Origin of the sequence: Paenibacillus sp. FSL H3-0310, assembly GCF_038002785.1 — a bacterium.
Lineage (GTDB): Bacteria > Bacillota > Bacilli > Paenibacillales > Paenibacillaceae > Paenibacillus_AQ > Paenibacillus_AQ odorifer.
In genome coordinates this window covers 979,707-1,210,392 of record NZ_JBBODC010000001.1, presented here as the reverse complement: position 1 = coordinate 1,210,392, position 230,686 = coordinate 979,707, and the positions used below count along the sequence as shown (strand labels likewise).

Genomic DNA, 230,686 nt, shown 5'->3' with positions numbered 1-230,686 from the left:
ATGTTCCCTAAATTTTCTTACAATGATCCCGATACCTTCTGGCATATAGAGCTAGGACAATATATGATCGGGCACGGACAAGTTCTACATCATGCCATACATACTTTTTACGGAGATAAGCTGCCCTACGTCCCTCATGAATTCGGATTCCAACTGCTCGTTGCCCCGCTTTATGCAGCTTTTGGATGGCCGGGTGTGTATATTTTGACCGCTGTATGCTTGTTCTTTTTAGTGCTCGGATTGCTTCGGCTGGGCAAGGTTTCACGCAAAGAACTGGGACTCCAAGAAGACCATGTTCTCCTGCTCCCTTTTGTGCTGCTAATTTCTTGCTGGATTTATTATAATTATTTCAAAGGCCGTCCACAGATGATCTCTTCGTTTATGATTGTCTGGTTTTTCGTATATTTACGTGAATATCAAATGAGTTCTCAAAAGAAATATGCCGCTGCGATGATTGCCCTTTCTATTGCCATTGCCAATTTCCATGCAGGAGTATGGCTTGTAATTGCTGTATTTACAGGGATGGCTCTGCTTGAATCCTTGATCCAAAAAACGCTGAATGGGCGTAAAATCATAGTCTTCAGTCTCGTCTGGTTCGTTGGCATTCTAAATCCAGGCGGCGTAAAAAGTCTCTTGTTTATTTTGACAGTTACGAAGAAAAACTTTAACCTGCTGATCAATGAATGGCAGCCGATTCGGTTCAATAGCTTGGAGAACTTGCCCATCTTACTATTGCTTTTGTTCTTTGCCTGCACACTTCCTTTTGCACTCCAGCGTAAACCGTTCCGTTTTTTTCTTATGCTTGGGATTCTATACCTCGGTGTATCAAACTTCAAGCAAAACCTGTTTATGTGGCTGTTCATCCCCTATTTTGCGGCTGTATTTTTTGATGCGCTTCCTGAGTTCACCAAAACAGGTATTCTAGTCCGACAAAGTACATTACGCGGGTTACTGGCAGTTGGTCTGCTGCTAAACATTGCTTATCTATTCCTTGTACCACCAGTTATTGACGCCAAAAAATATCCTATAGATGAAATGGACTATATTCTGCAGCATACATCTGAAGGTACACGTCCCAAAGTTCTCGCCCACTACGGTTCATCCGGCTATGTCATGTTTCGAGGGGGAGATGTATTATGTGATGGCAGACAAGATCCCTTCGTGACAAAAGATTCTCTTGGCGTATTGGGTTGGACTGCTTTTGAACGCTCGATGCACGGATTCTCTGAATACCTTCCCGAGATCGTTAATTACGATCAGCCCGATTATGTAATTACGAGCAAAAAGGTCTCATATAAACTACTCAAGGAATGGACACAAAAATTCGGTCAGCCCGTATTTACGGGGACCTATGGCAGTGTCTTCTCGTTTATCCCAGAGTGATGATCCGGCTCATTAATTCCTCACTCTGTAGAACGCAAAAAAAAACGCTGACCTGAGGCAATCTAGCCTATAGTCACCGATCCGCAAATAAGTATTCTGATTAATAACATCCGCATGGTAAGGATATACATAATTACGACAAATAAGAAAAATAAGTTAGTAAAATATCAAATCTAGCGTTGATTGTTCCTTAATTGTATAGTATTTTATGGAAGAAAGGTAATTTAAAAGAAGGGAGGAATTAAAAATGGACAAGATGTGTATGGAAATGATGATGAACATGTGTATGGATGATATGATGTCTAAGATGAACTGTATGAAGATGGGCATGGAAAAAATGTCTGAAATGGGCATGATGGATATGAACATGGATATGATGATGAAAAAAATGCAGGACTGCGATGAAATGATGACTATGTGTATGACAATGATGCGCGAAGGAATGCAAATGTCTAAGTAGCCTATAGACCATCGTAAGTTTGGCAGAGCAGACTAACTGCATGCCTTTTTTTATTTTCTATTTATTATTACAATGTGAGCTTAAATTATATCCTGATATATCTACTCTGAATCTTCTTCGATAGATTAATCCGTTCCTGCTTTAACTCCCAGACTTTCTCTTTCCACCGGTACTGCTCTACTGGATCCGCACTTTCCCTCAGCTTATTAAATAAATCCATTAATATTGCATTTATATCGTCGAATTGAATCCACAGCTCTTTCACACTTTGTTCTGTTGTCTCAGCATGAGAATTCTTACTCAGCTTATTCAAACGATCTATGATGTCAGCTTGCCACTGTCCATCGTTAATTGCTTTGGCGTAGTTTAGAAGATCCAGATAATCATCGACAGACATTTTCACCGACTCCTTATTCTGTGTATACCCAGTATTATACTCGGCATTATAGAAATTGCAATAGTCTATCTGTAGAAAAGGCATCTTCTCAGATGCCCCCGCAATGTTATTCCCAATCCGTTACTGGATTTTCCCGCCTTCAACGACAAGCTCATCAGTATATCCTTCACCGTAAATTTCATTTAAGGTTTCTTTGTAGGCTTGATGGATAAATTGTTCTTTACCAAGGGTATCAAGTTCTGTATTAATCCAGTCCAGCAATTCCTTATTCCCCTTTGCCACTGCTGGAGCTATTGTATCCTGACCCCCGAAAGCAGGAATGCTGACCGTAAATCCAGGATTTGATTTAGCCCAAGCAATGAGTTCTGTATTATCGTTAGCGATTGCCGCCCCCCGACCATCTTTAAGCGCTGCAAAAATCTCTGTGTACTGATCGAATTTGAGCAATTCAATATCCGGATATTCTTTGGTAAAATAGGTTTCCGCTGTCGTACCTTTAGCTACAATGAGCTTTTGCTTGTTCCCTTTTAATTGATCAATGGAAGTGATTGGAGCACTTTCTGGGGATACGATCCCAAAGGACAATTTCATGTACGGATTAGCAAAATCCACTTTTTCTTTTCTTTCCTCGGTGACCGTAAAGTTAGCCATAATGATATCAACCTTACCCGATTCAAGATAAGCCACGCGGCTGGCAGCATCAACTAACACAAATTCAACCTTCGATTCATCCCCTAGCAGATCCTTGGCAAAGCGTTTGGCAATATACACATCAAATCCTTGGTTTTTACCCTCAGCGTCCACATAACCAAAAGGTGGTTTGTCTGCAAATACGCCGATCTTAATCTTCCCTTTCTTCTTTAGCTGTTCAATAGAAGTGAATTTAGAAGATGCTGAGTTTCCGTTGTTATCCGAACTATTTCCGCAAGCAGCCAATCCCATCAATAATATACTTACACCTACCAGCATCGTTAGCCATTTCAAACTTTTCTTCATTTCTCTTCCTCTCCTATTTCTATAATTTTTCGTACTGAAATATATCCAGAAAATGCTGGGCACGTTCTGTCGCAGGGTGGGTAAAAAATTGTTGCGGGGCAGCGATCTCACATATCTTGCCTTGATCCATAAACACGATCCGATCCCCAACCGATTTGGCAAACCCCATTTCATGAGTCACGATGATCATCGTCATTCCTTGCTGAGCAAGCCCTAAGATGACGTCAAGCACTTCCCGAACCATTTCCGGATCCAAGGATGCCGTTACTTCATCAAATAACATAATCTCCGGGTTCATACATAAAGCTCTTACTATAGCTATTCTCTGCTTTTGTCCACCGGAAAGCTGGCGTGGATAGTCCAGTTTACGCTCAAGCAGCCCAACCCGCTCTAAGAGCTGTTCCGCTTGCTGCGTTGCTTCTTTAAGCTCTCTCTTTTGTACTTTCAGAGGGCCTAGAAGAATGTTATCCATAACCGTCATATGAGGGAATAACTCATAATTTTGAAAGACCATTCCGATATGCTGCCTAACTTCACGCCAATCTACAGCAGTCCCCGCGAGGTTCTGCCCACGATATTGTATCGCCCCTTCCTGAACCGGTTCCAAACCGTTAAGACAACGCAAAAACGTACTTTTTCCACAGCCAGAGGGACCGAGAATAACGATTACTTCTCCTTTTTCCACCTGCAATTCAATGCCGTCCAGAACCTTTCGCTCTCCAAAATATTTGTGTAATTGTGTAACCTCCAGCAGGAGTTCTCCGGAATCTGCCATTACAACCGTTCCTTCCTAAGCCTTAATTTTGCCATCTGCTTTCTACTTTTTTCGAAAGTCTGGATAACGGAAAACATACAGAAAAATATAATATAAAGATAAAGCCGTATACCCAGAATGAAGCGGTGGGCGCTTTTATTACGCCGAGTTCAATGATCTGCTGCCCGATCTTTACCACCTCAATCACTCCAATCAGCACCACCAGTGATGTTGTCTTGATCATTCGTGTGGCAAGATTAATCATTCCCGGCAGCAATCTGCGTACAGCCTGCGGGATCAAAATATGCCGATAAAGTTGACTGCTGCTCAGACCTAGCGCCCTGGCAGATTCCACCTGATGTTTTGGCATAGATTGCAAAGCTCCACGAACAAGATCGCCAATTTCCGCAGCTCCCCATAAGCTGAACACCAATATAGAGGTAGCCTCCCCGCTGATATCGATATGAAGTAATGGAGAGAAACTGAAATGTACTACATACAGCCACACTAGAATCGGAATAATTCTAAAGGTCTCCAAATAAAGACGTAATATAAACCTTAATGGCCTCGATCCCAGCGTCCGGAGCAATCCCATAACGATCCCTAATAACGTACCGATTCCAATAGAGAGAAATGAAATTTCAATCGTTACAAGTAAGCCCCCTAATAATCGTTCGAAATTAGAACCTTCAAAAAGCACCTCAATCCCCGAATTCTGCATATCTCACCTTCCTTTCCACCCAAGTCAATAAAAGCGATAAGGGCAGGACTAACACCAAATAGGCGAGTACCAGAAGGAGCAGAGACTCCGCTGTTTTGTAATGCATGCCGATCAAGTCTTTTGCCACATTCATCAAATCCATTAAAGCAATGGCACCTACAATAGAGGTCTCCTTCAGCAGAAAGATCGCATTTGCCCCTAAAGAAGGAATACTTATCGCAAAAGCTTGGGGAAAAATAACATATCTGACCAGCTGCAGCTTAGACAGTCCAATGCTCTGACCTGATTCAATCTGCGATTGGCTAACTGCCTCGAACCCACTTCGAAAAGCCTCCGTCATATAGCTCCCGCCCAAAAATGTCATGCCTACAATCGCACAGGTCATTTCACTAAAGTGAATTCCGATCTTAGGTAAGCCATAGTAAAGAAAAAAGAGCTGCACAAGTAAAGGGGTGTTCCGTGAAAGCTCAATGTAGATCTTAATAACATCACTGACGATTTTGACCTTATAGTACAAGACGATACTGAACAGTAATCCAATAAGGAGTGAGAATACAATAGCTAACAACGCTAGCTTCACTGTCAGCCACATCGCCTCACCATAAAGCGGCAAACTCTCGTAGATAAACTCCCAGTCTAAATTCATATCTGAGTAACCCGATCCCCTTTTCTTAATTTCTAATAATTATCAAAATCTTACATTAAACCTTACGCGTGGTGATATGATTTTATTCATACTATTCCAAGTAAATAACTACGTTTTAAAACTCTTGTATAGTAGTCCACAAAAAAAACCGCTAAGAGATTAGTCTTAGCAGTTTCCTTGTTCTATAGGATAAACCTTGCCCCACCCTAACATCCCACTACCAATAGCCTCGGATGCCGGTCTGCAAGCGGATCAGCGCTTCCATATAATAATAATCTCCCCAAATCATATGACCATCAGGCACACGTCCACCTCTCACATGATAAGAACCATGCTTTAGAAGTCCCTCTGCTTCCGGATTTCCAGATGTCGCATAATGTTCCACTAGAGATTTCATGCTACGGTGTAAAGCAACTTCATAAATGGCTCGGTCCGGATCGTCTACGCCTAGGTGATCGAGCAGTTCCAAAAGACCGGCTGCCGCAATCGCCGAAGCCGAGCTGTCGCGAGGGGTCTCCGCTCCCACTGGCACATCGAAATCCCAATAAGCCACACTATCCTCCGGTAGATGGCTGATAAAATAATCCGCTAGGCTCTTAGAAGTCTTAAGAAAATCCTCATTCTGCGTATAGCGATACGCCAGAGCAAAACCGTATATTCCCCAAGCTTGACCACGTGTCCAGGTCGATCCGTCCTCATAACCTTGATGTGTTCCTCCACGAATTGCATTTCCGGTAGCCGGATCAAAATAAAAAGTATGGTAAGAGGAGGCATCCCCACGCACAAGAAATTTCCGGCTCTTAAACGCATGTTCGAGCGCTATTTCATAATAGCGCTTATCTCCTGTTTCCTCAGCTGCCCAGAATAATAGAGGTAAATTCATCAAGCAGTCAATAATGATACGTCCCGCATTCTCCGGGTCACTCTCCAGTCCCCAGGCCTGAAGAATCCCTGCTAGTTCACGCCAGCGCTTGCACAGCGTGTCCGCAGCTTGCAGACCGACAGCTCGCGCCGCTTCGCTGCCCGTTATTTTCCACTCCGCTACTGCGGTCAGTGTATACAAGAAACCAATGTCATGATGGTCCAGGGCGATGTGCTGATCCAGACGATGCTTGAAGTCCCCTAACCAAGAGGCTGCCGCCTCCTTATAGCATGAATCCTTACTATATTCATAAGCAAGCCACATCATCCCAACATAGAAACCCTCTATCCAGTCGTCGTTGTCTCCCCATTCGTACTGTTGCCCCTCAGCGATATGAGGCAGTTTGCCCGGATGGTTAGCCATATTGCTCCCAACTTTGTGAATCGCATCCTCAATAGCCTTATTCCACATCTTTGTTTCTCCCTCCCCTTAAATCAACAGTATGCAAAAGTGTATCGTTACTAGGTTCGTATACAGCAACCCTTCCGTCCGAGTGCCATTGAATAAGCGGCGGTGAAGCAAGACTTGCCTGGTTCTCCGGAGTATTCGTCGCTCCGAAGACAGCAGATATCAATACTTGATCTCCCGGTTCCAGTCTGGAGCACAAGCTCGGAAGAAGTGTCCGCGGCTTCAGCAGATTGGTATTTGGCTCGGGATATACGCACTCTCCCCGATCAAAGCCGCTTAGCCTATGTATGGCACTGATTCCCCAGGGCAGCTGCACCGAAACAGCAGTGTTCGATACCTTAATGATTTCCCGTTCACTGTGCGAGAAGCCAGCTGACTGGCCAATGGCAAATCCACCCTCCGATACATCCAGCCGCCGGGCAGTATGAATGCTGTGAACACGAACATGCCATAGACCAGCCGGAATAATCCATGTCTCCACATGTACATCACTCCAGGGATGCCAGCGGGAATATACATAGCTGTCCCCGATTTCCCAGGTCTCGCAGAATCTGCGTACCCGATAGTGTTCATCACATTCGCATAGTGCGAGTGTAGAATCGTAAGCGCCTTGAACCAACCCGTAACCCGCTTTCGGGACACTAAAGCCAAACAGAGTGGAATATGCAAATTTAGAATATTTGGCTGCACTATGGGCCATATCAAAGTTAGCCATCTGGCCAGAGGTATAGGCAATAACATGCCTGTTTCCTTCCGGACGACTCACAAGCATTCGCGCCTCTTGGAGAGCCCGTACCTCTTTCAAAATAGGCAACGGCTCTTCCTCCGCCTGCCAAAAAGGATGATCATCTGGCAAGGCAAGAATAAGCATAGCTTTAAAGGCCCAATACGGAGATCCGGGGGCGTTGTAGTTCTCTGTCATGACTAGATTCGGATAAGCATATCCGATGCTAAGCAGTCCGTCTAATCCCATAATAGGTTGTTCAAACCACCAACGAAAATGGCGCATAATGATTCCTTTAAGAACGCCATATGAAAAAGGAACCATATCTGCATACACCAGCGCACTCCAGAATGAAACCTGTGCAAAACGATAGGTCAGGCTACGACCAAAAGGAAGTGCGCTTCCGTCCTCAGCGAACCAATAAATGAAATCCTCGGCAAATCGTGCGGATCTTTCCCGATAAACAGCAGCTCTCTGAGGATCATCATCCGCCATCAGCTTAGCGTATATCAGCGTATAATAATGCATAGCAAAAGCAATATAATAGTCCCTCTGATCGGTCAATCCATCGGAATACCAACCGTCACCAAGATAGTAATTATCGATCTGCGCTAGATAATCATCCATTATGCTCTGATCATAAGGTAATCCGACTTTCTTGAAGCCCACATTCACAAGAACCGTGAACATCAGCCAGTTATTCGGATTGGAACGATCCACATGATTAATCTGATTTAGCCAGTTATATACATTCATTTTCTGCGTGTCGCTCAGCGGCTCCCACATTTTATGTGGTGCAAGAGCAAGCCCCAGTCCCAACACGGCCTGCTCTACCATACGCTGATCTTTGGTAGTAAATTGCCCCCAATATTCTTCATGCTCCGGGTCTGTTCCGTTGATGATCCCTTCCAGAAACATCGGCCAGAGAGCACTTTCCCCTCCACCGCTGGCATGGGGAACAAGGCCCCATAGAGGACGGGCGAAAGCTTCCATAAGCGCTGTAGCTTCATTGTAAATCGATCCTGTAGCGCCCATATTAATTCCTGCACAACCAGAGGTAAATCTGCGCTCCAGTGGAGTATATAGTTCATTTAGGAACATCTGTAATTCATTTTTAGTGCCCTTTATTCCCACAGCAATGTTTCCTCCTGTCCACACTCAATGCCAAGTGGCATATTCACTAGGCCTCATGCCCATTTCCCGTTTAAACAGCTTGATGAAATAACTTTTGTTGGCATATCCCAGATACTCGGAGATCTCTTCCACTGTCTTTTCAGATTGGTTAAGCAGCTCCTTTGCCTTCTGAAGCTTTAGCATATTTACATATTCAATGAAGTTCTGGTTTGTTTCCCGTTTGAATAAGCGGCTGAAATAACTGGCATTTAAGTTAAGCCGGCCTGCCATGTCCTCCAGCGTTATTTTCTCCGTCACATGACTAATCACGAACTGCTGGGCTTTGATGACCTCACTCCGTTTAGACTTGATGGAGAACATACTTATTTTCCGCGCTAATTCCTCCAAGTACTGCACCAGCCATTGTTCCAAATGCTCCAGAGTTTCAATGTCACCAACCACGCTAAAAAGCTTTTCTTCGGTTATAGGCAATGGAGATTGCAGAAGCTGTTTCGTCTTCATCTGCAAGTCCATCAGCAAGCGAAGCACACATTCCTTGACTTCATTCGGATGGAATTTTTGCGAGGCCACCCATTCCCTCCATTCCTTTACATGAACGCGAAGCTCCGTGTTCCTGTTCAAGGCAATATCATCATTGATAACAGCGTACAAGGTTCCATATTCAGCATAAATATCTTCTCCGGAAAAGCAGACTTCTTCAAAACGGTGGATTCCCGCCGCAGGGAGATAAAAGCGCTGTATTTTCTCCCTCAGCATCCGCTGCAATGTTCCACGAATTTCCTCAGGACTGCGCGCCTCAGCGCCAAATAAGCAAGAGACAGACAGTTTAAGATATTTTTGAACCGCAGAGGCTGCATTTTGAATAGAGTGATAGATAGCCTGGTGATCTTTGGAAGGCTGGTCGCTGCAAAAGAGAATGACAATCTCCTTATGGCTGTATCTCGAAATAAACAGACTGTGATCAGCCTCAAGCACTTCCTGCATAATATTCTCAACCGCAAAAGAAATTGTATATTCACTCATCCGGCGCACCCTTGAAGCTTCCTCTGGACGATCAATTACAATAACCAGCGGGATATAGTTTTTGGCATGGATCATAATTCCGTTTGATCGGGCCTGCTCGATCCAAGCCCCCTTATCCCAGGATTGATACAAGGTATCTTTTAGAAACTTTTCCTTCAGCGCGGCGCGATTTTGAGACTGCTTTTGCTTATAAACCAGCATCTCTGTATGCTGCTGCCTATTCAGTCCCACTTCCGCCACAAGGGTTCTAATCGCTTGCTGTAACTGCTCAATATCCAGTGATTCTTTTAAAATATATTCTCCTACGTTTAATTTCAGCGCTTGCTGGGCGTATTTGAATTCGTTGTGGCAGGAGAGAATAATCGCACGGATTCCGGGCTGCACAGCTCTGAATAGCTCCAGCATCTCCAGCCCGTTCATCTTGGGCATGCCAATATCGGTAATAATAAGATCTGGTGGACTCTGCTGTGCTTTTTCCCAAGCCTCGAGACCGCTATAATAACATCCGATGAGTTCAATACCGAGCTCACTCCAAGGTACGGCCTGCGACAAATAACGGATAACCGGATAGTCATCATCCACCAATATTGCCGTCAGCATTCTCCACACCCACCTTTCCGTAATCCAGAGGAAACTCCAGACAAATCTCTGTGCCCACATCAGGTTCACTTTGAATATTCAGCTTAAAAGAAGCGCCATAAATCATACTGAGGCGTTGGGCCACATTGCGTAAACCTATGCCGGAGAACCCTTTTCTGTCCTCCTCTGTAATTTGTTCGCTGCTGTATGCGGTTTCACGAAGTCTTGTTAAAGTTTCCGGCGACATCCCGATCCCATTATCCTTAATGGTGATAACCAAGCTTTCCGTAGTTGCAACAATACGAGCTTCAATAAAAATCTCGCCACCAAACTGCTCGAAGCCATGGATGATGGCATTCTCGATCATGGGTTGAATCATAAATCGAGGCACCAGTGCTTCAGCGCTCCCGTCCGCTAAATTCATTTCCAGCCTGACCTGATTGGCATGGCGGAAATTCATTAAAGTGACATAATGCGATATCGTATCTGTCTCCTCACGAAGCGGGATAAACTCATTGTCCCTGTTAAAGGTCATCCGGAGCAAAGACGACAGGGAACCAATCAACTCAGCATTCTCCCGATCGCCTTGCATCAGGATATTTAAGCGAATCGAATTCAGCAGATTAAACATAAAATGTGGATTGATCTGCGCTTGCAGCATCTCTAGTTCGGCTTTTCTTTTTCCCGTCTGTTCATAAGTGATTTGTTCAATCATAGACTCGATCCGATCCAGCATCTGGTCAATAGTGCGGGCGAGCTGTGCTGCCTCATTATTCCCTCGAATGAACGAACGTTCATCCAACTGACCACGACCTATTCGCTTTACAAAAGCGCTTAATTTTACGATTGGCTGAGTCAGCTTTGAGATTAGAACGGTTAAGAGAACGGAAAACAAGGTAAAGAAAAGAATCTGCACCGCCAGGCTGATAAATAAAATCTGCTTATTTTTCGACAAGGCTGCCTTCAGCGGAATAATGCTGACCATCCGCCATTTGTTACTGCTCAGCTCCTGATCAACATATAAAAACTTCTCTCCGTCGATTTCCACAGTGTCAAGCTCGCCATCCATTTTCAACCACGTCATCGTCTCTCCGATTCGGGCCTTGTCAGCATGGGAAACTACAGTTCCCTTGTCATCCAATAGCATCATCTCTTTATCATTATCGTTATTTAGATAAGGACGGAGCTTACGCTCATTGATATTAATAATTAAATATCCGATGGTACTGCTGGAGGTCGATTGAATCGGCCTCGCAATGGTTACCCAATCAGCTGAGCCTTTATCAGAATAATTGTAGTACGTATCGTGCTCCGCTCTCCAATAAGTCGAAATGGGTTGAATTTGTTTCAGCAACGATGTCCAATTTTTGTTGTAGAAATTTTTCGGGTTAAAGTCACTGTAAGGATAGCTGGTATAAATCAAACCATTTTTTCCGATTAACGTCACCTTCAAATATTCTGTTAAAACAAACATATCATCCAGCATCCGCGACATACGGTTATACTGAATGATTTGCTTTGGTGCACGGAGCGACTCTGAATCGGCAGACATCATCTGCCTGATCTCGCTGTTCTGGAGCACAAAGTTGGACTGTTCCAGTGTCTGTTCAAATATGGCATTCATATTGGCGCTGGCTGCATTTAAAGATTCTCTTGCGCTACCAACCGCTTTCTCCAGAATGAGATCCCGGGTCAAATAATCTGTAACCATGTAAATGCAGACAAGCGGGATCAGCACGCAGATCAGCGATGACCAGACAAGTTTCTTACGGAGGGATTGATGCTTTCTAAACACGGATTACAGGCCCCACATCTGTTTGAATTTGGAGCAGGAGGCAGAAATGCTTTCCTGCCCCCACATTATAAGCCCCCTTTGAAAAGCGTACAATCAGCCTCCGCTTACTTTCCGCTATTGTTCTGAACAACTTCCGTTATTTTTTTATCGATATTGGCAACTGTGACATCCAGATCCTGTTGGCCAAGGAGATACATCTCCGCTTCTGGAATAACGTTGTTCTTAGCTTCATCCGCATATTTAGCCGGAACCTGCGTTGCACCAGGTGTCGAGTTCTCCATCGTATATTTCAGAGAATCTACATCAATCTTAGAGGAATCCTTAGAACCACTCACAATTGTATCCACTAATTTATTCGTATCCGATTTGGCCCAGCCAGAGAAAACGCGTCCACCGATTTCCAGTCCTTCTGAGGTATACCAGCGCACAAAGGTATAGGCAGCCTCCTTATGCTTGGATTTAGCGGCTATTCCCATGTAGGTCGGCTGTACGGGTGAGTAATGTTTGCTCTCACTGTCAAGACGGGGGATCGGCGCAAACGCGGTAACAAAGGTTGCCGGAATGGCATCCGTTCCACCCGATTCCGCAACCATCCAGTCGCCCATCGGAAGCATCGCTGCTAAACCGTTAAAATACTGATTCCGGTAGGCTAGTTTTTGCGAAATAATATCCTCATAAGGAGTGGCACTCTTATCTTCGTACATCATTTTCTTCATCATCTGCAGGTTAGCCTTAAATTGCGGGTCAAGTGCATTGGAGGTTCCATCAGCTTTTAGAAAAGTATTATCCGTAGACTTGCTCATCAGCTGGAGCTGGAAATAATCCGGCCAATTATGCAGATATGCGCCAAAACGTTTCGTTGCGCCCTCACCCCTGGTCAATTTCTTGGCATACTCTTCGAAATCCGCCCATGTCCAGTCGGTCGGAACCGGAAGGCCCGCCTCATCTAACATTTCTTTGTTAAGGAGCACGAACCAGCGCTGCATGGAAGACGGTAATGCATAGATTTTGCCATTGACCGTAGTGTCCACCAGATATTCATCTGCGAGCTTATAACCTTCCTTCTGAATATAGTCATCCATCGGTTCCAACAAACCGATATCTGCACGCTGTGAATAGTTGGTATAAGGCAGTTCGACAATATCCAGCGGATCGCTCGCAGCCGCCATCAAATCCAGCTTCTGCATAGAGGCAACCGAATCACCTTTTTCATTCAGCAAATCTACTTCCACATGAATATCGGGATGCGTCTTCTCAAACTCCGCGATAATCGTGCTCCATTTCGCTTTGGCTTCTGTCTGCCAGGTGCTCAGCTTCAGGGTAACCTTCTCTGCTGCAGGCTTTGAATTTCCACCAGCATCGGGTGCATTAGTCGCTCCTGCATTATTGGTTTTCGCATTTCCGCCGCAAGCGGCCAATGATAACGCCATCGATGTGATGATGAATGCAGATAATAATTTCTTTTTCATTTAGACCCTCCTATAAATGTGTTGGGCATCACTCGCTTAACAACCAGTGACTATGTAACTGCTTACAAGAATATCCTAACATGCAGGATTGACGAGGAAAGTTCTCATATTCTACCGAAGAGAAACTATTTTGACTTTTATTATCCTTTCACACCTCCGAGGGCAATTCCCTCAATAACCTGCTTCTGTCCGAGTGCAAAAATGATCAGCAACGGCAGGATTGCAGATACCGCACCAGCCATCATGAGTGAATAGACATCCCCGTATTGGTCCCCGAACAACCGGATCCCCAGCTGAATCGTGAACAGCTCCTTGGATTTCAAAAAAATGAGTGGATATTGATAGTCGTTCCAGGTCCAAATAAAGCGCAAAATAGCATAAGTAGCTACAGCGGGACGGATCAGCGGAAAGGCAATCTGTAGAAAAGAGCGAAAATGCCCTGCTCCATCCATCCGCGCCGATTCAAGATACTCGTTGTTTACCCCCATAAAAAATTGCTTGAGCATAAACGCTCCAATAATACTAAAGCTGTTAATCAGGATTAATCCCAAATGTGTGTCAATCAAATTCAGCCAGTTAAACAGTAGAAACTGTGGAACCAACGATGCCTGCGGAGGAACCATATAAAGTGCCAATACAACTATAAACATCGCATCCCTGCCCGGAAAACGCAGCTTGGAGAACCCATAAGCAGCAAGTGCGCATATCAGCACATTAATTATAGTCGTAGCCAGCGTAATATAAATGGAATTTCCATAATAGCGAGCAAAGTCACCCGACCACACCTGTTTATAATTTTCAATGAGGTTCCACTGCTGTGGCAACCATTGAATCGGAAAGTTAAACACATCTTTCTCCAGCTTAAAGGAAGTGGATAACATCCATAGGAATGGTAAAAGAAATGCGATACCTAGCAGTCCCATGGCGATGGTCCAGAAGGTTCTGGATAAAAGCTCTTTTTTCACTGTAATTTCTCCTTTCCGCCTTTAATAGTTGACCCATTTTTTTTGCGCCAACATCTGCAAGGCTGTAATGATCAGGCAAATAAGGAACAGAACGAGTGCCATGCTAGAGGCGTAACCCGTCTTCAGCTGATTGAAGGCTGTATCATATAACTCGTAGACGATAACGGTCGTGGAGTTAGCCGGTCCACCCTGGGTCAATACTTGTATCAGATCAAAGATTTTAAATGAGCCGATAACCCCTGTTACCAGCAGGAAAAAGGTAGTTGGCGAAATGCAGGGAACCGTGATGTTGCGGAATTTGCGCCAGACGTTGGCACCATCAATATCAGCCGCTTCATAAAGATCCTTAGGAATACTCTGTAAACCTGCAATAAAAATAATAATGTTGTAACCGAGCTGAATCCAGACTTGAATCAACATCAGCGACGGCAGAGCATAATGGATATCCGCTAACCATTTGGGTGGGTTGTTCCACCCCAGTGACATCAGGAATTGATTGACGGGTCCCAGTGAAGGGTGAAACATAACCTGCCAAACCATAGCGATGGCAACTACACTGGAAATGTACGGAAGGAAATAAATCACTTTAAACAAATCCTTCAGAAAAACCTGTTTATCAATCAGGATAGCCAGCAGCAGGGCAACGATGATCGTAACCGGTACTGTGATAATAAAGAGCAAATTGTTCAGCAAGCTTTTCATAAAAGCATCATCATGAAACAGCCTGATGAAATTATCCACGCCCGCGAACTTAATCCCCCCTAACCCAGCCACAAAGTTCCAGTCCGTGAAGCTTAACAGCAGTGAGCCCAGCACCGGGATCAACGTCAAGATGATCAGCCCAAGCATAAGCGGAGCAACGAATAGATATCCCGCCATCGCTTCGCGTGTGTCCATGTTAAGATGAAACCTTTTTTTGCGTATCATAGTTCTCCTCCTTTACTTATCCATAATTGTAGAAAAAGTAAGCAGTCTTCATAAGAACTAGAATTGTTCATTTTGGAACGAATTTTACCGATCCAGCAGTTTTATATTCTTTTGCACAACGCAAAAAAAGCGCGAGCCAAGCTCCCGCAGTAAACAAAATCCATATTGAGTTTTACATAAAGCAATCGCGTTATACCGGCGTAACCTCTACAGCACCTTTTCCATCAACGCCCGCACTATTCAGCTTTTTCCGAAAAATCATAAACAAAACCACACCCATCACACTCGTTATTACCTCAGTCACAGTCATCGACCAAATCACACCATGCAGGCCAAAAATAGAATGCAATACGATAATCATCGGTATAAATAATACACCTTGGCTTATCGCCATAATAGTAGTGGGTGTGCCTTGCCCTGTTGCTTGAAAAATGCTCATAAATAATCCGGTAAATCCATTAAATAAAGCGGAGATCAGCATCGCTGCCAAAATATAAGTTCCCATGCTTAACACAGAAGGATCGCCTGAGAACCAATGAAGAATCGTTCCTCTAAACACATATACTAGACTCACAAAAACAACTGCAATGCTGCCTATATATGCAAAAGCGTATTTGATGCTGGATTTAAGTCTCTCCGTATTTTTACTAGCAAAGTTAAAAGCAAATAGCGGAATCAATCCCAAAAATAAACCCATCGATAGAAATTCTGGAATCTGCACAATTCTTAAAGCCACACCAAATCCGGCGACCACACTCTCCCCATATTGAATGGAATAGTTATTTAACAAAAGCGTGCTGACAATTAAAAAACTGGCTTGCAATAGCTCGGCTGTACCTATTTTATAAACCTCAAGCTGATCTCGTACAGATATCTTGAAATGCTTCAAAAATCCTCTTAAATGCTCACTTTTCGTTTCCAAAAAGTAAATATAATAAATGGCAGAGCCCAAATTTGCTAAAACCATAGCCAAAGCAGCTCCGGCAACATGCCAATTCAGCACGAGAATAAATAAAGGATCAAAAATCAAACTTAAAGCCGTACTGATAAAAATACCATACATCGATTCCTTCGAGGCACCTTCCGAACGGACCAGTTGTTCCAAAGCAAAATTAAGCACAACAGCAAATCCGCCTGCAAAAAGAGTGAGCACATAAGACTTCGTAAAGTCTAAGGTAGCAGCATCTGCACCAAGCATTCGCGTGATCGGATTAATAGCTAACCAAGCGATGAGCGCGATAAGAAGCCCCACTACAATACTCCCGTAAAAAGTATATCCGGCAACCTTTTTCCCTTTTTCCGTCTCTTTTTGCCCCGCCAAGCGAGTTATAAATGTTCCTCCGCCTACCCCCAGCACATTTCCAAAAGCCATTAAAACGGTAAAAATAGGCAGGCCCAGCGTGATTGCGGTCAGCATACTGGTATTGTGTAATAAGCCGATGAAGTAAGCATTGATTACATTATAAATAGTACCCACAGACATCCCAATCATCATGGGAATCGATAAATGAGCGATCGCTTTTTTCATGGGCGCCGACTCTAAATAATATTGATTTGACAACTCATTTGTCATAAGTGAACCTCCGAACGTTTATAAACTTGAACTAACTTTTTGAAGTAAAGACTTTAGGGTTGCAGTTTCTTCCGGACTAAGCGCCTTAGTAATGCTTGCTTCTACCTCAGAGAAAATCTCATTGAACTCTTCCACTAAAAGAGCACCTTTTTCCAATACAAAAATACTCTTTTGACGTTCATCATTTTCAGGAGTGACACGCTGGATATACCCTTTCTTCTCCAACCCCTGAAGCATACTGGTAATGCTCGCCCCCTTCCTGTTAAAGACCTCCGCTAAATCCTTCTGAATAACACCTTCTGCTTGATTCTCAAAAATATAGCCGATCATGCGGCCTTGTTGTGAGTTCAGACCTAACTCATTTAACCTGGTGTCAGCTGTACCTTTTATTTTTATCCCAATCTCTCGTATTAAATTAGAAAATGGTGTGTCTACCACGGGTTTGTTCATTGTTATTTCCTCCTCTTGCGGATTAGTTAGAACTCTAAGTAACATCATTATCATAATAGATAGAACTCTAACTGTCAAGGTTCTAACTAAATACAAAAACTCCTCTCCAGCACTTGTCGAGTAGACAGGTACTGAAGAGGAGTTTATAGAGAGAATTACATCACAAGTTCTTCTAGGTTTCCAAATAAGACTTTTGTTGATTTCAGCTTGGATTCATTGCCGACAACTGTGAAATAATTTTGTTCCGTCACAGCCTTAAGCAAATCGGCATACTGTCTGATGTCTTCCGGTGTGGTCGACAAGATTTCATCCCGTTCCTGCTGCAGCTCGGCCCCGGTTACCTGTTCAAAATAATGCCGGTCCGCCCGCCGTCCCTGAGCGCTTGGGCTCAGCGGCTGGTCCAACATGGACAGGGTGCCGATAATTGCTTTGGTCATCTCGTCGGCATCCGCTTCATATCCTTCGGTGAATCGGTACGCCTGATCATAAACCTCCAGCGTCTCCTGCAAATTGGGATCACGGTAGGAAGTGAACATCAATATCCCATCTCTGCGCAGCATCAGGCTGCCGCCATAAGCTCCGCCCTTCACGCGCACGGCATTCCACAGATAGGTGAGGCTCATGATTTTTTTGAGCACCTGCATTTTGCCGGAATACGTAAATCCTAGCTTGTTGAAGTCGTAGCCTTTAACCACATATTGCACCTGGCTGGAAGACATAAAACCTTCATTATCCGCATGCCCCTGCGCCGTAATCTTAGGTTTATTCACCACTGGCCGATCCTGAATATCCAGCTTCGCTACATTAGCGGCGAATTCTTCATACAAATCAGGGGTACCCGTCACGCTGATGATTAAATTCTGTTTATTGAATAAAACCGTACAGATATCCTTCAGCGTGTCTGCCACCTCAGCTCCCTGCTGATCGATCTTCTCGGCAAGCTCACGGATAAAGCGGTAATAGGCCACGCCACCCTGTTGTTCCTGATACGCTCCCATGTCCGAAAAATAAGACATCAGGCGGCTGGCCGCGATTTCATTACCTTTTTGATTCAGGACGGATTCCATCTGTGAGGCTTCCCGCCGGACGATTTCCTGTAGCTTCGTCAAGTTATCGAGCGCGCTGGTATAGAGCATCTCACGCAGCAGATCCAGCGATTCGCCAATATGCCCCGCCATCACCTTAACCTGCGCAGTGAATTTAGGCTGATAACTGGCCCCAGTATCTTTTGCAGCGCCAAAGATCTCATTTTTGAAATGAATGCCTCCGGTTTTGATCCCAATTTCACTAGTGAGCTCTTCAATGCTGTAAGAAGCTGTCTCCATTTGGCCCAATACCTCTGCCAGCAGCACAAGATAAGGAATTTGCTCAGGAGCCACAACACTCGTATCCCAATAAAACTTGCAGTACGCAATCTTTTGAGTAGATACGTCATGGTGGATCAGCTTTAGACCCTCAAGGTTATATTCATGGGATGGCACCTGAGGTTCAGCACTGCGGTTAATGTCCTGTAGAGATAAACTTGGCAGCTTCTGCAAATCCTCGGTTGCATCTGCACGACCTTGCCGCGCCAGAAGATGCTGTGTACTCTGCACAAGCTGCTCCAGCTGGTCTGGTTGCTGTGATGATTTGTATTCACTTAATTGACGCTGGGTGCTCGCTTCCTTGTCGGCTGCAATCGTCTTGGACGGGTTCAGCACCACCAGACTGCAATGATCACTGTTCAGTAAGTAGACCTCAATCAGCTTCTCAAAATAACGATCCGTTATCTTTTCCCGAATGGTAGTGAATACCTCTTCATAAAGCATATGAGTAGACGGCTGACCGTCATAGAGCCAGGACTTCATCACTTCGATATTGTAAGTAAGTCCCTTTGGATATCGGCTAAAGTCCGCTTCCCGCAGCTCAAATTCCTTGCTGTTGACCGCCGCCAGCACCAGCTTCTCATCCAGCCCGTTCTTAACCAAGCTGCTTAATGTGGTCTTCACCAGCTCCACGAAGGCATCTTTGGCGGAGGCGTTCGAATGTGTCAGGGTAATGCCAAGCAGCGGCTGAACCATACTGTCGGAATAAAAAGCAAAGGCATCTTTACCCAGACCGCTTTCCAGCAGGGCTTGCTTAAGCGGAGCTGCATTGCTGTCCATCAGCATGCTTTTCAAAATATCAAAAGCCAGATTCAGTTCCCGATCCGTAGAGGTTCCAATTACATAGTTCAGACTCAAATAAGTTTTGTCGTCGGCCGTTTCTGCTTCCAGAATCGGATAATCCGCTACCAGCTCCGTCATTCCGGTAGGCTGTTGTAGGGGAATGGAGGTATCAAAGCTGTTTTTTTCATAACGGCTAAGGTATTCCTGGTCTATAAATTGCAGCTTCTCTTCAATAGAGACGTCTCCGTACAGATAAAAATAACTGTTGGACGGATGATAATAATTGCTGTGCGCCTCAAGAAATTGCTCATACGTAAGCGCAGGAATCTCCTGCGGATCTCCACCTGAAGAATGACGGTAAATCGTGTCTGGATACAACGACTTTTTGATCCTGTCCATCAGTACCGTAAACGGCGAGGAATAGGAACCCTTCATCTCGTTGTAAACCACGCCTTTATAGATCAGCTCAGCTTCTGTTTGCTGAAGCTCGTAATGCCAGCCCTCTTGCTCAAAAATCTCCTTTTGCTTATAAATATTCGGCTGAAAAACACTATCCAGGTAGACCTCCATCAGATTGGAGAAATCCTGCTCATTCCGGCTCGCCACCGGATACATCGTCTTATCCCCAAACGTAAATGCGTTCAGGAATGTCTGCATCGAACCCTTTAGCAATTCTACAAAAGGTTCCTTCACCGGATATTTCTCCGAACCACATAATACAGAATGCTCCAAAATATGAAAGACCCCTGTACTATCTTCAGGCGGGGTCCTGAAGCTCACGCTGAATACCTTGTTGTCATCCTGATTCTGCACGAAAAGCAGCCTGGCGCCGCTCTTCAGATGTTCCATCGTGAATACGGCGGAATCGATCTCCCGGATAAATTCCTCATTAACGACCTGAAATCCATAATATATATTGCCTGTGATCAAGCGGCTCATAGATTTGCCTCCTCTGCACTGGATGTGATAACTCTATCTGAAGCTTATCATATCCCTGGACGTTTATTCCATTAATAGAAGGCTTCCGGGATTAATTTCTGCAGTCTGACTAAAATTGCCGCTGCCTGCTCACGCACCAGAATCTGCTTTGGATCGAAGCGGCCCCCGCTGCCGGTCATTACTTCATGTTCATTCACGGCCTGAATCGCCTGGCGGCTCGCCTCTGACAAACTGGAAGTATCGGCAAACTTCACACGGTCCGGGCTGCCGTACGTAGACAACCGGGCGGCTTTGGTTACCATAACCGCCGCTTCTTCCCGCGTAATACCGCGGTCCGGCTCGAACTTACCGGTTGGAGAGCTGATAATGCCCAGCTCCTCAGCCTTGGCGATGGTACGGCTGTACCATTTGTCCGCCGGAACATCCTTAAAGCTAGAAGTGGCCTTGGCATCGGGGAACTCATGCAATAGCCGCAGCAGCAGGGTCAGAAATTCAGCCCGGGTCAGCTTCTGCTTAGGAGCCAGCACATTTCCGCTGGCACTCACGCCCTGAATATATCCGCTGCTGAGCGCTGTTGCGATATCCAAACGTGCCCAAGCTGCGACTTTATTGGCATCCGTAAAGCTGGCCAATTCCGGGGAAGAGACATGCAGCGCAAACGTCCGTTTGGAAAGTGCTGGAGCGGCATCTTTACGGTATTTGGTGACTTGCACAGGATAGACACCGGGCTTCATGCCGGCAAATGACACCTTTCCCGTGCTGTCAGCCACTACGCTTTTTCCTTGAAGTGTCACAGTAGCGCCGAAAGCCGGAAGACCGCCCAGCTGACCGTTTGACTTGGTGATATGGAGGGAAAACGGCATATTGGCGCTTGCGTATCCACCCATTTCCTGGCCGTTTTTATCTTTCCATTTCACTTCCATCCGGTCAAGCAGTTCTGTATCGTCCGCGTAGTAAACAAGCAGCTGATCCCCATTGCCTATCGTCAGTCTGTACGGGCTATTCTCAGGATACATCCATGCACTGCCCCCGCTGAATACAGCAATCTTCCATTCTCCGCGTCCATTGTATCGCCCGTTCTGAATCCCCTCGATAGCTGTGAAGGCCGGTTTAGCTGCATCCGCATTCAGCTTATACGCCAGACCCTTCGCCTGTAAAAAAGCTGCCGCTGCCTTCACAGCATCTCCGCCAACAATATGCCCCCCGGCAACGGTGCCACCGGGTCCTTCGACCTGAATTGTTGCCCGGTCAAGTCCAGCATGATGCAGTCCGCTATACAGCATGCCAGCCTGCTTGGACAGCAGCTTATAGGAAGTCAGGGCAAGATAGGCTTGCACAGTTGCGGGACTATCGTTTCCTCCGCCTGCTGTCTGCGCAAAGCCGCCACCCGGGAGCTTCCGCGCTAGCAAATGGTCCAGCAGCGAGGCTCCGCCTTCCTTGGTGAAATCTGCTGCATCGACTCCCTGCGAGGATAAAGCAACAATCACCTGCGCTGTCGTCGCAGTTTTACCATCGAACCCTCCGTCTAGCTGCTGCTTGCTCTTAAGCCACAACAAAGCCTTCTCGATCGGCTGCGCTGTTTGTTCTGAACTCACTTCCGAAGCAAGTGCGGTTAGTACCCAGGCAGTAGCTACCAGATCTCCTTGCTTCTGCCCGGCCAGCGGCCAGCTGCCGTCCGCTAGCTGCATATCAAGCAGCTGATAAAACAACAAATCGGGGTAACGGTTTGTCCGCTCCAATGAATTTGAAATGGAATTCTTCGAGGTAATATAGGCGGCTGCTACCGCTGCTGCCCCTTCCGAATCAATTCCGTCATGATTCATCAGGAATGGATAAAGATCAATACCAGCGATGTTGTTGATGTTGCCCCCCGCAGCACTGTAAGCCAGCGCTGTTCGAGTTAGCTCTGCCACCTTGGTGAACTTGCCCCGCTGTTCCAGAATCTTATCGGCAGTCTGCTCCAGATATCCCTTGGGCAGACTGCGCCCATTCTTGAAGAAACCTACGGCTGCTTCGTCCGGGAATGGCTGTATCGTCAGCAGCACATTCTGTGCCCCTTCCAAGGCACTCTGCATCTCCGCTGTGAATACCGCGGTTGTCTTTTGTGCCGGAGACGGCTCCGCCATTACCCTGCCACTCAGCAATACAAGCAAAATACATAATGCGGTAAGTGTAACCTTCCTTATAGTCCGGTTTATGGGTGTAGCTCTCATATTCATTCTCCTCCAATGTAGTTTGCTAGAACTTTATAAGTTAGACGCTGCAAACTGGGATTTAGTTCCTGAATATGTTGTAATATGTAGCTTCATCCAGCTATGAATTAAAAAAAGACCGCACTGCTACCCGCTTACACGATAGCCCTACGATCTTTTCAAAACTCTTATTCTACCTGAGCAAACCCCAGCTCACGGTATAATGTCCGCTCCAGATAATCGTGAAGATAGAAGCGGGATTTCACAAAATGCTCCGCCATATCGGATGGCTGGTAACGCTCCAAAGCCGCTTTCATGCGAGGCAAAACGTTCTCACGTCCGCGGCGATTTCGCATGTAATTGTTCAGCAGCGAGTGCCTTTCCGCTTCGTCTCCCGGATAGAGCTCCCAGCGGTAGACATATTTGTGGATCGCCCGCGAACGGTCCGTCGCCGCTTCAAAATCATGCATAATGGCAATCAGCTCTGCTTCATCCTTATGATCCTTCACCTTGTCCAACAGCTTCCAGATAACATCATAATAATCTTCCAGCTGATAATTCCCGAGCTGAGCGTGACCTGTTCTAGGACCGATGCCATGAAACTGCTCCATGAATCGATCGATAAATGTTGCTGAGTCCGCTTTACGGTTCCAGGCCAAATCGGCGTGCAGCAGCATCGGATACCACGTCGTTTCAAAGATCCCATAAGGAACACCAAGGCTGAACGGCCCTGTCCAGTTCGTGGCGACGATGCAACCGAGGTCCAGCTTATCCGCTGTCTCCGCCCATTGGAGCAGATTATCCGTCCGGTTCAATAGTACCGGATAATTCTGATGTTCAGCCCAGTCAAAGCTGCGAACCGCCGGTGCTCCCATAACCTCGATGCCTAGTGACCTGAATTTATCCGCAAGAGAAGAAACCTCAGCTTCAATATTACGTCCGTTGTATATCCAGATCATCGCTGCACTCCGCTTATCCAGCTTTGCCAGTTCCTCCGGCGGGCATTTGTCCAGCATGTCATGCCAGAAAATCACTTTTTTACCACGGCTGGCTGTAAATTCAATCAAAGTGTTCAAAAAAGCGATAAAAGCCCGCTCCCGTACCCCTCCGAACAACGTTTTACAGCGTTCGCATTCACATAAGCTGTACACCTCGTCGCAGCCGAGGTGAATATAACGGGAATCCGGATGAGCATCCATCATCTCCTGTAACAGATCGGTAATCAGCTCGAAGGATTCCGGATGCGATGGACAGATCTCCCCGAGGGATAACTCCGTTTCGCGCAAGTGCCGCCAAGCGTCGTGGCGGAGTACATACTCCAGATGCCCGAAACTCTGCTGCAGCGGAATGATCTCAATAAAATATTCATGGGCTGTACGTTTCAGTTCCTCTAGCTGTGTGAGGCTTAACGAATGCTGAGGATGCACGAATTCCGGGTACTTCTGGAACGGGAATTTATCTTCGTATTCAATCAGAACTGCATTCGTTTTATACCGGGCAAAATCCGCCAAATACGATAGCAGCAGCTCTGGCTTGGAAAATGTCTGGCGAAGATCAAAGTTCATCACCCGCAAGGTAGTGTCAGGCCAGTCCGTGATAGACACAGCAGGAACTTCCCCTACTGACTTAAGCAGTTGTAGTAACGTTTGTAGCCCGTAAAACAGACCCGGCGCATCCAGTGCACGGATTACCACCCGGCGCTCCGACACCTCCAGCCTGTACCCTTCCGCCCGGCCGTTAAGCAATTTCAGATCCACTTCATCTGGCTGTGCTCCTTTCGTTTCTGGCTGCGAGAGACTCTGAAGAATAAGTGAATATCCTTTTCCCGAGATAACATGTGTACATTCCAGCTCCGGAAACGAGCGGCGGCAATGAACCACTAGTCTCGGATCATGCTGCTCCATATAGAGGCTCAGGCTTACATCCTCGCTGAACTCAAAAGCTTCGCCCTCTTTCACTTGGATCTGCTTCGGTTGCGGTATCAAGCTCTGCATCGTTCTCCTCCTAATCTTTGCTGTAATTAATTACTGCAAGCCTTGCTATGACCCTTTTTCCAGCATTCCAGCACGGTAAGTGTCCTGTCGTCATAGCAGAAGCTCACGAGATCGGCAGGTGCTCCAGCCCTAAGCCCTGCCGCCTGCTCCAGCCCCAGCAAAGTAGCCGGATGAGCAGAAGCACAATCCCAGGCTTCATCCAGCCGGGCTAATCCAGCCTCCGCAAGATAGGCCACCTGATCTGGAAGCATCATGGCGGAACCTGCAAGCAGCTGCTGATTGCCAGCCAGATGCAGCCGCCCTTCTGCTGTTAATACAACCTCCCCACCAATGTGCAGGTGATAAGTTCCCGGCGGCATTCCGCTCAGTGATACAGCATCGCTGACCAAGATGGTGCGGCTGCGCTTCATCCGTAGGATTACTTTCAACAGAGCGGGTGGTAAATGTTGGCCATCTGCAATCATACAGCCGTATAGTTCATCCGCCGCCAGCTGCTCCCACAAATAGTTGGGATGACGGGGCAGCGTCAGATGTGTGCCATTGCCGAGATGCGTAGACATCACCGCTCCTGCGGCAACCGCCTCCCTAATCTGCTCGGGGGAAGCTGCTGTATGCCCTATGGAAACAAGGATGCCTGATTCACTGCACCGGGCGATAAATGCAGCGGCGTTTGCCCATTCCGGGGAGACGGTGAGGATACGGATAAGCCCTTCAGCCGCTTCTTGCCAGCGGCATAACATATCCCAATCCGGCGGGCCAATATGTTCCCTTGGATGGGCGCCGCGTGGACCCTCTTCTGGTGACAGAAAGGGACCTTCCAAATGAATTCCTACAATCCCCCCAGCAGCTTCCGGATACAGCGAAGCGGCTTCCGCAATGGCGGAGACCGCTTGAGCCAGCGCTTCTTTGCCATTAGTAATCAGAGTTGGACAATAGCTGGTTACCCCGTTTCCTAGCAAAAGTCCGGATAGTTCCAATACCGTGGAAGGCTGTAAAGGCAGCGTGTTGAGATCCAGCCCCCAGCCCCCGTTCACTTGCAGATCCACCAACCCGGGTGCCAGCCAGGGCCAATCGGCCCTGGCTGGACTCTCCGCAAGTTCGGTGACCGAAGTGATTCGCCCCTGCTCGACACTTACCTCAACCGGCCGCCCAGTTTTATAGTGCTTTCCCTTAATTGGCGCGTTCATAGGCCGAAGGCAGCCCGATCCGTGAACATCGTGATCTCCGGATGGGTGCGCAGAATAGTAGCTGGACATGCCGTGCTGATCGAATCATGAAGTGCCGCGTGTAAAGCCTTGCGTTTGGACACTCCCGGTACAATTCCGTACAGGTGACGGCCAGCCAGCAAGGCTGGTACCGTAAGCGTCAGCGCATGGGTTGGCACCTCGTCCAGCGAGGTAAAACAACCGTCATTCACCTGCTGGCGGCGGCAGGCTTCCTCCAGTTCGACCGCTTTGACCAACTGCGGGTCGGTAAAATTAGCGACTGGCGGATCATTAAACGCGATATGCCCGTTTTCCCCGATCCCGAGGCAAACGATATCAATAGGCGCCTCGCTCAACAAAGCCGAATATCTCTGGCATTCCTGCACCATATCAGCGGCGAGACCATCCAGCAGTTCTACCCGGCCAGGGTTAACCCGACTGTATAGCCGATCTGTCAAAAAACGGCCGAAACGCTGGGGAGCCGAAGCCGCAAGGCCAATGTATTCATCCATATGAAAAGCATTGACCCGGGACCAATCCATCCCCTGCTCCCGCACCAGCCCCTCGTACAGTTCATTTTGCGAAGGTGCGGCAGCAAACACAATTCGGACCTGACGCGCAGAATCTTGAAGCAAAGCTCTAATTTTCTGCGCAACCTGCGATGCCGCCGCAGCGCCCATCAGGTTACGATCTTCATAAACCTGAACGGACATCTGCTCCACTCTGTGTGTCTCTAAAGGCTTAATGATGTCATTCATCCCGCTCATCCTTTCCGGGCAACTATTGTCCTTGGCACCAGACAGATTAATTCCCGTTTAACTGAATGTTCTGAACACGGTCGTAAGCTTCCTTATAAGTAGCCAGCAGCTTATCCACGCCGAGATTGTTCATCTCCTCCACATATTTGTCCCAGTCGGCCAGCTTTCGGGAGCCGGTAACAAACTTGGCAAAGCTTTCATCGCGGTGTTTTTGGATCGCCTGGCCGGTTATCGCAATAATTTCATTCTCTTTCTCCGTAAATGCAGGCCGTGGCTGCATCATGGACGGATCATATTTCGTCGCTTCTTCAAAGGCATACTTCAAATTGTCTGAGAACAACGACAGATGTGCACCAAAGTCGATCCAGGTGTACGTTCCGCTAGTCTGAAGTCCTGTCTGCTTCCGCATTTCGATCACATCGTTGTACTCTGGTTTGAACTTGATCGTGTCGCCTTCCTTCACATATGTCTCACCCTCCACGCCCCAGCTGCTGAGCGTACGTCCCTCTTCGGAATAGAAAAAGTCCATATAACTCATCACATCATCGATGTTCTTCGAGGTTGAAGCCACGGTTAGGCCACCTTCCATATAATGAAAATACGGGTTCAGTTGCTTGCCACCGGCAATGCCCGCTGGAGGAGCCATAAACTGCATGTTGAACTCCGGATTTTCCTGCTGCATCGCATTGTTAAAAAAATCGATCCGGCTGATGTAATCAATGGTCACAAACGATTTGCCCGTGGATACCATGTCCTGCCATTGCTTAGTTTGCAGAGATAGAAAGTCGGGCGGAATCAGCCCTTCGTCATAAAATATTTTCCACATACCAACCATTTCCTTGTAACTATCTTCCGTGGGTCCAAAAAGCCACTCTTTTTTATCAAAATCATAATAAGCCCCTTCACCCGTCCCGTAATTCACTGTCATATTGGCATTCATTTCATCGGGAATTTGTCCGTAGCGGATCGAAAGCGGATAGCTGTCCGGATATTTTGCCTTCAAGGTTTTTAGAGCTGTATGCAGCTCCTCATATGTGGCTGGTGCCTGGATTCCTTCTTTATCAAAAATGTCTTTACGGTATAACCAGATCATGCGGTTCGTCTCGCCAAAGCCCTGATTCGGGAACATATACATTTTGCCATCAGCAGACAGTGCAGCCTTCGCTTCCTGTGGATACTGCTTTACCCAGGCGGTCAGATTCGGCATTTTGTCCATATACTCCATCAAATCCACCAACGCACCCTGTTGCCCGAATTTATTCGATTCTTTGCGGTTAGGCATATACATCAGATCCGGCATTGCCTTCGAGGCAATCGCCAGGTTCAAGCTCTCTTCAAGCTTCCCTGAAGGGGTCTGCACCTCGAGTGTGACACCGGTTTTCTCCTTCAGCCAGCTCCAAATGGGCCAGCTTTTCGAATAAGGGAACGTAGCATTGTTGTCTAAGAGCGCAGTGAAGGTTTTTTCCGTTTTGGACGAATCAGTAGGTGAAGCGGTACTGCTGCCCTGAGTATTACTCTGCGGCGAGGTGTCATTGCCCCCTCCGCTGCAGCCAGTTACTACGGTTGCTGCAATCACCAGTGGCAGCAGTACAGATTTCCATTTGTTCATTACGATCTCTCCCTTATGCTGAATTTTTGACGGTTCCACCCGCCTATCCCTTAACCGCGCCAATCATGGCCCCCTTAACGAAATACTTCTGTACAAATGGATACACAATCAGAATCGGAAGCGTCGAGACCATAATCGTCGCGTACTTCAGCGATTCTTCTATCACCATGTTGTCACCTCCAATGCTAGTAACATCTCCCGAGCTAGCACTGCCAGCCAGCACCAGATTGCGCAGCAGAACTTGCAGCGGGAACAAATCCGGTGAGCGCAGGTAGAGCAGCGGGTAAATAAAGTTATTCCACATGCCAACCGCGTAAAAGAGCGCTATGGTGGCGAAGGAAGCCTTGGAAAGCGGAACAATAATACGGATAAATATGCCGATATCATTCAGTCCGTCGATGCGGCCAGACTCCTCCAGCTCTTTAGGAATGCCGGAGAAAAAGGTCCGCATCAGAATCAGATTCCAAGTGCTAACTGCCCCCGGCAGCACCATGCCCCATACGGTGTCGACCAGATCCAGGGAGCGAACCACGAGGAACGTGGGAATCATCCCTCCGCTGAAAAACATCGTCACCACAATCAACAGGGTGAAGCTCTTGCGCAGTGCCATATCACTGCGTGAGAGTGCATAGGCACCCGTGGAGGTGACCACCAGCGAGATAAGGGTGCCAAGCACGGTGTAAATGAGTGTATTTTTGTAAGCCACCCAGATTTGCGAATCTCCGAGTACAAGCTTATACATATTCAGGTTAAAACCCTTAGGCCAGAAAGAAACTGTATTCTTCATGACATGCACATCACTACTGAGAGAGACAGCGAGCATATGCAGGAACGGATAAAGCGTGACCACCACAACCACGAGAAGGATAAAAGTGCTCACGACATTAAACCAGGATAAACGGGGTGATCTCATCACCACACCTCTTTTCTACCATAAACTTGTCTCGCTTACACGGCGGCTGATGTAATTTGCTGTATAGATGAAGATCAAGCTAATCACGCCCATAAAAAGATCAATAGAAGCGCCATAGCTGAAGTTCCCCTGCACCATACCCACCCTATAGACATAAGTACTGATAATATCCGCTGTGTCGTAGATCGCCGGGTTCTGCATCAGGAACACCTTCTCGAAGCCAATCTCGAGCACTTTACCGATATTAAGAATCAAGGTGATCACGATGGCGGGTGAAATGCCGGGCAAGGTGACATGCCATATTTTACGCATGCGGCTGGCTCCGTCCATATCAGCGGCTTCATACAGCTGCGGGTCGATAGCGGTCAACGCGGCCAAGTAGATAATGGTCTCCCAGCCGATATGCTGCCAGATCTCCGACAGGACATAAATACCGCGGAACAATCCAGGATCGTTCATGAAATTGATCGGTCCAATCCCTATGGCACCAAGCAGATTATTAATCAGCCCTCCGGTTGGGGATAAAAACATGATCACCATACTGGCAACAATGACATTTGAGATAAAATGTGGAAGATAACTTACGGTCTGCACAACTCGTTTGAAAGCAGCCTTGCGCACCTCATTAAGCAGAATCGCCAGCAGAATGGGTGCCGGGAAGCCAAAAAACAGCTTATATAAACCAAGCAGAAAAGTGTTTTTCATCAGCGGCCAAAAATCGGGATTCTCTATAAACATCCTGTAATATTTGAGTCCCACCCAATCACTGGCCCAAATCCCTTTAAAAAGATTGTAATCCTTGAAAGTGATAACTAATCCAAACATCGGTGCATAGCGGAAGATCAAATAATACAACAGGCACGGCAGGAACAGCAGCCAGAGCGCCTTGTTTTTATTCCAAGTTCGAAGGATTCCCGCTTTGTGGCGTTGAGGTCGTTGGGGTCGCCGGTGCACTTTCTTTCGCATTTTGTCCTGCACTACGCTAGCTTGGGCCATATGCATGTCTCCTCTTGTTAAAATGATCATAACTCATATAGATGTCAGATTACTTCCCCCTTTTTCCTGGGATTTGTCTCCGAATTATAGCTGCATTTCTTTGGAAAGCGCTATCTACATGTTATATAACATTTCGCCTTAACTGCGGATTTCCATAGAATAGCGTACAAATCAGCAAAATTGCATATTGTTGGTGTTAGCTTTTTGCCGCTATGATAGAATTAATCCAATTCATTTACGGGTGCATCCAAAGGGGGATACATATGAAGGGATCCGTTACAGGCAAATTTGCGCTGAATGCCCTGTTCGTTAAGCTGATGCTAAGCTTCCTCAGTGTCATCTTGATTTTGGCATCATTTAATCTGTTCTCCCATCTGTATTTAAGCGGCAAAATCTATAAGGAGATGATCCGGCAAAATGAGCTTGGCCTCGCACAAACGGTCGAAGGCTACGAAAATCATTTCCGGTTGACCCAGAACATGATTCTTGCCCTCACCCAATCCGATTCATGGACTGCCAATCTAGGCATTCTAAGCCACCTCAAAGAGAACCGACGATATGATATCCCGGCAGAAGTGATATCGGATCTCTCAACGCTGTATGCTAATCCTTTTCTGCATATCGAAAATTTCATTCTTTATTTTAAAAAGGAAAATTATGTACTGGAGAGGGAGGGCCTAAGCAGCGCCGCAGATATGTTCGGTAAATACTACTTCAGTGCAGAATACCCTCCGGAGTACTGGATCCGGCAAACGATGGACAATCAATTTTTAAAAGTCATGCCCGCCGTAACCTTTACCGAGAAAACCATACATTCCACCCGTACGCTCGGAAGGTTAATGCCAGTGCTGGTCAAAGCGATTCCTTATGAGGAAGTGTACGGCATTGTCATGCTGAATCCGCAGCTGATGCAGGCCGCCTACGGAGATGCCGGCAATACCCCGTTCTATATCCTGGATGCGCAGAAGAATCTATTGTTCTCTACATCAGAGGGTAAACTGCAAACAAGCCAGCTTCCGGTAAGTGGCAATGCCCATGAGCGGGTCGGAGACCAATATTACTTCTATGAAAAAGGTAAACAGACTGGATTCACCTATATCCGAGTGACCCAGGTGGCGGCTATTGCTGCGGAAATGCGGGGGATGCAGCTATTGCTGGCTGTATTACTCTCTGCCGCAGTACTGATCAGTGTTCTCTCATCCCTAATCTTCAGCCACCGGCTTAACCAACCGCTCCAGCGCCTGATTGCCGCCTTGGACCGTAAGGCAGGCAGCCGGCCTGAAAAATTGAGCAGTGTGAAGGAATTCGCCATTATCGGCGACCGCCTGAGCTCCATTTTGGAGAGTAACCGCTTCATCCAGACCGATCTTGATCATAAGAACTCACTGGTGCGCCAATATGCCTATACTCATAAAGTGAAAAATATCCCGCTGAGTAAAAGCCTCGCGGAGCTTGAAGATGTAAGGCAATCCGAACAGCCCTATGCCTCCATTCTGTTCAAGGTCAGCTTCAAAACCTTACCGGACGAATTGGAGAAACACACACTGATGTTATGGAAGCTGGTTCAAAACTTGATCACTGGTGGTGAAAGCGAAAGCGTCGCACTCCAGCCGGAACATGATCAGCTCATGTTGCTCCTGTTCAATCCCGGACCGCAGAGCAGTTTTCTGCAGGCTCTTGATACCCTTAAGGAGCTGCTGGATTCGGAGACATCCTTATATCTGACTATTGCTGTAAGTCCGGTATATTCAGGCGAAACCTCATTTACCGATGCCTACAATAATCTATCAATGTTGTTAAATGAGCGTAGATTGAACGGGGAAACACAAATTATCGTAGAACCTAGAGCCTCATCCGCCAAATCCTTTCATTTAAAGGTGACACACGGAGAGGAGCTGCACAATCTGCTGCAGTCTGCCAATGAGGAGGCTGTATTCGCTTGGTTGGATCGTCAGCTGGAGCAGCTGCAGCACAAAGACGCAGCGGCGGCGGATTTTCGGGCATTTGCCTTGGGAGCAGCGGAACAGACGAGCAAAACGGTGACGAGGCTGAATCTGCCCCAAGCGGAGCGTCTCTTACCACCCCCACTAGAGCCATTTAACGCTTTCCACTCAATGGATCAATACAAGGAATGGCTGCGTGATCTGGTTCGTCCTGTGCTCGTGGTCATCAGTAGCCGCTCGGAGTCGCGCGACCCCATTATCAGCTTTGTGCTGGATTACTTAGACAAACATTACGGCGAGGACATCAACCTCAACCTAGTAGCAGACAAGTTAAATTTAACTCCAGGTTACCTGTCCAGCATTTTTAAAGAGAAAACAAACATCAACTTCAGTGAATATCTGAACAATCTGCGGATTGAGCGGGCCAAAGAGCTGCTAATGAATCTGGAACTGCGGATTCAGGATATCGCGCTTCAGGTCGGTTATCAGAACGTAAATTCCTTCATCCGTATGTTCAAACGTTGTGCCGGAATAACTCCGGGCGAATACCGCAAGCGCTATTCCCGTGATGATTCACTCCCCTCCTCCGGCCTTGGCTTGTAAAGAGGCTACATTGCAGAGGAGAGGACAAAAAAGGCCCCACCATTGGCTGGGGGCCTTTTTGTTGTAAAGATTTGCAATCAGAATCCCGTTTTCGGAATCTCCATTGGCACAATATTATAGGGCGCTGTCATACCCGTCCGCACCTGATACATCTGGTCATGGGCCTTTCTCGCTGCTTGCACGAAAGGTTCATATGGACGGTTGCAGACATCCACTACACCGATTTGATAGTTTTCTCCGTCATAACGTCCGAGCACAGGCTGATCATTCCATTGAAAATAATGAACTCCGATGAGCTGCGGGATAGCTGCCCCCTGCTCCACATAATAACGGTAAGCCTCACCGCGCTCCTTCTGGGTTGCCACCGCACGGATCCCATAAGCCAACATGCCGCCTTCAGCCGCACCAAAATGATATTCCCCAATCATGACTGGTTTGTTCAGTCGTCCACTGATCTGGGCGATCTGTTCCTTGTCAGGACTGAACTGATAGCAGTTCATAGAGAATACATCAAACCATTCGCAGCCCTCCAGCACTTCATCACTGCCAACCCAGGCATAACGCATTCCCAAATTCAGATGATTCGGATCCGTCTGCTTGCAAAGACGGGCTGGCACTTCTACATACCGTCGAATCATGATCCGGTTAAACTGGTTATAATCCACTTCTCGGGCAGAAGTGAGATTATCCCCGGTTACATTCACATTCGATACATCGTATAAATCCTCGAATTCTTCAAAAACGCTATCCCACGCCATGTTTAATCGTTCCACTGTTTTGTACTTTTCTGCAAGCCAGCGAATGAATTCCTTCTTACTGGCATAACGGACCGGAGATTTCAGCATCTGCGCGGTCAAATTCAACCCATCCACGAATGCCCAATGCGGCTCATTACGCATGAAATAACCGACCATTCTCTGGTCTTCCCTTAATGGAAGAAGCTGCTCCGCAAAGCTCCCGGCATTCCGCTCATACTCCGGGCTAAACACATCGGGGAAATCCCGGAAAATAGTCTGCTCCGTCATAGGAAAGTCCACTAGAGGATAAACATACGGAAGCTGGGATTCGTTGATAAATCTATCATTAGACCAGTTACCGATGGTGTTGAATCCCCATTGTTGTAAGCGAAAATCCGTCATAGCCACCCAGTTAGAGCGCCACTCCGCCCCAAAAGCAGTGATCAGATTAGCAATCTCGAAGCTGAATTCCTCGCCATCCTGTGACCAAGCTTCTTGATAGATTCCTTCCCGCTCCGGCAATGAGGGTATCAAGTGTTCCATGCCAGTTACATGCATAGAACAAGCTGGACCCACACAGTCCATCCCCGTACTGAACAGGGCATAACCCTCTGGATCAACGAACCACCAGCGGCTGCCGTCAAACTCCGTGCGGAAATATCCAGTTGCCGCGAATCTCAGCGCCTTCCAACCTCCGTACCTGCTGAGGTCACCTCCATTGTGATCAGCTTGTGCCGCAAGTTGCCGCTCTGTGCGCAGCCGATCCGTCAACGCTTCTGCATCAACCGTTTTCCCTGGCCAACCCCTTCCCTTTAATTGGCCCAGATCATCTATATATGGTTGCTGTTCATACTCAAAGACGGGCTCAGTTAGACTTAGAGCCAAGTCACTAATTTGCACAGCTCTACTTGTTGTTGAAGGGAGAGTAGCGATAGAGAATCGAGTGATATGCTTGCGATCGATGCCTGCATCTCCCCTCAGTACTGTCTGCATCACACCCGGATAACGGGGAAGGAACAGCTTCTCACCATTTAAATGAATCAAGGGTAAACAAATTTCCGTGCGCACACCGGGTAAAATTCCTACATGATAAGTAATGACGCGATGATCCCGATCATAAAAACTGAATAACAGCACCAGAACGTCATGGCTTTCATGGTAAACCTCCGCATTAACGAAACCATAATCGCACCAAGCGGCGGATTCCAGCTGCCCTGGCTGAAGCTCAAATCCACCACCTTCTGGTGTAGTGATGAACTGAAACGTCTCAGAGGAAGTCGCAGTAAGTTGTGTATGGGGGTCACTTTTAAACCATTCCATAGGGAAGGAGACAGATAAACTCATCGGTATACCTCTTTTCTCTAAACTGTTTACCTTACTGAAATCAGTTGAAAAAGCTGCGGGTCTGCACCTAGACGGGGACCATGGCAGCGTGTGGATTCAAGAAACACACAACCCCAGCCCCCCACGCTGTTCTCCTGCTACGGTAAGAACTCTTCCGTCATTGCTCCCAATAGTCAGTGAACCTGCTTCTGTCTCTGTAAGCAACCATATAAACTGATCTTCGTTGTCACGAATAGGCTCCAGCAGCAAGGAATTCAACGGGCCAATAGATAAGGCCTTTTCACTGTTTCGAATTCTCGCCCTACCCTTCTCCCCGTATTCAACCGTCCATCTCTGCTGCTGATCTTCATACGAAAGCGTCCGGACTTCGACGTTCAGGGTCTCCTCATGTTCAATGGATTGATTTCCCACCGCCAGATAAAGCCCCATTCCTAAGCTTTTCAATCTGAACAGACCACTACCAGAGCCGCATTCCACAGCTACGATTCCCTTCCTAAGGTCAATCACCGTTCGCTCTGCCCAGTCAAGCTTCATTTCCCGGTCAGAAGGAAAGCTGAGCGGCAGAAATACATAGGAAGAGGCATAATAATCCGCAGGGTCCCAGCGATCCCCAACATACAAGTAAGAGCACTGGTCATTGTCTGTTCCTACAATAGGAACTATAAAAGCAGGCTGGCTGTCGTATGTAGTGATGTCGCCCAAAGGCAGCAAGGGTGACCAACGACCAAATAATTCCTCAGACCAGGCATAGGTTCCTTGGTTAGGCAACCAGCCCGTACAGGCGGACGAGATGAGGAAGTATACACCCTGACGTTTCATTAATGCAGGTGCTTCACGCGCTTGTCCGGGCCACAAGGTCTTGACCTGTTCTTCTATGCTGAGGTAATCAGGTGACAGACGATACATAATAAGATCAGCATTTTCCCTTGCCGCGGAGATAAAATATGCCGTCCCATCGTCATCCTGGAACAAGGTGCAGTCCCGAGACATGTTACCTATCGGATTAAAGCTGCCCCGGTAAACATAATCCCCATCTACCGTCCCGCAATCAGCGATCGCGCAGCGCGCATCAGAGTAGTCGCGTCCATTTTCCCAATGCATCCACATAACAAATCTCCCTGTAAGTTTGTTGTAGAGTACTTTTGGGCGCTCAATTACCGCACCCGTTGGGCGCCCCTCCCTGTCCAAGGGTTCAAGCTCTAATGTGGTGCGATGATAAATCGGCTGTACCGGTGAATCGAGTGTGAGCACATCATTGCGCCATTCCCAATTCACTAGATCCACAGATCGGTAGCAGCTCACTCTCCGCCGATCCATCCGGTTCTCACCAAACCAGTAATAATATCCATCCGTATAGAGCATATGTCCACCATGTGCATGTACAGGATTTCCGCTCATATCCAGAAGTGGAGCGCTATTTAGTAGGGTGACTGTACTCGCATTTTCGTCCATGATTAACCTCCAGAGGATCAGATTTTTAGACAAAAAAGCAGGTCCGGCCAAGGATGACCTTAACTGAACCTGCTGTTCTTGCGAACTTATTTCAATCCCATCTGAGACATCACATCCACCTTGCTAGCATTGTTATACCATTCGTTGATTTCTTCGGAAATTTTCGTACCGCCTTTGTCATGCCATTGCTTCACGAAGTCATCGTACGCAGTTAGCGGCTCTTTGCTGTAAATAATTTTGGTGAAGGTTTCCTTTTCCATCGTATTCAGTTGCTCCCAAGTTGTCTGCATGGTCTTGGTAGGTGGACCGTTAAATGCATTTGGAAGCAGTGACTCTCTATTCTCATAAGAAATCACATATCCCTCTTTGGCTGTTTCATCATTTGATGCCGATCTGATCAAGACCCCATTCTCTGCTTTTGCACCTTTGGAAAGATCATAAAAAGATTTACCTGGACCATCAACACTAGGTGTATTTTTGGTAAAAGCCATTTTACCTACACCTTGAGCGGCATCCAAAGGCGTATTGAATTTCTTGGAATCGAATACCACTTCATCGCCAACGATGTCATAATCATATCCCTGAGCATAACCATATTTGAAATCTCCGGTACCAAATGCTGCATCGTAAAGCTTGTCATAATACAAGAAGAAAGCTTCCATATTGTTAAAGTCTTTATTAAACATAAAGACACCATCGTTCTGTTGACCGGATTGGTAGGTTCGATCCCCACTTACACCGTTGATAGTTGGGTAAGCTTTGATTTTAGCCCCTTTTACGTTAGTTTCCACATCTTTAACACTGCCGTACAGCCAAGGACGGCCAATAATAATCCCTGCTTTACCTTCAGTGAAATCCGCCAGTGCATCCCATGCACCCTGTGTAGCCAACTCCTTATTTAAATACCCTTTGGAGTACCAATCGCGAAGTTTAGCTAACGCATCCTTTGTCCCATCAGCGACGGAACCGTAAGTGAGTTTTCCATTGTCGTTATACCATTGGCCGGGGAGACTCTTCCCTGTATAAGCACTAAAAATCATTACAGAGTCGCTTACCCAGCCCGTGTTGTAAGAATCTTTTCCCGAGAAATCAAATCCATAAGTATCATTTTTTCCGTTACCGTCCGGATCATCATTCGTAAAAGCAGCGATTACCTGTTCAAATTCATCTATATTTGTTGGCGCTTTTAAATTTAATTTATCTAACCAATCTTGACGGATAAGCATGACCTCACCTTCAGTGAGATTGGGCGAGATCGCCATCCCATAAACCTTGCCGTCCTGGATAACCGGGTTGAACGTTGTTGGATATTGTTTATATATTTCTTTCAGACGCTCAGGCATGTATTTGTTAATGTCCTCCGCAATATCTTTTACAAGTCCAGATTGAATCAGATCATTTTCTAATGAGGTATCATACACTGGCAAAACATCCGGAAGCTTCTCGGAACCAGTGAGCGCTAAACGAAGTTTCGTATTATATTGGGAGGCATCACCGCCCAAAAGAGTAGTTTGGATGTTAATCCCTAGATTCTCGACACCCCAGCGGGTCAACACATTATCATTTAAGCTCTCCCCGTTGATATATTTACCGGCATTCTCATCTTGTTGCTTGGCGATGTTGATAGTAATAGGAGGATCGTATTTGCCGTCTTTGAGAACCGCTTCTGCCGCAGTAGATTCTTTACCGTTTGAGCCGCAGCCCGCTAGCAATCCTGCCATCAATACAGTAGTCGTTAGTAAGGCCCCTGTTTTTTTCATCAATAAGCTCCTTTGAATTAAAGTTTTATATGTTGGTCACGTTATTCTTTTACAGCACCCAGAACGATGCCTTTGACAAAATACTTCTGTAGAAAAGGGTACACAAGGATAATGGGCAGTGTGCTAATAAAAATTTGCGCAGCTTTGATACTCTGTTCTGACAACGCGGCTGCTTCTGATTGACTAAGTGCCATACTCTGCGCTGATCCTTGCACCACTACAGTCTGTAAGAATGAAGCTAACGGATAGTCCGTTGTATTCGACATATACAAAATCCCATCAAACCATGCGTTCCAGCTCCCCACCATGATAAACAAACCAACGGTTGCCAGACCGGGAAGGGAAAGCGGAAGATAGATTTTCCGGAAAATGACGAAGAACGAAGCCCCATCGATAAATGCCGCCTCTTCAAGCGCCTTAGGGATTGTTTTAAAGAAATTCATAATCAGAATCAAATTATAAGCTCCGAAGGCACCGGGAAGCACGAGCGACCAGATCGTGTCCTTGAGCCCAAGTTTCGTAACCAATATATAAGAAGGAATCAATCCACCGGAAAACAACATCGTGAATATAAAAATCCACATTAAAGCATTACGCCCACGGAAATCTTTGGACAAGGCATACCCCGCCGTTGTAATAATGAACATGCTGATTAACGTCCCCAGTACCGTCCGGACCACTGAGATTCTCATGGAGCCTGTAAAATTCGTGTTTTTAAAAGTTTTCACATAGGCTTCGATATTAAAGTCCACCGGCCAAAAGGATACCAAATTCCCATTTACCGCTGTCTTACTACTAAATGATTGTGCTAGCAAATGAAGCATAGGCAATAAACACGATAAGGCTACTAGAATCAGGAGGATATGATTGAAAATCGAAAATATCCTATAACCCTTGGATTTATAATACACTCCCATTCCTCCTAACAGTTTTGTAAGCTTTGTAAGCTTAACAACTTCGGCTTAAAATATTTTGTAGTTAGCTACCTTGTAAGCAATTCGATAGGAAATTACGATTAATATGAAGCTGATGCCGGATTTAAACAATCCAACAGCGGTACCAAAACCGTATTGGCCATTCAATAAGGATGACCGGTAAACATAAGTATCGATGATATCCCCCGTACTATATACGAGTGGATTGTATAAGTTAAAGATTTGGTCAAATCCTGCATCCAGGATATTCCCAAGGCTTAACGTTGCAATTACGATGATCATCGGCATCATACTCGGTAAGGTAACATGTCTTATTTGTTGGCGGCGTGACGCGCCGTCGATCTCAGCTGCCTCATAATAAGATGGATCGATCCCTGTAATCACCGCTAAGTAGACAATCATGCCAAATCCGAAGTTTTTCCATAAATCACTGATGATGATCGTCGGTCTGAACAGCGTAGGATCGCCCAAAAAGAAAATCGGTTTCAGTCCGAGGAAATTCGTAAGAAAATGATTTATGCCCCCATCCAGACCTAAGATATCAATCATGATTCCGGCAACGGTTACCCAAGAGAGAAAATGCGGTAAATAGACCAAGGTTTGAATACTCTTTTTAATCCCCATGTTTCTAATCTCGCTTAGCAGAATCGCCATAAAGATAGGAACAATAATTCCGACTATAATTTTGATTACAGCAATAATAAGGGTGTTGATAATGGATTGTGTTGCCTCATTATATTGGAAGATTCTTGCGAAGTTATCCCAACCAATCCAAGTTGAACCTGTAATTCCAAGCCAGGGCTTGTAATCCTGAAAGGCCATCACTAATCCGACCATAGGACCGTAGGCAAAAATTAGAACGAATACCAAAGCTGGAATACATAAAACATACAACGGCCAATTTTTTTTGATTTCCTTTTTCCAAGGATTCTTTCTGCTTTTTTTAACGTTGGCTTTCTCACTCCATTTGAGCTGGGTATTCATTATCTGTGCTATTGTGCTTACCCCCTTTTACATTCTTGGCTGCTAATTTCTTTCTGGTTTAATGTTAACAAAAGCGCTTTCATTCGAAAATGTCTCAAATTAAATATCATAACCACTCGCTAAACATCTTTATAAACGCTTTCATTTTGCGAGAGCTCTTCTCTTTTTCTTTTGGAATATATGGCTTATGATGAATTCACACGAGTCTTAGCGACAGGAGTAATGCTTATGATTAAAAAAGTAAATATGAAACGTTTCATATATTTTTTCGTTTTTTTCCTTTTACTTACCTTAAGTTTGTTTTTCGTAATGAACTCCCTAGGTTCCAAAACCATTCAAGAGAGCTTGGTTAACTCCTCCAAAAATCAGCTAGCCTATACGGAAAGCATTCTGGATGGCATCATCTCTGAGGCAAGTTTGTATGGCATCCAATATACAGCCGACACCTCCGTACGTTTCTATCAAAGCAAAATACAAGAGATGAACAATTACGATGCCCAGATGAAAAAAAACGATATCTATGACCGCATATCAGCACCACTTCTCTCCAGTCAGGCGATTGAATCTATCGGTATCTACTGGAAATCGGACGGCACTTTTATTTTTACGGGTCATGATTCGCTTGCCAAACAGCCCTTTCAGAAGGTCACGCAGCGAGGCTGGCAGATTGTTAATAACAATTTGTATTATTTTTCAATCTACCCTTATATTCATGAACCTAAGAATCCTGCCAATATTCAGTACATCGTGGGCGTTAAGCTGAAAAAGGAGTATTTAACAAGTCTTTTAGAAAAAGCAGTGAGTGACGGCGAGAGCTCCAATGCCTTTTTACTTGTGAACAAGAGTTTAATGATTAGCAATAAAGCGGTGGATATTCGAATCGAGGAAAAAGCCAAGGAGACGATAACACCCAATGCACATGAAATCCTAAAGTTTGACTATCATATCAACGATGACGATTATTATGTTTTATCGAAGTATATTGAGCCGATTGATACGTATCTTGTTACCTATACGCGAATGAGTGATTTTTTGAATCCGCTTAACCGGAATAAACAGGTGTTTTTTGTCAGCATCTTAATGATCTTGATCATTGGTCTTATCGTGATTTTTATGTTCTATCGAAACTACTATCGTAATGTATATTTGCTCGACAAGAAATTCTACCAAGTGGAACAAGGGAATTACAGCACCAGAATTAGTGAGAACCCGGACAATCAATTTTATAGTCTATTTAAAAGCTTTAACCACATGGTCGCCAAAATACAGGCTTTATTCGCTTCATTAAAAATAGAAACCGAGCTGCGCAGAAACGCCGAAGTGAAACAGCTACAGGCTCAGATCAATCCACATTTTCTTTACAATAATCTGTTTTTTATTATGGCAGTGGCAAAAACTTCACCGGAAGCCGTAATGCAGATGAGCAAGCATTTAGCAGAGTACTATCGTTATTTAACAAAAATGAATTCAGATAATGTTACGTTGGCTTCTGAATTGCAGCTTGCCGATCATTTTTTATCCATCATGTCACTTTCCAAAAAAATAAATTATGAAATCAACCTGCCTCCTGAACTGGGAGAGCATCTGATTATGCCACTGATTATCCAGCCTATGGTCGAGAACGCAATCCAGCATGGGATTGAAGAACAGCAAGGGGCTTATCGCGTTACTATAGATGTAAAAGAACTTGATACTGGAGCATTAATTATTGTTGCCGATGACGGTAAGGGGCTTACTGCTGAGGAAATACACCAGCTAATGGCCAGACTTGAGAATGAATCCCCACCTGAAGGATCAAGAGGAATTGGTCTTTGGAACATTCATCATCGCCTCAAAAATGCGTATGGTGAATTAAGCGGACTGCGGTTCTTCATCAATGACTGGGGTGGTTTATCCGTGCTGGCATTCATAGATTTCTCGCTGGATGAAGGAGGACAATATGCGATTATTGATAGTTGATGACGGACATTACATCGTTGAATATTTAAAACACCTGCTGGATTGGAGCAAATTTGGAATTGAGCATATTGAGACGACAACAAATTCGATTGAAGCCAAGGAGCTATTGAATCAGAATCATATAGATATCCTTATTACAGATATTCGTATGCCCGAGGTATCCGGCATTGATTTACTGCATCATGTTCATGAGAAAAAGCTCAATACCAAGGTAATTTTCCTTTCCGGTTATTCTCAATTTGATTATGCACAACAAGCCATCCGTCTGGGCGCACTCGATTATTTACTCAAGCCGGTAGATAAAGAGGATATGGAAAAAGCCATGCGTCAAGTTATTAAGAATATCGCTGAGAAACCCCCAAAAACCCCAGTGGCAGAGAAAAAGATAGATGGGCTAGGTTACTTGCTTTCTGTTATTAGCGGACCTTCCCCACTACGTTATGATCACAGCACACTCGACACTGCTTTACGGAATGAGCACTTTTGCTTTTTTCACGTCTCAGGGGCTAGAGGGAAAGATGAAATGATGTTAAAAGATCATAATGGTGGACGGGACTTTATTTGGATCACTCCATCAGCCATTACTGGAATTATTCCAGAATCCAATACCGAAACTGTGGCAAGCAGCGTCGATTCCATTTCTTTTTCCGAGCCGTTTGAATTTTCTCAAAAGCATGCTGTTCGGGATATTTTTTATCATTTCTTTTTTAATGAAAATATTGGGACCAGTGACTTTACTATGCTGAGTGCCTCTAGTGCTCTCCCTAAATTAGAGCTTGGAGAATGGGAACAAACCAGAAAAAACATTTTAAAAAACTTTGCCAAGCTCACTGTCAAAAAACAAAAGCTCCTCTACCTGCTCGAATTCATTAATTTGCTGTATTCCACAACCGATAAAATCCAATCAGCTGAGGTTGCAGACTGGATTTTCAATCAATTATCAGAGCCAGATACGGCTCTTCAATCCATCTTGCAGAGTCTCACCCAATTAGATAGAAGCGCTAAATTTTCCAATCAAAACATTGTTCATACCATTCAAGCCTATATCTCCAATCATATTAGTGATTGCTTGAGCCTGGAGGACTTAGGGAAAATTGTTCACCTACATCCTGTTTACCTGTCCAAATTTTATAAGCAGGAGACGGGTGAAAATTTATCGAGCTACATTTCTTCTAAACGCTTGGAAAAGGCCTCCAAGTTATTGATCGATTCCAACTTACATGTGCTCGATATTTCACATCTAGTCGGCTACAAAAAGCCACAATATTTCATTAAGCTGTTCAAAGATCAGTATGGCATTACGCCTTATCAATATCGAAGACAGCAGATTAAATGAAACAAAAATTGAACAGATCAACAAAAAAGTTTACACTTTGAATGAAGTAACGAACCATGGAAAGGAAACCTGCTAATGTTGCGCTCCTCCTACACCATTCGCTCGGAAGAACAAGCTTCTATGCTTCTGTTTGATTCTATTGGCTGGGAACAAGCCGAAACTCCGGCATATTCATTCAACGGCCAGAACCGGACGGAGAGAAGTTGTGTTATTTTTCAGTACACCTTATCTGGAGAGGGTAGAATTGAAATAGACGGGGTTGTTCACCCATTAACGAAGGGCAAAGCTTTCCTAGTGACTGTCCCCAGTATACACAGATATTATTATCCGGAGAAAGGTACAGAGCCCTGGGAATTCATTTGGCTGAATGTACGAGGACCTCTAGCTATTTCACTCTGGAACCAGCTGATCGCACATGGTGGTCCTATTATAGAACTCCCTCAGGAATCGGTTCCGATGGATTTATTGTGGAGTATGTTCAAGGACATCCAGGTTGATGAAGAAAGAGATTTGCATTTTCTAACGGGGAAAGCCTTTCAGTGGATATTGTCCATGGAGAAATACCTCAAGAAACCGAGTTTGTTAACCACGTATATAAAAAATGACAAACTCCATGCCGCTATACAATTCATGAAAAATGATCTGCACAATAATAACCTTAGCTTAGACGATGTCGCCGCACATGTTGGAATTTCTAAACATCATCTTTGCAGGCTATTTCAAAAAAACATCAATCTCTCGCCCTTTGAGTATTTAAGAAGGAGACGGATCGAGCTGGCAGCATCTATGCTGAAAACAACAGATCAGACGATCTACCAGATCGCTGTGGACACCGGGTTTGACAATGCCAGCTATTTCGGCAAAGTCTTTCGTTCCTACTTTGGAGTTAGCCCCTCCACTTACCGCGAGCAGGACCTAGAGTTCCTGTCCAAACATGTGTTTTTTGAAAATTGATGTTGCTAGGCATATCTATTAGGCTTCGATAGAGCTGAGTGGCAGGTGTGGCAGACGTGGCAGGCGTGGGGTGCTAATTCGGGGCCGATGGATGCAAGTAGTAACCATTCAGATCTGGTGGTGCCAACTCACAAGCACCCTCCCCCGCTTTCGGACCCAGATGAAGCTATTTGCCAATTTTTCGTCTTTTGAGTACTGTTTCGGACTCCAGTGCAGCTATTCCTTCGAAAGAGATGCATATTAGGTACTTTTAGAGTCAATAGCGACTATGCGGTCCGATAAAACTCCAAATGTGTGAAAAGACTGCGATTAGCGGCATTTGAGTCCGATAGCACCGTGTTGGTTGGGTAAGCAACTTGCATGTCGTACTAATTCGCGTCCAGCAGCCCCCGCCTAGGTAAACATCCTTCTAAACACCTTAATTCGCATACGAAAGCACCGTGTCACCCCTCTACCGCCGCTTTCGGACTCAGATGACGCTATTTGCCAATTTTTCGTCTTTTGAGTACTGTTTCGGACTCCAGTGCAGCTATTCCTTCGAAAGAGGTGCATATTAGGTACTTTTCGAGCCAATAGCGACTATGCGGTCCGATAAAACTCCAAATGTGTGAAAAGACTGCGGTTAGCGGCATTTGAGTCCGATAGCACCGAGTTGGCTGGGGAAGCAACTTACATGGTGCACCAATTTGAGCCCGCCGACTTCGAGTTATAAACACTCAATTCCAGTGGCGTCAAGCTACTTACAAGGTGCACTAATTCGCGTACGGCAGCACCTGGCTAGCAAAGCATCTTGCTAAACACCCTTATTCGAGCCCGCTATCCCCGGCTAAGGCTAGGTAAACATTCTGCTAAACACCCCATCCAATAACAGCTTCGGGCGCGCAGCTAGTCACAAAAGAACTCAAAAAAGGAGAAAAAAAAGGAAGGTGCTCAGCAGCCAATGGCTTTTGGGGCACCCTCCTTTTTTGATTAAACTTCTCTAAGCACGAAAAGTAGGCTTCTGAAATCGCCCTCAAGCTGTGGAAGCGTGAGTCCGAAGTGCATCAGCTCATCCCCTCTGTATACTCCGCCGTTAAGCTCAAGCTTATACGATTTCGCAGGGTCGAGTCCTTTCAGACGCAATCTGCGCAACGGTGGATTAGGCCCGGCCAGAACTTGGAAGTAGGTGGCGAAGGCTTCTTTTTTATCAGCGGAAACAAACATCCATGCCGTCTCGTTTCCTTCAAAAGGACTAAGCAGTCGATAGAAATCACCGTACTGAATCAGCATTCTCAGTTCCTTGTACTCCGAAACCTGCTTGCGGATATCCTCGCGCTCAGCTTCAGTAAGCTTGGTCAAATCCAGCTCGTAGCCGAAATTACCCGACATCGCGACATGACCACGTGTCTCCAAAGGTGTAATACGATGTACCTGATGGTTAGGAACAGCCGACACATGGGCACCCATTGAACTCGCAGGATACACCATACTTGTTCCGTATTGGATCTTCAATCTTTCCACTGCATCCGTATCATCGCTAGTCCAGGTCTGTGGCATATAATACAGCATTCCCGGGTCAAATCGTCCGCCCCCGCCGGAGCAGCTTTCGAACAAAATATGAGGGAAACGGGAAACGATACGTTCCAGCACATCATAAAGTCCAAGGATATAACGGTGTGCCGTTTCACGTTGACGTTCGGCTGGAAGAAGCGCTGATCCAATCTCCGTCATATTCCGGTTCATATCCCATTTCACATAAGTAATCGGAGCGGATGATAATACCGAGCTAACTGACTCGACGATATAATCACATACATCCTTACGGGATAAATCCAGCACTAGCTGCTGGCGGGCTAATGAACTTTTATGCCCAGGTACATGGAGACACCAGTCTGGATGTTCACGGTAAAGATCACTTTCAGGCGATACCATTTCTGGCTCGAACCATAATCCGAATTCCATGCCCATTGCCGTGATATCTTCGCCTAGCTTTCCAAGACCTTCAGGCAGCTTGCGACGATCCTCTACCCAATCTCCCAGGGAGCTGTCGTCGTTATCACGTTTGCCGAACCAGCCGTCATCCAGCACGAACAGCTCCAGGCCTAGCTCTTTGCCTGCTTTAGCAATTTCTTTGATTTTATCCGCGTTAAAATTAAAATAAGTCGCTTCCCAGTTGTTGATCAGAATAGGACGCTTGCTATCGCGGAATTCACCTCTGCATAACCGGGTCCGATACAGACGGTGATAGGTTCTCGATAAACCGCCAAGCCCTTCACTGGATCTTACTAATACTGCTTCAGGTGCCTGAAAGGATTCGCCCGGTTCAAGCAACCACTGAAAGTTGAAAGGTTGAATACCGATCCCTACTCTGGAAATTCCGTATTGATCCACTTCTGCTTGGGCGAGGAAACTCCCGCTATACACAAGGCTGAATCCATAAACTTCGCCATGGTCCTCTGTCGCATCTTTTGCAAGCAAGGCCATAAAAGGATTCTGCTGATGGCTGCTGGAGCCGCGTTTGCTGTCAATCCGCTGGATGCCAGGAACGAGGGGTCTTTTGTGAATATGGCGTTCTCTAGTCCAAGTACCGGATAATTGCAGCATGTCATAGTCAGAATCATGGAAGTCAACATTCGCACTTAATACTCTTTTCAAAACCAGATTGTCCTTACCCAGATTCTCAATCCGCACGGAACGTGTTATAACATCCTGATCGTTAAATACGGTATAGCTCAAGGCAGCGATCAATCCTGTTTTATCATCTTGCAGTATAATTTCCAAGGTCTCTGCTTCTTCATCACTTTCAACATAAGTAGCAGGCAGACCTTTGAGTGCAGGTTTTCCTTTATTAATGGTGTAGCTCTTATAACGGAAATCCGTTACGGTCGTGCCATCTACTAGGTGAACCTCCAGTGCCGGTTCGCGGAAATCCCCGTTTCCATAGGAAGGGAATTCGCTTGGCAAGGTGTCGAGGGAGATATTTTTATCCTCCTGCAAATAAGTTGGACTAAAAGAGCAACGTTCCACCAAATTCAACGGGTGTTGAAATTCTCTCCCTGCCAATTTTGGGCCCCAGTAGACATGCGCTGGAATAACACCTTTGATCATTTCAATAATATAGCTGGATTTCTCTGACTGTAAATGAAACACCTTGCGGTTGTCGTCATAATAAATACCCATAATATGTTTGCACTCTCCTTAAGGTAGCTCAATAGAACGTTTATTGTTTGTAGTTAATGCTTCTTCGAAGTCTATTTTAGAGTGAAATGGAAGGGGATACAATCTTAATATCTATACCTATTATAGTAAAATATTGATCTATCTATACACAGGATCTAAACCACTAGAATATATATCATCAAACTGTCATTTGGAGATTGGTAGCCTAAGATATAGTAGGAAAATAACCTTTTGCTTAAATATCAAAGACGGAACGTACAGTAAGCTGGGCACGCAGTTCCTCAGCTGTAGCTGGTTTATCGAGATCTTTTTTGGCAACCGTAACGATTCTTGAAATGCCAGCTGACAGGTCGAAATAGCTATCACTGAAGATCGCATCTCTTTCCTTGAAATCAAGTCCAACGAAACGGGCATATGCTTTTGACTTCACAGTAATAACGAATTGTTCTGCTTCCTCTGTGACTACGGCTTCAAGCTCAGGATCAACAAAGCTGAAGTGTTTCGGCTTAACGAACAAGACGGTTCCCCCGCTTATCGTCTCCCCCTCTACCTCAAATACATATTCCAGATAGGCTTCACGTTTCTTCTCTTTTGTATCCAAGACATGACCAAAATCAAGCCGATCGAACTCGGCACTGCTTAAAGCCTCAATCTTCACCGACTTCGCACCTTCCATTAGAACCTCTGATGTCGGAGTAAGCAGTCTCCATCTTAATTCACCGCTCACTTTCTCTCGGCTCTCATTAGAGACATGCAGACAAACTACGGTTCCTTCGTCATGTGCAGAAGCAAGAACTGGAGCAAAAAAACGTCTAGCCGTATAATGCATTGCTTTCCACCGGCCATAATAATCGATGCTAGACCAAGAGGCAACCGGCCAACAATCGTTCAACTGCCAATACAATGCGCCCATGCAGCGCCCTCTATGTCTACGCCAATGCTCTACGCCACAGCGCATGCCTTCGGCTTGGATAAGCTGGGACGCATAGAGAATAGATTCAAAATCCTTCGGATATTTGTAGGTCTCGCCGATATAATAGAGAATTTTCTCATTTCCGGTATTGTTCTTTTGGTGGGACTCCATGACATAGGAGAAAATATTGCGATCCTCCGGCAGCGTAAAGGATTCAATCGTCTTCAAGCTTGGGAAGGATTGCAGGCCAAACTCAGACATATAACGCGGATAGAGCTTCCGGTAATCGGTAAAAGGCTCCTTGCCATGCCAAACTCCCCAGTAATGCATGTCTCCATAGTTCTCGTCATTCGGCTTATCAAAGCTTCCTTTAGAGGAAGGAGAGGCACGCCAGTAAAAGGTATTGGGATCAACTTCCTTAGCGATAGCCGGCAGAAGCACTTCATATTGCTTGATATAGTCGGCCTTTAGCTGGAGCGAATAATGATTCTCCCAATCCCAATCGACCCAAGCCATCTCCTGTTCGTTGTTGCCACACCACAAGCCTAACGATGCGTGATGGCGCAGGCGCTTCATGTTGTCGATCGTCTCATGTGTGATATTGTCCTCAAAAGATTCTGTCAGAGCATAGATTCCACAGGCATACAGATGATCCTGCCAGACAATAAGCCCATATTCATCGCATAGATCATAAAAATAATCGTCAGGATAATAACCGCCACCCCATACGCGAATAGTATTAAAGTTAGCAGCCACGCAGCTTTGGAGCAGGCGATCCGTGCGTTCCATAGTCACGCGAGGCAGAAGATTATCTTCCAGAATATAATCAGCACCTGTAGAAAAGATAAGCACGCCGTTGACTTCAAAAGCGAATGATTGTCCCCACTGGTCTTCTTCCTGCTTCACAGAAATCGTTCTTAATCCAATCCGCAGTTCTCGACGATCCAGCTCCTGTCCCTTCTGTAACAGCACAACCTCGACGTTATACAGGGGTTGTGCACCCAGATTATTCGGCCACCACAGCTCTGGCTCGATAATTTCCAGTGTAATATGATGATCTTCTCCGGCAGTTTCGAACACACGACGTTCAACGGCCACACCTGCTGGAGTGTGAACGCTGACTACGATTTCCCGTTCAACCTCCTGCCAGCTCTCTGTTCTTACCCGAACATCCAGAGTAACCTTATCCGGCTCGTGAAATTGTGTAATATAAACATCGTCAACACGGGCACTGTCATACCCCTGAATGGAGAGACTTCTCCAGATTCCAAGATCGGGTAGCTTCGGACCCCAGTCCCAGCCGAACATGGAATGTGCTTTGCGCAGATGGGATATTCCCTCCACTGCATCAGCACAACTGCTAAGCGGCAGCTCCGCTTGCTTCCGCAGAGCAAATTCCACTGGGGAACGAAAAATCGCGTGAATGGTGTTATCGCCTTGCTTCAACACTGACTTAATGTCCACTTCATACGTCCGGTGCATATTATCACTGTTCAGAATGTTAGTTCCATTCACAAAAAGCTCGCATAACGTATCCAGCCCCTCACACAGCAGAAATACGCAGTCATGCTGTAACACTTCAGCTTCCACTTGAAAGCAACGCTGATATTCGTAATCGTCATTGGATAATTCCAGAACCTCATATTCCTGCTCACGATAGAACGGATCCGGCATTTCTCCGGCATTCAATAAATCGTGATAGACAGAACCTGGCACACTAGCCTCCAGCCAACTCGGCTCATGCAGACGTCTCATTTTCCATTTTCCATTTATATCTACAAGATGCATTTTCTCCGCCTCCAAAATGTGCTATTTTGCCTTCTTATAGATCAAGTCTATCAATAATATCTTTATATTTCTTGTGTTGTGTTCTCGATAATCATGTGCTATTTTAACATCACTAATACCCTGGAGGACGAACATGCTCAAATACACCGAGGCAAGCCATATGAATCCTGAACTACTAGCAGACCCTTTCTGGGTGGAGTCCTTAAGTCAGGTATCTCCAGAGCATACGCATGATTTCTATGAATTTTTCATTCTCACAGAAGGCAGATGTCAGCATATTGTTAACGGGACAGCGCAGCTGCTTCAGACGGGCTGCCTTGTCTTTATTCGGCCCAGTGATACCCACAGATATGAAGCAGATGGTGATAGCGATTGCCGTTTCCTGAACATTCCCTGCCGCAAAAGCCTCATTGAAGATGCTTTAACTTATCTGAATGAAGAGGAGTTTTTGCACGGATTGCTGAACACGCCTCTCCCCCGAATCGCCATGTTATCTCAGCTGGAAATGGCTAGTTTCATCCGTTCTATGGAACGCATTCGAATCCTATCAACCCTAGACAAGGTTAAGTCCCGGATTTTTCTAAAAGGCCTGCTCGTCGATACACTCACCCAGCATTTTTTCTCCGCAGAGACAGTCGCTCAACCAGAATTCCCGCTCTGGCTAGAGCATGCCATAACCAAAATGCATTTAAAGGATAATTTGCACCGTGGACCTCATGCCTTGTACGAGCTGTCAGGGAGAAGCGCCGGCCATGTGAACCGTGCCTTCCGGCAATACTTGAACCAGACACCTACGGAATATATCAACCAGCTAAAGCTCAATGTAGCCCGCAACCTACTGCTCACTACCGAGCTGCGTGTGGTCGATATCGCTTTGGAATCCGGCTTCGAGAATGTCAGTCATTTCTATCATCAATTCAAAAAATTCTATCATCAAGCCCCGCTTGATTTCCGCAGGAATGCACATGTTAATCGGCTGGTTTAGTTTTTTTATACAACAAAAAAAGCTTCCCTCTGCTGAAATGCAGAGAGGAAGCTTTTACATAGATAAATATATTATTTTGAGTTCCACAATTCCATACGTTCGCTATACTTCTGATTGAAGATTTCTTCTACTTTTTCATCCCCAGCTTTTTTCATATCCGCAAGCATCTTGTCGAATGTAGAATTGGCTTCGGCTTCAGAAGGAGCGATGATTACTCTCGTAATGCTTTGGTCCATAATATCTTTTACTTTTTGCGCGGTCAGCGCTTCAGGCGTTCCGCCGTCAGGACCTAAGTTATCAAATTCTGCTGTATCCCATACAGAATCTCCAAGGCTCTTAATGGCCATTTCGTCAATTTCACTACGTTGGTATTTAACGGCCATATCGTATGGCTGTTCATTGGCATCCAGACCATTTTTAACAAACCACAACCATTTACGAACACCACTCTTCTTCACAGCATCGTCCCAGTTATCCTTGAAGCTTTGCAGGAATGCAGGGTCTGGTTGTCTCTTTCCATCCACCATGGTGTACTGCTCGCCTTCCTTACCCCATAGCAGCAAATGTTGTCCTTCGTCACTCGCTAGGTAGTTGAACAGCTTGATAGTTTCTTCAGGGTGTTTGTTATTTTTCGTAATGGCAATAGCATCCCATCCAAGTGAGCTTCTTGGTCCGAATGTTGTTTGGGAGGTCTCTGTGCCTGGTGCTACAACCTTGTACGGGAAGAACTGATTATCATCTCCGCCATCCTTCTTCAGAGTACCATTTGCGTTACCTGGGTCCCAGTATGCGCCTGGTGTGGAGAACACTGCGCCGGTAGCCAGCTTTTGAATCCAGGTTTGTGTTTTGCTGATGGCAAATTCTTTTTCGATTAGACCTTCTCTATACAGACTGTTCACATAAAGCAGCATCTCGCGATACTTTGGATCCTTAACATCATATTGTAATGTTCCATTATTATCGTAGTAGGTTCTCAGACCCCACATCCCTTTAAATGTACCCAGGTTGGCGCCCATATTTTCACCGTTCATCGTCATTGGAACAGTTTCTTTTCCATCAATTGTCTTGTTTTTCTCTTTAAAATTCTTTAAAAGTGCTTCAAACTCATCCGTTGTGAGTGGGGTGGAGCCATCTGCCTTATCTGGAGCCAGGTCAGCAACCAGATTTTTTCTCATCAGCATACCGAAAACAGGATCACTATCCAGGCCATACCAGTTAGCTAGGTAATAGTTTTTTCCATCTTTATAACGTGTTTTGATCAATGTGTCGCCGTACATTTCTTTAATGTCTGGTCCACTTTTCTCAATTAACTCATCGAGCGCTATAAATGCGCCACTTGTAATGTATTTATCGAGAGAAGCATCACCCCGGCTCATTACAACTACATCTGGATAGTCACCGCTGGCTAGCATCAAGCTCAGCTTTTCCGTAGGATTACCCGTTGGCTGCTGTATTGAGATCGAAATGCCCGTTTTTTTGGTGATTTCTTGCGCAATAGCATCAGTGAAAGGCTCACCCTTGGTATTTGAATCAAACCAGGTCAATGTAATCGGCTCTTGTTTTTTATCGTCTCCGGCCGTTTGGTTTGTATTGTTTTTTCCATCATTTGAAGCACAACCCGCTAATACACCAACGGCTAATGCTGCAGTAATACTCACGTTCAACCATTTGTTTTTCTTTATCATAGACACCCTAATTCCTCCCATTAAGTAAGTTACTTCATAAGTCTATCAAGCAACCAAGCAAGTCTGTCCGCTCACCCCCCTTCAGGGCCGCCATTTATTTAATCATATTAACTCTTAACCGCTCCCAAAGTCATACCCTTAACAAAGTACTTTTGCAGGAATGGGTATACCAGTACGATAGGCAATGTTGCCACCATCGTCGCTGCCATCCGGATAGTATCACTTGAAACCGCATTCCGCTTAGCCGAGTTAGCTAGCATTTGCGATTGCGATACCATGCCTCCGGTTTGGAATTGGCTTAATATTTTTACGAGTACGGCTTGTAAGGTCTTTAAGTCAGAACTATAGGTAAACGCATAGGAGTCAAACCACGAATTCCAATGTGAGATTGCCTGAAAAAGTCCTACAGTCGCAAGCACGGGTGTGGTCAAAGGTAGAACAATCCGGAAGAAAATCGTCAGGTCATTCGCCCCGTCTACCTTCGCCGACTCCTCGATCTCACCAGGCAGCCCCTCCATAAAGGTACGGACAATAATCATATAGAAGACATTCATCAGCCCTGGCAAAATAAATACGGAAAACGTGTCAATCATATTCAGCGCTTTAAGCACCATGTAATAAGGAATCAGTCCGCCTCCAAAATACATCGTGAAGACAAAATATAGATTCCATCCTTTACGTCCCATCAAATTCCGGCGGCTTAGCGGATAAGCAAGCATCGTAATGACAAGGACAGATAGCGGCGCTCCAATTACGGTACGTTTGACAGTAACCCATAAGCCATTCAAAATCTCGCTATCTTTTAAGATTTGACTGTAGCTATCAAAGGTGAGGACTCTGGGCCATAAATAGACGCCACCACGTACGGTATCCTCAGCAGCATTTAATGAAAGAACGAGAATATTCCAAAAAGGCAGAAAGGTAACTAACAACACAAGTATAAGAATGAAATAAACTATAAATTTAAAAATATGATCCCCGTATCTATTCGAAATCATCACAAGCGCTCCTCTCTTTTTCGTGTTTAGAACAACGCTTGGTCGTTCACTTTTCTAGAAATACGATTCACAATTACAACAAGTATGAAGGCAATCACGGATTTAAATACCCCAACGGCCGCCCCGTAGGAGAACATGCTGTTTTGTAGCCCGTATTTATATGCATAAATATCGATAACCTCTGAATACTCAAGCACGGTATTATTTTGCAGCAGGTATTGTTGTTCAAAGCCCGCATTCAAAATGCCTCCGACGGCTAGAATCCCTAAAATAACAATGGTTGGACGCAAGGCTGGCAACGTAATATGCCACATTTGCCGGAAGCGACTGGCTCCATCCACTCTTGCTGCTTCGTATAGCTCTGGATTAATAGCGGAAATTGCAGCAAGATACATAATGGCGCTGAAGCCCATTTCCTTCCACATGTTGGACAAAGCGATAATCCACCAGAATAGCGGTCCATTTTGTAGAAAAGCAACCGGTTCCTGAACAATGCCCAACGTCACCAGTAAATTGTTAAACATCCCATCAGAAGCCAGCAGCGTAATCACGATGTTTGCAGCGATAACCCATGAGATAAAATGCGGCAGATAAGAAACCGTCTGTACAAATCTTTTGAAAAATCCCTGCCTAGCTTCATTCAGTACAAGTGCGAGGATGATCGGCGCTGGAAATCCGAATAACAAGGTCAGCAAGCTTGTAGCGAGCGTATTACGCATTACACGGTAGAAATCTCCGGTAGTAAAGAAATACTCAAACCACTTGAAGCCTACAAACTCTGCATGGAAAAATTGTTGAAAAAACGTTCCTCCGCCCGGCTGATAATTCGTAAACGCCATATACATCCCAAACATAGGACCATAAGAAAATAGCAATGTCGCAATTAAGGCAGGCAGCATCAGCAAAAATAACCATTTCTGCTCTTTTAATCTGTACCACAGATTATTGCCTCTGACTGTTTTGATAGCGCTTGCTTTATGCATCAAATACCCTCCCTTTTTATTTAGCGCAGCATGTCGAGCCACATCTCGATTCAACTTCTCTCCTATTCATCTTAAGTCCGCAACAGGTGGCTTTCTATACTTCAATCCTCCGAATGATAGCGCTTTTTAAAGGAGTTTCGGCAGATTCGAGCATTGGATTTCGATATTCAGTCTGCTATGATGAACATGGCAAACAGCGAATTTACAGTAAAGAAGGGACTTCTTCTATGCGCCATATATATAGGAAATATATTTATATGCCTTTTATTGATTTGAGCTTTCGTTCCAAGCTGTTCAGCGTATTTGTGCTAGTGACCATTATTCCGATGATGCTTTTCGCCTACCTTTCCTACGAATTAACAAAATCAAAATTAACGGATCAGATTTACAGCAATATGATGAATTCAACAGCTCAGATTAATAAAAATTTGGAAAACAAGCTGGACAGCTATGAACATATTTCAGCTTCCATCTACCTGGATAACAGACTTGCCAGCTACCTCACGAGTGAATACCAGGATGATCCTTCTTATCTGGATGTCTATCAATATATAGGCAACCGCATGGACACGATAATGACTGCCTATCCTGATTTTGATAGCGTTTTCATTTATTCGGACAATGAATCACTTCCCAAAGATGATTACTATATCAAGCCGGTAACAGCTGAGGTTAAAGAGACCGAGCTGTTCAAGCAGCTTCAGCAGTCACACGGGAATATCATTCATCTGTCCTCACCGCAAACCGAAGATAGTCCGGCCATGTTTACCTTAGCAAGATTTTTGAACAATAACCGCAATCAATATCCCTACGGTATTCTGGTCTTCAGAATCTCCGAATCGGTAATCTATTCTTTAATGGAGGAAGAAGCGGGCGGGAAAGATATTTTTATTATTAATGACAAAGGGCTTATTCTCTCAGCAGCAGACAAGCACTTATTAAATACGAGCCTGCCGGAATTGCTTGATCAGAAATTCGATGAATCGCCATCGGGCAGATTTGACACAACTTACAAAGGGGTAAAGGCTTTCGCCGTCTATAACACGCTCAAAAATGGATGGAAAACCGTGTCCATCTTCCCTTATGACAGCATTATTCAGGATGCTAAATCACTCTCAGATCTGATTATCAAAATCTCCCTGGGCTTTATTGGCGTGGCCCTCCTGCTGATTTACATTACGGCGTCGCTATTCAGCAAGCGTATCCGTACTTTAATCCGGATGATCCGCCGCCTGGAACGGGGGGATTTCAATCATAGTACAGAAGAACATTTGGGAAATGATGAGATTGGCCAGCTGCATTTTGCCTTCAAGCAAATGACCACCCGGCTCAAAAGTCTCATTACCGAGGTGTATCAGAAGGAGCTGCAGAGCAAGGAAGCCGAGCTTGACCTGCTGCAAGCGCAGATCAACCCTCATTTTCTGTACAACACACTGGGTTCCATCTCGTCGCTTGCCCTAAAACATCAAGATACGCGTATACAAGATTTGGTGCTTCATCTAGCCAAGTTTTATCGAATCTCCCTGAATAAAGGGAAAAGTATATTGACCATCCACGAGGAATTAAAGCTGACCCAGAGCTACAACGCCATTCAGCTAATCCGCTTTAAAGGACAACTGAACATTACCTACACAGTAGATGAAGCGATTCTGCCTTACTCTACAGTCAAACTTGCCTTACAGCCTTTTGTGGAGAATGCAGTGCTGCATGCCGTGTGGAGTCAAGAAAGTCCGCTGAATATTCATATCAAAGGTGTCATGGAAGCGAACGATATTATTTTGTCAGTAATCGATGATGGCATGGGGATGAGCCGCGAGACGCTCAGTTCTTTGCTTGAGGATAAGCCTGGACGAGGGTACGGAATCACTAACGTTGATCGCCGCATCAAACTGAAATTTGGTGAGCACTACGGCGTTAAAGTGTTTAGCAGACTAGGAATAGGCACCACTGTGCAGATTCGTTTACCCCAAAAAGAGGTGTAGGAGCGGTGACGAGGGGATTCTCCATTGCGGGGATCGTTTGGCTTGCTTCTCCTTGGATATGATAGGATCGATGGGATCGTTTAGATCGCTCGGTACTATTTGCTCCCTGCTCATTCGTATCGGACCGAGGGGACCTTATTTCGATGAATCAGGGCATTTTGCTCGACTATCGGACTCAGATGCAGCTATTGACTCATTTGCACAGTAATTCTGGACAATTTTATAGCAATAAGAGCTATACAGTCCGAAATCTTTGTAAAATGACTCAAATATCCAAAATAGCTGCAATACGGTCCGATGTGTTCGACTTTGCGCGGGATTCTACTTTGCTGAGGTGTGTTCGACTTATGCTCCCTCCTCATTCGCATCGGACCGAGGGGACCCTATTTCGATGAATCAGGGCATTTTGCTCGGCTATCGGACTCAGATGCAGCTATTGACGCTTTTGCAGTGCAATTTCGGACAATTTTATAGCAATAAGAGCTATACAGTCCGATACCTTTGTAGAATAGCTCAAATATCCGAAATAGCTGCGATACGGTCCGATGTGTTCTAACTATGATCTACTTTGTCGGGGTGTGTTCGACTTTTGCGCGGGATTCTACTTTGCTGGGTATGCTCTACTTTTGCGCGGGATTCTACTTTGCTGGGTATGTTCTACTTTTGTGCGGGATTCTACTTTGCTGAGGTGTGTTCAACTTATACTCCTTCCTCATACGCATCGGACCGAGGGACCCTATTTCGATGAATCAGGGTACTTTGCTCGACTATCGGACTCAGATGCAGCTATTGTCTCTTTTGCACAGTAATTCTGGACATTTTTATAGCAATAAGAGCTATACAGTCCGAAATCTTAGTAAAATGACTCAAATTTCCGAAATAGCTGCGATACGGTCCGATGTGTTCTAACTATGATCTACTTTGTCGGGATGTGCTCTACTTTGCTGAGGTGTGATCGACTTTTGCGCGGGATTCTACATTGCCGGGGTGTGTTCGACTTTTGCACGGGATTCTAATTTGCTGGAGTGTGTTCTACTTTTACACGGGATTCTACTTTGCTGGGGTGTGCTCGACTTTTGCACGGGATTCTACTTTGCTGGAGTAAGTTCCGATAGATAGTAAAGTGCGGTATTAGTAACTGCCGAACAGCAATGTACCAAACAGTAATGTAATATCTATTAGCAAAGTTCGATAAAGTAGCTAATTTCATCAACTGATCTATCAAAAGAGCGACTCTTCGGTTAATGGAGAGTCGCTCTTTTGTAGTCATTTCAGCTTACTTCAAAATCAAATTATAGATCACTTGAGCCGCTTCTGCGCGCGAAGCGATTCCTTTTGGTGCAAACCGTTCATGACTTTGACCTTGAATCAGTCCTAGACTGGCCGCTTCATTTACAGAAGAAGTGGCCCAAGCAGACACCTGATTCATGTCGGTGAACGCTGCGGCAGTTGCACCGTTGGTTGTTTCACCATTGGTTGTTGCGCCGTTAGTTGTTGCACCGTTGGTTGTTACGCCGTCGGTTGTTGCACCATTGGCTGTTACGCCGTTGTTCAGCTCGTAAGCCTTCATTAGCATCACCGTGATTTCTTCACGGGTAATCTGTGCGCCCGGCTCAAACTTGGACGCACTTCTGCCACTCACGATTCCCGCCTTGTAAGCGATTGAGATAGGCTCCGCATACCAGGCGGATGGAGCAACATCAGCAAAGCTTTCTTTTCCTGTCGCGGTCAGTCCAAGGGCATGAACAAGCATCGAGGTGAACTCGGCACGTGTAACTGCCCGGCTTGGTTCAAACTTTTCTTTGCTTGTGCCCTGCACATATAGCTTGGACGCCAGCTCTTGGATTACTGGGTTAGCCCAGTGATTGGCCGGAACATCGACAAAGATGCGGTTCAACTCCAGCACAGCATATTTGCTGAAGTGGCTGACCTCAGCTTTTAATACACCGTTAGCATAATCAGCTTGAATATATTCCAGCCTGCCATTGTCCGCGATATAATAAACACCGCCTCGTTTAGCATTGAAGCCTTCTGCCACTGGCATGATGAGTGTTATTGGCTTATCAAATGTAGCGAGTGTGTCTGTAATGCCTGACTTGGTGGTAATAGAAAGACTAAATTCATAGATGTCTCCCTTGAGTACAACAGCCGCATTAGTAGAACTAGCCACTGTAGCAACCAACTCATCGGCCTTGCTGCTGAGGTTCACCATCTTCAGTGCAATCGTGCTATCTTCCCACTGTCCCTCTGGCAGCTTGTTTTGTAGCTGGTGAATTAGCTCCGCTGGTACCTGCAAGGAGAGCTTACCCGCATTCAAAACTAGGGTGTGGTTCGCCAACTGTCGGACTACAGCAGAGGATAACTGAACTTGCTGAATATCCCCTTTAATCTCAACCACTACCTGACCAGAAGCACTGTCCACTTTCAGCATATCTGGCATGAGAATCAAAGTGCCCGCAGCATTCTCTTGACCCGAAGTACTGTCAGAGGTACCCCCATTGTTTCCTGGATTCCCATGATTACTAGGCTCTCCTGGATTTCCCGGTTCTCCTGGATTTCCCGGCTCTCCTGTAGAGGCCTCTTTGACTGTGATTTCTGCCGATGTTTTGAAGCCACCGTCTACCGTTTCCACAGTAATGGTGGCCTTTCCAGCTTCTACAGCGGTTACTGTTCCGTACACTACGGTAGCTACAGAGGTATCACTCGAAGTCCAGAGTACTGCTTTATCCGTCGCATCATCCGGCGATACTGTAGCCGTCAACTTGCCGGTTTCACCAGCGGTCAACGAAAGCTCTGTCTCATCCAGTGTTATACCGGTTACTTGCTTAGGTGCAGCCGTCAATTTTACCAATTTCGACTCTGTCGGCTGCAAGGACAATTTCATAGTTCCTGTGGCAGAGGAAACTTCTCCTGTCCAGAGATCTTGCGTAGTATAAATCTCTGCAGTATCCAATCCAGCGCGGCCAAGATCAACTTGCTTATCTGCCGAAGCAGATGCACTGTAATTGAATACGGCCAGATAATAATCATTGCCATCCTTCATAACAAAAGTATCGGCGGCATTGGCGTTTGTATTTCCTTCAAGTGGCTTGAACACTTTTCCTTTTAAAGCTAAATCGAGAACATCCTTGTTGTTGAACAAAGCGGTCATGTACTCCTGTGCTTTTGGATCGTTAACATCGTCAGAGCCAAGCAGTACTGTTCCAGCGATAACGCCAGAGTTCATACGGGTACGCGCTTCAGTCAAGCTGGTAGCACGGGCCAATGCCAAATGATCAGGATCGGTGTAGGTGTAGATCGTGCCATTTTGCCAAAAGCCATAGGTTAATGAATTCAGCATATATTCGGTTTCATTGATCTTGCCGTAGGTGTCGCAGGAAATTCGTCGGCTATGCGCATATTGGCTCGGGAAAATTGGCGCAATTGATGCGCTAATGAACATTTTTCCATCCAGACGTTCTTTCACATAACGCATTCCTTCATTATAAGCTTGGATTCCTGTCGTTATAGTTGGATCGAAATGTTGCCCCTCAAGCGAACCATGCGTTAAGAAATCCAATTTGATGAAGGTGAAGCCCAGAGCTTTAAATTTGTCCAAAAAATAGTTCATGCGCAATTGGGCACCAGGATGTGTTACATCCAAAGGAAAAGCCCCGTCCAGAGTCGGCAGCGGTTGACCCGCGGCATCCTTAAGGACAATATCGCCGTAAGTATATTTATTGTCAGTTCCCTCTACAATCTGGTCCATATTGTTGCCCCAGTATACAAACGGTGCCCAATAAATACCCGCATGCTGGCCATTCCCTTTAATAACCGATACGGCGTCAGTCAGCTGCTTATCATTCAGATTATCCCAATAAGAATCCATGTTAATAAATACATTGCCGTTATTATTGAAATTTTGCAGATTCTCTTTATAGTAATTGGAGACATCCACTACATCCTGATATGAAAGCGTACCCTCGTAAGCTCCCCAGCTATTAAAACCAACCGGTACGCCTTGTGGCAGCTCGGGGTTTAGCGCAAGTGCAGGTGTAATGATCGCATTAGCTTTGCCATACTCCTCAAGCCCTGTACGGTAATCACTGAAGGCCCCTACCATGATCATAGGTGAGGACAAGTTTGTTCCACTTAAGCTGCCATGAGGCTGGGTATCCCGGGTAACATCACTAGCTGCACCCCCATATACGACCAGCTCATTCAGCCGATTGGAGGAACCTTTCCAGTCGATGCCTGTCTTCCAGTTATCATGAGTTACAGAGCCAAGCACAAGGCCGCTGCGTGTCGAGTTGTTAAACACAGTCGTCATCTCATAGCTGGTATCTGCACGATTCATAGATTGAGATTTATAACGAATCCAAGCATCGTTGTCAAAAGGAACCGTAAGCACACGATTATCCGCACTAGCTCCGATATCCACACCACCTGTACGTTTTACGGTAATAGGTGACATATAGTTGGTCTTGACCGCTGTATCGCTGGCCGCATCCAGACGGGTCAGAAAATACTTTTGATCGTCATAAAACTTGTAGACCTGCTTTAACGTCGGTTTTCCTGTGGAAGTGTGGACAAAAGTTAGCTCCACGCCTTTGCCGAAACCATCCTGAATGTCTACCGGAGCACCAACACTTGTATGACTCTCATAGCTTGTAGTCTCAACGAGCGTATCGCCGATTTTGATACTGCTATAGATCCCATGCAGCTTCTGTCCGTCAGCCCAGTTATAGCTTGCATATCCAGACTTGGTATTATAGGACACTTCATATTGGCCATTTGATACAAGCAATCCGTAAGTATATTCGGTAACTGTGATAGCTCCGTAGTTCTTCGAAGCGCCCGGTGTTCCTAAATCACCGTCCTCCTCTACTGGGGGATTAGGATCCACACCCATGGCTGGTTCAACTATAATTCGGTCCAGATCTGGCGCATACCCGTTGCCATCTGTAAATTTGATTGTATTCTCGCCTTCGTTCAGTGACAGTGTAAGTTCATACATTCCAACCGTATCCCAGTCCGGTGTCTTGGGCAGCTCATAATACTGCTCTGCTCCACCATTCGCACTAACGTAGAAGCTGCGTGGGTCACCTGAAATATAGGCGACTGTGATTCGGTAATCATCAGTCATAGGGGCTGTAATCTTGTTGAAGGTTATGGAACTGCCGCTATTCAAGTACCCTACCTTCTGACCACCCGAAGCATTCGGACTTTCGGAAACTTGGGCCTCACCTGTCAAATCATTGAGTGGAGATTCTGCTTCATAGCTGAGGGTATAAGGAATAATTTCTATCCGGTCGAAATCTGGAGAATACCAATCATGATCTGAGAAGGTGATAGTATTCAAACCCTCTACCAAAGAGGCCTCCACATCATAGTTTCCCACGGTGCTCCAGCTTGCCGTCTTTGGCAGGTCGATCATTTCATCCAGTCCATCGTTAACCTGCATATAGACAGGACGTTGATCGCCGGAAATATAGGAGATGCGGATTAAATACGTTCCCGCTGCTGGTACTGCAACATTTGTGAACTGTAAGGAACTGTTTTTGTTCAGATCCGTTACGATTTTACCGCCAGAGCCCACACTGCTGTCCGCCACTTTGGCGTTGCCTGTAAGCATATTCTCAGTAGCCTCGGCTTCCATGATCACCCCATGCAGCTTCTCCTTCCAGTCACCCCCGGGTCCTTCACCTGGATCGCTGTCGTCCAGTCCACGGATTACGATCTTATCGATGTCCGGAGAATACCAGTTGTTGTCATCGATCAAGATGGTATTAGCACCCGCGTTCAGCGGAAGCGTCACATCATAAGTGCCTACCGTATCCCAGTCCACAGTCTTGGACGGTTCTTCAAATTGCTTGTCACCGCCATTGGCACTGATATTAAACGGGCGCGAATCGCCAGAAATATAATACACTGTAATTTTATAATTCCCTGGCTCGTTTACGGTCACATTATTGAACAACAAGGAGCTGCCTTGATACATGCCGCCAACTTTTTTCCCTCCGGAAGCCGCTGGGTGGTCAGAAATTGACGCATTACCCGTCAGAATATTCCCATCCGCTTCAGCTTCATAGCTATTTATATCCTCGGCGTAGACCTTGCCGGCAAACTGACCACCGCTGCCTAACACTAAACTGATCATAAGAAAGAACAAGAACCCTCTTTTCATTACACGTCCAAACATTTAATCCCTCCATTTAACTTTCTGATATAAGAAAAGCCTTCCGGTTGCAATTCATCAGTTGTTCCTCTTTCCAAATAACGTCTTCAGAACTCCTCTCCTTGTTGTAAGTAACGTCATGTAAGGAATGTACGGCCCGTACCGATTACTCTCTCAAGAATGCTGTATCCAACTATTGCCGTCTGGATTTCTTGAAAGCGCTATCGCAATTAGATGTGTAAAAAAGCTTCCTTTAATCGCAATAATGAATCAAGCCCCTCACATGTGCTGAGTTGTAATACATGCTTATTGTAAAAAGCAAAGGGGCATCTTTCCATATCGCAAGTTTACAATTCATAAAGGAAAGCGACTTTTCTTTCTATTCAGTAAGCAGAAGTGCGGAAGGTTAAATATTTTTCCTGTACTCGTTAGGTGTGACCCCAAGGTTCTTCAGAAATAGAGAAATAAAATAAGACGTGCTTTCGTACCCCACTCTCTGGGCAATATCTTGAATCTTCAGTGACCCGTCTGCGAGCAGCTCCTTAGCCTTATCAAGCCGAATACGGGTTAAATAATCGTGGATCGTGATGCCTGTTTTATCCTTAAAAATAGATCTTAAGTAGTTCGGTGACAGATAAACCTGATCAGACAGACTATTAATCGTAATCGGCTGATCGTAATTTTGTTCAATCACGGTGCGAACCTTGTGGACGAGCTTTGTATTTTTATCCATAAGTCGCTCACCTAGCATGCTCACGGCATCACCCGCAGTGCCCAGGATTAAATCCTCGATCTCATGTAAAGTCAGCGCATTATAGATGGAATGATAGAGCTCCGCCCGCTTAAAGCCCTCGGGAACAGACTGATGCAGCTGCTCTAGCAGTTCATCAACAAGATCAATCGCCCAATCACAGATGATTTTTTTCTTGATTCTCAGTGTGGCCAGTCCCACGAAATATTGATGCAGCTTTTGTGCGGCCTGCTCGAAATCCAGCTGATGGATAGCTTCAAACCACTCTTTTCTCTCAAAAGGTGGCATATGTTCACTGTCGAACTGATTCGAAATAGCCTCGGCATGAATAATTAAGCCCGTGCCTTTATAAAAACGTTCATTTAAAATCACACGCGTCTGCTTATACAGATTATGGACCAGCGCTAATTCTGCTGCCTGCGCTCCGACTGCTGCCGTCACCGTAAAATCCAGCGCACTACGAATAGCCACAGCTAAATCCTCCCAAGCATAATAGCCAGGCTGTTGAGTCGCTTCCATGAACACACCTGTCTCGCCATCCTTGTAAGGAACAAAAACAACCTCTATATTTTTCGCCTTAAAAAAGTGATCCAGATAAGAAATCAACCGGCTCATACACTCTTCCAGACTCTGCTGCTCACCCTCCGCCTCTTTGGGATCAATGCTGAACAGTGCCATGGTATAACGATTACTCTCTGGGAGACGTGTCAGCCTATTGAAGTTATTTGCCAGCTCTGCGGCTTGCTCCGCATTTTTTTCAAAAGAAAGCTCCTTAAGAATCTTAGTTTTAGCAGCCTCCATAGAACGTTGTTTCATCTGAACCTCTTCGCAGCGCGCTTTAACCTTTTCGATAACGCTTTCAATTTCAGTCAAATCTAGCGGCTTCAGTAAATATCCAACAGCTCCTACATTAAGGGCCGATTTAACATAGTGGAATTCATCATGTCCGGTGAGGAACATAATTTGCATCTGGTCATAACATTCATGTATTTTTTTAGCCAACTCAATTCCATTCATTATCGGCATCTGAACATCTGTAAGAATAATATCCGGTTGAAAAGCCTCTATTTTCTCCAAAGCTTCTCTACCATTGCTCGCTGTTCCGACTACATAGATGCCCATCTCTTCCCAGCGGATATAATCTCTCATCATCTCAAGACCCATTTCTTCATCATCTACCAAAAAAATACTATACACCTGAGGTTCCCTCCTTCTTGTTGTCTGTATTTGCTCCTATTATATTCTTTTCCCCTTAGGCGATCATCGACCAAATAAATGTAAGTCATTTTCAGGCATGAATCGTTACTTTGTAAGATCTAATCCCAACGTGTTCGTAAAAAGGCTATCGGGTCCTAAGCAGACCAGATAGCCCTTCGATACCTACTCATCATTATTCGGACGCATAATGAAAACGGAGGCTCATCGCCCCCGCCGAATCATTATAACAGCTCCAATTGGCTGTTGAAATAGTAGCTTCCTCCTGTTTCTGCTTGGAAGGTAGTTCTCTGATCTCCCCATCGAAGGGTCACCGTTCCCGGTGCGTAGGTGCGAAGCGTAGCTTCCGTCAACTGCCCCTTCTCCCAAACTACGTCTACCTCTACCTTTCCTTTGGCTCGTAATCCAGACACCGATCCTGTATTCCAGGCTTGCGGAAGCGCTGGCAACAGATGAATTTCATCCGCGTGGCTTTGCAGCAGCATCTCTGCAATGGTAGCCGTCCCGCCAAAGTTGCCATCCACGACAAAGATATTGCACTCTGCCCCACCAATCCCTGATTTGGAGAAACTGAACAGATTATCGAAGCACAGTCCGCTAATTAAATGAGAGATATGCTTATACGCCTTCTCCCCGTCATATAGTCTGGCAAAACTAAGACCGAATAAGGCGGCGGTGAACTCTACATCCTCCAGTTCTTCCTGAGCCATCCGGTTCTCCAGCGTTACCCTTGCTGCCGCGCTTAACTCCGGTGTTCTGTCCGGTGTAATCTGGTTGCTTGGATACAAAGCGAACAAATGAGCCAAGTGTCGATGCTCAGGTTGCGCTTCTTCATAATCTTCAAGCCACTCCTGCAGCTGACCTCTTTTACCAATCTGTAGCGGGGGTAACTTAGCCATAGCTTCCTTAAGCTTCAGCTGAAGCTCCACATCTGTATCGAGCAACACCGCAGACTTCAGGCAGAACTCGAAAAGATCTTGCACGAGCACTTGATCCATGGCCGAGCCCATAGACAGCTGCTGTGCACCCTCGCTGCTATCTGCGGGATAGAAGCTGTTCTCTGGCGAGTTAGAAGGACCCGTCACCAGCCAGCCATATTTCGGATGAATCGTCATATAGTCGAGGAAGAATTCTGCGGCTTCTTTTAGCACAGGATATGCCTGGCGCTCTAGAAATACACGATCCTGACTATATTCATAATGCTCCATCAGATGGATTGCAATCCATAATCCGCCTGTGACATTGAGCCCCCATGAGGTTTCCCAGCCCGGAGCTGTAAACCCCCAGACGTTAGAGAATACATGCGCTACCCATCCTTTGCTGCCATATAAATCGCGTGCAGTTGATTTTCCCGCCTGAGATAAATCTTCAATATATCGCATCAATGGAAGGTGGCTGTCTGCAAGGTTCACGACTTCTGTCGGATAATAATTCATCTGTGTATTAATATCGAGATGATAGTCGCAGCTCCAGCCCATACGGCAAGCCTCACCGTCATTCCAGATTCCCTGCAAGTGCAGTGGAAGAGGTGAATCTTCTCGTGATCCGGCAATGGTTAGGTAGCGGCCATACTGGAGGAACAATGCGAACAACTGAGGGTCCTCAGCCTGATCCTGTGCCAGTAACCTAATCCGCTGATCGGTAGGCAGACCTTCTTTCCCGGAGCTACCCAATTGAATATCCACCTTTGCATAATCCTGACGGTAATCTTGAATATGATCTTCTTTTAACTGTGCATAACCTTTGGTTAATGCCTGCCTTAGGTTGCTGTAGCTCTCCGTCTCCCAATCCTGATTGCTCCGGCGATAATCGGTACTGACCCCAAAATAAATCCGGGCCTCATTAGCTCCGGAAACTCTTAATCGGCCATCCCCCCTGTAGATCGTACCGCCGGATAGACTTATTTTGAGCTGCCCTTTTGCCCATACCCCGCATTTACCATTACTGTGCACCTTTTCTGTAGCTTGCCCCTTGAATTCAATAGTGTCGCCATCCACAACCTCAGTCGTAAACGATTCTGTCCCACCTTCGATGGCAATCGTAAAGGATACACCTCCAGGCCTATCGCTCCAAATTCTTGAAACTACCAGATCATCGGCATGTGAAGCGAAGACCTCTCGACGGATTGTTGTTTCGCCGCTCTCATAGACCGCCCCAGACACTGCACTTGTCAATTCCAGCTCCCGCCGAAACACACCGCCTGATTTAACATCCGCATCCTGGGCAAAATCAATAACCACCTCGCATAATCCCAGGTTCGTACCGAAATTTTGTTTTTTAGGCTGTAAATACTGTTTGGCTAAACGATCACCGCTGTCATAATCGCCGGCAAAAAAGTGACTTCGCATCTCTTCCAGCGCAGTTCTACCTCCGGCAGGAGCAGGGTCGGGATCCGTTTGCCCAGACCAATAGGTCACCTCGCTCATGCTCCACACCTCACGATGCGGCGCCGCCATTACAACAGCACCTATTCTTCCGTTACCCAACGGCAACCCTTGCGACCAGCTTGTTGCAGGGGTTGAATACCACAATTTAAAATCGCTCATTTGATCGTCTCCTGTCTGTAATAGACCTTCAAAAGTTGTTGTTAATTAATCCGCTTTCTCTGTTATTAACATTGTATATTTATCGCATTTATCGTAACATCATCAGTACTACTAGTCTTTGTTGACTCGTTCATTCATTTGACAATTTATCCGTAATCCCAAACATTTAACTACAGGCCAAAATTAAGAAATGCTGCTAGCAAAGGGGTATAGTATGAACAAACTATCTGAAATCACACCGTATGTTGGAGCAATCATGCCTTATCTGTACGACGGAAGCAGCAATGAGCATCTGCGCGTCGGCAATGCCTACGCCTTTCATCTGTTTACCGATGGCCCCGGTGAGATGGAAATCGACGGAGTTCGTTATCCGATTGAGCGTAGAACACTGGTGTTTCTGCGCCCCGGCCAGCCACATGCCTTTCATATTTCCCCTTCTCATCCACTCTCGTCCTACAATGTCTATTTTGATTTGTGGGACAAGCAGTCGCCTATGTCTACTAATCTTTCTTTTATCCATGCGCCTGAACCCTTTAGGCTTGAGAAAAAGGCCACCGAAGTCCCCTGTGCCGAGCTGAACGAATTGCCTTGCGTCTTCCCGCTAGCTAAATATCCACAGCTATACGATAGTCTTGTGATGATTGCCAAAATATACAATGAAGCGATATTCTACCGGAATGAAGCGGTTCATAGCTTGTTATACGGTTGGATATTAAGCTGGTATAATGCCCTCCATCAGCATCAGCCAAGCGATTACCGGATTGTCCGCCTGTTGGAGTATTTGAACACTCATCCCGAACGTGGTAAATCTATCGAAGACTGGGCACAGCTCTGCGGACTCAAGCGAACCTATTTTCATGAGCTGTTTCTGCGAGAAACCGGAATGACGCCGCGCGCTTATCATCATAATCTCGTTATGCGGCGGGCGGCAGGTCTGCTTCTGGAGAGCGAGCTAAGTGTTACTGCCATTGCTGAGAAATTAGGCTATCCTTCGATCCATCCCTTTTCCAGACATTTCAGTGCCTGCTACGGCATAAATCCCACACAATACCGCCTTAATCCGCAAAGCCGAATACAAATATAGGTTGTAAAAAAGAATACGCGCTATCCGCAAGAAGCAGAGGGCGCGTATTCTTTTGTTATTTTGCCGTCAATTTGAAAATTTTAGATTCTGCGGGTTCAAGCGTAACTTCCAGCTTTCCTGAGGTTTCCCCTTCTACACCTTCCCATAGGTCCAGCAGCTGGTAAGCAGCTTGAGCATTCAGCCCTGCCCGTTCTAATGAGAGAGATTTAGGAGCAGATTTCGTAGCATCGTAATTGAAGACAGCTATATAAAAGGCATTTTCTTCTGCAGATTCGAGCACAAAAGTATCACAGGATTGCTTGCCGAGGTCCCCTTCTATCGGTCTGAAGGTTTTGCCAAGACGAGCAACATCCATAATATCCTTATTCCTCAGCCAAGCTTTAGCCCGGGCGGCGGCTTCCTCTTTTCGGAAGTCATCCCCTAGCAGCAGCACCGTTCCCGCGATCACCGAAGCAGTTAGTCGGCTGCGACCTTCATGCCAGCCCGTGGCTTCCTGGTTATGGCTTTTGTACAGTACGGAATGGTCGGGATCATTGTAACGGTACAATGAATCGCTCATCCACCAGCCATGGGTCAAAGAGTTGAGCATATATTCTGTATCCTGCAGCGTGCCAAAAACATCACAAGAGACACGCCGGCTATGTGCAAATGCATAAGGGAACAACGGTGCGATGGACAGATTAATAAAGAACGGTCGACCAATAACCTCTGGAGACAGCTTATTCTGCAAGTAGGACATACCGTAGTGATACGCCGCAATGCCCGTCGTAATCTCCGGATTGTGATGCTGGCCTTCCAGTGCGCCATGTGCCAGGAAATCCAGCTTGATATACTCGAATCCTTCCGAGATGAATTTTTTTGTATACCAATCTATTCTTTGCAGGTTCCCCGGATGTGTGGGGTCAATGGCTAGCCCTCCATCAACATCCGGCAGAATCTCTCCTTCGCTGTCCCGAAGCAGGATATCGCCATAGGTGTATTTACCGTTCGTACCCTCCACGACATCTCCGAACTGAGTAGGACTTCCCCAGAAAGCGAAAGGGGTCCAGTAAGTTCCCGGTCTATGACCATTCTTCCGCACTAGCTCAAGTGCATTTTTCATTTCTTCTGCTGTGAAATTATCCCAAAAAGCGTCAAAGTTGATGTACAGCGTATCCTCATTCTGGAATCCTAACGGCTGCACTTCTTTTTTCAAAAACTCACTGGTCGACGTATACAAATCATAATCCAGATCAGCCATTGCAGCAGACCAGCTATTCCAGCCAACAGGAACGCCACCCTCCCAAGCCAGTGGAGCTTCAATCCATGTATTGGCCCGGCCGTAAGCTTCAAGACCTTCTCTGTAATCATCATAAAAACCTACGAATACGAGCGGAGACTCCACTCTTTTGCCTTTTACATAACCGTGCGGCTGAAAGTCGCGGGTTAATTCACTCACAGCCCCACCGTAAAGATCCAGCTCCTCGATCTGGCCGCTTCGCTCGCTTTTGATACGAATACCCGTTTTCCACACCTTGTGAGTTATGGAACCCATGATAATTCCTCGCCGGCTATCCGGTGCGAACACTGCCGTTACCTCGTAGCTCTCTGTATCCATAGGTGGCTTCACCACTGTATATCTGACCCATTTATCGTTGTCGTAAGGCACACGCAGGATGCTTGGTTCATCCGGTTGACCTGACTCGCCGCCGAGGGATACCGATTTGCTCTGAATGACCGCCATGCGGTTCGCTTTGATATCCTCATCGCTTGCGATCACACTTTGCATCAACACATATGAGGAGGACTCATAAATATAAAAATGCTGCTCCAGCTGAGGCAGCAGGGATGTTTCATGCACAATCACTAGATGAACACCTTTACCAAAACCTTCACGAACAACCTCTTCCTGCAACTTCAGCACGTGGCTCTGATAGTGTTCAGTATTATATTCCCGGCCCTGCCAGCGAAAGGCGCTGCGAATCCCCTTTACATGTGCAGAAGTCCCGCCGACAACGGATGACTCACCCGTTCCGAGATCAATCTCCAGATTCACCAGGCCATTGGTTACACGGATAAGAGACGTTGTGTCTGTATTCACGTTTACGGTTGTATTACTGTCAGTTAGCATAATTTGCCTCCTTGTTGCTGCATTTTGGACCTTGAAGGCCGCAGTCTCAGTAGCTGTATCCCCCAAGTATGACCTCATTATAAAGAGCGGATAAAGCGTTTTCTATACAACAATCTTCCGATCCATACCGCGATCTAACACATCCTACCTAAACTCTGCTGGTCCTGAAGCTTCATGCTGAAAATGCAAAAAACAGCAGCAGGACCAAACGTTCAGGTCCTACTGCTGTTCATACGCTTATAAAACGGATTATTGCTGATCACCAATGATAAGCTTGTAGGATTGTCCCGCGGTTGTAGCGAAACTTACCCTTCCTTCGGCGGAACGTTCACACTGTATATCCTGACTGCCACAGGTTACCTTAAGTGGGGTATTCATGCGGATCACACATTCTGTGCCCAGCAGGGAAGTGATCTGCGCTTCCACTAGCTTGCCGTTGTCCCACTGAATGCTGACTTCAAAGCCACCGCGGGCACGTACACCTGCAACGCTTCCCTCCTGCCATTCATTCGGCAATGCAGGCAGTAGTTCGAGATAGCCGCGGTGAGATTGTAGCAGCATTTCGGCAATCCCGGCGGAGGCTGCAAAGTTGCCATCAATCTGGAACGGCGGATGTGCACCGAGCAGATTGGCATAAACTCCGCCGTGATTATATTGCTCCGACTCCCCGTCCTTCACCAGCCGCAACATGTTGGAGAGCAGACGCAAGGAACGGTTTCCATCCCGGAAGCGGCTCCATAAAGCGACTCTCCAGCCCAGACTCCAGCCTGTGCTTTCATCCCCGCGCCGCTCCAGCGAGGTTCTTGCCGCAGCAAATAGCTCAGGGGTCTCTTCTTCTGACAACTGGCGGCCCGGATAAATTCCAACCAGATGCGAGGTATGTCTGTGGTACATGTCCTCATCCTCAAAATCAGAGGACCATTCCTGCAGTTGCCCGTACTTGCCAACCTGCAGTGGCAATAGACGCTCACGGGTACTTTTCAGCTCTTCACGCAAAGCTTCATCCGTTCCAAGAATCACTGATGCCTCGATACAGTTCGTGAACAACTCCCAGATCAGTGATATATCCATTGTGGCACCCGGGCTGACCGCAGCCACACCCTCCGCTGTCCGGAATTTATGCTCTGGTGAAGTGGACGGGGAGGTCACAAGATTACCCTTGCCGTCGTCAATCAGCCAATCCAATGCGAACAGAGCCGCCTCCTTCATGACAGGATAAGCCGAAGTCCGCAAGTATTCAGTATCTCCGCCAAAAGCAAAATGTTCCCAAAGATGCTGGGTCAGCCAGATGCCGCCCATTGGCCAATAGGCCCAGCTTGGATCTCCATCACCATAATCACCTACCGGTGCAGTGTGTGCCCAAAGATCCGAGTTATGATGAGCTACCCAGCCCCGGGTGCCATAGTTGGTCCGAGCGGTATCCGCCCCTCTCTTCGCCAGATTGCCGACGAAATCCAAAAGTGGCTCATGACATTCTGCCAGATTGCAAATCTCAGCGGGCCAATAGTTCATTTCTGTATTGATATTCAGTGTATAGTTACTGCTCCAAGGCGGACGAGTAGAGGCATTCCATATTCCCTGAAGATTGGCGGCCTGCGTTCCGGGACGCGAGCTTGCGATCAGCAAATAACGTCCGAAATGAAACAGCAGCTCAACTAGACCCGGATCTTGCGCGGAGTAAGTCGTAATCCGCTGCTCGGTTGACATTCCTTCCGGTGCCAGCGGCTTGCCCAGCCGAAGCTTCACCCGATCGAAAAGTGCCCGGTAATCAGTGATATGCGCTTGAAGCAGGCTGGTGTAAGACTTGCCTTGAGCACTTGCCAAGAAGGAAGCTGCAATGGTGGAGGCATCTTTTCCTTCAATTCCCGGGATTAGGTCATACCCGTTAAAACCTGTAGCCGCACTGAAATAAAAGGTTGCCGCTGTCGCACCCAGCAAATGAATCCCACTGCCATCAACCGTTACTTGGCCGTCATCCGCCGTCACGGAGAGTTGTCCTTCGAAAGCCATTCCCTTGCTGCTGCCTAATTCACCGTATTGGATGGGATTGTCGCTCCCGAAATAGCTTGGATCTACATGCTCCGGTGCCGTTCCCGATAGAACAAAGCTGTCACCTTGCGGATAAAGGTTGTGCCGGAGTGGACTTTCCAGCGTGGCATGCACATTCAATGCGCCTGGCACACTTGCGGTCAAACGAAGTACAAGCAACTGATCAGGATGAGAAGCGAACATCTCACGGGTATAAGTAACATTGCCAATCTGATATTCAATGCGATGCAGCGCATTTTCCACATCCAGTGTACGCTGATAAGAATGATAGACGTTGCCATGCTCAAAACGAAGCAATAGATCACCAAAAGGTAAATAAGATTGAGTATACGGCCCCATCATTTCTCTGGTCAGCGTGTCCGCCTCAACATAACGGCCTTCTTGAATCAGCTGTCGCACCTTTGGCAGAACGTTCTTAGCACCGGGATTGTTCCCCTCTTTTGGGTATCCTGACCAAAGCGTATCCTCGTTTAGACTAATTTTCTCCTGTTCCACACCACCGAAGATCATACCGCCCAGACGTCCATTCCCAATTGGAAGTCCTTCCGTCCATACATTTGCTGGCTTGTCATATTGAAGTTTCATACGCGCTCTCCTCACCATCTGTCATTTAATAAATTATCAGCAATTTCAACCTCACTGCAGGCATTTAATTCAATCGCATCATCAAGATTCGAAAGACTCGCCTCACCACTGCCTGCCAGAATTCCATTGCACTTAAAGACCAGTCCGCAGGTGCTCTTGGCACTAAGGGCCAACACATCAATACTTTCAAACTTGTTATTCGTGATGACAATTCTCTGGTGAACGGGAGCACGCTTATCTATCTCCACATTCTCCGGCGAAATAAAGATAACCGGATGCTTTTGACTTCCACATTCCAGAAAATGATTGCCGCTGATGATCACATCCTCCACCTTGCCGGATTCATACCAGGACTCAGCATCCACTGCAATCAGAATGGCATTCATATGCATCCGTTCAAAAATGTTACCCTTAATTTCCACTTTGCGCCGGGTTGTCACAAGAATACCGCGGGTGGGTACTCTCGCGAAGTGATTATTAGTGACTTCAACCTCTGGAGTCCAGGTAACATTCTCTATAACATCATGGCTGCCTATATCATCAGGAGCCGGATGAGCCAACGTCAACAAAAGCTCGCGTGGATTTAGCCGCTTCACTTCGACCACTTCATTAGCCGCATAAGTGGTCAATGAACCGGAGCGAACAAATTCAATTTCGTCCCCCGGATAGAAAGCCATGAATCCGTAGGTCTGATGATGCATGAACCGGACCTTTACTACATTCGCCGATGGCTGCTCTACGATCCGCAGATAAGTACCATGGACATTAACGGGATCGTCATGTGAACCAGAAAAATTACTATCGGCAATGATCACCTTTCCCCGGCAGCTAGACATGTGAATAAAGTCCGCAAAGCCTGTGACCGTTCGTCCCGTTTCCGGACGCGGTGAGAGATCCATACGGCGGAAGCTGAGATTGTCGCTGAACTGGCCAACGATGCCAAGTCCATGCAGAAAATGTAGCCCAACATCGCTCAAGGTGATGTTCGAGCTTTCCGTAATGAATACGCCCACCTGATCACGGATGCCGTCACGGCTTTGTAGAACATGCCCCGGAATAACCTCAGGCTGAAAATTAAAATGCAGACGGAGCTTCATCGGCTCCAGTTCCTCGACAGTGTCTGCCTGCTCCAGCCAGTTATCCATCCGCCAAGTCGTATTGCGCTGCGGATCATAAGTCTGCATTGGGCCTTCAGAAAAGCTCCAGCCCTCACCGATCCAGACCAACTTATCCTCCCTAATCTCATAACGTGAATCGGGATGTACTTGGACATCGAACGAATGGTCACCGCTTTCGGTAATCGTCATCTCCGTCACAGTTGGCCGGGCATAGTCGGTATGTAAATTACGGATCTCCACATTCTTGCAGCCATCCAGCAGGAGCATCGTTTGCTTGCCGTGAAAAATAAATAATGAATCATTGCCCTCCAGCGTTAAATTATGTTGTCCCTTCAGCAAAATACCGATGGTCTTAGTGACATCCCTGTTCTCTTCCTCACTGGCAGTATTAGAGATAAAATAAGGTTTGCGGATGGCCTCGTCCGGATAGAAATGATAGCAGCCCTTCGGGCAATCCAGTAGTACCGGACCGGGAATTTCAGCGACAGCCTGTATAGCCCGAACCATGGCTGGCTGCGCGTCTAAACCAGAATCCGGCAGTACTCCATAATCCGTCAGGCGGATTACAGCAGGAGTAGTAAAGGCGTTACTCTCAGCAGAAGTAATCATCGGCACCGCCTTTCTTTTTTTGTAAACGCTTAATATTTGGCAGTATAATCTCTCCGCTTAAAATAATCAATTGTGCAGCAGTTTCAGAATACGCAGACTGGTGCCTTTACTCTGTTCATCCTTCAGCCCCGTAATGCGTACTGAAACATGCAATTCTTGACGTTGTTCCTGGATCGGAAACATGGCGATAATAGGCCGAAAGGCAAGCGGACACCATTCATCGAATAAGTTCACAGCTTTATAAGAACTGCCATTTAGCGAATATTCAAAAATCCCGCTATCCGGTCCGTAGAGCAGCATCAAGCCTGCGCTTTGCCCGGTCACTGTAAAAGAAAAAACAGCCTCCTTGCTATGGGTATACAGATGCTCTGTTCCAAAACGCCAGTTCATCAGCGGATCTCCTGCAGCCAGTTCGCGAAGTTCGTAACCGTTCACAAGATCAGCCGCACGGAAATCAAGCAGGCTGCCGTATTCATAATTTTGCTCCGCCAAAGGTGGAATATCTAAAGAGCTTTCGCTACTCAAATTCGTCTTGTTAGGAACAAGCGCTGTCTCCAGATACTCTCGCAAAAAAGAGGCATACAGCGCATGACCGTCATCATTGGGATGATATCCATCCGGTGCCAGCTTAGCCCACTCCATTTGTTCCGCCTCTAGCTGCGCATAGACTCTAGCTGCAAAATTAACAGAGGGAAGCTTATAATGTTCAGCTACTTCTTCATGGACAGCAATATTAAAGGGATTGCTCCCGGAGAGATTCTTCTCTGCTGCCGTATACAAAAAGCAAATATCAGTGCCCGGTGACAACCGCCTGCATTGGCGAACAATGCCCTCCATCCCTCTAATGGATTCTTCCCGGTCATTGCCGTCATTGACGCTAAATTCAACGAATAACAAATCAACTGTGCCCTGCTGCAGGACATGCTCCTGTAATCGATGAACACCTAAAGTTGAGTTCGTCCCCCCCACTCCTGCATTGATGAAGCGGAACTCCTGATCCGCAAACCGCTCCTGAAGATACTTACCAGTGAGTGCTCTCCAGCTATATGTGTCTGCTTCGGAAGCACCTGCCCCCTCCGTAATTGAGCCGCCTAAAAAGGCAACGGTCACAGTACCTTTTTCCGTAAGCCTGCCGTTAATTTGAGGTAGTCCACGGCGCGGAACTACAAATGAATGATTGCAATGATTCTCGTCTGTCATAACTCAACCTCCATCCACAAAAACCCATATTTTCCCCTGAAATCAAGAAATCAGGTGCGGGATCTATCATACAGCACCTGATTCTGATTTCAATATTTATTTTTTTGAAGTATCATAAGCCTTTTGTAAAATTTCGAGATAACGGTCAAGCTTCAAGTTCTGCAATCCCTTTACATAAGCGTCCCAGTCCTTGTTCAGATCCTTGTTGCCTGTGATGAATTGCAGCTCATTTTGTTCGATGTAATTTTTCAAATTTGTCTGCAGCAAGCTGGCTTCATCAATCTCACTTGGATCAATCCAGATCGACCAGATGGGGAATAACTCTTTAGGCTCATGACCTTCGTATAGCAGAGTCGCATCATACAGTCTACGTTCATAACCATCAGAAGCAAAGATGTCGGTACCTTGAACGTAAGTATCACGGTATTCTTTAGGCTCATAGAAGTGAGCCATACCACTCCAGCCTGCATTACGTGGTGCTGCGCCTTCTTCACCTGGAATTAGTTTGATCATCGGTTTAACATCTTTCCCCAACGCCACATCGCCTTCGACCGGATCTGTCCAATCGGTTCCCTTCAGGCCAGCTGCGCCATTCGTTTGGCCTTCTGGTGTAAACATATAATCCACCATCTTGATCAGTGTAATTTGTGCTTCTTCACTTGCTTTGTTTGTGATCACGAATTTTGCACCCGGGACTACGCCGCCTCCATCATGAGTCGCATAGGAAATTCCTTGAGGTCCCGAAATCGGAGGCAGCGGGTTGTAATGTGCTGAACGGGTATTCCCCGGGTCGATGTTTACGAAGATCGCTGGGTGCATACCTGCACCTGCGCCTAGAATTTCTGCATCAGCATTTTCACCGATTTTCTTAAAAGCTTCCGCGTTTTGTGTAAAGGCACCCGGATCAATCAAACCTTCGTCAAACAGGGATTTAATATAGGTCAATCCTTCTTTCCACTCCGGAGTAATGGCAGCAGATTGCACCTTTCCATCCTTCATGTTCAGGTAATTACGATCATCATCATAAACAAATGCGTTCATCAAGAAAGGTACGATCCGTACGCCGAACTCCTCGATGGAACCGCTTAGCGGCACTTCATCGGCTTTGCCATTGCCGTTCGGGTCTTGAGTTTTAAAGGCTTTCAGTACATTTTTGAAATCCTCAGTGGTCTTCGGCATCTCCAAGTTAAGCTTTTTCATCCACTCAGAATTCAGCCACATTTTGCTAGGATAGGAACAGTGGAAACATTCTGTATAAGCTACAAGTCCGTAAATGTTGCCATCAGGTGCAGTATTAAGCGTTCTTAGGTCAGAGTTCTTTTCCATGGCTGCTTTAATATTTGGAGCATATTTATCAATCAGATCATTTAGAGGAATGAGTACACCTTGCTTACCGTATTTCAGTAGATCGGCCTGTGAGAATTGATCAATATAGTGAGTAAGCAGGTAAGCATCCGGATAGTCACCACTCGCCAGTGAGATCTGGCGTTTTTCCTGAGCACCATCCGATGGGTTGATCTGCCAGTTGAATTTGAAATTAAATTTCTCTTCTACATGTTTTGTGAATTTATTGGTCGGAAGGTCGATGCCGGATTCCTGAACTGAGAACACGCTGATCTCAACCGGCTTGCCAGACGAACCCGAACCAGAACCCTGCTGCGTGCTGGATGCGTTATCTGTATTTTTATTTGCACATCCGCTAATTACAACCGTAAATGCCATGACCAGAATTAGTAAAGTAATCAAGCTTTGCTTCTTCAAATATTATCACTCCCTTTTGTAATTTAGCAGGTGATACGATGATACCTTAAGTGTGTACTCCGGGCATACCTCCTTTCCAAAAAAGAGACTCCTAAGATCAACCCTTGACGGAACCAACAAGCATCCCCTGTACAAAATAACGCTGTACGAAAGGATAGATAACAAGTACCGGCAAGGTGGCAATCACAATTAAGGAATACTTCAGCAGCTCGGAAAGCTGTTGTTTCTCGACCAGTTTCCCCACGTCCATGGCCCCACCAGCGCTGTTGTTCTGAATGATGATGCTTCTCAGGACAAGCTGTAAGGGGAACAAATCTGCTGATTTCAGATAAATCAACGCATCGAAATAGGCATTCCATTGACCTACCGCGTACATAAGCACCAACACTGCGAGAATCGGCTTGGATAAGGGAAGCACTACGCTCCAGATGAATCTCATATCACTACAGCCGTCGATTTCACTAGCTTCCAAAAGCTCCTCCGGAATCGAGGATTGAAAGAAGGAGCGGGCAATAATGACCTGCCAGACCCAAATGGCGTTCGGAATCAGCAGCGCCCAGCGAGTGTCGATCAGATGCATCTCCTTCACTACCAAATAGGTGGGAATTAGCCCCCCACTGAAGATCATGGTGAAGGTAATGATCATCATCAGTGTATTTCGTCCGAAAAAACCTTTTCGAGACAGCGGGTAAGCGATCATGACCGTTAAAGTTATGCTAATCAGCGTTCCCGCTGCGGTGTAGAAAATTGAGTTTCCATAACCAGTGATAATCTCAGGCGTATTCAGCAATACTTTGAAACCCTTGAAGGATATATCTACAGGCCAGAGCCAGACACGACCAGAGGTCACGGCTGCCGGACTACTGATTGAGCTGCTGATGATAAAAATAAGCGGATAAAGTACAGCGATTACCACAAGAGTAAGCACGATATAGATTGTGATCAGGAACGCTTTGTCGCCGACGGATTCTTTAATCTTTTTTTGAACTGCTGCTGCCATAGATGAGCTCCTTTCCTACCAGATGCTGTTCTTAGTGATTCTTTTCGCCAGACCGTTTACTGTAAATAAGAGAACCAAGTTGATGATGGAGTTGAACAGGCCCACCGCAGTTGCAAAGCTGTAATTGGCATTCAACAGGCCGACCCGATAGACATACGTGGCAATGATCTCAGAATTAACGAGGTTAAGCGGGTTCTGTAGCAGGTAGACTTTTTCAAAGCCAATCGCCATTACATTCCCTACATTCAGAATCAGAATGATAACGATGGTTGGTACAATCCCTGGCAAATCGACGTGGCGGATTTTTTGAAACCGCGAGGCTCCATCAACTTTGGCAGCTTCATAAAGTGTTGGGTCTATCCCTGCAAGCGCTGCCAAATATACGACTGCACTGTAGCCCGCTGTCTGCCAAATATCAGACCACACATAAATCGAACGGAACATGCCGGGTTCACCTAGGAAGTTAATAGAATCCAGTCCGAAGAAGTTGAGTGCAATGTTGGCAAAACCGAGCCGAGGGGCCAGAAAGAGCATAACGATTGACACCATGACAACCGTCGAGATGAAATAAGGGGCAAACGATACAAGCTGAACGAATTTCTTAAACCTTCCTCCCCGTACCTCATTAATCATGAGCGCAAGAATAATCGGGATTGGAAAACCCGCCAGCAGCTGATAGCCACTAAGCATAATAGTATTCTTGAGCAGTGTCCAAAACTGCGGATTCTCAAAGAAGAGCTGAAAGTTTTTAAATCCGACCCATGGACTTCCCCATATCCCTTTTATGACGTTATAGTCCTTAAAGGCTAGGACAGTGTTCAGCATCGGATAATACTTGAAGATGATAAAAAACAGCAAAGGCGGAATCACAAGCAGATGTAACTGCCAGTGCTTTTTTATGCTTTTGCGAGCATTTTGTAAGAATACGGGGCCTTTGCTTTTCGGCAACGACTTGCGATGTAGTACTAATTCTTTCTCCAGAACAATTCCCCCTAAGCAGATGTCTGTGATTTGTGATAGCGCTTTCTACGGATTGATCATAGATGACTTTTATCTCCAAAAGAAAGGTACACTTGGGTGCTTCAGCGTACAAATCGCCCTATCTGAGGAGCACAAAATAGCAGTAGAACGGCCATTTTTCCGAATTGCAGGGTTGAAATCAGAAAAAAGACTGCATCGTCCAAAGTGGACAGTGCAGCCTTATGTTATGGCCTATTTTTTTATTCATCCACAGATTGTCTATAGGCACTCGGGGAGACACCCATCAACCTTTTGAATGCGCGTCTGAAGGAATGTGAACTGTTGTAGCCCACCCGCACGGCAATCTCATCCACCGTTAATCCGCTCTCTTTGAGCAGGATGATGGCCTGATCCATTCTGACTTTTATCAAATGGTCGGAGAAATTAACACCCGTGACCTCTTTAAACAGCTGGGAAATATATTTTTCCGGCCGCTCCACCTGTTCCGCCACCCGGTAGAGGGTTAGTTCCGTATCCGAGTAGTTTTTTGCTGTGTAGTCCTTAATCTGCTTGATGATTTGAATATGAATATCTTTCTTTTTATTCGCAATGAGTCCGCACAGCTCTTCCATAATGTCAAAAAATTCGTTCTGGATCGTCTCAAGCGACTCTGATGAGCCAATGTCTATGACCCGCCGTTTGACACTCTCGATATCTGAATATTCGGTAAATGCCTTTTGATCCAATAGCTTGAGAAAAGTCCCCTTCATTTCCCCGACAAGCTGGTGCTTCATTTCGATGGATAATTCTCGCTGCTCCATATTCTGCACAATAATCGCACGCACAATCCGTTTGGCTTCCTCAAGCTCTCCGGCTCGAATCGTGCTGATTAACCGTTGCTCCGAATCCAGCGGATAATAATAAGTTGTATTCTCAATTTGAGCTTCACTGCTCCAGATAATCCCTTTTTTATTCATATAAACAGCATATTCCAGTGCCTGCTTCGCTTGATCATACGAAAGGCTAACCTCTGTTACCTCTGTGAATAGATCCCCGAAGCCCGCCAGAATGGTAATGCGGTACTCATTAAAGACATTTGTAGCGAGCTCCTCCATCGTCTGGGTGATATTCGCTGCTTCCTGTTCCTTGTCAGCTCCTTCTTCCCTAGAAAAGAACAGCGTTACAACTTTATCAGAGCCCATATCCGTCATCAGGACATCCACGCCAAGCTCAGCCAAGGTCTGTTTCAGCAGCAGCCGGGAAGCACTCAGCTCGTTCAGAATTTCAACACTGTCCATACCCGCATAACCGTTAATCTGAACAATTCCTACGTAGCCAGTATTCTGTTTCATGCTGATATCCGCCTGTTTGGCGGCAGAGATAATTTCATCCCGCGTTTTGAATTCACCGGCAATCAGCCGTTTCAGGAAGGCATCTCGGACCAGAGGAAGCTGGCGGTTAAGCTCGGACTCGAGCAGCTTATTTTTGGTAATCATATCGGCTATATTGCCGCTCAAAAAGTCAAATTCATTTCTCTCCGAGGCTTCTTCTTTGCCGAATTGCTCCTTCATGACACTGAGCATACGGTTGATTGGCGCGCTGTTACGGTAAGCTAATATCAGTCCGGCAATCAAACCGATAATTAGAGTGCCTCCCGTAATTTGTATGGAGATTCTCTTGATTTTGTTAGCATTCTCCATCAAAATATCTTGAGGAATCCCGGTCTGATACACCCAGCCATTGGAATCGGAACGGGTAGTAATCACCAGATCATCCTTATAAAACTGACTGACCTTGTTCTTATCAAAAGCTGGATCGTCGAGCATTTTGACCATTTTCTGCTCATCACTTCCTTGCAGAACAATCGTATTCCCTTTAGCATCACTAATATGCACCCAACCCCCATATCGCTCGGTCAGGCCTGAAAGCAGGCTGGAGATATTTTTTTCATCAATAATCACTACTGCGACAGCCGGCGAGGAATCATTAAAGCTATCCAAGGGGAGTGACTGCATATAGGTAATGACCGAGGTTTGCATCCCCCTGCTGACAAAATCACTAAGTGGCTTGATCTCGCTGCGGTGGGTTGTCTCAAGCACATCTTTTCTCCAATCCTGTAACGAAAGATCCTTATAGTTGAAATTAGAATAGTAATGCTCCGGACGATAGGTCGAACCTGGGGTTAGGATAAGATTATAGTTGGCGAGGTAAATATAATAGTTTTGCAAAAAATCATTAGTCTGGCCGAAGGTCAAAACATTCCGCATCGTTTTCCAAATCCCATACACATTCGTCTCATTTTCACTTTCATTCATAAGAACATTTAGCTCCTGGTTGACCGCCAATTGCCTGGTAAAGCCTTCAACCTCCGCCATACGGCGCTCCAATATCTCCTGACTTTTCTGAAGCTGAGTGACTCCATTCTCAATCGAGATGGACTGTGTCACGGAGATCGAGGTTAGATAGGACATGTACCCGCCAATGCTGGGTATGACCAAAATGACCACATAAGAGATTAGAAATTTACGAAAGATATTGGAATATTTCAGCGTAGTTAGCCTCCCTCAATATGACATTTCGATAGCGCTATCATTACCATAGATTAAAACATTTTGCTTCATAGTCAAGGGTTTGAACTCACTTCACCCTCCTGCACCTCTTCAGAAATGGAAAAAAAACAGCGATCTACGCCGTTATCACTGCCTTTTATCGGCAATTCCGATATTTTATCTATAGTACGTGGCCCTCCTGTCATTTAGAAAAAAGGGGCCAGTAACGGCCCCCCTTCTTCAATGCTTTGGCTAGACAATCAGTTCTTCTTCTGATCTCTGGCCTCTGATCCAGATGTAAAGACATGATCCGTCGAAGCTTCTTCAATGTCGCCGAAGGCCCAATGCGTTGCCGGAACATCTGCCCACTGTGGATTTGTTACATTGGTTAAAGGACCTCTGCCCAAAGCCCTATTCATAACCACAACAGCTTCGGCACGAGTAAGCTTGGCATTAGGACGGAAAGTCCCGTCATTATAACCAGTCAAAATGCCCGTACCTTGGGCTTGCAAAATCGCCGCCTGTGCCCAATGTCCATTGATGTCAGAGAAACCGGAGCCCTTCTGCGTCGAATCCGTTCTAAGCAGGGTCACCAGACTGGCCATTTCTGCACGCGTCAATGGTTGATTAGGTTTAAAGGTGCCATCGCTGTAACCCTTCATTAGTCCCATCTTCGCTGCTTTAGTTATGGCATCAGCACCCCAGTAACCAGAAGGCACATCACTGAACACAACCCCTGCTCCAGTAGCTCCCTTCTCAGCAACATTGGCAAGAATCGTTGCCATCTCAGCACGCGTAATTTCGTGCTCCGGCTGGAAGAACCCACCCGGATAACCTTTGATATATGCGGTATGACGGATCGGATTAGACCCGCCATTCCCTGCAGATCCATCCTCGTTTCCAGTTGCCGGAGTTGGCGTCGGTGTCAGGGCAGGTGGTGTAGAAGATGGCTGAGCTGGAATGTACGAGCCACCTGAGTCCGTTGATGTTGATGTTGATGTTGGTGTTGGTGTCGGTGTCGGACTTGGCGTTGGTGTCGGAGATACAGCAGGACTCGTTGAAACTGTGAATTTCAATTGATCCGTCAGCATGAAATCACCAGATTTCTTCACAGCTTTAAGCGTGTGTATCCCGCCTTCCAATCCCGAAATACTATAAATTTCCTGACGGGTCAGGCGGCTCTGACTATACGCATTTACGGTTTGGACCCGTTGTCCATCCACATAAATATCCATATCACCTTGCTCTGGACCCATAGGTGTGATCAGGCTGATTCCGGTACCCTTGAAGGTATATTCAAAGAAATCACCGTCCACTGATGTGGAGTGAACATCGTTAAGATAATCTCCCTCCACAGTAAACTTAAGGTTCAGCGTCCCCACTGGCTGTGCAGCAAGATAAGATTTATTCAGTGTAACACGGTTACCTGCTACTGAATAATCAGTCCCGAGAACCAGATCATATAATCCGTTAGTAATGCCGGCAAAGCTTTCCGCTTGCTGCAGTAATGTCACCTCAATATCTACCTGAGCGGAAGCAGCTTTATCAAAGCTGGCAGCGATCGGATTAATCATATTCGGAATTTCTACCTTAAGCATATCAAGGAGCATAAATCTGCCTGATTTCTTCACAACCTTGAGCGTGTGCATTCCATCCGGTAAGCCAGAAATGCTGTAAAGGTTCTGAAGTGACATTTGTCCATGATGATAGGCACTGACGGTTTCCTTAAATTGATCGTCAACATATATATTCATATCCCCCTGTGACTCATCTACCTCTGTGAACAGCTGAATCCCCGTTCCTCTGAAGGTATATTCAAAAGAATCACCATTCTGCTCCGTATATTGCACATCGTCTTTATAGTCACCCAATCCTCTGCCACTGCTGCGGTTCCAAGTGCCATTGTACTTAACTGTCGAATCATCGTTATTAATCATCACATAACGAATGCCTGTAGAATCACTAATTTGTATCGACAGAGTCTGTGGATCACCAGCGTTAAAAATGAAAATCAAGCCGGTTGTGCCTGCCGGCTGCTGCGCAAGGTATTGCTTATGAATGGTCAATTTATCATTCGTCACCGTAAAATCGTCTTCCGAAAGTGCCTCGCCATTATTTTCAATACCGCTCAGTGTATTACCATTCAAATTCAGAGTGACAGTAACATCCTCTTGTTGTTCTATTGCTTGGTCGAATCGCGCAGATATCGGAGTAATGGTACTATTCTGTTCTCCTGCTGGAGTTTCTGTAGTCACCTTAAATGCGTCAAGCAGCATAAAATCACCTGAGCTTTTGACCACTTTAAGCGTGTGAGAGCCGTTTGCCAGTCCCGAGACACTGTACAGATTTTGCTGTACCTCTCTTGATCCAGTTTTATAAGCACTAACGGTCTGTGCAGCCTCATTGTCCAGCGTAATAATCACATCTCCCTGAGATTCATGCTTTTCGGTCAGCAGGTCAATGCCAGTGCCCGTAAAGGTGTACTCAAAGGAATCCCCGTTCTTCTCGGCATAATGCACATCGTCTTTATAATCACCCAATCCTCGAGATGAGCTTACCTGCCATGCGCCATTATATTTAATGCCGCTGTCATTATCATTAATGTAAACTACATTGGTGACCGTTGCCTTGTTCGCAGCAGACGAATTCTCAGACGGGTCAGTCCCATAGTTCATAACATCCGATTGTGAAGCCATCGACGGAGCAAACGAGGAATCCTTGATCGTAATGCTCAAATCCTGCTTTCCTTCTAGCAGCTCTTTGCCGCCATTACGCTTCCAATCCCCGCTGTAGCGCATACCTGTATCATCATCATTGACTGTAGAGGTGCCACCTAATGCTGTAACTTTAAGCATCCGTGACGCATGAGGTTCAAGTATGCCTCCGCTAAATTCCTTCTCAAAGTCTCCCAGCTCAGTGTGACTCCATAAATCGCGAACAGATGCCGGGCCTTCAAGGCCGAGATCACTCCATTTGACTTTCACCTCCACACTCCGACTGCCCAGATTGAACATAGCTACGCTGTAAGTGCCATCTCCATTATTGGCATACCAAACCTGCTGCTGGGTATCCATAGATACCGGATGGCCTGGACGTCCTGCCTGATTTACGGCAATTACCTCATCATTGGTAAGCAATTCTAGACCATAGCTGTCCAGCCTAGTCATGTCATTACCTGTATACAGTGGTACGGAAGAGATTGACCAGAATGTCATCGCGGATTTCCGCTCGTCTTTGGTCAGACCATCCATAGATCCGTTACCAACGTTCAGGGAATCAAAATCATTCCAACCCCCAGGACCTGCATCCCTCCACCAAAGTGCTGCTTTGGGGAACAAGCGGGAAATACTCGGCCAGGCTGTCAGCCCACTGCCATCGTAAGCTTCCACATCCCAGTCAATTCGCCAACCGTTGGCATACTTTTTCCAGAAATCCACGTAATTGTGATCGAGCGCCCAGGACAGCTCAAACCAGATGTTATTTCTGTCAAAAGCCTTAGACCATGCCTCAACATCGCCGCGCGCATCACGGCTCAAGTTATCAATCCCCGAGCCAGGAGTCACGCTGTCAAATTTGACGAAATCAATGCCCCACTCGCCAATCATATCGGCAATAGAATCCACATACTTCTGGGCACATGGATTCGTGAAATCAATTTTATAAGTGTAGGAATTCCAATAATCCATAATGGTAAGCGGCTTGGCTGTAATGTCCTGTATGCGGCATTGGCCACCAGTCCCGTAAATCTCAAGATTCCGATTATAGGCATCGATGGATACCCCCGGAATCATATAGATTCCAATTTTCTGCCCATTATTATGAACATAGTCAATGACCTCTTGAAATCCGTTAGGATATAAGGTCTCACTTGGAATCGGTCTGCCGTATTCATCCATGTCGCCATTCCAGCCCGCATCAATATTGATGTATTCATATCCATGGGCTTGCAACTTCTCATGCATAACATCCGATTGTTTCTTAATGCTTTCGGCCGAGGTCCAGTTACCTGCACCGTCGTACACCTGCATGCTGTAACTGCTCCAGCCCATATACGGCTTTTGCGCCATACTTTTCTCAGCTGCTAGTGCCACATTGCCCTGCGTTCCTGTGAAACCGAACTGCGCTGCTGCAATTATAAATACCAACAGGCTCATTCCCAGTTTTTTTCCCATTCGCTTCAAATTATCCTTACCCCCTCATGAAATGTGGTTAAAATTTCTTTGATAGCGCTTTCTTTACGGGATGATCATAAAGGAAGAACGAGTTCCACGATAGGTACATTTCCGCATTTTACGTACAAATAACCCAAAAACAAGGGGACAAATGAACAACGGAACAAACATTATTCCTCCAACACTAGAAACTTAAGGAAGATAATGTGAGCTGGATGTATTTTGAAAATTATTAATAAAGACCCTTTTGACCTTATGTAACGTGATGGAAATCACATGATTTAATGTAAAATAAATGAATAATTTAGAAATGAAATACAATTATCTTAATCGATGCATGATATGCTCTAGAAAGGGAGATAGGATTGAAGTTGGATTTGGAAGAGTTGAATGTGGATTCCTTGATTCAGATGCTTAAGGCATCATTTTCATTTGAGAATTGGGATGCCATGATTGAAATTGCAGACAAGCTACATGAACAAATTTCCATCATATATGAAAACAATAGTAACCTCATAAGAGGTCCTAAACTGAAGCGGAGTATCCCCTATTATTTTGGATATAGCTCATGCGCAAAAGGTATAGCACTACAAAAGTCCGGTAAGTTTGACGAGGCAAAACTATGTATTCAGAAGTATGCTGACCTTGGCTGGATAGGAGGTTTAGATGAAGAGGCCATTTATGAAGTCGAATATTACCGCAATATAGCAAAAGCCAATTCATACGTTATCGATCTGCTGGAAGGCAAAATGGGAGTGCTACATAAATACGTTGAGTTTATTAGAAAAAGTGATGATGAAGAATTATTGCCGGGACTCATTACCATCTTAGAATCTTCGATAATACATGATTATTCCATTGATTGGATTCTGAAGGAATTCAAAATCAATGTTGATGACATAGGAGAACATGAGACTATTGTGAATATCAAATACCATGAAGATTACATTTATTTGCTGGCGATGTATTACTATAAACAAGAGAATATGTACGATACAATCAACACTATTCTAGAAATCTTGTTATTAAGCATCAAGCTAGACGATGATACAGGCTTCAAAAAATCAGCAGCGCTCTTTGAACTCCTTAGAGACCACGCCGATCAATCACAACTCAAAGTGCATCACAATATCATGAAAACAATAATTGAAAAAGAGTTTACCAGGTCCTTCAGCTCGCGAATCGAGTTCAGCAAAATACACAGTTAAGCATCACGGAGATCGTTGATTGGATTATAAAGTTGGTTATAAAAAAGGAGTGGTTCTCCGGTTAATGGGGGGAATCACTCATTTAGGGTGTATTGGTCCCGGTCCATACGGTGCATTCTGCGGGATTTATACCGTTTATTTCGCCACATTCGCTCGATCAGCTGCATTCTGCGGGATTTATACCGTTTATTTCACCGTATTCGCCCGATCCGGTACATTCTACGGGATTTATCCCGTTCATTTCGCCACATTCGCTCGATCCGCCACATTCTAAGGCATTTATGCCTCTCTTTTCACCACCTTCACTCGATCAGCTACATTCTGCGGGATTTATACCGTTCCTTTCGCCACATCCGCTCGATCAGCTGCATTCTACGGGATTTATCCCGTTCCTTTCGCCACATTCGCTCGATCCGCTGCATTCTGCGGGATTTATCCCGTTCATTTCCCCGCCTCCGCCCGATCAGCTGCATTCTGCGGGATTTATCCCGTTCATTTCGCCACATCCGCTCGATCCGGTACATTCTGCGGGATTTATCCCGTTCATTTCGCCACATTCGCTCGATCAGCTGCATTCTGCGGGATTTATCCCGTTCATTTCGCCACATCCGCTCGATCAGCTGCATTCTGCGGGATTTATCCCGTTCATTTCGCCACATTCGCTCGATCAGCTGCATTCTGCGGGATTTATCCCGTTCCTTTCGCCACATCCGCTCGATCAGCTGCATTCTGCGGGATTTATACCGTTCTTTTCGCCACATTCGCTCGATCAGCTGCATTCTGCGGGATTTATCCTGTTCATTTCTCCACATCTGCTCCATCCGCTGCATTCTAAAGCATTTATCCCGTAGATTTCTCCGTATTCACCCAATCAGCTGCATTCTGCGGGATTTATACCGTTCATTTCGCCGCTTCTACTCCAGCCGGCCTTTCTGCCCGCCCCACAATATGGTGTTGAACCCCCTCAAAATTCGTCGCTCAGTTGACGAACACCGGTTATTCGTCATGTGTTTAGTTTAACTTTCGTCCTTCTCATTTTACATAAGATTCTTTTCACACTTTGTTTGGATTTTTTAAAATCATACAAAAAAAAGCCCCGATTGATTGCCTCGGGACTTTTTTAGCTTTATTTTCTCCTATATTAATTCAAATCTACTTAACTGCCTAGCTTTCACTTTAAATAGTTCTCTAATGTTCTCCGTACCGCTCCTGGGCCTGCCATCATTTCCTGGAACATAAGCTCAATCTTATCACCTAGACCAATCTCGTACAACGGAACCCCAAAAAGTCGCTCATCTTCAAGAATGGGGCGCACACTTGCAGTTTGGTCTCCAAGCGAAACTCCCTGCAGGTAACCTTGCAGTGTTTCTAGTAACGGATCTGAACTCAATGTGAAGACTTCTCCAGCATCATTCACTCCAAGTAAGTAACGACACCACACAGCGATAGCCAGTGGAATCGCCGTTAGCTGCGCTGGATCGAGATCCTCCCGTCGAATATAGGATTTAATAGTTTCACCAAACCGTATACCTACCTTCTGCGAAGTGTCTGTAGCAATCCGCTGCGGAGTATCGGGGATAAATGGATTGGCAAAACGCTCCGTAAGGACTTCGTCCAGGAACTGCTTTGGACTGAGAATCCCCGGATCCACTACGACGGGCAGACCTTCTTTGTAACCGATTATCTCCACAAACCTCCGCAAAGTATCGTCCTTCATCTCATCCGCGATCAAGGTGTAGCCAAGCAGACAACCGGAAACAGCAAGCGCCGTATGCAGCGGATTAAGGCAGGTCGTTACTTTCATCGTCTCCACCTTGTTGACTGTCTCCCGGTCCGTAAAAATAATTCCGGCTTCCTCTAGTGGTGGACGTCCGTTCGTAAAGTTATCCTCCACTACAAGATATTCGCTGATCTCAGCATTTACGAAAGGAGCGGTATATGTGTTTTTGGAGGTAATGATCACATCCATATCACCAATTCCCTGTTCCAGAAGCGCTGCCTGTACACTCTCCGAAGGACGTGGTGTGATTTTATCGATCATGGACAATGGAAAGGTTATTACTCGTTCATCTTCCAGATAACGCACGAAGTCTTCTATAACAAGTCCTCTTTGGGCCCATTCCTTAGCGATGGACACAACACCGTTCTTCAGCTTGTCGCCATTGTGTGAGCAGTTGTCCATGCTGACAAAGGTCATCGGATATTGGCCTTTCAGATATCTTCGATAAGCAAGCGAAGCTACAATGCTCATGACATGAACAGGATGCTCCGGTCCGCTCACAATATCCTTTTCCACAATGCCAAAATATTTATCGTACGGATCCGTCAACGAGTAACCCTTCTCCGTGATGGTGAAGCTGGCCATTTGCAGGCTGGGATTCTCGAACACCTCGATCAATCGACGGTACTCCGCTTCTCGGTTTTTGTCCGCTGCGATTCCCTCCACAATACTACTGACTACTCTTTTCTGGAAATCACCACGAGCATTCATCAGCACTAAAAGGGTCAGATTGTCGTAGGGCTTGTAGACTTTATCAATCATTTCGAAATCAAAGGTTTCCACCGCAATAATACCTGTATCCGACTTTCTGCTATCCAGCAGCTTCTGATGAGCATTTGCCACGAATCCCCTGAAAATATTACCTGCACCGAAATGAATCCATTCCGGTTTAAGCTGTGTATTGTTTGCTACCTGCTCATAGTCGAACTGTGGAAGCTCCACACCAGCAGCTTTCCAAGCTGCTTTTTCCCCTTGGATACTGCTTCTGGTCAGATGCAGCATTTATTTTGCCTCCTTGACATTATCCAAGCTATCCCAAACACCAAGCAAATACATGATGCCCATAGCTCTATCATACAAGCCATAACCCGGTCGGCAGTTCTTCTCTTCCCCCCACAGATGCCGCCCGTGATCCGGACGTACATAACCAATGTATCCGTTCTCATGATAGGCTTTGACCACCTCGGCCACATCAACGCTTCCGTCACGCCCACGGTGCGACACCTCAATGAAATCACCGTTCTCAAATACCTTCACATTGCGGATATGGGCAAAATGAATACGATCATGGAACTCGCGGATCATCGCTGGCAGATCGTTATCCGGATTCGTGCCGAGTGACCCTGTGCAGAACGTCAAACCGTTGTACGGGCTGTCCACCAAATCCAGAAAGCGGCGGATCATATCCCGATTGCGGATAATACGCGGCAGTCCAAAGATCGGCCAAGCCGGATCATCGGGATGGATAGCCATCTTGATGTCCACTTCCTCGCATACTGGAATAATGCGTTCCAGGAAATACTGAAGGTTGTCGAACAGTTTATCTTCCGTCACATCCGCATAAGCCGCAAACAGCTCATCCAGCTTTTCCAGCCGCTCCGGCTCCCAGCCCGGCATCGTGAACTTTCCAGCTCCCTTCAGAATCCGGTCCACCATCTCACGCGGATTATCGGTAATGGCAGCCTTTTCATAAAAGAGAGCATTCGAGCCATCAGGCAACTCTTTATACAGCTCTGTGCGGGTCCAATCGAAAACAGGCATAAAATTATAGCAGATCACCTTAACGCCAACCTTGGCGAGTTTACGAATGGTGTCGATATAAATATCGATATATTTATCACGGGTCGGCAAGCCGATTTTGATATCATCATGAACGTTGACGCTTTCTACTACAGCCGTGCTGAAACCCTTGCTGGTGATTTGATCCGCCACTTCTTGGATCCGTTCCATTTCCCACACTTCTCCGGCTACTTTCTCATGCAAAGACCAGACAATCCCCATAACACCCGGAATCTGCCGAATATGATCCAGCGTGATATTGTCATTGCCCTCGCCATACCATCTCCACGTCATGTTCATTGATAAACCCTCCTGTGAATTCGTTTTCAACTATCTTGTATACAAGATTTACTTGATCATAGAATAAGAACAATTCTTTGTCAATCACAATTTGATCAGGAATTTTATCCTGAAATCAAGGAATATCCACCCTATTTTCATCCCAATGATTTTAATGAACGAACTTATCATGTATACTAGTACTGTATCTGTCATTAACAATTGAAAGCAGGAACAGAAATGTCAATTAAAGCTGAAATTCTAAACACACTGAAGCAAGAAATCCTCACGCTGGCGTTAAAGCCAGGCACCATTCTGAGTGAAACAGCCTTGTCTGAGCGGTTTCAGATTTCACGTACGCCGTTGCGTGATGTTCTCAAACAGCTTGCACTGGAATCTTATACCGATATCTATCCGAAAAAAGGTAATATTGTCTCCTTTATTGATCTTGAATCTGTTGAACAAATCACATACTTGCGTTGCACACTGGAAAAGGAGATCCTCAAGGATCTTTCTGCACAGCTTTTACTACCAGGAGTGCACGAGCTTAAAGAAATTCTTAAGAAACAGAAAGAGGTCATCGGGCAGGAGAATGCTGTAGATTCTTTCCTTAATTTAGACGACGAGTTTCACCGGGCCTTGTACAGGCTTGCTGGACGTGAGTATCTGTGGACTCTGATCCAGCAGTCGAATGTACATTATCTCAGGTACCGCAGACTGCACATGCTTAAGACCGACAAGCTGGAAGAAATCTGGAACGAACACCAATCCATTCTTGAGCTTATGGTGCAAAAAGAAACCGCCAAAATCGGCCCGCTAATCCACCACCATCTCCGGGAAGATATTCATTCACTGGATTTTCAGGAGAATTTCTCGGAATATTTAAAGAAATAGTCAGCTAAAAGGCAGCTTGCCCATAAGTTAAGTGCCTTCCCGGATAAAACTTCGTTATAAGAAGAAGCACACACGATCTCTATTCCCTATTAAAAAAACAAAAAAACCTTGATTTCTCAAGGTTTTCGTAAAAAATGAACAAGGATTATAACGCCGCACTAATAGCTTAAATTTGCTCCGTTAGAGGTTATGACCTTTTTGTACCAGTAAAAGCTGTCCTTACGCAGACGCAGCAGCGTTCCATTGCCTGCATCATCCTGATCAACATAAATGAAGCCGTACCGCTTGCGCATCTCCGAGGTGGAAGCCGAGATCAGATCAATACAGCCCCAGCTGGTGTAGCCCATCAGCTCCACGCCATCGGCAATGGCTTCCGCCATCTGCTCAATATGCTGGGCCAGATACTCTATCCGGTATGGATCACGGATAGTGCCATCCAGTTCGAGCACATCTGCAGCACCCAGACCATTCTCTACTACGAACAAAGGAAGCTGGTAGCGGTCATGCATCTCCTTGAGCACAAACCGCAGCCCCTTTGGATCGATCTGCCAGCCCCAATCGGAAGTTTTCAGGAAGGGATTCTTCAGCCCTGAGGACAGGTTACCTTCCGTCGTAGCCGTGATACTCTCATCTACACTGACTACTGAGGACATGTAGTAACTAAAGGAAAGAAAATCTACAAGATTGTCCCGCAGCAAAGCTTCGTCTCCCGGCAACATGGTTATTGTCACTCCATGCTGCTCCAAATGCCGGCGGATATAAGAAGGATAATAGCCTCTAACCTGAACATCGGAGCAGAACATTGCCATTTGGTTCTCCGCTTGCGCTTTCAGTACATCACCGGGATGACAGGAATATGGGTAAAGCAGCTTGCGGGCCAGCATGCAGCCGATCTGGAACTGCGGATTGATCTCCCGGCCCCGCTTAATCGCAAGCGCACTGGCTACGAACTGGTGATGCAAAGCCTGAAAAGCAACCTGCTTCTCATTTGACTTGCCATCCAGAATAATCCCTGCGCCCAGAAACGGCGCTTTGAGCGTACAGTTGATTTCGTTGAAAGTCAGCCAATACTTCACCTTATCCCGGTAACGGGTGAACACAGTCTCCGCATAACGGACGAACAGTTCAATCAGTTCTCTGGATTCCCAGCCGTTGTATTTGGTGACTAGGTGCACCGGCATTTCATAATGGGAAATGGTGACCAGCGGCTCGATATTATATTTGCGCAACTCATCAAAAACATCGTCGTAAAATCGCAGTCCTGCCTCGTTAGGTACCTGCTCATCGCCATTCGGATAAATACGTGGCCAGGAGATGGACATACGGAATACCTTAAAACCCATCTCAGCGAACAAGGCGATATCTTCTTTGTAGCGGTGGTAGAAATCAATCCCTCTGCGTTTGGGGTAATTCCCCTGATTATCATCCTGTATGGCCTCTTCTAGCTGTGGACCGGACATGGACAATAGCTGTTCCAGGCTCTGCCGTTCCTTAGGAGGACAATATTTGACTACATCAGCAGTGGACAAACCCTTCCCGCCCTCATTATACGCGCCTTCGACCTGATTGGCGGCTACCGCACCGCCCCACAGGAAGTTTTCCGGAAATGGATAAGTCATCGGTTGAGCCTCCTTTTATTAATTGGCGGCAGCGGTTGCTACCGCTTTAGCTTCAGCCTGCTGTTCTTGCTCCAGCGCTTCGGCATCGGCTTTTTTAAAGAATGGATAGTAGATCATGAAGCTTGCACCAATCATAACCAGCTGGAACGCACTTACGCGCCAGCCCCCGTTCATCCAGCCATTAACCAGCACCGGAATGCCCAGCGGCACCTGAATCCCGTGCAGCACAGGAAGGATACCCAGAGTCGTCAGAAGAATCGCCAGACCACTACTCACCAGCGGAGTCAGGATAAACGGAATCATAAACCGAACATTCAGCACCAATGGCATCCCGAAAATCACCGGCTCATTGACACCGATCAGACTTGGAATAATTGCCAGTTTACCAAGTGTCTTATAACGTGTAGATTTGGCGAACAACATCGCAATAATGAGACCTAACGTTGCCCCCGCACCACCGATCAGTACATAAACCGGGAAGAACGGTGAACCAATGATATGCGTACCTTCCACACCTCTTTGGTAAGCGTCCAGATTCTCAAGTCCCAAAGCCACCCAAATCGGGCCGACAACGGAATAGACTACCAAGGTGCCGTGAACTCCAAAGAACCACAGCAGGTGAATTACGAAGATGCAGATCAGCATCGCCCACCAGGTACCCCCCAGACTAGTCAGTGGCAGCTGGATAATCGAGAAGACAAACTCGTGCATATTGCCATATTTCGTTGCGGCGAAAATCGCCGTCAGCACCAGCATCAGAACCGCTACGATAAAACCAGGCGTAAGCGCGGCAAAAGATTTCTCGACCGTGGGCGGAACACCCTTCGGCATTTTGATATAGAATTTCTTTTCCAATACAAAGGTATAGATCTTACCTACCAGCAGTGCCAGGATGATTGCCACAAACAATCCCTTGGCGCCTAACCAGGAGTAACCAAATGCTTTGGTCACGCCATCATCCAGCAGTCCTTTTGGTGTAACTAGCAAGAAACTCATCAGCGCCAAAATCCCTGCCGAAAAGCCTTGCTGCTTATGTTGGGTAGCGAAATTGTAAGCGATGGAGAACACCGCGTAGAGTGCGATCAAATCGGTGGTTACAGTTGCCGGAATCGAAGTATAAGTTTTGAGTCCAGTGCTTTCCAGGAAATTCTGATAAGGATCAAGCTTGAGTGCATTAATCAGGGAAAAAATAGCGCCCAGAATCAAAATTGGCATCAAGGCCATCAGACCGTTGGAAATAGCGCTGATATAGGTGTTTTTTTGGATTTTCGTGCTGACTTTCTGGATCTTGGCTCTCCATTCTGCGCCGCCTGCCATGACTTAAGCCCCCTTCTCCATCAGTTCAAGTGCTGTAGCCAGCACCTTGTCCCCATCCATCATGCCATAGTCCATCATATCGATCGTAGTTACTGGAATGTTCGGATATTCTGCGGCCAGATCGCCTTCGGCGTGTCCCATTTGTGGTCCAAGCATAATGATGTCAAAAGGCTTTTGATCGGCGATGTCACTCTCCGCCACCGCATCAATAACCACTTCAACCCCTTGTGTCCGTGCCGATTCTTTCATCCGTTCCACCAGCATACTTGTCGAGAATCCGCCTGCACAGGCGAGCAATATTTTTTTCATCTTAGTTCACCGATCCTTTCAATTCTAGTTCGAGCGCCTTGCGTTCTTTGATTTCTTCGATCAGTTCCACAGCCAGTTCTCTAACCGTCAGGGCATTCATCAAATGATCCTGCGCGTGAATCATCAGCAGCGTAATTTCTGTCTTTTCGCCCCGGCCTTCAGCCTGGATCAGCCCCGTTTGCACTTTATGTGCTTTGGTCAGGCTGGTCTTGGCGTTCTTAATCATCTCGCCCGCTTCTTCCAGGTTTCCGGCGCGCGCGGTTCTTACCGCTTTTAAGCTAAGGCTTCTTGCCTCTCCGCTGCTGGCAATAATCTGCATAATCGTTTGTTCATAATCCATGGGTTCTCCACTCCGTATCGTCATTTTTTTATAGTAGGTTCTCTATCTCATTCATAAATTGCTCATAACTATTCGTGTTTAGCAGCCGGTTACGGCTGTCTTCCTTCTCCATTAGAACCAGTAGCAGCTTGCTGATCTCTTTGTGCAGGAATAACTGCCCCGGACCCAGATTGATCAGAAAAATCAACTGGACCGGCTTACCCTCATAGATCAGCGGTTTCTTCAACACGGTTACACTGATACAGTCGCGGATCGCGCTCATCCGCATCGGATGCGGGCCGGCCACCCCATTTTTGTAAATGGTGGTGAATTTCTGCTCTCTGAGCAGCACTTGTTCGGGAAAATCGTCAGCTGCATAATGATTGCCCACGATCTCCCGGCAGCGCTGCTTTAACAGCTCCATGTAATCTTCATCCGAACCAGACAGATGAAACAGCTCCCTGCGGAACAAATCCTTGAAATCCATCAGCTTGTAGGATGGTTCTGTGCGATTAATCTGCAAAGACAATATTTCTTTGATCCGCTGAATCTCTTGATCATCCAGCAGCTGTTTGATATGGATCACCGGTTTTTCCTTAATCTCTGTTGCCAGCGGTACAGTAGAGAGAATCAGATCCACAGGCTTGCTGCTGATCTCCTCCACCTCCGTGATGGAGGCTGTGATCACCGACGCTTTGGGGAATACCGCTTCCAGCTTCAGCCGGATTAACTGGGCACTGCCCCCTCCTGTCGAGCAGATCACGGCAATCCGCTTGAACTTCTCCAGATTGCGCTGCTGCATCCGTTCCAGATGGGTGGCAAAATGCAACGCGACATACCCTGCCTCATCCCGCGACATCCGAAACCCGTACTGCTCCTCTACAATCTCAGCGAAGCGGAAGGAAATGACGAACACATTGGCATACTGGCTGTAAACATCCTCCACCAATGGGTTGCCGAGCTGAAGATTGTAATACAACCGGTTCAGCAGCGGGAACATATGCAATAGCAGTGCTTCGCGCAGCTCTTGATCTTGAGTGAATCCAGTAAGGAACTCGCGGTCCAAGCGCTCCAGAATAGCCGTGATTCCCTCCCGCAGATGCGATTTGGTCTCTTCCGACATCCGCTCCATAATGGTCTTGCCAGAAATGTGCAGCGCCAAATAATCAATCTCATCCGCCGGAAGCTTAATCTGGTATTGAGAGGAGATGAAATCTGCAATACTCCCGGCAATATCCTGATACAGCGGCTCAGGTGTTCCCTGCAAGGCTTGTCCAGCCACAATGAAATTGTGCTTGGAAACTCTGTAAAGAAGAATGAACAGATGGGTCAAGATATTATCCAGAAACACATCCGAGATCTTCAGTTCTTTTTCCTTGAGGATTTGCAGTAGAAATCCCTTAAGCTGCTCAGCATCGAAGTCCTGACTAAAAGCATGAAAATCCTCCGTATGCTGCAGCGTATGACCCGATTGCAAGATAAAGTAAGAAAAGGCTTTACGGAAGTCTTGCTCTTCCCCCTCGATTTTCATGCCATAATGAGCCCGGCGTTTCAAGCTAAGCCGGAAAGCGGCAAGTCGCTGCTCTACTTCCTTCAGATCGGAAATAATAGTAGAACGGCTAACGCCGATTTCTTCCGCCATGTTATCCATAGACTGATAGTTATCGTTCTGCAAGAGATAGAATAGTAAATACTGCTGGCGTGATTGCTTATTATCGAGATCCACCTGATCCAGCTGCAGCATTCCTTTTTCCTGGTAGCTACTGAATTTGGCTTCATCGCCAATCTCCAGTAGATAACCCTGGCCGCGGATCATACGGATACCGAAACCATTCGCCTCTCCTGTTTTGTCGAGTGCACGGATCACGTCACGGAGAGTCCGTTCGGACAACCCCACTTCGGCAATCAGCTCACTCATGCGCACAGGACTCTTGCGGGTATATAAAATATTAACAATCGTATATTCTCTCACCTTAAATTCCCTCATTTGTGATACTAGTATCGGATGAAGCACTCAGCTGGTTATGAATACATCATACGTGGAAGCGTTATCTTCTGAACAGTTTGTATTCTGCTGTTTGGAACGGCAGAAACTGACGGATAGGTAAATAACGGATTAAATTCTTAGCATACATTATTTGTGGCCACAAATCAGGAGGAAATATACAACAAAGAGGAGACTGCGATTAATTATTAAAATAAACAATAATAGATTAGGAGAATGATTGATTCATCTTCTACAGATGTGATGTGAGGGGAATAGGATCAATATGTAGAGTCAAAAATCCCAAGGTCAGTATGACCTTGGGATTTTGATTATCTTCTGCGGGAAATCCCGCATGGCTTTGCAATATGTTATCCACTACATGCCCACAGCAGAGGAAACTGCGGCAAAGATTGCCGCCACCAGCCAAAGAATCGGAAACAGCTTGAGTATTACCTTTAACCATTGTCCAAAATTGATCCGGGCGATGGCCAAACCTGCCAGCAGCACACCGCCTGTTGGCGAAATGAGATTCGTTAATCCATTTCCAAATTGGTATGCGGTTACTACCGCTTCGCGGTTAACACCCACAAGATCGCCTAATGGTGCAAGCACAGGCATCGTCAAGGCCGCCTCTCCTGATGAAGAAGGAACCAAGAACGTAATAATATTATGCACGACCAGCATGATGGTGGTGAACAAGTAATTCGGCAAACCCTTAAGCATAGTAGCCAGGCCATTCAAAATGGTATCGATAATCATCCCGTTCTCTGCAACGACGAGGATCCCCCGGGCCAAACCGATGATCACAGCAGCGTAGTGTGAGTTATATTTCATCTTGGCATTAAAAAGGCCTCAATTCGGCGATTCTGCCACAACAATAGCTAGATCCATCTTATTGCAATTAAATCAAACCGTTTCCATTCTATTTGAACTGGAACCAGGTTAAATTTGCAACTGTGGTTGAATCTGACTTAACAAAAGTTACATATACGGTATGGGTCCCTACAGCGGTCCCGGCATTAAGCGGGATATTCTTGACTGACCATGTCTGCCATCCGCCTGTGCTTTCTGCTGTCCAATAACCCAGCATAGTGCCCGTAGGACTGTCCAAGTGGAATTCTATTCTTCCGCTGGAATTAGCGGATGCAACCTTCAAATCAATACTTGTTTTAGCTGTACTACCAAAATCTACATTTTTAAATGCTATATAGTCGCCATTACTCCCTCCACCAACATCCAGCCCACCATCAGTGCTTGCCTCATAGGAAATAACACCTGAACTAAGGTTATAGCCTTCCGCTTCAAATTTCAATGTGTTGAATTTTGGAGCTGCAGCATAGCTGTTAGTATCTGTTATTTTCAATTCTGCCAATGTAGTTGCCGCAACTCCACCGACGCGAACATTGTTTAATGTAACTCCGGAGACAGTAGATGTGTCACTCCAACCCTTCATTATTGAAACTTCACCTAAAGCGCGTAAATTTATATTATTATAGACCACATTTTTTATCGGACCGGTTTTCGCAGAAAGATCAAACCATCTGGAGTGAACACCGGATCTTGGCCAGAAGCCTTCTACATCTATATTGTCAAATATGATGTTTTGTGCTGCTGGAGTTCCATAAAGATGACCTACTGCTAAAGCACGCCAGCACCGGTATACATAAGAGTTTTTAACAACTATGCCATCCTGAAGCTGTTTCACTCCATCTCCAACCTTAAATGCTCCACATCTGCTCCAAGCCAAAGCATCATCCACAACTACATTTGACTGGCTTTCAGGACTTCCAGGCCAGTTTGCAGCTATATCCGTAGTTTCTACATCCCATGTCTTAAATGAGTATGTGTCATCCTCCGATACTGCTACAGTGTGCTTTATGAGTACATTCTGGCTCTCTTGAATGTCGATTGCATCATTTTCATAATCAAGTTCATTGTTGTTGAAGTGCTTTGTATTCTGGAATGTTACGTTATTAGATCTTGTAACTATTGTAGCCCAGCCACCGCTGTCTCTTATTGTTATGCCGTCAACCGTGAAGTTGCTGCACTGCAAGGGTACAAGAATATTGTTCAAATAATTGTTTGTATTTCTCATATAATGGCCATTGCCGTCAATAGTCCCCCTGCCGTATATCTTAATATTGTTTGCATTTGTTTCAGTATAAATAAACCATGTTCCATCCTTACCCAGAGAATTCTTATGAAAATGGGTAGTGTAATCGCTTGGATTTCCTGAACCCCTTATAACAGAACCACCCTCCAGATAAACCGAAACATTGCTTTTTAAAACAAGGTTTCCGCACTTATAAACACCGGCTGGAACGTATACTATACCGCCACCTGCTGCGTTAGCCGCATTTATGGCGTTTTGTATTGCAGTTGTAGCCATATCGGCACTGGTACTGTCGGCACCGTATTGAGTTTTAACATTGTATATACCTGTACCGGATGAAGCCGGAACATTGGATTCAAGAGCATCTGCCGCAATAACCAGATCTTTCAGGTTATTGATTTTAACTATAAGATATGTTGGTGATGAAAGTGTAAATGTAAGTGTATTTCCACTCTTTGTTGCAGTGATTCCCAAAGCTTTGGGAGAAATATTATAGGTATTGATTGTCTCGCTTGCTGTTATTGTGATTGTAGTAGTACCTGAAAAAGAGAAATTACAATAATTATAGTTTACAAATACCGCCGAAGTGTCGATTACCGGTATATTTGTAGAGTCTGCTGTTACCGTGTATTGACTGGTCGTGGTATAGATCGACGGTAATGGATAGCTTACAATTGTGCCCGCCGCTCTTGCTGTCAAAGGAACGACAGCTAAAAGACTGGCGAGCATACAAACAATTAAACTTAATAGTCTTAACCTTTTTAGCATAAATAAACACCTCTTTCATATCTTCAGAAAATACTCTGTCATCAGTGAATAATGATTTCACCAGTGATGCTCTATTACTCTTTTCATAAAGTCGACATATTCCTGTTCAGCTTCGGAAGTGGCAGAGTAATACTAACCTTTTCTGCATCAGCAAAGTTTCCTTTTAAAATACGGCCCCGGTTTTGTTCACCTTGTACAGGATTTCTGCGTTGGTCGCTACTACTGAGCTGTATTGTTGCATTTTATGCACAATCTCCGCGCAAGCCGCTCCAATCATGGCACATGGCCCTACTGTTACTCCGCATTTCCGCCCTCAGCCTGCTTCCAATCTTATCTATGCTCCGGCTCCAGACAGAGCCGGAGTATATCGTCCACATGGGCCGTTGCCAGACATTCCACCGTATCCGCAGAGCCGTAATAGATCTTGACCTCGCCGTCTTCCTCCAGAATCATCCCTCCCGGAAAAATCACATGATTGCGGAATCCCCCGCCAATCTCATAGTCTGTCTCCGGTACCAGCAGGGGCTGCCTGCTCATGCCGATCACCTTGCGGGGGTCCTCCAGATCCAGCAGCATAATTCCGGCGGTATAGCGCTTCTTCCAGGTGTCCTCCCAACCTTGCTTGCCTCTGGCCGGGTCCACATCCACTGCATGGAAGGTGGTCAGCCAGCCCTTATCCGTCCGGACCGGAGGTGCGGCCGGGCCAACCTTGTCATTGGCAAACGGCACCTGCTCGACGGCGAGCAGTAGGCTGGAGTTGCCCCAATGCTTCAGGTCCGGCGACTCGGAGATCCAGGCATCGAAGCGGTCCCGGCCGCCGCGGCTGTATACCGTGAAGGGACGCTCCAGCCGGACATACTTGCCGCCGATCAACTCGGGAAACAGTACCATATTGCGCAGGTCCGGTGTAGACAGGCTGAGCACCTCGAAGTGTTCCAGATCATCGGTAACGGCAATTCCGCCGCGGATGCCATGGTGCGTATCCACGGCAAAACACATATAACAACGGCCGCCGATCACGGTCAGGCGCGGGTCGTAGGCGCGGATAATTTCCTCGTCATGAATTTTGAACACTGGCTTCGGGCCGGCGGTCCAGCTCAGCCCGTCGTCACTGTAAGCAATGCCGAGATCCGTGGTGTGGTGCGGCTCAAGCGTCTGATCTACCAGTGAGCCGTAATCATTACGGAAGATCATCACATACTTGCCGTTAAATTTCGTTACACCGGCATTGAATACCAGTGCGGTGGGGTAAGGAACCTTCGTTGCATCCAGCACAGGATTGCCCGGATACCGCCGGATGAACGGGGCAGATTGCAGAATTGCCGGAGCGTGTTGAGTCATGGGATGTACCTCCTTGAATTTTAAATATGGAATATGGGTTGCGCAGGGCCGGACCGCTACCCTTTGAGGGAACCGGCTGTCATCTGCATGAAGGATTTGTTGGCGAACAGATAGGCTACGAGAATCGGCAGAATGGACAAGCAGGCGCCTGCCATCATATAGTGGGTCTGGGAAGCGGCCGAAATCCCGTATTTCAGGTTCGCCAGCCCGACAGTCAGCGTCTGCAGCTCCGGCTTCGTCATCGTGAACACGAGTGGCAGCAGATATTCATTCCACGCGCCGCGGAAGGTGAACAGCGCACCTACGCCGAGTCCAGGTCCGAGCAGCGGCAGAATAATCCGCCAGAAGGTGCGACCGGGGGAGCTGCCGTCCATCAGCGCCGCCTCATCCAGCTCACGGGGAATCCCCTTCATGAAGCTGGACAGAATGAAGAAGATCGAAGCATGGGCGGAGATCAGAATCAATATGACCCCCCACAGGCTGCTGTGCAGATGAAGCTTGACCATCAGATCAAACTGCGGACGCAGCACGACCGCCCCTACTGCCACGAACATAGTAAAGGATTGCAGGCCGATATACAGTTTCTTGCCTGCAAAATCCATCCGGTCCACCACATAAGCCGCCATGGATGATACCAGCAGCGTGCCAACCACCGCCGCCAGAGAGACAATCAGGCTGTTCAGCGTATATCTGGAGAAATTCGCCTGCGCCCAGGCTTCGGCATAGTTCGAGAAGTGCCAGCTATCCGGCAGGAAGGTGGCTCCCGCAGTCAGTTCGGCATTTGTCTTGAAGGAGCCGAGAATGGTGATAACAACCGGAATCAGGGTGATAAAAGCAAATGCCAGCAAAAAAATCCACAGGATGATATTGCCCAGTATGGTTCTTATTCTCATAATAGCCTCTCTCCTCAATCGGTCTGATTCATACGTCTGGATGCGTAGAAATAAATGAGCGATATGATCCCGACGATGACCGCAGACACGAAGGCGACCGCACTGCCGTATCCGAACTCTTGGACCTGGACCGCCGCGCTGCCTCCGCCGACAGGGAAAAATAATTTGTACAAATACAGGAACATCACCTCTGTCTTGCCTACAGGACCGCCTTCGGTCAGCACCATAATGCTCTCGTATCCCTTCAAAGCTGTAATGATCGCCAGCATAATGACCATCTGCATGACAGGCCCGAGCATCGGCAGGGTGACATAGCGGAACTGCTGGAGTCTGCCTGCTCCGTCCAGGGAAGAGGCTTCATAAACATCCTCCGGGATATTCTGCAGACCGGCGAGGAAGAGCAGCATGTAATTGCCGACCGCCCCCCAAGCCGCAACCAAAATGACGGTGAGCATGGCATATTTCGGCCCCAGCCAGTCCACACCGGAATCGGAAAGGCCCGAACGGATCAGGAACTGGTTGAGAATCCCGTTATACGAGTTAAAGATCGTGAAGAAGACTACGGCCATTACGGCGGTACTGATGACGGTCGGCATGAAGAAAATCCCCCGCAGCAGCTGTCTGCCCCGCAGCCCCCGATTCAATATGGAGGCCAGCAGCAGAGCCAGCGGAATAGTGATCAGCAGCTTGCCGCCTGCATAGACAAACGTGTTCACCACCGAATCCCAGAACTGGGTATCCTTCAGGATGCGGCTGAAATTGGCCAGCCCGGTAAACCGGGCCGTTCCGAACCCTTTGTAATCATAGAACATATAGCGGAACGCCCAGGCAATCGGATAAATCCCGAGGACCAACGTGAGCAAGGCACTTGGAAAGATAAAGCTGTATGAAAATAAGGCTTGTTTTGTTTTGTTCATCTGGTTTCTTCCGGCTCCTCTCCCTTGCGGCCAGAGCAGAGGGATGGGAAAGCTGCTTCCTCATCCCTCTGCTTTGGCCTATATCTCTATTCCTGACCTTCCATCTACTTGGCGAACTTGCCGCCCAATGCGGCGGGGTCAAAGCCGGCATCCGGCTCGGCCTTCACGCCATCATTCGCAATCACGCTGTCCAGTGCAGTGTTATAGCGTTTGTTCAGATCGGCGATAATTGCCTTCAGATCGCCGCCGTTCAGCATATACTTGAAGAAGGCGTCATCCGATTTCATCCCTTCCGGTGCTACAGACGGATAGACCGGCCACACTCCATCGTGCTTGTTCGGCAGGAAGCCTTCAATGCCGTTCACATCCGGTGTCTTGGCTACTGCGCTGACGGATGGAACCATGGAGATGCCAAAGCCTTTTTCCTGATAATCCGTCAGCACCTGATCGCCGTACATGAACTCCATGAACTTCCAGGCTGCTCCTTTGTGCTCCGACTTCGAGCTCAGCGCCAGCCACTGGCCCCCGAGGAAGCCCGAAGCCCCCTTCACGGTGCCGTCGATGGTCGGAACCGGAGCGGCTGCCCAGTCAATCTTGGCCGGGAACTGATTCTTGTAGACGCCCGGCTCCGAGGAGTAGGACATATACATTCCGATTTTGCCCTCTGCAAACTGCGCCCGCAGCGGATCAATATCCAGCGATTCCACACCCGGCAGCATGCTGCCGTTGTCCCGGATCTGCTTAAAGGCATTGATGATCGACTCGAAGCCGCTGAAATCGTAGCGGGCCGTCTTGAAATCATACCCGAAACCGCCGTAGCCGCTCATCTCCGCAATCACCCGCGCCGAACGCGCAAACGCGCTTCCGGGGCTTTTGAAGTTCTGGGCGAAGCCGTAAGCGCCGTCCGCTTTACCGGCTTCCGTCAATTTTTTGGCGGTATCCACCAGCTCCTGCAGGGTAGCTGGCGGATGCTCAACGCCTGCTTTGGCGAACAGATCCTTGTTGTATACTAGACGCATGGTTGTTCCATAATTCGGCAGACTGTAACGCTTGCCGTCAAATTCATTCAGATCCGGCATGACCGGGAATTTCGTCTTCAGCTCATCGGTGAGGAACTCGTCAATGGGAGCGAGAAAGCCTTTTTTGTAGAAGGTCTGGATGGTATTCTCCTTCACCCGGATTACATCCGGCGCATCGGAGGTCTGGAAGGACAGATCGAGTGCGGTATCGAAGTCGTCGCCCTTGACGACCAGCTCCACCTCAATCCCGTCAGTATTGGTTGCGTTAAACTCGGCTACCTTGTCCTTCACGAAATCCGCATCATGACGGTCGCCGGTCCAGTAGCTGATTTTGGTCTTGTCCCCCGAGCCGCCTGTCTTCCCGTCTCCCTTACCTTCTGCAGCATTGCCACCGTTACCGTTGCCGCAGGCTGTCAGGCCAAGTGCCAGGACCAGGCTCAGAGATGTTATTAGCATACGCTTCATCATTGGTAGTTCCCCCTTATATATCCCTGTTGTATTCGCTTACAACCTGATTATAGACGGATTGGCGCATCCGGATAAGGCGGGTAAGCCCACTTTAAGGGCAGATTTCTGCAGGAGCTTTATACAGTGAAGGGAGGCCACCTCCGCCCTGCGGACATGCCTCCCCTGCGCATTTTTATTCTTTTCCAAGATAATGCAGTTTGAACTCGGACGGGGTCATTCCGGTATATTTCTTGAACACCTCGCTGAAATAGCGCCTGTGCTCATACCCGAGATCCTGGGCGATCTCCTGAACCTGCCGGCCCCTGATCAGCATCGCCTTAGCCTTCTCCATCTTCTCGTGCATCACATACTGCTGAAACGAAATCCCCTGCACCTTCTTGAACAGGTTGGAGAAATACCCCTGGCTGAGGTTAATCTGCTTCGCCACCTGCTCCAGCGACAGCCCCGTATCCAGATGGCTATCGATATAAGCGGCGGCCTGGCGGATAATCCGCGTGGACTCCAGGGAACGGGCCTCCGTAACCAGCGCACAGGCCTCCCGGCACAGCCCGGACAGCAGGTCCCGGATATCCTGCAGGGAAGGATGCACCCGGTTCTTCAAGACGGCAATCCTGTGCTCCAGCGGCTCCACCTGCCCGTAGGGGAACTGCTCCAGCAGGACCCGGCAGATCCTGTAGCCCAGCTCATAGCCGACGCTTTCCACATAACGCGGCTCAGGCAAATGCCCGCTGTCCAGCAGCTCCGCGAATAGTTGATCGAGCATCTGCAGGCTTTTGGCAGAATTGCCGGAACGCAGGGCGAACAGTAACTCCTGCTCAACGGCGGCGGAGTAGCTGTGAAGTGCGAGCGGTTTATTCTCAATATTGCTGTAAATGTAGACCCCGTTTCCTCCGGTGTAGAAATGATAACCCAGCGCGCTAATCGCCTGCCTGTACGCTGTGCCCAGCTCCTGGATCGCCGCTACGCCCAGCCCCACGCCAATGGAAAGCGTATGCCTGGAGAATCGGCTTACATTCGTGCAGCAGGTCTCCGTAACCAGCGCCGCCGTATCCGGGTCCGAGCCGTTCATGATGCAGACGTACCGGTCTGTCGCCTCCCGGATAATGACGCCGCGGGTCCAGGCGGAAATCGTCTCTTCGAGAATATTATGCAGGCTGAACCGCAGCAGCTCGACCTCCTGCACAGGCTGGCCGCTCAGCTTCTCCGTGAAATGATCGATTTCGGCGACAAATACGAAGAAATCATGCTGGTCCAGAGGGATATCGAGATAGGCCCAACGAGAACGTGCATCCCATTCTGTCGTCTGGTGGTGCAGCAGGAAGATGAGATATTCCTGGCGGAGAATAGGTAGACTTTCTCTAATTTTGGCCTCCATCACAGCAAGTCTGGTGGTCTCCTGACGCTCCTCCCGGCACAACTCCCTGGCCTTCAGCACAGCCTGCACAATCTCGTTCAGGGAAAAGGGCTTCTTGACGAAATCAAGCGCCCCTAGTCGGATGGCTTCCTGGGCATAAGAGAACTCCGAGTAGGCGCTGAGGATAATAATCTTGCAGTCCGGCAGTTCCTCCAGAATCGCCCGGGTCATCTGCAGGCCGTCCATTCTTGGCATCCGGATATCAGTCAGCACAATGTCCGGCCGGGTCTCGCGGATAATCTGCAGCCCCGCTTCACCGTCCAGCGCTGTACCGACTACCTCAATACCGTGCTCCTGCCATGGCGGCTTGCTCGAGACCATCTCCACCACACTTTTAATATCGTCGATTACACATAATTTGAACCTTTCCAGCTCCAGCATCCGGTCCATCCTTCATCTCTCCTCTTCTGAGGGAATCCACAGATCCATCCGTGATCCCTTACTTGGTTCGCCGCCCACATCCATACGGGCTTCGTCCCCGTAATACAGCGCCAGCCGGTGCCTGATGTTGAACAGGGCATAACCTTTCCTCGACTGCGGAGCACTGAGCATCCCCTGCTTGACCCGTACAGCATCAAGTCCCCGTCCATTGTCGGTAATGCAAATATGCAGCAGCCCCTGCTCCCGGCTGACCGTGATGTCTATCCTGCCTCCTAAAGTCCGGTCGCTGAATCCATGCTGGATGCTGTTCTCCACCACCGGCTGCAGGATAATCTTGGGCATCAGACAGGTAAGCAGTGCCTCATCCTCTACCGTCACCGTGTATTCGAACAGACCTTCATAGCATTTCTGCTGAATAGCGAAATACTGCCGCACGTGGGACAGCTCATCCGCAAGGGTAATCAGATCCTTGCCGCCACTGAGCCCGATCTGGAACATCTGCGACAACGACAGGATCATCTCATTTACATCGTCATTCTCCCCCATGACCGATTTGCAATAGATGGTATTGAGTGTATTGTACAGAAAGTGCGGCTCCATCTGGGCCGTAAGCGCGCGGATCTCTGCATGCCGCTTGTCCTCCTCCTTGGTCTTCACATCCGCGATCAGCGTCTTAATCTCTGACATCATCCGGTTGAACTGAAAGCCGACCTGGGCAACCTCGTCCTCATAACGGCTCTCATACACCACGCTGAGCTGGTTCTCTTCGACTCTGCGCATCAGCCGCCGCAGCTTGAACAGGGGCTTCAGCAGCACAGATGTCAGCTGGTTGGAGATCAGCCAGGTGGCCAGCAGGAAAACAACGATGACATAGAGGGTAATGCGCTGCACCCGCTGCAGCTTGCCCAGCAGCTGGTCCCGCGACTGCATGCCGGAGATGATCCAGTCGGGTGATACCGCTGAGCTTGTATAATTAACCAGATACTTCTTGCCGCCATAGCTGTAGTAGTGGTCCTGCGGATCGGCCGCTTTCCCGGCTTCGGCAAGCACCGGCTTCCAGGGGAACCTGCCCCGGAACGGCCAGCGGGACTCCACCACCGCCTCTCCTTCCCCGCTCACCAGATAATAATTTCTCCCTGCTTGTTCTCCGCCTGTATTCAGCAGCTCATCTATCCGGCTCTCCCTGATATTGACCACAATAAATACATTGCTGATCGGCGTGTAAGGGTATTCATAAATCCCCCGGACTACGAAGGAGACCACCCGCTGGCTGCCCGTGAACAACCGGTCATAATGTCCTTTGGCCCAGTAGCCGCCCGGCCGCTCCTTGCTCAGATCATATAATTCCGAGCCGTAGAACGAGTTGTCCTGCGCCCGGATCTGCGTAGTGGAATAGAAATCGCCAATCGGGGTAACGATCAGCACGTTTTCGATGATCGGCTGATTGAACGTTACCTGGGAGAGCACATATTGCAGATCCGACAGATGGACATAGTAATTCGACACATCATGGCTGAACACATCGAGCATCATCTTGCGGTACGCATCGCTCAGCATCAGGGACTGCACAGACAGCGCCACATCATTCAGGCGGGAATCCAGCAGCTGTGCCGTCTTGCTTACGGTCTCCCGGCTGCCGGCGTAGGCATTATCCTCGATCTCCTGCGCGGCAATCCAATACGAGAAGCTGCCCATTGCACCGATGGACAGCGTAATCAGCACGATGAACGAAAACAGAATCCTCTGTTTGATGGATATCCGGTAATACCTGCCGGCGATCTGCTGCCGGATCTTACGGCCATAGGCTGTGAATGTATTCATAGTTCCCCCTTCTTGAGCATGTATCTCCCTATGTTTGTATGTTCTTGTCACTTGTACCATATGGCTGCTCCAGTCCGGTGTCAAGACAGGGCATGATTATTTAGCGGATTCCGTCCCTTATTATCAATAGGCAGGGGGCCCTCCGCATAACATGGTGCGGATTCACTAATCATGGCTCAAGTTGACGGGAAGCTGCGCGATTGAGTAATTATGCTTGTGACGGTCAGTCCATTCCGTTTGATGCCTTTCTGCGGCAAATGTTGAACAATCCAACAGTAGCAGAGCTCACTGATTTTGTTGCCTCATACGTAAAAAATAATACAATTAGCCAAACTGACGGTTTCAAGGGCGATTCTATGAAGCATGAAACAGAGATGGGGGGAACGTTGAGGAAGTCCTGCCCCAACTGAATACTGGCGGCAACGCAGTGTTCACTTATTATGGCGGCGGGCAATCTGGTCTGCTTCATGTGGTATTCCATGTATAGGTCTGGTAACAATATACTGCTTCCATTTGCTGCTTCGACATCTGGATGTGAAGATGTAAAACTACGTCAAAATTTCAATTTTACGTTTTTATTTCCGCTTGATCATCTTTATAGTAAATCACGCTTAATTTTTGCGATCTGTCACAGTTCTAGCTGTTCTCTAGGGTTAAGCCCCTTAACAGTCTGCAATAACTCCACTACTGTACCACTTAATTCACCAATAGTTGAATGCTCCTTCCCGGTTAAAAGCCATTCATAAGAACAACCGAACTCAGAGCAAATTGAGAAAACCGTCTCTATTGCCGGCTTACCTTTTCCAGATTCCAAATCACTAAGGCTGCCTTGAGAAACACCGATTTTATTAGCTAAATCCGTTTGATTAAGATTATGTATTTTTCGTAGTTGTTTAATATTTGCCCCAATAGTGTTCATTTAACCGCCTCCACACTACGATTTGTGCCAACAATTGATCCACGAGCTTTTGAACCTAAAATCAGTTTTAGCCATTTAGAGTATCTTTAATAATACTCAAGGAAAACCATTAAAAAAGCCCTGATAAATCAAGGGTTTCTTGACCATCAGGACTAAGATACTTGTACCAAAAATCGTTACAAACGCAACAAGATAAATTACAACTCACACGTAGATAAATTCTCCGCAACCTTTAACAAAATTCTCGGCAATTTCCTTTTGACTCATCCGGGTGACAATCCCTGAAAAAATACCAAGTGCAAAGAAAAGCGCTCCGATCTCAGTCATATACCAGCCTTTGCTCAGTATTCCCCAGACAATAAGTCCCAAGGTAAAGATGAAGCCGCCAATAATTAATTTATCCCGATTCGAGAAACTTACTTCTATCCCATCGTTCTCCTTGATGAAGCGTTGGCGGTTTAGAATATCATTTTGGAATACCGCTGAAAATCACCATGGCTATCGGAATCAGTAATATCCCTTTACTTTTGAGTCTTCCGGCTAAAGCCATCAGTGCCCGGTCAATCGCCCCCGTCTGCAGAATAATTCTAAAAGCTCCCCCTACAATCAGGACGAAGGCGACGACATCAGCAGCATTGATGATTCCCTCCAACGGCGCACTGGCAATTTGGGCAAATCCTTGTCTCAAATCCCCTTGCTCACTGATTTTAGGAACGGTATGATAGGTTCCCGGGATGATGGCTGTTCTGGAGGAACCATCCACCAGCACTTCCTGGCGGTCAAATTGGCCGCTCGGGACAATCCAGGTTAATCCGGCAATAGCCACGATAATCAGAAAAATCAATGTATAACTATGAGGAAGGGACAATTTTATTTTAAGTTTAACCGTTTCCATTTCTACCCATCGTAATCGGAACATTGGCCTCAAGCATGGACTTGTAATTATAAAACCGGCTTTCATTTTCTTTTCCGGCCACAGCAGCCATATAAGCATCCAAGCGCGAAATGGACCTGCAACGGCAGCTCTCCCGCTGCTTCCAGCTCTTCAAGGACCGGCAGCAAACCGCTATGCCTGTCAAAGCCTATATCTTTTATCGAAGTTACACCCCGCTTAGCAAGCATTCGGGCAAAGTCCAAAAACTCTTGTCTGACTAATTCCTGATCCTGCATCATGTCATGAAGGAGACGGGCGCGTGATTCCGCGCTGCATTGGTTAGGGAGAAACTGATACTTATCCTGGGCAAGCTTGTTCATCCAACAATAGCTTTTCGTCAAATTAATGGCGATTACAGCCCTGTCAGTAAAAGCTTCGTCTAATAAGCTTTGCCCCGGAAGCTCGCCCCAACACTCTTCACTCCACCCGTAAGCGTATACATTTTGCTATAAGGTTTTTTTTGCCTCTTGTTTTAGCAACTCTAAAGCCTCTTGGATTGTAGCGACATTCGTCAGATCCACTCCACGGTGCATGGACATGTAACCGGTAAAAAATACATGGTTATCATGTACACCAGGCATAATGAACGCATCCTTCAGATGATGAACAAATGTTGCCGGTCCTATCCATTTCTCTGCTTATTAAGCAGCTCCACGATAGCCGTAACCTCTCCTGCATAACAAGGTTGAATACAATACTTGCTGCGCCACTGTTTTTTTGCGCCAGAACACTTATATTATTTTCATGATTGCTGGCTGGTTAAACTATGTTTTTCAAAACTTTTTTTAACTTCTTCTTTACTCGCTGAACCCGTTTTTTACAGGCCTCTACAGAAATCCCAATTTCATTAGCCGCCTCCATCATTGAATACTTCTCCAGAGTAATTTTTTTAAGTAATTTATAGTCTTCAATATTGGTTAAGTCAGAAAATATAAAGTCAACATCAAGTACGTCACTATCCTCAAAGATAACGTTTTCATCTATTTCGAATGAAGTTACTACTATATTTTTAAGGTATGCCCGACTGCGAACTTTGTTTTTAATAACATTCTTTAATGTATTAAATAGCCAGCCTTTCGGATTGGAACAAAATAGAAATTTGTCGGCTTTAGCACATGCGATTCTAAATGTGTCCTGAACGGCTTCTTCGGCCAGTGTGCGGTCATTCAACTTGCTTTGTGCATATGCCAACAATGAACTATACATTTCCGTATATAATACTTTTATGGTGCGACGTTGATTATCATTTAGCACCGCCTTCTCACCACCATTTCCTTTTTATGAAATACAATCTACTTTAGTTATAATTTTATATAAACATATAAATATTGGTATTTCAATACTACCCTATAAACAGATAATAGGAACACTTTTTCAAAAAAAATTAAAAATAAAAAAGCAACCCTCTAAAAGGTTGCCTTCTTCCTATTCATCATTTATATCCTAGGTTATTTGCATAGCGGCGCAATAGCTCTTTGAGGCGTGTTACCTCATTAACAATTTCACTATCGCTATCAATATTGTCATTTCTGTCATACGACGAAGTAACAACTTCGGTAGTAGTAGATGCTTGAGGTTCATCTGCGTTAGCTGAAACGGTTAACGCGGACCCTATCCATATAATTCCTATCAGCGCCACACAAAGGAATAGAACACCATTTTTCTTCTCTTTTAGGTCCATGATTGAAGAAATGCGATTTTTCAAACCTTTTTTCCCTCCATAAAAATTACTTGATAATGCTGTTTGGAGCTTCGCCCCATTCCTCGCAACAGTAATAATGATTTCCCCATATTGTATTCGCCGTTGATGATCTGCGTTTTGTAAAACCAATGCGTCACAAGAGATTTCACATTGTTCCGCTGCCGCTTTTGCCATAAGATAGACAACTGGATTGAACCAATGAAACGAGGTTGCAATCAAGATCATGGCCTTGCACCAGAGGTCATGCCGTTTAAGATGAATCAACTCATGCTTTAGAATTAGATACACTTCATCATCTGATAGTTTCACTCGCGGCAGTAAAATGACAGGCTGTATAAAGCCAATGAACATAGGACTTGTAACGCTTTCACATACGCATAAACCTATATGCTTTTTAATCCCGAGTTCCGACCTTACACTGTCTAAAATCCCTTGAACCTTCGCATCGGTTACAGGATCACTCCAACGACGTACCGTCTTCATAAAACGACTATGCCGTAGAGCATGATACAGTATTATGATTACAATACCGCACCCCCAAATCGCTGTAAGCACCCACCATAAAGAGATTGTTGCCCAAGCATCCCCCCTATCCCCAAAGTCCATTAAGGGGACAGTACGGATTATGGATGGAACAAGCGTTGCAGGAAGATCCGGCATGGTCACAGGGAGAACTAATAGGTCAATCTGTGGACGAAAGGGGAATATCCAGCCTACCGCAAGCAGCAGCCAAACCCTATAATTCCACTTTGCGACATATCGTTTGGATATAAAGGGCTGTATTGCCGCGTACACAAGCGTCAGCAATGACATAGATACAGAGCATTGGAGCACGGTAACTAAAAATCCCTGCATATCACTCCCTCTTATCTTTCAGCCAATTTTCCAATTGATCGAGGTCACTGTCCTTTACTTTGTTACTAGCATATAGCGTAGCAACCAAGCTAACGAATGAATTCGCATGAAAACGCTCCATAAAGTCGCCTGTTTCAAATTTCAGGTACTCCTCTTTGTTAATTAAAGGGAAATAAGTGCGCTCTTTTCCCTTTTTTTCAGTTCGAATAAAGCCACGCTCAACCAACCGTAACATAAGAGAAATGACCGTTTGCGCTTTCCATTTCCTATCATTTCCCAGCTGTTGCATAATAACATTAGTCGTTATAGGTGAATCATTGGCCCACACAACTTTCATGATATCAAACTCTGCATCTGGCAATTTTCTCATTATTTCTATTAATCAACTCCTTTAAGACAACTGTCTACAATGATATTCTACATTTGTCTTGAATTCATGTCAAATCTATAAAATAGAAATATTTTATCCTATTTATCACACACAAAAACAATATTGGGATATTTTTGAAAATCTTTGTCCCCAATTCGATACATTAAGACATATATATTATGAAGAAGCATTTTCATAGTTTAACACTAATGAAACGGAGGCAATTCCGATGAACAATTAACGAATACTTTCACGTTGAACGAAAAACCAAATTCCCAATTTTAGAATGGAGGCTACTAATTAATGAAAAAGAAATCTCTCTTTGTTTTCTCGGCCCTGGCTCTCCTCCTCCTCCTCACTCCAAGCTTTGCGCTTGCAAGTAATCAGCAGAACTACTTCGCTTCCCTGTCGGAAGAGAAGCTCGCTTATCAGGATGTTGACGCAGCTCCTACGGAATGGAAAGACGACATCTTGAATGCAAGGAATTCTATAATATACAGTACTTCTTGGACTGTTGATGGTCAGGTTGGCTATGAGTTGCCCGATGGAATGTTAGTAGAACTTCCAGAATTTTCGGACCTTTTTCCAGGTTGGGATGTTCCTAAATTGAAAGAAGATGTACGAAAAGAACAGTTAACTAAGCCTCAAACTTATGATTTTCATACCCTAGCCGCGAATTATGTTGGGTTTGTCTACTTATTTGAACCCTCAAATTCTGGAGCGTCACTACCGTTTTACACCTTTTATTCCAGCGCTAATAGAGTCACAATGATAGGTGATTCTTTACCAGGGACAAGCTATAATGCCGGTTTCACAAATCTTAACACTGGTTCGGATGTAGGTTATGCAAATAACTTACCGCAAGGTGGAAAACTATATCTCACTAAACTGAATTCAAACACTGCATATGGGGCTCGGGCTAGCACGTACAGCACAACAGGATATGCGCAAATGAGCGTAGTTGACGGCTAAACTCATCATCTGATTCTGTAGTGTCGGGTAGATGTTTGAAACGTAGATTGATATGTATGGGTAATCAAGGACTGCTTGTTCATTGAGGTTATTCGCTTTCTTCTAATTGATAGACTGTTTAATGCTTCTTCCATTATTGCTATTGCTGCCTTTTTAACTTTTGTTAAACGTATAGCCATTGACAAAACCTCCTTCTACTTCATCTGATTTAGTCAGATATAGCAAAGGAGGTTTATATGCTTCTATATTTCGAGCCATTGTTTCAAACATCAGCGACCATAGTCTGGTTTCTTCCCCTGCTCTTGGCCAAGTATAACGCCTGATCCGCCTTCTCCAGCAGCCCCTCCCGCTCCAATGTATGAAAAGGATAATGGGCGATTCCTAGAGAGATTGTAACCTGTGTCTCGATTGGCCCCCTGCTTTGTTCCATTGCCCGCCGGACTCTTTCAGCTATGATGAAAGCTTCCTCAGGTCTTGTGTGGGCTAGCAAGATGATGAACTCTTCACCGCCGTAGCGGTAGCAAACATAGTCTGGACGAACCGAGGTAACTATAACTTTGGCTACATGTTTCAGCACTTCGTCGCCGATGAGATGACCGTAAGTGTCGTTCACGAGTTTGAATTTGTCTACATCCAGTACAATGAGCGAAAACGGTTGTCCTGAGTCAATCCACTGACTCATCGTATACTCTAACGATCTCCGGTTCATTAAACCGGTCAGAGCATCCGTCGTAGCCTCTTGGGTCAGTTGATCCGTCTGCTTCTGAATATCCGTCACGGCAAGCAACACAGCCTTGGTCAGCAGATCTGCCTCTCGGCTCCATTGCGGCTTCGCTTCTGGCAATTCAATCTTCTCCTTGCCCATCCTGCTCACCAGATTTGCCAGGTACACAAAAGGCCGGGCCAGCTTGCGTGCTACGAGAATGACGCCCATCAGGAGGATAATGAACGGAAACAACGAATACCAGAGAATGGTCCGAAGGTGCCCCATCAGTTGATGATGGATGACACTAATCGGCGAAACGACCACAATTCCCCATCCGTTGGCTGGAACGCTGGAGTATCCGGCAAGCATTTCAACGTCACGGGTGTTACGCACTTGCTGTTCCCCACTCTCCCCATTCATGAGTTTCTGCACAACCTTGTTATTGCTGACATCCTCCCCAATGAGCTGCTTATCCGGGTGGTACAACAGATGCCCGCTGGAATCCACAATATAATAATAGGAGCCAGAATCGTCCACGTTATTGTCGCCAAAAATCATAGACAAAATATTGTTCTCCTGCAGATAAAATGTGCCGCTCAAAATACCGCGATATGTACCATTCTTGCTAAAAATCGGCTGACTCATAAAAACGATTAGTCTATTGGTGGTTTGGGTCATGTAGGGGGAGGATATGTAAGGTTTTTTTAACGCCAGAGCTTCCAAACCGACCTTAGAAGTAATATGGTTTCCTACTGACCCCAAACTAGCCGGTACTACATTGCGGATCAGCCCGTCGGCATCGAGCACGGCGATAGAATTGAAGTAATTGCTACTATTGCGCATCAGTTCCAAATTATCATCAACTTGCTTCGGCGTTGAGGTTTCGTCATCGGAGAGTGTGTCAGCACTGTATTCCAAACTGCTGCGCATGGACTGAAATAAGGAATCCATTGTTTTGGTCATTCGGTCAGCGTTGTAGTAATTCAGATGGAGTGTAGTCTCCATCAAGGACTGTTTTTTGGACTCGTAAGAGCCAATCAGAAGGATGCTTGAGGTTAGTAGAACCACCAGCGTAACCAAGCCCGTAAGCAGCGATGTAAGACTGAGCTTTTTACTTTGACCCGGGTCGGCTCTTCTCAGTGTAAGCAAACTTTAACCCTCCTTGGTTCTTGAAAACTAGATTAATTAATAATACAACAAATTAAGATGTTATTCGACAGTAATCAAAAGGCTCGGATCTCTCATACCACTCTGCTTACCGTTTGATATACGGCGGTTCATGAAATCTTACATATTAAAAAACTCCTCTCCAGAACTTGTGATTAGACAAGCACTGAAAAGGAGTGAACCTTAGCTTTTGACGGAAGTTTTACTCAAGAAAAACAAAAAAACCTTGATTTCTCAAGGTTTTCACTATGATGCCGAGGACGGGGGTCGAACCCGTACGGTACTCACGTACCGCAGGATTTTAAGACATGGATTTTTATTGATATGATATGGAACTAAACTCAATAACCTAGTCATATCAAGGACTTAACCCGTTCTTATATTGTTCTCATTTGGACTGGTTTCTACTGGTTGACCTAGAGTCTGTCCCCAGTTCGTCCCCTGCGATTATTTAACAAAACCTTGTATTATAAAAAAAGTACCACTTATAGTTTTGATCCCTTGCAACGGAAATTAAAATCTGTGCAAGGGTTTTTGTTGCTTCTTGGGTTAGTGTCTGGTTAATATCTAATTTGTGTAATTGCATGCCTCACTTCTTTGCTCTCATTAATTTACATATCTAATAATAACCTAAATGTAATCTATCAATTACTTGAAACGAGCTAAAAATATCATTGGTTATAGAGAAACGCAAAACCCCACCAATATAATCACTGATGAGGGACATTTTTACAATCGTATCGGTTGGGTGTCTTATATCTATATTGAGCTAACGTTTCCCGTTAGCTTAAATAGAAATTCGTATGAAAAAGATATCACTATTATACATTCTTTACGGGTGCCATAGTTGAAAATGAAGAAGAAGAATGCTCAATATGCCCCTGTCATTTACATTGCTTTCAGAAATGTATCTCTTGACTATGCCCACGACTCCCCTATTTTATTCAAATTAACTAGATACAGACACAAGCAAAATCCCTTTAGTTTACATCTATTAAATACTGTAACATATGCAACTTGAGGAGGTTATATCATGGCAATTAAAAAGAAGATTACAAGAAAGACAATTGTAAAACAAAAAAGTATCATTAGATTAAGTGCAACAAAAGTACGTACTTCGCAAAACCTTGGGAATGGCTTTGACCGTTTTGTCTTTACTAGAGTAGTGATCCCACCAGGAGGTAGCAGAGAACTCAGTATGTTAGCTCCAATCAATAGAAGGGTAGTCTCTGGTGGATGGTCAATTAGACCTGGTGATCCAAAAACCAAAGAAGTGTTCGCAACAGAATCTTATCCTAGAACTAGTAGAGAATGGGTCATAACTGTCTGGAATGATACTTCAGATTTTCAAATAGTCATACCTTACTTTATAACTAAGTTAAGATAGCTACTATGAATTATTTGGTCTGTCATTAATAATTCCCTTCTCCTACTTATGGATGAACATGTCCATAAGTAGTTTTTTTATAGCTTGTTTGTATGCCTTGTTGCACTATGCTGCCCGTTAGCTTAATAAGGGATAATTGAAAAAGCGACACTCGTTTAAGTGATTGCCTCAATAACTTCCTCTAGTTTAATCCATTCCCAATCGCCATCATGATGGAACTTAATCTGTTTCAACTGTCGATCGACTCTCATGACTATTCCATGGATGGATCTGTCCTCATATTCCCCAAAAAATGTAATTGTAATCGGACTACAATCCTCTAAATATTGAGCTAATACCTGTGAGATTTCAGCTAATGCTTTGGGATCTAAATCAGGCTTTGATCGCACTTCTTCTTTAAGCGAATCGTCAGAATCCTATTTTTATGTTCAGGCATTATCATCCGACTTCCCTCCCAAAGACCATTATCTTCAAGTTTCTTACGCTGATGTGGTTTCATTGTCTTCGTCGACTCCCTTAATAACTTTCAACGCTCGTGGCATGTTCTTACCTCTCTGTATGTACCCCTTAATCTCCAGGCGCTCCATGTGCGCATGTATTACCGCTGTAGAATTTCAACAGTTTGACCAATCTGCATTTGCATGTTGATACCCCCCTAAAACAAGAACATTTGTTTGTATTATAACCAAACATGCATTCTTAATTCAATAGAAATCCTATCACCAAATGTAATAATTATGAATTAATAAATATAATACTCTTTTTATTACATATTTAAGAAATATTGTTTAGACTGTTCTTTTTGCATTATGTATCTTTGATTCCTATAAACTACTAAAGGAGATACATATGAAAAAGAAAATTTACGTACCTATCATTTTATCCTTACTTCTGCTATTTAGTTTTGTTTCTATTACTAAAGCAAATACCACAACAGTATCAAGTTTAATTCCGGTAATGACATCTAATACTTCTCCATCCGGAGTGGTAAGTGCAAGTAGCGAATGGGGTATTGACCATCAAGCGTTCAACGCATTTAACAATAACAACAACGACTATGGATGGGCTTCTAAAGAAGGTGTGCCATATGGATGGATAGCTTATGAATTTGAAAGTCCACAAATTGTTAACTCTTACTCTCTAACAGGTCGTGGCAAAAACGAGAATGTAGCAAAAGAATCGCCTAAAAATTGGACTTTCGAAGGATGGGATGGGGAAAACTGGGTTGTTCTTGACACTCAAAACAACATTACCGGTTGGACTACATCAGTGGACAAAGTATTCGCGTTTAATAATGAAAAAGAGTATAAAAAATACAGATTAAATATATCAGAGAATAATGGATACTCTTATTTTGTTACTATTGGCGAAATAAAAATGAACTACACTCCTGCTCCAGAACCAACTGCCACACCAACACCAGAACCAACCTTCACGCCTGTACCCACTCCATCTGCTACTCCGGAAGTCCCAACAGGTGACAGAGCAATTTTGACAGTAACTCTAACCACTGGGTTAGAAAAAGAATTTGATCTACCAATGTCAGAAGTTACTACATTCCTAAATTGGTACGACAGTGCTTCGGAATCTGCCCGTTATGGAATAGATAAGCACGAAAACAACAAAGGTCCTTTCAGCAAACGTACAGAATATGTTGTACACGATAAGATACTTACCTTTGAAGTTAGTGAGTACACAATTGAATAAATAAAAACACCTCGCCGACCAATAAAGGTTGGCGGGGTGTTCTTATCACTGCTCTAAATTCAAATCGCACTCGCACGAAATGGGCACGAGCAATCTTATATGTAACATTCACTTCTTTCACTCCTATGTAAACCATACCCACCATTGCAGGTAGGTATGGTACTTTCGTTACAACTATTTTAGCGAGAACTACCTGGTATATTATCTATTTCTGTTCATCAATCGCTGAGTTTATAACAACTTAATATAGATTTATTTAGCTTTTCAGCTTCACTTTCTGGAATTGAGTAAGTAATCTCAGAACTATTTACATTCACCAAAGTTCCAGAGACATCATCGATCCAAAGGTAATATATCTCCGCACCCAACTCTATCTTAAACTGTGGTGTGGCTCTATTAGAAAAACCTGGATCTCTATTCGAATCTTCAGCAGTTTTTTGAATTATTTAAATAATACTTTTGTCTGTTATAACTGCTCGTGTTCCATTTACTACCTCATCAAAACCATCCATTATATATATACATTTCATCAATGGTATTTGGAGAACACCCACTAACTAGAATTAACGTTAAAAATGCTAAAAGCGATAGCAGTCCTTTTTTCACATAGCCTTCGCTAAATATTATTAATGAAATATTATTTCGAGAAAACTTTTCCAGGTAAAACAAATTCGATTCCTTCCATATTTATATATTCATTATTTGACTTCTCATCATAAAAGTAGTTAACTGATAAGTTTAAACCATCATGATTTATTTCTTTTGTCATTTTTCCACTTTTGTTTAACTTCGCTTTATTTCCATTTTCAGTATTATACCGTTATCTAACATTCCATTAGATACTTTTTTCCGTTAACGTTTACCGTCACTTTTTACGTCTTTGTTCACCTTCGCCGCTTCCTTGTACCGCTCTATATTAGTCAAATCTTTAGCCATTTCCGTTTCAGTCGGCTTAGTACCCGCACGTAGTTGTGAGGTTGTCAGTCCAGAAGTCATTTGAAAATGCTGTGCTTCCTTATTAAGGGAAAAAACATCGCCTCAGTTGAAGCCAAAAGATTTTGCCTCTTGAACTACCTCCGTCCAATCAGCCACTTTACCACCGTCACCGTCACGTTTTATATCCCAAGATACTTGTTTCCCATCGGGTAGTAACACTGCAAGGTCGATAGCTAGTCCAAATTATAATAACTAGTTCCACCCTTTGCATTGATAACACTAAAGCTGAGTTTAATCCTCCTAGTGCATTTAAAGCGACTTGCTCAGCAATAGTTCGAAATAGTTGAGTGAAACGGATAGGCATTCCGAGTGTAACAGCGTTCAATTAAAACTGTGATAGCTAAAATAACGGGATGGAAACCAATAAATCTCGTAGTTGATTTACTCTTTACTCGATCCAGTGTCAGAGACATTAATCATCGCCTCCCTTTCTGCTGGTAGCGCGTTTGACTTTCTTATCCAACTCACTACCTCCCCACTTGAGCACTACATCCAAGACAGGTAATGGAAGTGAATCTCCCCACACTGTCCGAATTAAGTTAGGACTCATGCTTTGTAAAACATGAAATAGGTTACTGATGGACAGTGCTCCAAACCTCAGGCAGTCCAAACACCATGTTCAAAAAATATCCATCAGCCGGAAGCAGTAACATAAAAAATGTTCGGGAGACTCCATCAATTCCGTATTTACTAGCATGGGTGTTGTCTTTCTTGCATGCTCTAATACCTGATAACCAATCCATGATAATAAAAGCGCGACCATGATGGTTACGACTTCGTCCGCCTCCCCATATTAATAATCATATGTCGGAATAAGTACTGCACCTACTGTTGACGTAGCGATTTGTGATTTAGTCATTATAATTCGCCCCTTTCTATTGTTTTTCCGAATTAACTAGCACTTCTAAATTTGAATCTTCTTTTGGTTGCAACGCACCTAATATTTCACCGACTCTAAGATCAACTTGCTGCAATATCTCAAGTTGTGGCCCGGGGTAAAATTCTTATACTGTTATAATCGCTTCAACTTGTCTCGTCAGAAGAAGTGCTAATTCAAGTTTTTTATAAATATCAGCCCTGTTCCTCCTTCCAGACAAAAGTAAAAGCCCCCAAAATATTGGAGAGGATTTCTTATAAATTGAGCTTATCACTAGAAATATTCGTAATCACTGCGGATTTGATGACCACCGTTAACTCCAGGGCATTTAAGGAGGATACAGTGAAATAATGTATAATTATGGTAATGGAATGAAGAGGATTTTATTATGCCAAAGAAAGAGGAAGAAAAGCAATGGATCTCATTAATGGATCTGTCGATAAGGTATGGGCAAGGAAAGTAGCATGTGTAATAAACAAGCAGCTAATAGTCAGCCTTTATTTGAGCATCTTTAATTTGCTTTGAATCAAATATTTTTACATAAATGCCCGACTTTGTGTCATGAAAAATCTTGTATACTGAGATATCGTGTCTTTCTCATTTACTTCTCCAATTCCGCAATCCGCATATCGACATCAGATAGCTGCTGCTGGAGAACGGTGAGATCGGACTTATGCTTTAATAGAATTGCCTCATACTGTTCAAGTACTGCTTTTGCTGTTTCATCAGCGCCTTTATTATTTTTGAGAATTTCTGCTGACTTGATACAAATTCATTTGTAACTCGTATGCTTGCCCAAATAAAAGATGGAGAACTTAGATATGTGTAAATCAGCGACCATTCTGACAAACAAAGAGGAACGCGATTGGAACCTTTACCTAGGGTTCTACTATTGGGACAAAGTTCTTATCAAGTGCTTCTAATTTGTCCAATATTATCATCCTTTGCTAAGGAATTTTTTCCGAAACCAATAAAAAACAAAAAAACCTTGATTTCTCAAGGTTTTCACTGTGATGCCGAGGACGGGGGTCGAACCCGTACGGTACTCACGTACCGCAGGATTTTAAGTCCTGTGCGTCTGCCTGTTCCGCCACCCCGGCATATTATGTGTTGAAGCTTCATACGTTGTTCACATATAACGCGACAAGAAATATAATATCATGAATATCGATAACGCGCAATCCTTTTTCGAAAAAAAATTATTCACAATAAAAATAACCCGTTCAGCCAGAACCGATACGGGTTATTATAAACGCGGATTATCTACGCTCGTCACTTCTGCTTCTCATTCCGGCAAGACCCAAAAGTCCAAGCAGACCGAGCCAGCCCCAGTTAGATCCTTTGTTAGTTGCAGCATTCGTTGTTGTACTAGTTGCACGGTATTTGCCGGTCTGTGTGGTGTTGGTTGCCGGGTTGACAGTGCTGTTGGTTCTGTAGTTATTTCGGGTGTCATTGTAGTTATTGGTATTGTAGTTGTTAGGTCTGTAATTATCATCGATGCGGATCTTATCTTTCATAATGCTCTCATGCTGATTCAGCGTTCCCGTGGTGCCGTTCATTAGATTGCCTTCCGTGTTCATCATCCGAGTGTGTTCCGCAGTCCCATCCATCCCGGTATTCGCGGCGGGGATACCGCCCAATGCTGCTGATCCCACGGCATTTGATGCATAGCTAGCTCCCATTAGACTCATTGATAATACAGTACCGCATGCAAGGCTTGTTATCAGCTTGTTCATAGTGTTATGCCTCCCTTTAAGGTTAGTTATCACTGATAATTTCCCCTTGGACGGCACTGTCTATGCATGGTGGTTTTACTCTTTTACTACATTAACTGTCTTAGTCACAGCATCATAAGTAACCTTTGCTCCAAGCGCCTCAGCCAGCGCACGTATGGGTACATAAGTTGTTCCGGTATCGAGAACGCCATCGGTAAGCTTGCGGCCGTTTAGGTTAATGGTCACTGTAACGTCTTTGTTCACCTGATCATCCCCTCCGGTAATCTTTTTTAAAGCCTCTTTGGCTTGGTCCGTCGTTGGACGTTTACCTGCCCGAAGTTGATCTATAGTTAAACCGAAAGTCATTTGCAGATGTGAATAATCTTTAAAAGAGGTCCAGTCCCCGCCCCATTCTAAACCAAGCCGCTTAGCCTCCTGTACAACCTCTTGCCAATCCGCTGTCTTATCCTTATCACCATCACGATTGATATCCCAAGAAAGGCTAGTGCCATTCGGCAGCAAAAGCGCAAAATCAAACGCAAGACCATAATTATGATAGCTGGTACCGCCTTTAGCGTTGGTAACTATCGGTCCTGGTTTGCTTCTACCCTGCGCATACAAAGCATTTTGCTCAGCAATGGTCCGTAGACCCTGAGTAATAACGATAGGGACTCCTCTCGCATGGCTTTGCTGAATCAAAACATTCGCACCTGCCGCCAAGACAGGATGAAGCCCGACCAGACGCGCCGCGGATTTTTCCCTCAATTGCTCCAAAGTCAGCATAGAATCACCCCTTTGGTATATTCAATGATGCCGCTGCCCTATTTGCCTGTACCCCTGTCCCCTTTAGGATGATTTCCACAAAAAAGGACAAAATATTTAACGAAAGGTGGGAGACATATGGATATTCATAGCGATAGCTATAAAGTTGCAGCCCTTAGTGAACAGGAAGAAGCACTGGAAATTATTCGGAATGCTGAAGCTTCCATTGCACATCTGACCGGTAATCCTACCGTTACCTTAATCGCTTATGAGAAAAGCGAAGGCAACGGTTCTCAGCATTAAACGATGTAGACCTCGACAATATCATCCACATCGATCCACTTCCATTCCTCCGCCCACTGCAGCTTAAACTCACGCGAGTGGGTGTGAATGGAAGTCACAAAACCACTTAACATCGTATTTTCAAAAGGGTCAAAAAGAACAACTGTCACTCGTACATGACTCCGCAACGACAAAGCCAGTGTACATTCAATCTCCTCCAGCTTCTGCTCATCCAGAATAGGCTTGATGCGGCGCAGCGTTTCCCGTTCATCTCTTATAATTCGTATCTTATGCTCCGGCAGCATCATGCGGCTGCTTTCCCACAGCCCGTTTTTCTCCAGCTTTTTGCCCATGGTAACCCCTCCTTAATTATATATCTATTCCTCTGAACACGAACGTATGTTTGTATTATATCCGCATCTTCGCATATTAATCAATAATCAGGAAAAAGATACCTTTTTAAGGGTCACTCTTTATTCAAAAGATGTATATTAATGTATATCTATTCAAGATAAAATTCGCAGCAAAAAGACGCTGACAGATAAACTGCGCAGCGCCTGATTTGATTTATTCTTGAACAACGTCCCCAGACTCTGAGGTAGCCTGACCTTCGGAATCTATAAGTCCTGTTGCTTCTCTTGCCTCGTTAAGCTTGGAAATACCGAATAACATCGCTACATCAGCGTTCTGATTCAATTCATTAAATTGCTCAGCCGTAACGTTTGCGGAATCAGCACCTTGAGAGGCCTCTTCTTTTAAAGAATAAGCACTTTCAAAGGCAACTTTAGACTCTTCGAGCAACTTACGAATGTCTTCCGGCAAGCTGGAGGAAATTTTTACTTTCTCGGCTTGATTCGATAAATCAGTTGCGGTACTCTGGAATTGCTTAATTTTCTTCTCCAATTGCTTGTCCGTGAGATCTCCTGCTGAATAACCAGCAATGGCTTCGTTGAACTCCGCTAAAGAAGTTTTTCCTGACTCTTCAAGTTTAGACATTTCATTGTAGAAGTTTTGCACGGTCTCCTGCACTTCTTCCTCCGTGGCAGGTGCCGATGAAGTTGAATTATTGCTGCAGGCGCTAAGGATGACAGTCATCATCAGCATTCCTATTAGTAAAGCTTTTTTCATTATTTATCCCTCCACTTAACAGGATAATGTCGGTTTGTGTAAAGCGCAAATGAAATATATGTAAAATGACTGTTATGTTATAATTATTTTAATTGTGATCAGGAAAGGAGAGTATTTATGCCTTATTGCACCACCTGTGGAGCGGAATACAAGCAGGGCGCTAAATTTTGTGGAGAATGTGGAACCAGCCTTGACGGTACCGCTCCAGTAACCGCTCATCGACCCACAGTAGATAATAATCATGTCATTCAAGAAGTCGTGCTCTGGAAAGGCAAACCTGCCGGCATCTCGGATCGACTCAAAGGAATCGTAGGACTTAACACAACTTCATATACCATTACAAGTCAGCGTATTATGGTAAAGACCGGACTTATCGGTAAAAATGTTGAAGAAATCGAATTGCTGCGCGTACGCGATTTATCCGTAAAACAGTCTATCATGGACCGGATGCTTGGCATTGGATCATTAACTGTATTTTCTGATGATGCCTCAGCGCCTCAGCTTCTTTTTCGAAAAATCCATGATGCCCAAACCGTCAAAGATGTTCTGCGCAAAGCCGTTCGTGACGAGAAGATCGCCAACAACATTAGCTACCGCGAGCAAATTTAAGACGTTCATACGTAAAAAGGCCCCGGAAAACCGGGGCTTTTTGCTTGCGCTTGCACACTTGAAGTACTCTTTTTTAAGGAAGATAAAATGCCCCCGCTGGGATAACCCCCTTGATCTGGCTCGGACTCTCCCACTGCAAAACAACCCGGGCGTCGCCCGCATTCTCATAATACTCCACCTTTATTTCATACGGCTTACCTGCAATCAGGTTTATGCTCCCTTTTCGTTCCTGGCCGCTCTGATTCACCCAACTATCAATGACTAGCCCACCATCAATCCATACCCGTATCCCATCATCAGAGTAGGAATAAATGGTATACACCTCGCTAAAAGCAGCCGTCAGCTTCCCACTCCACCGCACAGAGAACGCATCTACACGAATGGCAGGATCAGGCGAACCTTGTCTCCATGAAAAGTTAATATTGGCATCCGTACGCAACAGTGCAGGCGTGCCGCTAAGCGTCATGTTATTGTAATATTGCCCACAGAGTCCACTCTCCAGCACACTATCCCCGATAGCAGCGAAAGCGGCGGCCTCAGCAGCATACTCCTCTCGTGTGAATACCATTTTGTCGTTCATAAAAGCTTTTATCACAGCATCGGTATTCTTCTCATAGAGGAGTTTCCCCCAGGTCAGCTGATAAGACCATTTGGGCTGTGTTTTGGACAACAGTTCAGCAGACGGAAGCTCTCCATTCTCACCAATCGCAATCAGCTTGCCACGACCCAGATCCCATAAATTATCATAATGACTAATCTTGAAATCCGCGTCATAAATGTCGAGCGCCAGCACATCTACCTTATCACTGCCCGGATAGTATTCTGCCGGCTCATCACACCACTGATTTTTTGCATTTGGACTCCAAACCCACAATAAATTATGCAGCTTATGATAATTGGTAAAACGATCGAACATAAGGTTCCACAATGCAGCGTAATTGCTCTTTTGCCCCCACCAAAACCATCCACCATTCATTTCATGATACGGCCGCCAAAGTACAGGAACCCCTGCGTCATTAAGCTTTTTCAGCGACAAGGCTATCTTATCCAGATCAGCTAACAGAGCATTATACTGGGTGGTACCTGGGGTTATATATTTATCAAAATCAGCATTGCTTAGGCTCGTATTTACATTCCCCCAAGTTGGCGCTGTCCCCGGTAATGCAGCGTGATAACACATCGTTACGATCCCGCCGGCCCTAGACCAGCGTATCGCACTGCTGACGACCCAATTCCGTTGATTGTCAATTAGAGCCTGTGACTGATTATTGATTGCGCCCAGCTCGTAGCCATGAAGCGCAGCATATTGCCCGCTGCTATTTTTAAGCTTCTCCATGAGCTCATCTGCACTTTCCAAATAATCATGTTGGCCGCTTATCACACCCTTTCCCTGCAAGTAATAGAGGGTATTCAGCAATAGCTGAGCCGAGGACGACAGCCCCGAATCCGCCGGAGCCATTTGTAATCTGCGAAAAGCCATCTGCCACTGCACATCGCCCACGAACCTTGATGCTGAATCAACCATCTGACGAATAATCCGCTGCTCCATCTATTCTCACCATCCTTTTAAATCTTTTTAAGTTATAGTATGGGGACAATAATGACATGAACTCAGCGAATGGACATGAAGTTGTAAAATAAGTTGGGACGATATAAGGAACTGCTGAATAAATTCACGGCTCAACAAAAAAAGGAGCTCCGCGGCTCCTCATTACTTTTTTTCTTATCTCGTGTACCTTAAAGGCAATAGCTCAGTGATTTCATATTTAGCTAATCGGTCATCCTCCGATACAATTATCTTGCAGTCTATTCCGTAATCCGCAATTAACTCTCGGCACATGCCGCAGGGAGAGACTACTTTAATCTCTTTTTCCTCGCTGTCTGGATCAGAATGCCTTACCGCAACAATCGTATCAAATTCCTTATAACCTTCTGATATCGCTTTGCCAATCACCATCGCCTCTGCACAGACTGTAATCCTCCCCATGCTGGCTTCCACATGTACCGCTGTAAAAATCTCTCCTGTTTTAGTACGAAGCGCTGCACCCACATGGTGCCGTCCCCATTCATAACACCTAGTAATTATATCTTCGGCAGCCGTAATAAGCGTCTGATCCTCAATGGTAATTATGTACTCCATATCCAGTTCCGTCCTCCTTTATTTTACCTAATTATATTAAATCGCACTGAATTATGATATAAGATATACTATTTTAAGTGCCAAAAAAGGAGGAGCAGAATTGAAAGTAAAAAAATGGATCTCCAGTCTCATCATTGTTGCATTACTTGCTTTGGCTAGTTACTGGTTTGAACAAAATGGAGAGCCTACAGACCCCTCGTCTCCATCCGATTCGAGTGTTGTTCAGCTAACCTTCCCATCAGACCGCTATCCTGAGACCGCCAAGCATATTCAGGATGCCATTGCGAAAGGTGAATCCGCCACATGTACGATTAACCGAGAGCAGGCTGAAGAGAACCGTAAAGAGTCCTTAAAAGGGATTCCCACTAAAAAGGGGTATGACCGGGATGAATGGCCAATGGCTATGTGTGAGGAAGGCGGCATTGGTGCCGACATTGAATACATAACGCCAAGCGATAACCGCGGGGCTGGAAGCTGGGTTGGCAATCAGCTGGAGGATTATGCAGACGGAACGCGGGTAGAATTTATGTTTAAATAACGGTCTGTCTGACCAGCCCCAGGCAACAGAATAGCCCCACCTGGCATTCGCCAGATGGGGCTACACTGCACATCAGCTAACTTAGAATAAGCAAGCTTTAGTGATGATAACCAGCAAGATGAAAAGTACCAGAATTGCTCCTGTTGAAGTCCAAGGACTACACACCGGACCTACTGATGCTGGACTTACTACCGGACCTACGTTACAACCACAACCATGTTCCATTCCCATTTTCAATTCCTCCTAATGATTAATGACTACAGCACAAGATATGTAAAAAGGAGATAAGCCGTTTGGGCGAATTGGCAAACAAATGCCAATCACCTAATGAATTGAAGGTGGACAGTCGATAAACAGGATATACACAAAGGAGGTGCAATATGGATATAGCTGCATTATCAATGGCAATGAGCCAAGCATCCTTAGCTCAAAATGTTGGGATACAGGTCATGAATATTGCCAAGAATCAGGCTGAAACCCAGAGCCAAACCATGGTGGAAATGCTGGGCAAAAGCGTTGCTCCTAATTTGGGAAAAACACTTGATATTAGTGTGTAATTGCTTTATGCTAAGGATACATGAGAACGAATGTTCCTGTGTATCCTTAGCATTTTTTTACTCTACATAGCCCTTCGGGCTTTTCTTTTGCGCATTTATGCGAACATACGATCCCATTAGTGATTTATTAGTGATTTTAAACGAGGTGAATAAGTTGGAGAACATGAAATCATATTATCAAATGACTGTGCTTGAGAAATGGACGGAGGATTTATACAAGCGATTAAATCTTCATCAGCCCTCACAAATTTCAATATCGTATATTGCAGAGCGGCTTAATATCTGGGTTCATTATTTGGATGTGAGAAGCAAGAGCATTGAAGCGTCTGCAGGGATGTACAGCCTGTTTATCGACAACCGCCTTCCAGCCAATCTTCAACGGCTAGAGTTTCTTCATGAACTGTGTCACCTCCTTCGCCATGGCAGTGATAATCAGACCTTGATGCCAGAGCATTTCACGCGGGCACAGGAGGATGAATCCGAGCGTTTTATCTTGTATGCGGCGATGCCTTACTCCATGATCTCCCGCATGACATTGCCTGAGCAACGGGAGGATGCCATCTCCTATCTCGCAGCAGAATTTCAAGTTCCTGCCGAGCTGGCCTTACAGCGGATTGATCAGATCCAACGACGTGTGTTCCAAGGGCAATTATTGGCCGTGATGGGAAGAAACGAAGAACGACTGACACATATTCGCAACGGATCACGGAGATAATAAGCTTAGTTGCAATAGTTCTCTGCATATTCATTTATGGTGGAATTTCTCGTGAGGGGGAACGACATGGAAGCCATTAAAGTAATCGAATTATTACTGACTCATCCGGATTATAATGTAGATGCAGTACACCCCGAAATCCCGGATTTCGTGGGCATTGAGACGATTGAGGTGGATCACGAAACGGGGACCTTCTCCATTTTATTGCAAGAACCCAAAGAGGACTAAAAGAGAATCATTATTCTTCATAAGTTAAAAGGCAGCAAATCTAGTATGTCCCGGCAATTCTTCGTTCGCTTACGCCTGGATTACTATTGTTATTTGCTGCCTTTTTGTATAATCTGTTATGCAGATACAAACTGTATCACCAATAAGAACTAGAATAATGAATACACCGACAAAACCCCATATTAAAAACCATAAGATTTCCACCCCCGGCAGCCTTGGACTTACCTTGTTCTCCAACATCTTAATTCGCTGCTCCAGTATTTTCTCTTCCTCCTGCGTCATATATCTATGAATGACATACCAGTCTCAGTATATTATCTTATACTATATACAAATTATTTATATGGAGGGAATTAATGAAGAAAAAAACAAAACTAATCTTCATCGTTCTAATCCTTTTAATCTATGGAATAACATCCTTAGCCTTCCACTACTTCCAAAATCATATGAACAGAGAAGTCATTCATTATCTAGTAGAGACGAGAAATTATAAGAAAGAAGATTTTGATAAAGTATACACCCAGATTGCCAAAGCTCCCCTCGTAAGTACCACGGTGATTTTTGCAGACGAACCCTACGCAAGATACTTTTATCGAAAAGAAAATGGAAGGATCTTTCAATACAGCAGGGCTCCTGTTAAAGGTAATGATCCTAGCTATACATATAAACATATCGAGGAGAATCTCCCGTGAAGGAGTTGCCCTATAAAAAAGACGCGTTTGTCCAGCAGTCAGCACTTGGCTGCTTGGGCAAACGTGTTTTTTTGATCTTCCCTGCTCTAAATAGGTAAACATCGTTTGCGTAGACAGGTGATGGTAGAGGGTTCAGGACATGTGCCGATGCACTTGATTAAAGAGAGTATGGATAAGCAACTTGAAACTTGTAACGAAGCCCCTTTTTATACATTAGATCCACTGACTACAGATAACATTGGCGTGGTTCTTAGCAGCTATCGGACACAGTTGATCTTATGCGCGGTATAACCCTCCATTTCAAAGTGTAGCGGACCCCATAGCCTTTATTGGCATGAAAAACACCATATAAGACCTCCTTTTTAAGGAATAGCGTCACTGGAGTCCGCGAACCTGCTCAAAAGCCTATAAATATGCAAATAACGACTTCTGAGTCCGTAAGCCTCTGGAGATAATTTATGAATAGGTATTCTTTACGCTCAAACACAAAGGAATTTTCTCAGGAACAAAATGTGACCTAATGCCGTCCTAAATGGTGTTATAGGTAAAGGGGGGCACAGTATCATGCAGCGATCCATGACCCGGCCGGGAAATCATGTGATGAAGAGTTACGAAATCTACGCAGATATGCTGTTCCGGATCGCTTTGGTCCATCTAGGCAGCCGGCAAGATGCCGAAGAAGCCACTCAGGATACCTTCATCAAGCTAATAGAAAAAGCGCCGGAGTTCAAAGATGCCGAACATCAGAAGGCATGGCTGATCCGGGTAATCACCAACCATTGTAAAACACTACTGGGCAGAGGCTGGCGCAAGCGCGAGGTTAAGCTGGAGAGCGCTGAGCCAATTGCGGCAGACAGCCCCGAGGATTGGGCTCTGCTGCAGTTAGTTATGGCGATGCCCATGAAGTATAAAACCGTAATCCATCTTTATTATTACGAGGACTATCCCATCCAGGAGATCAGCAAGATTCTGCAGATTAGTCAGTCTGCCGTGAAGATGAGACTTCAGCGGGGACGGCAACTGTTAAAACTGGAGCTGGAAGGAGCGGAACCACAGTGAAGGAAGATCAGTTTCGAACAACATATAAGAAAGCGGTGGATTCGATGAAACCAGGTGAAGAGATGAAAAAAGAATTGTTCAATAAAATAGAGCAGCGGCAGGAGCGGAAGCGTCCGCGCAAAACCGTTTATATCGCAGCAAGTGTCGTGCTCGCCGCAGGAATCGGTCTGGCTGGGCCTAGTATATGGCAGCAGTTGAACAGTCAGAGCTCCCCAGGGCAGGTTGCCCAGGTAACTCCGGGAGCAAGCAATGCTGGCAATTCAGGCACAGCTACATCCGGCAGCATTGTCATTCCCAAGCTGAAACTGCCAGATAAGGAGTCTGGCGTGAAGGCAGATATGATCGCCTTGGTCGTGTATAAAAATAATATTTATACACAGTCAGCGACTCGCATTGACGCTGCCGATGCTGCTGCTCTGCGCGGTGATAAGTTGGGACGCACTACAGGCGGCATCAACGAATGGAGCGGTAGCGACGAATATATTGAGTTAGCCTCGAACATCGGCGAAACGGATCTCTATTCCGTGAAGGGCTATGACTCCAGCTTTCTGATTATGTCCTATTCGGAAATCAACGGCGAGGTATTCGCCGAACTGTATGAGCACACCAACGGCATCACCATAAACAGCGGCGCCGACCTGTTCGGCAAGCTGAATCTTGAAGGCCGAGTTACTTCTGCACAATGGGAAAGCTTCAACAGCTGGAACAACGGCCTCCAGCAGCAGGCGCCACTTGCCAATGGCGAGGCGCTTGATGGCTTCCTGACAGCCCTCCAAGCTGCTAAACCGCTGGCAGCAGAGCCGCTGATCGAGCAAGGCATCTACGACAGCGAAGACCGTAAGATCATCTATTTGCAGCTGGAAGACAACGCCCGAGTAGAGCTGACGCTGTTCGGTCAAGGACTTGTACGCTACGGTCAAGCACCGGCATTCTTCGAGGTCGAATCCGGGGCATTCCAGCAGCTGTGGGACAGCATGAAACTTTAAGGATGTTGGTGGAAACCCAGGGACGGCGGTTGGGACGGCGGTCAGGACTGCGATCGGGACTGCGACTGGGACTGCGATCGGGACTGCGATCGGGACTGCGACTAGGACTGCGATCGGAAGTAATTGAGTACCTCGTTTCGGTCGCCCTGCTCTCCATTGGACAATTTAGCTGGCTGCTAACAAAAACGGCACTGCTTCAAAACCATTTCATGGTTTGGAGCAGTGCCGTTTTGTGCTTTACTGTATGGTTTATGAACTCGCATACTAGATATGCTGGTTGTAGAGGTGAGACTACTGTTATTACTTTAAAGGACGATTCTCGCTGTAAATTCTGCAACTAAATCTGTGAGGAGCACGGCACTAACGAGCTAACGAACTAACCTCCTCCACCTCGAGCTATCGGACCCAGATGTCGCTATTTGCTGATTTTCAGCCTTAAGAGCATGGTTTCGGACTCCATGGACGCTAATGCCCAGAAAGAGGCTCAAATGCGGTACTTTTTATGCCATTAGCGACTATGGAGTCCGTTAGAATTGCAAATGTGGAAAAAAACCGCTTTAAGGGTCAGCTGTGTCCGATAGGAGCAGCCTCGTTCACGTAATTGTTATCGAATCAAATTTCAAAGGAACACAGGGGTCCCTCTCGGTACTTCCGATTGCTACAAAAAAGGAACGCCCACCATGGACGCTCCTTTTTTTCTTATTCGTCTACAAAATTCTAGCTAGTTACGCATTTACACTTTCCGATTTTCGATCCTGTCTTGCGTGTAATGTTTTCATTGCAAATCTTGCTATCGGCTGCGCAACCAACAGTTCAATCCAAAATGCTATTCCAAAGTTTCTCGGCCAGATGTGAAGAAAGTTTTTAAGTGGATCCAGGCTTATTTGTTTTGTCCCAACCCATGTGCCGATAATTGATAGTAAAATAGATAACACTGTGACATTTAATAAAGTATTCAACAGAATCCTTGCATTAAATCCATCGGTTTGTCCCATGAATTTCGGCATCACTTTCCCGACAATCGGACCTGCAACTAATCTTACGGATAAAACTACGATCATCCACATAAACGGAATAACCTTTAGTGTATCTATATACACTTCCTTACTGAAGCCGCGTTCCAACCCCACAATAATAGGGGCAATAGTGTTAACTGAAATGATTGAAATAATGAGTAAAAATAATATACCTTCTTTTCCGTTTCTGGGCAGTCTTGTGTCTCCATGCATGTTTGTCATCTCCGTGAATAATATTTCAGATGGCAGACGTATCATGAGACATATATTTTTGGCCCAATAAAAAAGACCAATATCTCTACACACTGATATTATAATTATAACATTTATTTAAAATGAATGTCAGACCTTCTATTCAAAATTCTTAAAATTCTCCTGCGGATAGCGAATAGTTACTCCACGTTCAGCGGCTTTTTCATTCCAAACGTAAGACACCAAATCCCGAAATCCCATCCAAGAGTTACGCCCCGGTAAATCGCCATTGCTTCGGTCGTGCGACTCTAACCTGTTTTCTACACCCTCATAGTAGCACGTAAAAATCGTCTATTGCTGTTCAACTTATAATCAAGTTACCTTCAGATCATGCTGAAATTTTATATGTATTTCCCCACCTAATAAGACCCCTCAGTATCATTTCCGCGATTTTTCTGATTCCCTTGTCCAAACACAATGAATCTCAATTCATATATATATAGCAAACTAATAAAGAGGTGAAGCTCATGGCAACAACAACAGGCATTATTACGAACACAGGGACTACCCCAGCATCCAACGTGGTCATTAATATCGATAATGACAACCTTAGTTTTTCATCTAACGTAGTCTATCACGTTTACGTATGGAATACCTTGGTTAGTAAAGGTTTAGTCTACTCCAACTCATTAAATGTTAATGCTAACACCAGCCAGTTTCTCAGTTTTAATATCGCAGGCAATTCAGCTTATGAAGTCCAATTTCTCGTAACTGGAAACGCACCGGCAGACACGATTATCACGGTGTTCGGAACGGATTCGTCAGGAAACGTCATCCCCCATCAAAGAGTGCTGCAATCCGAACTTACTTTCATAGCTCAGCTGAACCCGTAAGTACCAAAAACTCTATGACGAAAGGAGCTTTGCATGGTTAATATTCAACTTTCACCGAGCGCAAGCGTTCAGTTTGAGCCCACCATCGCGGTAAATTGGCTTAATCCTTCAGTTATGGTTGCCGTAGCTGTAGATCTTCGATTAGGCCCTCCTAATATAGGTTTATACAAATCTATTGACGCAGGTGCCACTTGGACAACAACGTTATTGCCGTTACCGACAGGATTTGCAGGCATCGAAGCACCACATATTGATTATATTTTCCCGACCACTTTCGTAGTATTAGCCCACGCCTTCGATTCAGACGGTCTCAGCGGGTCGATCGTCTCCTATACATCTGCCGACAATGCCTCTTCATTCGGACCGCCAGTCATCGTGAATCAAGGGTTTGGGCAGTTTGTAAATGATGATCAGGTGGTCGTTGTCACCGACAAAGCTGGATCAAGTCCTTTTTTTGGAAATGTATATACTGGTTATACGCATGATTACAACACACAATTCATACCGGGAAATACGATATTCTTCAATCGTTCCCTAGATAACGGTAGTACCTATTCCAGTCCCTCCCTGCTGTCTTCGGTCGAAGAATTCGAAGAATTCCCCGGTATAGCAATTACATTAAATGGGATTGTTATCGTGGGATGGATCAATCAGCCTCCCGGTAATACTGATCTTAAAATTCGCACATCCTCAGACGGTGGGGTCACTTTTACTCCTGAAACCATGGTCGCCAGCGTTGTAGTCCCACCAGATCCATTGCCGGGATATACATTTAGATGTCTGACATACCCTTCCCTCGCAGCAGATATTTCTAATGCACCGACGACGCGAGGGAATGTCTATGCTGTATGGCAAGATTTTCGAGAAGGTTATTCTGATATTTTTCTTGCTATCTCCACTAATTTTGGTGTGGATTGGGGGGCACCAATATCCATTACAGGTAGTCCTGTGGGCTCCCAAAACTTTTTCCCAGCCATCACCGTATCCCCTGCGGATGGTGCAATATTCGTTACCTATTACACTAATCGAGTCAACCCCCTCAACCTTGATGTTTATCTAGCAACATCTAGAGATGGCGGTATGACGTATACAAACACCCGGATAACAACAACTTCCTTTGACGTCACCGGCATCCCCCTAATTGGGGACTACATCGGTAATGCCATCGTCCCTCAAACAGGCCGTCTAGTGAGCGTATGGACAGACACGCGGACCGGTACAGAGAACATCTGGTTTGGTGATAATCAATAAGCTATTAATCAACTTCTGATGATAAAGTTAGTATATCTACTTGCAATAAAGGATGCCGAGCGAATATGCGGCATCCTCTATTGCTTCTTATCAAAATTCAGCATTAACCTTTTCAAAGAAATCATCAATTTCAGCGTATTGGACATGCTTTTAATTCAATCAAAATCTACGGCGTATGGTGCTTGCTACTTAATAGTCTATATGTCATGACTGTCCCCTTTCCTCTACAAGAGTAGGGCAGTTCCACAGAATACATACTCTTTACCGTTTTCCAGATGATCTATGATAAAACCAGTGGATCTAACAACGCCGTGACCAAAATGTGATCATTTTCTATTTTGTCGCTTTTCCAACTCTTCCACTTCTACTTACAAGGAGCCTATAGACAGCAAAAAACCCTTACAAGGTAAGGGTTTTTGATAAGTGGGCCCTGAGGGACTCGAACCCCCGACCAATCGGTTATGAGCCGACCGCTCTAACCAACTGAGCTAAGGGCCCGGATCTAAAAATATCCGAATGTACAATTGCTGTTGTAATAAAATTGGTTGCGGGGGCAGGATTTGAACCTGCGACCTTCGGGTTATGAGCCCGACGAGCTACCGGGCTGCTCCACCCCGCGTCAGAAATAATATTCAAACAGCGACAATAAATAATATACAGTACAAAATGGGTCTACGTCAAGGATGAATTTGTAAAAGTTCTCAAGGCAAAAATCTAACCCCATATCTTCCTTTGCGGGATCGATAAATCTCCACAAAACTTGGGTCATGATAGCCATAAATCCAGCCATCTTGCTCCAGTCTCTTTGCCAAACAGCCTGCTTGAAATCTCGTTCTGAACAGTTTCGCGAAGTATATCCAATTCATGATGCCCTCTTCTCCTTTTCGCAAATTAATCTTACGCTGCTCTGAACTTATCATGCCCAAGTTCCACAAAATAAGCCACCGGAAATCCGGTGGCTGCTACATATTCCAAAACTCAATCCCCTATGGAGTCAAAATAATATGTGGGATCTTTTTCGAGCGTACCCAGCATCGTATTCCCTTGCTTCTCCCAAGCTTTAAGTGCACTCTCGACCGTTCTCTTGCCCTGATAAACTTCTGTGAACAGTTGACGCCCAACATCGTTAATACGGCTAATTCCAGGCTTCTGTGTTTGTAGGACGTTCATCAAAGGATCATTGGCTGGTAATGGTTTAAGCGTATAGAAGGACTCCAGATTTACTGAAGGTACTTTCGTGGTAATGTAATCCTTACGGGAAGTTAGTTCCCCGCGGGTATGGGCTTTAATTTTGGCTACTTCATTACTGTTGACGAATTTGATCAAATCCCACGCATCTTCCTTATTAGCAGCTATAGTGTTGATAGCCATCATATTACCTACCCAAGTACCTACAGCCACTCCTGGTTTCTCCTTAAAAGTAGGTACGGTAACGAAACCCCAATCGACAGGATTATAATTTTTGATCTTTGCTGCATTGCGGCTCACACCTGTAAGCTCATTAAGATAATCGTATTCTCCAATTACCATTGCAGCTTTTCCGGTAAGGAAGAGATCCCCTTGGACAGGACTATAGGTACTCCGTTCTGTTTCTATAAAATCCATACCGTTTAACCCAGGTGTAATTTGCTTTTTCACCAATTGGCTGTAGGTCGTCCAAGCTTGACTCCACTGTGTTTGGTTTACCTCCATCTTATGTCCCTTGTTGTCATACATAGCAAGCTCCAGCGGTGAGACATAGGTCTGCATATCCCAGAAAGGATCGCTCATATAACGGTTCATCGAAAAGCCATATATACGCTTATCTTTATTTGTCGATTTCTTGGTCACCTTTTCGGCCAGCGCGAACACTTCATCCCAAGTCATTCCATCTGTCGGATAACCTACACCAGCAGCATCAAAAATACCTTTGTTAAAATATAACGCACTCGACATAAAAGTCGGCGCTAACGCGTAAAGACTTCCTCCACCCAGCTCACGAACTCCACTTAGCATCGTAGGCGCCATATTGCTTAAATCATATTGATCTCGTGCGATAAGCGGCTCCAGCGGTTGCACCAGATTATGTTCCACCAAACTCTTCACCAATGTACTATCACCGACGATTACATCAACTGGCTCTGCACCGCCCATAATTGCTCGGATATTCTCCAGATTATCTGGGTTAACCTCTGGATAGGTGCTGTCAAAACGAAGCTCATTCATATTGATGGCTGGAATAATCTCAAGTTTGATTTCAGGATGCTGCAATTCATACATATCTGTAAACTGCTGACGAAAAGAAGAATCGTCCTCTCCAGACCAGAGGCTGCCAATACGTAACACGCGCTGTTCTGTAGATGGCTTAGAAGCCTCCGCCCAAGCTGTGTGCCTGCTTTCAGAAATTAAAGGCAATAGGAGTGCTGCACATATTCCAAAGCTTAACCAGCGCCGCCATAGCCTTCTATTATTATTTATATGATTCATTCTTGAACCCTCCCATAAAATACTCAATCCATCCACCTTATGAATAATTACCCATAATTCTAGTAACAGTATATAGCTTTATTCAGGAGGGGAAGTTACAGGCTGTTTAAAGTTATGCTACGATTTCTTCATATTATTTCTATAAAAAACGTTCCGGGAGTTTCCTGAGGATACTAAAATGCCTTTCTGCGGCAGGATAATTGCACTTTGTGCAACTATTACAGCTGAGTGTGTTGTGCTTCTCCTTTTAATTGCACTATGTGCAGTTAAAAAACGTTATTAGGTGCTTTCAGCGGATTTCTGGCTGATTTAATTGCACAAAGTGCAACTATATCGCCAGATCCTCTAAGGAAGGTTAGTTTAAGTGCACAAACTGCAACTATTCGGCGTTTGAGACGACATTGCGATAGCATCCCCGGGTGTCAGAGCGTTCAGAGCGTAGAGCGACAGCGCATAGCAGCAGAGTAGCAAAGTGCCAGAGCATAGAGCGACAGCGCATAGCAGCAGAGTAGCAGAGTGCCAGAGCATAGAGCGACAGCGCATAGCAGCAGAGTAGCAGAGTGCCAGAGCATAGAGCGACAGCGCATAGCAGCATAGCAGCAGAGTTTCAGAATCCCGAGTGTCAGAGCGCAATATACCAGAGCGACAGAGCGCAGGTCAGCCAAGTATCACAACGTGAATGTATATGTAAATGTATATGTAAATGTAAATGTAAATCCAAACACCAAAACTCTACTCTCCACTCTACGTTTCCTTTTACCAATACAGCATTCGTCTTCCCTACTAACTAACCTACTAACTAACCCGCACCTTTCCTGTGACCGGCACAAATCGCCCCTTCTACGCAGGATAATTGCACTTTGTGCAACTATTAAAGCGGAGTGTGTTGTGCTTCTCCTTTTAATTGCACTATGTGCAGTTAAAAAACGTTATTAGGTGCTTTCGGCGGTTATCTGGTGGATGTAATTGCACAAAGTGCAACTATATCGCCAGATCCTCTAAGGAAGGTTAGTTTAAGTGCACAAACTGCAACTATTCGGCGTTTGAGACGACAGCGCGATGAAATCACCGGAGCAGAGTATAGTATTCCAGAGTGTCAGAGCGTTCAGAGCGCAGAGCAGCAGAGTATCAGAATCCAGAGTGTCAGAACGCAATATACCAGAACGACAGAGCGCAGGTCAGCCAAGTGTCAGAACGTGAATATAAATGTAAATGTAGATGTGAAATGTGAATGCAGACACCAAAACCCTACTCTCCACTCTACTTTTCCTTTTACCAATACAGCATTTTCCTTCCATACTAACTAACCTACTGACTAACCTGCTACATTTCATGTGACCGGCACAAATCGCCCCTTCTGCGACAGGATAATTGCACTTTGTGCAACTATTACAGCTGAGTGTGTTGTGCTTCTCCTTTTAATTGCACTATGTGCAGTTAAAAAACGTGATTAGGTGCTTTCGGCGGATATCTGGGTGATATAATTGCACAAAATGCAACTATATCACCAGATCCTCTAAGGAAGGTTAGTTTAAGTGCACAAACTGCAACTATTCGGCGTTTGAGACGACAACGCGATGGAATCACCGGGGCAGAGTATAGTATTCCAGAGCGCCAGAGTTTACACCTGCCGCGGCTGGATCATTGCATCTTTCTGCAATAAATAACAACGTACTTCATGCACCTATACAGCAGAGTGTGCTTTAAGCTTTCCTTTTTATTACACTCAGTGTAGTTAAAAAGAAAAGCCTCCCACCAAAATGTGAGAGGCCCGTCCAAACTATAATCAGATATTTAGTTTAAACGCCAAATGCGGAAGGATCTTTTCTCCAAGATTTCAGCAGTTCCACATCTGTAGCTGCGATCTTGCCTTGTGTAAGAGCCACATCAATCAATGTGCTATAGTTGGATAAGCTTCGTAATGGCATTTCAGCTGCGGCAAAAGCCTCCACCGCACGGTCCAGCTCGTAGCTGAAGATTGCCAATACAGCCAACGCTTCTGCGCCTGCTTCTTGCACAGCTTGAGCTGCTTTGATGGAGCTTCCGCCAGTGGAGATCAGGTCTTCGATAACGACTACCTTTTGCCCCGGCTTAATCAGTCCTTCGATCTGGTTCTGCTTGCCGTGACCTTTAGCTTTATCGCGGATATAAGCCATTGGCAGATTAAGTTTATCAGCTACCCAAGCTGCGTGAGGAATGCCTGCGGTTGCTGTACCTGCGATCACCTCTGTGTCTGGATACTGGCTTTTAATAAGCTCAGCGAAGGCATCAGCAATATAGTTACGTACCTCTGGGTAAGCCATAGTCAGGCGGTTATCGCAATAGATCGGGGATTTAATACCAGAGGTCCAGGTAAAAGGCTCCTGCGGACGCAGTGCCACTGCTCCTATCGTAAGCAGATAACTTGCTACTTGTTCACTTCTATTTAATGTACTCATGCTAAGGTCATCTCCTCAATAATATTTAGTGCTGCTTGACGTGGATCAGCCGCAGTTGTAACAGGACGGCCCACCACCAGAAAGTGGCTGCCTTGCTGAATCGCTTTGCCCGGCGTCATCACCCGGGACTGGTCACCTAGGGATGCACCTGCTGGCCGGATACCAGGTGTAACTGTACAAAATGCGGGCCCACAAGCCTCTGCGATCGCTGAAGACTCTTGCGGTGAAGCCACTACTCCATCCAGACCTGCAGCGGCTGCCAGCTTAGCGTATCTGACTACAGTATCTGCTACGTCTCCTGCGATTCCAATTTCGTTATTCATCACTTCTTGGCTCGTGCTGGTCAGCTGTGTAACTGCGATAATCAAAGGCATTTTAAGCGCAGCATTCGCATTAACTACTGAAGCAGCGCCTTCCCGGGCAGCAGCCATCATCGCTGAGCCTCCTGCGGCATGTACGTTAAACATATCCACACCGAGGTTCGTAAGGCTTTCTGCCCCGCCTTTTACCGTGTTAGGAATATCATGCATTTTGACATCTGCAAATACAGAATACCCCCGAGATTTCAGTTCATTAATGAATTCCGGTCCCGCTGCATAAAAAAGCTGCATTCCCACTTTCATATAACAAGGAATCCCTTCAAGCTTGTCAATCAAGGTTCTTGCCCCAGCAACATCAGGGTAATCTAAGGCGATCATCAAGCGATTCGCCATTTCATTCCACTTCGCATCTCCCTGTCCCATAACCGTTCTCCCATCCAGTGCAGACTTAAATCCACACTCTTCATTTATTAGCCCCTAGGCATAGCGGAACGGTCTGCGTAAACGCAAACCGCCCTATACATCTTTATGAGATTAGTTTAATTGACCGACAAAAGCAGGCATGGACTGTGACGAGAAGTTGATCGTCTGCAGCATTCTGAGCAGTGCCGTTACTGTATCGAGTGATGTCATACATACGACGCCATTCTCAACCGCTTCACGACGGATACGGAATCCATCACGCTCTGGTGTTTTCCCTTTAGTCAGTGTATTAAAGACGAAGTTGGCTTGCCCACCACGAATCAAGTCGAGAATGTTCGGCGCACCTTCATCCAGCTTGTTTACGTTCATTACGTTGAGACCTGCTTCTTCAAGCGCTTGAGCGGTGCCTCCGGTAGCAATGATCTTGTAACCCAGCGAGTGGAAGCCTTTCATAAGCTCTACAGCTTCTGCTTTATCTTTATCTGCCACTGTAACGATGATAGCGCCGGTTGCTGGAATTTTCATTCCTGCTCCGATTAGACCTTTATACAAAGCTTTTGCATACAATTTATCGCGGCCCATAACCTCACCCGTCGATTTCATTTCAGGTCCGAGCGTTGGTTCTACTCTACGCAGCTTGGCAAAAGAGAACACCGGCACTTTAACCGATACATAATCACTTTCCGGCCATAGACCTTCTGTATAACCGTCATCTTTCAGCTTGCCGCCGAGAATGATTTTGGTTGCCAGATGCGCCATTGGAATTCCAGTTACTTTACTCAAGAATGGAACCGTACGCGATGAACGTGGATTTACTTCAATTACGTACACTTCATTCTGATAGATAACGAACTGGATGTTGACCAGACCAATCGTTTTCAATTCCTTAGCAATCTTGATTGTGATCTCAGCAATTTTTGCTTTCAGACCTTCATCCAGATATTGCGGAGGATATACAGCGATGGAGTCACCGGAGTGAACGCCTGCACGCTCAACATGCTCCATGATCCCTGGAATAACTACCGTCTCACCGTCACAAATTGCGTCTACCTCAACCTCTTTACCTAACATGTAACGGTCAATCAATACCGGATGCTCCGGATTTACCTTAACCGCTTCTACCATGTAGCTAAGCAATTCCGCATCATTATATACAATTTCCATTGCGCGTCCACCCAGTACATAGGAAGGACGTACCAGCACCGGATATCCAAGCGATTGTGCAGTTTCTACTGCTTGATCTACGTTGATAACCGTCTTTCCTTTTGGTTGGGCAATATCCAGACGAGCCAACAAAGCTTCGAATTTCTTCCGGTCTTCAGCTTCGTCAATACTGTCTAGGCTAGTTCCGAGAATCTTAACGCCAGCCGCACTTAGTGGTGCAGCAAGGTTAATGGCTGTTTGGCCTCCGAACTGTACGATAACCCCAATCGGATTCTCTTGCGCAATTACGTTCATTACATCTTCAAAGAACAAGGGTTCAAAATACAACCGGTCCGAAGTATTAAAGTCGGTAGATACAGTTTCAGGGTTATTATTGATAATAACCGCTTCATAACCTGCCTTCTGAATCGCCCACACTGCATGCACAGTGGAGTAATCGAACTCAATCCCTTGGCCGATCCGGATTGGACCCGATCCAAGCACGATAACCTTTTGTTTATCGGAATGAATGACCTCATTTTCAGTCTCATAAGTAGAGTAGTAGTAAGGTGTAGAAGCTTCGAACTCAGCTGCACAGGTATCTACCATTTTGAATACAGGCGTTAATCCTCGCTCTAAACGAAGCGCGCGTACATCAGCTTCTTTAGTGTATTTACCGTTCGCTTGTCCTTCTGCACGTATCTCAGCAATCGCACGGTCTGTAAAACCTCTGCGTTTAGCTTGATATAAGGTTTCTTCTGATAAGCTTTCATCCCCACGGATGACCTCTTCAAAGTTGATCAGTCCCTCGATTTTGGACAGGAACCACCAGTCTACGTTAGTAATGTCTTGAATCTCTTGCAAGCCAAATCCGCGGCGGAAAGCTTCAGCGATCAAGAACAACCGCTCATCATCTGGTTTTGCCAGACGTTCACGCAGGACGCTTTCTTCCAGATCCTCAGCGCCCGGCAGGCGGAAACGGTGTACACCGATTTCCAGGGAACGAATTGCTTTATGAATGGACTCTTCGAAGGTACGACCGATGGCCATAACTTCTCCAGTTGCTTTCATTTGTGTGCCCAGCTTACGGTTCGCATGAATGAACTTGTCGAACGGCCAGCGTGGGATTTTGCTTACGATATAGTCAAGTGTAGGCTCGAAGCAAGCATAGGTCTGTCCAGTAACTGGATTGACGATTTCATCGAGTGTGTAACCAAGTGCGATTTTGGCAGCCATTTTGGCAATCGGATAACCGGTTGCTTTCGAAGCCAAAGCCGAAGAGCGGCTGACACGTGGATTTACTTCTATTACATAATATTGATAGCTTTGCGGATCCAGTGCGAACTGCACGTTGCAGCCACCCTCGATATTCAGCGCACGAATGATTTTGAGTGAAGCGCTGCGCAGCATTTGATATTCACGGTCGGATAACGTTTGGCTAGGTGCCACAACGATACTGTCACCCGTATGCACACCTACCGGGTCAAAGTTCTCCATGTTGCAGACAACGATACAGTTGTCATTCGCATCACGCATAACCTCGTATTCAACTTCCTTCATGCCGGCAATACTTTTCTCCACCAAACATTGTCCAATTGGACTATAACGAATACCTGCTTTGACAGTCTCAAGCAGCTCTTCTTCGTTGTCGCAGATCCCGCCGCCGGTGCCGCCAAGCGTATAGGCTGGGCGTACAATCAGTGGGAAACCAATTTCCTCAGCGAATTTCATCGCTTCATCTACTGTGGTAATAATAGTGCTCTCTGGTACAGGCTGTTCCAATTCGCGCATCAAATCGCGGAACAAATCGCGATCCTCTGCTTTTTCAATGGATTCAAGCTGGGTACCTAGAAGCTTAACATTCTCTTGTTCTAGTACTCCTGCACGAGCCAATTCTACAGCCATATTAAGACCTGTCTGTCCTCCCAAAGTTGGCAACAAGCCATCTGGGCGCTCCTGGCGGATGATGCCAGTTACGAATTCAAGGGTAATCGGCTCGATATAAACTTTATCAGCCATATTGGTGTCAGTCATGATAGTCGCTGGGTTACTGTTGATCAGCACAACTTCCACGCCTTCTTCTTTCAGGGCCTGACAGGCCTGAGTTCCGGCGTAGTCAAATTCTGCGGCTTGCCCGATAACAATCGGTCCAGAACCAATTACTAATATTTTTTTAAGCTTTTCATTCTTAGGCATGTTATAGAGCTCCTTTCACGGCTTCAAGCTGTTTTACTGTAGGTTTTGGCGCCGTGATTCTGGCGTTTGCCGCAAGCTGCGCCTGGCGCGAGCTTACAGGTGTGTTAGCTTTATGATCAGCGATCATCTGTAAGAAACGATCGAATAAATAGCTGCTGTCATGAGGTCCCGGTGCTGCTTCTGGATGGTACTGTACTGAAAATGCAGGGTAACGGGTATGTTTAAGTCCTTCAACGGTCTTATCATTATTATTAATGTGAGTAACTTCTAGATCCGTGCTCTTCACAGAATCTTCATTCACTGTGTAGCCATGGTTCTGAGAAGTAATGAAGCAACGTCCGCTCTCCAATTCTTTAACCGGATGGTTACCGCCACGGTGCCCGAATTTCAGCTTCTCTGTATCCGCGCCACAAGCCAGTGCAAACAGCTGGTGACCTAAGCAGATGCCGAAGATTGGGTATTCACCAAGCAATTCCGAGATCGTCTTCACTGCGTGTGGGACGTCTTTCGGGTCCCCAGGGCCGTTAGACAGCTGGATACCATCTGGATTGAGGCGACGAATCTCATCAGCGGTTACGTCATGAGGTACAACTACAACGTCACAACCGCGATTGTTCAACTCGCGCAAGATACCAGCCTTCGCACCGTAATCTACAAGCACGATGCGCTCTTTAGTTCCTGGGCTATTGTACATGCTTGGAGTAGATGTGCGAGCTACCTGATTGCGCAATTCTTCAATTGAAGTGTCGCCCATCATTTCCATCAATTCCTCTACACGTTTGTTAGAGGTAGTCAGGATCGCCTTCATTGTTCCGTAGTGGCGAATAATCCGCGTCAACATCCGGGTATCAATCTCGCTGATTCCAGGAATATCATATTCTTTCAGCAGGTCGTCCACACTGTATTCTGCGCGCCAGTTACTTGGAACTTCTTCATGACGACGCACTACAAAACCGTGTACGAAAGGTCGAACAGATTCGAAATCATCCCGCGTAATCCCGTAGTTCCCGATCAATGGGTACGTCATGGTAACGATTTGTCCGCAATATGAAGGGTCAGACAGCACCTCTTGATATCCTGTAATTCCTGTGTTAAAAACAACCTCGCCTGTCTTTTCACCTTCAGCGCCAAATGCGGTACCTGTAAATAAAGTTCCGTCTTGAAGCAGCAATCTCGCCTGCATTCCCTTCCACTCCTTCATGTTCTGTAGTCTAATACGTATGCCTTGCATGCCTTCCGGAGTGTACGCGTTCAAATTGCTGATCTGTAAAGATCAGCAATTTCGCCTCACCAGTCCGCTAGTTTTTCTCAGTCCATACGGCTTTGCCGTCCACCCAAGTTTTTACTGGCCAACCCTTAAGCTTCCAGCCGCCAAAAGGAGTGTTACGTCCTTTGCTTGCGAAGGAACTTGGATCTACTTCTTTTTCCTGCTCCAGATCGATCAGTGTCAAATCTGCAGGAGCTCCGATCTCCATAACCCCGGTGTTCAATCTGAATACCCGTGCAGGATCGGCAGTCATTCTTTGTACTAGTAAGGATAAATCCCATTTTCCGGTTTCTACAAACGCTGTGTATAAGAGTGGGAAAGCTGTCTCGAATCCAACGATACCAAAAGGTGCCAGCTGCATTCCCTTCGCCTTCTCTTCTTCACTATGTGGCGCATGATCTGTAACAATCATATCTAGTGTGCCATCAAGCAACCCTTCGATACACGCCTCAACATCGCGGCGGGAGCGCAGCGGCGGGTTCATTTTCCAATTGGCATCCAGGCCTGGAATATCGTCTTCAGCAAGAAGCAAGTGATGCGGACATACCTCAGCAGTTACTTTAATGCCGATCTCTTTTGCTTGGCGAATCAGCCGCACCGACTGTTCAGTACTGACATGGCATACATGGTAATGAACGCCTGTCGCTTCTGCCAGCAAAATATCGCGTCCAACATGGATCGCTTCTGACTCATTCGGAATTCCTTTGAGGCCATGCTTCTTAGCGAACTCACCTTCAGCTACACAGCAGCCTTCAACCAGCGAATTATCTTCGCAGTGGGCAATGACTGGCATATCGAGCGATGCTGCGATGTTCATTGCATCTTTCATCATTTGAGCACTTTGTACGCCCACACCGTCGTCTGTATATCCAATAGCTCCAGCTTCTTTGAGCGCCGCAAAATCCGTCAACTCACGTCCGAGCTCATTTTTCGTAATGGCTGCATAAGGAAGCACTTTAACTAGTCCTGCTTCACGCGCCTTGTCTTTCACAAATTGCACGATCTCCGGGCTATCTGTCACCGGACGAGTATTTGGCATACATGCAATGGTTGTAAATCCGCCTTTAGCAGCTGAGCGACTTCCGGTTTCCACTGTTTCCTTGTGTTCAAATCCCGGTTCACGCAAGTGCACATGCATATCAATGAGTCCCGGAATGAGCAGCTTACCTTCAGCATCAATGATCTCCGTGGCTTCTCCGATAGCTTCATTTCCGTCGATTATAGCCGAGATCACACCCTCCTGAAGTTCGATGTGTTTGCGCTCAAGCAAGCCTTCCTTATTCAATACGCTGGCGTTTCTAATAATCACTGTCATGATTCTACCTTTACCCTCAGATCACAGCTGCGGGCCCTCTCGTTATTATATAATAAAAATTCATCTTTGTGTATATTTATTAGTCTCTATACGTTAGCATTCTGTAAGCTTATAGTAAAGCTCTTTCGAGAACCGCCATCCGGACCGGTACGCCATTAGACATTTGCGGGAAAATCCGCGATTGACTGCACTCAACTACTGCATCATCAATCTCTAGATTCCGGTTAACCGGAGCTGGATGCATAATGATTGTGTCTTTGGCCAGCTTAGCTGCCCGCTCTTCTGTTAGACCATAGTGGCTACGGTAATCTTCGGCAGACAGCTTAATGCCGGAAGTATGGCGCTCAAGCTGTACTCGAAGCATCATTACTACATCCGCTTTAAGAGCTTCTTCCATAGTTACGTAAGGCGCATACTCCATAAGCTCAGGAGCCTTCATATTATCCGGTGCGCAGAACTGCACCTTGGCCCCCATTTTCGTAAGCCCCCAGAGATTAGAACGCGCTACGCGGCTATGCATAATGTCCCCAATGATGGAGACTGTCAGACCCTTTAGTTCCCCAAAGGTTTTGGTCATGGTGTATAAATCAAGCAGCGCCTGCGTAGGATGTTCATTGTTGCCGTCGCCCGCATTGATAAGCGGTATGGACACCTTCTCAGCTAACTGCTGCAGCACACCTGCAGGCTTCAAACGCACAACTCCGGCATCGATCCCCATCGATTCCAGTGTGCGCACTGTATCGTAGATCGACTCCCCTTTTTCTACACTAGAAGCTGCAGCCGTAAAATTAAGTACTTGTGCACCTAGTCGTTTCTCTGCCATCTCGAAAGAGAAGCGTGTGCGTGTGCTGTTCTCAAAAAACATGTTAGAAATAAAATGGGAGTTCAAGATGGGCGTTAGCTTTTCACTTTGATTGTCCCAAAATGCTGTTCTGTCAAGCAGTTGGATAATTTCCGACCGGTCAAGCTCTTTGATTCCCAGCAGACTACGTTCCTTTACCTTGGTAAGTGTCATGATGTTATCGTTCCTCCCGGTTTGAAATAATGTAGACCTCATCTTTGCCGTCGTATTCCTTCAGCGCCACTTCAATCTGCTCGTGCTTTGAGGTAGGTACATTCTTACCGATGTAGTCCGGCCGGATCGGCAGCTCGCGGTGTCCGCGGTCAGCCAGTACTGCCAGTTGAATCATTCGTGGGCGTCCGCAATCCATCAAAGCGTCCATCGCCGCGCGGATGGTGCGTCCGGTGTAAAGTACATCATCGAACAAAATGACTTTCTGATCATGGATGCCAGCACTTCCTGAAGTAATAACGACGTTACTCTTCACTACTGCTTCACTGCCTTCCACTTCACGGTCATCCCGGTAATGTGTGATATCCAGCTCACCGTATGGAATCTCGACGCCTTCAATCTCCTTGATGCGCTCAGCGATACGCTGTGCCAGATACACACCTCGTGTCCGAATGCCGACCAGCAGACAATTCTCGATACCTTTGTTCTTCTCCAAAATCTCATGAGCAATACGCGATAAGGCCCGGCGGATCGCCGTTTCATCCATAATGACATTTTTCTCAGTAACCATAATCTTGTCACCCTCCAGCTTGTTCGCCTATTCAAGTTCCCGGAAATCAAAAAACTCCTTGCCTATAACAGGCAAGGAGTGAAATCCGCAGATGAGGAAGATGACGGCCGCGCGCATAAAAAGACAGTTCCGTATTTACACACGGATACCTTTCTAAGAGTCGCGAACCTCGATTCACGTTACCTTGCCAGCCTCACAGGACTGAATTAAAGGCGCTATTCATTTAACAAGAATTATGACAGAACAACCCCCTCATGTCAACTTTCTCTGCCTAAACTTTTGCACTTCTCTTCCTTACTTCTATTAACAACAAGGGGGAAGCGGTACTCAGTATATCTGCATAAAAAACGATGCTGGTCCCAAATAGCCTTTCATCGCTTTTTGGACAGCCTCGTTTATGTTCTTAACACTACTTAATGTCCAAATGATTCAAAAGGCGCACCTAGTAATGCTGAAAATGATGCAATCGGTGAGGTACTTATATAGTAATTAAGGAATTTCTCCCTGAAATTCAGTGATTTCTGTTCATCAGACTTGTTATTAGGGAAAACTTCCCTAATTATTGGCCAGTTCAGTAAATAATATAGAAAACCCGCTGATTATTAGGGAACTTTTCCCTGATTTCGTACATTTAGAGCGAATATCGGCTAATTTCAGGGAGTTTTTCCCTAATTAGTTTATAACCCACTCTTTACTTCGCACAAACACAGAACGCATATCGCTCACCACACAAGCCCACCGCAGAAAGTCCACTGCACAAATTCCACCGTCACAGCTACCACAAATCATCTACTGCAAGCTGTACGAAAATCAAATATTGCAGTCAACCACCACCCACCCGAATAACAGAACACTACACTAAAATGCACTACAATACACAACACGTGGCATATAGTCATAGGGCACAGTAACATCTACAACATTTCCTATTCCATAAAAAAGAAGCTGCCCCCAAGTAGAATTCACTACTTTTGGGACAGCCTCATTAATTTCAATAACAATGCTTAAAACTCAAATTCCACATCGCTAAGACGTCTTTGAATTTCAGAGATGACACGTCTCTCTTCCTCTTCACCTTTAGCAATAAAGGTAACGGAGAAACGAACAAACGGACCTGCATCATCCCAAGGCACAGTGGAGATCAGCTTCTCACGAATGAGGAATTGGGAGAAATCTTCACCGGATTCAAAGCGACGGCCGTCTTTGATTCCCTTAGGTGCAGCGACATACAGGAAGAAGGAGCCTTTTGGCTTCTCAGCTTTAAAGCCGAGGCTGTTCAGTGCATCAACCAGCAGGTTGTGACGACGGGAGTATTTATCTGCAATCGCTTCAGTAATCTCCGGATGAGCAAGACCATAAGCCGCTGCTTTTTGAATCGCGATAAATTGGCCGGAATCGTTGTTATCCTTCACATCGCTGAAGGCTTTAACCACTAGCGGATTACCAGCCACAAAACCAATTCTCCAGCCCGTCATATTGTAAGACTTAGAAAGAGAATGCAGCTCTACACCCACATCCTTTGCACCTGGAACGGAGAGGAAGCTAAGTGGCTTCAAACCGTCATAGGTCAAGGCAGCATAAGGTGCGTCATGGATAACCACTACATCGTATTTTTTCGCCCATGCAACGACCTCAGCAAAAAACTCAGGAGTGGCACTAGCGCCCGTTGGATTGTTTGGATAGTTTAGATAAAGAAGCTTAGCTTTACGAGCAATGTCTTCCGGAATTTCATTCAGATCTGGAAGGAATTTGTTCTCCTTCTTCAGCTCCACTGTAAATACTTGTCCACCCAAATATTTAGTATGTGTACCCAAGACTGGATAACCCGGCACGGTCATAATCGTGATATCACCTGGATTGATGAAACAAGATGGCAACATAGCCAGCGCAGGCTTCGATCCGATGGAGTGAACTACCTCCGTGTCTGGATCAATTCCTTCCACCCGGAAAACTTCCCGCAAATATTCAGCAGCAGCAGTCTTGAATTCGGCAATTCCATTGTCCGCATATCCGCGGTTTTCTTCCTTCGCTGCTTCTTCAGCAAGCTTAGCTACGATACCCGCATCAGCCATCTCATCCGGCTCGCCTACGCCCATATCAATTAGTTCAATGTTAGGAAAATCCTGTTTTGCGGATGCTTTAGCACGTTTGATTTTCTCGAATTTATAAATCGAAGTGTCTTTGCCATAATTGGCACCGCCGATGCGGTCTGCAAAATTAGTCTGAATGAAGCTATCTTGGTATTGTTCAATACTCATACTGTCATCTCATCTCCTGAATATCTATTCTACTTTTAAAAGAAACGGCTTCGCCGTCCCTTGGATGGCGTATGTTTCCGGATATCCGTTTCATTATAAAAATAAGGATAAAGAATAAGGCATTACCCTTTCTTTATCCTTATGTTTTTAAATATGCCGTAAAGTAGTGTTCAATACCATAGACTAATTATCACTTCATTTGTACTTATCTGCTGCGTAGTGTGAACAGCACTTCTTCCATATCCTCTGGAATAGGTCTGCTGAATTCTTTATATTCACCTGTGGTAGGATGGATAAATCCAAGCACCGCCGCATGCAACGCTTGTCCATTCATCGTAGTGCCCTTGCTGCGTCCATATATCGGATCACCTACAAGTGGATGGCCAATGAACTTCATATGTACCCTGATTTGATGCGTGCGGCCAGTCTCCAGCTGCAGCTCCAGCAGTGTACAATCTCCGAAACGTTCCATTACTGTAAAATGGGTCACGGATTTTTTGCTGTTCTTTTCGGTTACTGTGTATAGCTTGCGATCATGTGGATCTCTGCCAATCGGTGCGTCAACAGTGCCCTTATCATGCGACAAGTTGCCGTGTACGACTGCAATATATCGGCGCGTAACACTATGCTCTTTAAGCTGTGCGGCAAGTGAGGCATGACTGGCATCATTCTTAGCCACCATGATAAGACCAGAGGTATCCTTATCGATCCGATGGACAATACCTGGACGAATCTCACCGTTAATGCCGGACAGATCCTTACAGTGATACATCAGCGCATTTACCAAGGTGCCTGACGGATGTCCCGCAGCTGGATGCACAACCATGCCCCGGGGTTTATTAATCACAATGACATCGCTGTCTTCATATACAACCTCAAGAGGAATGTTCTCCGCGATCAAATCCGTTACTTCTGCTTCAGGGACAACAACACTAACCACGTCGCCTTCTGATAGCTTATAGTTGGCTTTCACTGGCTTGCCATTAACCGCAACGTTACCGCCGCTGATCCACAGCTGCACCTGAGAACGGGAAATTTCTTCTTCCCATGATTCCGTAATATATTTATCGATTCGCTCCCGCGCGTTCTCTGCCGAAACGGTCCATTCCGTGACGTCCCTCTCTTCTTCGCTCGTAGATGCCGCTTGGTGATTGACGTCTTTATTCAAATCATTCATTCCCTTCTCTTACTTCCTTTGCTTCTTTAACTTCTTTTATTTCTGTAATATCTTCGCCGTTCTTAAGGTCACGAAAAGAATCCAGAAGAATCAATCCAACCCCAATGACAATACAAGAATCCGCCACGTTAAAAATCGGGAAGCTATAGCTCCCAAAATTGAACAGAAGGAAATCAACAACCTCACCATTGATTATCCGGTCCAGGAAGTTACCGATAGCTCCACCCAGTACAAGCCCTAGGGCAACAGATAACAGCTTCCGCGAGTGTCTAGTCTTGTTCAAATACCAAACGATACCACTAACCACTACAACCGTAACTAGAAAGAAGAACCATTGCTGACCTTCGAGAATCCCAAAAGCAGCCCCGCGATTGCGATGAGAGGTAATCAGGAAAAAATCTCCGATAACAGAAATCTGTTCTCCGATCTCCAGACGTGTAGCAATGAGATACTTTGTCCCTTGATCCACCAAAAATACAATAAGAGCAATCAAATAGTACACCACAGAAGTTGTCACTCCGTTCTTATTTTTCCCGCTAAATGCGGTACGAATACTGTTTAAAGACTTGTATATTGTAGCACAGCCCTTAAAGAATCGTCTATTGCGGGACATCCGCTAAGTTCAATCTTGGGGACTATTTTCCAGCGCTAAAATCCCTGCTCTCCGGTCAACCTAACAGAAGAACCATCCGGTGTTATCCGGCAAGTCGGAATGATTCTTATAAAAGGTACAGAAAGGAGCTTTCTCATTATGACGCACCTGACAGTACAGCAGCTCTCAGAGCTACGCGCACGATTGGAAAAAGATCGGGATACGATTCAGCACAGGCTTCAGAATAATGAACATTACGGCTTAGATGAATCCATGCGGGATGGCTCCGGTGAACTTTCCGAGAATGACAACCATCCAGGAGATGCAGCCACCGATTTGTATAATCGCTCCATGGACATTTCACTGTTAGAGCGGGACGAGCATGAGCTGGACGATATTGAAGCTGCTTTATCCGCTATGGATAATGGCACCTATGGGATATGCAAGGCTAGTGGTGAGCCGATCCCTTTTGAACGTTTATCTGCCATCCCTTCCACACTTTATTGTAAAGAGCACAACCCGCGGCAAAACGCACCTTTCACTCGACCAGTAGAAGAGGAGCTGTTATCTCCACCTTTTGGACGAACCAGTCTGGATGAACGCGACGATCAAAACGGTTTTGACGGTGAGGATGCCTGGCAGATTGTTGAAAGCTGGGGTACCTCGAATTCTCCCGCCATGGCGGAGGGCAACAATATTGATTCTTATAATGATATGGAGATTGAAGCCGATGAGCTGGAAGGCTGCGTAGAGCCTTGGGAGAACTTTATCGCCACTGATATCACGGGCAACAATCTAATTGTAGTGCCTGGACGGAGCTACCAGCGTTATTTGGACAGTGACGAGGCAACCCATAGCCTAGATCCTCTCGACGAAGACTAAACACAGATGTCCCCTACACAAAAATATTTAAACAGCGTACTGTTCCAGTTTTGAGGAATGGTTCGCTGTTTTTAATCTTAACGTTTCGATGGCTATTTGAATTCTAGCTGACGTTGTACGATCCGCACAATATCCGCAATATAATCACCAATGATCGGTAGATTGAGGGCGCCTAGTCCCTGAAGGATATAAATAATCGTTGCCGCAAAAAAAGTAAAACCCAGTGCAATCCCAACTCCCCGAGCTGCTCCAAATAAAATATTTCTCCAAATCAACCGCCAAGGTGAATATAGCAGATCCGTATATTGATAAATTCGGGATTTTTCCAAAATATGAGCCCACTCAAAGGTCAAACGGTACATCGTATTCATTTTTTCTTCCAGCGGAATATCCTCGGGATTACGCGGATCTGCTGTTAGATACTCAGGATTAACTTCAGGAAAAGCCTTATTCTCCTTTTCCTTGTCTGGGTTATTCTTATTGCCGGATGTCTTAATGGAGATTCTCCTCTTATTTCCCTCCACAGCTACGGCTCCTCTCATATGTCTTTCCTTCGCTACAAAGTAAACGAGCCCGGCCAAAGAGAATTCATCTCCTTAAGCTCGGGACTCGTTAGTTTTGCGCCGAAATATAAAGACTATATTTCCCGCATAAACGGAAGATCTCCGTTTACACTTATGCCGCTAGTATATGCTGTTTTGGGACAGGTAATGCAGAATTATGCTTCGATATGGATACCGATGGATTTATCACCGACTTCTACCGTCTCAAAAGCATGTTCTCCATCAAAATCAACCGTAGTCACAAGAACATTGTCTCGCAATACATTGTCAAATGCTGTAACAGCTGCTTTTAGCTCATCATCTAACTTCAAAGTGAGTGCGATCCGTTTCTCGATCGGCAGATCCAGACGTTTACGGTAATCTTGAACCGCACGAATGATCTCACGAACCCAGCCTTCTTGTTCAAGCTCAGGCGTGATTTCGGTATTGAGCGCAACCGTAACTCCATATCCGGAAGCTGCGGCGAAACCTGCTTTGGCTTGTTTTTCAACAAGCAGCTCTTCAGAAGTGATTACAAGCTCTTCACCTTCAGGTGTCGCAATTGCAATTTTACCGTCCTGTACCGCTTTGCGGGTAGAATCACTGTCGAGACCTTTCAGGAAGCCTTGCAGGAAGCCTACATTTTTACCGTATTTTTTACCGGCTACCTTAAGATTCAGCTTGAGTGTGAAATCAACAAATCCGCTGTCACTGTTCTCCAGCACGATGTTCTTGATGTTGATCTCATCTTTGATGATCTCTTCATACTCAGCCAAATGGAAGTCACGGTTCATCGAAACGATCAGCTCGGACAGCGGTTGACGATTCTTAATGCCTGTTTCGTTACGTACGTTACGCGCCAACTCAACGATCTGTCTTGCACTTTCCATATCCTCTTCCAGCTCTTTATCGATCAAGTTCTCGTCAGCAACCGGGTAGTCTGCCAAATGCACACTTTCTCCGCCGCCAAGGTTCGTGAAGATATCTTCGGACAACATCGGTGTAAATGGAGCCATCAAAGTTGCTGTCGCCAAAAGCACATGAGTCAACGTACGGTAAGCATCCAGTTTATCTTCACCTAGGCCACTCCCCCAGAAACGGTCACGGGAACGACGGATATACCAGTTACTCAGCTCATCCACAAAGTTCTCAATAGCTCTAGATGTATTCACGAAGTCATTTACCGCAAGTCCTTTATCCACCAAAAGAATCAAGCTGTTCAGACGGGACAGAATCCAGCGGTCCAGCTTATGTTTTGATACTTTAAAAGGATGATCGGCTGGATCGTAACCATCAATGCCCGCATACAGCGTCAAGAAGGCATGTGTATTTACCAGCGTATCCACTACTTTAGATTTCGTCTCACCTACAAGACCACGCGAGAAACGTTTATTATTCCACGGTGCACTGTCGGACAAAATAGCCCAACGGAAAGCATCCGTACCATACTCATTCATGATTTCCCAAGGATCAATAACATTGCCCTTGGATTTGGACATTTTTTGACCATTCTCATCGAGGATATGGCCTGTAGCAATTACCGCTTTATAAGGTGCTTTACCCTTGAACAAGGTGGATACTGCAAGCAAGCTATAGAACCATCCACGGGTCTGGTCGATCCCTTCACAGATCATATCTGCCGGATACTGATCATTCAGCTTATCCTCGTTCTCAAACGGATAATGGCTTTGTGCAAAAGGCATCGAGCCACTATCGAACCATACGTCGATCACTTCCGATGTACGAACCATCTCTGCACCTTCGCTAAACGGACTGCGCAGCTTGATCTTATCCACGAAAGGTTTATGCAGTTCGATATCTTCAGGAACATCACCAATCGCCATCGCTCTTAGCTCTTCAATGCTGTGTGGAGCAAACTCTTTACCCGTCTCTTGACATACCCAGACATTGAGGGGTGTACCCCAATAACGGTTACGGCTGATATTCCAGTCAACCAGTTCATCCAAGAACTTCCCGAAACGGCCTTCTCGTACATGCTCAGGGTACCAAGTTACACTGTTGTTGTTAGCAATCAGCTGATCTTTGATCGCTGTAGTGTTGATGAACCAGCTGTCTGTTGCGTAATACAAAAGTGGTGTATCACAACGCCAGCAGAACGGATAGCTGTGCTCGTATTTCTCTTTACTGTAAAGCAATCCTTTTTCAGACAAAACCTTAATGATATCCAGATCGCAATCCTTAACAAAACGTCCCGCAAAATCAGAGACTACATCCGTATACTTACCGGAATTATCAACCACATTTACGAAGCTGATGCCATTCTCACGGCAAGTCTTGTAGTCATCTTCACCATGTGCTGGTGCCATGTGTACGATCCCTGTACCACTGGAATCTGTAACGAAAGAAGCGCCTACGATAACATTGCTTTTCTCTGCCTTAATATATCCGAATGGAGGTGCGTAAGTTTTACCGATAAACTCGGAACCTTTATGTGTAGAAAGGACTGTGTGCTCGCCTTTCATTACTTCTTCGACCAAGTTTTTAGCAACGATGTACACACCATCTTCTTGTTGCACACGTACATAATCCATGTCCGGGTTCATAGCTAGCGCCATATGGGCTGGCAAGGTCCAAGGTGTTGTCGTCCAAGCCAATACGTAGTCTCCGCTGTCATCCAGCTTGAACTTCGCGGTTGCACTGAGATCCTTAACGGTTTTGTAGCCTTGAGCAACTTCATGCGAGCTTAGTGTAGTCTGGCAGCTCGGGCAATACGGGCTAACACGGTGTCCGCGGTAAAGCAACCCGTTCTCATGCACTGTAGCCAAGATGTTCCATACACTTTCGATATAGGTGTTATCCAAGGTTACGTAAGGATTATCTAGATCTGTCCAGTATCCAATCGCTTCTGTAAATTCACGCCATTGCTTCTCATAACCAAAGACGCTGTCTTTACATTCCTGGATGAATTTTTCTACGCCATATTCCTCGATCTCTTGTTTACCGGAGATGCCAAGCTTCTTTTGTACGCCTAGTTCTACTGGCAGACCGTGTGTATCCCAGCCTGCTTTACGTACCACGCGGTAACCTTTCATTGTCTGGTAACGACCGATGAAATCCTTGATTACCCGTCCCAGCACGTGTCCGATATGCGGCGCACCGTTTGCTGTTGGCGGACCTTCATAGAATACATAGTTTGGACGTCCCTCACGGTTCTCCATGGACTTGCGGAACGTATTTTCGTCGCTCCATTTCTTTAATATGCGGACATCTCTTGCCCGCGCCTTTTCTCTGACATCTACTTTTTGCATGTGATGGTCAATCCTTTCATGGATTAGTCTATAAAGCTCTTTTCGATCTTTGGGCGACCTTGCGCAGCTGGTCGCTCACCGCTCTTGCCCTGGCTCCCGAGCCGCGATCCCGCAGGGCAGCAATCGCTCGGGGCGCCATACGCGACCTTGCGCAGCTGGTCGCTCACCGCTCTTGCCCGGGCTCCCGAGCCGCGATCCCGCAGGGCAGCAATCTCTCGGGGCGCCAATGGGCGACCTTGCGCAGCTGGTCGCTCACCGCTCTTGCCCGGGCTCCCGAGCCGCGATCCCGCAGGGCAGCAATCGCTCGGGGCGCCATTCCGCGACCTTGCGCAGCTGGTCGCACCGCTCTTGCCCTGGCTCCCAAGCCGCGATTCCGTTAGGGCAGCAATTGCTCGGGGCGCCAATGGGCGACCTTGCGCAGCTGGTCGCACCGCTCTTGCCCGGGCACCCGAGCCGCGATCCCGCAGGGCAGCAATTGCTCGGGGCGCCATACGCGACCTTGCGCAGCTGGTCGCTCACCGCTCTTGCCCTGGCTCCCGAGCCGCGATCCCGCAGGGCAGCAATCGCTCGGGGCGCCAATGGGCGACCTTGCGCAGCTGGGCGCTCACCGCTCTTGCCGTAAAGGCCCCGCAGGCGAACCCGCCAGGGGAGCCTAAGAAGGGCCGCTCCTTCAGCCACATGAATCCGTTCGTTTCCACCACCGTACCTAGTTTACACGAGGCTTTACTTTGCGGGTGTCCAGAGGGCAGCAGCCCTTGGGGTCCCCCTTAGAAAGGGGGATTTAGGGGGATGGCCGCCCCGGAACAACAAAATAAGCGTCATCCCACCCCCAAAGGGGCGAGACGACGCTCGCGATACCACCCTAATTCTGCGCATGAGCACATCCTTAAGGGGAGTGTATTCAGCACAATCTCAGTCCTGCGCGTAAATCTTGTGCACAGGTCCGGTGTAACGTCCGGCAGACGGTTAGGCTTACGCACGATCAACGCTTCAGCTTAACTTCTAGGGGAAGATCTTCCGGCAGGGTTCGAACAATCGGCTCGCAGCAATCGCCGACTCTCTGGAGAACGTTACCTTGTCGTACTTGTCCCGTCATCGAATACATATAAATATTATTCAGATATGTTCTATTTATAGACTTTTTGAATCTAAATGTCAACAACCATTCGCCCAATCTAGCTATTATGAGGGTACTTGCACATGGAGTTCACTTTATTATGGTCTATTTTATCGGAAAATAAAAATAGAGGGAATAGCTCCCTCTATTTAGCCAATTATCGTCTGAAACCTTTAGATGCGATGAAGAACATCATCCTTGAAAGCTACGTTCTCGCTCGCCTCACGACTCTCTAAGGCATTCCAGTCATCCTGTGATAACAGCTCCAGCTGAGCTTCCACTAATGTCCGGAAACGAGTGCGATAGATCGAAGCTTGCTTGCGCAATTCTTCAGTCTCAATAGCAACCTTACGGGATTTGGATAACGCTTCGTTAATAATACGATCGGCGTTTTTCTCCGCTTCCTTGATAATGAGCTGGGATTCCTTCTTGGAGTTGTTCTTCACATCATCCGCCGCTTCCTGAGCGACTAAGATCGTCTTCGATAAACTTTCTTCAATATTCACAAAATGATCCAGACGCTCTTGAATAGACAAAAGCTGATTCTGCAGTTCCTTGTTCTCACGGATGACGCTTTCGTAATCCTTGATCACTTGATCCAGAAATTCGTTGACCTCGTCCTCATCATAACCGCGAAGTCTCCGAGAAAACTCCTTGTTATGTATATCGAGCGGTGTTAATGGCATGCTGTGCACCTCCTAGAAATTTCGGACCTTCTTTATCTCTAAATCGCAACTAAGCGGCAGACAAAGAAGAAAGACTGTACTTCAAGTAAAGGCAGAAGGTGTTCCTGTGTTCCGCCTGCCATTCATGGTCCGCCTCTTCTTAAAAGTATCGGCGTCCAGCTTAAAAAATGTTTGATTCCCTCGAAATAATCAATTTCGACAAGTAAGACCGTATTCCTGCAAGGGATTCACACAAATTTACCAATCTGAACACGGTATCGGCCCTTTTTCGTCAAACTGCCGACCTCTAGAACCTTGAAGCGACCAAAGCCTTGAATAGATACCATGTCACCATCCTTAAGACCGCAGGATGGGTCTTCCTCCACTTTCCAGTTTACCCGAACACGTCCAGCCTTGATGGGAGCAAGAATTTTGCTTCGGCTAAGCCGTGTTACATCTGCGGCAATGCCATCCAATCGCAGGGATGCTACAGTCAAATCCATCAATTCCAGCTTAACCTCACTATTACGCAAGGCGGAAAGGGGTAATACTTCCGTACTTACCTGTATCCGGTGCACTCCAGTTAAATTCATAGCTAAATAATCTGCAATATCAGCAGCGACTACAACATGACAACCATCGTCCAGAACATGAATATCACCGATTTTGCCTCGTTTAACGCCCAGCCCCAGAATAGAACCCATGTAGTCCCCGTGCTCCAGAGACAGAAACTTCTGCTCCCCTGAGGTTATTGCAAGCACCTTCAGCTCCATGTCTTCCTGATCCAGGTCACGATAATCAGGAGCGACAAGCGCTCGCTTCCGCTCTGCCTCAGCATGTCCACCTTCCCATTTAACAATCACATCAGGATGGCGGTTAACTAAAGTTTGCAAAATAAAACCTTGGCGGGGATCGAGAAATTCAGTTAATTTAGTCTCATGATATTCTCCAGCGTTGGTAACCCATTCGAAGGCCTTGTCCACAAATTGACGTTCATCGGGATGAAAATGCCCGTAAACTTCGTTCTTCATCACAATTGCCTAAAAAATCAAATGCAGGATAGATTTAAGTCCGCCTGCAGCGAATTCCAAGACAAGTAATGCAATAATTGGAGAGATATCAAGTGTACCGAAGAGCGGTGGAATAAACCGTCTGAAAGGTGTTAAATACGGCTCTACGAGTTTGCTTAGCAGTTCTCCAATGAAGTTATCACGAACGTTGGGTAACCAGGACATTAGCACATAGAAAATAATCATGTAAAAATAAATGTTAAACAAAATATCGATAATGTAATCAATTTGAAGCAAAGCCCATTCACCTCATTCTGTTATAGTCTTGATCGTCACCTAGGATTTCTGTAATGGAGCCTTGAATTTCAACAGTATCTGGAGTGCACATAAATATATTGCCCCCAATTTTAGAGATTCCTCCCCCAAGGGCATAAACAGTTCCGCTGAGAAAATCAATAATTCGCATTGCTTGATCATTGCGAACACGCTGCAGGTTAATTACTACCGTCCGATGCGAACGGAGATGATCAGCAATCTCCTGTGCCTCATCATATGAACGTGGTTCATATAATACAACCTTGACATTTTTTTGCGAATGGATACTGACAACGTTGCCCCTCTGATTTTTGCGGGTTTCTACAGGGGCCGGCTCATACTCATCCTCTTCGTGGATTTGCTCCCGCTCCACAACTTCCTCTTCCTCCTGCAAGCCCAAAAAACTCATAAATCGGTTCATAACGCTCATCACGATCCCTCCTAATGGCCTACTAACACCGTACCCAGGCGTACCCAGGTGGCTCCTTCCTGTATCGCCACTTCAAAATCATTCGACATTCCCATGGACAGCTCCGTAATCGGCTCAGGTGTCAAAGCAAGTTGATTAAGCTCATCGCGCAGCTCACGAAGTCCGCGAAATACAGGACGGGTAAGCTCTGAATCACCTTCTAAAGGTGCCATCGTCATAAGTCCAATTACCTTAACGCGGTCCAAACTAGCGATTTCACGTAAAAATCCAGGTACTGCCTCAGGTGACAGACCAAACTTCGTATCTTCGCCAGAGATATTCACTTGAAGAAACACATTCACTTCCTGATCAGCGGCAAGCGCCTTTTTGTGTAATTCTTGCGCCAGAGACATCCGGTCCAAAGAGTGTATATATTGAAATTTGCCAATAACGTCTTTAACCTTATTGGTTTGCAAATGCCCGATAAAATGCCATGTCCCTTTGTCCCCTAAAACCTTCCATTTGTGCTCAGCATCCTGCCAGCGACTCTCAGCAACATGCTCTAGGCCTGCCTCCAATACGGAGGATACCATTTCCAGAGAAACATATTTCGTCACTGCAATTACCTTGACGTCATTACGATCCCGGCCGCTTGCCGCACAGGCACGTGCTACACGTTCCTCTACCTCAGCAATTCTCTCCTGCAGTGTTAAAGACAACTTTCAACTCTCCTTTATTCCGATCCAGCTCGTCATTCTGCCTGTAATACCGTTTTCTTTGCGATAAGAAAAAAACAAATCACGATTACAGCTTGTACACCATGTTGTACATTCGATATGAGTCGGCAATATTCCTGCTTTTATCATAATGCGTCGATTCATTTCTTTCAAGTTTAGCAAGTATTTACTCTGATCAGTCTCTGAGGCTCTGTAAAGCTCCACAGCATCGAAAGTTTTTATCCCCTCATTCAAGCTGCCCTCCAGCTGCCGAACATGCTCCATCACATAATCATCCACCTCATAACAGCAGTCGCCAATGGATGGACCGATCGCTGCCACAATATCATGTGGATGGCTGCCGTATACCGTTTGCAGCTTACTCACCATAGCTGCGGCAATCTGAGCCACCGTTCCTTTCCAGCCTGCATGCGCAAGACCAACGACTCTACGCACGGGATCATAAAAATAAAGGGGCACACAATCCGCATAAAAAGAAGTCAACAAAACCCCAGGCACATCCGTCAGCAGACCATCCGTAGCTTGAAATGCCGATGCTCTGTCCTGTTGTCCCCGCCCACGGTCTACTTCCCTTACTACAGCTATCTCTGCCCCATGAGTTTGTTCTCCACAGGTCCATGCTTCCGGCTTGAAATCAAGAGCTTCGGCAAGCGCTCTCCGATTGCTCAGGACATCTTCAGGAGCATCCCCAACGTGAAACGCACAATTCAGGCTGTCATAGGGCACCTTGCTAGCCCCTCCCTGTCTACCAGTAAACCCCGCTGTAATTTCGTTATGCTCCACTCGCCAAGGCTCCAGATGGAGCAGCATAAGCATTTCTTTCCCCTGCACAAACGGTTCCATTTCCTCACCTCCGCCTTAGTGTACCACATGTAAATACCCGTACAAAGTGACGGTTAAGCCTGATCGCCTAAATTCTTAAATAAAAAAACAAAAAACGCACCTAATTAATAAGTGCGCCGTTCGCTGCGATCTCCCCGTTCCAGATACATCGTTTCACGCTCTTCCTGTCCCGGAGACATCCGCGACTCTTCAATCTTTACGAGTACTACATCGGACCCGATCTTAACTATATTCCGCCATGGAATAATCAGATCTGTCCCGCCTCCGAACAATCCCATAAACCGAGTGTATCCGGGTATAACGATGGCATCAATGACACCACGGCGCAAATCAAGCTCCAGATCACTAATCTGCCCCAGCCGCTTGCCATCTACAATGTTGATAACATCCTTCGTCTGAAAATCTGAGATTTTCATTTTTTTGGCAGACCCTTGATAATCCTCATTCATCTCACCACCCCTGTACAATCCGACCTATAGTCCAATATATGATCCGGAAGCTTGTCAACATGCATTAAAAAGAGGAGACAACCCAAAATCCTTAACCCGGATTCTGGAATATCTCCTCATGGCTACTGCTCTAAGATTTCACGTGTTTTTGCATTTGCTGAATCGCAGATTTCTCCAGACGTGAGACCTGTGCCTGTGAAATGCCAATCTCATCTGCGACCTCCATCTGTGTTTTCCCTTCGAAAAACCGCATGGATAAAATTCGTTTCTCCCTTTGTCCTAACTTACGCATCGCTTCACGTAATGCAATTTCTTCGATCCACGACACATCCTTATTCTTATCGTCGCTAATCTGGTCCATTACATAAATAGGATCGCCGCCGTCATGATAGATCGGCTCGAATAAGGACACTGGATCCTGAATGGCATCAAGAGCAAAAACAACATCTTCCTTCGGCACACCCAGCGCTTCTGATATTTCGAATATCGTCGGTTCCCGCGAGTTCTGATTGGTCAGACTATCGCGTACCTGGAGAGCCTTGTAGGCGATATCTCTGAGAGAACGTGATACCCGAATCGGGTTGTTATCACGCAGGTAACGCCGAATCTCACCGATAATCATCGGAACCGCATATGTGGAGAATTTAACGTTTTGTGATAAATCGAAATTATCGATGGCTTTCATCAGACCGATGCAACCCACCTGGAACAAATCGTCAACAAATTCCCCCCTATTATTGAACCTCTGGATAACGCTTAGAACAAGTCTAAGATTACCGTTTACCAATTTCTCTCTGGCGGATCGCTCGCCCTGCTGCTGCAGCGAAGTGAACAGTTGCCGCATTTCCACATTCGTTAGAACAGGCAGCTTAGCAGTATCCACACCGCAAATCTCGACTTTATTACGGGTCATGATGATTTACCTCCCAAGGAGAAACATTACTGTACATTATCTCCCGGGCTCGCCATTTTATTCCTTGCTAATTTCACCTTACACCATCTTGTTAAACTCCTTGCGCAGCCGCTTGATAATTCTTTTCTCCAGCCGCGAAATATAAGATTGGGAGATGCCGAGCAGATCAGCCACATCTTTTTGTGTCTTTTCTTCGCCTCCGCGCAGGCCAAATCTCAGCTCCATAATGAGTCTTTCCCGATCACTCAGCTTTTCCAGTGCCTTTTGCAGCAGCTTGCGATCAACCTGTTCTTCTATGTTCCGATAAATGGTATCATTTTCCGTTCCTAATACGTCAGAAAGCAATAATTCATTGCCATCCCAATCAATATTAAGCGGCTCATCAAAAGAAACCTCACTCCGTGTCTTGCTGTTCCGCCGCAGATACATCAAGATTTCATTCTCTATGCAGCGGGATGCATAAGTAGCCAGTTTTATTTTTTTCTCAGGATCAAAAGTGTTCACAGCCTTAATTAAGCCAATAGCGCCAATCGAAACCAGATCCTCGATATTGATTCCGGTATTCTCAAATTTACGAGCGATATATACTACCAAGCGAAGATTGCGCTCAATCAACATCGCACGAACAGCTGCATCGCCGCTTGACAGCCGCTGAAGCAGATATTCTTCTTCTTCCCGTGTCAGCGGTGGAGGAAGTGCCTCACTCCCGCCAATATAATAGATTTCCTGACTCTTCAGCCCTAGTAGAAACAGCATGCGGTAATATTGCAGCTGCAGAGCAATTTTCCATTTGACCATTATTTGTTCCTCCTCCAAGAAGTGCACGGTTCGCGTGTGAAGCTTTCAAATCCCGCTTTCAGCCATCAGAAGTTTGGTTCAGCTAGCTTTAAAGATTAGGAAGGCAGTGCTGCAACAGTAGCGCTCTCTTTTTGAGTCAAATCAGGATGTATTACAGCCCGATAGGCTCCATCCCCCGACAATGTCCCACCATCCAGCCCAATCAAGACTCTTTTACAATAAAAGATATCTTCACCAAGCTTTATCGTCACCTGATCAGGCTTCAGTGCGAGCATAAATGATGCCCCCCGGTTAACTCCCCTGTAAGGCACCAGTCGCATCCTGTCCTGCCAAGCAAACGACTGCCCGTCCGTTTCTAGTAAAAGTTTGTCCGCTCCGTCCTGAGTGAGTCTACCTTTCCATGTTTCAGGCAGATGTCCCTCCCAGAGCGAAGATTCCATAACCATCACCGGTATGCGGGTCAAAGGATCACAAAGCCGGTTACCTGTGTCTAGCAGGCCGGGACAGGAAACAGTCACTCCATCAATTTCTACTACCACCTCACCGATATAGGTTTCAAGCTGCTCCCTTCTGATTCGTGAGGAGTGCACTGCCTTGAAGCAGATTAACACCAGGGGAAATACTGCAATTACAAACCAAAAGCCAATCTTTAGGCGGTAAGCATGCCCTCCTGAAGCAGTGAACATAATACCATTCCAAATATCACCGGAGCTCTGCAGCAAATAGTGAATACCTACAATCCCACCAGCCGCTGCGAAATTGATAATATAAAAAGCTCCCATAGTGCGAAGGTAGCTTTGCAGACTCCCAAAACCAAAGGCAATCCATAGCATAACCACCGACAATCCAAACTTAATGAGGAAGGTATACATGAAAGACAACTCCGGCACAAACATCATCACCACATACAGCGCACCAACCAGAGCTGAGAGGACTAAGCGCCACCATGATATCCTAAGCTTGACCATCCAGCCTGTCAGCCACAAAAGAATTCCGTCGATCACTAGATTGGCGGCGAATATCAAGTCAATATAAACAACCAGTGCATTCACCTGCTTACTATGGCGGAATCTATCCTGTAGCCAAAATAGATCAGGCTCTGTTTTTTTGGACGATATGATTAGTATAAAAAGTCTCGCATTCAAAGTCTGTCTAAACTTGGGGGGCATTCTTAAGGTTTTTTTGTCGAGTTATAGCGCGGGAGGGTTTTATTCCTACTGAACAGCATTTCACATAAAAAAAGCACCGCATTGCCCTAGCTCTATTAGCTGGGGAATACGGTGCTTCATATCTCTTAATAAAAATATTTAATTAGTCATTGTTGCCACGATTACGGTTACGCAGGAACGTCGGAATATCTAATTGATCTGACGTATTCTGATTCCCGAACGGACGCAGATTAGCAGCGTTCTTATCCGGTGCTGCCGCTGGCTCGTTATTCGTCGAGACCGGACGGCGTCCTGGTGCTTCAGGTGATGGTTTATGTTCAAAGCCAGTAGCAATTACTGTTACTTTGATATCATCCTTCAGGCCTTCATCAATTATCGCACCAAAGATCATATTCACTTCAGGATCAGAGGCGGATGTAACAATCTCAGCCGCTTCATTGACTTCGTATAGAGAGAGGTTAGATCCTCCCGTAATGTTCATAATTACGCCGCGGGCGCCTTCAATAGACGTTTCCAAGAGTGGGCTCATGATGGCTTTACGTGCTGCTTCAGACGCACGGTTCTCACCATTTGCAATACCAATACCCATAAGGGCTGAACCGCGCTCTGTCATGATCGTCTTTACATCCGCAAAGTCAAGGTTAATCAGACCAGGAACCTTAATTAGGTCAGAGATACCTTGAACAGCCTGCCGGAGAACATTATCTGCTTCACGGAAAGCTTCCAACATCGGTGTTTTCTTATCAACAATTTCAAGCAAACGGTCATTTGGAATGACGATTAGCGTGTCGACTTTTTCTTTCAAAGCTTCGATTCCAAGCATTGCCTGGTTATAACGTTTTCTTCCTTCAAAAGTGAACGGGCGAGTCACTACACCCACAGTCAGGGCTCCACACTCTCTAGCAATTTCAGCTATAACTGGTGCCGCACCTGTACCTGTACCGCCACCCATTCCTGCAGTAACAAATACCATATCTGCACCTTTAAGGGTATTCGAAATCAGATCACGGGATTCCTCCGCTGCTTTCTTACCGACTTCAGGGTTGGCGCCTGCACCCAAACCGCGGGTCAGCTTGTCCCCAATCTGCAGCTTGTGCTCCGATTTGGCCATATGCAACGCTTGGGCGTCTGTATTAACCGTAATAAATTCTACACCCTGAACGCCGTTTTCAATCATCCGGTTGACAGCATTACTACCTCCGCCGCCCACGCCGATGACTTTTATTTGCGCCAAGCTCTCCATTTCAAAATCAAATTCTAACATATTGTTCCATCTCCCCCTCAATGTGCTTGGATGGCCGGTCCAAGTATATCTGGACTTACACTTATATAAACTCGCTAAACATATTTTTTAGACGCTCCACAAATCCGGGCTTCTGAACAGTTTCCTGACTCGGAGTGGCGTTCTGCTTGCTCCGGTTGACCGTCTTTTTGTTGCTGCTTCCACCACTGTTTCTTCCACGGAAACTACGGACAACATTATGCAGAATACCGACACCGCCGGTAAACCCAGGGTCCCGTACACCGATATAATCCGGCACGGCGATGCGTACAGATGCAGCCAGCTCGGTCTGAGCAGCCTTCAATACACCCGGCATCGAGACAGTCCCACCTGTTAGTATATAACCTCCAGGCAGTTCACTGTAACCAAGCCGTTTAACTTCTTGACGAATCAGGTGGAATATTTCTTGCACCCTTGGCTCGATAATGGCCGCCAGATCCTCTTGGTTAAATTCCTTCTCCACGTTACTGCCAATGCGCAATACCTTGAAGACAACGTCTGAGGCTGCATCGTCAATCCAAGCACAACCATATTTAAGTTTTACCTTCTCCGCTTGATCAGTAAGTGTCCGAAGTCCGTAGGCAATATCATTGGTTACGAATTCTCCTCCGATCGGAATCGTGGAGGTTGCACTAAGAGAACCCTCTTCGTATATGGCTATTGTTGTTGAGCCCGCACCGATATCAACCAGAACAGATCCCATCGATTTCTCGTCCTTGGACAGCGCCAATCCACCAGCTCCAAGAGACATCAGCACAAGATCCTTTACCTTCAGCCCTGATTTCTCAACACAGCGTAGTAGATTATGTATTGGCGTCTTAGCACCCGTAATGATTGTTGCCTCAACTTCCAGACGAACACCAATCATTCCGCGCGGGTCTTGAATTCCTTCAAGACCATCGACGATAAATTGTTTGGGAACAACATCAATCACTTCACGCTCCGGAGGCATAGCAATGACTTCCGCAGCTTTAATTACGCGATCGATATCATCATCGCCGATTTCACGATCCTCATTCTGAACGGCCACAACACCGTGGCTGGATTGCAGGCCAATATGATTACCGGAAATGCCTACATAAACCTCTGATATTTGAATACCCACCATCTGCTCTGCATGATCTATAGCACTTTTGATCGATTGCACAGTTTGGTCGATATCTACAATCGCGCCTTTACGTATTCCTTCCGAATCGGCAGATCCAACGCCAATAATATTAAAGGTTCCATTGGTAACTTCCCCAATTATTGCCCGAACTTTGGATGTACCGATGTCCAAACTAACAATGATGTCATTGTTGCTCAAGTCCTATGGCACCTCCTGTTATAATCATAATTAATTGCATTACCTTATCCCGGTCCCGGGAAACTTCTCTGTACATATTCAACATACCTAATCCTTTCCCTCTTTTTTCTACAAATTTTTTGAACGGAATAATATTCCAACATCCCCAAATGTGAATAGTTACTCATATGTTATTGTAAAAATAGCAATTATCACAAGAAATATCGGCCTAATTGGTCATTTCAACCAAATATAGTACTATATCTCAAAAAAATCGAAGAAAAAAGAGGGATATAGCTTATTGCCCGTAACTCCGATTGTAGCATTTTTTTAACTCTATTAGTAGGGACTATTTACCTCCACACTACTCTTGCGCAACATCTTCTTCATCGCTTACAACCTGAAAGGGAACATATGAATCGGCTTCTAGCATTTTAATCAGTCCAGGCTGTTCAGTCTCTATAATCTGATTCAAATAGGACACCTTGCTCTTTAGCAATGAGATGGCTGTAATCACCTCAAAACGGGATCTAGTATAGAGCTTGATCCGGTCTGGAAAAGACAAGGTCGGCGAGGGAACAATCTCAGAGATATCACTTGTCAATTCATTAGGAATGCTTGCTAATGCTTGACAAAGCTTAGCCTTATTCGGATCTTCCGGGTCCCAGTTCGTTAATATGGGTTTCTCAACGGCAATTCCTGTCTCATTAACAGGGACTGCAGCTCCACTGGACAGAATTGCCTTCAAGAGGCCTCCCTGTTCCAGTTCATAGGCTACCGCTGGAAATTCCTCAATCTTCACTGTGATCACCCCGGGGAAATCCTTCTGCACGCTGACGTCTTTAATCGTCTTAAGCTTCAGCAGAGATTCTTCCACATCTTTCGTTGATACAGCAAAGAATTGCCCACCTATTTTAATTCCACTTTGTGAGAGTAGCTCTTCACTAGTAGAATACTTACTACCTTGAAAATCTATCACTGTAATATGGCTAATAGACGATCTAAAAAAAATCACAGCAAGAAGCGCAGTGAACAGCAGCAGCAGGATCGCCGTAATCTTACGGCTCATTTTTTTCTTAGGCTTGTCCTCTTTAAGAAGAGGTAATCGGGTTGTAGTCATTCTCATATTCTCCGTAATAAGGCCCTGTCTCCTTCTCTGGGAGATCTGGAAGGAGACAGGGAGCTTTAATTGGCCAAATCAAGTGGATCCGTTACAGGCACCTTACGGCTTATACGCGCGCCAAGCTTCTGAAACAGCTTCTCTATTCCATCATAACCACGGTCAATGTGATGCGCTTGCTCAACGACCGTAGTCCCTTGTGCAGCAAGCCCGGCAATGACCAGAGCTGCACCCGCCCGCAAATCAGTAGCTTCCACAGTAGCACCATACAATCTCTGAACGCCGCGAATAAACGCACGATTCAAATCGATAGAAATGTCAGCACCCATCCGGGCCATTTCTTCCACATGTTTGAACCGTCCCTCAAACACCGTCTCCTTGATCACACTAAAACCATCAGCGAGCGACAGCAGCACCATGACCTGAGATTGCAGATCCGTCGGGAAAGAAGGATAAGGAGAGGTTACAATTCTCTCAACCGCACGCGGACGCCCCATGCAGCTGACATTAATTATATCATTGCATACTGTGATTTGAACACCAGCCCGCTTAAGCACATGAATAAGCGAAGTCAGATGCCCGGCGTTCGTATGTGTCAAGGTCACATTCCCACGTGTAGCTGCCGCAGCAATCATTACAGTTCCAGCCACTATCCGGTCTGGGATTACCTCGTACGTACAGGGATATAAGTTTTTGACACCCTGGATCGTAATGGTATCCGTGCCTGCACCGATAATCTGAGCACCCATACTATTCAAAAATTGCTGTAGATCCTGTATTTCCGGCTCTCTTGCTGCTCCCGATATCGTCGTTGTCCCCTCTGCCTTGGCGGCAGCCATCATAATATTCTCCGTGGCTCCAACACTTGGATAGTCGAGATGAATATCACTCCCTACAAGCTTTGAGCCCCGACAGGATATTCGTCCGTTGCTTTCCTCGATCTCCGCCCCCAGTGCTTTAAGACCCTGCAAATGAAGATCGATTTTACGCTCCCCGATCGCACAGCCACCAGGCTGATAGATCGTTACCTCACCAAATCTGGATAACAGCGGTCCCATTAAAAAAATGGAAGATCTCATCTGCCGCATCAAATCCTCAGGTACATGAGATGTCCCCACGGCTGACGTATCTATCGTCACCGTATCCTCTTGATGCACGCACCTGCAGCCCAGCCGATCCAAGATGTCTAGCATAGTCTCGATGTCCAGCAGCTTCGGCACATTATGCAGTGAGTGAACTCCTTCGGCCAGCAGGCTTGCCGCTAGAATCGGCAGCGCCGCATTTTTTGCTCCATGGATACGAATGGTGCCTGACAGGGGACTTCCACCCTCAATCACCAATTTGTCCAATGTATCACCTCCGAGATTACCGCTCACCCACCACAAACACTTCCGATACAAGGTCATATGAAATGTACAAGATTATCCTGCACTACCTTTCAGGTTAGGAAGTGTCCTGGGTGATTGTCACGATTATAGGATTATCCTATGTTCGTTCCTCCAAGTGTGTGACAGAGAGCTGCCAATAAGGAAAAACCTCTCAAAGGTTAATGGCTTAAGACTGTTTACCGGCTAGTCTTCGGAGTTCGTTAGTGACAATGGCAGCAGAATCCCTTTTGCCCAGTCGTCTGGAAGCCTCGGACATTTTTTGGCGTACAGCTTCAGTTCCAATGATTGCTTGCACAGCTTCATAAAGCGCCTTACCATTCAATTCCTTCTCAAGCAGCACCACAGCGGCCCCTTCGCGTTCCAGCTGTCTTGCATTCGCCTCTTGGTGATTATTCGTCACATTAGGAGAAGGGATAAGTACAGAAGGAATACCCAGCGCTGTAATCTCAGCGAGAAAGGATGCCCCCGCCCGATTTACGATTAAGGAGGTACAAGCCAAGACCTCCGGCATATTGTGAACATAAGGTAGGACATGCAGCCAGTTCGGTGTGCTACCCAGCTTCTGACGCAATTCAGCACGGGTATCCTCAAAATAAGGCTCACCTGTAACGTAAACATAATGAACACCATTACCCTTACCCACAAATGGGGCCATTTCAATCATGGCTTTATTAATAGCCTTAGCCCCTTGACTGCCGCCAACAACCAAAACAACCGTGCTGTTATCCGGAATGCCCAGCGAGGCAAACCCCCGTTGTGAACTAGCCGTAGTAACCGTCGTTGCCCGAGGATTACCTGTGTAGATTACGTGCTTGCTCCCCGGAAAAGCAGATTCTGTCCCTTCAAAGCTTACGGCCACTGTACTCGCGTAACGACTTAGAAAACGATTTGTTAAACCAGGGATAGCATTTTGCTCATGGATCAAGGTTGGGATGCCCAGCCGGGATGCAGCGTAAACGACCGGACCACATACATAACCGCCTGTACCAATTACAACATCAGGCTTAAACTCTCTTAACATTTCTTTGGAAGCCTTAACGCCCTTTAAAAAACGCATCACCGTCTTGACGTTGTCCATGGACAGCTTGCGCCGAAAGCCAGTGATGTCGATAGATTTGAAAGGGATATTCTCTTGGGGAACGAGCTTGCTCTCTAAGCCACGCGTTCCACCAATATACAGGAAGGTAGATTCACTATCTTCTGATTCCAGTTGTCTAGCAACAGCGACTGCGGGATAGATATGACCACCCGTGCCTCCGCCGCTTAATACGATACGCATGTCTTTCACCTCGCATAACGGGATAAGTTCAATAGAATGCCCAGGGAGGTTAACATCAGTGTAAGTGAAGAACCTCCATAGCTAATCAGAGGAAGTGTGATGCCTGTTACAGGCATTAGACCGATGACCACACCAATATTAATAATGACTTGCACAGCCACCATACAGACGATGCCAACGGCCAAATAGCTTCCAAAACGGTCAGGCAGACTCATCGCCACCTTCATTCCGCGCCAGATTAGAATAAGAAACAGGATCAACACAGCCAAACCACCGATAAACCCCAGTTCCTCGGCCAATATAGAAAAAATAAAATCGGTCTGCGGCTCAGGTACATAACTGTACTTCTGCCGGCTCATTCCAAGTCCGAGACCCCCGAGCCCTCCAGGCCCAATCGCGTATAGCGACTGAATAATCTGGTAGCCTGCACCGAGGGGATCGGACCAAGGATCAAGAAAAGCGGTTATACGCTGCAACCGGTAAGGTGCTGCGGCAACCAAAGCAACAAACCCAGCCACCCCAGCTACTCCTAGTGAGAGTAGATGTTTCATTCTTGCTCCAGCTGTAAAGACCATCATTAAGGCTGCGCCAAACATAACGGTACCTGTACCCAGATCCGGCTGGAGCATAATCAGTGCAAAAGCTGATCCGATAAGCGCTAACGGGGGAAGTAAGCCACGAGTGAAGGAGGTGATATCATACTCTTCTTTTCCCAGCCAATTCGCCAGAAATAGAATCATCCCCATCTTCATGAACTCGGAGGGCTGAATCCCGAAGGAGCTGATTCCGAGCCAGCTGCGCGCTCCCCCGCGAACTACACCAATGCCGGGAATAAGCACCATAACGAGCAAAATAAAGCAGACAATCAGTGCCGGCTTAGCCAGCTTTTTTAACACTTTGTAGTCTGTATTCGCTGTAACAAACATTGCAACAAGTCCCAGTCCTGCAAACAAAAGCTGCCTCTTTACAAAGTAAAACGAATCTCCATAATTGCGGAAGCCTAAAACAGATCCGGCGCTGTATACCATCACCATGCCGATCACCAGCAAAGAAAGAATGGGAATCAGCAACCAAATATCGGGAGCATGACGAGTTTTGTTCATCAGGAGCACACCTCTTGCATCCGTAGTAGGGGCTTATCCACCCCCCTACTTAAAGGTTATGCACCGCCTCTTTAAAAATACACCCGCGCTCTTCATAGGATGTAAACATATCCCAACTAGCACATGCAGGAGACAGGAGAACGATATCTCCTTCTTCCGCCAGAGCGGAAGCTTCCCGCACAGCTGCTTGCAGCACGGCGGCGGCGCTCTCCCCATTATCGACGGAGATAATCTGCTTTAATCCTGCCAGCTGTGCTACATTTATTAGCTTGTCCTTGGTTTGTCCTAACGCCACCAAAGCTTTGACGCGTCCGCTCAGGACAGGCAGCAGCTCCATATAATCGGAGCCACGGTCTAATCCGCCAGCGATCAATACCACCGGCCGCTGAAACGATGTCAAAGCCGTAATTGTCGCTTTGGAGTTCGTTGCTTTGGAATTGTTATAATAAGCGGCTCCAGCCTTATCAGCTACATACTCCAGCCGGTGCTCCACACCGCGAAAAGAAGAAAGCACTCCGCTTAATAAAGAGGGGGCAGCTCCAGCGGCAATAGCAATACCACAGGCAGCCAGCGCATTCCCCACATTAAAGCGACCCGGAAGGGCGATGGAATCTACATCCGCGATTATCGTTTCCTTGTCCGCAGATTCGCGATAGATAATGTGGCGCTTCAGCTCATCATCTTGCCCCGTAATGTAGGACGGGCTAACAAATACTCCATGAGGCAGCTCCTCAAACAAGGAGAATGGAAGAATCGAAGCCTTCATATAGGGTACAAGTTCCCGGCAGACAGGATCATCCCAGTTCAGCACTGCTGTATCCGTAGCTAATTGATTAGCGAACAGCTTGGTTTTGGAATCCACATAATCTTTCATGCTTCCATGATAATCCAGATGGGTCTCTGCAATATTCAGCAGACAGCCTATCTTAGGGCGGAAGGTCTCCGTACCTTTAAGTTGAAAGCTGCTAAGCTCAACTACCATCCAATCATCCTTTGTAGCCTCTTGTGCAGCCTGACAGAGAGGCGTACCAATGTTGCCCGCAACTATAGGGTTCATTCCCGCAGCTTCCAGCATATGGCCTACCCAGGTCGTCGTTGTCGTCTTACCATTGGAACCCGTGATCCCGATCACCGGCGCTGCACAAAGTCGATAAGCCACCTCTACCTCTGTGACCACTTCAATTCCAAGCTCAATTGCCTTTTGTACAGGGGGCGCAGAATAAGGAATGCCTGGATTCTTGATTACCAGACTTACACCTTCATGAATAAGACCTTCCGGATGCCCACCGCATATAACACAAATTCCCAAAGATTCCAATTCGGAAGCTTCGGGACTTTGATCTCTTTCCTTTTTATCGTTCACCGTAACTACAGCGCCGCGTTCATGCAGCACTTTAGCCACCTGGACACCGCTTTTAGCAAGCCCAAGAACCACAACTTCTTCACCACGATACTTATCTGGATGTTTCATTCTCTACAACCCCTTGCTAATAAATAGTCCCACAGCAGCCAACACCAAGCTAACCGCCCAGAACGAAATTACCACACGCCACTCCGACCAGCCACCAAGCTCAAAATGATGGTGAATCGGGCTCATTCTGAATACACGTTTGCCACGGGTTTTAAATGAAACGACTTGAATCACAACGGACAACATTTCAATTACAAAAACACCGCCAATGATGAGAAACAGCAGCTCACTCTTCGTGACAATAGCAATAGCACCTATCGCGCCACCAATACCAAACGAACCCGTATCCCCCATAAATACTTTAGCAGGGTGGGCATTAAACACAAGAAAGCCAAGTACAGCACCAATCATTGCCGCAGCACATACACCTGCCGCAATAGACGTAGCCTGCATTGCCACCACCGCGTATGCTGCCAAAGCAATGGCGCTAACCCCAGACAACAGTCCATCGACTCCATCTGTAAAGTTAACGGCATTCGTCACTGCCATCATCATAATAATGATGAATGGATAATAGAACCAGCCACCCCAATCAAAGCTGAAATCAGTACCTGGAACGCTGATACTTGTACTGTGTCCGGCATAGATCAGAAGACCGCACATTAAAGCACCAACCAGCAGCTGTCCAAATAACTTTTGACGTGCTGTGAGCCCTAAGGAACGCTTAAACACAATTTTGATATAGTCATCCAAAAATCCGATCAATCCAAAACCAAGCGTAGCTACAAGCAGTACATAAAAATCTGTATTCACCACAGAAAATTTCAGATAAGACAAGGTAAAAGCTACGATAATCACGATACCGCCCATAGTCGGCGTTCCCGCTTTCTTCAAATGGGTTTGCGGTCCGTCATCTCGCACCTGCTGTCCGAATTTCATCCTGCGCAGAAGCGGAATGAAGAGCGGAGCGGCAATGACCGCAAGGATAAAGGAAACAGCAATAGTCAATAACAATAGTTGATAATCCATGGGTACACCCCCTCCAATGATTTAGGTCTGTTGAATATCTTTATTTAGGCTCTGAAGCACTTCCTCGAGCTTCATCCCTCTTGATCCTTTAAATAGAACAATATCCTTAGCACTGCATTTCTCTAGAAGGACAGCGGTTAGTTCCGCTTTATCTGTAAAAGCTTTGACGCGCTCTTTGCCGAATTTCTCTTCTGCTGCTTTGGCAATATGAACAGACAATGGTCCGTAAGTACATACAAAATCAGTTAAGGAAGGGTCAAGGTAGTAGCCTATTTCTTGATGAAATTCTACTTCCTCCGGCCCAAGTTCCAGCATGTCCCCGAGCACAGCGATTTTATTGCCACTGCATTTCATAGATTGCAGGACATCTATAGCCGCCTTCATAGAAGTAGGGCTGGCATTATAAGCATCGTTTAAAAGCGTAAGTCCGGAGGAAGTCCGAATCACTTCAATCCGCATGCCCGTCAACTTGAGCTTGCTCAGACCGTCCTTCATATTCTGCTCCGTAACCCCAAAATGACGAGCAACCGCTAGTGCAGCCAGAGCGTTAACAACGTTATGCTGACCTGGCAGCGGTAATGTAAAAGCATGTTCCTTATGACGGCTTGACGTGAACGTCATGCCACCAGTATGGGACATCATCCCTGTTGGATAATCATCATTATCCTCATTTAGACCAAATCGGAAGGTTCTCATCCCTTCTGGAGCCTTAAAAGTGGACTCTTGCATTACCTCAGTCAGCAGCGGTTCGTCACCATTATAAATCAGCAATCCCCCCGGCTTCAGCCCTTCAGCAATCTCCAGCTTGGCGCGGGCTATTTCTTTACGTGACCCCAGCTGCAGTAAATGCGACTCGCCTACATTAGTAATTACCGCTACGTCTGGTTCAGCCAAAGAAGCCAGCAGAGCAATTTCTCCCCGCGAGCTCATCCCCATTTCAAGTACAGCGATCTCTGTATCCTCAGCCATGGATAAAATAGTAAGCGGAAGACCGATATGATTATTGAAATTCCCCGCTGTTTTGTGCACTTTGAACTGCACTTCAAGCAGAGACATAATGATATCTTTTGTTGTTGTTTTCCCGTTGCTGCCCGTAACAGCGACAACCTGCGGAGCCACTTCCTTCAGATAAGCAGCGGACAACTTCTGAAGAGCCTCTAGCGTATCTTCAACAATAATAACTCCGCCACCTTCAGGTACCGGTCCTTTATCGCGTTGCCACAAGGTTGCACCCGCACCAGCAGCCAGTGCTGCGGCAGCATAATGGTGACCATCGAATTTGTCTCCAGATAGAGGCACAAACAGGCAGCCGGGTGTGATCTTACGGGAGTCGGTAACGACTCCCGTAAGGGTTGTATTCATAGCTTCGACAGCAGCAGGTTCCCCTGCGCACATGGCAGCAATATTTTCAAGCGTTCTTGTAATCAATAGTTTCGGCCCCTTATAACTTCTTTAGCGACGATGCGGTCATCGAAATCATGAACCACTCCGCCAATCAGTTGATAGGTCTCATGACCTTTCCCCGCAATCAATACTACATCGCCAGGGCTTGCCATTTCAATAGCCTTCCCGATAGCTTCTCGGCGATCAACAATCATATGATACCGGTCAGAGGTGACTCCATCCTCTACTAGTCCTGCTTCTATATCCTTCAAGATTAGTTGAGGGTCCTCCGTCCGGGGGTTGTCAGAAGTTACGAATACCATGTCGCTATATCGTGCAGCGATCTTCCCCATTAATGGACGTTTCGTCCGGTCTCTGTCACCGCCACAGCCAAACACTGTAAGCACTTTGCCGGTAGCAAATTCGCAGACCGTTTTTAATACATTCTCTAGCCCGTCTGGTGTATGTGCGTAGTCAACGATAACAGCAAATTCCTGACCTTCGTCCACTGACTCCACCCGTCCAGCTACACCATCGATTGCCTCAAGACTAGTCTTGATATCAGCCAGAGAGACATCTTCCAATAAAGCAGCTGTAATCGCCGCGAGTGCATTGTAGACGTTGAACTTACCAACCATACGGAGCGAAATGTCCGTCTTCCCCTTAAACGTATCTACATGGAAAAAAGTTCCTTTTGCAGTGATCGATATTTGCGAAGCTCGGACATTAGCGTTGTTATCAATGCCATATGTAATCACTTCCGCCGCAGTTTGGGCTGCAAAATATTGACTGGCTTCATCATCCGCGTTCAACACCGCATATTTGCGTTCTTCCTTCCACGGAGAGATCACATTTCCCAATCTGGAGAAAAAGAGCCCTTTAACCGCCCGATACTCCTCCATTGTATGATGATAATCCAGATGATCTTGGGTTAAGTTCGTAAAAATTGCCGTACGGAAGTCCGCACCCTTCACACGTCCTTGCTGAAGTGCGTGAGAGGATACTTCCATTACGCAACATTCCACACCTTTGGAAGCCATATCATGAAGGGAACGCTGCAGATCTAGCGATTCTGGAGTTGTGCCTGACATAGGGTAGCTTTTGCCGTCATAGCGCATTTGAATCGTTCCAATCAGACCTGTCTTCATATTCTGATCCTGCATAATCCGCTCAATGAGATAAGTCGTTGTTGTTTTGCCGTTTGTGCCCGTCACCCCGATCATTCTCATCCGGCTGCTAGGTGAGCCAAAGAATGCATTCGACATGACAGACATCGCAAACCGGCAGTCATCTACAACAATCTGCGGGATATCAAGCTCCAGCTTGTGCTCACATACAATAGCCGCCGCTCCGGAGGCTACTGCTTGCGGCGCATATTTGTGCCCGTCCACGGTGTGGCCAGGCAAACAGATGAATAGATCTCCCGGGCCTACACGGCGGGAATCCGTCTGAAGATCAGTAATCTCCACATCTCCATCCCCGTATAGTTGCGAAGTAGCAAGACAAGCAGATAATTCGTTAACTTTCATAGTAATCCCTCACTCTACATTTTCGGATACGAGCTGAAACCTTATACCTTAATCATTATTCACTAGATGCTCCCATATAAATCCTGATGGTTGAGCCCTGTTCTACTCTGGCCCCAGCCTTAGGAGCTTGATTGATGACCGTATTTCCTGTGCCTGAACGTGCAAGATTAAAATTCATATTTAAATCCTCATAGATATCCTGCACCGTTGCTCCGGTAAGATCAGGTACGGTCACTATCGGAGTTTCGCCATACTTATAAGTTTTGGGAAGCTGATCACTGCGCTCCGGAACCTTCATATAGTGCAGCGAGTCTTCCAAAATATTTTGCACGATTGGAGCTGCAACCACACCCCCAAATTGAATCCCTTTCGGATTATCCACGGCAGTGTACACAACGATCTGAGGATCATCCGCTGGCGCAAAGCCAATAAAAGAAACAATGTGCTCTGTTGGAGAATAACGTCCATTTACAACCTTCTGTGCAGTACCCGTCTTGCCACCTACACGATAGCCGTCAATAAAAGCCGGCCGTCCTGTGCCTTTGGCAACCACGCTCTCAAGTGCTGCCCGCACCTTCTTGGATGTCTCCTCCGAAATGACCTGCCGCACAAGCTCTGGCTTCACCTCTGATACAGTCTCTCCAGTAACCGGATTAACCCATGCTTTTGTTACATGCGGTTTATAGAGATTACCGCCGTTGATAGCCGCGGATACCGCAGCAATCTGCTGAATAGGCGTAACCGAAACCCCTTGACCAAAGGCTGTAGTCGAAAGCTCTACCGGACCTACTTGATTAAGCTTGAACAGAATACCATTAGCTTCCCCATTCAGATCAATTCCCGTTTTGCTGCCAAAACCAAAATCCCTAATATATTTGAAAAGTGATTCTTTTCCCAGCCGTTGCCCTAAGGCGACAAACCCAGGGTTACAAGAGTTCTCAACTACCTGTAGAAAGGTTTGACTACCATGACCGCCCTTTTTCCAGCAGCGCAGCTTTGCCCCCGCCACCTCGATAAAACCCGGATCATAGAAATGATCGTTCTGAAGATCTACTTTACCTTCCTGCAGCGCAGCAGCCAGAGTGATGATTTTGAACGTTGAACCAGGTTCATAGGTCATCCAGATAGGCAGATTCCGGTTGTAAATCTGCGCATCATATTCCTTGTATGATGCTGGTTCATACCCCGGTCTGCTAGCCATGGCTAGTATCTCACCATTCTTCGGATTCATAGCTATAGCCCAAGCACCCTGCGCCTGATATTTCACCATAGCCTGATCAAGCTCACGTTCCATAATGGACTGGATCTGTTTATCAATCGTCAGCTGCAGATTAAGTCCGTCTTGAGGGGCAGAATATTTCTCAGATGAGCCAGGCATAAGTCTTCCACCTGCATCAGACAAATAAGAAATATTACCGGCTATGCCTTTGAGCAGATTGTCATATATACTCTCTACTCCTGTAATGCCCTGGTTATCTATACCTGTGAAGCCTAGAATATGCGCGGCTAAATCGCCGTAAGGGTAATACCTTTTGCTATCCTCAGCGACAACGATGCCCGGCAGCTGCAAATCACGGATGCTCGCGGCAAGATCCATCGTAATTTTGCGGCCGCCGGGCTGAAGTTTCACCGACATTTCTTTTTTGGACAGCAATGTCATCAGCTTCTCCTCAGTCATCCCAAGCAGTGGAGCTAATTGCTGTGCTGTCTTTTGCTTCTCTTTTACCTGCACCGGTACTGCATACACTGTAGGTGTGGTGATATTAGAAACGAGCGGCACACCTTCACGATCCATAATTTCACCACGTTTAGCGGTAAAAGGAATATTGCGGCGCAAGGAATCTTCTACCTTCGCAGTCAATTCCTCGCCTTGAGATAATTGCACATACGCAAGACGCACGACCAGCGAACCGAATAACACTGCCAGTCCCAGCAATGTCCACAGCATTCTCCGCCGTGTTACGACTTTGGAAACCTTCATTCCGTTCTCCCCCACTTTCAACAATAGACATGAGCTCTTATCTTCATGACTATTCGGGACAAACAGGGGTTAGAACAAGCTATGTTCCGCTCTCGGAATCTGTCCCCTCATCAGCAGGCGGGGCCACGGGAATATCTTCGCCATAATCATTTAATGGCTTCATTTTCAAAGTGACCAAGGTCTTGCCATTTTGCGTTCCTACAATCTGTTCTGAGACGTAACCTTCACCGTCTACCGCAATCTCTACTTTTAGTAGAGTTAGAATTTCAAGTGCATCACGCAGGGATTCCCCTTTTAAATCTGGAATGGTAGGCTGAGCCCCCTGCGAACTTAATAAATAGATCCGTTGCCCTGTAGCAAGCTTAGTACCTGCCTCAGGATATTGACTCTCTACAGTAGATCCTTCACCGACCACTACATAATCGAAGCCTTGATCCAAAAGTGCTTCTCTTGCTTCCTTCATCGTCTTGTCTGTTAGATCTGGTGTAGTCCGAAGTGCGACTGTTTCAGTCTTAGCCGGCTTTTTACTGCTGCTATCACTAGCCTCAGACGCCAGCTTAGGTACTCCCATGTATTGCAGAGACTGGGATACAATCTCTTTAAATACTGGAGCAGCTGCCTTACCGCCGCCAACCTCAACGTTCGGTTCGTCAATAATGACAATAACAGCGATCTTTGGATCATCAACAGGAGCATAACCAATAAAGGAGACAAGTACTTTGGATTTCACATAATCCTTACCTTCAACCTTGATAGCCGTTCCTGTCTTACCTGCCACGCGATAGCCGTCAATATAAGCGTTGCGGCCTGTTCCTTTTACTTGGTCAGCAACAACCTGCTCCAAATATTCACCCGTTTTCTTGGCGCTTTCCTCATCAATCACCTGACGCACTACACTAGGCTGAGTAACCTTTGTCTCACCAGTGTTAGGGTTTGTGACCTCCTTAACTACATACGGAGTCATCAACTTCCCCCCATTAGCTATAGCAGATACGGCAACTAGCTGTTGAAGTGGGGTTACTAGCACTTTACCGTGTCCATATGCGAGTGTCGCAATTTCTATAGGACGTCCAAGGTTAGGGTTAACTACCCCGCTTACTTCTCCCGGCAGATCGATTCCCGTTTTCTCATTGAAGCCAAAATCATTGATATACTGTAATAGCTTGTCCTGTCCGAGCATTTCATATAGCTTAACGAATAGAACGTTACTAGAACGTTTCACACCTTCAAGAAAACTGATTTGCCCCCATCCAGCATGATTAATATCATGCAGTGCTTTACTATATCCCTTTATCCGGATGGACCCGGACAAAAATGTCGCAACAGGATCAAAAAGCTTCTCTTCTACTGCGGCGGCAAGCGTTACAATTTTGAAAGTGGAACCAGGCTCGTATTTAGATTTAATAGCATGATTATAGAATCCCGCCCCATCGGCCCCGGTCTTCCAAAATTCATTTGGATTATAGGTAGGCATATTGGCTAATCCCAAAATCTCCATCGTGTTCGGATCAGCAGCAATGACACTCATACTTTTTGGCTTATATTGCGCATACGCCTTTTGCATGGCCTCTTCTATATAATGCTGGATCGTACTATCGATTGTAAGCTTGAAATTACTTCCATTTACTACTGGCTTATAGGTATCTTGTGAATCCGGCAATTTTACCCCTTGACCGTCACTTTGATAAAGCAGCTTGCCATCGGCACCCTTAAGCTCCGTATCAAAGTATTTTTCCAGTCCCATGATAGCATTGCCGTCCCTATCTGTATAACCTAAGATATGTGCAGCTAATTCATCTTTTGGATAATATCGTTTCTGCTCTCTAACAAGCCCAATACCGGTCTCTTGAATTTTATGTTCTTTACCTAGGGCTACATAAAATTCTTTCACCTTATCGGCAAGCTCCTGATCAATCTTCCAGCCTTCATTACGAATCTCACGGTTCTTGAGGTAAGCACCCGTCTTTTCGTCCTTCGCTTCAACCAGCTTACGCAGCTCATCCTCTGGTTTGCCGAGCAATTCGTGTAATCCTGTGATGACCTCTTCCCCGATGCCTTGTTGTTGAATCACTTCAGGATTCACCACCACGGTATAAGCAGGGACATCGCTAGCGAGCACACTCCCGTTACGGTCAGAAATCGTACCTCGCTCCGCTTTGATAGTTGAGGAATGCGCCCAAAGTGTGGCGGCCTTTTCCTGCCATTCCTCACCTTGCATAACTTGAATCCAGAACACTCTAACGATCAAAACAAGAAAAAAGAGGGTAATACACCCTCCTATAAACAGCGTGCGAAGTTTTATTCTTTTCAGCATAAGCGAACCTCACAACTTTTTTTATTGCGATCTTGCCAATCGCTCACTAATTATCACCTGGAGTCGTTGCCGAGCTTGCCGGAATATAGATTGTTGCATTCTCATCCGGGGACACATAACCAAGATCCCGTGCTTTTTGGGCGACTTTCTGCTCTAGATTCTGCTTTTCCATCTGATACGTAGAAATCTGCTTCTTGGCTGTTGCAATATCCTGATCTAATTTCTGAGCCTGCAAGTTCAAATCATAAATTTGGACGTAACGTGAAATCAGGGTGATCGCCACCAGAACGCATACTCCTAGCGTCAGCATATACAAAAGTTTCTCTTGCAGCGGAAGTACTCTTCGTCTGGTAACTACTTTTGTCTTCTCGCGGTAAAGGGGGTTTACCTCTTCTTTTCTTTTGGGCTGAACTGCTAAATTGCCGCGGGTATAGGCCATCTCTGACTCTCCTTTATCGTCAATTACAATTTTTCTGCAATGCGCAGCTTAGCTGAGCGGGCTCGGGTATTAAGCTCAAGCTCTTCTTCAGAAGGCACAAGCGGTTTACGATTGATTAACTTAAGCGTGCCTTTCGCGCCGCATACGCAAAACGGAAAGTCAGGCGGGCATGTACATCTGCTTAAATAGCTGCTAAAAATTTGCTTGCAAATTCGGTCTTCGAGCGAATGAAAGGTGATGACGGATACTCTGCCTCCTGGTGCAAGGCAACGTACTGCACTATGTAGCCCTTCTTCAAAAGCACCCAATTCGTCATTCACAGCAATCCTTAATCCTTGAAAGCTACGTTTAGCGGGATGCCCTCCTGTTCTTCGAGCAGCTGCCGGGATACCTTCCTTGATCAGTTCTGCTAATTCTCCTGTTGTCTCAATAGGAGCTTCTTCTCTTCTGTCTACAATTTTTCTAGCGATTCTCCGCGAGAATTTCTCTTCTCCATATTGGAAAAGAACACGGGCAATCTCCTGCTCGGACCATGTATTCACAATTTCAGCAGCCGTCAAAAGTGCTGACTGATCCATGCGCATGTCCAGCGGAGCATCATGATTGTAACTAAAGCCTCGTTCCCCTTCGTCAAACTGGGGAGAGGATACGCCAAGATCAAAGAGCACTCCATCTACTTGGGGAATACCATCTGTTTGTGGCACAAAGGGCACATCCTTAAGTACACTCTCCAGATCACGGAAGTTAGTCTTAATCGTCACAACCTTGTCTCCGTATTCCGCTAATCTTTCTTTTGCGTTCTCCAAAGCCCAATCATCTTGATCCAAACAGATTAAACGGCCTTCGCCGCTAAGCTTTGAAGCGATAAGTGAGCTGTGACCCGCTCCACCGAGAGTGCAATCTACATAGATTCCGTCTTTTTTGATGTGCAGCCCTTCTGTCGCTTCTTCCTTAAGCACCGTGATGTGGTGAAACAAGCTGCATCCCTCCAGGACAGTATTCGTTATTGTGTTTTATAGATCAAAATTGAAATCCACCAATTTCTCAGCGATTTCGTTGAACGATTCCTCGGACTGTTCGAAGTACTGTTCCCAAAGCTCTTTGTTCCAGATTTCCACCCGGTTCGAAACGCCCAGAATGACACAGTCTTTGTCCAGTTTGGCATACTGCCGTAAATTGGCCGGCAGATTTACCCTTCCCTGCTTATCCCAAACACATTCAGTTGCACCTGAGAAAAAAAAGCGGCTAAATGCGCGGGCATCTGATTTCATCAGCGAAAGGCTTTTAAGCTTTTGTTCCATGATTGCCCATTCTTCCATGGGATAAACAAACAGGCAGGAGTCTAGGCCGCGGGTCGTCACGAAGGAGGTTCCGAGCAATTCACGGAGTTTAGCCGGAATAATGATTCGGCCTTTGTCGTCAATGCTGTGTTGATACTCTCCCATGAACATCCTTTTTCCCACCCCTAATCCCCGAATCCCCACTTTACCCCACTTTTCACCACTTAAGCATAATAGATTCGCCATTAAAAATCAAAAACCTTTTTCTGGCCAAGGAAATTTTTCCTAAATCAGATAGCTCGTTTCCCGAAAAACATTTCTCCACAGAAAAAAGCCATACAATCGGAATCTTGTCCGTTGCATGGCTTTGTTAAAAAAGTTGCTTCAGTTCAAGGTACACTGGTTAATACACTTTATTGTTATGCGTTCGGTTATTAATCGTTCAAATTCCAGCTGTCCAAATAATCCACTTGTGCCGGAGTGAGGCTATCGATGTTAATGCCCAGACTTTCCAGCTTATAACGTGCTACTTGCTCATCCAGCTCATAAGGAACATTTTCAACTTTTACGCCAATGCTCTTATAATTATCATTTACATATTTCAGCGACAGTGCCTGGAGTGCAAAGGTTGTATCCATAATTTCAGCAGGGTGACCATCAGCAGCACCCAGATTTACAAGTCTGCCTTCGGCAAGCAGATATAATTTACGTCCGTCACGAAGCTGGTACTCTTCGATATTTTTGCGAACGGTACGTTGGGATACGGATCTTTCCGACAGCTCAGGCTTATTCACTTCAACGTCGAAATGGCCCGCGTTGCACATGATTGCTCCATCCTTCATCACATCATAATGTTCACCGCGAATTACATAACGGTTACCAGTTACTGTAACGAAGAAATCACCAACCTTAGCTGCTTCCAGCATTGGCATTACTTCAAAACCGTCCATATGTGCTTCAACGGCTTTAATCGCATCAACTTCTGTGACAACCACTTTTGCTCCAAGTCCTTTGGCGCGCATGGCAACACCTTTACCACACCAGCCGTAACCGACAACAACTACTGTTTTGCCCGCTACGATAAGGTTGGTTGTGCGAATAATTCCATCCCATGCCGATTGGCCAGTGCCATAACGGTTATCAAACAAATATTTGCAGTAGGCATCATTAACCGCGACCATTGGGAACTTCAATACGCCTTGCTTTTGCAGAGCTTTTAAACGAATAATCCCGGTAGTTGTTTCTTCAGCACCCCCGCGAATATTCTCCATCAGATCAGGACGCTCCGAATGCAGCAATGTAGCAAAATCCCCACCGTCATCAATAATCAAGTCCGGTTTGCTCTCCAGTGCTTTGATATTAAGGGCTTTAAATTCTTCAGGAGACGGATTGTATTTAGCAAATACTGTGATTCCATCCTCCACAAGCGCTGCACATACATCATCCTGTGTAGATAGTGGATTCGAACCTGTAATGGTTACATCTGCACCACCAGCTTTGACAACCTTCGCCAAATAAGCGGTTTTAGCTTCCAAATGCAATGTGATCGATACTTTCAGACCTTTAAATGGCTGTTCTGCTTCAAACTGCTCACGAATACGGTTCAGTACCGGCATATGCTGGCGAACCCAGTCGATTTTCAAATGCCCTTCCGGTGCGAGTGACATATCAGCCACGATACTATTTTGTTTAGATGAACTCATTATGAAACCTCCTAAAAGTTTTATGGAGCTATACTTCTATGATCCACTTCGCAATAAAACTTGCTCCGTAAGCATACGCTTTGTTTTGTGAGCGTTACTACATTGAATCTGCTTCGTACAAAACTCACTTCGTAAGCAAAAGCTTAGTTTTGTGGAAAGCGATACTTCCATTACATATAAATGATGCGATGTGTTCCACTGTAATCCGGTTCAACCGTCATTAACTCATCCAGCCAAGCAAGTCCGTACCGGTTCAAGTAATACATGATATTGTACACTCTTTCCTGCAGTTTACCCAGTGGCATTAACGACAGCTCGATTCGCTCCCATTGCCGGATTGCAGCTTCGTTCTGTTTTGCCATTGCATCTTGGGCTTTCGCCTGTAAAAAAGTAATTTGATCTAGAATCTTCTCTTTATTGTTATTCCCCAGCTTAAGCAGACCTGCCTGAACCGTTCCAAGCTGCTCAATAAGCGGTTCGTACATAGCGGCGAATGAGGTCTTGGTTTCTTCAAAACGACGTTCTATCCCCAGCTCATCCTGTGCGGCCAGCCATTCATGTCTTTTATGATCCAGTCCTTGTCTTACATCCTCAAAGCTAAGTTGATATTTATCCATATGCTTGTGCAGCGTACCTTCTACGACTGTAAAAGACATTCTAGGGATAATTAACGGCATTTCTCCCCCAATGGTCTCAAACGCACGACGCGGAATGGCCCAGTAAGCAATCTCACCTTGACCCAGCACCGTTGCCAGAACAGGCAACACATAATCCTGCATAAGTGGACGTGTCAGCACATTATTGCTAAAGCGTTCCGGATGTGCCTGCACCTCCTCAAGTAATTCATCACGGGAAAAGGATACCTGTCCCTTGCGATCCGTAAAGATTCCGTCCTTCTTGTGAAGCAGAAGCCGTGTACCTTCATGAATATAAAAGAGGTTGGCATTGCCAGCTGTAACATCAGCCTGAAGCTCATATCCGGCGCCCACAATATCAGAAGCAGAATTCATATACGCTGTTTCCAGTGCATCATTCTGCATAATTAGCGAAGTGAAAAATGGCTGTTCTAACTTACGTAAGTTGGGATCAGCAGAATCAAGCAGAATTAGACCAAATTTACCAAATAATGAACCCATCAGCTTGGCAAATGCATCCGTCATACTATCTGCTCTAAAAGAAGAAGTGCGAATGAATTCCATAATCTGCGGCTTAAAGTCGCTTTCCTGAAGCAGACCGTCTAACTGTTCTACTACCTGCTGCCAGCTTTCCTCTTCTACACGAATATCACTTACTGAGGAGCGTTTCTCTTCTGACTTTTCTATCTTAATCTTAGTAATCTCCTGCGTACGATTCAGTACATACGTATGATTCACTTCATCCCAGTCATGATCTTCACCTGCAATCCAGAATAAAGGAACTACCGGTCGGCCGAGTTGTTCAGCTGCTTCTTTTGCCGCCATAATAGTAGTTGCAGCTTTATATACCACTAACAGGGGTCCAGTAAATAGTCCGCTTTGCTGCCCACCTGTCACCACTAATGTCCCCGGCTGCTCTAAGAGCGCCAGCGAAGCCATCACCGCATCATGCGAGTTATGCTTTTCATTATATTGACGCAGACACTCAGCAATCTGAGTCCGGTCGGCACGAAGGCTTTCTCTGCCGTCTAGCCACTCCGCCCTTCTACTTCTACTTTCTTTATTGCGGAAATCCCCACCGTACAAATGACTAACCTTTTCAAAATGATCTATATAGTCGCGCGAGAGTGCAGATCCACCCTTGAGCGGTTCCGTTACAATATTCATTTGCTAGTGCCTCCAGTTCTACTAAGCAGTTATATGTAAATCCAAGTTCGTAAAAACTCTCTATGATTGTATCCAAAGTCAGGAGCCGCGTCAAAGTAAAACATGTCTTGATATCAGCAACACAGGTACAGCCAACTGTTCAATTATACTATAAATTCATTAAATAATATCCTAAATACATACAAGAGGCGAGAGCATAATGCTCCCGCCTTTGAAAACCTAAGTATAAATTATGCGAATTTTTTGCTGACAAAGTGGCCTTTAGATACTTCTACTAATTCAAAGTCACTGTCATTGGTCTTATCGTTAGCAGAATAAATAGGGCTGCCAAGCTCATCATGCAAGTGAATACGTTTTTTGTTGACTTCAATTTCCGGATCCGGAACTGGAATAGCCGACAATAGGGATTTAGTATAAGGGTGGATAGGATTTGCATAAAGCTCTTCACTTTCCGCCAACTCAACCATTTTACCCAAGTACATAACTGCTACGCGATCACTGATATGTTTAACCATGGACAGATCATGCGCGATGAAAAGATAAGTCAATCCAAGACGATCTTGCAGTTCTTTAAGCAAGTTAACGACCTGAGCTTGAATGGATACGTCAAGTGCGGAAATCGGCTCATCACAAACGATGAACTTAGGATTAACCGCTAACGAACGGGCAATCCCGATACGTTGACGTTGTCCACCGGAGAATTCATGCGGATAACGGGTTGCATGGTCATGGTTAAGACCAACCATATCCAGCAGTTCTTCAATCCGTTTCTTACGTTCTGCACGGCTGCCAGCCATTCCGTGAATGTCCAGTGCCTCGCCAATGATATCAGAAACCGTAAACCGCGGGTTAAGCGATGCGTACGGATCTTGGAAAATCATTTGCATGTCACGGCGCATAGCCTTCATTTGATTTCCAGGCAATTTATAAATGTCTGTACCATTATATTTCACACTTCCAGCAGTTGGCTCATACAAGCGAAGAATCGTACGTCCAGCAGTAGTCTTACCACAACCGGACTCACCTACCATCCCAAGTGTCTCGCCCTCACGGATCGTGAAGTTAATATTATCAACAGCCTTAAGAACCTTACCTTTACCTACATTAAAATATTTCTTAAGACCTTCTACCTCTATTAGGTTCTTACTCAAGAGTACTGCACCTCCTTGGCCATCGAATGCAGATTCCAGCAACGCGCCATATGCGTTTCGCTGAATTCTGTGGCGCCGGGATCGATTTGTTCGCACACATGCATCGCTTCATTGCAACGAGCAGTGAACGGACAGCCGATCGGCGGCTTGATCAGATCTGGCGGTGTGCCGATGATCGGAATAAGCGGCTCGCCTTTCTTTTGGTCCAGACGCGGCATTGAGCGCAGCAGACCTTTGGTGTATGGATGTTGTGGATTTTTAAAGATTTCCCATCTTGTTCCGGTCTCCACAACCTCACCTGCATACATTACAATCACCCGATCACACATGCCAGCAACTACGCCCAGATCATGTGTAATCAGAATAATGGAGGTACCTAGTTTTTGCTGCATCTCTCTCATAACTTCCATGATCTGCGCCTGAATGGTTACATCTAGAGCTGTTGTAGGCTCATCTGCTATCAGCAAAGCCGGACGGCAAGCTAACGCGATTGCGATCATTACACGCTGGCGCATACCGCCTGAGAATTCGTGGGGATATTGGTTAAAGCGAGCCTCCGCATTTTTGATGCCTACTAATTTCAACATCTCCATACCTTGCTTTTTCGCTTCGGCCGCTGACATTTTCTGATGTTTAATCAAAACTTCAGTGATCTGTTTGCCCACTTTGATGGTTGGGTTCAGAGAAGTCATCGGGTCTTGAAAAATCATGCCAATATCTTTACCGCGAATAGATTCCATTTCTTTCATGCTTTTGTCTAGCAGATTCTGTCCTTGAAAAATAATCTCTCCCTTTTTCACTTTAGAAGGTGGAGAAGGGATCAACCGCATAATCGATTGAGCAGTTACACTCTTACCGCTGCCGGACTCGCCGACGATGGCAACCGTTTCGCCTTTGCCAATTTCAAAATTCATACCACGGACAGCTTGTACTTCTCCGCCCTTAACAAAAAAGGAAATATGCAAATCTTTGACTTGTAAAATAGGTTCCATCCATATTCCTCCTATTTCTTCAGCTTAGGATCAAGCGCGTCACGAAGACCATCACCGAAAATGTTGAAAGAAAGCATTGTTAAGCTGATTAGGATCGCAGGGAACAAGAAGCGCCATGGATAGTACAACCAGCCGGTGAGTGAGTCATTGATCATCGATCCAAGTGAAGCAACAGGAGCTTGTACACCAAGACCCAAGAAGCTTAGGAAGGCCTCAGCAAAGATAGCATTTGGTACAGACAGTGTAATGGTTACGATAATCGGACCAACCGCATTCGGCAGAAGGTGCTTGAACAACAGTCTCGCAGAACCAGCACCCATGGAACGGGACGCCAATACGAATTCACGATTCTTGAGCTGCATAATTTCTCCACGCACAATCCACGACATCGTAATCCAGCCTGTAATGGTTAGAGCTAGGATGATTGTTCCAAGACTTGGCTCAAGAACGACCAAGAGCAAGATTACAACCAGCAAATAAGGAATAGAATACAAAATTTCAGAGAATTTATTCATAATATTATCTACACGGCCACCGAAGAAGCCCATAATGCCTCCGTAGATAACACCGATGAACAAGTCGATGGCTGCCGCAGCAAGACCAACGATCAAGGAAATCCGTGCACCGTACCAAGTACGAACAAAGATATCACGACCAAGATCATCCGTTCCAAACCAGTGATCGGAGGAAGGGGGCTTATTGGTGCTCATCAAATCATTAGAATAATAGTTATATTTCGAGATAAAAGGTGCAAAAATCGCTGCAAGTACAATCAAACCCAGGATACCGAGCGCAGTCATCGCCATTTTATTTTGACGCAACCGTTGCCAAGAGTCTTTCCAAGCAGAGAGACTCTCACGCTGGATAACTTCGGCTTCTTTTTCATCTACACCGACTTTTTGAAAATCTTCCGGTTTTAGATTTAGCAAGTTATTTTCAGTAGCCACTATTTAGCCCTCCTTTCCTCCACTTAATTTCATACGTGGGTCAATTAATACATAAGCAATATCCGTAATAAAGCGGGCAACCATGAGTAATACACCATAGAAAATGGTTATCCCCATAATAACGGTATAGTCACGGACACCAATCGCTTCCACGAACTGTTTACCAATACCCCCAACACCAAAGATCTGCTCGATAACAACCGAACCAGTTACGATGTTAGCTGTCATTGGACCCATATAAGTAACAACAGGTAGAATTCCGTTACGAAGTACATGGCGGCTCAGAATAGCCATCCAGCTCAATCCCTTTGCTTTAGCCGTTTTGATATAATCCGCATTCAAAACTTCAAGCATACTTGAACGGGTCAAGCGGGCGATAAAGGCGATCGGCTGTGCCGAGAGCGCGGCCACGGGTAAGAAATAATAGATCGGCCCTTTAAAACCTGAAACCGGTACCCAACCCAGTTTGAAAGCAAATACATACTGCAGTAATGACGCGACTACAAAGCTCGGAACCGCAATCCCCAGAACTGCCAGCACCATAGCTGCGCTGTCAATAAACTTTCTGTGATAGAGTGCCGCCAACATGCCGAGAAATACTCCGACAATAACCGCCACAACGATTGCGACGAGTCCCAGCTTCAGCGACGCTGAAAAGGTTTGACTGATCAAATGTGATACATCTTGATTTAGGCGTTTCATTGAGACACCTAGGTCACCTTGGATAATATCACCTAAATACTTAAAATACTGATGAGAGAGCGGCTTGTCCAGACCATATTGTTCCATCAGACGTGCTTTAATTTCTGGCGGTACCTTCTTTTCAGAAGTAAACGGATCCCCCGGAATAGCTTTCATCAAGAAAAAGGTAGCTGAAATCAATACAAATAGAGAAACCAACATATAGAAAAACTTATTTGCGACATAACGAACCATCCCCATCACACCTCCTCCGACAATTTTTGATACACATAATAATGATTTTATGAAAAAAACGGATTTTTGTCTATTTTCTATATATGTTATTAATAACATTAATTAACAAATAGACAGGAATACAAAAAAAAGGGATATATATGGAATTCCACATATATATCCCGAAGTATTCTGCAACTTCAGTCAACTAACTATTCTGTTGTAATTACTAAAGCAATATCTTAGTGCTCAAGCAAGTATCCGCGAGTCAAGTCAATTGCACCACTAAAGTCAAGAGTAACACCTTTAAGGTACTCTTTAGTCAGGGAGTTGTTAGTGTAGTAGTACAAAGGAATCAGAACCATATCTTGCTCAATGAGCAATTTCTCAGCTGCAGCAAACTTTTCTTGACGTACTGCCAAGTCAGTGCTTGTTTTAGCTTCGCTGATCAATTTGTCATACTCAGGGTTAGCGTAACCAGTATCATTGTTACCGCCACCTGTTACCCACATATCAAGGAAAGTCATTGGATCATTGTAATCCGCAGTCCAACCAGCACGAGCAACTTGGTAGTTCAGGTTTTGACGGTTTTCAATAAATACAGCCCACTCTTGGTTAACGGTTTGTACGTCGATACCAAGATTGTTTTTCCACATATCAGCAATCGCCAAAGCGATTTTCTTGTGACCTTCACTTGTGTTGTAAGTCAGGGAGAATGTAGGCAGTTTATCCATACCTTCTTCTTTCAGACCTTCAGTAAGCAATGTTTTAGCTTGTTCTAGATCTTCAGTGAAGTAGCTATCTTTAACTGCTGTACGGTATTCACCATCAGCACCAGCGATACCCGGAGGTACATAACCGTAGGCTGGGAATTGTCCACCTTGTACTACATTGTCAATCAAAGCTTGACGGTTAATGGACATTGCAAGAGCCTTACGGATTTTAGCGTTTGTGAAAGGTTTTTCAGTGATATTGAATTCGTAGTAGTATACGGAAGCAATACCTTTACGGCTGAATTCGTTAGGAAGTTCTTTTTGCACGATTGGAATTTGTTCTGATGGAATTTCACCAGTTGGTCCACCGGCACGATCGTATTCACCGTTCTTGTAGCTGAGCAGCTCAGTTGCACCGCTGTTTACAAGGGAGAAGTCGATTTTGTTAAGTTTAATGGAATCTTTATCCCAATATTTATCGTTTTTAGTTACAACAAGTGTTTGACCTGTAGTCCACTCAGTAAGAGTGAAAGCACCGTTAACGATCATAGTATCTTTGCTTGTTGCCCATTTAGGATTACTCTCAATGGATTTGTGTACAGGGTAATAAGTGTAGAAGGAAAGCAATCCAAGGAAGTAAGGAGTTGGGGCTTCAAGAGTAACTTCAAGAGTTTTCTCATCAACCGCTTTGACACCTACTTGACTGAAATCGGTAATTTCCTTGTTGTAGAACTTTTGAGCATTTTTGATGTAGTACAATTGATAAGCGTAAGGTGCAGCGGATGCAGCAGCAGGATCGAGCACGCGTTTCCAAGCGCGAACGAAGTCTTCTGTTGTTACAGGATCGCCATTACTCCATTGTGAATCACGGAGTTTGAAAGTATATACCAGACCGTCAGCGGAAACTTCCCAGCTTTCAGCAACACCTGGTTCAGCTTGACCAGATTCAGCATTCATGCGAGTCAGACCTTCGTACATTGTTGTCAGGACAGTGTGAGCTTGGCTATCTTGAGCCAATCCTGGGTCAAATGTTGGAGGCTCAGAACTAAGGTTAATTCTCAATGTTTGGTCAGCAGCCAATTTTTCTTCTGTAGCTGCATTACCAGTTGCCGTGTTACCAGTGTTAGCATTGTTACCTTTATTGCCGCTGTTTGCATTGTTTCCGCCGCAGCCAGCAAGCACTGTGCCGATAACAAGTACTAATGCAATCATTAGCAATAGACTTTTACTCTTCTTCATCTAGCAGTTCCCCCTAAATAGAATGTGGTATATGGTTTATGATTATACAACCAGTGGTCAAAAAAATCTAGTGCAATGTTTTCAGAAAATATTTTTTTTTTAAAACTTTAAACTTTTGTGACGTTGACGCTTCACCGAAGCAGTGGAACGTTACATCGCTTGTGATATGTAGGTAATTAGCCCAACAAACATAAATAATAAATATCCGAAGCTCATAAAAAAGAACGAAAGTCTCCAAACTGCCCGAAATAACCGCTTCCCATCTACCTTTCCTTTCATCCGATTTTGAGCTCCGCCAATCAGTCCAGCGGATATTAATACAATAATTAGTATAAGGTAAAACCCAAAACCGGAATTAAAGATGTTATTAAACAATGCGGAGACCGACAATAATAAAAAAAATGTGGTCACGTCCATAGCGAGCATAAAAGTTTTCTTTTTATCTTTTTTTAAGCCCTTTCCAATGAAAAAAACAATCAAAAACGGCACAATCGGAATAACGCTTAAAGTAATAACCGAATCCATCAGCAGTCCCATAGCTTCACCTCTCCCCAGAGATCATACCCCAATACCTTCTACTAATTGGCAGAGCCAGCGATTTAATGGTGCCGACACTCCAGATCGTTCTGCCATTTCTACAAGACTTCCATTGATCCAACGAATTTCTGTGGTTCTTGAAGCAAGTACATCTGCCAGCATAGATGAAATATTGCCAGACGTTAACCGGCACACCTGAAGGATGTTATCCCAAGCATCCTTATCATAAGTAATTTCACAGAAATCATACACCATTATTGCTTCTTCAAAAACTTCCTTCATTAATTGGAGGCGTTGCTCTGAAGACAACAGCTCCCCATTTGGAATACGCCAAATCGCCGTGAGTGGATTAATAACGGCATTGATCAAGAGCTTCCGGTAAATCATGGTATCCACTTCATTCGACAAAAAGGCTGCGAATCCTGCCATTATGAGAACTTCTATTAAATTATTCGCTTTTAAATCATTATGTATGCTATGAGCTTGTCCATCCCCTAAGCTCCATTTTCCTATCCACACCTCCCCTGCTCCTGCATGAATGACCTCAGTTAAGGATTTGCGCTTCGCAGCCTCCGTAGTCACAGCTACATATAAATTGGCGTTTGGCAACAAGCCTCCTAACATCTCCATATGTCCTGTACCATTCTGAAAACAAATCATATGTACTTGCTCTTCCTTAAGTAGGGATAGAAATTCAGGCAAATCATTATGTAGAGTATTCTGTTTAACCGTCACCACGATCCAATCACTCGGCTCTTCTAGATAAGCACCAGCGAACTCCCCTATTGGCGCGGATACAAACTGATCTTCCGAAATTGTTATCGGCTCGCGTCCATCCTCGTAGGTAACCGTTAAGCCATCACGCCCTAATCGTTGGCATTGTTCTATCCCTCGGCACCACAGCCTCACATCATTTCCGGCTTGGATCAGTCTCCCTGCCAGCAGCAGCCCGAGTGAACCTGCACCAATTATATCAATTTTCATATAACCCTCCTGCTGATCTTAAGCACAATTTTTCTAAGTATACCAAAAACCCCGCAAGTGGTGCTTAAAAAGCAGACCACTTGCGGGATTGTTAGTTAACCTATCGTTCATTCAATGCGTTCTAAATTTCCGTTACCATCCATTTTGAAACGAGTCTTCATTTCTTCTTCTTCTTCATTTAAGAAAGCAAGCCTGCGAGCACGATCCATAATCTGAATTAAAGCTTTGTAATCATCGTTGACTACCCGGTAGTCGCTTTGAGCAAGATTAACCTCTTTAGACAACCGCTCATTCTCAGATCGTAATTCTGTTAATTCATCTTCCTTCTCGCGCAGGTCTCTTTCCAGCATTTTCAGCTGACGTCCTGCTTCCTGGATCGTACCCTTCCATTGTCTTAAGAAACGAATGACCGCATCAATGGATAATGTGTTTTCACTTAATCCCTCACCGCGCCCAAATTCCTCATCGACATCACCCAGAATGAGACCAGCTACTTGCGCTCCTCTTACTGACGGCTGCTTTTTCAGGTAGCTACGCTTTTGACGTTGCCCTTTAGCAATACCGATGGCACCTTCATAACTTTTCCGAACACAACTGTTCCAGCGGAATCCGCAAGCGGCCGAAGTTCTGCCGATTTTTTCACCCACCTCTTCAAAAGCGGCAAGCTGTGTGCTGCCCTCCCGAATGTGTCGCAAAGTTACTTCTGCCAATATTAGATCATCTTCTGCACTCCAAGCGTCCTGTCTAACGGCTGTCATAAAGCCAAACCTCCTAACAACGTCATGAAATAACCATCTCCATAACCGGCAGTTCTGCCGGGTAGTGAATAGGGATAAAAGCTGCTTACTCCATTTCTATGCTTCTCATAGAGTTCATAGAATCTATTTGATACTAATTTGTATTTCCATTATCTGCGTACATCATACGCATAAAACTATAAATTCTCTTTTTTAAAGCACTAATCACTCAGGTCAATTATAAAAATCACATTTTTTGAAGATTAGTGCATTTTTTTCAATGAATTCGTTTACACATAATTATGTTGAGGGTATAATAAATCGAAGGAATATTCGTGAGATACATACTGGAAGGGGGACTCTCTCTTGGACCGCATGTTTCGGGTATTAGGTTTTTTCACATTAGCTATTGGATTGATGGCTTTCGCCGGAGGTCTAACAGAAATGGCCTTGCTTTTCTTTTTGCAAACTGCATTTTTCGTAATACTTGGCTATATGAAATTTACTGAAAAAACTTATGTTCTTCTCTTCTGGGCATACATGATTCTGACTTTCACCGGATTTAGTTATTGGACGATCTTTCAAATGGGTCTTCCACTATAAATTGCAGTACTCTTTTGGAGCGGATGAGGTCCTTATCTTATAAGGATCACTTCCGTTTTTTTGTTTGTATGCTATTTTAGAAGGGTTAAACATATTATTAGTACATACATATATCATTTCAAAAAAAAGGTGGTGGTGTGGTGCGCTCCCGCAATTTACAAAGCCGCATGATTGCAACCATACTAATTCTCTTCTGCTGTACTTTGTTTCCGTTACAACCTGTGAAGTACTTGTCTGCCGATCCTAGCGGTGATTTTTTCAACTCTGCTATACCAGATAATGAAGAAACCCGTAAACTACTTGAACAGACCTTGTCTTCTGCAGAAATCGAACGTGAAATCATCAAGATTACAGCCGAACAAAAAGCGCTTGAACAAAAGGTAGAAAGCCTGAACAGACAAGCTACCCAGAAAAAAACAGCCATTGCGGACCAACAGGAACGGGCAGGTGCAGTTGTGCGTTCTTATTATATGGGGGATAGAGATAATCTTCTGGCCGCGTTTTTTTCAGCAAAAAGTATCAGCAGATTCCTGGCTCTGTTCGATTATTATGAGATTATTATTGGAAATGACCGCGATATTCTCTCACAATATGAAGAACAATATAAGGATTTGAAGAATACCCTTCAGACTGCGAAGCGAAACTCGGAAGAGCTCGCCCGATTGCGCACGGCTCTGGAGGAACAGCAAGTTCGGGTAAACGCGCTCAACAAGGAAATTGAGGGTGGGATTAAAAATAGCAGCGATCCTGAAAATATGAGTACTCTACTTAAAGAATTCACATTATATTGGGAGAATATCGGCCTGCACGAGGTAAAAACCTATTTCAAGGCGTTATCCTCCGCAATGAATAAACTACCACAATTTGTTCAGAATCGAGAGGGTGTACTGACTCGAAAGGGAATGACTTATGAGCTAAACCTGAAGGAAGAGGACCTGAATGAATTTTTGCAATCGCAGAATTCGCTGTTTAAAGACTTCGCCTTTCATTTCAATGACGGATCGATTACTGCCACTGGAAAAAGCGGAGCGCTAGCCCTTTCACTGACCGGTCACTATACCATTCAGGAAGAACCGATCAACGGCCTTATATTCCAAGTCGATCATATTGTATTTAACGGTCTTGAATTGCCTGACACAACAAGAAAAACGTTGGAAGAAGAATTTGACTTAGGCTTTTATCCAGCCAAAATAGTATCTTTCCTTCGTGCCACGGCAGTAGATAGCCAAGAGGGCGTCTTGCATGTTAAGCTTTCCATTTCATTTTAGGCCTTCTTTTAGAAATTCTTTGTAGCCTTCTGCATCTATCTGCCCCGTTAATAGTAATGATACAGCTTCAACAACCTTACTCCAGCCGCCCTGTGACTCATCCTCCGGGGCGGTTTCTTCTGTCAGTAATAGCTCAACATCGAAAGGAAGCTTGTATTTAAAAGCATGCTCCGAACGATAAAGAACATCAAGCGCCGGCAAGCTCCCCGTATTCTCCAACCAATCCAGCTGAGCATCCTCTGAGGTGATAAAGGTCAGCCAATTCACAGCTTCCTTTGGACTTTGAGATTGAGCTGGAAGGGCAAAAGATCGACTGTAACAGGATTCAAACCCACCCCCATTATTAGCAGTCAGGGCCGGTACAGCAGCAAGGGATGAATTTCCATACTTCTGCCACTCGGATAACGGTAATGAAGCAACGGCGACACTACCTCCTTGTAGCATATCCCAGACATCTTTATTGTAGCGGCTGGTGAGATAAAAATAACTGCGGGCGTTCTGAGTCCAATTCAACACTTCTTGGTTATCTGCTAACAAGCTGCTATTCATGCTCTCCATTACCGCTGACAATCCATAAGGATTACGGGTATCCATCGCGAGTAAATATTTCCCTTGCTCTTTAAGCACATTCTGAAGCAGGATATTCCACTCTTCGAGGCTTTTGGGTAATGCATTAAAACCCAGCTCCGCCAGCCGTTGTGGGGAATAAACAAGCACGTAAGGATCTATATCTAACGGGACTCCCCAATTATATCCATTCCACTGCATCCAGGGGATCAACTGTGTTAACGGTGCACTCCCCGGAACGCTCTGATACACATCCATCGGCAATAAATATCCACGTGTGGCCCAGTCCAGAATGCTTCGTCCATCTGCCATGACTATATCCGGGCTGTCCCCGATCGTTAAATCATGCTTCAATACCTCATCGGCATCCTCCATATCCACATTGCTTAAAATAACATTTACTCCACTTTCTAGGGTATAACGGTTGCTAAGGAGCTCCAGTTCACTAAATTCTTCGCTATTTAACGATACTCTTATGTGTAAGCTATCTATAGTTCCCTCATCTCCGGAAGAGGGATGGGTTGACTGACTTTGTGGTCTTTTCATAGGACGTGGATCGTTACTGGTACTCAATTCCATACTGGGCGACAGGCTTGTCAGCAATAGTAGTAAAATTGCAAAAAGCAGCCAATAATTTTTGCGTTTCAGCACGATTTCCCACCTTCCCTTTTGATTGGTCTCCCCTATTTTACCAAACCCTCCGGTGCTTGTCTTTAGTTTGTGAAACCGTTCTCTTTCTATTATATGGGTGATACGCCAGAGGCATTAAAAATAGGAAGGTGATCTGACCGCCATTACAAGAAAGCTTTGGACTTCCGATCGCTGTTATCCTCAGATTTCCTGATTTAATTACCGCATCATGCGGTTAAAATCCGAGGATAAAGGCGAACGCTTCGCTTCTACAGTTCCAGACTTTCTTTCCATGGCTCTAATCACCACAACCAACTTTAAATTCCTCTGCCGTTTCCGGGCGGGCAGGAAAAAGCCGGGAGTGTTTGCTTCTCCCGGCTGAAAATAGGATTGATGAACCGTTAGAGTAGATCCGCGGCCAATTGCGCCAAGCGGGAACGCTCACCTTTTTCCAAAGTAATATGTCCGCTAATCCCTTGCTGTTTAAACTTCTCGACGATATAGCTCAGTCCGTTGCTCGCAGCATCCAGATATGGATGATCGATTTGCTCCGGATCGCCCATTAGAATGACTTTACTTCCTTCTCCCGCTCTGGAGACAATGGTCTTCACCTCATGGCGGGAAAGGTTCTGCGCCTCATCAATAATAATGAACTGCGATGGGATTGAACGGCCGCGAATATAGGTTAAGGCTTCTACCTGTATACTTCCTAACCCCATTAAGATTTTATCGATATCGCCAGCTTTTTTGGTATCGAACAGGAATTCCAGATTATCATAAATAGGCTGCATCCAGGGTCTAAGCTTCTCATCCTTCTCACCGGGCAAATACCCAATGTCTTTACCCATAGGAACGACCGGACGGGCGATAAGCAATTTTTTGTATTTATGTTCATCCTCCACTTTGAATAGTCCGGCTGCAAGCGCCAATAACGTCTTCCCTGTCCCAGCCTTACCCGTGATCGTTACGAGTGGGATTTCATCATTTAGCAGCAGCTCCAGTGCCATTCGTTGTTGAGCATTACGGGCGCTAATCCCCCAAACCGAATCATTGCCCAGATAGAGTGGCTCCAGACGTGTGGCATCACTATTCACTTTGAGAAGAGCTGATTTGCCAGTGCCAATCTCATCCTTGAGAATCACAAATTCATGAGGGTACAACGGATACGACAACGCAAGCTGTTTTACCGTCAGAGAGCGGTGACTGTAATATTCATCAATCAATGCGGGATGAACCTGCAGAGATTGGTAACCAGTGTATAGTTCATTTAAGTCTCCAGTACGATCTGACAAATAATCCTCTGGCGTAATTCCAAGTACATCCGCTTTAATACGAACCAGTACATCCTTGCTCACAAGCACAACGGGACGCGGATCGGGCTTCTCATTCTCTTCATTCAAATAATTGAGAGCAACAGCCAAAATCCGATTGTCGTTAGACACCTCACCAAACATTTCCTGTACCTTCACAAAACTGCGATGGTTAAGTTCTACCTTCAGCTTGCCTCCATGCTCCAGTTCCACACCACTATGCAAATGACCTAGTTCCCGGAGTCCATCAAGCAATCGGGATACTGTACGGGCATTCCGACCGATTTCGTCAGCATTGCGCTTCTTGGAGTCGATTTCTTCCAGCACAACAGCCGGAATAACCACCTCATGCTCCTTGAAAGAGAAAATTGAATTGGGGTCGTGCAAAAGCACGTTGGTATCTAGCACAAATATCTTGTTCATATTATCCCCTCCACAGCGCCTGGTTTGATTGATCATACATAACTCTTTCCGCCAAGGGAAAAGATATGGTACAGAAACGATTCTTTGGCTGAAAGGAGTAATCACATATGAGAAAATCAATATGTCTGTTGCTGGTACTGCTGCTACTGACAAGCTGCGGTATCGCTAATAAAAAGACATCACCCTCTCCTCAGAATAAACAATCTGCGAATGCTGTAAAGGGTACGGGGAACCATGAGGTTCGGCAATTGTCCAATGATGGTGCGACTAATCCTAAAGCCACCTCAAAAGCTGGTCAAGCCGTCAATGTTAATGGAGAAAGTGAAATTGCACTTAAGGATCATTTTGAACAGTTGGCCAAAAGAGTTCCCGGTGTAAATGGCGCACACTGTGTAGTCATGAACAAAGTTGCCATAGTTGGTCTTGATGTAGAAGGTTCTCTGGGCCGTTCACGTGTAGGAAGCATCAAATATTCTGTAGCGGAAGCCATCCGCAAAGACCCAAGAAGTGTACGGGCGCTTGTCACTGCGGATATGGATCTCTCCAGCAGATTAGCGGAAATGAGCCGCCATATCTCCAAGGGACATCCGATATCCGGATTCTCATCCGAGCTGGCCGATATTATCGGACGAATCATGCCACAGCTGCCAGAGGATACCAAGCCGCAAAAAAATGCACAGTAGAGATTAAGAACAAAAGATGTTCTTTGAGTTCAAAAAAAGCCCAGTGATATTTTCACTAGGCTTTTTTCATGGCAGCAAATACTTGTCCGTCCAACTTCTCAGCGGCACGTCCATCATAAACTTTCGCATATCTTGGGGCGGAGTCCAGCTGCGCGCCGTAAAAAAGCGCGTTGCGGACCGCTTGAATTTCAACATCAAAACAGCACATCTTAAAAGGAACATCTTCTAGCGGGTCCTGCCTTACAGCAGCACTACCGTTAATGGCATAGACAGTTCCTTCACCAAACACAGTTATAGTTATTAATGGATTAACCTTCATATTATTCACAAGTCTTGAACGATGATCAATAGCCAAACGCACAGTACTAGGACTAACAGCATAAAGCCACGAAATAGCTGTGGATGTAGGACCGCCTGTCTCCGCATCAACTGTGTTTAGAAGAACAAAGGTTTCCGATTGCAGCATCGATAGCAAAGTTTCATTCAGCTGAGCAACGGCTTCGGACATAAGTACTGGCCCCCTATGCGACGTTAATTCATTCGATTTATTATATTATAGCACAGGCTGAAACTTGCATTCAATTTTAGCTATGGAAGATATTAAGGTCCTCAAGGCGTCTCAGCAGCTGTCGAATCAGCTCCCGTGGAAATTCCTGCAATCCGATCCTGCAAGCTTTTCTTAGCGGCCTCAAACTCCTCATCATTAATATATACATATGGACTTCGCCACGTTCCAGTAACCGGCTTGAATTCGATATTCTCTTTGGAAATCTTCCAATACGTCGCAATCATATCTTTGATTTGCGAATTTTCGATATCTGTCTTCATGTTACTGTCCACTGCATCAAGCACCTTGCCGATTTTTAATACGCCACCAAGCGATTGCATCTGATCCACCAGACTGTTCAGAACTTCGTTCTGGCGTTTGTTGCGATCAAAATCATCTGATGCGTTGGTCTTAGGCTTGCAATTGGATTTACGATACCGCACATAGTCCAGTGCATTTTTTCCATCCAGCTCTGCCGGACCCTTTTTCAGATTGATATTCGTGCCATCCACAGTGTCTGTATAACACATATTTTCACTAATATTTACTTCGACTCCCCCAAGCTCGTCCACTACATCACGGAAGCCCTGAAAATCAAGAATCGTTGTATAATCTACATCAATATCCAAATACTTACCCATCATCGTCTTCATCTCATCTTCAGCCAGTAGACCAGAGGATTTCTCCTTACCCTTGAAGCGAGCATAAAATTCATTAATTTTCGTCTTCTTATAGCCGCTTAGCTCCACATAGGTATCACGAGGAAGCGAAACAATAGTCGCTGATTTAGTCTTAGGATTAAGTGCTGCAACCATGATTACGTCAGTCAAATAAGACTCGTGTTTAGGTCTGTTATCCGTTCCCAGTATAAGCATTGTCAGTGGTTTTTCTGAAGCGGAATGCCCTGGAGCAACCGTACCCTCAACCCCTGCATTAAATACGCCATGCTCAAGCTTCCAATACAGATAACCGCCATAACCCAGCACGCCGAGGATCGCAATAATTAGCAAAGTTAACAATACTCTAACTAATCTGCCAAAAAAACCTCTCTTTTTCACTTTCTTTTTCGTTTTTTTCTTAGAAGCACCCTTCACAGGCTGTTTTCTATTAGTAGGTTGTTGCCCGTTTGCTCTTGGAGGTAAACCGCTGTTTCTTGTACTCATAATAGAATAAAGTCCTTTTCATTTCATTTAGAATTAGAATTGCTACATTAATTAGACGATCCTTAAGGTACAAAAGTTGCGATTACGATCTCTTCGCTGCTGCCGCAGCCTTTCTCTTCTGTCGAGCTTCTACTATATAACGTATCCGTACCATCAGCATTAATCCGACAGCAACCAACAGACACTGGATAATCGGAAGCTTATCATGTTGGAAAATGAGGAGCATGCCAGAGCCAATCGCCATCATTATGTAGAGCATGATTTCCTTGCCAATCGATAACTTTTGATTCACACGAAAGACTTGATTATAAACAAAAGTAAGCAATATAAAGATAACAATATAAGCGACGATTGGATGCTCAGCGAACCACACCTGCATAGATAACCGCACTCCTCCCAAATTTAAGATACGTTTACATTATATCATCAGTAGGGGAATTTTTTGTTTCTTATATTAAAAAAAGCCGCCGGATGCAATAATCCGGCGGTCTTATTCATAAGCATGTGTTTACGCGTTGGCTTGTGCTGTTTTACGTTGTTTCTCTACACGTTCGCGTTCGCCTTTGTTCAGAATCTTTTTACGCAAACGAATGGATTTAGGTGTAATTTCACAATATTCATCATCGTTCAAATATTCAAGTGCGCCTTCCAAAGAGAAGGTGCGTGGTGTCTTCATTTTTACAGTATCATCTTTTCCTGAGGTACGCATGTTGGTAAGTGCTTTTTCCTTACAGATGTTAACGATAATATCGTTATCACGGGTATGCTCGCCTACGATCATACCTTCATAAATTTCTGTACCTGCATCCAAGAAGAGAATACCACGATCCTCAACACCCACGATTCCGTATTGAGTTGTTGATCCAGTCTCACTTGCTACAAGCACACCTTGATGACGTCCGCCAACTTGACCAGCAACCAGTGGAGCGTAGCTGTCAAAAGCATGGTTCATAACGCCGTAACCGCGTGTCAAAGTCAAGAAGTAAGTGTTGTAACCAATCAATCCACGTGCAGGAATCAGGAACTCCAGACGTACTTGACCCGTACCGTTGTTAATCATATTGACCATTTCGGCTTTACGAGTACCCAGACTCTCCATAACAGAGCCCATGCTCTCTTCTGGAATATCAATCATTAGACGCTCAAGCGGCTCCATTTTGACACCGTCGATTTCTTTAATGATTACTTGTGGTTTAGAAACTTGCATTTCATAACCTTCACGACGCATATTCTCGATCAGAATACCAAGGTGAAGCTCACCGCGTCCAGAAACGATAAATGCATCAGGACTATCAGTTTCTTCCACACGCAAACTCACGTCTGTTTCAAGTTCTTTAAATAGACGCTCACGTAGTTTACGGGAAGTTACCCATTTACCTTCTTTACCAGCAAAAGGACTGTTATTCACTAGGAATGTCATTTGCATGGTTGGCTCGTCAATCTTCAGAACCGGAAGTGCTTCAGGGTTTGCAGGATCAGCAATGGTCTCACCAATGTTGATGTCCTTGATCCCTGCAATAGCAACGATATCCCCTGCGCCCGCTTGCTCTGTTTCAATACGTTTCAAACCTTGGAAGCCGAACAATTTCTCGATACGTGCAGTTTTGCTCTTACCATCACGCATAATAACTGTTACAGATTGACCTTGTTTGATCACACCGCGGTTAACACGTCCAATCGCAATACGACCCAAGTATTCGTTATAATCCATCAACGTTACGAGGAATTGAAGTGGTTCTTCAACACTTTCGGTTGGAGCTGGAATATGTTCAACAATGGTTTCGTAGAGCGAAAGCATCGTTTCATCTTGTTTCTCAGGAACCATGCTTGATGTACCATTAAGAGCAGATGCATAAACAACCGGGAATTCCAATTGTTCGTCATTTGCTTCAAGTTCGATGAACAAATCGAGCACTTCATCAATAACTTCCTTAGGACGAGCAGCTGGACGGTCAATCTTGTTCACGACAACGATCGGTGTAAGTTTTTGTTCCAATGCTTTACGCAGAACGAATTTCGTTTGCGGCATGCAGCCTTCATAAGCATCAACAACCAGCAATACACCGTCAACCATTTTCATGATCCGTTCTACTTCGCCACCAAAGTCAGCATGTCCAGGTGTATCCACAATGTTGATCAAAAACTCTTTATAAGTAATTGCTGTATTTTTAGCTAGGATTGTAATTCCACGTTCCCGTTCGATATCATTAGAGTCCATAGCACGTTCTTGCAAGTGCTCATGGGCGCTGAAGATCCCCGATTGTTGAAGGAGCTGATCGACGAGTGTTGTTTTGCCATGGTCAACGTGGGCAATGATCGCAATGTTGCGAATATCTTTTCTTGAATGCATGATTTGTATCCAAATCCTCTCATTTATCAAATTAAAACTGTTAAAATTCATAGCATGTCACGGCAGTCTCACAAAAGAAGCGCCAGGCAGAAAGCCGACGCTTCAACATAACATTAATATTATAGTGAAAGTACCATGAAAAGCAAGTCTTTTTATGAAAAAACAGTTACCAATTTCCGTTTTTTTTCACAAGATCCTACAGCAATTAGCTTCGATACCATCTATTCCGGCCACGTGCTCTGCCTCGACCGGTAATCAGCCAAATTCCTACAGCTATTAATACAATCCCGATCAGGTAGATCGCGCCGGTGCCCATAAGGCTGAAAATACAAAGCGCAAGGCTTAGTAAGCCTAATGTTACAGCAATTGCTGACAGGCCACCCGTCCGTCTAGGTTCATAGATGGAGTATTCATACAAGCCCACGGCAAGACCAAGCAACAGCACAGGCCATAAGTTTCTCATAAGCCCCCATCCCCAAATATTGCAGAGGCCAAACAACAAACCATACACCGTTAATATCCCAGCAGGAACCAATACCGAGGCCGAAGCACGACGGCTGAAAAATAACATGTGTAGTACTATTCCTGGAATTAAAATCACTAGAGGCCAAAGCGCACGCCCCAAAAATCCGAAGACGCCCAGCTTACCTAATAAAATCACGATGCCAGCAGCAACAATAAAAATTCCTAGCTGTATATCTTTCTTTGAAGACATCCTTCACCCATCCCTTCAATTTCACGTCTACCTCATTTCCTCGTCACCTTATAGCCTGAAAGCGACAGGATTCTTACTCATATATTATCCGAAACATACACAAAATGCCATCACTCCCTGTGATTAATCAGTGTCGATAAGCGCTTCTGATCACGCAAAAAAAACGGACAATTCCATTTTATGGAGATGTCCGTTTAGTATTGCCTTTTATTGCAATTTATTAACCTGCAGATGTTTTTCTGCGTTTTATTGCTCCCGTAACGACAACTAATATTCCTAAGGCAATGGGCAAATAGGAATGTGAGGAAGGGAACAAAAAGGAGAGCATCGTCCCTAATTTTGCATCCTGAAGCAACATATCCCCTGCTGTAAACGCCAATATATAAGCACCGATAAATACGAGCACTGGAAACCGGTGCAGCCAGCCTACAATAATGCCGCTTCCCCACACTACTATCGGAATGCTAAGGGCAATCCCGATGACAATTAAAGCCAAATCTCCTTTAGCTACTCCTGCAATGGCTAGTACATTATCCAGGCTCATAATGAAGTCTGCTACAAGAATCGTTCGGATTGCTTTCCAGACTGAGGATGATTCCCTTACTCTGAGATCCTCCTCTTCCTCCAAAAGCAGCTTGAACGCTATCCATAGCAGCAGCATTCCCCCTCCAGCCTGAATATAAGGGATTTTTAATAGCAATACCGCAACAAAAGTAAGCAAACACCGCAGAACAACTGCGCCTGCTGAGCCCCACCATACTGCAGTCTTTCGGTGCTTCGCCGAAAGATCCTTGCTGGCCATTGCGATAACCATTGCATTATCTCCGCTCAGCACCAGATTAATCATCAATATTTCACCAAGGAGCAATAATGAATCCATTCGCACTTACCTCCCCGAGTCACATGTAACTACTTGTATGTTCGGAAATGACAAGCTATGCTTCCTGTCCAACTTTTTTTGAGCGTGAACGCATGTTGGCTCCTTTTTTTGCGTATACAAAACTAAGCATATTTTGAAGCTCAATCTAACAAACTTGGGAGTGACTTCGCTTTGAATACATCCATCTGGGAGTTTATATTATCGCTGCTCAACATTATTTTTCTAGATCTTATTTTGGCGGGAGATAATGCCATTGTGATCGGTCTTGCGGCGCGTAATTTACCGTCAGACACGCAAAAGAAGGCTATCGTATTTGGAACAGCAGGTGCTGTAGTGTTGCGGATCTTCGCAACGATTCTGGTCGTATGGCTGTTGAAAATCTCCTGGTTACTGCTTGCCGGAGGGATTTTACTCATTCTGATTGCCTATAAGCTGTTAACCAGTGAGAACACTTCAACAGATATCAAGGCAGGTCAAAGCTTGTGGTCCGCTGTAGGGACAATCATTTTAGCTGATGCTGCCATGGGCCTTGATAATGTGATCGCCATTGCCGGAGCTGCCAAGCATAATATCTCACTGGTTATCATAGGACTGCTGATCAGTGTCCCCATCGTTGTGTGGGGAAGTACCCTTTTTATTAAATTAATCAACAAATATCCATGGATCATTTATATTGGTTCTGCTGTCTTAGGTTTCACTGCTTCAAGTATGATTACGGATGAACATCAGCTTGCGCCATTTTTTAATCATCATCCGCTGCTCAAATATCTGTTTATAATCGTGATCATTATAGGTATTTTGGCAGCGGGACATTGGAAACGCCAATCAAAACCAGAAGAGCCTCAGGAGGGCACAATCGTCTAAACCACAAAAAAACTGCCTCAGAACGTAGATTTCACTACGCTCCAAGGCAGTTTTTTGGTTTATTATTTTAGAACCATTCTTCCTGTAATCCAGCCTCGACACTTACAACATCACTAGGCTTCTCATCTCCATAGGGAGTGATTAACACGGTCTCTGTGGCTTCAATCGCCGCTTCCAGAAGTTCAGAATATCCCGGAAGCGTAGCCTCTATCTTATCCACAATCCGTAAATTCGGATTTGTTGTAGGTGATTTTGGAACAAATAAAGTACAGCAATCCTCATAAGGAAGGATAGACAAATCATAGGTACCGATGTTCTTCGACAGGTCCACAATATCACTTTTGTCCATCATTACCAGCGGACGCAGAAGGGGTAGGGTTGTCGCCCGGCCAATCACGTTCATGCTTGGCAAGGTCTGGCTAGCGACTTGTCCCAGACTATCCCCGGTTACAATCGCCAATGCACCTTCGCGCTCAGCAAGCTGGGTAGTAATTCTCAGCATTGCCCGCCGCATCAGTGTAATAATCAGATTATCCTGGCCGATGCCGGTAAAGGAAGTCTGCACTTCAGTAAAGGGTACCAGATGCAGCTTGATTACACCCGCATAACGTGACAATACCCGCGCAAGATCCACAACTTTTTGTCTAGCAAGCTCGCTTGTATAAGGATAACTGTAGAAGTGCACGCACTCCACTTCAAGTCCGCGCCGCATGGATGACCAGCCTGCTACGGGACTATCAATGCCACCGGACAGCAATAACATCGCTTTTCCGTTAGTGCCTAATGGAAATCCACCTACACCGGCAATATTTTCACAGAAAATATAAGTATGTCCCTGACGAATTTCGACCCTCAGCTCTAATTCAGGCGATTTAACGTCTACGGTGAGGCCAGGATATCCTTGCAATAGTGGTGTCGCGATCAGTTTATTCATCTCAATGGAGCCGTAAGGGAACTCTTTCCATACCCGCCGAGCATTAACCTTAAATCTGGTGCCCGGAGCAGGCGCGATTATCTCCAAAAATTGACGGCTGACCGCTACAATATCCTCAAGCTCTGACTTAGAAACCTTCACTGGACTAACTGAAGCAATGCCAAATACATTCTTCAGTGCTTGTACCAATTCAATCGCAGATTCCCCGTTCAATTCCACGTAAATTCTTCCGAATTCCTTGCTCAGAACTACGTTTGGATAAGGCTTAATCAATTCCTTCACATGACGCAGTACGGTTTTTTCAAATCGGGTACGATTTTTGCCCTTTAAAGTAAACTCTCCAAAACGCAGGAGCAGCATATCAGCGTATTCTATACTATGGGCTCTGCCTTCTGCAGATTCCTTATTCATCATGCTCATTTGTTACTTCATTCCTCCTTCAGCAATCTTTAAAGCTTGTACCGCAGTGGTTAATGCTTGCTCAAGCGCAGCGACATCCTCATCTGTATGACTGTCGCCAAGGCTAATACGAATCCCACCTGAAGCACTGGAGACATCTTTACCCATAGACAATAATACACGACTAGGCTCAGCCAGTCGTGAGGAGCAGGCCGAACGGGTGGAGACAGCCATCCCCAGTTCCTCCAGCTTGCGGGCGAATACCTCTCCCTTCATGCCAGGGTAAGAGAAATGCACAATATGGGGAGCTCCATCCTCTCTGCTGTTTATAACAAATTCAGGAACGGTGCGCAAGAAGCGTAATAATCGATCTCGGAGTGGAACCAACTGGGCAACGAAGGTTTCGCGCTGCTCACCACTCATGCGGATAGCTTTGGAGGATGCGACAATCGCAGGTACATTTTCAGTTCCAGCGCGTTGTCCTTCTTCATGAGAGCCCCCTGTAAGCAATGGGAATAGCTTAATTCCCTCTTTGATATACAGTAATCCCACTCCACGTGGGCCTCGAAGCTTATGAGGAGACAGGCTATAAAGATCCACCTGCCAATCCTTTAAGTCAACTGCAAGCTTACCATATCCCTGAACACCATCTACATGAAATAAGGTTCGCGGATTCACAGCTTTAATCAGCTTCCCCATCTCTTTAAGCGGTTGTATCGTTCCAATCTCGTTATTGACATGCATCACACTAACAAGCACTGTGTCGCGCCGGACAGCAGCAGCTACGCGCTCAGGATCAACAACGCCAGTGCTATCGGGTGCTACAAAAGTAACCTCCCAGCCCATTCGCTGCAATTGCAGGAAACTCTCATATACAGAGGGATGCTCTATTTCTGTAGTTACCAAATGGCGGCCTCTAGTCTGATATTGCAGAGCAGCGCCTTTTATCGCCAAATTATTGCTTTCCGTTGCACCAGAAGTAAATAGAATCTCCTGCGGTTGTACAGATAAAGCAGCAGCGCATACTTCACGCGACCGTCTGATCAGCTTACCCGCTTCACTGCCCGCACGGTGCAAAGAGGAAGGGTTCGCATAATGCAGCTTCATAATTTGTTCCATCGTCTGCACCACTTCTACATAGGGCGGTGTAGCGGCGGCATAATCCCAGTAAAGCATATGTCAAATGTCTCCTTTACTTCGTTGAGTGAACTTATTATCGAAAAAGGATCAAACGGTGTTTCCCGTTTGATCCTTTTTATTATACCGCGTATTGAGCGCGAGCGCGTTCTATTTTAAAGATATAAGATTGTGTCTCTTTTGGAAGCAGGCTAAGTTTCTCCAATAATTCCTGATCATTGGTTACTCCCAGATCTGTTACCCGTCCCGGCCCTGCGTTGTACGCTGCAAGTGCCATCTTTTCCTCTCCGCCAAAGCGTTTCAGTTGATAAGATAAATAACGTACGCCGCCATCAATGTTTTGCGCCGGATCGAACGAATCAGTAACCCCTAAGCCGCTCGCGGTCCCATCCATAAGCTGCATTAAACCTTTAGCCCCTGCCGAAGAGACCACATTAGGATTAAACGAAGATTCAGTATCAATCACTGCTTTGATCAGATCAATCGGCACGCCATATTTAGCACTCGCCTTCTGGATGAGATCATCATAGCTCGTAGGTGTGGAACCCGTTATTTCCCCGGAAATTATGTTATTGAAGGTTTCTGTTGTCCCACCTATCTGCTGCCATAACAAGCTGCTGACTGAAGTTGCATCCGGGAGAGAAGTCAAATAGCTTGAACTTTCACTACTCGTTGACATTGCCTGAAGCATTGTCGCAAATCCAGAAGCTGAAACTCCCGTTGACCGTTCATTTCCATTCGCGGAGCTAGTTTTTTCGGTTGTAGCCTTAAGGTTGATCCATTTAAGCTGCCCTAACCCATCGGTTACAGCGGGATTGATCTGCATGCTGGCGCACTCCTTTTTTGTCCTACTCGAATCATATATAAGGTTTCGCGTTGAAATTTCGATGAATTACGGCTTAATCTTACATTTTATCTGAGATTATTGCTATATGTTGGAATGAAAAAACAGACTTCAGACCCTGATATTTAGGTCTAAAAGCCTGTTTAGATCAAAGCCATTCAGTTCTTTTTAGCGCGCAAAGGGAATCATCACGAAGTAACTTAGTGTCGCAACAATCCCTAAGCCCATTGCCCATGCCCCAAGCGTTTTTTGCTCTTTGACATAGGAATAATAACCAACTACGGCAGCGATGGGTCCGAGAATAAAAGACCAGATGAACAATGAGGCGATCCCCATCCCCAGTCCAACATACCCCATTACCCGGCTTCCACTATATTCCGCTTCACTGTCCTTGCGTTCTTCCACTATCCGCGGGGCATCCCGAACCTGCATTGGAACCGGATTTACCTCAGCAGCGTATTCTTCGCGATGCTCTCTGTCCCGCCGAGGATAGTCCACTCTCCGCGGACGAAGAATGACTTTTCTCGGACCGGATTGTTCCCGTGATGAGCTTGATTCATTATCCTTTTCTGTGTCCATTCTGGCGGCCTCCTAAGCGTTCGGCTTAAACGTCAGACAACATGTTGCAGATGATGTACTGGCATGATCGCGGTGACCTTCATTTGTCATTTCTTCAGCATATTCTTCCTTATAACCATTGCCTACGTGCTTATCGATCTCGATGACAATTTCTTCAGCCCGGCATAAATTATGCTCGCCCCAATAATGACAATTGCTCACGCTACATTTTACTAGTGGTTTTTCACTCGACATAATTATCACCTCGGCTTCATTATGTCCGCTCCATTTACCCGCTATTCGACAGAGTGGTTTCCAGTTGATGTATCGAGACAGGCTTTTAATCCACGCAAAAAAGGACCAGCTCATCGTCATTACAAAATGACAAAGTGCTGATCCCTTTAGATCACTATTTAGAAGTTAAACCTGATTTTGCATACGTTTCTCGGTCAAATAGTCGTTCTCATAATAAATGAGATCATCGCGAAGATCTTCATACGTTTTGGTGATTTCTAGGATGATATCACGTGCGGGACGTACTGGCTTTTTGCGGAAACGGATTGCATCCTGACCAGTATAAGCGTAACGGCCATCTTCAGAATAGCTTTCATTTTTCGGATAAAAGAAGTTGTTCACGCCATAGTGATATACATTATAAAGCGCTTTCTGTGCAAAAGATTCATCGAATGTCGCACGACGCAGCGCAACGCCTAATTTCTCATATGACATTTCCGAGAACACTAATAGGTGACGAAGATCGGACAGAAAACCTTGGTAAAATTGTACGGTTTCCTCATCTCCCTCAACTACAAGCTGAGGCAATGCATGCTCATTTAGAAATACTTCCATTTTGTCGATTACCACTTTAAGTTTATCTCTCGTCGATTCACATAATTTCTGCACATTGGCTGCTGACATAGCGGTTGCTCCTCCTTATTATTCCCTGCTCTTGTAGTCAATAAAGTTAATCCTCTGAAAGAAACCGCCCTAAAGACGTATCTCTTTATTCTTGCAATATCAGGATGTGAACACAGAGAAGTCTAACCTTCTGAACAATTATTAAGAACAACATCTAATGAGGTATCTCTTACAAAATCAAGAAGACAATTCGAGATACTTATTCTCTCTGATATTATCATAAAAAACGTTAGGAAGGTATCCTTTTCTAAGATGCATAAAAGATACGCTCTCTTCTAAACCTATAGACATTACATTGCATAGAGGAGCGGAAATCATGTCACGAAAAAATCTAACAGTTGCAGGTTTGGTTACAGCAGCTTTTACAGTTGGGTTACTTACCTTTGCCCTGCGCCCTGCCACTAATGGGACGATCAGAGAGGCCGCAAAAGTCGCTGTTCAGAATCCGGCTCCAACTTCAGCTTTGCATTCACCTCCAAATCCCTCTCAGGAAAAAACATTAAAGAAAACCTCCTTAAGCCAGGATGTGGAGGCGACAGATCATCTGAATAGAGTCGATGTCAGTAGACACTTAACTAAACTCCTGTCTGAAACAGACGGGATGTCTTCGATTCATGATAAATCAGTGTATGCGAAACGATTGCAGCAAGACCACGGGTTTATCTCCATGCTGATGTGGATCGATTTCCGCACACAAAAGACTGAGACCTTTAAGTCGTCTTTTCCAAAAGGAACCGAACAGGAGAACAAACAGCTTCTAAAATATCTCAATACGGCAAAATCAGCAATCCACGGTCATCAATCCTATGAATCTCCAACGTTTACAATCGGTAAAGAAAAATATTACTTTATCGCTCAGCGGAACAAACAGAAAAATGTAGGGATTATTGCTCTTATTAACCAAAAGGTGCTTGGGCGTGTGGCAGACCATCAGCTGAAGAACCTGCGTCTCATTCCGTATCCTAAGGAAGGCAAATACCATGTGGAATCAGTCCATACCGATAACTTAAAGGACATTACAGTCAAGACCGGCCATGATAACGAAAATGCCAGCCATTTTTATGAGAATGAAATTGTAGTCCGTTTTAAGGGAAATGCTCCGACTCAGGGACAGCTCCAGACGATAACCGCCGATATCCACTGCAAGCAGCCACGCAAGCTGGGATATGCCTATATCTTTCGCTCTGAGAAGATGACCTATTATCAGCTGAAATCCTATTTCACCAACAAATGGCATCCCGAGTATACGGAACCTCACTATATGTATTTAACCAATGATACCATCACTAAAAACGCTGAAGGAACTGTCACGCCTAACGACATGTTATTCTCCACTTACCAATGGAACCTCCCGGCGATTGAAACTGAGCTAGGTTGGAATCTTTCCAAAGGCAGCAAAGAAGTGGTTGTAGCCGTAGTCGATACGGGAGTACAGATTAATCATCCTGATTTACAAGGTAAGCTTTTGACTGGTTACAATGCCATTACCAATGGTTCCACACCCGAGGATGATGTAGGTCACGGTACACATGTATCTGGAATCATTGGCGCACTTGTTAACAACGGGGAAGGTGTAGCTGGCATCAGCTGGTACAATAAGATCCTCCCTGTAAAAGCGCTAGATAACTCAGGTGCCGGAACGACTTATTCCGTAGCAGAAGGTATCATATGGGCAGCTGACAATGGCGCAAAGGTTATTAACTTAAGTTTAGGGAATTATGCCGACTCGCAGTTCCTCCATGATGCGATTAAATACGCCTATGACCGGGACATCGTGCTTGTGTCTGCAGCAGGCAATGATAATACAGAACGGCCTGGATACCCTGCAGCTTATCCCGAAGTGATTGCAGTGGCTGCTACAAATGCTTCAGGGGAAAAAGCCTCCTTCTCCAACTACGGCGATTATATTGATGTCGCTGCACCCGGAGAAAGCATCGCAAGCACCTATCCGGACAGCCAGTATGCCGCTTTATCCGGCACGTCGATGGCCAGTCCCCATGTCGCTGCGCTGGCGGGTCTGGTACGTTCACTGAATCCTAATCTGACGAATAAGGAAGTTATGGACCTTATGACCAAAAACGCTGTTGATCTGGGAACTTCCGGCCATGATAAATACTTTGGCTGGGGTCAGGTCGATATTTATAAAACGCTACAAGCGGCAAGCGGCAATCAAGTTCCATTGCAGCTTTTTCCTCAACATGTACGCCAGCAAATGAATCAATTAAAACAAAGAACAAATAACACCCCATAACCGTGTCATTGCAAAAACCGGCCAAGTAAGCGCAGAAACCGCTGTAACCCTTCCTCCATTTCCGATTCCTTCATTTGCGAATAGCAAAGACGGATGTGGCGGGAAGGCGTTTCCGCAGAGTAACAGACATCACCGGGTAAAAAAGAAATGCTCTCCTGCTCCGCCAAGTCATGCAGGCTTGCGATATCAGGAGAAGGGGGCAGCTCCAGCCAGAGATTAAGTCCTCCCTCTGGTAGAATATAGTTCACTCCAGGCGGCGCGTACAGCTTCAGAAGCTTCGCCGCCTTTTCCATACGACCACGGAGTGTAATTCGTAGCTGTGCTGCGTAGGCGTCGTATTTTTCAGCGATGAAGGGTAATACGGCCTTCTGTGTCAGCAAGGGACTTCCTAGATCACTCGCAGATTTAGCGGCGATCAGCCGGGACAGAATATTTCCTTCTGCAGCCACACAGGCGATTCGGCAACCAGGTGCAAGTACTTTGCTAAAGCTTTTCATATAGACTACATGTCCATCGGGATCCATTGATTTAATCGCCCTAGGTGGTGGTGCATGGAAATATAAATCACTAAATGGGTCATCCTCAACAATGAGGCAACGGTAGCTGCGCGCTAATTCCAGCAGTCGTTGTCTTCTTGTGATGCTCATAGTTACGCCGCTTGGATTTTGATAAGTAGGGATGGTATAAATTAGCTTTGGAGGTCTTTGATCACACATTTTTGTAAGAACATCCACTCGCATCCCTTCACTATCCGTAGGCACAAAAATCATCTCTGCACCTCGTCCCGCAAAAACATCAATAGCACCAGTATAGCTAGGCGCCTCAAGATAGACTGTATCTCCAGGACCAACAAATGTACGAGCCACCAGATCAATGCCTTGCTGGGTCCCGCTGGTTATCATCAAATCGGAAGAAGTTAGCGAAATCCCACGCGATTTCAAATGTTCTCTCATGACATTCCGCAGCTCAAGATCTCCCTGAAAATTCCCGTAGGTTGCCATAAGCTCCGGTTGCTCTTTGACCAAGGATGCGTAGGTGTCACCAATATCTTGAAGTGGCAGCAGCTCACTGTGGATGGCGGCTAAATGAAAGGGATATTTCACTTCTGAAACATCAAAATTCCGCCAAAGCTGAGCCCTCGGCAAATAATCATCATATAAATCCTGCCAGCAACCCTCTTCTTGACGTCTATTATGGGTTGGATCGGCCACAAAGCAGCCTTTGCCCTGTCTGCAGTATATAAGTCCTCGTTTCTCAAGCATATCGTAAGCCTTGCTTACTGTAACCTGACTCACGTTCAATGTTATAGCTAGACTTCTAACGGAGGGCAGCCGGACACCTTGCTGAAGCAGTCCTGATGAGATCCGCTGACTGAGGGTTTCACTGATTTGATGGGGCAGAGTTTTACTGCCGCTGCGATTCAAATCGATATGCATGAACCCTTCACCTCCACTGTTATATTCAACGCTTTACTGTTATACAGCACTCCTATTATGATAGCATCAAATCGAAAGGTGGAGAACTAATTTATGGATATCAAATACTCAACGGCAGCCAATCATCTAGGATCATCAGCAGTTCGGGAGATTCTAAAAGTTACACAGGGCAATGACATCATTTCACTTGCAGGCGGGCTGCCTGGGGAGGATTTGTTTCCCTTGGAGGCCGTACGTGATGCCTATAATCGCGTGCTCTCCAGCGACACCTCAGCGCTTCAATATGGGCTTACCGAGGGTTTTACTCCACTACGTGACAAAATTGCTGAAAGGCTTACCCGGCAAGGCATCCCGGTTACAGCCTCTGAGATGGTATTGACTACAGGCTCACAGCAAGCTATAGATCTGTTATGCAAAATATTGCTGGATCCCGGCGATGCAGTTTTTGTGGAAGCGCCCACCTATCTGGCAGCACTACAAGTGCTCGGTTCTTACCGGGCTGCTATTCATTCGATACCAAATGATGAACATGGCATTCTGCCGGATCAGTTGGAAGAGCAGATTCGGATACATCGGCCAAAACTGCTATACGCAGTTCCGACCTTCAACAATCCGTCTGGAGCAACATGGAGTAAAGAACGCCGCGAGAAGGTGGTTGAAATCTGCCGCCGTTACGGTGTTCTTATTCTAGAGGACAATCCCTATGGAGAAATAACCTTTGATGAAGATAAAACTCTATATCCACCCTCATTAGCCTCCATCGATAGAAGCTTCGGCGGGGATCATTGTGTAGTCTACACAGGGACCTTCTCCAAGATCGTCGCCCCTGCCCTACGCACCGGCTGGATTATCGGCGATTCCGAACTAATCAAGACCATCGCCAAGGCAAAGCAAGCAGCTGATCTGCATTCCAGCACCATCGACCAGCGTGCTTTAGATGAACTGCTGTTGCATTTTGATATTGAGCAGCATATCCGCCTCATCTCAAGAGAGTATCATTCGCGTATGAAGCTCCTGTCCGCGGAACTCAGATCACATAACTGGAAAGGAGCACATTTCCTCGAGCCAAGAGGCGGCATGTTCCTATGGCTTACCCTTTCCGAAGAGATCAATACTAAGGAATTACTCCCGCTGGCAGTGGAAAACGGAGTAGCGTTCGTACCCGGAGAGGTATTCTATTCAGCGGAGCCTCACAAAAACAAAATGCGCCTTAACTTCACACACACGCCACCACAGCAAGTTCCTGTTGCTGTCCAGCGTCTAGAGAAAGCATTGGTTCAATGGCAGCAAAATCAAAACATCATTCGGTCGTGAACAACTGCTCGTAATCAATAGCCACAATGGCTAAATAAAACGGCTTCTCCATCCTTTATTGGACGGGGAAGCCGTTTTTTGTGAGCAGATTTTTGAGCTTTCACTTTTGCGTATTTGCAGAATATTACCTTTACGCATTTCTGCAAATCTCATTTTCGTATTTTTACTTTTAGTGTTTTTGCACATCTCATTTCGCATTTTCACAATCAGCGTTTCTGCACAGCTCATTTCGTATCTTCACATTTCACATTCAGCAATTTTCATACGTCATATTTCTGATTTCCACATTTCAGCGTTCCTGCACATCTCATTTCGCATTTCCACAATCCGCGTTTTTGCACATCACATATCGCATTCCACATTTCAGCCTCTCTACCCGATCCCATTTTCGTATTTCCCCATTCAGCAATTTTTGCTCGTCACATTTCGCATTTTCACATTTCAGCGTTTCTGTACAACTCATTTAGCATTTTCACATTCAGCGATTTATGCACATCTCGTTTCGCATTTTCACATTCGCATTTCTACACTTTGCACGTCATATATCCCATTTCCCACATTTCGCTTTCCGCATCACCAAACATCCTCCAGTTACTCAACTCATCTGCCACTCAACTAACTCCGATTTCACAGCGAAGTTACAGCCAGAGGTTACAATTGATATTTTGCTACTAACTCCAATCTTCCCGCAGAAGATTAGCCAGGCTCCGCATTGTTACAGTTTGCTAGCTACTAATCTAATTCTGGCGTCAAAGTAACCATGGAGTTCGGGAGTTCGGAATTCTGAAGTTCTGAGTTCTGGAGTTCGGGAGTTCTAGAGTTCTGAGTTCGGGAGTTCGGGAGGTTCGTATCGGACCCCAGCGCTCTTATTTGCATCAATTCCGTTCATTTGGTTTGCTATCGGACTCCATAGTCACTATTGGATTCAAAACGCCCGATATCCACCCTGTTTATGCCGAATAACGGCTCTCCAGTCCGAAACTCCTCCAAAAAGGCATAAAATACACAAATAGCTGCATCTCGGTCCGTTAGCATATCAGCTCATCAACCATCAACCATCAACCATCATCCATCTACCATCAGCCATCAGCCATCAGCTCATCAACCATCAGCCGTCAGCTCATCAACCATCATCCGTCAGCTCATCAACCATCAGCCATCTACCACCAGCCATCAGCTCATCAGCCACCAGCCATCAGCTCATCTACCACCAGCCATCAGCTCATCAGCTCACCAGCCATCAGCCCACCAGCCATCAACTATCAACCACCAGCCATCAGCCCATCAGCCGCTAGCAATGCTTCTAAAAAGTCTAATTTCTGCATATCACGATCCAAATCCCTGCATGTTCACGCATTCACCGCTTAAATATTTGCCTTATCCGCATTTGTTTGCAACAAAAAAGGCGGCGTAAGCCGGGTTACCGGGATACGTCGCCGTTTGTATGGTGTTGTTATTATAACGTTGCAGTTAGGAAAGTTTGCCGTAAGCCGGGTTCTGTGCTCGTCGTGGTTCGATCGGGAACTACCCTCCCACCATAAGCGACAATCATCTATCTAGGCCATACATTACTGCACAGCTCCAGCGACCAACCTAGACGCGCCTCAGGCTAAGGCTGCTTATTCAGCTGCGTCTCATTAGGTCTTGCTCCAGATGGGGTTTACCAGGAACGAAGTCACCAGCGTTCCTCGGGGTCTCTTACACCTCGGTTCCATCCTTGCCTGTGCCGCCCTAAGGCGGCCATCGGCGGTCCATTTCTGTGGCACTATCCTTCAGCTCGCGCCGACTGGACGTTATCCAGCATCCTGCCTTATGGAGCCCGGACTTTCCTCCCGTGACGTCTTCACGTCACCGGCGATTGTCTGTCAAACTTTCCGAACAACATTATATATTATACAGACATCACATGTCTGGCACAAGCATTATTAAATGGCAATTTTATAGGAACTTAAATGGCTCCGTATTCACCTGCGAAGCATGCACAGCTGTATCATACTTATGCTCGGCCAATTTTCCAGCCATCCACTCCGCTACTTTCTCTTTCATGATCTTCTCCGCATTATGTCCCGGATCAATCAGAGTGATTCCGGCGAGCGCAGCATCCTGAACTGTATGATAATCCAGATCCCCAGTAACCAGGACATCCGCACCGCGGAAAATAGCACTGTTATAATACTTTCCACCCGAGCCGCCGAGAACGGCAGCTTTACGAATCGGACGGTCCAAATCACCAACAACCCGTACATGGTCTACCTTCAGGCCTTTTTTTACCGTCTCCACGAATTGTCCAAGGGTTGTAGGCTCTTTGAGCTTTCCTACCCGCCCAAGTCCTAAGCTGCGGCCTTTAAGATCCATTGAGTACAAATCATAGGCAACCTCTTCATAAGGATGGGCCTTAAGCATAGCCTGCACCACTTTATTGCGGATGGAGTGCGGGACGATCGTCTCAATACGAATTTCCTCGGCACGTTCCATCTTACCTTTTTCCCCGATATAAGGATCCGTGCCTTCTCCTGGAATAAAAGTACCGTATCCCTCGATATTGAAGCTGCAATGACTATAGTTGCCAATTGCCCCTGCTCCAGCATTCAGAATAGCATCCAGAACCTTCTGATGATGATCCTTCGGCACAAATACTACCAGCTTTGATAATTGCTCGGAGTGAATGTCTTTGATGGGTACTCCGTTTTCTATGCCAAGAGCTTCAGCCATCCAATCATTCATTCCACCTTCGGTGACATCCAGATTCGTGTGGCTGATGTACACCGCAATGTCATTCTTAATTAATTTTTCATACATTTTGCCCGTCGGTGTGTCTGTCTGGATTCCTTGCAATGGACGGAAAATAATCGCATGATGCGCAATAATCAAATTGCAGCCTAGACGAATCGCTTCTTCAACTACCTCATCATTCACATCTAAAGCAACTAATACATTAGTGATTTCTTTTTGCAGCGTGCCCAGTTGAAGACCAATTTTATCCCAATCCTCAGCTAAATGCTTAGGAGCCAGTTGCTCCATATACTGAATTACTGTTTGTCCCTTGGCAAACATTGTAGCACCTCCGTAATTTCCCTGATCTGACCTTGAATCTGTTTCCGTTTATGCTCAGCAGATTCGAGTTCTGAACGTGACAACGATGTTAAAATGCCTTCCAATTTCTGAATCTCACCCTGCCACTTAGCAAAAAACACAGCATTTGGTGCTTGAAGCAGCCATGGTCCCATTTGAAGCAAGGCCTCTTGCCCAAGGACTTTAGCGGAATCCCCCAAGGTTAATTCACGATATACACTTTCATTTGTAATTCCAGCTTCCGTATTTTCTGGTACAGCCGTCAATACTTCATATAGCTTCCCGTCTTCTTCCAAAATTCTCTCAGCTACGAGTACCCATTTATTATTTAATAACCAGCGGCGCAAAATATCCTCGCCTACATTCGGTTGAAGCAAAAGGGTTGTAACCTCTTTTAGCTTACCCTGGCTTTGACCCCGGTCCAGAATCGCGGCAATTAATGCGCCTCCCATGCCAGCAATCGTGATACAATTGACTTCACCAGGTTCCAGAACCTCAAGGCCGTCTCCACGGCGCACCGAGATCACCTTCCCTAGTCCAGCCTCTGCAACGCCCTTACAAGCAGCATCAAAGGGACCCGGGTTTACTTCACCTGCAATTGCAAACACAGCCTTACCGCTTTCGACAGCGGCCACAGGAAGCAAGGCATGATCGGAACCGATATCTGCTAATCTGCTTCCTTGCGGAATTTGCTCCAGCAATTGCTGAAGCCGATCTGATAATTTCACATTGTTCATGTTGCCACCCACGTTATCCATTTTTTTCGAAACCCAAACAACAAAGCTAACCCTGCTGCAATCTTTAGGATCAGCATCAATGAAATCCACTGCGGATAATCCTGTCTTAATAAAAGAGCGTCAAGCTCTGGCATGATCCAAAGCGATACTCCCACTGCAAAATAAACACTGGCAACACCTCTTACCTTATGATGCAAAAGCCAGCTTAACCATACCATCAGCACACACAATGGCAGCCATAGGAACTCCAGTTCAAATATAGAGGCCTCCGGGCTTCTTCCACCGAAGAACCCTGCATACAGTAATGCCCAAAAAGCAAAACCACAGTACTGCAACAAACCTATCCGGAGTAAAAATCCCAAAATACACCATAACAAGCCGCAGCACCCAATTAGAATAGGCCTCCAGAGCTGAGGATCCAGATCATGCAAATCAATCAGCCATAGCCCAAAACCAAGCGTTAAAACACTGCCCAGCCCCGCTAGGATAAGACTGATAACATTGTTCCGGTCCTTATAAACGGCGGAGTATCCATAACAAATAATTAATACAGATAGTGCGGTTGCAAGTTGCAAAGGCCAGGGAAAAACGCTAAAATAAAGACTAATCAAGAAAATCAAGGAAATAATTCCAAAAGAAAACAGCCAAATTTTGATGCTTCCCTGCTGTAAATTTCTCAGCGAAATTGGATTGTTATCCTTATTCGCATCCTCATCGTCATACAGATTGGTTAAGAAATCGCAATACTGCTCTGGCAGCAACCGGCTTTTTCTCCAATACTGAATCTCTTTTATAATGATGTCGCGTTTTTCCAAATTCACTGGCTCATCCTTCTTTCCAGATACACAAGGTCAACACATTTTTTACCAGCGTAAATTCAAATAAAAGAACCTCCTGCCACTGAGCAGCAGAAGGTCCAGTTCATGAAATACTATTCAAGGAAATCCTTAAGCCGTTTACTGCGGCTAGGGTGACGAAGTTTGCGCAATGCCTTGGCTTCGATCTGGCGGATCCGTTCCCGGGTAACACCAAACACCTTGCCGACTTCTTCAAGCGTTCTTGTCCGTCCATCATCAAGACCAAAACGCAGGCGAAGTACATTCTCTTCACGCTCCGTGAGCGTGTCCAGCACATCCTCCAGCTGTTCCTTCAGGAGTTCATAAGCCGCTGCATCCGCAGGAGCCAATGCTTCCTGATCCTCAATGAAGTCTCCTAGATGAGAGTCATCTTCTTCACCAATTGGTGTTTCCAAGGATACAGGTTCTTGGGCAATCTTCATGATCTCTCTAACTTTCTCCACCGTCAGTTCCATCTCAGCCGCAATTTCCTCTGGGGAAGGTTCGCGTCCCAGTTCTTGCAGCAATTGGCGAGAAACCCGAATCAGCTTGTTGATCGTTTCCACCATGTGTACAGGAATACGAATGGTACGCGCCTGATCCGCAATCGCACGAGTGATGGCCTGGCGAATCCACCAAGTCGCATACGTACTAAATTTGAATCCCTTGTTATGGTCAAATTTCTCTACTGCTTTGATCAGACCCATATTACCTTCCTGAATCAGATCCAGGAACAGCATACCGCGTCCGACATAACGTTTCGCGATACTTACCACGAGACGCAGGTTCGCTTCTGCAAGACGGCGTTTAGCTTCTTCATCGCCATTCTTAATCCGCATAGCAAGCTCAACTTCATCGTCAGCCGACAACAAAGGAACGCGTCCGATTTCTTTTAGATACATACGGACAGGGTCATTAATCTTGATCCCTGGTGGCAGCGACAGATCGTCATCAAAGCTGAAATCATCGCTGTCTTTATCCTCATTATCCTCACTTGGTCGGAGGCTGTTAACCTCTTCATCGTTCTCGTTTACAACCTCAATTCCCAAATCACTGAGTTGCTCGTAGAACTCCTCCATTTGCTCGGGGTCTTGATCAAACGGCGATAATTTCTCCATAATATCTTTGTAATTTAATGATGATCTTTTCTTACCTTGCTCAATGAGCTGATCCTTAACCTGATCCAAAGTAAATTCTGCTTCCAATTCAGTATGCTGATCGTTCGCCATAATTCGACTCCCTCCTCCCTAGGTACATCCTGTCAACATGTCATTGTCTCTCTAGGGCTATAATCTCACTTGCTATTTGTGCCGCACGCAAAAAGTCACCTGACTTTTCAGCCTGAATCATCTCTTCACGCTTCTGTTCCATTTTGCGTTGCAGTGGGTATTTCCGCACTTCACGAATACAATCATCTAGAACCTGCATATTCCAGTCCGGAGGGGTATCCATCATGGATATTGATGTCGCAGTTTTCTCCAGACGATCATCCTGAAGTGATGATAGAAACCGACTAATGCCGGGTGGTTTGCCTTGCGCGTAATAGGCATATAGATAAGCAGCAATTGCCGCATGATCAACGATGTTGAAATCTTCTCCGAGGCGTTCGCCTACATACGTGGCGGCTTCCGGGTCCTGAATCATAAAGGACAATAGACGCCGTTCCGCGACATGATAAGCGGGTAGTAAGGTCGGTGTCTGCACCTGCCCTTTTTTATGCCTACCATTATTCCACCTTTTGTCGTTATTATCCCCTTCAGGGATGTTTTTTTGCATCGATGCCCTAAGTAAATTACAATCCTGCTTCAAACTATCATAGGAAAGTTCGAGTTCAGCAGCGATTTCCTTCAGATAAACCTCTCGCTCTGTTGAGGAATGCAGTGAAGCAATAACTTCTAAGGCTTCCTTGACATAGGCGATTTTGCCATCTTCCTCTAGGAGTATATGGTTTTTTTTCAGATATATAAGCTTAAATTTTATGGATGAAACTGCTGAATCAATAACCTGATCTTTAAATCTTTCTCCTCCATGCTTGGAGATAAATTCATCCGGATCCACCCCGCTTGGCAGTAAGGCGATCTTTACACGCAGGCCGCTGCCTTCAAGCATCGGAATGGCCTTCATGGCTGCTGCTTGTCCCGCCCGGTCACCGTCGTAAGACAGTATAATTTCATCAGCCAGGCTTTTCATCAGTGCCACATGACCCTCCGTCAAGGACGTTCCCATCGTTGCTACGCCGTTATGCACACCCGCTTCCCAGGATGAGATGACATCTCCGTATCCTTCAAACAGGACGATTTGTCGAGTTTTGCGAATGGATGCTTTGGACTGGTGCAAATTGTACAATATCCGGCTTTTGTTAAACAACCTACTCTCCGGAGAATTTAAATACTTAGGTTGACCCTCTCCAAGTATTCTTCCGGCGAATGCGATTACCTTGCCTGTACGGTTGGCAATCGGAAAGATAATCCGGCCACGGAAACGATCCAAATAGCCTTTGCCCTCACCGCGGGCTGACAGAAGTCCGCCTTTCTCCATTTCCGCAAGGTCAAAATTTCGTTTCTCCAAAAACTGCAGCAAAGTATCCCAGCGGTCCGGAGCATATCCGATCTGAAACTGGTCAATCATTTTATCACTGAAGTTCCGGCCTCTTAAATAGTCCATAGCGGCTTTGCCGTGTTCCGTGTTCTTCAGCAAGTAATGATAGAACTTTGCCGACCATTCATAAGCTTGAATCAACCGGTCGCGTTCCGGATCAGGAGGAGACATCATACCTCCTCTACCTTCTGGAACGGGAATATCACTTTCTTCAGCCATTATTCTGACAGCTTCGGGGAAGGTTAATCCTTCGATTTCCATCCTAAATTTGATGGCATTTCCACCCATACCGCAGCCAAAGCAATGAAATACTCCCCGGTCGGGGGTAACAGTAAAGGAAGGGGTTTTCTCCGAATGGAACGGGCAGAGGCCCCATAAATATTTCCCCTGCTTGGACAAATGAACAACCTTACCGACTGTATCGACTATATCATGACGCGCAAGCACGCTTTCGATAACCTCTTCCGGAATATTGCCGTGTCCGCTAGCCACTTCAACCACCTTCATCTCTTAACAAATAAATATAATTCGCTATTGCTCCACATTCTCCTGCAAAAGTATTAAAAGTTTTGTCAGTTTATGTTGAAAATAAGTTTTTTCTTCTGCCGTTATGGGTTTTGGACCCTTGGAATAATGTCCCCGTCTTCGTTCCACGGCCCTGGCATGTCTTCCCTCCAACATAAAATCCATCTTGGAATTGTCGTATTCCTGACCACGAAATGAAAGCACACTGCACCGTTTACCTAATGCAAGTGCCGCAAGACCATAATCTTGAGTCAATACCACATCTCCTGCAGTAATATGATTGGCAATATATAGATCGGCACTCTGATCTCCTCGATCCACCTGCACAACCGTTACACCCTCTTCAGCTTTCAGTGCATGGTCATAAGAAGATACCATAAGAACCGGAACACCAAAGGTGCGACCTACCTCAGCGATCTCTTTTTTGACCGGACAAGCATCCCCATCCACCACTATCGTTCTAGACTGGGACTTCTCCATGATCATCACCAATTTCCCGTGTAATATATATACGCCCTCTCCGCAAGAAATCCTTCTTTCTAAGCATAAATACGGAACGGATGTCAAATGACGCATTGGCACCGTTCCGTATATTTATACCCCAAACCAACATTCTATACCATAAGATTCAAATTTTCTTGATTAAAATTACCAGACAAGCTTCGCAAAATCAGCGAACGACTTGGAGTCAGCATCAATACCAGCAAGCAGAGCCAAACGGTTAGCACGCACTTGCTCGTCCTCCGCCATAACCATAACGGAATCAAAAAATGTTGTAACGGCGTCTTTTAGACCCGAAAGAATCCGAAGTGCTTCTTCGGCATTTTTTGCCGCCATAGCTTCAAGGTAAGGTGCGTGAAGCTCCTGCCATGTATTAAAAAGCTGCAATTCAGCATCTTCTTTAAGTAAAGCAGGATCAATCACTTCACTGGTTGCTTTACTTGCCAAATTACTGACACGAGTAAGCGAATCTACGGTAATCTTGAAATCTGCTTGGTCGGACACAGCAGCCATAAGAGCACGGCTTCTGCCCACAACATCTACCACGTCGTCAAAACCAGCCGCTGTAACAGCGTCCACAACATCATAGCGTACATTGTCAGATAAAAGACGTTTTACACGCAGACCGAAGAACTCGTACAGGTTTATACGTAGTTCATCTCCAGAATGTTTCGTATTTCCTGAATTTTCATGAATTTCAATCGCCGCTTCAAAAATTTCGCGCAGCGTAATTGGCAATTTATGCTCAAGCACAATTTGGACAATACCTGCAGCCTGACGGCGCAGGGCATATGGATCCTGAGATCCTGTCGGAATGATGCCGATGGAGAAGCAGCCAACAATCGTATCGATTTTGTCCGCTATGCTGACAACTGAACCTGCTTCTGTTGAAGGTACAGCATCTCCTGCAAATCGTGGCTGATAATGCTCGAAGATCGCTTTTGCCACAGTTTCAGGCTCGCCTGCTTTACGTGCATAATCTTCACCCATTGTTCCTTGCAGCTCAGGAAATTCATAAACCATTTGTGTTACAAGGTCGAATTTACAAATATCCGCAGTGCGACTTACTTCGGACACAGCAGAAGCTGATAGTCCAAGCTTCACAGCCAGACGATCAGAGATTTGGCGAATACGGCGCACCTTATCCCCTACGCTGCCCAAATCTTCATGGTAAACAATGTTCTCAAGCTTGGCTAACGCCTCGTCAATCTTCATCTTTTGATCTTCTTGATAGAAGAATTTGGCATCTGATAGACGAGCACGAAGCACTTTTTCATTTCCCTTAGCGATAACATCCAAGGATTCTGCATTCCCGTTACGTACAGTTACAAAGAATGGAAGTAGCTTGCCAGCTGCATCAAAAACAGGGAAATAACGCTGATGCTCACGCATCGAGGTAATCAGCACATCCTGAGGAATCTCTAAGAAAGATGGATCAAAGGTTCCAAAGAGCACGGTTGGTGTTTCTACCAAGAACAGTACTTCTTCCAAAAGATCTTCTTTAATTGCAATCGTCCAGCTTTTCTCTTCAGCCAATTTGTTGATTTGATCCAGGATAAGCGTTTCCCGTTCCTTCACATCCACAAGTACATGCTGCGCACGCATGCTCTCCACATATTGCGCAGGCTCCGAGATTACAGTCTCTGTACCCAGAAAACGATGTCCACGGCTCACATTACCCGCTTTTACATCCGTAATTTCCAAATCAATAATCTCTTTACCAAAAAGAGCAACCATCCAGCGAATCGGACGAACGAATTTAAAATCGTAAGCTCCCCAGCGCATGTTCTTCGGGAAAGTCATTGCATTTACAATACCCAGAAGTCCTTCTGTGAGCAAAGAAGCAGTCTCTACACCCGCACTATTTTTTGTGGCATAAATATATTCCACGCCAGCTAGCTCTTTAAATGTAAATTGCTCTGGAGATACACCTTGACTGCGGGCAAATCCTAGCGCAGCTTTACTCCAGTCGCCGTTAGCATCCAGCGCGATTTTGCGTGAAGGTCCTTTGACCTCTTCGCTAATATCCTCTTGCTTCTCAGCCGCGTCCTTAACAAATACAGCGAGACGACGTGGCGTAGCATATGCAGTAACTCCAGCATGGTTTATACGTGCAGAATCCAACCACTTGGACATTCTATCTTGCAGCTGTTCCATCGCAGCACGGATAAAACGTGCAGGAATTTCCTCCAGACCGATCTCAAACAGGATATCTTTAGACACGGTCAGCACCTTCTTTCTTCAGCAGCGGGAAGCCAAGCTTCTCGCGTTCCTCAAGATATGTTGCCGCTACGGAGCGGGCAAGATTACGCACTCGGGTAATAAATCCAGTCCGTTCAGTTACACTAATTGCCCCGCGCGCATCGAGTAGATTAAAGCTATGTGAGCATTTCAACACATAATCGTAGGCTGGAAACACAAGATGTTTCTCCATCGCTCTACGTGCTTCCTCTTCATACATGTTGAACAGCGAGAATAACATTTTTACATCCGATACTTCAAAAGTGTAGGTAGAATGCTCGAACTCCGGCTGATGAAAAACATCACCATAAGTCATACCGCTTACCCATTCAAGATCGAACACATTTTCTTTATCCTGAATGTAAGAGGCTAAGCGCTCCATCCCGTAAGTGATTTCTACAGCAACAGGGTTAGCTTCGATGCCACCTACCTGCTGGAAGTAAGTAAATTGAGTGATCTCCATACCGTCCAGCCATACTTCCCATCCCAGACCCGCACAGCCCAGTGACGGATTCTCCCAGTTATCCTCTACAAAACGGATGTCATGCAAGAGCGGATCAATACCGAGTGCTTTCAAGCTATCCAAATAGATCTCTTGAATGTTATCTGGTGAGGGTTTGATGATTACTTGGAATTGGTGATGCTGATACAGACGGTTCGGGTTCTCTCCGTAACGACCATCGGAGGGACGACGTGAAGGCTCTACGTAAGCCACTCTCCAAGGCTCAGGACCTAGTGAGCGTAAAAAAGTCATAGGGTTCATCGTGCCGGCGCCTTTTTCTGTGTCATAAGGCTGTACGATGATACAGTTCTGTTCAGCCCAGAACTGCTGCAGTGTCAAAATCATCTGCTGGAAGTTCATAATACCGTCTCCTTCGCTTTACAAGTTTTTTACAACAGCTTGCCTAAAACTTTCTACCATGGAGGCGGCACTTAGCTCCTGACAGCAACAAAAAGCCCCCGCCCCCATGCCTGATTAACAGACATAGGGACGAGAGCTTAACTTATTCTCCCGCGGTTCCACCCTACTTGATTTCATACCTTGTATAAGCAAGTTTGCTGCCAAAACAAGAACGAAATCCACTTTCATTCGCCGCATTCGTACTCCCGGGTGCCA

The 230,686-nt window shown here is 45.7% G+C and carries 186 protein-coding genes, 3 tRNA genes, 1 other RNA gene, 1 pseudogene and 1 other annotated feature (1 of these 192 running past the window's edge); of the genes and pseudogenes, 34 read left to right on the top strand and 157 right to left on the bottom strand.

The genetic code is table 11. From position 1 onward, the window contains the following. Window positions 1-1,383, top strand: the 3' portion of a protein-coding gene (locus tag MHH63_RS05365) for a hypothetical protein (RefSeq protein ID WP_076218438.1). Its footprint begins 63 nt before the window's first position; 1,383 of the gene's 1,446 nt are visible here — the last part of the coding sequence; its start codon lies beyond the left edge, outside the window; the stop codon is at window positions 1,381-1,383. 247 nt (window positions 1,384-1,630) lie between these two features. Next, entirely contained in the window at window positions 1,631-1,843 is a 213-nt protein-coding gene (locus MHH63_RS05360; RefSeq protein WP_038572647.1) for a hypothetical protein, read from the top strand. A gap of 85 nt (window positions 1,844-1,928) precedes the next feature. Here MHH63_RS05360 and MHH63_RS05355 read toward each other — a convergent pair whose 3' ends face one another. The 22 genes from MHH63_RS05355 to MHH63_RS05250 form a co-directional block, all read right to left on the bottom strand. Next, window positions 1,929-2,240, bottom strand: a complete 312-nt coding sequence (locus tag MHH63_RS05355; RefSeq protein ID WP_076194804.1) for a hypothetical protein — start codon at window positions 2,238-2,240, stop codon at window positions 1,929-1,931. A 120-nt stretch (window positions 2,241-2,360) separates the two neighbouring features. Continuing rightward, complete coding sequence (locus tag MHH63_RS05350; RefSeq protein ID WP_341171295.1) at window positions 2,361-3,236, bottom strand: cysteine ABC transporter substrate-binding protein; 876 nt, start codon at window positions 3,234-3,236, stop codon at window positions 2,361-2,363. Window positions 3,237-3,255: 19 nt separating this feature from the next. Next, window positions 3,256-4,011: an amino acid ABC transporter ATP-binding protein gene (locus tag MHH63_RS05345; protein ID WP_341171294.1), complete on the bottom strand. Its 756-nt coding sequence runs from the start codon at window positions 4,009-4,011 to the stop codon at window positions 3,256-3,258. A gap of 22 nt (window positions 4,012-4,033) precedes the next feature. Then, window positions 4,034-4,711 carry an amino acid ABC transporter permease gene (locus tag MHH63_RS05340; RefSeq protein ID WP_341171293.1) on the bottom strand — a complete coding sequence of 226 codons (678 nt, stop codon included), beginning with the start codon at window positions 4,709-4,711 and terminating at the stop codon, window positions 4,034-4,036. Next, a complete protein-coding gene (locus MHH63_RS05335; protein ID WP_076186917.1) occupies window positions 4,692-5,357 on the bottom strand; it encodes an amino acid ABC transporter permease in 666 nt (221 codons plus the stop codon). Before MHH63_RS05335 ends, MHH63_RS05340 begins: the two co-directional genes overlap by 20 nt. Window positions 5,358-5,574: 217 nt before the next feature. Further along, window positions 5,575-6,690 carry a glycoside hydrolase family 88 protein gene (locus MHH63_RS05330; protein WP_076308172.1) on the bottom strand — a complete coding sequence of 372 codons (1,116 nt, stop codon included), beginning with the start codon at window positions 6,688-6,690 and terminating at the stop codon, window positions 5,575-5,577. Further along, on the bottom strand, window positions 6,680-8,545 hold the full coding sequence (locus MHH63_RS05325; protein WP_339244394.1) for a DUF2264 domain-containing protein: 1,866 nt from the start codon (window positions 8,543-8,545) through the stop codon (window positions 6,680-6,682). Before MHH63_RS05325 ends, MHH63_RS05330 begins: the two co-directional genes overlap by 11 nt. A gap of 24 nt (window positions 8,546-8,569) precedes the next feature. Next, entirely contained in the window at window positions 8,570-10,168 is a 1,599-nt protein-coding gene (locus tag MHH63_RS05320; protein WP_340397063.1) for a response regulator transcription factor, read from the bottom strand. Then, complete coding sequence (locus MHH63_RS05315) at window positions 10,143-11,942, bottom strand: cache domain-containing sensor histidine kinase (protein ID WP_076308174.1); 1,800 nt, start codon at window positions 11,940-11,942, stop codon at window positions 10,143-10,145. The genes MHH63_RS05320 and MHH63_RS05315 overlap by 26 nt, the downstream gene beginning before the upstream one ends. 104 nt (window positions 11,943-12,046) lie before the next feature. Then, window positions 12,047-13,411 carry an ABC transporter substrate-binding protein gene (locus tag MHH63_RS05310; protein WP_076308175.1) on the bottom strand — a complete coding sequence of 455 codons (1,365 nt, stop codon included), beginning with the start codon at window positions 13,409-13,411 and terminating at the stop codon, window positions 12,047-12,049. Window positions 13,412-13,551: 140 nt separating this feature from the next. Then, window positions 13,552-14,334 (bottom strand): carbohydrate ABC transporter permease, encoded by a 783-nt coding sequence (locus MHH63_RS05305; RefSeq protein ID WP_052097522.1) that lies wholly within the window; start codon window positions 14,332-14,334, stop codon window positions 13,552-13,554. A gap of 63 nt (window positions 14,335-14,397) precedes the next feature. Continuing rightward, window positions 14,398-15,303, bottom strand: a complete 906-nt coding sequence (locus tag MHH63_RS05300; RefSeq protein WP_036683142.1) for a carbohydrate ABC transporter permease — start codon at window positions 15,301-15,303, stop codon at window positions 14,398-14,400. A gap of 190 nt (window positions 15,304-15,493) precedes the next feature. Beyond that, the gene (locus MHH63_RS05295; RefSeq protein WP_076279225.1) at window positions 15,494-16,876 is read right to left on the bottom strand and encodes an MATE family efflux transporter; all 1,383 of its coding nucleotides are present in this window, start codon (window positions 16,874-16,876) and stop codon (window positions 15,494-15,496) included. A gap of 18 nt (window positions 16,877-16,894) precedes the next feature. Then, the gene (locus tag MHH63_RS05290) at window positions 16,895-17,326 is read right to left on the bottom strand and encodes a MarR family winged helix-turn-helix transcriptional regulator (protein WP_036683144.1); all 432 of its coding nucleotides are present in this window, start codon (window positions 17,324-17,326) and stop codon (window positions 16,895-16,897) included. A gap of 155 nt (window positions 17,327-17,481) precedes the next feature. Then, window positions 17,482-20,412, bottom strand: a complete 2,931-nt coding sequence (locus MHH63_RS05285; protein WP_076279226.1) for an insulinase family protein — start codon at window positions 20,410-20,412, stop codon at window positions 17,482-17,484. Between the two features lie 71 nt (window positions 20,413-20,483). Next, window positions 20,484-22,625, bottom strand: a complete 2,142-nt coding sequence (locus tag MHH63_RS05280) for an S-layer homology domain-containing protein (RefSeq protein ID WP_340010923.1) — start codon at window positions 22,623-22,625, stop codon at window positions 20,484-20,486. A gap of 167 nt (window positions 22,626-22,792) precedes the next feature. Beyond that, window positions 22,793-24,598, bottom strand: a complete 1,806-nt coding sequence (locus tag MHH63_RS05275; protein WP_340010926.1) for a DUF4838 domain-containing protein — start codon at window positions 24,596-24,598, stop codon at window positions 22,793-22,795. 26 nt (window positions 24,599-24,624) lie between these two features. After that, the gene (locus MHH63_RS05270; RefSeq protein ID WP_341171292.1) at window positions 24,625-25,785 is read right to left on the bottom strand and encodes an N-acetylglucosamine-6-phosphate deacetylase; all 1,161 of its coding nucleotides are present in this window, start codon (window positions 25,783-25,785) and stop codon (window positions 24,625-24,627) included. Then, complete coding sequence (locus MHH63_RS05265) at window positions 25,782-26,483, bottom strand: glucosamine-6-phosphate deaminase (protein ID WP_341171993.1); 702 nt, start codon at window positions 26,481-26,483, stop codon at window positions 25,782-25,784. Before MHH63_RS05265 ends, MHH63_RS05270 begins: the two co-directional genes overlap by 4 nt. 124 nt (window positions 26,484-26,607) lie before the next feature. Then, a complete protein-coding gene (locus tag MHH63_RS05260) occupies window positions 26,608-28,170 on the bottom strand; it encodes an extracellular solute-binding protein (protein WP_076186940.1) in 1,563 nt (520 codons plus the stop codon). Between the two features lie 43 nt (window positions 28,171-28,213). After that, window positions 28,214-29,083 (bottom strand): carbohydrate ABC transporter permease, encoded by an 870-nt coding sequence (locus MHH63_RS05255; RefSeq protein WP_076130282.1) that lies wholly within the window; start codon window positions 29,081-29,083, stop codon window positions 28,214-28,216. A gap of 15 nt (window positions 29,084-29,098) precedes the next feature. Beyond that, on the bottom strand, window positions 29,099-30,079 hold the full coding sequence (locus tag MHH63_RS05250) for an ABC transporter permease (protein ID WP_081383385.1): 981 nt from the start codon (window positions 30,077-30,079) through the stop codon (window positions 29,099-29,101). 263 nt (window positions 30,080-30,342) lie between these two features. Here MHH63_RS05250 and MHH63_RS05245 point away from each other — a divergent pair, with 263 nt between their 5' ends. Continuing rightward, the gene (locus MHH63_RS05245; protein WP_341171291.1) at window positions 30,343-32,625 is read left to right on the top strand and encodes a helix-turn-helix domain-containing protein; all 2,283 of its coding nucleotides are present in this window, start codon (window positions 30,343-30,345) and stop codon (window positions 32,623-32,625) included. A 77-nt stretch (window positions 32,626-32,702) separates the two neighbouring features. Here the strand turns inward: MHH63_RS05245 and MHH63_RS05240 are convergent, their stop codons facing one another. The 5 genes from MHH63_RS05240 to MHH63_RS05220 all read right to left on the bottom strand — a co-directional run bounded on the left by MHH63_RS05240 (window position 32,703) and on the right by MHH63_RS05220 (window position 39,837). Beyond that, complete coding sequence (locus MHH63_RS05240; RefSeq protein WP_341171290.1) at window positions 32,703-34,682, bottom strand: beta-galactosidase; 1,980 nt, start codon at window positions 34,680-34,682, stop codon at window positions 32,703-32,705. 120 nt (window positions 34,683-34,802) lie between these two features. Continuing rightward, on the bottom strand, window positions 34,803-36,158 hold the full coding sequence (locus MHH63_RS05235) for a family 43 glycosylhydrolase (RefSeq protein WP_341171289.1): 1,356 nt from the start codon (window positions 36,156-36,158) through the stop codon (window positions 34,803-34,805). Between the two features lie 86 nt (window positions 36,159-36,244). Continuing rightward, window positions 36,245-37,918: a hypothetical protein gene (locus MHH63_RS05230; protein WP_076186948.1), complete on the bottom strand. Its 1,674-nt coding sequence runs from the start codon at window positions 37,916-37,918 to the stop codon at window positions 36,245-36,247. A 41-nt stretch (window positions 37,919-37,959) separates the two neighbouring features. Further along, the gene (locus tag MHH63_RS05225; protein ID WP_081383383.1) at window positions 37,960-38,829 is read right to left on the bottom strand and encodes a carbohydrate ABC transporter permease; all 870 of its coding nucleotides are present in this window, start codon (window positions 38,827-38,829) and stop codon (window positions 37,960-37,962) included. A 51-nt stretch (window positions 38,830-38,880) separates the two neighbouring features. After that, window positions 38,881-39,837 (bottom strand): ABC transporter permease, encoded by a 957-nt coding sequence (locus MHH63_RS05220; RefSeq protein ID WP_341171288.1) that lies wholly within the window; start codon window positions 39,835-39,837, stop codon window positions 38,881-38,883. Window positions 39,838-40,065: 228 nt separating this feature from the next. Between MHH63_RS05220 and MHH63_RS05215 the strand changes: the two genes are divergently transcribed. The 3 genes from MHH63_RS05215 (at window position 40,066) to MHH63_RS05205 (ending at window position 44,086) form a co-directional block, all read left to right on the top strand. Then, on the top strand, window positions 40,066-41,796 hold the full coding sequence (locus MHH63_RS05215; RefSeq protein ID WP_341171287.1) for a sensor histidine kinase: 1,731 nt from the start codon (window positions 40,066-40,068) through the stop codon (window positions 41,794-41,796). Further along, the gene (locus MHH63_RS05210) at window positions 41,777-43,132 is read left to right on the top strand and encodes a response regulator transcription factor (RefSeq protein WP_341171286.1); all 1,356 of its coding nucleotides are present in this window, start codon (window positions 41,777-41,779) and stop codon (window positions 43,130-43,132) included. The genes MHH63_RS05215 and MHH63_RS05210 overlap by 20 nt, the downstream gene beginning before the upstream one ends. 75 nt (window positions 43,133-43,207) lie before the next feature. Continuing rightward, window positions 43,208-44,086 carry a helix-turn-helix transcriptional regulator gene (locus MHH63_RS05205; protein ID WP_076186952.1) on the top strand — a complete coding sequence of 293 codons (879 nt, stop codon included), beginning with the start codon at window positions 43,208-43,210 and terminating at the stop codon, window positions 44,084-44,086. Window positions 44,087-45,055: 969 nt separating this feature from the next. Here the strand turns inward: MHH63_RS05205 and MHH63_RS05200 are convergent. Together MHH63_RS05200 and MHH63_RS05195 are read right to left on the bottom strand one after the other, a co-directional pair. Continuing rightward, window positions 45,056-47,245 (bottom strand): alpha-galactosidase, encoded by a 2,190-nt coding sequence (locus MHH63_RS05200; protein ID WP_076304597.1) that lies wholly within the window; start codon window positions 47,243-47,245, stop codon window positions 45,056-45,058. A 235-nt stretch (window positions 47,246-47,480) separates the two neighbouring features. After that, window positions 47,481-49,913, bottom strand: coding sequence for a beta-mannosidase (locus tag MHH63_RS05195; RefSeq protein WP_341171285.1), 2,433 nt, complete (start codon window positions 49,911-49,913; stop codon window positions 47,481-47,483). A gap of 166 nt (window positions 49,914-50,079) precedes the next feature. Here MHH63_RS05195 and MHH63_RS05190 point away from each other — a divergent pair, with 166 nt between their 5' ends. Beyond that, window positions 50,080-50,931, top strand: coding sequence for a helix-turn-helix domain-containing protein (locus tag MHH63_RS05190; protein WP_341171284.1), 852 nt, complete (start codon window positions 50,080-50,082; stop codon window positions 50,929-50,931). 71 nt (window positions 50,932-51,002) lie between these two features. Here the strand turns inward: MHH63_RS05190 and MHH63_RS05185 are convergent, their stop codons facing one another. The 3 genes from MHH63_RS05185 to MHH63_RS05175 all read right to left on the bottom strand — a co-directional run bounded on the left by MHH63_RS05185 (window position 51,003) and on the right by MHH63_RS05175 (window position 54,597). After that, window positions 51,003-52,616 carry an extracellular solute-binding protein gene (locus MHH63_RS05185; RefSeq protein WP_038574721.1) on the bottom strand — a complete coding sequence of 538 codons (1,614 nt, stop codon included), beginning with the start codon at window positions 52,614-52,616 and terminating at the stop codon, window positions 51,003-51,005. Window positions 52,617-52,723: 107 nt separating this feature from the next. Next, window positions 52,724-53,614: a carbohydrate ABC transporter permease gene (locus MHH63_RS05180; protein ID WP_036683186.1), complete on the bottom strand. Its 891-nt coding sequence runs from the start codon at window positions 53,612-53,614 to the stop codon at window positions 52,724-52,726. 26 nt (window positions 53,615-53,640) lie between these two features. After that, on the bottom strand, window positions 53,641-54,597 hold the full coding sequence (locus MHH63_RS05175; protein WP_051491272.1) for an ABC transporter permease: 957 nt from the start codon (window positions 54,595-54,597) through the stop codon (window positions 53,641-53,643). Between the two features lie 257 nt (window positions 54,598-54,854). Here MHH63_RS05175 and MHH63_RS05170 point away from each other — a divergent pair, with 257 nt between their 5' ends. Then, the gene (locus tag MHH63_RS05170; protein ID WP_339169184.1) at window positions 54,855-56,579 is read left to right on the top strand and encodes a cache domain-containing sensor histidine kinase; all 1,725 of its coding nucleotides are present in this window, start codon (window positions 54,855-54,857) and stop codon (window positions 56,577-56,579) included. A 1,276-nt stretch (window positions 56,580-57,855) separates the two neighbouring features. Here the strand turns inward: MHH63_RS05170 and MHH63_RS05165 are convergent. The 3 genes from MHH63_RS05165 to MHH63_RS05155 form a co-directional block, all read right to left on the bottom strand. Beyond that, window positions 57,856-62,760 carry an S-layer homology domain-containing protein gene (locus MHH63_RS05165; RefSeq protein ID WP_341171283.1) on the bottom strand — a complete coding sequence of 1,635 codons (4,905 nt, stop codon included), beginning with the start codon at window positions 62,758-62,760 and terminating at the stop codon, window positions 57,856-57,858. Between the two features lie 382 nt (window positions 62,761-63,142). Continuing rightward, the gene (locus MHH63_RS05160) at window positions 63,143-64,684 is read right to left on the bottom strand and encodes a response regulator (protein ID WP_076187456.1); all 1,542 of its coding nucleotides are present in this window, start codon (window positions 64,682-64,684) and stop codon (window positions 63,143-63,145) included. A 242-nt stretch (window positions 64,685-64,926) separates the two neighbouring features. Continuing rightward, entirely contained in the window at window positions 64,927-67,248 is a 2,322-nt protein-coding gene (locus MHH63_RS05155; protein ID WP_339281280.1) for a glycoside hydrolase family 95 protein, read from the bottom strand. Window positions 67,249-67,462: 214 nt separating this feature from the next. On the opposite strand from MHH63_RS05155, the gene MHH63_RS05150 reads away from it, so the two are divergent. After that, on the top strand, window positions 67,463-68,332 hold the full coding sequence (locus MHH63_RS05150) for a helix-turn-helix domain-containing protein (protein ID WP_341171282.1): 870 nt from the start codon (window positions 67,463-67,465) through the stop codon (window positions 68,330-68,332). A 55-nt stretch (window positions 68,333-68,387) separates the two neighbouring features. On the opposite strand, the gene MHH63_RS05145 is transcribed toward MHH63_RS05150, so the two are convergent. The 9 genes from MHH63_RS05145 to MHH63_RS05105 form a co-directional block, all read right to left on the bottom strand. Continuing rightward, the gene (locus MHH63_RS05145) at window positions 68,388-70,442 is read right to left on the bottom strand and encodes an alpha-galactosidase (protein ID WP_341171281.1); all 2,055 of its coding nucleotides are present in this window, start codon (window positions 70,440-70,442) and stop codon (window positions 68,388-68,390) included. A gap of 249 nt (window positions 70,443-70,691) precedes the next feature. Continuing rightward, a complete protein-coding gene (locus MHH63_RS05140) occupies window positions 70,692-73,076 on the bottom strand; it encodes a glycoside hydrolase family 95 protein (RefSeq protein ID WP_341171280.1) in 2,385 nt (794 codons plus the stop codon). 11 nt (window positions 73,077-73,087) lie between these two features. Next, entirely contained in the window at window positions 73,088-74,803 is a 1,716-nt protein-coding gene (locus tag MHH63_RS05135) for an alpha-1,3-galactosidase-related protein (RefSeq protein WP_341143417.1), read from the bottom strand. 66 nt (window positions 74,804-74,869) lie between these two features. Continuing rightward, window positions 74,870-76,003, bottom strand: a complete 1,134-nt coding sequence (locus MHH63_RS05130; protein WP_341143418.1) for an SGNH/GDSL hydrolase family protein — start codon at window positions 76,001-76,003, stop codon at window positions 74,870-74,872. 96 nt (window positions 76,004-76,099) lie between these two features. Then, window positions 76,100-77,725: an extracellular solute-binding protein gene (locus tag MHH63_RS05125; RefSeq protein WP_076308240.1), complete on the bottom strand. Its 1,626-nt coding sequence runs from the start codon at window positions 77,723-77,725 to the stop codon at window positions 76,100-76,102. Between the two features lie 136 nt (window positions 77,726-77,861). Beyond that, complete coding sequence (locus MHH63_RS05120; protein WP_036683268.1) at window positions 77,862-78,764, bottom strand: carbohydrate ABC transporter permease; 903 nt, start codon at window positions 78,762-78,764, stop codon at window positions 77,862-77,864. Window positions 78,765-78,779: 15 nt separating this feature from the next. Further along, on the bottom strand, window positions 78,780-79,634 hold the full coding sequence (locus MHH63_RS05115; RefSeq protein ID WP_038574727.1) for an ABC transporter permease: 855 nt from the start codon (window positions 79,632-79,634) through the stop codon (window positions 78,780-78,782). A gap of 350 nt (window positions 79,635-79,984) precedes the next feature. Continuing rightward, window positions 79,985-82,195 (bottom strand): helix-turn-helix domain-containing protein, encoded by a 2,211-nt coding sequence (locus MHH63_RS05110; RefSeq protein WP_340394440.1) that lies wholly within the window; start codon window positions 82,193-82,195, stop codon window positions 79,985-79,987. Between the two features lie 338 nt (window positions 82,196-82,533). Then, window positions 82,534-86,445, bottom strand: a complete 3,912-nt coding sequence (locus MHH63_RS05105; RefSeq protein ID WP_341171279.1) for a X2-like carbohydrate binding domain-containing protein — start codon at window positions 86,443-86,445, stop codon at window positions 82,534-82,536. A 371-nt stretch (window positions 86,446-86,816) separates the two neighbouring features. Between MHH63_RS05105 and MHH63_RS05100 the strand changes: the two genes are divergently transcribed. Both MHH63_RS05100 and MHH63_RS05095 read left to right on the top strand, forming a co-directional pair. After that, window positions 86,817-87,653: a DNA-binding protein gene (locus tag MHH63_RS05100; protein WP_341171278.1), complete on the top strand. Its 837-nt coding sequence runs from the start codon at window positions 86,817-86,819 to the stop codon at window positions 87,651-87,653. A gap of 19 nt (window positions 87,654-87,672) precedes the next feature. After that, window positions 87,673-87,927: a hypothetical protein gene (locus MHH63_RS05095; protein WP_340394444.1), complete on the top strand. Its 255-nt coding sequence runs from the start codon at window positions 87,673-87,675 to the stop codon at window positions 87,925-87,927. Window positions 87,928-87,967: 40 nt separating this feature from the next. Here MHH63_RS05095 and MHH63_RS05090 read toward each other — a convergent pair whose 3' ends face one another. From MHH63_RS05090 to uxuA, 3 genes are all read right to left on the bottom strand, one after another. Then, window positions 87,968-88,474: a hypothetical protein gene (locus MHH63_RS05090; RefSeq protein WP_341171277.1), complete on the bottom strand. Its 507-nt coding sequence runs from the start codon at window positions 88,472-88,474 to the stop codon at window positions 87,968-87,970. A 350-nt stretch (window positions 88,475-88,824) separates the two neighbouring features. Then, window positions 88,825-90,435 (bottom strand): mannitol dehydrogenase family protein, encoded by a 1,611-nt coding sequence (locus MHH63_RS05085; RefSeq protein ID WP_341171276.1) that lies wholly within the window; start codon window positions 90,433-90,435, stop codon window positions 88,825-88,827. Further along, window positions 90,436-91,512, bottom strand: coding sequence for a mannonate dehydratase (uxuA, locus tag MHH63_RS05080; RefSeq protein WP_076191830.1), 1,077 nt, complete (start codon window positions 91,510-91,512; stop codon window positions 90,436-90,438). Between the two features lie 219 nt (window positions 91,513-91,731). On the opposite strand from uxuA, the gene MHH63_RS05075 reads away from it, so the two are divergent. Then, the gene (locus tag MHH63_RS05075; RefSeq protein WP_076128891.1) at window positions 91,732-92,385 is read left to right on the top strand and encodes a GntR family transcriptional regulator; all 654 of its coding nucleotides are present in this window, start codon (window positions 91,732-91,734) and stop codon (window positions 92,383-92,385) included. A 158-nt stretch (window positions 92,386-92,543) separates the two neighbouring features. Here MHH63_RS05075 and MHH63_RS05070 read toward each other — a convergent pair whose 3' ends face one another. From MHH63_RS05070 to MHH63_RS04970, 21 genes are all read right to left on the bottom strand, one after another. Continuing rightward, on the bottom strand, window positions 92,544-94,004 hold the full coding sequence (locus tag MHH63_RS05070) for a glycoside hydrolase family 1 protein (RefSeq protein ID WP_341171275.1): 1,461 nt from the start codon (window positions 94,002-94,004) through the stop codon (window positions 92,544-92,546). 18 nt (window positions 94,005-94,022) lie between these two features. After that, window positions 94,023-95,321, bottom strand: a complete 1,299-nt coding sequence (locus MHH63_RS05065; protein ID WP_076302552.1) for a PTS sugar transporter subunit IIC — start codon at window positions 95,319-95,321, stop codon at window positions 94,023-94,025. 3 nt (window positions 95,322-95,324) lie between these two features. After that, on the bottom strand, window positions 95,325-95,630 hold the full coding sequence (locus MHH63_RS05060) for a PTS sugar transporter subunit IIB (protein WP_036683292.1): 306 nt from the start codon (window positions 95,628-95,630) through the stop codon (window positions 95,325-95,327). A 1-nt stretch (window position 95,631) separates the two neighbouring features. Next, window positions 95,632-95,970, bottom strand: coding sequence for a PTS lactose/cellobiose transporter subunit IIA (locus tag MHH63_RS05055; RefSeq protein ID WP_038572728.1), 339 nt, complete (start codon window positions 95,968-95,970; stop codon window positions 95,632-95,634). A gap of 28 nt (window positions 95,971-95,998) precedes the next feature. Further along, window positions 95,999-97,921, bottom strand: coding sequence for a BglG family transcription antiterminator (locus MHH63_RS05050; protein WP_076128885.1), 1,923 nt, complete (start codon window positions 97,919-97,921; stop codon window positions 95,999-96,001). A 390-nt stretch (window positions 97,922-98,311) separates the two neighbouring features. Beyond that, window positions 98,312-98,770 carry a TIGR00366 family protein gene (locus MHH63_RS05045; protein ID WP_248549335.1) on the bottom strand — a complete coding sequence of 153 codons (459 nt, stop codon included), beginning with the start codon at window positions 98,768-98,770 and terminating at the stop codon, window positions 98,312-98,314. Window positions 98,771-98,858: 88 nt separating this feature from the next. After that, entirely contained in the window at window positions 98,859-100,817 is a 1,959-nt protein-coding gene (locus MHH63_RS05040; protein WP_341171274.1) for a carbohydrate-binding protein, read from the bottom strand. 330 nt (window positions 100,818-101,147) lie between these two features. Further along, on the bottom strand, window positions 101,148-102,158 hold the full coding sequence (locus tag MHH63_RS05035) for a glycoside hydrolase family 130 protein (RefSeq protein ID WP_341171273.1): 1,011 nt from the start codon (window positions 102,156-102,158) through the stop codon (window positions 101,148-101,150). 56 nt (window positions 102,159-102,214) lie between these two features. After that, window positions 102,215-103,051, bottom strand: a complete 837-nt coding sequence (locus tag MHH63_RS05030; protein WP_036683306.1) for a carbohydrate ABC transporter permease — start codon at window positions 103,049-103,051, stop codon at window positions 102,215-102,217. A 14-nt stretch (window positions 103,052-103,065) separates the two neighbouring features. Further along, window positions 103,066-103,968: a carbohydrate ABC transporter permease gene (locus MHH63_RS05025; RefSeq protein ID WP_036683309.1), complete on the bottom strand. Its 903-nt coding sequence runs from the start codon at window positions 103,966-103,968 to the stop codon at window positions 103,066-103,068. A gap of 104 nt (window positions 103,969-104,072) precedes the next feature. Further along, a complete protein-coding gene (locus tag MHH63_RS05020; protein WP_036683312.1) occupies window positions 104,073-105,455 on the bottom strand; it encodes an ABC transporter substrate-binding protein in 1,383 nt (460 codons plus the stop codon). A 172-nt stretch (window positions 105,456-105,627) separates the two neighbouring features. Beyond that, window positions 105,628-107,259 (bottom strand): response regulator, encoded by a 1,632-nt coding sequence (locus tag MHH63_RS05015; RefSeq protein WP_341171272.1) that lies wholly within the window; start codon window positions 107,257-107,259, stop codon window positions 105,628-105,630. Window positions 107,260-107,262: 3 nt separating this feature from the next. Beyond that, window positions 107,263-109,071 (bottom strand): cache domain-containing sensor histidine kinase, encoded by a 1,809-nt coding sequence (locus tag MHH63_RS05010; RefSeq protein WP_076187403.1) that lies wholly within the window; start codon window positions 109,069-109,071, stop codon window positions 107,263-107,265. A 628-nt stretch (window positions 109,072-109,699) separates the two neighbouring features. Next, complete coding sequence (locus MHH63_RS05005; protein ID WP_076317110.1) at window positions 109,700-109,990, bottom strand: helix-turn-helix domain-containing protein; 291 nt, start codon at window positions 109,988-109,990, stop codon at window positions 109,700-109,702. A gap of 204 nt (window positions 109,991-110,194) precedes the next feature. After that, a complete protein-coding gene (locus tag MHH63_RS05000; protein WP_235219493.1) occupies window positions 110,195-110,416 on the bottom strand; it encodes a hypothetical protein in 222 nt (73 codons plus the stop codon). Window positions 110,417-110,456: 40 nt separating this feature from the next. Further along, window positions 110,457-110,885, bottom strand: coding sequence for a hypothetical protein (locus MHH63_RS04995; RefSeq protein ID WP_341171271.1), 429 nt, complete (start codon window positions 110,883-110,885; stop codon window positions 110,457-110,459). Between the two features lie 62 nt (window positions 110,886-110,947). Continuing rightward, on the bottom strand, window positions 110,948-111,244 hold the full coding sequence (locus tag MHH63_RS04990; RefSeq protein ID WP_051491284.1) for a hypothetical protein: 297 nt from the start codon (window positions 111,242-111,244) through the stop codon (window positions 110,948-110,950). 126 nt (window positions 111,245-111,370) lie between these two features. Further along, window positions 111,371-111,505: a hypothetical protein gene (locus tag MHH63_RS04985; RefSeq protein WP_256715948.1), complete on the bottom strand. Its 135-nt coding sequence runs from the start codon at window positions 111,503-111,505 to the stop codon at window positions 111,371-111,373. Window positions 111,506-111,683: 178 nt separating this feature from the next. Continuing rightward, entirely contained in the window at window positions 111,684-112,130 is a 447-nt protein-coding gene (locus MHH63_RS04980) for an RNA polymerase sigma factor (protein WP_076191854.1), read from the bottom strand. 226 nt (window positions 112,131-112,356) lie between these two features. Next, window positions 112,357-113,481, bottom strand: coding sequence for a M56 family metallopeptidase (locus MHH63_RS04975; protein ID WP_051491285.1), 1,125 nt, complete (start codon window positions 113,479-113,481; stop codon window positions 112,357-112,359). Between the two features lies 1 nt (window position 113,482). Beyond that, window positions 113,483-113,851, bottom strand: coding sequence for a BlaI/MecI/CopY family transcriptional regulator (locus MHH63_RS04970; protein WP_036683325.1), 369 nt, complete (start codon window positions 113,849-113,851; stop codon window positions 113,483-113,485). 303 nt (window positions 113,852-114,154) lie between these two features. Here MHH63_RS04970 and MHH63_RS04965 point away from each other — a divergent pair, with 303 nt between their 5' ends. Next, the gene (locus MHH63_RS04965; RefSeq protein ID WP_036683328.1) at window positions 114,155-114,823 is read left to right on the top strand and encodes a hypothetical protein; all 669 of its coding nucleotides are present in this window, start codon (window positions 114,155-114,157) and stop codon (window positions 114,821-114,823) included. 262 nt (window positions 114,824-115,085) lie between these two features. Here MHH63_RS04965 and MHH63_RS04960 read toward each other — a convergent pair whose 3' ends face one another. Further along, window positions 115,086-116,678 (bottom strand): sensor domain-containing diguanylate cyclase, encoded by a 1,593-nt coding sequence (locus MHH63_RS04960; protein ID WP_341171270.1) that lies wholly within the window; start codon window positions 116,676-116,678, stop codon window positions 115,086-115,088. A gap of 1,051 nt (window positions 116,679-117,729) precedes the next feature. Here MHH63_RS04960 and MHH63_RS04955 point away from each other — a divergent pair. Next, window positions 117,730-118,083: a hypothetical protein gene (locus MHH63_RS04955; RefSeq protein ID WP_341171269.1), complete on the top strand. Its 354-nt coding sequence runs from the start codon at window positions 117,730-117,732 to the stop codon at window positions 118,081-118,083. A gap of 155 nt (window positions 118,084-118,238) precedes the next feature. Here the strand turns inward: MHH63_RS04955 and MHH63_RS04950 are convergent, their stop codons facing one another. Beyond that, window positions 118,239-118,472, bottom strand: coding sequence for a YolD-like family protein (locus MHH63_RS04950; protein WP_341171268.1), 234 nt, complete (start codon window positions 118,470-118,472; stop codon window positions 118,239-118,241). Between the two features lie 460 nt (window positions 118,473-118,932). Here MHH63_RS04950 and MHH63_RS04945 point away from each other — a divergent pair, with 460 nt between their 5' ends. After that, window positions 118,933-119,790, top strand: coding sequence for a discoidin domain-containing protein (locus MHH63_RS04945; RefSeq protein ID WP_341171267.1), 858 nt, complete (start codon window positions 118,933-118,935; stop codon window positions 119,788-119,790). 852 nt (window positions 119,791-120,642) lie between these two features. On the opposite strand, the gene MHH63_RS04940 is transcribed toward MHH63_RS04945, so the two are convergent. From MHH63_RS04940 to MHH63_RS04915, 6 genes are all read right to left on the bottom strand, one after another. After that, entirely contained in the window at window positions 120,643-120,786 is a 144-nt protein-coding gene (locus MHH63_RS04940; protein ID WP_341171266.1) for a hypothetical protein, read from the bottom strand. A gap of 412 nt (window positions 120,787-121,198) precedes the next feature. After that, entirely contained in the window at window positions 121,199-121,336 is a 138-nt protein-coding gene (locus MHH63_RS04935; protein WP_341171265.1) for a hypothetical protein, read from the bottom strand. Between the two features lie 22 nt (window positions 121,337-121,358). Continuing rightward, window positions 121,359-121,529 carry a hypothetical protein gene (locus tag MHH63_RS04930; RefSeq protein ID WP_341171264.1) on the bottom strand — a complete coding sequence of 57 codons (171 nt, stop codon included), beginning with the start codon at window positions 121,527-121,529 and terminating at the stop codon, window positions 121,359-121,361. 1,148 nt (window positions 121,530-122,677) lie between these two features. After that, window positions 122,678-122,763: transfer RNA gene (locus MHH63_RS04925), tRNA-Leu, on the bottom strand. Between the two features lie 159 nt (window positions 122,764-122,922). Continuing rightward, window positions 122,923-123,399, bottom strand: a complete 477-nt coding sequence (locus MHH63_RS04920; RefSeq protein ID WP_076136668.1) for a WGxxGxxG-CTERM domain-containing protein — start codon at window positions 123,397-123,399, stop codon at window positions 122,923-122,925. Between the two features lie 75 nt (window positions 123,400-123,474). Then, the gene (locus MHH63_RS04915; RefSeq protein WP_076220018.1) at window positions 123,475-124,161 is read right to left on the bottom strand and encodes a M15 family metallopeptidase; all 687 of its coding nucleotides are present in this window, start codon (window positions 124,159-124,161) and stop codon (window positions 123,475-123,477) included. Between the two features lie 117 nt (window positions 124,162-124,278). Here MHH63_RS04915 and MHH63_RS04910 point away from each other — a divergent pair, with 117 nt between their 5' ends. Further along, window positions 124,279-124,443 carry a hypothetical protein gene (locus tag MHH63_RS04910; protein WP_169744799.1) on the top strand — a complete coding sequence of 55 codons (165 nt, stop codon included), beginning with the start codon at window positions 124,279-124,281 and terminating at the stop codon, window positions 124,441-124,443. Here MHH63_RS04910 and MHH63_RS04905 read toward each other — a convergent pair. Together MHH63_RS04905 and MHH63_RS04900 are read right to left on the bottom strand one after the other, a co-directional pair. Beyond that, entirely contained in the window at window positions 124,440-124,775 is a 336-nt protein-coding gene (locus tag MHH63_RS04905) for a YolD-like family protein (RefSeq protein WP_076128863.1), read from the bottom strand. The two genes, MHH63_RS04910 and MHH63_RS04905, sit on opposite strands and share 4 nt — an antisense overlap. Before the next feature lie 214 nt (window positions 124,776-124,989). After that, complete coding sequence (locus tag MHH63_RS04900) at window positions 124,990-125,550, bottom strand: hypothetical protein (RefSeq protein ID WP_341171263.1); 561 nt, start codon at window positions 125,548-125,550, stop codon at window positions 124,990-124,992. Window positions 125,551-125,667: 117 nt separating this feature from the next. Here MHH63_RS04900 and MHH63_RS04895 point away from each other — a divergent pair, with 117 nt between their 5' ends. Then, on the top strand, window positions 125,668-126,159 hold the full coding sequence (locus MHH63_RS04895) for a PH domain-containing protein (RefSeq protein WP_076213977.1): 492 nt from the start codon (window positions 125,668-125,670) through the stop codon (window positions 126,157-126,159). Between the two features lie 73 nt (window positions 126,160-126,232). Here the strand turns inward: MHH63_RS04895 and MHH63_RS04890 are convergent, their stop codons facing one another. Both MHH63_RS04890 and MHH63_RS04885 read right to left on the bottom strand, forming a co-directional pair. Then, window positions 126,233-127,708 (bottom strand): glycosyl hydrolase, encoded by a 1,476-nt coding sequence (locus tag MHH63_RS04890; RefSeq protein ID WP_340397092.1) that lies wholly within the window; start codon window positions 127,706-127,708, stop codon window positions 126,233-126,235. A 174-nt stretch (window positions 127,709-127,882) separates the two neighbouring features. Next, the gene (locus MHH63_RS04885) at window positions 127,883-128,299 is read right to left on the bottom strand and encodes a cytidine deaminase (protein WP_341171262.1); all 417 of its coding nucleotides are present in this window, start codon (window positions 128,297-128,299) and stop codon (window positions 127,883-127,885) included. Window positions 128,300-128,399: 100 nt separating this feature from the next. Between MHH63_RS04885 and MHH63_RS04880 the strand changes: the two genes are divergently transcribed. Next, window positions 128,400-128,837 (top strand): NucA/NucB deoxyribonuclease domain-containing protein, encoded by a 438-nt coding sequence (locus tag MHH63_RS04880; protein WP_341171261.1) that lies wholly within the window; start codon window positions 128,400-128,402, stop codon window positions 128,835-128,837. A gap of 81 nt (window positions 128,838-128,918) precedes the next feature. On the opposite strand, the gene MHH63_RS04875 is transcribed toward MHH63_RS04880, so the two are convergent. Next, window positions 128,919-129,068 (bottom strand): hypothetical protein, encoded by a 150-nt coding sequence (locus MHH63_RS04875; RefSeq protein WP_155288175.1) that lies wholly within the window; start codon window positions 129,066-129,068, stop codon window positions 128,919-128,921. 149 nt (window positions 129,069-129,217) lie between these two features. Between MHH63_RS04875 and MHH63_RS04870 the strand changes: the two genes are divergently transcribed. From MHH63_RS04870 to MHH63_RS04840, 7 genes and pseudogenes are all read left to right on the top strand, one after another. After that, entirely contained in the window at window positions 129,218-129,394 is a 177-nt protein-coding gene (locus MHH63_RS04870; protein WP_076098563.1) for a YjfB family protein, read from the top strand. 163 nt (window positions 129,395-129,557) lie between these two features. Further along, window positions 129,558-130,109: an ImmA/IrrE family metallo-endopeptidase gene (locus MHH63_RS04865; RefSeq protein WP_036683410.1), complete on the top strand. Its 552-nt coding sequence runs from the start codon at window positions 129,558-129,560 to the stop codon at window positions 130,107-130,109. 66 nt (window positions 130,110-130,175) lie between these two features. Further along, the gene (locus tag MHH63_RS04860; RefSeq protein ID WP_155288176.1) at window positions 130,176-130,337 is read left to right on the top strand and encodes a hypothetical protein; all 162 of its coding nucleotides are present in this window, start codon (window positions 130,176-130,178) and stop codon (window positions 130,335-130,337) included. Window positions 130,338-130,693: 356 nt separating this feature from the next. Continuing rightward, window positions 130,694-131,029, top strand: coding sequence for a DUF3139 domain-containing protein (locus MHH63_RS04855; protein WP_076192025.1), 336 nt, complete (start codon window positions 130,694-130,696; stop codon window positions 131,027-131,029). A 114-nt stretch (window positions 131,030-131,143) separates the two neighbouring features. Beyond that, window positions 131,144-131,263 (top strand): annotated as a pseudogene (locus tag MHH63_RS04850) (phosphomethylpyrimidine synthase ThiC); the annotation flags it as partial. A gap of 330 nt (window positions 131,264-131,593) precedes the next feature. After that, window positions 131,594-132,088 carry an RNA polymerase sigma factor gene (locus MHH63_RS04845; RefSeq protein ID WP_076220021.1) on the top strand — a complete coding sequence of 165 codons (495 nt, stop codon included), beginning with the start codon at window positions 131,594-131,596 and terminating at the stop codon, window positions 132,086-132,088. Continuing rightward, window positions 132,085-133,074 (top strand): hypothetical protein, encoded by a 990-nt coding sequence (locus tag MHH63_RS04840; RefSeq protein ID WP_339281312.1) that lies wholly within the window; start codon window positions 132,085-132,087, stop codon window positions 133,072-133,074. The genes MHH63_RS04845 and MHH63_RS04840 overlap by 4 nt, the downstream gene beginning before the upstream one ends. Window positions 133,075-133,799: 725 nt before the next feature. Here the strand turns inward: MHH63_RS04840 and MHH63_RS04835 are convergent. Continuing rightward, window positions 133,800-134,303, bottom strand: a complete 504-nt coding sequence (locus MHH63_RS04835) for a hypothetical protein (protein WP_076192030.1) — start codon at window positions 134,301-134,303, stop codon at window positions 133,800-133,802. A gap of 506 nt (window positions 134,304-134,809) precedes the next feature. Here MHH63_RS04835 and MHH63_RS04830 point away from each other — a divergent pair. Beyond that, complete coding sequence (locus MHH63_RS04830; protein ID WP_042191062.1) at window positions 134,810-135,175, top strand: hypothetical protein; 366 nt, start codon at window positions 134,810-134,812, stop codon at window positions 135,173-135,175. A gap of 114 nt (window positions 135,176-135,289) precedes the next feature. Then, window positions 135,290-136,426 carry a sialidase family protein gene (locus tag MHH63_RS04825; RefSeq protein WP_256717195.1) on the top strand — a complete coding sequence of 379 codons (1,137 nt, stop codon included), beginning with the start codon at window positions 135,290-135,292 and terminating at the stop codon, window positions 136,424-136,426. Window positions 136,427-136,850: 424 nt separating this feature from the next. Here the strand turns inward: MHH63_RS04825 and MHH63_RS04820 are convergent. From MHH63_RS04820 to lspA, 14 genes are all read right to left on the bottom strand, one after another. Further along, a tRNA-Ile gene (locus tag MHH63_RS04820) sits at window positions 136,851-136,924 on the bottom strand. A gap of 44 nt (window positions 136,925-136,968) precedes the next feature. Next, window positions 136,969-137,045 (bottom strand) — tRNA-Met (locus MHH63_RS04815). 82 nt (window positions 137,046-137,127) lie between these two features. Then, window positions 137,128-137,292: a hypothetical protein gene (locus MHH63_RS04810; protein ID WP_167347621.1), complete on the bottom strand. Its 165-nt coding sequence runs from the start codon at window positions 137,290-137,292 to the stop codon at window positions 137,128-137,130. Between the two features lie 112 nt (window positions 137,293-137,404). Further along, window positions 137,405-138,892, bottom strand: coding sequence for an ABC transporter substrate-binding protein (locus MHH63_RS04805; protein ID WP_341171260.1), 1,488 nt, complete (start codon window positions 138,890-138,892; stop codon window positions 137,405-137,407). Window positions 138,893-140,691: 1,799 nt separating this feature from the next. Further along, a complete protein-coding gene (pyrE, locus tag MHH63_RS04800; protein WP_340394472.1) occupies window positions 140,692-141,330 on the bottom strand; it encodes an orotate phosphoribosyltransferase in 639 nt (212 codons plus the stop codon). Further along, window positions 141,327-142,073 (bottom strand): orotidine-5'-phosphate decarboxylase, encoded by a 747-nt coding sequence (pyrF, locus tag MHH63_RS04795; RefSeq protein WP_076146022.1) that lies wholly within the window; start codon window positions 142,071-142,073, stop codon window positions 141,327-141,329. The genes pyrE and pyrF overlap by 4 nt, the downstream gene beginning before the upstream one ends. A gap of 111 nt (window positions 142,074-142,184) precedes the next feature. After that, window positions 142,185-145,412, bottom strand: coding sequence for a carbamoyl-phosphate synthase large subunit (gene carB / locus MHH63_RS04790; protein ID WP_076185242.1), 3,228 nt, complete (start codon window positions 145,410-145,412; stop codon window positions 142,185-142,187). A gap of 1 nt (window position 145,413) precedes the next feature. Further along, window positions 145,414-146,595 carry a glutamine-hydrolyzing carbamoyl-phosphate synthase small subunit gene (gene carA / locus MHH63_RS04785; protein ID WP_051491286.1) on the bottom strand — a complete coding sequence of 394 codons (1,182 nt, stop codon included), beginning with the start codon at window positions 146,593-146,595 and terminating at the stop codon, window positions 145,414-145,416. A gap of 115 nt (window positions 146,596-146,710) precedes the next feature. Next, on the bottom strand, window positions 146,711-147,994 hold the full coding sequence (locus MHH63_RS04780) for a dihydroorotase (RefSeq protein WP_076128828.1): 1,284 nt from the start codon (window positions 147,992-147,994) through the stop codon (window positions 146,711-146,713). Window positions 147,995-148,103: 109 nt separating this feature from the next. After that, window positions 148,104-149,009, bottom strand: a complete 906-nt coding sequence (locus MHH63_RS04775; RefSeq protein ID WP_036683376.1) for an aspartate carbamoyltransferase catalytic subunit — start codon at window positions 149,007-149,009, stop codon at window positions 148,104-148,106. A gap of 4 nt (window positions 149,010-149,013) precedes the next feature. Then, window positions 149,014-149,577 carry a bifunctional pyr operon transcriptional regulator/uracil phosphoribosyltransferase PyrR gene (gene pyrR, locus MHH63_RS04770; RefSeq protein WP_036683379.1) on the bottom strand — a complete coding sequence of 188 codons (564 nt, stop codon included), beginning with the start codon at window positions 149,575-149,577 and terminating at the stop codon, window positions 149,014-149,016. A 1,004-nt stretch (window positions 149,578-150,581) separates the two neighbouring features. Further along, the gene (locus MHH63_RS04765; RefSeq protein WP_076098555.1) at window positions 150,582-151,835 is read right to left on the bottom strand and encodes an LL-diaminopimelate aminotransferase; all 1,254 of its coding nucleotides are present in this window, start codon (window positions 151,833-151,835) and stop codon (window positions 150,582-150,584) included. A 205-nt stretch (window positions 151,836-152,040) separates the two neighbouring features. Next, a complete protein-coding gene (locus tag MHH63_RS04760; RefSeq protein WP_340394473.1) occupies window positions 152,041-153,012 on the bottom strand; it encodes an RluA family pseudouridine synthase in 972 nt (323 codons plus the stop codon). Then, window positions 153,005-153,517, bottom strand: coding sequence for a signal peptidase II (lspA, locus tag MHH63_RS04755; RefSeq protein WP_340395704.1), 513 nt, complete (start codon window positions 153,515-153,517; stop codon window positions 153,005-153,007). The genes MHH63_RS04760 and lspA overlap by 8 nt, the downstream gene beginning before the upstream one ends. A 246-nt stretch (window positions 153,518-153,763) precedes the next feature. On the opposite strand from lspA, the gene MHH63_RS04750 reads away from it, so the two are divergent. Next, complete coding sequence (locus tag MHH63_RS04750; protein WP_076098553.1) at window positions 153,764-154,486, top strand: TraR/DksA C4-type zinc finger protein; 723 nt, start codon at window positions 153,764-153,766, stop codon at window positions 154,484-154,486. A gap of 92 nt (window positions 154,487-154,578) precedes the next feature. Here MHH63_RS04750 and MHH63_RS04745 read toward each other — a convergent pair whose 3' ends face one another. The 37 genes from MHH63_RS04745 to MHH63_RS04565 all read right to left on the bottom strand — a co-directional run bounded on the left by MHH63_RS04745 (window position 154,579) and on the right by MHH63_RS04565 (window position 197,286). After that, the gene (locus MHH63_RS04745; protein WP_282579970.1) at window positions 154,579-154,869 is read right to left on the bottom strand and encodes a DUF5665 domain-containing protein; all 291 of its coding nucleotides are present in this window, start codon (window positions 154,867-154,869) and stop codon (window positions 154,579-154,581) included. Window positions 154,870-155,204: 335 nt separating this feature from the next. Next, entirely contained in the window at window positions 155,205-158,297 is a 3,093-nt protein-coding gene (gene ileS / locus MHH63_RS04740; protein WP_340394474.1) for an isoleucine--tRNA ligase, read from the bottom strand. An 830-nt stretch (window positions 158,298-159,127) separates the two neighbouring features. Further along, window positions 159,128-159,402, bottom strand: a binding site (T-box leader). 185 nt (window positions 159,403-159,587) lie between these two features. After that, window positions 159,588-160,100: a DivIVA domain-containing protein gene (locus tag MHH63_RS04735; protein ID WP_051491297.1), complete on the bottom strand. Its 513-nt coding sequence runs from the start codon at window positions 160,098-160,100 to the stop codon at window positions 159,588-159,590. Window positions 160,101-160,327: 227 nt separating this feature from the next. Beyond that, entirely contained in the window at window positions 160,328-161,110 is a 783-nt protein-coding gene (locus tag MHH63_RS04730; protein WP_339169298.1) for a YlmH family RNA-binding protein, read from the bottom strand. A gap of 9 nt (window positions 161,111-161,119) precedes the next feature. Continuing rightward, a complete protein-coding gene (locus MHH63_RS04725; protein WP_036683616.1) occupies window positions 161,120-161,386 on the bottom strand; it encodes a YggT family protein in 267 nt (88 codons plus the stop codon). A 7-nt stretch (window positions 161,387-161,393) separates the two neighbouring features. Beyond that, window positions 161,394-161,834: a cell division protein SepF gene (locus MHH63_RS04720; RefSeq protein ID WP_036683619.1), complete on the bottom strand. Its 441-nt coding sequence runs from the start codon at window positions 161,832-161,834 to the stop codon at window positions 161,394-161,396. Window positions 161,835-161,845: 11 nt separating this feature from the next. Further along, entirely contained in the window at window positions 161,846-162,532 is a 687-nt protein-coding gene (locus MHH63_RS04715; protein ID WP_340394477.1) for a YggS family pyridoxal phosphate-dependent enzyme, read from the bottom strand. Window positions 162,533-162,535: 3 nt separating this feature from the next. Further along, window positions 162,536-163,393 carry a peptidoglycan editing factor PgeF gene (gene pgeF / locus MHH63_RS04710; protein WP_340394480.1) on the bottom strand — a complete coding sequence of 286 codons (858 nt, stop codon included), beginning with the start codon at window positions 163,391-163,393 and terminating at the stop codon, window positions 162,536-162,538. A 104-nt stretch (window positions 163,394-163,497) separates the two neighbouring features. Continuing rightward, a complete protein-coding gene (locus MHH63_RS04705) occupies window positions 163,498-163,842 on the bottom strand; it encodes a YlmC/YmxH family sporulation protein (protein ID WP_036683628.1) in 345 nt (114 codons plus the stop codon). A 130-nt stretch (window positions 163,843-163,972) separates the two neighbouring features. Continuing rightward, the gene (gene sigG, locus MHH63_RS04700; RefSeq protein WP_036683631.1) at window positions 163,973-164,755 is read right to left on the bottom strand and encodes an RNA polymerase sporulation sigma factor SigG; all 783 of its coding nucleotides are present in this window, start codon (window positions 164,753-164,755) and stop codon (window positions 163,973-163,975) included. A 78-nt stretch (window positions 164,756-164,833) separates the two neighbouring features. Further along, the gene (gene sigE, locus MHH63_RS04695; protein WP_036683937.1) at window positions 164,834-165,556 is read right to left on the bottom strand and encodes an RNA polymerase sporulation sigma factor SigE; all 723 of its coding nucleotides are present in this window, start codon (window positions 165,554-165,556) and stop codon (window positions 164,834-164,836) included. Between the two features lie 92 nt (window positions 165,557-165,648). After that, window positions 165,649-166,596 (bottom strand): sigma-E processing peptidase SpoIIGA, encoded by a 948-nt coding sequence (spoIIGA, locus tag MHH63_RS04690; RefSeq protein ID WP_076129086.1) that lies wholly within the window; start codon window positions 166,594-166,596, stop codon window positions 165,649-165,651. Between the two features lie 268 nt (window positions 166,597-166,864). Next, the gene (gene ftsZ / locus MHH63_RS04685; protein WP_076129065.1) at window positions 166,865-167,986 is read right to left on the bottom strand and encodes a cell division protein FtsZ; all 1,122 of its coding nucleotides are present in this window, start codon (window positions 167,984-167,986) and stop codon (window positions 166,865-166,867) included. Between the two features lie 61 nt (window positions 167,987-168,047). Further along, window positions 168,048-169,310, bottom strand: a complete 1,263-nt coding sequence (ftsA, locus tag MHH63_RS04680; protein WP_076136520.1) for a cell division protein FtsA — start codon at window positions 169,308-169,310, stop codon at window positions 168,048-168,050. 343 nt (window positions 169,311-169,653) lie between these two features. After that, the gene (locus MHH63_RS04675) at window positions 169,654-170,409 is read right to left on the bottom strand and encodes a cell division protein FtsQ/DivIB (protein WP_076192056.1); all 756 of its coding nucleotides are present in this window, start codon (window positions 170,407-170,409) and stop codon (window positions 169,654-169,656) included. Between the two features lie 65 nt (window positions 170,410-170,474). Next, a complete protein-coding gene (gene murA, locus MHH63_RS04670) occupies window positions 170,475-171,758 on the bottom strand; it encodes a UDP-N-acetylglucosamine 1-carboxyvinyltransferase (protein WP_036683642.1) in 1,284 nt (427 codons plus the stop codon). Between the two features lie 205 nt (window positions 171,759-171,963). Beyond that, window positions 171,964-173,076: an undecaprenyldiphospho-muramoylpentapeptide beta-N-acetylglucosaminyltransferase gene (gene murG / locus MHH63_RS04665; RefSeq protein WP_076179294.1), complete on the bottom strand. Its 1,113-nt coding sequence runs from the start codon at window positions 173,074-173,076 to the stop codon at window positions 171,964-171,966. 5 nt (window positions 173,077-173,081) lie between these two features. Further along, the gene (spoVE, locus tag MHH63_RS04660) at window positions 173,082-174,179 is read right to left on the bottom strand and encodes a stage V sporulation protein E (protein ID WP_036683647.1); all 1,098 of its coding nucleotides are present in this window, start codon (window positions 174,177-174,179) and stop codon (window positions 173,082-173,084) included. A gap of 49 nt (window positions 174,180-174,228) precedes the next feature. After that, window positions 174,229-175,650, bottom strand: coding sequence for a UDP-N-acetylmuramoyl-L-alanine--D-glutamate ligase (murD, locus tag MHH63_RS04655; protein ID WP_341171259.1), 1,422 nt, complete (start codon window positions 175,648-175,650; stop codon window positions 174,229-174,231). Window positions 175,651-175,653: 3 nt separating this feature from the next. Further along, a complete protein-coding gene (mraY, locus tag MHH63_RS04650) occupies window positions 175,654-176,619 on the bottom strand; it encodes a phospho-N-acetylmuramoyl-pentapeptide-transferase (RefSeq protein ID WP_036683653.1) in 966 nt (321 codons plus the stop codon). Window positions 176,620-176,640: 21 nt separating this feature from the next. Continuing rightward, entirely contained in the window at window positions 176,641-178,047 is a 1,407-nt protein-coding gene (locus MHH63_RS04645) for a UDP-N-acetylmuramoyl-tripeptide--D-alanyl-D-alanine ligase (protein ID WP_036683655.1), read from the bottom strand. Then, a complete protein-coding gene (locus tag MHH63_RS04640; RefSeq protein ID WP_038572864.1) occupies window positions 178,044-179,531 on the bottom strand; it encodes a UDP-N-acetylmuramoyl-L-alanyl-D-glutamate--2,6-diaminopimelate ligase in 1,488 nt (495 codons plus the stop codon). The genes MHH63_RS04645 and MHH63_RS04640 overlap by 4 nt, the downstream gene beginning before the upstream one ends. Window positions 179,532-179,586: 55 nt before the next feature. After that, window positions 179,587-181,512, bottom strand: coding sequence for a stage V sporulation protein D (locus MHH63_RS04635; RefSeq protein ID WP_076129053.1), 1,926 nt, complete (start codon window positions 181,510-181,512; stop codon window positions 179,587-179,589). 79 nt (window positions 181,513-181,591) lie between these two features. After that, a complete protein-coding gene (locus MHH63_RS04630) occupies window positions 181,592-183,826 on the bottom strand; it encodes a penicillin-binding transpeptidase domain-containing protein (protein WP_341171258.1) in 2,235 nt (744 codons plus the stop codon). Between the two features lie 46 nt (window positions 183,827-183,872). Beyond that, window positions 183,873-184,265: a septum formation initiator family protein gene (locus MHH63_RS04625; protein ID WP_036683668.1), complete on the bottom strand. Its 393-nt coding sequence runs from the start codon at window positions 184,263-184,265 to the stop codon at window positions 183,873-183,875. Window positions 184,266-184,288: 23 nt separating this feature from the next. Next, window positions 184,289-185,242 (bottom strand): 16S rRNA (cytosine(1402)-N(4))-methyltransferase RsmH, encoded by a 954-nt coding sequence (rsmH, locus tag MHH63_RS04620; RefSeq protein ID WP_036683671.1) that lies wholly within the window; start codon window positions 185,240-185,242, stop codon window positions 184,289-184,291. Window positions 185,243-185,278: 36 nt separating this feature from the next. Continuing rightward, the gene (mraZ, locus tag MHH63_RS04615) at window positions 185,279-185,716 is read right to left on the bottom strand and encodes a division/cell wall cluster transcriptional repressor MraZ (RefSeq protein ID WP_036683674.1); all 438 of its coding nucleotides are present in this window, start codon (window positions 185,714-185,716) and stop codon (window positions 185,279-185,281) included. 263 nt (window positions 185,717-185,979) lie between these two features. After that, the gene (locus MHH63_RS04610; protein WP_170914265.1) at window positions 185,980-187,251 is read right to left on the bottom strand and encodes an adenosylhomocysteinase; all 1,272 of its coding nucleotides are present in this window, start codon (window positions 187,249-187,251) and stop codon (window positions 185,980-185,982) included. A 167-nt stretch (window positions 187,252-187,418) separates the two neighbouring features. Continuing rightward, the gene (bshC, locus tag MHH63_RS04605) at window positions 187,419-189,050 is read right to left on the bottom strand and encodes a bacillithiol biosynthesis cysteine-adding enzyme BshC (RefSeq protein ID WP_076129044.1); all 1,632 of its coding nucleotides are present in this window, start codon (window positions 189,048-189,050) and stop codon (window positions 187,419-187,421) included. A 230-nt stretch (window positions 189,051-189,280) separates the two neighbouring features. Next, window positions 189,281-190,201 (bottom strand): ABC transporter ATP-binding protein, encoded by a 921-nt coding sequence (locus MHH63_RS04600; RefSeq protein ID WP_036683682.1) that lies wholly within the window; start codon window positions 190,199-190,201, stop codon window positions 189,281-189,283. Then, window positions 190,198-191,193 (bottom strand): ABC transporter ATP-binding protein, encoded by a 996-nt coding sequence (locus MHH63_RS04595; protein WP_036683686.1) that lies wholly within the window; start codon window positions 191,191-191,193, stop codon window positions 190,198-190,200. Before MHH63_RS04595 ends, MHH63_RS04600 begins: the two co-directional genes overlap by 4 nt. Before the next feature lie 11 nt (window positions 191,194-191,204). Then, the gene (locus MHH63_RS04590) at window positions 191,205-192,140 is read right to left on the bottom strand and encodes an ABC transporter permease (protein ID WP_036683689.1); all 936 of its coding nucleotides are present in this window, start codon (window positions 192,138-192,140) and stop codon (window positions 191,205-191,207) included. Between the two features lie 3 nt (window positions 192,141-192,143). Beyond that, window positions 192,144-193,076, bottom strand: a complete 933-nt coding sequence (locus MHH63_RS04585) for an ABC transporter permease (RefSeq protein WP_036683691.1) — start codon at window positions 193,074-193,076, stop codon at window positions 192,144-192,146. A 221-nt stretch (window positions 193,077-193,297) separates the two neighbouring features. Beyond that, on the bottom strand, window positions 193,298-195,007 hold the full coding sequence (locus MHH63_RS04580) for a peptide ABC transporter substrate-binding protein (RefSeq protein ID WP_341171257.1): 1,710 nt from the start codon (window positions 195,005-195,007) through the stop codon (window positions 193,298-193,300). A 150-nt stretch (window positions 195,008-195,157) separates the two neighbouring features. Beyond that, window positions 195,158-195,544 carry a DUF3397 domain-containing protein gene (locus MHH63_RS04575; protein ID WP_076129040.1) on the bottom strand — a complete coding sequence of 129 codons (387 nt, stop codon included), beginning with the start codon at window positions 195,542-195,544 and terminating at the stop codon, window positions 195,158-195,160. A gap of 21 nt (window positions 195,545-195,565) precedes the next feature. Further along, on the bottom strand, window positions 195,566-196,528 hold the full coding sequence (locus MHH63_RS04570; protein WP_076129038.1) for a ketopantoate reductase family protein: 963 nt from the start codon (window positions 196,526-196,528) through the stop codon (window positions 195,566-195,568). Between the two features lie 107 nt (window positions 196,529-196,635). Beyond that, the gene (locus tag MHH63_RS04565) at window positions 196,636-197,286 is read right to left on the bottom strand and encodes an RsfA family transcriptional regulator (RefSeq protein ID WP_036683702.1); all 651 of its coding nucleotides are present in this window, start codon (window positions 197,284-197,286) and stop codon (window positions 196,636-196,638) included. A 345-nt stretch (window positions 197,287-197,631) separates the two neighbouring features. Here MHH63_RS04565 and MHH63_RS04560 point away from each other — a divergent pair, with 345 nt between their 5' ends. Both MHH63_RS04560 and MHH63_RS04555 read left to right on the top strand, forming a co-directional pair. After that, window positions 197,632-197,868: a DUF2626 family protein gene (locus tag MHH63_RS04560; protein WP_036683705.1), complete on the top strand. Its 237-nt coding sequence runs from the start codon at window positions 197,632-197,634 to the stop codon at window positions 197,866-197,868. A 167-nt stretch (window positions 197,869-198,035) separates the two neighbouring features. Beyond that, a complete protein-coding gene (locus MHH63_RS04555; RefSeq protein WP_076302563.1) occupies window positions 198,036-199,136 on the top strand; it encodes a coiled-coil domain-containing protein in 1,101 nt (366 codons plus the stop codon). Here MHH63_RS04555 and MHH63_RS04550 read toward each other — a convergent pair. Continuing rightward, complete coding sequence (locus MHH63_RS04550; protein ID WP_076179288.1) at window positions 199,128-200,354, bottom strand: extracellular solute-binding protein; 1,227 nt, start codon at window positions 200,352-200,354, stop codon at window positions 199,128-199,130. The genes MHH63_RS04555 and MHH63_RS04550 overlap by 9 nt on opposite strands. A gap of 380 nt (window positions 200,355-200,734) precedes the next feature. Further along, window positions 200,735-202,066 (bottom strand): PhoH family protein, encoded by a 1,332-nt coding sequence (locus MHH63_RS04545; RefSeq protein ID WP_036683710.1) that lies wholly within the window; start codon window positions 202,064-202,066, stop codon window positions 200,735-200,737. Between the two features lie 107 nt (window positions 202,067-202,173). On the opposite strand from MHH63_RS04545, the gene MHH63_RS04540 reads away from it, so the two are divergent. Continuing rightward, entirely contained in the window at window positions 202,174-202,749 is a 576-nt protein-coding gene (locus MHH63_RS04540) for a YhcN/YlaJ family sporulation lipoprotein (RefSeq protein ID WP_076129034.1), read from the top strand. A gap of 55 nt (window positions 202,750-202,804) precedes the next feature. On the opposite strand, the gene MHH63_RS04535 is transcribed toward MHH63_RS04540, so the two are convergent. The 6 genes from MHH63_RS04535 to MHH63_RS04510 all read right to left on the bottom strand — a co-directional run bounded on the left by MHH63_RS04535 (window position 202,805) and on the right by MHH63_RS04510 (window position 208,404). Continuing rightward, complete coding sequence (locus MHH63_RS04535; RefSeq protein ID WP_076129033.1) at window positions 202,805-203,257, bottom strand: pyridoxamine 5'-phosphate oxidase family protein; 453 nt, start codon at window positions 203,255-203,257, stop codon at window positions 202,805-202,807. Window positions 203,258-203,358: 101 nt separating this feature from the next. Beyond that, complete coding sequence (locus MHH63_RS04530) at window positions 203,359-204,459, bottom strand: LCP family protein (protein ID WP_076129031.1); 1,101 nt, start codon at window positions 204,457-204,459, stop codon at window positions 203,359-203,361. 82 nt (window positions 204,460-204,541) lie between these two features. Then, a complete protein-coding gene (locus MHH63_RS04525) occupies window positions 204,542-204,838 on the bottom strand; it encodes a YlaH-like family protein (RefSeq protein WP_036683721.1) in 297 nt (98 codons plus the stop codon). 129 nt (window positions 204,839-204,967) lie between these two features. Next, window positions 204,968-206,809 (bottom strand): translational GTPase TypA, encoded by a 1,842-nt coding sequence (gene typA / locus MHH63_RS04520; protein WP_076129029.1) that lies wholly within the window; start codon window positions 206,807-206,809, stop codon window positions 204,968-204,970. 205 nt (window positions 206,810-207,014) lie between these two features. Next, window positions 207,015-207,524, bottom strand: coding sequence for a hypothetical protein (locus MHH63_RS04515; RefSeq protein WP_076129027.1), 510 nt, complete (start codon window positions 207,522-207,524; stop codon window positions 207,015-207,017). A 220-nt stretch (window positions 207,525-207,744) separates the two neighbouring features. Continuing rightward, window positions 207,745-208,404 (bottom strand): TerC family protein, encoded by a 660-nt coding sequence (locus MHH63_RS04510; RefSeq protein ID WP_076136549.1) that lies wholly within the window; start codon window positions 208,402-208,404, stop codon window positions 207,745-207,747. A gap of 171 nt (window positions 208,405-208,575) precedes the next feature. On the opposite strand from MHH63_RS04510, the gene MHH63_RS04505 reads away from it, so the two are divergent. Next, window positions 208,576-209,268 carry a TerC family protein gene (locus MHH63_RS04505; protein WP_341171256.1) on the top strand — a complete coding sequence of 231 codons (693 nt, stop codon included), beginning with the start codon at window positions 208,576-208,578 and terminating at the stop codon, window positions 209,266-209,268. A gap of 67 nt (window positions 209,269-209,335) precedes the next feature. Here MHH63_RS04505 and thiI read toward each other — a convergent pair whose 3' ends face one another. The 6 genes from thiI to MHH63_RS04475 all read right to left on the bottom strand — a co-directional run bounded on the left by thiI (window position 209,336) and on the right by MHH63_RS04475 (window position 214,058). Continuing rightward, window positions 209,336-210,622, bottom strand: coding sequence for a tRNA uracil 4-sulfurtransferase ThiI (gene thiI / locus MHH63_RS04500; RefSeq protein ID WP_081382359.1), 1,287 nt, complete (start codon window positions 210,620-210,622; stop codon window positions 209,336-209,338). Between the two features lie 3 nt (window positions 210,623-210,625). Next, window positions 210,626-211,777, bottom strand: a complete 1,152-nt coding sequence (locus MHH63_RS04495) for a cysteine desulfurase family protein (protein ID WP_076222922.1) — start codon at window positions 211,775-211,777, stop codon at window positions 210,626-210,628. 82 nt (window positions 211,778-211,859) lie between these two features. Continuing rightward, on the bottom strand, window positions 211,860-212,564 hold the full coding sequence (locus MHH63_RS04490; protein ID WP_038572880.1) for a lytic transglycosylase domain-containing protein: 705 nt from the start codon (window positions 212,562-212,564) through the stop codon (window positions 211,860-211,862). A 186-nt stretch (window positions 212,565-212,750) separates the two neighbouring features. Next, window positions 212,751-213,161 (bottom strand): hypothetical protein, encoded by a 411-nt coding sequence (locus MHH63_RS04485; RefSeq protein ID WP_038572882.1) that lies wholly within the window; start codon window positions 213,159-213,161, stop codon window positions 212,751-212,753. A 12-nt stretch (window positions 213,162-213,173) separates the two neighbouring features. Continuing rightward, window positions 213,174-213,395 carry a DUF1540 domain-containing protein gene (locus MHH63_RS04480; RefSeq protein WP_036683762.1) on the bottom strand — a complete coding sequence of 74 codons (222 nt, stop codon included), beginning with the start codon at window positions 213,393-213,395 and terminating at the stop codon, window positions 213,174-213,176. A 165-nt stretch (window positions 213,396-213,560) separates the two neighbouring features. Beyond that, window positions 213,561-214,058, bottom strand: a complete 498-nt coding sequence (locus MHH63_RS04475; RefSeq protein WP_036683764.1) for a YpuI family protein — start codon at window positions 214,056-214,058, stop codon at window positions 213,561-213,563. Between the two features lie 316 nt (window positions 214,059-214,374). Between MHH63_RS04475 and MHH63_RS04470 the strand changes: the two genes are divergently transcribed. Beyond that, window positions 214,375-216,309: a S8 family peptidase gene (locus MHH63_RS04470; protein WP_341171255.1), complete on the top strand. Its 1,935-nt coding sequence runs from the start codon at window positions 214,375-214,377 to the stop codon at window positions 216,307-216,309. A 5-nt stretch (window positions 216,310-216,314) separates the two neighbouring features. Here the strand turns inward: MHH63_RS04470 and pdxR are convergent, their stop codons facing one another. Next, window positions 216,315-217,745, bottom strand: coding sequence for a MocR-like pyridoxine biosynthesis transcription factor PdxR (pdxR, locus tag MHH63_RS04465; protein WP_341171254.1), 1,431 nt, complete (start codon window positions 217,743-217,745; stop codon window positions 216,315-216,317). A gap of 93 nt (window positions 217,746-217,838) precedes the next feature. On the opposite strand from pdxR, the gene MHH63_RS04460 reads away from it, so the two are divergent. After that, on the top strand, window positions 217,839-219,059 hold the full coding sequence (locus tag MHH63_RS04460; RefSeq protein ID WP_076129013.1) for an aminotransferase-like domain-containing protein: 1,221 nt from the start codon (window positions 217,839-217,841) through the stop codon (window positions 219,057-219,059). Window positions 219,060-220,530: 1,471 nt separating this feature from the next. Here MHH63_RS04460 and rnpB read toward each other — a convergent pair. The 9 genes from rnpB to glyQ form a co-directional block, all read right to left on the bottom strand. Then, window positions 220,531-220,933, bottom strand: an RNA gene (gene rnpB / locus MHH63_RS04455) — RNase P RNA component class A. Window positions 220,934-220,997: 64 nt separating this feature from the next. Then, on the bottom strand, window positions 220,998-222,113 hold the full coding sequence (locus MHH63_RS04450; protein WP_036683794.1) for a Nif3-like dinuclear metal center hexameric protein: 1,116 nt from the start codon (window positions 222,111-222,113) through the stop codon (window positions 220,998-221,000). Further along, complete coding sequence (locus MHH63_RS04445) at window positions 222,089-222,859, bottom strand: tRNA (adenine(22)-N(1))-methyltransferase (RefSeq protein ID WP_076192145.1); 771 nt, start codon at window positions 222,857-222,859, stop codon at window positions 222,089-222,091. Before MHH63_RS04445 ends, MHH63_RS04450 begins: the two co-directional genes overlap by 25 nt. Window positions 222,860-222,864: 5 nt before the next feature. After that, the gene (locus tag MHH63_RS04440) at window positions 222,865-223,689 is read right to left on the bottom strand and encodes a hypothetical protein (RefSeq protein ID WP_036683797.1); all 825 of its coding nucleotides are present in this window, start codon (window positions 223,687-223,689) and stop codon (window positions 222,865-222,867) included. A gap of 110 nt (window positions 223,690-223,799) precedes the next feature. After that, entirely contained in the window at window positions 223,800-224,933 is a 1,134-nt protein-coding gene (gene rpoD / locus MHH63_RS04435) for an RNA polymerase sigma factor RpoD (RefSeq protein WP_036683799.1), read from the bottom strand. A 40-nt stretch (window positions 224,934-224,973) separates the two neighbouring features. Continuing rightward, window positions 224,974-226,809, bottom strand: a complete 1,836-nt coding sequence (dnaG, locus tag MHH63_RS04430) for a DNA primase (protein ID WP_341171253.1) — start codon at window positions 226,807-226,809, stop codon at window positions 224,974-224,976. A gap of 24 nt (window positions 226,810-226,833) precedes the next feature. Further along, window positions 226,834-227,313, bottom strand: coding sequence for a YaiI/YqxD family protein (locus MHH63_RS04425; protein WP_076220169.1), 480 nt, complete (start codon window positions 227,311-227,313; stop codon window positions 226,834-226,836). Between the two features lie 162 nt (window positions 227,314-227,475). Next, window positions 227,476-229,551: a glycine--tRNA ligase subunit beta gene (gene glyS / locus MHH63_RS04420; RefSeq protein WP_341171252.1), complete on the bottom strand. Its 2,076-nt coding sequence runs from the start codon at window positions 229,549-229,551 to the stop codon at window positions 227,476-227,478. After that, window positions 229,544-230,431 carry a glycine--tRNA ligase subunit alpha gene (gene glyQ / locus MHH63_RS04415; RefSeq protein ID WP_036683820.1) on the bottom strand — a complete coding sequence of 296 codons (888 nt, stop codon included), beginning with the start codon at window positions 230,429-230,431 and terminating at the stop codon, window positions 229,544-229,546. The genes glyS and glyQ overlap by 8 nt, the downstream gene beginning before the upstream one ends. Window positions 230,432-230,686 lie beyond the last annotated feature (255 nt).

Coding starts and splice junctions, on each gene's coding strand:
- MHH63_RS05360 (WP_038572647.1), top strand. CDS start 1,631: ATGGACAAGATGTGTATGGAAATGATGATGAACATGTGTATGGATGAT.
- MHH63_RS05355 (WP_076194804.1), bottom strand. CDS start 2,240: ATGTCTGTCGATGATTATCTGGATCTTCTAAACTACGCCAAAGCAATT.
- MHH63_RS05350 (WP_341171295.1), bottom strand. CDS start 3,236: ATGAAGAAAAGTTTGAAATGGCTAACGATGCTGGTAGGTGTAAGTATA.
- MHH63_RS05345 (WP_341171294.1), bottom strand. CDS start 4,011: ATGGCAGATTCCGGAGAACTCCTGCTGGAGGTTACACAATTACACAAA.
- MHH63_RS05340 (WP_341171293.1), bottom strand. CDS start 4,711: ATGCAGAATTCGGGGATTGAGGTGCTTTTTGAAGGTTCTAATTTCGAA.
- MHH63_RS05335 (WP_076186917.1), bottom strand. CDS start 5,357: ATGAATTTAGACTGGGAGTTTATCTACGAGAGTTTGCCGCTTTATGGT.
- MHH63_RS05330 (WP_076308172.1), bottom strand. CDS start 6,690: ATGTGGAATAAGGCTATTGAGGATGCGATTCACAAAGTTGGGAGCAAT.
- MHH63_RS05320 (WP_340397063.1), bottom strand. CDS start 10,168: ATGCTGACGGCAATATTGGTGGATGATGACTATCCGGTTATCCGTTAT.
- MHH63_RS05310 (WP_076308175.1), bottom strand. CDS start 13,411: ATGAAAAAGAAATTATTATCTGCATTCATCATCACATCGATGGCGTTA.
- MHH63_RS05305 (WP_052097522.1), bottom strand. CDS start 14,334: ATGGGACTGCTAGGTATCGCATTTCTTTTACCATTCCTATGGATGTTA.
- MHH63_RS05300 (WP_036683142.1), bottom strand. CDS start 15,303: ATGATACGCAAAAAAAGGTTTCATCTTAACATGGACACACGCGAAGCG.
- MHH63_RS05295 (WP_076279225.1), bottom strand. CDS start 16,876: ATGACAAATGAGTTGTCAAATCAATATTATTTAGAGTCGGCGCCCATG.
- MHH63_RS05290 (WP_036683144.1), bottom strand. CDS start 17,326: ATGAACAAACCCGTGGTAGACACACCATTTTCTAATTTAATACGAGAG.
- MHH63_RS05285 (WP_076279226.1), bottom strand. CDS start 20,412: ATGAGCCGCTTGATCACAGGCAATATATATTATGGATTTCAGGTCGTT.
- MHH63_RS05280 (WP_340010923.1), bottom strand. CDS start 22,625: ATGAGAGCTACACCCATAAACCGGACTATAAGGAAGGTTACACTTACC.
- MHH63_RS05275 (WP_340010926.1), bottom strand. CDS start 24,598: ATGCAGAGCTTGATACCGCAACCGAAGCAGATCCAAGTGAAAGAGGGC.
- MHH63_RS05270 (WP_341171292.1), bottom strand. CDS start 25,785: ATGAACGCGCCAATTAAGGGAAAGCACTATAAAACTGGGCGGCCGGTT.
- MHH63_RS05265 (WP_341171993.1), bottom strand. CDS start 26,483: ATGGGCGCTGCGGCGGCATCGCAGGTTGCGCAGAAAATTAGAGCTTTG.
- MHH63_RS05260 (WP_076186940.1), bottom strand. CDS start 28,170: ATGAACAAATGGAAATCTGTACTGCTGCCACTGGTGATTGCAGCAACC.
- MHH63_RS05255 (WP_076130282.1), bottom strand. CDS start 29,083: ATGAGATCACCCCGTTTATCCTGGTTTAATGTCGTGAGCACTTTTATC.
- MHH63_RS05250 (WP_081383385.1), bottom strand. CDS start 30,079: ATGGCCCAAGCTAGCGTAGTGCAGGACAAAATGCGAAAGAAAGTGCAC.
- MHH63_RS05245 (WP_341171291.1), top strand. CDS start 30,343: ATGAAGGGATCCGTTACAGGCAAATTTGCGCTGAATGCCCTGTTCGTT.
- MHH63_RS05240 (WP_341171290.1), bottom strand. CDS start 34,682: ATGGAATGGTTTAAAAGTGACCCCCATACACAACTTACTGCGACTTCC.
- MHH63_RS05235 (WP_341171289.1), bottom strand. CDS start 36,158: ATGGACGAAAATGCGAGTACAGTCACCCTACTAAATAGCGCTCCACTT.
- MHH63_RS05230 (WP_076186948.1), bottom strand. CDS start 37,918: ATGAAAAAAACAGGGGCCTTACTAACGACTACTGTATTGATGGCAGGA.
- MHH63_RS05220 (WP_341171288.1), bottom strand. CDS start 39,837: ATGAATACCCAGCTCAAATGGAGTGAGAAAGCCAACGTTAAAAAAAGC.
- MHH63_RS05215 (WP_341171287.1), top strand. CDS start 40,066: ATGATTAAAAAAGTAAATATGAAACGTTTCATATATTTTTTCGTTTTT.
- MHH63_RS05210 (WP_341171286.1), top strand. CDS start 41,777: ATGCGATTATTGATAGTTGATGACGGACATTACATCGTTGAATATTTA.
- MHH63_RS05205 (WP_076186952.1), top strand. CDS start 43,208: ATGTTGCGCTCCTCCTACACCATTCGCTCGGAAGAACAAGCTTCTATG.
- MHH63_RS05200 (WP_076304597.1), bottom strand. CDS start 47,245: ATGGGTATTTATTATGACGACAACCGCAAGGTGTTTCATTTACAGTCA.
- MHH63_RS05195 (WP_341171285.1), bottom strand. CDS start 49,913: ATGAGACGTCTGCATGAGCCGAGTTGGCTGGAGGCTAGTGTGCCAGGT.
- MHH63_RS05190 (WP_341171284.1), top strand. CDS start 50,080: ATGCTCAAATACACCGAGGCAAGCCATATGAATCCTGAACTACTAGCA.
- MHH63_RS05185 (WP_038574721.1), bottom strand. CDS start 52,616: ATGATAAAGAAAAACAAATGGTTGAACGTGAGTATTACTGCAGCATTA.
- MHH63_RS05180 (WP_036683186.1), bottom strand. CDS start 53,614: ATGATTTCGAATAGATACGGGGATCATATTTTTAAATTTATAGTTTAT.
- MHH63_RS05175 (WP_051491272.1), bottom strand. CDS start 54,597: ATGCATAAAGCAAGCGCTATCAAAACAGTCAGAGGCAATAATCTGTGG.
- MHH63_RS05170 (WP_339169184.1), top strand. CDS start 54,855: ATGCCTTTTATTGATTTGAGCTTTCGTTCCAAGCTGTTCAGCGTATTT.
- MHH63_RS05165 (WP_341171283.1), bottom strand. CDS start 62,760: ATGTTTGGACGTGTAATGAAAAGAGGGTTCTTGTTCTTTCTTATGATC.
- MHH63_RS05155 (WP_339281280.1), bottom strand. CDS start 67,248: ATGAGCGATTTTAAATTGTGGTATTCAACCCCTGCAACAAGCTGGTCG.
- MHH63_RS05150 (WP_341171282.1), top strand. CDS start 67,463: ATGAACAAACTATCTGAAATCACACCGTATGTTGGAGCAATCATGCCT.
- MHH63_RS05145 (WP_341171281.1), bottom strand. CDS start 70,442: ATGCTAACTGACAGTAATACAACCGTAAACGTGAATACAGACACAACG.
- MHH63_RS05140 (WP_341171280.1), bottom strand. CDS start 73,076: ATGAAACTTCAATATGACAAGCCAGCAAATGTATGGACGGAAGGACTT.
- MHH63_RS05135 (WP_341143417.1), bottom strand. CDS start 74,803: ATGATTACTTCTGCTGAGAGTAACGCCTTTACTACTCCTGCTGTAATC.
- MHH63_RS05130 (WP_341143418.1), bottom strand. CDS start 76,003: ATGACAGACGAGAATCATTGCAATCATTCATTTGTAGTTCCGCGCCGT.
- MHH63_RS05125 (WP_076308240.1), bottom strand. CDS start 77,725: ATGGCATTTACGGTTGTAATTAGCGGATGTGCAAATAAAAATACAGAT.
- MHH63_RS05120 (WP_036683268.1), bottom strand. CDS start 78,764: ATGGCAGCAGCAGTTCAAAAAAAGATTAAAGAATCCGTCGGCGACAAA.
- MHH63_RS05110 (WP_340394440.1), bottom strand. CDS start 82,195: ATGTCCTATCTAACCTCGATCTCCGTGACACAGTCCATCTCGATTGAG.
- MHH63_RS05105 (WP_341171279.1), bottom strand. CDS start 86,445: ATGGGAAAAAAACTGGGAATGAGCCTGTTGGTATTTATAATTGCAGCA.
- MHH63_RS05090 (WP_341171277.1), bottom strand. CDS start 88,474: ATGGAGCAGATGTGGAGAAATGAACAGGATAAATCCCGCAGAATGCAG.
- MHH63_RS05085 (WP_341171276.1), bottom strand. CDS start 90,435: ATGCTGCATCTGACCAGAAGCAGTATCCAAGGGGAAAAAGCAGCTTGG.
- uxuA (WP_076191830.1), bottom strand. CDS start 91,512: ATGAACATGACGTGGAGATGGTATGGCGAGGGCAATGACAATATCACG.
- MHH63_RS05075 (WP_076128891.1), top strand. CDS start 91,732: ATGTCAATTAAAGCTGAAATTCTAAACACACTGAAGCAAGAAATCCTC.
- MHH63_RS05070 (WP_341171275.1), bottom strand. CDS start 94,004: ATGACTTATCCATTTCCGGAAAACTTCCTGTGGGGCGGTGCGGTAGCC.
- MHH63_RS05065 (WP_076302552.1), bottom strand. CDS start 95,321: ATGGCAGGCGGCGCAGAATGGAGAGCCAAGATCCAGAAAGTCAGCACG.
- MHH63_RS05060 (WP_036683292.1), bottom strand. CDS start 95,630: ATGAAAAAAATATTGCTCGCCTGTGCAGGCGGATTCTCGACAAGTATG.
- MHH63_RS05055 (WP_038572728.1), bottom strand. CDS start 95,970: ATGGATTATGAACAAACGATTATGCAGATTATTGCCAGCAGCGGAGAG.
- MHH63_RS05045 (WP_248549335.1), bottom strand. CDS start 98,770: ATGAAATATAACTCACACTACGCTGCTGTGATCATCGGTTTGGCCCGG.
- MHH63_RS05040 (WP_341171274.1), bottom strand. CDS start 100,817: ATGCTAAAAAGGTTAAGACTATTAAGTTTAATTGTTTGTATGCTCGCC.
- MHH63_RS05035 (WP_341171273.1), bottom strand. CDS start 102,158: ATGACTCAACACGCTCCGGCAATTCTGCAATCTGCCCCGTTCATCCGG.
- MHH63_RS05030 (WP_036683306.1), bottom strand. CDS start 103,051: ATGAGAATAAGAACCATACTGGGCAATATCATCCTGTGGATTTTTTTG.
- MHH63_RS05025 (WP_036683309.1), bottom strand. CDS start 103,968: ATGAACAAAACAAAACAAGCCTTATTTTCATACAGCTTTATCTTTCCA.
- MHH63_RS05020 (WP_036683312.1), bottom strand. CDS start 105,455: ATGATGAAGCGTATGCTAATAACATCTCTGAGCCTGGTCCTGGCACTT.
- MHH63_RS05015 (WP_341171272.1), bottom strand. CDS start 107,259: ATGGACCGGATGCTGGAGCTGGAAAGGTTCAAATTATGTGTAATCGAC.
- MHH63_RS05010 (WP_076187403.1), bottom strand. CDS start 109,071: ATGAATACATTCACAGCCTATGGCCGTAAGATCCGGCAGCAGATCGCC.
- MHH63_RS05005 (WP_076317110.1), bottom strand. CDS start 109,990: ATGAACACTATTGGGGCAAATATTAAACAACTACGAAAAATACATAAT.
- MHH63_RS04995 (WP_341171271.1), bottom strand. CDS start 110,885: ATGGAAACGGTTAAACTTAAAATAAAATTGTCCCTTCCTCATAGTTAT.
- MHH63_RS04990 (WP_051491284.1), bottom strand. CDS start 111,244: ATGAACAAGCTTGCCCAGGATAAGTATCAGTTTCTCCCTAACCAATGC.
- MHH63_RS04985 (WP_256715948.1), bottom strand. CDS start 111,505: ATGCCTGGTGTACATGATAACCATGTATTTTTTACCGGTTACATGTCC.
- MHH63_RS04980 (WP_076191854.1), bottom strand. CDS start 112,130: ATGTATAGTTCATTGTTGGCATATGCACAAAGCAAGTTGAATGACCGC.
- MHH63_RS04975 (WP_051491285.1), bottom strand. CDS start 113,481: ATGCAGGGATTTTTAGTTACCGTGCTCCAATGCTCTGTATCTATGTCA.
- MHH63_RS04970 (WP_036683325.1), bottom strand. CDS start 113,851: ATGAGAAAATTGCCAGATGCAGAGTTTGATATCATGAAAGTTGTGTGG.
- MHH63_RS04965 (WP_036683328.1), top strand. CDS start 114,155: ATGAAAAAGAAATCTCTCTTTGTTTTCTCGGCCCTGGCTCTCCTCCTC.
- MHH63_RS04955 (WP_341171269.1), top strand. CDS start 117,730: ATGGCAATTAAAAAGAAGATTACAAGAAAGACAATTGTAAAACAAAAA.
- MHH63_RS04945 (WP_341171267.1), top strand. CDS start 118,933: ATGAAAAAGAAAATTTACGTACCTATCATTTTATCCTTACTTCTGCTA.
- MHH63_RS04940 (WP_341171266.1), bottom strand. CDS start 120,786: ATGACTTCTGGACTGACAACCTCACAACTACGTGCGGGTACTAAGCCG.
- MHH63_RS04935 (WP_341171265.1), bottom strand. CDS start 121,336: ATGAGTCCTAACTTAATTCGGACAGTGTGGGGAGATTCACTTCCATTA.
- MHH63_RS04930 (WP_341171264.1), bottom strand. CDS start 121,529: ATGGATTGGTTATCAGGTATTAGAGCATGCAAGAAAGACAACACCCAT.
- MHH63_RS04920 (WP_076136668.1), bottom strand. CDS start 123,399: ATGAACAAGCTGATAACAAGCCTTGCATGCGGTACTGTATTATCAATG.
- MHH63_RS04915 (WP_076220018.1), bottom strand. CDS start 124,161: ATGCTGACTTTGGAGCAATTGAGGGAAAAATCCGCGGCGCGTCTGGTC.
- MHH63_RS04910 (WP_169744799.1), top strand. CDS start 124,279: ATGGATATTCATAGCGATAGCTATAAAGTTGCAGCCCTTAGTGAACAG.
- MHH63_RS04905 (WP_076128863.1), bottom strand. CDS start 124,775: ATGGGCAAAAAGCTGGAGAAAAACGGGCTGTGGGAAAGCAGCCGCATG.
- MHH63_RS04900 (WP_341171263.1), bottom strand. CDS start 125,550: ATGAAAAAAGCTTTACTAATAGGAATGCTGATGATGACTGTCATCCTT.
- MHH63_RS04895 (WP_076213977.1), top strand. CDS start 125,668: ATGCCTTATTGCACCACCTGTGGAGCGGAATACAAGCAGGGCGCTAAA.
- MHH63_RS04890 (WP_340397092.1), bottom strand. CDS start 127,708: ATGGAGCAGCGGATTATTCGTCAGATGGTTGATTCAGCATCAAGGTTC.
- MHH63_RS04885 (WP_341171262.1), bottom strand. CDS start 128,299: ATGGAGTACATAATTACCATTGAGGATCAGACGCTTATTACGGCTGCC.
- MHH63_RS04875 (WP_155288175.1), bottom strand. CDS start 129,068: ATGGGAATGGAACATGGTTGTGGTTGTAACGTAGGTCCGGTAGTAAGT.
- MHH63_RS04870 (WP_076098563.1), top strand. CDS start 129,218: ATGGATATAGCTGCATTATCAATGGCAATGAGCCAAGCATCCTTAGCT.
- MHH63_RS04865 (WP_036683410.1), top strand. CDS start 129,558: ATGAAATCATATTATCAAATGACTGTGCTTGAGAAATGGACGGAGGAT.
- MHH63_RS04860 (WP_155288176.1), top strand. CDS start 130,176: ATGGAAGCCATTAAAGTAATCGAATTATTACTGACTCATCCGGATTAT.
- MHH63_RS04855 (WP_076192025.1), top strand. CDS start 130,694: ATGAAGAAAAAAACAAAACTAATCTTCATCGTTCTAATCCTTTTAATC.
- MHH63_RS04845 (WP_076220021.1), top strand. CDS start 131,594: ATGCAGCGATCCATGACCCGGCCGGGAAATCATGTGATGAAGAGTTAC.
- MHH63_RS04835 (WP_076192030.1), bottom strand. CDS start 134,303: ATGCATGGAGACACAAGACTGCCCAGAAACGGAAAAGAAGGTATATTA.
- MHH63_RS04830 (WP_042191062.1), top strand. CDS start 134,810: ATGGCAACAACAACAGGCATTATTACGAACACAGGGACTACCCCAGCA.
- MHH63_RS04825 (WP_256717195.1), top strand. CDS start 135,290: ATGGTTGCCGTAGCTGTAGATCTTCGATTAGGCCCTCCTAATATAGGT.
- MHH63_RS04810 (WP_167347621.1), bottom strand. CDS start 137,292: ATGAATTGGATATACTTCGCGAAACTGTTCAGAACGAGATTTCAAGCA.
- MHH63_RS04805 (WP_341171260.1), bottom strand. CDS start 138,892: ATGAATCATATAAATAATAATAGAAGGCTATGGCGGCGCTGGTTAAGC.
- pyrE (WP_340394472.1), bottom strand. CDS start 141,330: ATGAGTACATTAAATAGAAGTGAACAAGTAGCAAGTTATCTGCTTACG.
- pyrF (WP_076146022.1), bottom strand. CDS start 142,073: ATGGGACAGGGAGATGCGAAGTGGAATGAAATGGCGAATCGCTTGATG.
- carB (WP_076185242.1), bottom strand. CDS start 145,412: ATGCCTAAGAATGAAAAGCTTAAAAAAATATTAGTAATTGGTTCTGGA.
- carA (WP_051491286.1), bottom strand. CDS start 146,595: ATGCAGGCGAGATTGCTGCTTCAAGACGGAACTTTATTTACAGGTACC.
- MHH63_RS04780 (WP_076128828.1), bottom strand. CDS start 147,994: ATGACAGTGATTATTAGAAACGCCAGCGTATTGAATAAGGAAGGCTTG.
- MHH63_RS04775 (WP_036683376.1), bottom strand. CDS start 149,009: ATGACACTTACCAAGGTAAAGGAACGTAGTCTGCTGGGAATCAAAGAG.
- pyrR (WP_036683379.1), bottom strand. CDS start 149,577: ATGGTTACTGAGAAAAATGTCATTATGGATGAAACGGCGATCCGCCGG.
- MHH63_RS04765 (WP_076098555.1), bottom strand. CDS start 151,835: ATGAGTATTGAACAATACCAAGATAGCTTCATTCAGACTAATTTTGCA.
- MHH63_RS04760 (WP_340394473.1), bottom strand. CDS start 153,012: ATGAATGATTTGAATAAAGACGTCAATCACCAAGCGGCATCTACGAGC.
- MHH63_RS04750 (WP_076098553.1), top strand. CDS start 153,764: ATGACGCACCTGACAGTACAGCAGCTCTCAGAGCTACGCGCACGATTG.
- ileS (WP_340394474.1), bottom strand. CDS start 158,297: ATGCAAAAAGTAGATGTCAGAGAAAAGGCGCGGGCAAGAGATGTCCGC.
- MHH63_RS04735 (WP_051491297.1), bottom strand. CDS start 160,100: ATGCCATTAACACCGCTCGATATACATAACAAGGAGTTTTCTCGGAGA.
- MHH63_RS04730 (WP_339169298.1), bottom strand. CDS start 161,110: ATGAAGAACGAAGTTTACGGGCATTTTCATCCCGATGAACGTCAATTT.
- MHH63_RS04720 (WP_036683619.1), bottom strand. CDS start 161,834: ATGAGCGTTATGAACCGATTTATGAGTTTTTTGGGCTTGCAGGAGGAA.
- pgeF (WP_340394480.1), bottom strand. CDS start 163,393: ATGGAACCGTTTGTGCAGGGGAAAGAAATGCTTATGCTGCTCCATCTG.
- MHH63_RS04705 (WP_036683628.1), bottom strand. CDS start 163,842: ATGAATGAGGATTATCAAGGGTCTGCCAAAAAAATGAAAATCTCAGAT.
- sigG (WP_036683631.1), bottom strand. CDS start 164,755: ATGACCCGTAATAAAGTCGAGATTTGCGGTGTGGATACTGCTAAGCTG.
- ftsZ (WP_076129065.1), bottom strand. CDS start 167,986: ATGTTAGAATTTGATTTTGAAATGGAGAGCTTGGCGCAAATAAAAGTC.
- MHH63_RS04675 (WP_076192056.1), bottom strand. CDS start 170,409: ATGACTACAACCCGATTACCTCTTCTTAAAGAGGACAAGCCTAAGAAA.
- murG (WP_076179294.1), bottom strand. CDS start 173,076: ATGCGTATCGTATTAAGCGGCGGAGGCACGGGTGGTCATATCTATCCC.
- spoVE (WP_036683647.1), bottom strand. CDS start 174,179: ATGAACAAAACTCGTCATGCTCCCGATATTTGGTTGCTGATTCCCATT.
- murD (WP_341171259.1), bottom strand. CDS start 175,650: ATGAAACATCCAGATAAGTATCGTGGTGAAGAAGTTGTGGTTCTTGGG.
- mraY (WP_036683653.1), bottom strand. CDS start 176,619: ATGGATTATCAACTATTGTTATTGACTATTGCTGTTTCCTTTATCCTT.
- MHH63_RS04640 (WP_038572864.1), bottom strand. CDS start 179,531: ATGAAAGTTAACGAATTATCTGCTTGTCTTGCTACTTCGCAACTATAC.
- MHH63_RS04635 (WP_076129053.1), bottom strand. CDS start 181,512: ATGAAGGTTTCCAAAGTCGTAACACGGCGGAGAATGCTGTGGACATTG.
- MHH63_RS04630 (WP_341171258.1), bottom strand. CDS start 183,826: ATGCTGAAAAGAATAAAACTTCGCACGCTGTTTATAGGAGGGTGTATT.
- MHH63_RS04625 (WP_036683668.1), bottom strand. CDS start 184,265: ATGGCCTATACCCGCGGCAATTTAGCAGTTCAGCCCAAAAGAAAAGAA.
- mraZ (WP_036683674.1), bottom strand. CDS start 185,716: ATGTTCATGGGAGAGTATCAACACAGCATTGACGACAAAGGCCGAATC.
- bshC (WP_076129044.1), bottom strand. CDS start 189,050: ATGAATATTGTAACGGAACCGCTCAAGGGTGGATCTGCACTCTCGCGC.
- MHH63_RS04595 (WP_036683686.1), bottom strand. CDS start 191,193: ATGGAACCTATTTTACAAGTCAAAGATTTGCATATTTCCTTTTTTGTT.
- MHH63_RS04585 (WP_036683691.1), bottom strand. CDS start 193,076: ATGGTTCGTTATGTCGCAAATAAGTTTTTCTATATGTTGGTTTCTCTA.
- MHH63_RS04580 (WP_341171257.1), bottom strand. CDS start 195,007: ATGAAGAAGAGTAAAAGTCTATTGCTAATGATTGCATTAGTACTTGTT.
- MHH63_RS04575 (WP_076129040.1), bottom strand. CDS start 195,544: ATGGGACTGCTGATGGATTCGGTTATTACTTTAAGCGTTATTCCGATT.
- MHH63_RS04570 (WP_076129038.1), bottom strand. CDS start 196,528: ATGAAAATTGATATAATTGGTGCAGGTTCACTCGGGCTGCTGCTGGCA.
- MHH63_RS04565 (WP_036683702.1), bottom strand. CDS start 197,286: ATGACAGCCGTTAGACAGGACGCTTGGAGTGCAGAAGATGATCTAATA.
- MHH63_RS04555 (WP_076302563.1), top strand. CDS start 198,036: ATGATTGCAACCATACTAATTCTCTTCTGCTGTACTTTGTTTCCGTTA.
- MHH63_RS04545 (WP_036683710.1), bottom strand. CDS start 202,066: ATGAACAAGATATTTGTGCTAGATACCAACGTGCTTTTGCACGACCCC.
- MHH63_RS04540 (WP_076129034.1), top strand. CDS start 202,174: ATGAGAAAATCAATATGTCTGTTGCTGGTACTGCTGCTACTGACAAGC.
- MHH63_RS04535 (WP_076129033.1), bottom strand. CDS start 203,257: ATGTCCGAAGCCGTTGCTCAGCTGAATGAAACTTTGCTATCGATGCTG.
- MHH63_RS04530 (WP_076129031.1), bottom strand. CDS start 204,459: ATGAGTACAAGAAACAGCGGTTTACCTCCAAGAGCAAACGGGCAACAA.
- MHH63_RS04525 (WP_036683721.1), bottom strand. CDS start 204,838: ATGCAGGTGTGGTTCGCTGAGCATCCAATCGTCGCTTATATTGTTATC.
- typA (WP_076129029.1), bottom strand. CDS start 206,809: ATGCATTCAAGAAAAGATATTCGCAACATTGCGATCATTGCCCACGTT.
- MHH63_RS04515 (WP_076129027.1), bottom strand. CDS start 207,524: ATGTCTTCAAAGAAAGATATACAGCTAGGAATTTTTATTGTTGCTGCT.
- MHH63_RS04510 (WP_076136549.1), bottom strand. CDS start 208,404: ATGGATTCATTATTGCTCCTTGGTGAAATATTGATGATTAATCTGGTG.
- thiI (WP_081382359.1), bottom strand. CDS start 210,622: ATGAGCATGATGAATAAGGAATCTGCAGAAGGCAGAGCCCATAGTATA.
- MHH63_RS04495 (WP_076222922.1), bottom strand. CDS start 211,777: ATGCTTTACTGGGATTATGCCGCCGCTACACCGCCCTATGTAGAAGTG.
- MHH63_RS04490 (WP_038572880.1), bottom strand. CDS start 212,564: ATGCAGATCAATCCCGCTGTAACCGATGGGTTAGGGCAGCTTAAATGG.
- MHH63_RS04485 (WP_038572882.1), bottom strand. CDS start 213,161: ATGGACACAGAAAAGGATAATGAATCAAGCTCATCACGGGAACAATCC.
- MHH63_RS04480 (WP_036683762.1), bottom strand. CDS start 213,395: ATGTCGAGTGAAAAACCACTAGTAAAATGTAGCGTGAGCAATTGTCAT.
- MHH63_RS04475 (WP_036683764.1), bottom strand. CDS start 214,058: ATGTCAGCAGCCAATGTGCAGAAATTATGTGAATCGACGAGAGATAAA.
- MHH63_RS04470 (WP_341171255.1), top strand. CDS start 214,375: ATGTCACGAAAAAATCTAACAGTTGCAGGTTTGGTTACAGCAGCTTTT.
- pdxR (WP_341171254.1), bottom strand. CDS start 217,745: ATGCATATCGATTTGAATCGCAGCGGCAGTAAAACTCTGCCCCATCAA.
- MHH63_RS04460 (WP_076129013.1), top strand. CDS start 217,839: ATGGATATCAAATACTCAACGGCAGCCAATCATCTAGGATCATCAGCA.
- MHH63_RS04450 (WP_036683794.1), bottom strand. CDS start 222,113: ATGTTTGCCAAGGGACAAACAGTAATTCAGTATATGGAGCAACTGGCT.
- rpoD (WP_036683799.1), bottom strand. CDS start 224,933: ATGGCGAACGATCAGCATACTGAATTGGAAGCAGAATTTACTTTGGAT.
- dnaG (WP_341171253.1), bottom strand. CDS start 226,809: ATGAAGGTGGTTGAAGTGGCTAGCGGACACGGCAATATTCCGGAAGAG.
- MHH63_RS04425 (WP_076220169.1), bottom strand. CDS start 227,313: ATGATCATGGAGAAGTCCCAGTCTAGAACGATAGTGGTGGATGGGGAT.
- glyQ (WP_036683820.1), bottom strand. CDS start 230,431: ATGAACTTCCAGCAGATGATTTTGACACTGCAGCAGTTCTGGGCTGAA.